This is a genomic window from Pseudomonas sp. MH10, assembly GCF_034353045.1.
In the GTDB taxonomy this organism is placed as follows: domain Bacteria; phylum Pseudomonadota; class Gammaproteobacteria; order Pseudomonadales; family Pseudomonadaceae; genus Aquipseudomonas.
Genome location: NZ_CP133783.1, coordinates 4,715,783 through 4,945,666, shown reverse-complemented (window position 1 = coordinate 4,945,666; position 229,884 = coordinate 4,715,783). Strand labels below are relative to the sequence as shown.

The window sequence follows — 229,884 nt, the reverse complement described above, 5'->3', positions numbered from 1 at the left end:
GTGGAAGGAGGATCGCATCCGCATTCTGACCAGCCCTATGGCCAGGCTGCAGTGGGAAATGGACTTCTTCTGGGGCAACAAAGAAATTTTCAAGGTGCTGCTGGACGCGACAGACATTCCCTTGGGCAATGCGGTGTCTGGAGTTTATGCAAGCGACCCGCTGTATTCCGAGTTGTTCTTCGGTTTGTTCCGCGAAGCGGAGCCCAGCGGCGCGGAGACTGATACAACCCATTTTTATGGATCGTTTCGCAAGGCGCTTGAGTTGCGCGAACTCGACTACATCGACCACCTCAACCAAGCGTACGGCGCACTACGGGCGCCACTGAAGCTTGAACCCAGCGAGGTGGGTGATTCGGGCAAGGGTTTGAACCCTACCCTGGAACATTATTTCGACCCTCAGGAGACGACACTGCAGGACGTCTTCCCTCAAATTGTTTCAGATCCAGTTATGCAGAACCTGATCTGGGCTATTGGTCGCGATGGCAGCCTGTTCCTTGCAGTGGATATCTCCGAACCGAAGCAGGGCCATCCCAGCATGACTGGCCTGCAAGCAGCTCGGATCGCGGGCGAAATCTGGTGGACTGAAGAAGATGGGAAGGCCTTCTGGCATGTCAACTACTCGTCAGGTCGGTACAGCCGCGACTACGCGACTCCTGACAAGTACTTGAAAAACGCTGTGCGGAAAATCGCCTCGTTCTTCCAGGACAAGGTCGAATTCGTGGCAAAAGGTCTGAGTCGTCCTCCTCTGGTGGAAGAGCGGATGAGACTGGAGAAAGAAGAAAGTGAAAGGGTTGAGCAGGCTTAAACCGGTGTGCGTCGACGGTTTGGCTAGGGCCTGTCGACTACTGAGGGGGATAGCCCACACCAAGCTGACGAGGACGTCGTCACGAAATCGCTTAACAATCTCCGGGGTGAGGCGAGCCGGGATTAGGCCGAGCAACCTACCATCCCCAAAGCACGGTGCCACTACGAAGATGAATCGCGCAAAGCTTCGCACTAGAACCATCGGATGCGCTGCCCTGCACTTCACCTGTGAGAAAATGATGGTGCAATATCTCGACATCGCTCTTGAAATGGAAGCAGAACGACATCACATGAGGATTGCCGGTGGCGATAAGGAATTCATCCAGGATTGCCCGGACTAAGGAAGCAATGAACATGGCAAAGCCAACCACGATCAGTGAAATTAACGCCAAATACTCGTACACCGACGAAAACCCAGGCGGCAAGCGCGATGCCGCGCTGGTTTCGTGCGCCCAGTGCGATGACTACAACGAGCTGCAGTACATCTACGACAAGAAATTGCTGCCTCTGGTAAATGCTGGGAGGATCACCAAGCAAGCGGCAATCGACGCGCTTTCGCAAAGCTGTGAAGAGCTGGCGAATCCTCGTACACGCGTGAAGTTCTACGCCCTGCTGACCAAGAGACTGGGCCAAACCATCAGTTGATTGCTCTGGTTCGCGTGGATGATGCTGACCTGCGCGAAGCCACTGATGCTGACTCACAAGCTTTTTAGACACCCATGACCAAGGCTTCGACGAACAGGCTCATCAGACCCGGCGGGTACACTTCTTGGTCACACTCCGCCAGCTCGGCCTCAGACCACCACCTCACTTCGGCTATAGCGCCGCGCTCCTGGCCACTCCATGCGGCAGAAGAGCACTGCTCGGTATCTGCACGCACCACGTAGTAGTGTTCGATCGCAAGAACATCTTCACCGTTAGGCATTTGCCAAGGGAATTCCCTGTGCGCGATGCATGGGCCAACGGACTGAACCTCTACCCCGGTCTCTTCCTTAAGCTCGCGCGCCGCAGCCGCTTCGAATGACTCATCCCTCCTGAGCTGCCCACCGGGTGTGGCCCAGTAGCTCATCCCTGCCAAGGCGCCGGTTTTGTACTCGATCTTGAACAGCATCAGTCGATCAATCGGACTAATCAACAGGATGCGTGAGGCTAAACGGCGTCGCGGCATAACTCCTCCACAGATGAGCGCTAAGCAATCACGCCCAAGACCTCACTGCCCCTCATCCGTCGAACCTCCACGACAAAGCTCGCGATGTCGGGGACTGCGTAATCGACAACCAGCTCGACCACGGTTTTTTCCGGCGTGCCTGAACGCTTAACAGGATAATCTGGAATTCTACGGAAGATCTCGGTGCCGCGACGATGTGGAATGGGCCAAGTATTGCCCGAGTTCATGTGGCACAGCCAGATAGCTTGGGCATAAACCGGAATGAAGGTCGAAGAGTCGAGCGTCAGGACATCGTGTTCGAGACTACGATAATCACGGGCGCCAAGCAGACCATGAAGGCGCTTCTCCTCGGCCCAAAAAAAGACTTTGCTGTTGATCAACTCATACCACTCGCGTGGTGTTGTCCCATCCGTGAGGGCCCTGATCAAACGGCCCTCAGGCATCGGTTTCTGATCACGAAGCACAATGTTGGAGGGGTCGCCGGCCCTCACATCCAGCTTCTGCCCACGATGTTCACTCTCGTATCTTGCGCGGTCGCTATCTCCAACTGCGAGGTGATCCAGGACTGCTGTGGCACTCATCAATCCGCGCGTGCGAATGCTGTCCCAAGCTCCGCATTCGGCCATGTGGTAAACCCGAGGGTAAAGCTCGATCAACTTGTCCAGATCCATCTGTTATCTCCTGTCAGAACGTGCAGTCCAGTTGCGTCGATCGATAAGCGATCGTAAATCGCTGGTGTGTGGGTCTCGCGGAAATCTAGTATTTATCAGCGAGACAGGGGCTTGGGAAACACGCTCCAACTCCTCCACGAACTTGATCGTCTCCGGATGAAGCTGCTCGAATCTGCGGGCTTTGCTGTTGGTGGACTTCAGATAGTCTGCAAAGGTCAGAACTATGTCGGTGGGAGCGTTGAGCGCGCATGCTTTGCGGAATTGATCCCACTCGAACCAGCCGACTCGCCGGTTACGCCGAGTTGTGGACGTCTTCTCCGCGGAGTTCAACGCTTGGGCTTCCAGCCCTGCATCCTCCGCAATTGCATCAAAGGTCGTCGCATGCTTGAGAGGCCCAGATGTATGGCCGCTGCTCCCATCAGGATTTCCAACGCGGATAGGCATTGGACGAACGACCATGAGTATTTTACGGATCCGGCTGGGTGATATTCCAGCTTCAGCGAGACACCCGGCAACGTTCGTATCGCGGGAGGTCACATGCGGATAGTCGCCGTGGAAAATACTCAGCCCACTTCCTTGCGTGCCCTCCAACAGAATGGAGTGACCACTGCGGTATGCCTCCTCCAAACGATCTGAGGTGCAGCCACGATAATTCCCAGGAGTTCCGACATAAGGGCGGAGCTCATCCACATCTCGCGCAAGCCTGATGTCCTTACCTCTGCTCAGAATACGTCGCGCAGCCGCTACCCCACTCCCGCTTCCAGTCGATGCGATGGTTGAGACCAGATGTCCCTCCTTCTCCGTCCCTATGTCCTCATCTTCAATGATGGTGGCTTGGGGGTCGATGAACAGCCGATCTTCGCTGATACCACACTCCTCGATCTCCCTCAAAAGCCCAGGCAAATGAATGGTCATTCCTGGGCCGAGAAGCAGCCGGGCAGTCACATCACGCGACCCTGAAGGCAGATGATGGTAAGTGTAAGGGCCGGCAGAACTGGCGACGGTATGCCCAGCGTTGGGGCCACCGACACGCACCATCACATCGTACTCACGGGCGAGATACGCAACGATGTTGCCCTTTCCCTCACTTCCGTATTGCCCGCCAATGAGCACATCCACGCATCTGATTTCAGGCGGCGTGTACAAATGCAAACGGGCGGCGACGCGAACAAGTGTGTCATTGGAGTCCGAGCGCTCAGTGTAGATACGGACATCAGCATCATCCTTGAGCGCTTGGATCTCCTCCTGATCCCTGAGTTGATTGACATCACCATAAGGCTGAGGATTTGCCTCGCCTTCTACCCGCGTTGCATAACGCTGCAAAAGCGTGGGGTCACTCGCGTAAAGGTGAACGTGCACGAGGTCTGCTCCGAAGGCTCGTCGAAACTGTAGTACCTGCGCGAGCGTATTCAGGTGATCAACAACTAACGGTTGGCGATGTTTCTCCTTCTCGCACATTGCCTGGGTTTTCAGAAGCATCCATTGGTCAAAGTCGACATCATCCAGTTCGCGTCGCCGATCAAGAATGGCGGGCTGCTCCATGCGAAGGCGCCACTGCGGATCGTCAATGAATCGACGATCGCTAACCACGGCGAAGCCAAATTCCTTTTCCAGCAAACTGGCCAATCCACTCTTGCCACTACAAGTCTTACCGCTGATCACAACGATCTGCCGAGTTTCCATGTGCTACTTCTCCCAGATACTCATGATCTGATCTGCAACTTCCAACGGGGTGTAACGTTCGGTGTCCAGAACTTTGTCCGCAAAGCCTGCAAGCGAACGGGCACTCTGCTCGTTCAGGTGCAGTATGCTTGCCCGGTACTTTTCGAGATGGTCTAAGCCACGGGCAGCGTACCGCTGCTCCAGAACAGACTCTGGCGCAACGATGTGCACATGCCTCACCGCACTTGCGAAGCGGAGCCTGAACAGCTCCACCTGTCTGGGTTTGCGGACTGCGTCTAATAGCCAGTTATTAACACCTGGCCGAGCTTCAAGGGTCGGGATCGCAACAGACTCGATGAGCCAAGAGAAGTCAGTTTCTCTGTCGAGAGAGTCACCGAGTTCCTGGAGGTTATGACGATCAAGTGGCTCATTCCGGGCAGCCAGCTGCGCCCGCAGAAAGGAGCCACTGCTGATCGGAACAAACCCATGGAATTCTTGGAGGGCGGCAGAAACTGACGTCTTGCCACTGGCCATTGGGCCACTTAAAAGAACTAGTCGCTTCACGTGATGACAATCCCTGTCTTGCGATATCAATATAGCTATAAAGCGTAGTTGGCCCTGCTAAGGTCGTAGTTTTTTTTCCACGCTGGTCAAGCAATAGGCCATAGGGTGAGTTCAGCTGATTGGACACTGATCATTGCCAAACTTGCTCCCTCAGTTAAAGTCCTCCTATGAGCTTGCCGCTACTCCCGTTCATTGCGATGATGCGCCCCTTTGTGACTGGCGCAACGTGGAAGGTGGCAAGCAAGGATGGCGATTCAAAAAGGTCGAATCAGGCCAGGAAAATGCAGAGTGGTGTTCTTCGATTTGGAATTTTACGTTCCTGACAAGAAGCGCACGGAGTCAGGTTTCTGCTACAACCCTTGGGACAAGGATTGTAGGTTCATCGGTGGCTCATTTCTGGTTGCTAACCCCGAGCGGGACTTCAACATCGCAAAATCTGAAGTCCTTAAGAAGACCAAATCGTTTTGGCTATGGGAGCATGCGACAGAGAAAGAGATGATTGAGAAGATCTATGCCTTACTCAAAGCTGCATGTGACCAGGTAAAAAACGCCCACGATGGCGCAGTGTCCGCAATTTTGTGCGGGATCGGAATTACCTCTTCTGACGTTCCGATTCTGTTCGAGCTGTTTAAGCGCTTTCACATTCTTTCGAATCAAGAAGCCTTCGCTTTCCAAAACAGCTTTCGGGTCGTAGACCTTTCGCAGCTCGTTATCGGAACGTTCAATAATCCTGGCAACCTTTTATACCCAAAATCCAAAAATCACATTCTGAATAAATACATGCACGGGACGAAATTCGAGCCGGGCAAAAGCGTTTGGCAGCTCTATGAAGCAAAGAGCCATGCTGAGATTCAGAGTCGCGTGCTGGATGAAGTATATTCGACACATAAATGCTATGAGTTGATTCAGTCAGATTTCGAATCGTTTAAGAACCTTGAGGCAAGGAACAAGAGGCATGAGAAGCTTCTGAGTAAGGCAAGGGACGCTGCGGCTGAGGTTTCCTCTGATGTTTGAAGCCGCTGAGTAATAATCAAGCCCCTTACGGGGCTTTGATACGGCGTCGTCGTGGCAGTTTTATTCAGCGCACGGCATGAGAATGAGCTTCACCCCAAGGCCAGGATCTGGAGCAACGGTGCGAATTGGGCCAACTGGTCTAGGCCGAAGGGTCGGAGTCAACCGTACCCACGAAGCCCCACTCTTCTTCCCTCAACCCCCAAGCCTTCGTATCCACGCTAATCGAGTCTTCTTCCATTACTAACGATTGAGCGGTAGGGTTCTCGACAGAGCAACTGAGTTTGCACCGAAACTCAAACGAATCATCCTGCAAGTGGCCATCACCGCGCCGAACGTCTGAGTTAGACCCCCACTGTAGTTGGACATCTATAAACCCAGCCGCAACCAAATGAACAGTGTCATGGGTAATCCGCTCAACCCGGCTGAAATTGACACTGACGTGTTCTAGTGAATAGTGATGAGCTACGCTATCTAACGCTTCGAGAGAGTCAGAAACGACCTCGTGGATGGCCTGGTCTTCGATCGCTTCAAAAAGGCTGTGAGCTATCAGGCTGTGGCAATTGACCATCGCCAGACCCAAACTTCTTAGGGCATCAAGTGACTTTTCGACAAGCACTTCAACCTCATGATTAGGAAGGTTGAAGGTTGTCTCTCCTACGTGCGTGTACTTGCTAAGTTCGGTCAGCGAGTCTCGGATCGCCTTACGTTCTGGCGACAGATCAAGCTTTAGCTCGTTCGCTACATATTCGTCTGACAGTCCTCCCTGAACCACATACCGAGCGTGCTGGATCTTCGTGACTCCATACTTAACGTCAGGGCGTAGAATCTCGTTCTTGTACCATGAGCACTGCAGAACTTCTGCCTTGGGGGCCCGCTGAGTCAAAATAGAGCTGGTCAGTTCCCGCAACGCGTAAGCGAAGTTGTTGAAGCGGAGCTTATTGTCAACGTCTTCCAAGTTTCGGAGCGCTGCGGCGTAGAGAGAATGATGGAACTCATTCTGCCCCAGCAGCCATTCTATCGGGTCTTGGATAGTGATCATTTCTTCGGCCACGCGCTAGCACTCATGGGATTGGTTTTGGCCCGGTGTTAACGCAGTCACCCTCAAAAACGTGACGAGCCTCGTGGGTAGCGCACCGGGTGGTTAGCGTTGATGGCATTGACCGTGCAGCAGGACGAGTTCGCGTGCTCGCAGGTTTGGGTACTGCCGGCGAAACCGGCTGCTCCTCGGGCATCTTGGCCGCGACCGTTCCGGCACTGCAGAAAAGCGCCTGATGCATTTCTTCTTCACTCAGCTAATCATTCACTGAGATTCTCCGTAAGCGTCTGCCCAACACACCTTGCGGTTAAGCAGGCATCCACTTATGCGGGAGCAAGTCGGTAATCTCACTTGCCCGCTGCGTCGGCAGGCGAGTGAGAACATCCTTCAGATAGGCATATGGATCATGGCCGTTGAGCCGAGCCGACTGGATCAAACTCATGATCGCCGCCGCACGTTTGCCACTGCGTAGCGAGCCTGCAAACAGCCAATTAGAGCGCCCCAGAGCCCACGGCCGGATCTGGTTCTCACACCAGTTATTGTCTATGGGTACCGCGCCGTCATCGAGATATCGAGTCAGCGCCGTCCAGCGTCTGAGGCTGTAATCCAAGGCTTTGGCGATGGCCGATCCTTCAGGCACAAGCTGTCGCTGGGCGCTCATCCAAGTGTGCAACGCATCGATAATGGGTGCCGCTTTTTCCTGCCGTATTCGTTGCCTAATGTCTGGTTCCAGCTCTTTTACTTCACGCTCGACTTCGTACAGCGCGGCGATGTAGTGCAGCGCTTTTTCTGCGATCTGGCTCTTGTTGGTGGCGTGCAGGTCGAAAAACTTGCGGCGCGCATGGGCCATGCAGCCGATTTCGGTGATCCCCAGATCGAAGCTGGCTTTGTAGCCCGAGAAGTCGTCGCAGACCAGCTTGCCACTCCAGCGGTGCAGGAAGTTTCTCGCATGTTCGCCCGCTCTACTTGGGCTGAAGTCATAAACCACCGCTGCCAAGTCTGCGAACTGGCTAGTGGCGTAGGCCCAGACATAAGCTCGATGGGTCTTTTTGGCACCCGGCATCAGCATCTGCACGGGCGTTTCGTCCGCGTGGATTACGCCATGCTCAAGCACCGCTTCGCGCAAAGCGTCCACCAGTGGTTGAAGCTGTACGCCGCAGGCGCCGACCCATTGGGCCAGGGTCGAACGAGCGATTGGCAGGCCGACACGGCCAAAGATTTTCTCTTGTCGGTACAGCGGCAGATGGTCGGCAAACCTGGCCACCATGACGTGGGCCAGCAGGCCCGCCGTTGGGATGCCTTTGTCGATGACATGCGCCGGTACCGGCGCCTGGATCAGTGTTTCGCACTGTTCACAGGCCCATTTGCCACGGATATGACGCTCAACCGTAAAGACGCCCGGCGTGTAATCGAGCTTTTCGCTGGCATCTTCGCCAACGCGTTTAAGTGCGCAGCCACATTGGCAGTGGGTGTTGTCCGGTTCGTGGTGGATCAACGTGCGAGGGAACTGTGGTGGCAACGGTGCGCGCTTGGGTTGCTGGCGTACGGCGGATGCTGCCGGGGCCGGTTGCAGTGCTTCAAGTTCGGCTTCGATGGCGGCGATATCGGTATCGATCAGGTCATCGAGCAAGCGGCCTTGATCCGGGCTTAGTTGCTCACTGCGTTTGGCAAACTTGAAGCGTTTGAGTAGTGCGATTTCGTGGGACAGCTTCTCGTTAACCGCCTTGTGATGATGGATCTGCTTGTCCATCGTCTCCACTTTTTGATCAAGACTCACGACGCGCTGTATCAACTGCGCCGCCAGCGTGCGCAGTTGTTCAGGGTTTAGTTGGTCAAGATTGGCGAGGGAAGTCATGCCCGTTATTTTGCCAAAGTGGCTTGCTGGAGCCGATGGATATTTTGGACAAATGATGCAGCAAGTCTGCCATCGCTGGGCTCTAAAGCAAGGTGATCACACCCCCGGCACCCACTCTTTGCCACGGTAGTCCGAGTATCAGCGCCTGAAGTTGCTCAGCATCCAGTTCAAGCTCTGAACCGTGGCGAACACCAGGCCAATGAAATCGACCCTGATGCAGTCGACGAGCTGCGAGCCAGATGCCTACTCCGTCATGCACCAACACTTTTATCCGATTGGCGCGGCGGTTGGCGAAGAGATAAGCACAGTGCGGCTTCGCCGCACCGAACACCGCCACGACCCTTGCGAGTGCGGTTTCAGTGCCAGCACGCATGTCCATCGGCGCGGTAGCAAGCCAGATAGAATCGATGCGAATCACTGGGCTAGTCCCCGGACGAATCGGGCACAACCTTCAGGGTCGTTAGCGGGCCAGTTCACCACGAGCTGTCCTTGCCCGCACTGCACGTCGATTTTGATCGTGGGTTCGGTACGCGTTGGGATGTTCTGTTCTAGTTTTAAAGGTACGAAAGCAGGCAGATTTTTACCGTCAAGGTCGCGGTAGAGCGGTATCCATTTGCGCACGAGATTGGCGTTGATGCCATGGCCCAGCGCGACGCTGGCGATAGACGCACCGGGTTGCAAGCATTCCTGGACAACCTGGGCTTTGAAGGACTTGGGGTAAGAGCGTCGTGGGTGCATGGCGATCCGCTTTGTAGGCTAAAAATGGTGTCCACTTAAATTGGTGTCCACCATCGCCCTAAGCGTTGGGATCAGTAAGGTGTGTTGCCCAGACGCTTACGATTCTCCTTATAGATTTTCACGACTTCGTGCCCACCCATTTTATCAGTGTCTCCGTTGAATACTGAGTCCATACAGTGCATTCCCATCCCTCAGGTTCCTCCAATTAACCCCCTGGCAGCCGAGTTGACAAATCGATGGTTTTGCACAAAAATGATGGTTGACAGTATCTCTGATTTGCACAAATTTCGAGGTCGTACCGATGCACGAAACCCAGCACCCAAGCCATTTTGCACCTGAATTGCTTCCCGAATACCTGGATCTGGTCTGCCAAGAGGTGATTTCAGTTGCGTATCAGGCGCTGGCGGATGCATCGACGCCACACGACACTGCGTATACGCGAGCAACCCTGCTCTACGGACGCCTTCAGGGTTTGTGCAAAGCGCTGGGTGCGGATCTGACCTTGCCATGGCTTGAGCTGCGAAATGGCACCATGGACTTCACAATTAGCATCAACGGCGTCCTGCTTCAGATCGTCACCGACGATCCGGATGCTCCCAAGAAATCCCATCGGCTGAAGGCCAACCTGGTTGAGCTGCATCAACTGAGTCTCTTTGAGGCCAGTCCAGATGTGTCCACTTGGAGGCTGTTTGTCGACGGAAACAATGACCTCGAATTTTCTGAGTTCAAAGCAACGATTGTCGGGTTTGATATCAACAAAATCCCCCTCTGCCAATGGACTCACGAGTACAAAGCAACTGTTCCTGTCAGAACCAGCGATCTGCCTGCACAAGTCGAGATCGAGGAACCTTTGATGGTTCGCAGAAACAAAGACGCCGACAAGAAAAAACCCGACGAACCTGGCAGCGTAGATGGACGATAGAACACAGCAACTTGCATTAGGCGACGAATTCTCTCCGGACAAGCTGCGCCTGGCGCGCTGCGCGTCTAATTGGTCGCTTGCAGACATCGGTGATCTGCTCGGGGTAACCCGTCAGTACGCCCACAAACTGGAGGTGAACGGACTTCCTTCGCCGGCTCAACTGGAAATGTTGAGCACGGCTTTGGGCGTTACCCAGGAGTTTTTCTTTGCGCCCAGGCGCAGTTCCGTGGAGCTTGAGCAGTGTCATTTCAGAAGCGTGCGCGCTTCGACGTTGACGATAAAGAAGTCGATTGCCGCTCAAGTCGAACTGTTCGAGTTGCTGATTGATGAACTGGACAAGGAAGTCGCGTTTCCGGAAGTCAACTTTCGGACTCATGATGAGCCGGTTTCCAGCGTTGATGGTATTGAACAGATCGCTGAGCGTTTCCGCAGAGAGCAATCACTTGGCCTTGGCCCGCTCTCCAACGTGACCCGACTGGTTGAAAAGATCGGAGTGCTGGTGGTCAATATCGCTGACGCCGATGACCGCATTGATGCTTTTTCCTTGCACAACAAGCGTCCGCTGATCGTTCGCAACACTGCAAAGCAAAATCCATGCAGGCAGCGCTTCGACATTGCCCACGAGCTCGGGCATCTGGTCATGCATCAAGGGGTAGAAACTGGCTGCCGGCATACGGAAGATCAGGCGAACCAGTTCGCAAGTGCGCTGCTAATGCCAAGGGCCAGCTTCTCCGGGGAGTTTCCCGCAATGCGAGGTAAGTATCTCAATTGGAACGCGCTGGGCGAGCTCAAGCTAAGGTGGAAGGTGAGCTTCAAGGCGTTGATATACCGCGCTCAGTCTTTGGATTTGATTACCCAAGAACAGGCCAAGTCTGGCTTCACTTACCTGAATCGCAAAGGCTTCACGCGCCGCGAAGACCTTGATGATCAAATTGAGATGGAGTCACCTCGCTTGGTGCAACGCGCCATGGATTTGCTTGATCACGCGAGCTGGAGAAAATCGCTCAAAGCTTGTGGCCTTACGCGTGAGATGGTCGAGAATCGCTTTTTACTCAAGCCACCCCAATCACCTTTGAAATTGGTTTGAGAATAGTCAAGCCAATGCAAACCTCGACTTGATTATTCATGCCTACCAACTCGGGTACCCGCCCACTTTACAGATGTCATAGATGAATTACCTACACCAGATCCAGCACCAAGCCGAACAGATCTTTGGCAACAAAGAGAAAGCAGATGCTTGGCTCAATCAGCCCAAAAAAGCTTTGGGTGACCGAGCGCCACTGGAGCTTGCGCGATGAGGAAGGATCCTCATTGGCCAGGGATGAGCTTGAGCGAATCACCCACGGATACGCTTTCTAACGGCGACTCTCCATAACGCCCATTTCGCTGCGGATCTGGGCTTGGGGCGCGTCCGCTGAAGGAGCATATTTCGGAGTCAGCGAAGCGCTCCGATTCTCAAGAGCAAAGCGTCGGACGTGCACCCAAACACGATTTCAAATGAAGCAGATTCGACCGCTATGCTGGCATTAAAGGCTGGCATTAAAGGCTGGCACCCAGTATGAAACAATTGCTGAGGTTGGTCATGAGCTTAAAGCAGTTGTTCAATCGAACCTCCGCCTTTTCAGAGATCCTCGTCCGCTAGCCAAACCTCCTCGCAGCGCTTGATACGCTCGCGAATAATTGAGCGCTCACCTGCACCATTCTTTCCCGGAGCCAGCGATGATCCAGGAAGAATTCTTCAGACGCTAAGTGAGGCAAAGGTACTCGCTCCAAGATTATATCATTTGATTGGCAATCCGCTGGGTAGCACTGGCGAGGTAACCGAGTAAAAGGCGCTGCGAATAGAGGTCTACAATTTAACTCTGGCAGGTTGGCTATCATGGAAGGCCCTTAGCTAATATCGACCGCTGTTCTTGATTAAATCGTACAGACACACAGCTTTCGCAAAATCGCTAATGACATGAGTTGTGTCGGCATGTTTTTTCAAGATTTCAAACAGGTCTTGTTGCCCATGCTTTATTAGTTCCGGCTCCATGTAAGGTAGCATGCGAAGGAAGACGTTGAAGTCAAGTGCCTGGTATAGTTCATTAACACTGTTATTAACCTGTGGAATTGTTTTCGATCTTCGGAGTTCGTATCCCTTGCTTCGATAATCTTCGATAGTTAATTTATACCGGATATGGGCTCCTTCACATAAATCAGAGGACTTTTCCGTAAGCTCCCCCGTCTCGGTCAGGTATCCTGCTTTTTTTAAATAATAGAATACGGGGAGCCTCTGAGCGCCCTTAGCGAGTTTAGGGAATACGCTTGTCACCACGTCGATAGCTTCGTAGCTTCCTGTTTCGAAGATTACCTCCCTAAGGAGGTGGCTTCGCTCTAGGCCTACTAGCCCCTGCTTAGCAATGGCTTCGCCCTTTTTTACCGTAGAGATAGCGCCATATCCGACGACGAATTCGGTCAGAGAATCACTCTTCCCTAAATCTTGCTCCTGGCGCACATAAAGCTGGCCTTTAGGGTCATCGGTAATAACCAACTCATAAAGCTCATCTTTAATGGTTCTGAAAATGTGTGCAGGTATGCGTTTCTTGGTCTCGGCGAGAACTTCGAATAGTTCGATAAAACTACTTGTTGTTATCAACTTTACAGGGATTCGTTTGTGAATCACCGAGTCAGTTATAGTCGGGCCGTCTAGTTTATCCTTCCACTCAACGAACATCAGCTTATCTCTAAGGAAGTCCAGGCTTTTTTCAGGGAAGCAGTTTATGATATCTTCCAAGATATCTGCGATGTGGGGGTCAGTAAGCGAGTAGCCTAGAAAGATTACCGGTCTCTCTATAAATATGGTTAATAGTTTAGAAGAGAGATACGGGTTTTTTCTGCGGTATTCTTGGTAATCATTTGACGTGAGCACCAGTGAGTTTGGCTGGCTCGAACATCCGTGAATTTTGTAAATCTCCGCAATTCCATGGCTCCTGCCTGCGATAAGGCCGTCTTGGCCAATAAAATTGGTAAACTTTGGGAATAACTGCTCAATAAGGCAATCCCAGTTTGTCGTTATAACACCGTCAATATTCGCTCTGCTCAGTAGATCTAACTCGGCCTGATACTCTCCGCTGATATTTGTGTGGGCTGATTTTAAATATTTGGATATTTCAATTTTTAGAATAGAACTCTCATTAAGCATATCTGCTTTATATTCTTGAGACGTCTCTTCCGAACCGGGGAGCTCCCACCACTTACTGCAGTAAGTTTCGGCGAGCAATTGAGCATACTTTGGTAAGTCGCCGCTGGAATTGGTCTTAAGCCGGAGGGAGTTCTCGCCTATCAAGGAGCAGAATTTTTGGAGCAACTGTTCCCAGCTTTCCACGCCAAGATACCGGCGTGACATTCCTGAGCCGATAAACAGCATCGGAGATGCCTCAAATTTTTTGAAGTGTTGATTCAGGCTTTCCTTGAACGTCACTCTGACTTCCCCTTTAGTGGTTAGCGTCCTAGGCGCTAGGTGAAAATCGTCTCGATGAGCTCTCGACGGCCTATCCGTTTGCCTTAGGACGGCAGTCTTGATCATGACCTTATGGTAGCTTCAGGGCGGCCGTACTACGAACACTTTATAGCTATAGCTAGCAAATACTTAGCGCTTTCACCTAGGCGAATAGATGCTTCATTCTAAAGTAGGTAGTCGCACGACTCTGGGGAAAGAGTGCCACCGCGCCGACTAAACTATAGAGCCTAGAAGTCATTTTCGAACGCCGCTTAATGAAGAAGGTAGGTGTGCAGACTTAGGATGAGGTTTATGCATGCCAATTCATTGTTGATGTCGAAGGATGGCGTATTACGATCTACACCGATTGCGATGAGCTGGACTACTGCGAGGAATGCCTGTGCCCAGATTGCAGGCGATGGACTTTCGACGCTGGCAATCGCTTCGGCACAGACCCGATTGCTTTACTACCAACGTGAGAACATCAAACACTTGAGCGCATGTTAAAAGCTGTGTGAGGCTAATTTATTGAATGTTTGCGTGGCCCCTCCGGTGGACGGCTGTCGTGAATCAAGCAAGCCCGTTGATTCTCGCAGGTGCCTTGACCCTTTGGGCCATCGAGACTGTCATAATGTTTTCCGGGCCCGCTCCCGAAGGTCGGTCTAATTAATCGTTCACCGATCTCGCCCGTAGCTACACCCGCGCATCCCAGAGCCCCAAAAATGAACTACATAGAGCAGATCCAGCACCAAGCCGAGCAGGTTTTGGCAACAAAGAAAAAGCTGATGCTTGGCTCAATCAGCCCAAAAAAGCTTTGGGTGACCGAGCGCCACTTGAGGTCGCACGAGAGGAGGAAGGATATCTACTGGTCAAGGATCAGCTTGAGCGTATCAGGCACGGATTCTCATTCTAACGGCGGTGGTCACCCGGTAGGCTCAGCCGGCCAACAGGTTAGCTACCATCCACACTCGATGATAAGGAAATCCATGCAATCGCTTTCGCTCCATAAATTGCCCAGATGGGTAAAAATTTTTACCCTGCTCTCTGGTGCATTGGTAGCCGCTGGGCTAGCCCCACATGACCTAAAGTGGTTCGCTCCCAATTTTTTATATTACTGGGCGCCGCATGTGGCCGTGCTGCTTGTACTGTGTGTGCTTCGTGCGTCTTACCCATTGATCGCGGCGGCCGCTATTGCCCTCTCAACCTATCTGGCCCTGTTTGGGGCATGGGTTTTCTCAGCTAGCCACCCCGACTCGATGGCGTGGGTGGGATACCTTCTAAACTTCCCCGGTGCGCTGGCCGGTGCTGTGGTAGGGCGTATTCTGGAATGGCGAAAGTCCCTAGTTTCAACTGCCCTACCGTTTGGCGTCGGCTGTACTTTCGTAGCGATGGGCCTTGCGTTGAATCAGACCGTTGTCTGCATGACGGTTATGGCTTGCAGGATTGGATAGGTCAGCCTGCGTCAGTAAACCCAATCCTGCGCTTGCGAGCTCCGCTTACCAGACATGTGCAAAATTAACTGCAAATATTTTACTAATGGTGAGCTAAAAGCTGCGCTCTGTAAGGGTTTTAGAGATTTAGGAAATGTGCAAAAAATTGCATGCGCTCCTTGCTGTATTTGAACCCTGACCAAAGTACCGGATCTAACGAATCCTCTATTGCTTTGTCATCAAACGCTCATCTAATGTACTAACGGCAAGCAGCGGCAAGAATGTCGAAAATATCTGGTCACTCTCCCCGACAGACCCGCCGAAGCGATGATTGCACTTCGATACGCAGGTTCTGTAAATGAATGTATGGGCGTTCCATTGGTAGTGGATGCGTCGTCGGTGCTCCGCTAGGTTTGAACACAAGTTGGAATACGTGATCCACTTTGTCCATTACGGCTTCTGCCATCTAATGCACAGGTACCCATCGATCGTTGACCGGTCTACCCTCAGCACCCATTCCATGAGATCAAGGGATGAATTATCTAGAGCAGATCCAGCACCAAGCCGAACAGATTTTTGGCAACAAAGAAAAGGCAGACGCTTGGCTCAATCAGCCCAAAAAAACTCTGGGTGACCGTGCGCCACTGGATCTCGCACGCGAGGCTGAAGGATACCTACTGGTCAGGGTTGAGCTTGAGCGTATCAAACACGGGTATTTCGCTTAATTGTTTCTTTAACCGCAACCGAAACGGAAACGATGCCGAGGCCCTTCTTTACTACACTGAATCGTTTAGCCCAAGTCAGGCGACCCACGTGAAGATGCTCGATTGCAAATTACTTTGACTGCTCATTTGAAAATTCCGATGCTACCGGATTTGTGGCATCATAAATTTGGGGCCTCCATCGTCCTAAGCGTAGGGTTCAGGAACGGGTACTGCCCGGATGGTTACGTTTTTCTCGGGTAAAACTGTCTGTGCTTTCCAACATCCCACTTACCGAGATAACGGAAATCGGGCACCCATGAAAATCACGATTGAGGACTGGGATGGTGATGGCGCGATCCGCATCCCTGACGAGACGCTTCAAGAACTAGGTGTTGACGTAGGTGATCAGCTTTTCCTCATTGAGGAATTCATTGGCAATACACGTTGCTTGGTTCTCTCCAAGACACCTAAGGTTCCCGATCGAATCGATGAGCTGGTAGAAGCGTGGGACAGCAAAATACCAAAGTGATAACAACGCCCCAACCCAAAAAAGCTTAAGAACAACGTGCCGATTTTGGAATCAAAAAAAACCGTCCGATTGGAAGCACTTCTCGAATTCGCTCACAGCGTTATAGTTTGTAGACGTCACCCTACCAGCGTTCAGACTGGTCGCTTGGTCAGGGTATGCACCGCTCAACGCGGAACGTCTACAACATAATTCATGCAGACACCGATCTGATAAATCGCCCCCGCAACGTAGGGCCTGTGACTTGAAGTTAGATGGTTGGTGTCGAGCTTCGCTACGGATAGATGACAGAGCAGATCGATATCCACTCCCATAGCAGCAGCTGTGCTCAAAATGGCGATGAGTGCTTCCCGTGCTTGCATGTCGGCCATGACATTACTCCTCCGTTGAGTTTTTCAGCATAGCTGCGTGTGCACGCTTTGATAGATCGAATTGAAGTAGCGAAAAATTACCGTCAACGTTTTCTTTTATGTCAGCGGCTCACATCCATCATCAACCCGCCAGGCGTCTAATTAAAAAAATGCCCCTGCCCATTAGGCCCCCGACCCCCATTACGATTACAGCAGCAGAGGCCCGAGACCCTCTTCAAACTGACGTCACCTGTAAGTCTCGGACAGCGTGTGCTTGCGTTGCCATAAATTCGAATTTACTTCGCTTTAACCGTCCAGAGCTGCTCAAGCTTGGTGGTAAAACTGCTGCTCATGAAATCCCGCCGCATCGCCCATCCGGGCGCGACTGGCACACTCGCCGCACGAAGCGTGCCCCGCCCCCATCGACCATTGATTTCATCCAGAACACTCATCACTTTTTCAGCCTCAACCGGCTGCGAATGCGCGAACAGGTCATCAGTAAACTCACCAGGCTGTCGAAGATCCATAAGCAGTACTTCTGCTTTGCTGTATTTAAACCCCGGTCGAAACAAGCGGTTCACCGCCTCGGTTGCTGCCTTGGTCATCAGCCGCACATCATTAGTGGAATAGGGAAGTTCGACCAGTGCGCCGTTCGCATACTTCGCTTCTTCGGGATTGAACATCCCAGTGCGGATGCTGACTCTGATCTTTTTGCAGAGTGAGTTCTGCGCTCGCAGCTTCTCCGCAGCTCGCTGAGTGTAGGTGGCCACGGCCTCTTTGATTGGCTCGATGTCAGTCAGGCGATTGCCGAACATCCGGCTGCAGCATATCTCCTGTTTAGGGCGCCCTACCTCTCCCAGTTCAAGGCAAGGTGTACCCGCAAGCTCGCGTGCAGTCTTCTCCATTACCACGCTGAATTTTCGCCGCAATGTCCACGGATCCGCTTTGGCCAAGTCCATCGCCGTCTTGATTCCCATAACCTCAAGATGCGCCTTCATTTTTCTACCAACGCCCCACACTTCGCCGACGTCAGTGTTGCGAAGCGTCCAGTCGCGGTTGAACGGGTCGCAGATATCCACCACTCCACCAGTCTTTGATAACAGGCGCTTCGCCGTATGGTTTACCAGTTTTGCCAGCGTTTTCGTACGCGCAATTCCGACACCCACCGGAATGCCAGTACATTTATAGATAGCCGCACGGATGGTGCGGCCGAACGCGGTCAAATCGCCAGGAATGCCAGTCAAATCGGCGAATGCTTCATCGATTTAAAGGAAAGATGTCAACCCATGGGCATCGGTTTGAATGAATATTTGTGAGGGTTTAGATTAGGTATCTGATGCCCATAGACCACAAGCATTTTTCACAAAAATGGATCACGTGGTGTCCACGGCAGATACGCGAATTGTGGCGATGAAAGCTAGCGTGACCAAGATGAGCCCGATCCAACAGTCCAAAGCTCATCCAACCTGGTTGTATAACTGCGGCTCTTAAGCTCTCTCCTCATACCCCATTCAGGTGATACAGGGACGCTTGTGTAATTGCATGGACTTGACCACCCATTTGCATTGCTAATGACCAGTCAATTGCATCCGTGCTGACCAATCGTTTGCATTCGACTTGACCAGCACACGCCGTAGATACGACCGGCAGAGAACGACCCAGAGCCGACATTCATTTTGTGTCACTCAATCGCTGGCCCAGAGGACGGTGTCGTCACATAGAAACAAACAAGGCCGCAATCGCGGCCTTGTTTGTTTCAGGTGTTACTCGTGCGAATGTCCGTGCTCGGCGCTCTCGGAGGTTGCGCCTTTCTCGCCACCGCCGCATGCCGTCATCAGGCCTAGGAAGCAGATCAGAAGCATCGAACGAATCAGAGAAGTTGGGGTTTTCATGGGAAGACTCTACAAAAATGGATGAAAAAAATGGTCTGTGATCAGGCTGAGTCCCGCGTTTTGGCAGAAGGACAACCGTTGCTGGTTTCGGATTACTGTTTGACGTTCAGGTAGTCACCGTTCGTCTTCAACGAAATAGTCACGTCGTTATTGCTGCGATTACGCCAAAACCAGCCGTGAGTACCGTCAAAAATGGCAGTGAACTCACCTTTATCACTTTTGACCTGCTTGCCCTTGTTGTAGCTGTGGAAGTAACCCTTTTCACCGTTGTAGGGCTCGCCATGGGTGTCGTAGTTCACAAGCCCGCCAGCCGCTGCCCATTCATAGCTGACTGTCTTGTTCTTCAGCACTTCAAGTTTGATCTCTGTCCCTTCACCTGGTTTGAGTGTGACGGTCATTTGATTCGACTTCATAGCTGGGGCAGGTGTAGCCGCTGGTTGGGTTGCAGGTAACGCAGCAGGCTGGATTTGCGCAATCTGTGGAGCTGGAGCTACTGCTTGCGGCGGCGCTGCATCCGCCAATGCCTCTTGGGCAAGGATGATCTTCAATTCGCCCATTTGGGTCAGGCCCAGTGCGCGTCCCACACCCGTAGGATCGACGGCATATTCCGAAGGCATGACCACGGTCACCAGCAGACCGACCGCAGTCAGCAGTGCAATGACAGTCGAACGCACCAGTTTGCGAGTGCTAGGCAATTCATTAACGGTTGGAAGCGGAGTATTAAACATGGTCAGAATTCCTTACGCGGAGACAAACAGGCCGGTGATCTGGTAACCCATCAGGAGGAAACCGGCACTCATCATGGCGACGTTGGCGGTATAGGCGTGGCGCCAGAAACTGCCCGTGCGACGCCAATACCCCATCAGAATGAGAATTGCGCTGAGAGCCAGCAATTGGCCGATCTCGACGCCGACGTTGAACGCGATCAGGTTCGGAATCAGGCCATCAGGCGAGATTTCGTACTCCTGGATCTTTGTGGCCAGCCCGAATCCATGGAGCAGGCCGAAGATCAGCGTGGCCACCTTAGTGTTGGGTTGGAAACCGAACCAGCGCTGGAACGCACCCAGGTTATCGAGCGCCTTGTACACCACCGAAAAACCGATAATGGCGTCGATGATGTAGGAGCTGATGCTGACCTCGGTCAGCACGCCAAGCAGCAGCGTGACCGAGTGGCCTACAGCGAACAGCGTGACGTAGAGCCCTACGTCTTTCAGGCGGTAGAGGAAGAAGATCACCCCGAACAGAAACAGCAGGTGGTCGTAGCCCGTCATCATGTGCTTTGCGCCCAGGTAGATGAAGGGCAGCAACATGACGCCGGAACTTTCCTGGATGAAGCCCTTGTCACCTTCCTCGACGGCGTGAGCCATCGCCTCGGGCATCCCGAGGAAAAGTGCAGCGACAAGTAAAAACAACAGCAGTAGCGGGCGGTGCGATGGCGCAGTGAATGCGACAACGCCGCTCATCGAGTGCGAATGCATAGATCAATCCTACGTTGCAGGGATCAAAGGCCGCAGTGCGGCGATGGTCAGGATGCGAACGAAGGACGGGGTGGACGCTCGATCAAGAAAATCGGCGGACGAGGAACGGAATATTGCCGTGCATCAACTCGTATGGACAGCTTCGGCTGTGCAGCCAAACTCAAGGCGGACGTGAGCTGTGGCGTTTCGTGCTGATGGTCAGGGGTCAACGGCGAGTGGTAATGATCCGAGTAGCTCGCACTCGACATGTCTGCCTGTTGCTCATGGGAATGATGGGCGTCTTGCGCAATCTCCCAAACTGGCTGTTTAGATGTCACCGACAACGTATAGGTATGCCCGGCCCAGGCCACAAACATGGCGAGAGCAAGCGCGATTACCACCGTCGTTGTCAGTGTTCTGCTGAACATGGCGTTAGGGATTCAACTCGTTTTATAGGGCTTTTACGCGTTTGACCGCATCCCCCTAGGGGGGATAGGATGCCAGCGTAATTCATTGAGGCCTGAGGCTCAAGTCATGAGTGAGCACGAACACGAACACAGCCATCCCCATACCCACCAAAGTCACGAGGCGATCATCAAGCGTCTAAAGCGGGCGGACGGTCATTTGCGCGGCATCATCACCATGATCGAAGAGGGTCGTGAATGCGTGGACATTGCTCAGCAGCTGCACGCTGTTGAAAAAGCAGTGTGCCAAGCTAAGCGCACGCTGATCCAGGATCACATTGACCACTGCCTGGAGGACACCGTTTCGGCGTTGGGCAATGGCGAGCGTGCGCCGCTGGAAGCGTTTAAACAAATCACTAAGTACCTTTAAGGTCGGATATGCCCAATTTCGCTGAACTGCTGCAACAAGGCGGGGCTCACGCCTGGCTGTATTTCCCGAGCGCGATTCTGCTCGGAGCCTTGCATGGGCTTGAACCGGGCCATTCCAAAACCATGATGGCAGCCTTCATCGTGGCCATTCGTGGCTCGGTAAAACAAGCCGTATTGTTGGGCTTGGCCGCGACGCTGTCGCACACTGCTGTGGTGTGGTTGGTCGCTATCGGCGGCATGTACCTGGGCAAAGGCCTGGATGCGCAAACCACGGAGCCGTACTTCCAGCTTGCCTCATCTGCGCTGATCATCGTGATTGCGCTGTGGATGCTATGGCGTACCTGGCGCGGCGAGCAGATGTTCAAGTTTGAGCAAGGTGATGATCACCACCACGGCGAGCACGACCATGGTCATCATGATGAGACCCATCGAATCGATACCGGCCATGGCCGTATCGAACTGTCGATCTTCGAGGAAGGCATGCCACCGCACTGGCGCCTGAAGACACTGACCGGGCACGCCTGGGCAGCCTCAGATGTTCGCCTGATGACTACTCGTCCGGACGGTAGCACCCAATCGTTCTCTTTCGTTGAGCGCGACGGCTTCCTGGAGTCGGCGGTCGATATTCCGGAACCACATGAGTTCAGTGCTCGGTTGAGTCTTGGGTATGCAGATCACTCCCATGATTACGATCTCCAGTATCAGGAACACGATCACGGGCATGCTCATTCCGAATTGGAAGGCTTAGAGTTGTCGATTGATGGCTATCAGGATGCGCATGAACGTGCTCATGCCAACGATATCCGCAAGCGCTTCACCAATCGCGAGGTCACCACGGGCCAGATCGTTATGTTCGGCCTGACTGGCGGTCTGATTCCTTGTCCGGCAGCCATTACCGTTCTGTTGCTATGTCTTCAGGTTAAAGAAGTCGCGCTGGGAGGCATGCTTGTCCTGTGTTTCAGCATCGGATTGGCGCTCACCTTAGTCACTGTCGGTGCTGCTGCGGCAATTGGTGCTAAGCAGGCCTCCAACCGTTGGCCTTGGCTGGGCACCTTGGCTCGTCGAGCGCCGTACCTGTCCAGCGTGCTGATCATTGGTGTTGGTCTGTACGTGGGCTTCCATGGCTGGATCGGCCTGAACGCGTGAGGCAAGTCTTTCGTGTTTGAACTCACGAGCTACATTGGTCTGTTCGTGGCGGCATTCGGTGCCGCCACGTTATTGCCAATGCAGTCTGAAGCCGCGCTGGTCGGGATGTTGCTCTCCGACCGGTACGTCGTTTCTACGCTCTTGGCAGTCGCCACTTTTGGCAACGTGCTTGGCTCCGCACTGAACTGGCTTCTGGGCCGTTCCGTTGAGCGATTTCGCCACAAGCGCTGGTTCCCCCTGAGCGAGAGCAAGTTAGAAAAAGCTCAGCATTCCTATCTGCGCTACGGGCGCTGGTCACTGTTGTTGAGCTGGGTGCCCATCATTGGCGACCCGCTGACAGTCGTCGCTGGAGTCATGCGCGAGCCACTCTGGAGTTTCCTGCTGATTGTCACCTTGGCCAAGGGCGTGCGTTATCTCGTGCTGACCGCCGTCACACTGGGGTGGGCATGACGATGCCTACTGTCCCGCTTTCCCCACTCAAGAGCCGAAGCAGTAGCCTGGATCTGATCAAGTGGCTAGCGATGTTGACCATGGTTATCGATCACTTGCGGTTGGTGTGGCCGGAGTTGAGCAATCTGTTCATTCCGGGGAGACTTTCCTTTCCGTTGTTCTGTGTCGCTATTGCAGCCAACGTGGCGCGCTCCAAACAGGGTGAATTGCTGACGGCTGCGACGGTCGATACCTTGCATTGATGCTGTTGTTCGCCGCCATTTCAGAAGTGCCTTATCGCTACATCAGCACCTCGGGATCATTAAACGTGTTGGTGACGCTGGCATTGGGACTGGTGATTGCCTGATGATCGCGGGCCTCTTTGCCGCTTGGGTTCTATCTCGCCATGGTTGGCAGTGGTTGTTTTGGGTTGGCGGTTCAATGCCCGTATTGTTAAGTTTGCTGCTCTTCGTGTTTCTGCCCGAGTCCCCTCGCTATTTGGCGCGCCACCAACGACGCTGGCCCGAACTTATTCATATTCTAAAACGCATGGGGCACACCATCTCAGAGAGTTCTGAGTTCGCCGACAGTGCAGAACGTGCATCACCTAAGAAGTTAGGCTTTAAAGCTCTGTTTCAGGCGGCTTTCGCGCGGGACACTATTGCCATATGTCTGGCATTTTTCAGCGTCGTGCTATCACTGTATAGCGCTTTCAACTGGCTACCGGCCGTACTCTCGGCCGAGGGCCTATCGATGGCGTTGGCCAGTCAGGCCCTGGCCGCCCATAACCTGGGGGGGGTGCTAGGTTCGCTATTTTGCGCCTATGCCATCACCAGATTTGGGTCACGCGTTCCGTTGTTGATCTGTGCGTCCCTAGCCGCCCTGAGCGCTTTTGCGATGTTGGGCCTCGATATCAGTCATAACGCTGGTTTAGTCATTGCCGGCTTTGGCATCCACGGTTTCTTTGTTAATGCCGTACAGACCTCGCTCTATGGCTTGTGCGCCTATGTCTATCCGACAGAGGTTCGTGCAACTGGCATGGCTACAGCCCTGGCGTTCGGCAGGATGGGGGGCATTTTGAGTGCCTTCATTGGAGCGGCTGTGATCACTTTTGGTGGCCTCTCCGGCTACCTGGTAATGCTCGGCGCCGGCATGGCCGCCGCCGTCATCGCGTTGTTGCTAGTACGCAGTCACCTGCCTGGCAAGAAAAGCTCCGCTCGCTTGGCTACTGCCAATGCGCACTAGAGAAGAGAGGTGGCGCCGTTTTTAAACTAATACCAAGAGGGCGACCATTGTAGGTTTGCTCCGACGAATCGAGGTGAACCGGAAACTCGCTCACCACCTTCCTGAATGAAAAGCCGCCTGCTTCAAGGGAATAAAAATAATGAATCCCGCATACATTCACGCCCGTAAAAAACTGATGTTGGTCATGATCATAATTGGCGCACCAGCGCGCTCTCCCCCCGCTACGGCCGACTTTATCGATGACAGTAAGGCCCGAATTGAAATGCGTAACTTCTACCTCAACCGCGATTTCCGTCAGGACAATGCACCGCAGTCCATGGCCGCTGAATGGGCCCAGAGCTTCACGGCGCGGATCGAGTCTGGCTACACCGATGGCACGTTCGGCTTTGGCCTCGATGCCCTCGGGAAATTAGGGGTCAAGCTCGACTCCAGCCCTGACCGGCGAGGAACCGGTCTACTGCCATATGGCCCCGATAGCCGCGAACCGGCCGACGAGTTCAGCACGCTGGGCTTGACCGGCAAATTGCGCGTATCCAAAAGCGTACTGAAAATCGGTACCCTACAACCGCTGCTACCAGTGGCGACCTATAATGACAATCGTATGCTGGCCTCCACTTTCCAGGGCGGCTTGCTGACCAGCCAGGAGATCAGCGGCCTGACGGTCAATACCGGACGTCTGACCAAAACCAATCTGCGCGACTCGTCGAGCAATGACGACATCGGTTACGGCATCGCCAGCAGCGACCGCTTCGATTTTGCCGGTGGCAGCTACGCCTTCAACCCGCAACTGAACCTAAGCTACTACTACGGTAAGCTCGATCAGATCTATCGCCAGCAGTTCGTCGGTCTGGTACACACCCAGCCGTTGGGCAATGGCTTCAGCCTACGCAGCGACCTGCGCTACTTCGACAGCCGCGGCGACGGCGCCGAACGCGCCGGGCGCATTGACAACCGCAACTTCAACAGCATGTTCACCTTGGCCCAGGGCGCGCACAAAGTCAGCGCCACCTGGCAGCAGTTGTCCGGTGCCAGCGCCTTCCCGTTTCTCAACGGTGGCGATCCCTACGTGGTCAACCTGGTGACCTACAACACCTACACCCGCGCCGACGAGGACTCCTGGCAACTGCAACTTCGCCGCCCAGGGCATTCCCGGCCTGACCTTTATGACCCGTTACACCGACGGCCGTCACGCCAAGACCGCCAGCCTCGATAACGGCACAGAGCGCGAACGCGACACCGATATCGCGTATGTCATCCAGAGCGGGGTATAAAGGACGTCAGCATACGCTGGCGCAACGTGACGTTTCGCTCAGGCAATGGCTTGACCACCGCTGTCGATGAGAACCGAATAATCCTCGGTTACACCTTGGCACTATGGTGATCCCTGTCTGGCGCCACCGTTTATTCTCGAAGATCATCATCTGGACGAGATCGCCGAAAAACTCGTTCACGCTGTGAACATCACGCTTAAAGGTCTCTGAGGAATTATCATCATGGCTATTCAATCGCGACTGAGTTCCTTGACCGAAGCGAACATGGATGAAGCCCAGCGCGCAGTTCTCAAGGATATCCTCAGCGGCCCGCGAGGTAATCTGGACGGTCCGTTCCTGGCCTGGATTCATAGTCCGGAACTGGCCAACCATGCTCAGCGGCTTGGCGCGTTCTGTCGTTATGGCACTCGCCTGGAACTGCGTTTGACCGAACTGGCGATCCTGTTTACCGCTTCATGGTGGCAGTCCCAGGCCGAGTGGCAGATTCATGAACCGATCGCGCGCTCGGCGGGTCTATCTGACCAGATAATCGAGGCGCTGCGCCAGAAGGCATTCCCGCAATTCACCCAAGTAGATGAACTGCTGGTGTATCGAGTGGGTAAGACGCTGTACGAGACTCACCGTATCGACGACGGTCTTTATGCAGAAGCTATTCAAGCGTTTGGAGAGCCCGCTGTCGTCGAGTTGATAGGGCTCTTCGGATATTACGCACTTGTCGCGATGACCCTGAATGTTTTCTCTGTTCGCCGTGATACCGATGCACCACTGCCGTTCGTAGAGTCATAAACGCTTTTATGATTAGACAGGGCTCAGTGGCAAGCGGGCACTGGTGACAGTAATACCGGGGCTTGATCATAGTTAATGCGAACCGCAACGCTCATTCAGCGGGGAAAGTAGAGCACGACCAGGCAAATCGAATCATCCTTGATTTGTGGAGGTACGGACCGTTCGCTTTTGGCCGTTACGTTACTGATCTTGCGCCGGCAAAACGCCAACATGATGTGGAATGACTGCTTATGGCCGATTGTGTTGAAAAAAAGTCGGTTTTTTCAAACTGCCGAAAAATTGATCGGTAAAAGCTCCCTCTAGCACGCTGCTACGTGAAATCTCAGTCCGAATGCTTCTGCGAAAATTCTGGATTTCAATCTCAGGCGCTTACTTTTTTTCCATGGAAACTAAGGCCGGCTTTTTCAACATAATCGGCCGTTAGCGGCCTCAAGATTGCGTGTCAGTGTCGCGGACTGGCTTTAGCACTATCGATCCGCCGATCAACTCGATGCTCAAGGAATCACCCAAACCGACGTTCATTTCTGCAAGGAGATCCTGTGGGAGATCGATAATGACATCTCCGCTGCCATCACCAGGATCTTGGCATTTTACGATTGTCCGCAAGGATTCACTCATAGGGAAGGCCCTCCCGGGATTGATGGGGTTCTATGCTACGCCCGCATGGCTCCTACTGACAGCTATCGGCCAGAAGCGGACGATGAAGCATAGACCGGGGATGTCTGCCAGAGCGGGGCAGTACAAGCAGTCATTCAATGCGTTTACAAAAGTAGGGTCGATTCAGCCGGATGCGCTTTTTTTGATTCAAACCCCTGCGAAGTGTAATAGATTACTTATTGAACATTTTGTAAAAACCCGTAACATAGCCCACCATGATACTCGAACAGCTCAAAGCCCTGGGCAATGACACTCGCATGCAAATGATGGAGTGGCTCAAAGACCCCCTCAGTAATTTCCCACCTCAAGATCATGGCGATCCTGCTATAGGGGTGTGCGTAACCCATTTGCAGCACAAGGCAGGGCTTTCGCCTTCTACCGCGTCTGCACACTTAGCTATCTTGCAACGTGCAGGCTTCGTGCTAACTACCCGCATCGGAAAATGGACTTACTACCGGCGCAACGAGGAGGCGATTGATGACTTTGCGGCTAGGTTGACCATGGAATTGTAATTTTTAACCTCTCATTTCGTTATTTCGCGAAACTAGAAAACAAAAGGAAACTCTCATGAGCAGCAAAACTATTTTTGTCCAACCCGGTGGTGGCTATGAAAAGGTTGTGGTTGGCAGCAGCGAAGTCCGAGCCGCAGTGCGTGGCGAAATCACCGTGCGCCTTCACGCCAACTCGCTGAACTACCACGACTTCGCGGTGGTCAGTGGTATGTGGGGCCCTAGCGAAAAGCGCATTCCCATGGCCGATGGTGCAGGTGAAGTCATTGCTGTCGGCCCAGATGTCACTGAATTCAAGGTGGGTGACTCAGTCGTCAGCACCTTCTTCCCGGAGTGGATCAGCGGTGCGCCACTGGTTGAAGGCTTTGTTAGCGTGCCAGGTGATGGCATCGACGGCTACGCTCGTGAGCAAGTGACGGCCAAAGCCACATCGTTCACCCTCGCGCCGACTGGATACAGCCATGCTGAAGCGTCGACGCTTACCACCGCCGGCCTTACTGCATGGCGCGCCCTGATGGCCGATGACTCACTCAAGCCGGGCGACACCGTGCTCGTCCAAGGCACTGGTGGCGTTTCAATTTTCGCCCTGCAGTTCGCTAAAATGGCCGGTGCTACCGTCATTGCTACCTCTTCAAGCGACGAAAAACTTGAACGTCTGAAAGCCCTAGGCGCTGATCATGTGATCAATTACCGCAAAGACCTTAACTGGGGCGAAACTGCACGCGCTCTAACGGGTGGGCGTGGCGTTGATCACATCATAGAAGTCGGCGGCCCTGCAACGCTTGAGCAATCGATGATTGCAATTCGGGTTGCTGGTCACATCTCCGTCATAGGGATATTGAGTGGCGTAAGCGGTGCAATGAATTTTGTACCGGCACTGATCAAGCAAGTGCGTCTGCAGGGTGTATTGGTGGGCAGCCGCAGCCAGCAGCAAGCCATGATCCGAGCCATCAATGCTAATGGTATGCGCCCGATTATTGATCGTCATTTCCCTTTGAGCGAGATTGTCGAAGCGTTCAAGTATCAGGAGACCAACCAGCATTTTGGCAAAATATGCCTGGATATCTAAGCGCGCATGAATGGGCATGATCCGTATGCCTATCAAAGATGTGCTGATGCCGCTGCCGACGCAGCGGGCGAGAGAGATTTCCGAATTGCTGCCGCATAAATGGCAACCGGTTTAGTTACGCAAATCGGGATACTTCCGCACTTACCGTATTTTGGCAATGCCAACGTAGATCGGGCTGGAGAACGCTTCTCTGGTCTGGTCTGGTACTTTTAGTGGCTGTGACCCTGGTCTGCCATTTAAGTATGTACGCGTTAGAGCGATACTAGAGGCATAGATGGAGCCGAGGACATCAAGGACAGATAACAAATGAGAAAGAAGTTTTCGGAATCTGAAGTGTCCGGGCGACTGGTAAAATTAGCACTGATATCGGGAGCGTTGGTATCTGCCTATCTAGCAACGCGAGATTGGGCAATGTTCCTACCTAATTTTGGGGTCTTTTGGACACCTCATGTGCTTCTCCTGTGCATGCTTTGGGCAATGCGATCTGAATTGCTCGAACGCAAAGCTGCCTATGTCAGGTGGACTTTGCGCCGATCAATTCAGTGTTTTAACGCACTACTTCTCCAAGTCAGCATTCAAACGCTCGCCGGCATAGACCTGAGCTTCCTGGGCTTTTTGCACCACAGCTGCGGTACCAAAGAACTCGTGGGTTACTCCTGGATAGAGCCTGCGTTCGACGCTCACTCCTGCGCTTCGCAGCGCCTGTTCCAGCTGAGCGCCGTCGTCACGTAACGGGTCAATCTCGGCGTTGATCAATGTGACCGGAGGCAGACCTTGAAGATTGGCGTGCACAAGGTCGATGCGCGGATCTTTGGTATCGGCTTGGCTGGAAGTGGCTTGCGAAATGAACCACAGCATCATCGGACGGTTGAGGGGAATCGCATCGGCGTACTTCAAATACGACTCAGTGTCGATGTTCGACTGGGCTACAGGATAAACCGACAGCACATGCTTCGGAGCAGTCAGCCCCGCTTTATGAGCTGCTACCGCCGTCGCGACGGCAAGGTTCCCACCTGCGCTCTCGCCAGCAAGCGCAAGACGCTTCGGATCACCATTCACCGAAGACGCTTTGGTTGTCAGCCAACGGTAAGCAGCTAGGGCATCTTCATGTGCGGCGGGGAATTTGCTCTCCGGGGCGAGTCGATAGTCCACGGAAACGACAACAGCGTTGGCCTGCTTCGCTAGACCTCGTGCGCCGCCGTCATAAACTTTGCGGTCGGCGAAAACCCACCCGCCTCCGTGAAAATACAACACCACTGGAAACGGCCCTGCGCCTTCTGGCGTATATACCGTCGCGGGCATCGAGCCTGCAGCGCCCGGCACTTGGATCTCGCGAGTGGTGACGCCTGGCACAAGTACTGTGGGCGTGCTGTCGCGCTTCTGGTCAGCCAGTACCCTTTTGACGGCGTCGGCCATGGTCGGTTGCTGGCGAGCTTCGGCTGGTGTGATCTTCTCAACTGCTTTGCCGTCTAAGCTGGCAAATTTATTCAGCACTTTCTGCATGTCCGAATCAGTGCGCAGCATGCTTTTGGTACCGCTGACAGCAAGCTGAGACACTGAAGGTTTGTCAGGGTCTCGATCACATCCGCTCAAGAAGGTAACGACTCCGATTGCTGAAAGTGCGATGGCCAGTTTGCGATGTTTTGTAATCATTATTTTTTCCTCACACCGACAGGCCGCCTTAATTGCGCGCTGCGCCACGGGCGGGCCTTTTCGGTGCTTAGTTATCACGGTTTATGACCTCCTCGGTATTTTCGGCGCAAGCGAAGGCATCAGGTTCATCCACTTTTTAATCAGCCGGTTTGAGCACAACCTTTGTCCAGCCATTGTCACGCGCATCGAAGTGCTTATAGGCGTCGGGCCCATCAGCGAGCTTCAGGCGGTGAGAAATGATCTGCGCGGGGTTAGCTCGCCCGTGGTGAATGAGTTCCGCCAACCTCCGGTTGTAGACTTTGACGTTGGCCTGGCCCGTGCGAATTTGCTGCCCCTTGAACCAGAATGCACCGAAGTCGAAGGCCATCTTGCCTTCCTTTGCGAGTTCATTTTTTGCATCAGGATCTTTCGGTATGAATACGCCGACGACCCCTATTCCACCGGTAGCCTTTGTCGAGGCAACGAGGTTGTTCATCGTCAGGTGATTGGCTTCATGACCATGGCGGTCGCAGCATTGATAACCCACACATTCGCAACCACGATCCGTGCCTTTGCCATGAGTCAGATTGAGTATCTGATCCACCGCTTCTTTCTCCAAGGAGTTTATCGGTGTGGCACCCATTTGAGCCGCCAGCTTCAGACGATCTGGATGATTGTCGACCACGAATACTTGGGAGGCACCTTTGATCATGGCGGAGTGGGCAGCCATCAATCCGACCGGGCCGGCACCGTAAATCGCGATGCTCTCACCGGGTAATAGACCGGCTAGTTCAGTCGCATGCCAACCGGTGGGAAAGATATCAGACAGCATCACGTAGTCATCTTCACGCTCTTGCGCGTCTTCGGGCAGCACCAGGCAGTTGAAGTCGGCGTAGGGCACGCGAAGTAATTCAGCCTGCCCTCCTTGATATGGCCCCATTTCTGCGAATCCATAAGCAGCGCCCGCATTACCGGGATTGGCGGTCAGACAAAAACCCGTCAGGCCTTTCTCGCAGTTTTCGCAAAACCCGCAGCCGATATTGAACGGCAGACAAACGCGATCCCCGACCTTTACCCGATCAACACCGGCCCCGACCTCAATCACCTCACCGAGATTCTCGTGTCCAAATACGCGCCCAGTCTCGAACGAAGTCCGACCCTCGTACATGTGCAGATCTGAACCACAGATGTTGGTCGTGGTGATTCGAACTAGAACATCTGTGGATTTTTCAATTTTGGCATCCGGGACATTTTGCACGCTCACGTCACGCGGGCCGTTGTAAACGATTGCTTTCATATTGTTCTCCTATTAGCAAAACGAAGGAAAATTTCGCCTGCTCAGACTTATCTGTCATAGGGAAAGGAACGTATGTTCAATATTTAAAACCGACGGGTGACGAGCGGTTAATCGATAGAGTTTGCGTAGAAAATACTGAATTTTTTGCCGACGCGAGCGTCTATTTTTCGAGCGCACATCAGAAGATTAATGATCTATGCAGCATGACCTGAAAGTAGCAAAGGTGCGGATTCAAATAGTTCAGGGAAAGCACGCTTCAATGCCCCGGCATTACCTGAAGAGCGCGACTTAGAAGGAGATGAAGAGCTTGGCCTATCTGGATTGGATTCAATGGCCTGCGATGTTGGTTACGGTGCTTGCCGCCTGGCTGATTGGGTCTCAGCGTCCCGCTAGGAGAATGACGGGATTTATCTGTTTCATCTTAAGCAACGTTTTGTGGGTGATTTGGGGCGCGTACGCCGAAGCCTACGGCCTTATCGTCTTGCAGATCTGCCTTTGTCTCATGAACCTACGTGGGTTTAAAAAGAACTTCGAAGGAAAATAGGAATGCGACATCACGACGCTCGATAGCCCTTGAGATTCTTCTTGAAGCCTCGGGCGTTCATCCCAGAAGTACGCATTCTAGGAGCAGGGCCAGCACTCACTTGCGGGTTAAGTGCGGGCAGTCCAAGTGAAGTGCTGAGGGAGGTCAAATATTCGCCAATCCCGCCACGACATTTGTAATCCCTGCGTGCGCTGGTGATCACCGGGTTCGTTGCCGTCCATACGATGCGAGCGCCGATCCTCTCAAGATCAGCTACAAGGTGAACATCTTCATTTGTGGCGAGATGCTGAAATCCGCCGACGTTTCGATAGGCTTCAGCACTCAGTCCAAGATTTGCGCCGTGGATATGGCGATGGTTCTCGATGAACTGGTACAGCTCCAGATACCTAGCGCGCACCAACTTACCATGTTCATTCCAGGTATCCACTTCGACCGTTCCACAAACCGCGTCAACCCCGAAATCGACTTGGCGAACAAGCCAATCGGGAGGAACACAGTATCGGCATCTGTGAATGCAAGCCACTGTGCTCCGGCGCTGAGTAATTTCTCCGCGCCAGTCGCTCTGGCCTTACCCACATTCTGAAAAGATACGTCGAGTTTTGCTACGCCTTGAGCCGAAACCAATTGAGCAGTGTTGTCCGAGCAATCGTCCAGGATGACAACTACCATGACCATCTGACCTCGAAGGCCTGGGTGCCTAGTGGCAAGCAGGACAGATGATAGGCAGTCGGTGATGTGTTTTTCTTAGTTATGGGCGGGTATCATGACACCGATCACTACGTTTCATCCTTCTAGCAAAGTGTTTGGTCTCCAGTAGTGGACACTTCGCTTTAACAGAAGGTTTAACGAATGTAAGAGGTCTGCCGACTTATTGGCCTCACTCCATCACGGCCGCATGAACAAAGCACAGTTTGTTACCTTCAGGGTCTCGGCAATAAGCATCAAAGTAATCGTTTGAATACTGTGGACAAAATCCCGGCGCCCCCTCATCCGTCCCCCCCATGGCGATAGCCACTTCCACACTGTTCTAACCTTCTCTGGGGAGTTGGCTGCAAGGCTTACCTGAGCACCATTAGCCTTAACCAAAATAGTCCGGGGACGCTTTAGCCGAGTCAACGGCCCAAAACTAGCTGCCGAAGCGACACTACTGGGTGCTGAACTCCTCAACCGCGTCGGCAAACTGCTGCCCAACGTCGTGTGCCGTTTATCCGACGCGCCTCAAGCCGACTAAACCAAACGCCCTCGAAACTCCTCCACACATTACTGTCCGTTAAAAATCGAGAGGGTGAATGATGAAAGCCATCGTAATCGACCGCTTTGGTGGGCCTGAGGTGATGAAAGTCAGTGACATCAGCAAACCGGAACCTAAAGACGATGAAGTTTTGGTGAAGAACATGGCGGTGGGCGTCAACCCAGTCGACTTCAAAATTCGCGAAGGACAATATCCGGAGGTCAAGGAAGATAAATTGCCGTTGACGATGGGACGTGAAGTCGCCGGTGTCATAGAGGCCATCGGTAAAGACGTCACAGGATTTAAAGAAGGCGACCGTGTCTTCGCTATGATTGGTGCTGACGGGGGTTATGCGGAATATTCACGTGTACCAACGGTGCACTTAGCGCTCGTTCCCTTTTTTATGGACTGGACGCACGCGGCCGGTGTACCTCTGGCTGCGCACACTGCTTGGCAGGCGCTAGTGGAATACGGCCAACTGGAGCAAGGACAGAAAGTGCTGATCCATGGAGGAACTGGAGGGGTTGGGCACTTCGCGGTGCAGTTCGCTCGGGTGAAAGGGGCTGAAGTTTACGCAACAGCTTCAACCGAAAGCTTAAAGTTCCTCCAAGAGCTTGGGGTCGACCGAGCCATCGATTACAAGAAAGAGAAGTTTGAGGAGATCTGTAAGGACTTCGATCTTGTGATTGATTTAATCGGAGGAGAGACTCAGGCCCGTTCTTGGCGGGTACTAGGCGAAGGGGGAAGGTTGGTTTCCACGTTGGAAATGCCGGATGCAGGTCATCCCGAAGCGGCGGGCAAAACTGGAAGTCGCTTTACCGCTCGTCCTGATGGTCTTCAATTGGCCGAAATTGCCGGCTTACTTGAAGCAGGCCAAGTTCGGGTCTTCATCGAACAAACATTCGATCTAGACCAAGCGGCGAAGGCATTGGACGTCATAGCGAACCAGCATGTCCATGGCAAGGTGGTACTACTCGTTTAGCCGTGACACCGAGCGCCAACAAGCATTTATATTCGGCTGACGTCGGCTGATATGTCGCCCTACGGGACAGCAGCCAGCAGTCACTATCCAGGTGCATGGGTCACGGTTTGTTGAACACATTAAGCGTTTATACGTCCAATCTTACTTCGTCAATTAGCCTCGGGGCCGAGAACGGAAAGTGATGCCAAGGGTCACGGAGCTCTAGTCGCACGGCTCGCGCCCTTGTTGATAAAAATGGGAAGTAAACGTGCGTAAGTGAAAATTGGATGGTAACCGGCCAGCAAACACACCTTCCTGACCCCACTGCCAAAGGCGATGGTGTCCACCTCAATTTAAGTGGACACCACTTCTAGCCTTTTAAGAGGGTCTTTCATGCAGCCACAACGTCGTTCCTATTCCAGGTCGTTCAAGGCCCAAGTCATTCAAGAGTGCGCCCAACCTGGGGCCTCGATTGCCAACGTTGCGCTGAGCCACAGCCTCAACGCGAACCTCGTCCACAAGTGGATTCGGCTGCAAACGCAGAAAAGCATGGCGCTGCATCCCGCTTTTGTTTCACTGCCCATGCCACTCGCCAGCACTGAGTCGCAAGCGGCATCATCGACTATCAGCGTTGAGATCCAGCATCTGCGCGGCACCGTTAAAGTGAACTGGCCAACTGAAAGTGCTGCTGCCTGTGCAACCTTTCTTCGAGATCTGTTGCGATGATCCGCATCGACGCCATATGGCTCGCCACCGAGCCCATGGACATGCGCGCGGGCACTGACACAGCGCTGGCGCGGGTGGTGGCCGTGTTCGGTGCGGCGCAGCCGCACTGTGCTTATCTGTTTGCCAACCGTCGCGCCAATCGCATGAAAGTGCTGGTGCACGATGGGTTGGGTATCTGGCTGGCGGCGCGCCGACTGCATCAAGGCAAGTTTTTCTGGCCGGGATCTCGGCACGGCTCACAGGTGGAGTTGGGTGCCGAACAACTGCATGCCCTGGTGCTGGGTTTACCTTGGCAACGCGTTGGGCAAAACAGTGCGATCACCCTGATGTAATCACTGCCATGGCCAGCGTCGCCGCGCAATTGTCCGATGAGCCTATCGTCAGTGTTGGCCTGTTCTGACAAAATCGGCGGCATGACTTTGCTTCCTGATTTCGACCAATTAAACCCTGAACAACTGCGCGCTATTGCCGCGCAGCTGATGCAGCGTGTCGAGACTCTCGATCAAAAAGTCGAGTCCATGGACAAGCAGATCCATCACTACAAAACGGTCAACGACAAGCTGACCCACGAGATCGCACAGCTCAAGCGTTTCAAGTTTGCCAAGCGCAGCGAGCAACTAAACCCGTATCAAACCAGCCTGCTCGATGACGTGATCGATGCCGATATCGCGGCCATCGAAGCTGAGCTTGAGGCGTTGCAACCGGTTCCATCCCCGACCGTAGCTCGGCAAAAACCTAAACGCACCGCCTTGCCGCCCGAGTTTCCACGCACGCCCATCCATCACGAACCGGACAACACTCACTGCCAATGCGGCTGCGCCCTCAAGCGTATCGGCGAGGATGTCAGCGAGAAACTCGACTACACGCCCGGCGTGTTCACGGTTGAACAACACATCCGTGGCAAGTGGGTCTGTGAGGACTGCGAGACCCTGATCCAGGCACCTGTTCCTGCGCAGGTCATCGACAAAGGCATCCCCACAGCAGGTTTGCTGGCTCAAGTGATGATCGCTAAATACGGTGATCATTTGCCACTGTACCGTCAGGAAAAGATCTTTGGCCGGGCCGGCCTCGCCATCCCGCGCTCGACCTTGGCGCAGTGGGTCGGCACTTGCGGTGTGCAACTGCAACCACTGGTTGATGCTCTGCGCGAATTGGTGCTTGGACACAACGTGGTGCACGCCGATGAAACGCCGGTACAGGTGCTCATGCCTGGCTCGAAGAAAACCCATCGGGCCTACGTCTGGGCCTATGCAACCACCGCGTCTGCCGATATCCGCGCAGTGGTGTACGACTTCAGCCCAAGCCGCTCGGGCGAGCATGCACGCAACTTCCTGCAAGACTGGAAAGGCAAGCTGGTGTGCGACGATTTTGGTGGTTACAAGGCCAGTTTTGCACTCGGTGTCACCGAAATCGGCTGCATGGCCCATGCGCGGCGCAAGTTCTTCGATCTGCACGCCACGAACAAAAGCACGCTCGCCGAGCAAGCTCTGCGCTATATCCAGTTGCTGTACGAAATCGAAAGTGAAATCCGCGACCTGGAGCCCGACGTACGGCGACGAATACGACAAGAAAAAGCCGTCCCCGTGATGAACATGATGCACACCTGGATGATCGCCCAGCGCGAGCTGGTGCACGATGGCGTGGCCATCGCCAAGGCTCTGGATTACAGCCTGAAACGCTGGACGGCGTTGTCACGTTATCTGGATGACGGCGCGGTGCCTATTGATAACAACCACATCGAGCAGCAAATCCGGCCATGGGCGCTCGGACGCAAGAACTGGCTCTTTGCAGGGTCGTTACGCAGCGGACAACGCGCGGCTGCGCTGATGAGCTTGATCCAATCGGCCAAGCTTAACGGGCATGATCCGTATGCTTATCTCAAAGATGTATTGACGCGGCTGCCGACGCAGCGCGCCAGTGAGATCGCCAAGTTGTTGCCGCATAACTGGTTGCCGTCGCGCAACCTGTAATGCCCGTTCGCTTACACACCATCGCCCTTATCATCAGGATTGCCATGCGCCAAAGAACCTCTTATCCCCAACCCTTTAAAGCCCAGATTGTCCAGGAGTGCCTGCAACCTGGCGTGTCGCTAGCCACCGTAGCTCAGCGCCACGGCATCAACGCCAACTTGGTTCGAAAGTGGATTCCTGTTTATCGTGATTGCCAAGCTCCAGCGTTGCCCGCTTTCGTTCCGATGAAACTACCATCCCCACCAAGACCCGATCAGCAAATATCCGTCAACATCGAGTTTCCTTACGGCCAGCAAAACCTCACTGTGAGGTGGCCATCTACAGACCCTGTAGGGTGTGCCCGTTTTATCCGTGAGCTTGCTCAATGATCCGCATCAACGCCATCTGGCTCGCCACTGAACCCATGGATATGCGGGCTGGCACCGAGACTGCTTTGGCCAGAGTCGTTACGGTATTTGGTGCGGCGAAGCCGCACTGCGCCCATCTCTTTGCCAATCGACGGGCCAACCGAATGAAAGTGCTGGTTCACGATGGGATTGGTGTTTGGCTGGCGGCACGGCGGTTGAATCAAGGCAAATTTCACTGGCCAGGCATTCGACAAGGTAGCGAGCTGGAACTGGATACCGAGCAACTTCAGACCTTGGTACTTGGCCTGCCGTGGCAGCGCGTTGGCGCTGGCGGTGCAATCACGATCCTTTAAAAAGGCTGTAATTAACGTCTGAGTCTGCTGCCGTAGGCGGTCTGCTTTGGTAAAATCCATGGCATGACTTCCTTGCCCAACCTCGACCAAATGACCCACGACCAACTGCGCGCCCTCGCTGCGCAGTTGATGTCGAAGGTCGACACCATGGGCAGAAAGATCCATCGCGATCAAACCATCATCGAACAGCTGACTCACGAGATCGCGATCCTCAAGCGGCACAGGTTTGCCAAGCGCAGCGAGCAGATCAGCCCTGAGCAAGGCAGCTTGCTCGACGATCTGTGAGGCTATCGACGCTGAGCTGACGGCACTCCAGCCGGCTCCGGTTCCAGAAGAGGTGCGCCAAAAACCAAAGCGCGCACCGTTGCCGCCGCAGTTTCCACGCAACGTCATTCATCACGAACCGGAAAACACTCAGTGCACTTGCGGTTGCCAGCTTCAGCGCATCGGCGAGGACGTCAGCGAGAAGCTGGATTACACGCCAGGCGTGTTCACAGTCGAGCAACATGTACGTGGAAAATGGGCCTGCCCTCAGTGCGAAACACTTATCCAAGCGCCGGTACCGGCCCAAGTGATCGACAAGGGCATTCCGACCGCAGGTCTGCTGGCTCATGTGATGGTGGCGACGTTCGTTGACCACTTGCCGCTGTATCGGCAGGAGAAAATCTTCGGGCGCGCCGGTTTAGCGATCCCTCGCTCAACGCTGGCCCAATGGGTCGGACAGACCGGTGTCCAGCTTCAGCCCCTGGTTGATGCCTTGCGAGAGGTCGTACTGGCGCAGCGAGTTGTCCACGCCGATGAGACGCCGGTACAGATGCTTGCGCCCGGACAGAAGAAAACGCACCGCGCTTATGTCTGGGCTTACTGCACCACGCCGTTTTTCGGCGCTCAAGGCTGTGGTCTATGACTTCAGTCCGAGCCGCGCCGGTGAGCATGCGCGTAACTTCCTCGGCTCGTGGAACGGCAAGCTGGTATGCGATGACTTTGCTGGCTACAAAGCTGGCTTCGAAAAAGGCATGACCGAAATCGGCTGCATGGCTCACGCCCGTCGCAAGTTTTTCGATCTGCACGTGGCAAATAAAAGCCAGCTGGCTGAACAGGCGCTGCACTCGATTGGCGGCTTGTACGAAATTGAACGCCAAGCGCGAGACATGAGTGACGAGGATCGCTGGCGAATACGACAAGAAAAAGCAGCACCATTGGCGAAAGCACTGCACGAGTGGATGTTGACCCAGCGCGATCTTGTGCCCAACGGATCAGCGACGGCCAAAGCCTTGGATTACAGCCTTAAACGCTGGGTAGCGCTGACGCGCTACCTTGATGACGGAGCTGTGCCAATCGACAATAATCCGGTCGACAATCAGATCTGGCCGTGGGCACTTGGGCGTTCGACCTGGTTGTTTGCTGGATCGCTTCGCAGTGGGAAGCGGGCGGCGGCGATCATGAGTTTGATCCAGTCTGCACGGATGAATGGGCATGATCCGTATGCCTATCTCAAAGATGTGCTGACGCGGCTGCCGACGCAGCGGGCGAGTGATATCGAACAGCTATTGCCGCATCAGTGGGCGTCCGTTTGACCACGCAGGTGCAGGGGGCGCTTAGCTAGCGTAGCGAACTTCCTGATTGGCCAAATCCTACGATTTATTGCTGCGCTGGCATGCTGCGGTCTGTGTCGTAACGGCCATGATTCGGGTCGTATTTGGATGCGCCTCAGTCTTACCGGTCAGTATAGTCATCTCCGTCCCCACGCCGGAGTGCCTTAAATTGGACAATACCCGTGAGCGCTTGATTGACTCAGCGCTGAAGCTGTTTCTTTCACAAGGTATATACGTTACTGGTGTGATGGCCATCGCCGCTATGGCGGGTGTTACCAAGATGACGCTCTACAGCCATTTCCCCTCCAAGGATGCGCTGATAGTAGCTTGCCTTGAGGAGCGTGACCGACGCTGGCGTGAAGAGGTAGCGCGCACCTTGGCAGGGCATCCTGACCCGGTCAGTGGCATGCTCGCTTTTTTCGATTTGTATCAATGCTTTCTTTTGCAAGATAGCGAGCGCGGGTGCCTGTTCGTCAACAGTGCGGCTGAATTTCCCCAGTTTAGCCACCCTGTGCATTTGGCAGTGAGCAGGCACAAGCAAGGGATACGCGAAAATCTTACTGCCTTGGCCATGAGCGCCGGTATAAGCGACCCTGACGTCGTTGCTGAGGGGCTGTTTATCTTGCTGGAGGGCAGTTTTGTCAGCGGCGCCATAGGCCAGGATGTGCGGGTATTCGACACCGCCCGACACGTAGCTCATTGCTGGATCCGCAAGCAGGGCCAGCAGGAGCAGAGCGTATGACCCTAGGTTTGATAGAGGCCATTGCCGCCACTTTTTCATGGTCGCTGCTGTATATCTTTCCGGGTTTGGTCGGCGATTACAGCCTTTTTGATCTGGCTGTGGTGAGCTATGCCTTTGCCGGTTTAGGTAGCCTGCTCGTGCTGTTTGTTTACCGTAGCGAAGTGCGGCAATTGCGACTGAGCGACTGGGCCTGTGCCGCACTGCTGGGCTTCTTAGGATACATCGGCTACTTCTTCCTGATCACCACTGCGGTCTTGGCAGCTGGGCCGGTGATCCCTCCGGTGATGATGGGGTCAGTACCGATCGTGCTCGCGATTGCCGGGAACATGCGCAGCTCCAGCGTGCCCTGGCGCGCCATCGCCGGGCCACTGTTGGTGGCGGCATTGGGCATAAGTTTGGTCAACCTGAGCGTGTTTGATTTTAGCAGCGCAACGGTGGTGCTCCCGACCGATTCGCTGCTGCTTGGGCTGCTCGCATCGTTAATGGCAATTGGATTTTGGACTGGTTTTGGCCTATTAAATGAAAGTGCTTTGGCTCAACGCCCAAGCATGTCCCCCATGTTGTGGTCAGCCATGCTGATCTTCATGTGCAGCGTCGAAATGCTGGCCTTCATCCCAGTAGGGCTGTACTTGAAACTGTCCCACTTCGCCAGCCATCCGAGCGGGTTAGCAGGTACTCAAGCACTAATTGTCTGTGGGTTAATTCAGGGGTTAGGGGCCACCCTTGCAGGTGCCTGGGCATGGTCAATCGCAACTCGGCGTCTACCTCTGGCTCTAAGCGGGCAATTGATCGCCAGCGAAACCATTTATGCAACTACGATGGGCCTGCTTATCAACCAACGCTGGCCCTCTCCTATGGAAGCGCTTGGGACAGGGTTGCTATTCGTAGGGGTGGTGTGGGCTATTCACGCCTTTTATTGCAGGCAACCATGCCTCGAGACGCATGGTGGGATAACTGACCTTAGCCAAAACTAATGCGACTGTGCCGGTATGGGCATTTCAGGTGCCCACTTTGGATTGATTTGGCATCATTGCCCTAAGTGCTGGGATCGGGAAGGTGTGTTGGGCGGACGGTTACGAAAGGCAAGCCCAGATTTATCAGGTCAGACAGTCTGGCCCCTCTTAACGACAATCCAAAGAGCTCACCAGCATGCCCAAGGCCTAGCGGGCCAGGGCAGTATTCTTTGATTAATGACAGCTCCTGCGCTCCTTCGGGAAAACCTAAGCTCAACGGTACGGATGTTGGCCAAGGTGTCAAAGATTCCATCAGGCAAGCGGCCAACGGTAGAACCCACAGAACAAGTTTTGTAACCGCTGCTGATATAGTGATACTAGTCATTCGAGAACGATTACATCGAGTGTCGAATTATCAAGGGACTAGCAATGACCCAACGTATACCTCTGGTAAACTTTCAATCTGTCGGATGCGCGGAATGCCGAATCCTAGAAGGTCTCGACTTCGAATTCACAATGGCTTTCCAACCCATTTTTAACGTCCGGACAGGGGTACCTTACGCCTACGAAGCATTAGTACGAGGCATCAATGGTGAATCAGCGGCACACATTCTCGGGCTGGTGAACGACACTAACCGCTATCGTTTTGATCAGGCCTGCAGAGTTAGGGCAATTGAACTCGCCGCCCACCTCGGCCTGTCTGCCATCCCTGACTGCAAGCTAAGTATCAATTTTCTACCCAATGCCGTGTACCGGGCCGAGACATGCATCCGCGCAACCCTCGAAGCAGCTCGCGCGTTCGACTTTCCGGTCGAGCGCCTTATGTTCGAGGTGACAGAGGGCGAGCGCGTGGATGACCCGGATCATTTGAAATCCATTTTCCAAGAGTACGAGCGCCAAGGCTTCACCACGGCTATCGACGACTTCGGATCTGGCTATTCTGGCCTCAACTTTCTGGCGATGTTCCAGCCGCAAGTCATAAAGATCGATATGGCGCTCACGCGGGGAATCGACAAAGACCGAGTGCGGCGCGCCATAGTCGAAAGTATCGCTTTGCTTTCAAACCGGCTGAACATCACCGTTGTCGCTGAGGGAATTGAGACAAGCGAGGAGTGCGATGCCCTACTGGTGTTGGGAATTGAACTCATGCAGGGTTATTTATTTGCCAGGCCAGTGATTGGGGCGCTGCAATCGATGCCGCTGGAGCTGGTCTGCCCCCAGACATCTCGTGTTCCTGGCCCTACATAGCGCAGATGCCTGACCTTGCCCTTCAAGTCCACTGTGCGACGACTTAAGGGCAGCTGTCATTGGGTCAGCAGATCGCATAGTGCTTGTCGATCAGCGATGGCAAGTCAGCGTATGGAGTGTACACTCTCTCGTGCAACCGCCACGTCGCCCTTACTCCAAATCCTTCAAAATTCAGGTCACCCAGGAGTACGACCAGCCCGGCACTTCGACTGCCAGCGTCGTACTGAGCCACAACATCCGATAGCCAACACACGGCTGGCCTCTAGAGAACCTCTGACCAGTCGCTCAAAAAATTATAATTATTGCCGATACATCGATGATAGAGGCAAGCCTCCCCCTGCATTGCTTGGTACGATATGTCACAGCCTAACTTTCCCAAGAGATCCCCTAGGAACCCGATGCTTTCAAGCGTGGCGCTTGTCAGAAGATCTTTGGTCAATTTCGCGAGGCTGTTGGCTTTTGTTTTTATTCTTGCAAGCTGTCTTCTCATCTATGTAGCGCACAATCTGGACAGCACTGAAGAACTCGAAAGCGCGTTCTACGCTGAGAAAGCGGTGCAAACTCTCCAGAAAAACTTGGTAGTAACCGTCAAGGATTATGCTTTTTGGGGGGATGCCTACAAACATTTGCATACGGCCATCGACATCGACTGGGCCTTCCGAAGGCAAAACCTTGGATCGACACTTTACTCTGACTTTGGCGTTCAAGGCGTTTTCGTAGTGAACGCGTTGGATCGCACCGTATATTCGGTGGTGAGAGGAAAGCTAGTTGCGACCAAGGCTGCCGATTGGCTTGGACAGCCCGTCGGAGCCCTTCTTGATCGGGCTAGGGCAGGCGCGAGAAGTGAGACCCCGGTGGCAACATTTGTCGATGTTGGTGGTGTGCCTGCTTTGGTTGTGGCGGCCGCTTTAACGCCAGGGGCTGATCCGACTGTTGAGAGGGATGATGGGCCAGCCTCGGTTTTGTTCTTCGTTGAAACGCTGGATAGCAGTAGATTGGAGACGATAGGCAAAGAGTACGGGGTTGAAGAGTTACACTTGTCCACATCCGATGAGATTGAGGGAGCGTCTATGCTACCTCTGGGTAAGGACGGGGCCGCTGGCCGACTTCACTGGAACCCTGCGAAGCCTGGCCGCCACCTGCTGAGTTTCATGCTGCCGCTTGTCGCCGTTGCCGCCTTTCTCGCTTGGCTCATGACATGGGCGATACTTCGCCGAACAACTGTTGCTGCCCTCGCCTTGGACTTGAGCTTTGAGTCTCTGAAGAAAAGTCAGGCGGCGCTTGCAACCAGCGAAGCACGTTTTCGCGATGTCGTTGAGGCTAGCTCGGACTGGATATGGGAAATCGACAGAGACTGGCGTTTTACTTACCTTTCCGAGCGGTTTGAAAGTGTGACAGGGCTGCGCAGAGACGATTGGATCGGTGCAACCATTGATGACCTGCTCCATACCGACCTCGGCGCGATATCTCAATGGCTAAGCATCCCAAACCGTCGACACAACATCAGCGTGCAATGTAGCTACGTTGACATCAGAGACAACGCCCGAATTACTCGACTATCGGCACGGGGATTAATCCGTGAGGGATTTCGAGGCACCGCAACGGACGTAACCGACGAAGTTGAAGCGCGTCGGCGTATTGAATACCTATCGCAACACGACGCTCTGACCGGACTGCCAAACAGGACTAGGCTACAAGAGTTCCTCGACGGGAAACTTAAGTCTGCGCCCTCCCAAGAACAGCCTTTGGTGATGCTCAGTCTCGACCTTGACCGCTTTAAGCCTGTAAATGATCTGCTCGGCCATGCCGCCGGTGATCGAGTTCTTAACGAAGTCTCTCGTCGGTTGGGCGACTGCGTCCGCAGCGGTGACCTGGTTGCGAGAATTGGTGGTGATGAGTTTGTATTGATTCTTAATGATGTCAGCTCCCCAGACGAGGTGGAGGCGGCGTGTCGGCGCTTGATCGATTCTATTGAGCAGCCAATAGCGATTGAGGATCAGGAGGTTTTTGTGAGTGCTAGCGTTGGTATTGCCATGGCTCCCCACGACGCTATTCAGGCAGCGGAGCTGCTGCGGTATGCCGACATTGCCTTGTATGAGGCCAAAGCCGGAGGGCGCAATACGTGGCGATTCTATGCCAGCGACATGAACACAAAAATCATTGAACGCCGCCAGCTCGAAAACGACCTTCGTTACGGGATAAAACATGGCGAGTTGCGCCTGCAATTCCAACCCCGTTTCCGCATTAAAAATGGAGAAATGGTTGGAGCGGAAGCATTAGTGCGCTGGCAGCACCCCAAGCGAGGCCTGATCTCACCGGACGAATTTATACCTATCGCCGAAGAAACCGGACTCATCCTTCCACTTAGCAACTGGGTGCTAACAACTGCCTGTGCAAACGCAGCTCGCTGGCCAAAAAACCTCTTTGTGTCCGTTAACTTATCTTCCACAGAATTCCAACGCGGTAATCTGGTGGAGCGAATCGGTAAAACAATCGAGGACACTGGACTCGAAGCGAAGCGCTTGGAGTTAGAGGTAACCGAAAGCGTTATGCTTGAAGACGCTTCTGGAGCTTTTGAAGTGATGCGAGCTCTGAAAGGTTTAGGCGTGCGGATATCCATGGATGACTTTGGAACCGGCTACTCATCACTCAGCTACCTACGTTCGTTTCCGTTTGATGGGCTCAAAATAGACCGCAGTTTCGTCAGCCGACTGGGTGAAAGCGAGGACGATAGATCGATCATTCAAGCCATTGTAGGGCTGGGCCGCGCATTGTCTTTGACTGTAACTGCGGAAGGTATTGAAACCATCGAACATCTTGATTTGCTCAAAGCAGTCTGTTGCGATGAGGGCCAAGGGTATTTCTTGAGCCGACCGTTAGACAGCGATGCTTTCGAGTCCTTACTAATGGCGAAGATCCCGGTGGGTTAGATTCGGCGTTTTGCAAGGTAGTTGTCGCGTCAGCTGTATTTTTATGCGGCTATTTTCAGTGTCGGTAAGTCCCTTTCCGGATTGAGTGTGACAGCACCGATGGGCTGCCCATTGCGTGTCGCACCCGACCACTTCACCCGTTAATCAGCATTGCAAAAATGGGGGTGACCATAGATTTCATTAGACCAGTAAAAATTTAAATTCACGCTTGGCCAATTTGGAATTAATTAATAGCAGTGAACAATCACTGCCCTCCCCACTAGAGCCAATTCAGCCAGCTCGGTAGGCATCAAGCATGCTAGCCATATCGTCGGCAAGTGCTTCGATCTGAACGCTGGGTACGTTCCGTTCAGCGAACGCCCGTAAACCGATAATCTGCGTTTGAATCAAGCGAGCAAGCCTTGGGCAATCTACATTGGAACGTAATTCGTTCATTGCCTTAGCCAGTTCAAGAACTTCACAAAGTGCCTGTTCGATGGCGCAGAGCATTGCCTCGACCTGAGTTCGCAATGCGGCGTCCTCGGAGTTAATTTCAAGCAAAGTCTTAATCAGCATACAAGCCTTTGCAGGCAACTGCGCGTAGCCGCTACAGGGCTTCACGAATGAGCGCAAATATCGCTTTAACCCTTCTATAGGGGTAGGAGCACCTTCGATTATCTGATGAAAATCATTACTGGTACGGGCTGCGTAAGCCTCAAGAGCCTCGGTAAAAAGACCACTTTTACTGCCGAAGGTCGCATAGAGACTGCCAGGACGCATATCTAAAGCGGCCTCAATATGCTTGAGTGAAGAAGCGTAATAGCCTCTTGACCAAAACAATGCAATCGCTCTCTCTAGGGCGACTTGGCGATCGAAGCGAGCAGTGCGGGACATCGTTGCCTCTCGGATTAAATGTATCGGTTTAACCGATAGGATTCATTTTGAGTGATCGCTCAATATTAGCTTGACTGACCCTTAGGCTGCAATTAGGATCGAGCCCATATTTGAACGATCACTCAAAAAAGGAAAATTCTATGAGCACTTATACGCTGCACGACCAGAACAGCGCACCCGAAGCTTCCAAACCCCTGCTGGAGAAGTCCCAAAAAGCCTTCGGTATGATCCCAGGCTTGCATGCGGTAATGGCAGAAGCTCCTGGCCTGCTCAAGGGTTATCAAGTGTTGCACAGCCTATTTCTTGACAGCAGCTTCAACGCTGATGAAAAAACCGTGGTGTGGCAAACAATTAATGTTGAGCATGCCTGCCATTACTGCGTGCCAGCACACACGGGTATAGCCAAATCGATGAAGGTTTCTGATGAGGTGAGTAACGCGTTGCGTGACGAGACACCGCTACCTACCTCAAAGCTTGAGGCGTTGCGCGACTTTACTCTAGCGATGGTGCGCCAGCGTGGCGAGCTTGAGTCCACGCAAATGCAGGACTTTTATGCAGCCGGCTATACTCAACAAAATGTCTTGGAAATCATATTGGGCCTCAGTCAAAAAATTATGAGCAACTACACCAATCACATTGCCCAGACGCCTGTCGACGAAGCTTTTAAGCGGTTCTCTTGGACTAAGAAGTCATCCCGCTAACGAGCATCGATACCGCCACGCCCCCCTCCAGGGAACGATATAGATTTATGAGTGTGAGCCCAGCAGGTTCGAGCGCGCTAACCTTATCCGCGATCTAGCATGTCAGGGGCCTCAAGCGAAAACAGCGTGCTTACAGTAGCGTGCACTACTTAGTAGAGGATATTCATGGCAGTGCAAAAATCAGCGCCGATCATCGTTTTCGATGTGAACGAGACCTTACTCGATATCACCACCCTTGAGCCGCTGTTTGAGCGTGTCTTCGGTGACCGAGCCATTTTGCGCGAGTGGTTCGCAAATCTGATCCTCTACTCGCAAACTATGACCCTATGTGGGCGTTACAGCCCATTTGGCAAATTGGCCGTGGGTACGCTGCGCATGGTCGCGTCTATCCATCAAGTCGCGCTCGACGCTAGTGATATTGATGAATTGCAGGCACGGATGAGTACTATACCAGCACACCCGGATGTGCTGCCGGCACTCAACTGCTTGCGTGATGCCGGCTTTCGGTTGGTGACGCTGAGTAACTCGGCCAGCGGTGCATCTCCTTCGGCCCTTGAGCGCGCCGGGTTAGCGAAGTTCTTTGAGCGCAGTTTCAGTGTTGAGGAAGTGGAAAAATTTAAGCCTGCCCCGGAAACCTATCAGATGGTTTCAAGGGAGCTGAATGTCGAGATGGCGGACTTGCTCCTGGTCGCTTGTCATCTTTGGGATACGGCGGGTGCGCAAGCTGCGGGGTGCCTTGGCGCACTGCTGACCCGGCCGTACAACGCACCGCTACTGATAGACGAGGTGCCAGTGCCAGACATAATCGCTGCTGAGTTAGGAGACCTGACCGAGCAGATCATTCAACGCTGGGGGCGGACAGACGCAGCCTAAGGCCTTCCCTGATCCTCTTAGTGGCCGAGTTGCCGATGGCATTGCGGTGTGCTCGATTGCCCGAGTCCGCCAATGATCTATCTGTTCGCTATGACTTAAGTCACTTGACTCACGTGTAGGAAAGTAGACAGGAAACTACATTCTAGTGATGTTTAGACTTATCCCGAATAGCCAGCAGCATCGCAAACATATTCATTGCTGAAAAAAGCTCGCGAAACTGTCTTTGATAAACTTACCGTTCGATCACACGGCCATTTGGTCAGCAATCCGCATCCGACTCTATTGCTGTGTCATAAGCAGCTTCTCCACCATGAAGCCTTTGTCTTTCAGCCGCTCCAGTAGTGCCGCGTAAGCCTGCGGCTCGACCCGAGTTGTTCGCGACAAAATCCACAAGTATTTGCGAGTCGGCTCGCTGACGGCGACCAATTAGTATTGTTCGTCAAGATCAATAATCCAGTAGTCCCCCCACACTGCAGGGAGGAACGACATCCACGCTGGTGCGAAGCGCACCTTGAGCCTGGGAGAGTCCGGAGCACCAACTTGCCGACCAGTGGCGAGAGCAAGATGCAATTGGCCATCGCGCAATCGACACCGGTTGACCGCTTGCAAAGTACTTTCTTTCGGAGTGCTTGACGCCCGATTTGCCAGAAAAAGAAGGTCTTATTTCAGACCTTCCCTAGCTTCATAAACCCTGCCTTATTCTGCGCTTCCCTGATAGCAGCAACACCTTCCGAGCCAATCAAGGAGGCATGCATTCGTTCAATACCTGCATATCCAGGGAACCGTTTGAAGCTTTGAAATGCTTCATCAATCATCTCGACAAAATTCTGCGCAGGCATCGATTGCTGTGCCTGCATCCAGATTTGCGACTCCAAACGATAATCCATTTCCATCTCCTCAAATGTCAGACGTAGTTATCCGTATAAATACTGTTCACTACGTCAGGAGATGAATTTTCGAAATGTAGAACTTGTATTTGCGATCAAAGAGAAAGCGGCGGACTAGCCGCCGAAGACCGACCTCCTCTGCCCCATGGAGGTCTTCTCAACCGGGTAGACGGTTAAATTGCCAACATCAAAATCAACGTCACCGCCTAAAAACACAAGCCTGAAGAGCGAGAAAATCAGTGTGAACCTGTGAGATTTGGAAGTCTGGAAGACCTCTCGCTTTTTCTTTGCCCTCAAATATAAGAACTCCGTCTCGCTTTAAACTTTTCAAGGGGGTGGGGTATGAAATAAATTCAATTTCGTTGTGTAATGTCGCATTGATATAAGTTTGTCCGACACAGGCCGGGATTCCCGCCTGAAACGTCATCGCAAGGGTAATTAGCCATGGTTTGCTTTTTTGGTCAGCTCTCTTTGATCTTCTGCCGTTAGGCCAACCAGGTTTTGGGCGATTAAGGATGACAACTCGCCGTACGTTCACATCAAATGCCATGGCGCGTAAACCAGTTTTAAGAGCAGTAAAGCGCGAAGGTTTACAGTGCAAAAATGCGGTTTACACGCAGCGCTGATTATCCCGATAAAAAGCTGCATTTTTGGCGATAAAATTCCGCTGTTAGCATCCTCCTTCCACTAGCCGCCCTAACTCTGACAAGCATCTGGGGAGTTGTTTCGCTCAATGACCATTTGCGCGAATTGCACAAGATCTCAGATTTGCCCAAGTCCAGTGCGATCCAGATGAAGTCCGAATACTCCAACCGCGCGAGGGCCATCTCGGTCGCATCTTCGTGAATCGCCGATCATAAAGACGCGACCTATTGCGCCGCTGAAGTATTGACCTGGCATCACGCCCATTTGCTCGCAAACAGCTTGGTATATGAGTGGGTCGGGTTTCATGACACCCAACTCGTAACTGAAAGCGTAGCCGTGCATTTTCGGGAAAATATCCCTGACCACAGAGCCATAAGGGGCCGCAAGATTCGAACAGATACCTATCTTTACGCCCGCATCGCGCAGCTGCGCCATTGCCTCCACAGCGTCGGGATAAGGCTTAATTGATGAAACTTCCCGTTCCAAGGCATCATTCAACTCAGCATGCTTCGCCGGCGTAAGTGAGATCCCAGGTGAGAGGCTATCTCTTCGATCGAAAGATTTGTCGTCATTGCAAGATGTAAGTGTTCTGGGCTAAGAGTACGGCCCTGCCGGCGACCTTCCCGCATTAATTCGCGATAAGGGTTTAATCGGTCGCCAATCCTGACAATAGTTCCGAATGCGTCGAATACCACGCCGCTGATCACCATGCTGACTTCCCCACTGAACTTCGTGCCTAAGTGCCAGTTGTTGCCTTTAAAACGTACGCACCACGGTCGAAAGGGACATAGACTTTTGCCGACCTTGCCCCGTCAATACATAGATCTTGTTCTGGGTATGGAAAAACATCCCATCAACAAATTTAACCATCGGTGTAGTACGTAACCACTCGCCTGGTTTGAACGTCCCCATACTGTCGAATAAGACATTAAACGCGAGCAGCATGACTGGCTTTTTTCCCTGAGCTGCAAGTCCCTCGTTTACAAGATCGGGGGCGTCCAAATCAACCCACACCCATTCTGAGACGATGCAAAAACTTCGACCTGCATACCTTTCCTTGGTGATTCCAATCGCTTCCAGTACGTCAATTTCGATCCCGCGCATGACCGCGCTCAGGCCGATCCTTCGCTGTATTTCAAGGTTATGCATGGATGCTCCTTTTCCATAGCTTGAATCGTATTTGCAGCCAGGAATCCAGCGATTACTGCTCGACAGCCGTGCTTTCCTGGTTGCGATTTGGCAGACGAATATTGATCCTAGACGTCATTACGCTAAACACTCGTTTGATGCTCACTCGCGATCACGTAATGATCATTGCTCCCTATACTGCGCATCAGTTTGAAAGGGCCGTTAGCTCTCAAAAAAGCAAGAGGCGGTGTGGCGACAGTCGTGCCATCCAAGATCACGCCAGAGTGGTCATAGAACACCATGGCGGCGAAGCTCTTCCCTACTCTCGCCGCATTGAACAAGTACGCGTCGATCAAGACCCCCCAATATATTTTCCTAGCTAGAATGACCTCCGTAGGTACTGGTTGCTCTATCCACTCGGAGTCTTCTCGGCTAGCTGCTGTGCATGGGAGCGCTGAATTTTCCATCAAATTTCAACCTTAATATGTGCATCAAACCCAAATTCAGTGTGCGGAGACTCATCGATCATCCTCCTCACGCTCCTGTTCGTTTTTTGGAACAGGTGACCAACAGATGTGGCTGAGACAGCGCACGCCATACCAGCGCTCACTAACTAGCCTCAGCTTGCCGTTGCTACCGCAAACTTCGCATACGGTCGATGAGGCCCTACCAGCTGCGTCCACGAGGTCGCGGCAAACCTCATCACCCCCACGAAAATTGAATCGCAGCTGTCCCCATTTTTCTTTGATGCGTACAACCGTGATCGTCACAACTTCGGGATGCGCATCAAGATGATTTTGTAGCGCCGCGCATAGGTCATCCAGAAGCTGAAACCAACCCGGAAAGCAACCAATCTCGCGTAGCAGGACATCACCTAAAAGGGTCGGGTATCGCGCCTGAAGTCGGGGCAGAAGATCATCTGTCATATCATCTCCACAATTGACCGCCGCACTTCTCTGCAAGAGCAAATACCGCAGGAACGCTGGCCGTCTTACGTGACCCACGACCCGCTAAAACATAGATCATGTCTTCTGTCTCAAAAAAACAGTCTTCATACCTGCGCTGAAAACCCGATAACACTCCATGCGGCTTATCACTCTGCCGATCAACCGCATAGATCAATTTATTCGCGTAGAGAACAGTCGGGCTCAGACCATCATTTACAAGCAGGCGAACATGACGTGAACTGAGTTCGACGTCGAACAGCATCCACACTCTTACAATGCAAAACGATCGCCCCGGAAATGTTTCTGACGAAGCTGAGATGAGTGCTTCATCACTGAGCTCCGATCCCGGTAGCATTAGCGCTGGCCCAAATAGAAGTTCGCCGAGTAATTCGTCATCCGTAATTTGCCCAACTGCCTCAAAATGCTCTATGGTTTTTGCGGTTGGGTTCATTCGGTTATCGCTAGAATTGTTTTGGGACTGACTTTTTTTCTAAGCCCTGGCCCAAGTAGCATGTAGGTCGTGTTTCTTGTCATAAACAAGTGCCCTTGGCTGGAAGCTCGCTGAAATGTGCTACGCACCCAGTCGCCGCCGCACCGCTTGCCCGTACTGTGGAATACAACGTTGGAAGCGTAGAGAACGAACGGTAGCAGACCGTCCGTTACGAGCGATGCTCGGTAATCATCAGTAACTTCTACCTCGGCAATGATCCATTCTCGCACAAGACAGTATTGGCGCCGCGAGAGGCTGGCTATCGCATCTGCTTGAGCTTGGGCATCACTACCATCGAAGCCTGAGGCGGATTCACCGCTGCCATAAAGCAGTTCAGCAACGGCATTCAACAGGTCATTCATTATGAAATCCTTCATAAAACAATTATCAAAACTTTCTCAAATCGACTGCTTTTATCGCTCTGTGACGTTGCATTGCAGAATCGTAAACTCACCACTATTAGGTAAGAGTTACTTGAAAGTCAGTGCGTAGTCCCGAGGAAACGGGGGCCAAATTCCACAGTCGCCCACGTGCAAATCACGTAGCGGCTATTGAGCGTTTCAAGGACGACATAGCCATTGACCGAGATTCTGCTCATAACATTTGACGTATGGATCGCGTTGCCGTCAGCAAACCGTCCAATCCGGTCTCCAAAAACAAGCCCTACTGCGCAATAGCCGTATAGCCGTGCGTAGCAGAGGTATGCCGTGACAGGTTTTTCGAACTCGACCTTCATGGCCTTTCCAACGACGCTAGGAATGGCGGAGGTATTGGCTGACGTGAGTACGCGAGAGGCAAGAATCGGATTTCTTATTTTCATAGTCATTGGACTGAGTGAAACGGCCCAAGAGCGCCATTTTCAAACCACCAATGGGCCACAACATATAACCCCCCTCCCTCGGTTTGAACTATCAGGTAACCATCACGGTAATACCGCTCTTCGATGGGTGGTGTATGCGCAGGAAGGCCTTCGGGAAAATGATTTCTATGGTCACAAAACATCAGCCCAGTCATCCGGGGTGGGCGTTCCAATGCGCACGCTAGGAACCCGACTATGTTGTGGTCTGATATTGATTTTTTGGCTTTCAAAATCACCGTGGGCAGACGCGAAAACTGTACGTCTGCCAAGGTCGCTCCGAAGGTTTTGATCCAATAAAAAGCGTAGCCCGGAGCACGCGGATCAACAGCAGAGAACGTCATCAGATATCAACCTCTAGGCAGGCGTTAAAGCCAGTTGCCTCCCCCGGATAACCTCGCGGGTTTGAAATCAAGCTGCACCCGACGAGTTCTGTGTCTATAGCCTGGTGTGTATGCCCAAACACCCACAAATCTACTTGTTCAATAAGCTCGGGCCAATGGTTTGAATACGCTGCGCTTAGGTGGCCGTCAGTCTTATCGCCGACCACGACGGGCGTCGGTGCGTGGTGTGTTATGACAACCGTTTTCCCAGCGAACGGTTCTGCTAGTTTCTGAGTGAGCCATTTTCGAGCTACGCGATTTCGGCTCGCGACATCATCTGGTCGCAGGCGCCGGTAACTTGCGTCAGCTCGAATAACTCGGAAATCGTTCATCGACTCCCTGGCCATAACGGTAGCTGCAACGACATCGCCGGTGCTCGAAAAGTCAGTCCAAGCTGTGTCGCCGAGGAAACGGATTTGCTGCCAAACAAAAACCTCGTTTTCTAGTACGTGGATATGAGGCGCGGCTGCGTCTCTCATTTTTGTGAGCGTTTTGTCGATGTGGCCGCCGTAGAATTCATGATTTCCACAGACGTAAATTACCGGGCAAGAAAAAGCTATGTTTGCCCAAGCGACCCCTTTGGCTTTCGTGTGTATGTCGCCCGCGAGGATCACCAGATCTGCATCGTCGGCCAGAGGCACGAAGTCGGAAAATTCGAGGTGAAGGTCAGAATAGATTTGAATTTTCATGGCCTTAGGTTGATACGAGTAAGTAGTTAATTGGAAGGCCCTCTCGACCGAAAACCTTGAGGCGCTGCTGGCTGCACGATTTAGCTATATATTGATGAAGCGCCCGCAGGCCAACGTTTGGGGGATGAGCGAACCTCTCCTGATCAATCGTACCGAGACCATGAGCGAACCAGATCCTTATCAGCCATCCCGCACAGATGACTATATGCATTTGTACGGGATATGGCAATCACGGCATACCGTCTGTTTTTACAGAGACGCTTGATATGTCGCTTCGCCAAGCCTTCGCAGACGCTCTGAAGTTCGCACGCGGGATGCGCGGATTATCGCAACTGCAAATCTCTGGTTCACTTGACGCGTCCTACATTAGCCGTCTCGAAGCTGCGCAGAGCTCGGTCACAGTTGAGGCCAGTGCCGAACTCGCTCAGGGCCTCGACCTTGAACCGCTTTCGCTTCTGTCACTCGCCTATGCGGCAGAGCAGAACCTAACGCCGGGAGAGGTGCTTCAGCGCGTAAGCGACGAGCTGAAAAGTTTGGCCCTTCTCGACGTTAGAGTTGCCCATGATCCAGAGCATGTTAATCACGCATTTACCGCCAAGGGGGCCCAGACAACTTTCGCCGTCCAGGAGCTAAAAAGACAAGGCCACATTCAAGCAGAGGTGGCCAGGAGACTAGGGCTCTCTACGTCAACTGTAGGACGCCATTGGAATCGGTCTGCAAAGTAATCTGATGACCATCAATAGACTGGATGCTGAGGAACACATTTCGGTTACACGCCAACCGTTCTTTGAGGGTGTAAACAAATCGAAGCCGGGGTTGACCTGCATGCACCCCAGATGAGCGAAAACACACTGCAACGACTGTTTGAGCCTTTGTGGGCAGATGTAACCGAGATCTTGCCGTGCCAAAGCATGGCTCTAGAGGACAAAGTTGGATTGCACATAAGCTCCGGATCAGAAAATCGGCACATGACAACCAATTGCGAACCAGCAGTACCAGATCCTCTCATCAAAAACCTGGCGACCTATTTAAAGTATGGAAGGAGAATTATCTATGGCTCCCCAACGTCCCATGCCGAGGCTTGATGCCGCCAAGCTTCGCCAAAACGCGCTTACATCCATTAGGTTAGGCGTTGAGGACTTTGAGCGCTGCAGGCTCAACGGTGACGCAGGGGGCGACCCAGCAAGGGCGCTCTCGGCTATTCGGAATCTTTTCGCAGGAGTATTACTCCTGTTCAAATATAAAATCGCTACGTGTGTTGATAACCCCGAGGATGCTGCGGCTCTGATCTTCAACCCGCCGGAGGTTCTGCCTCATTCAGACGGCAACGGAGGAATTGAATGGGTGCCAGCGGGCAAGTTCAGACCAACCACCATCGACGTGGCTACGATTCAAAAGCGCTTCGAAGCTTTTAGAATCGAAGTCGATTGGGCTGTGATAAACAAGCTACAGGCTTGCCGCAACCACTTAGAACACCTTCACCCGGCTCACACGTTAGGTGAGGTCGCTGACTTCGTGGCAGAGCTTTTTCCAGTACTCCGGGATTTTATTCAAACCGAATTGGAAGAGCTACCCGCTTCAATACTGGGTGACGCCTGGCAGATCATGCTGCTGCACCATAACTTTTTCGTAGACACCACCGAACAATGTGCAGAAGCTTGGAGTGATGCTTGCGTACCGCAAGGAATGGAGCCGTGGCTGGAAGAATGTAAGTGTCCTCAATGCTCGTCCACCCTATTAGCTCCTGTGCAAGCAAACTTAGACGCGGCCGATACCGTTGAGTCCAACGATGACATTTTTCAAGCTACCTGCATGGCCTGTGGACACACTACCTTGATAGCCCCTCTCATGATCGATGCGCTGGAAAGGGCCCACAGTTACGATCCGCGCGATGGGGAAGAGCCTAGTGTTGAGAGCTGCAATTTATGCAGCCGGGATACATTTCTAATCGATGAGCAGTCTTGCCTGTGGTGTGCTGCTGAGCTCGAATACACGGAATGCGAAATATGTGATGAAGGCTTGCGCCAAGAAGACCAGGACAACGACGGTCTTTGCTCCTATCACGCTCACTCTTATGAGAAATTCATGCGTGACGATTGATTGGGGTGGGACGCAGCGCAACCCGCTCTGCCAGTGGCAAACAGCTGATTCATTAAATATTGGAAGCAGGCTCATGAATGGTACCCGAGAAGCTGCGCATCTGACGGCAGCCATGAAAAGTGCCAAAACACATGATGAGCGTGTCGTTCCTTGCGCTCATTCGTTGGACGCTTTGCTCAATGGGGCCAAGGTGACTACGGCATGAACCATTTATTCTCGCTCCAGCTTCTCCAGGTTATCAGCGACTGGCAGATCGGTGGTAATCCAGAGGTTTCCAGGTTGCGGGCGCTGGCACTTGAGCGTGAATGCGCGAATCTGCCGATAGAATTTAAGACCGCCCATCAGCTTGCTTTCGGCGGGTCGCACTCAAAAAAGGAAGCATTTGGAATCTGTTGGGCGAGCAGTCCCTTGCGGAGAAGATCTTATCCTGGACATTTGATTTGAAGATAGCGAAGGACTTTAAAAAGGGTGTTCCGGCCAAAGGCAACGGCATGCAAGGAGTTATCTTTGAGAGGCAACCCAAACAAGATGAGATCGTGGTCAATCTCTGGTCACTCTTTCGCAACCAAGACTTTCTTGCAGCGATTCAGGAGCACAAAAACTCGATCACAGACTACAAACGTGGAATGAGTAAATACAGCGATGCCCAGTGTGAGATCATTTTGAAGGTCGAAAGCTTGGCTCAGGAGCACGTTTATTCCCTCGGCGGCCACACGAGCCCACCGGAAGAGATACTTGATCAGGCCACTGCTGAACTGTACGGAACCAGCCCAACAACCGAACAACGAGAATGGTTAAGATGGGGCATGAATGTTGGCCCGATCGTCACCGGCCCCAAGTGGCTAAGTCGAAACGCCACGCGTAGCGTGTTAAGCAAGGTTGAGCCCAAGACTCCACCACTTCGGACGAAGAAAGCGGCTCAGCGCAGGGCTAGCGAAACCGAAGTAAAACCACGGGACATGCATGACCCGCCCTGACAGCCCTAAATACCTCATCGCGCTAATCGAATATCAGTAAGAACGGTTTCGGGATGTTGGCTACCCTGCTATCCACGTACAAAAAGATGTCGCTCTGGATCTATGATGACCAGGCATCTTACGGCGGCTCGAAGAACTGGCCGTTTTCCTTGGTCTGCAACCAGAAGGAATTGACCGGAAGCCGTTCAGTTGTTTTTATGCAGCGTCACCTGCAACTCGTGAACATGCTGGCATGGGTCGAACGGAGCGGTAATAAAGCCTTTGCTTCCTGTCGCCCATCACAACAGCCATTAGACTGTATAAAAATACAGTATCTAAACTTGACGAATTCTCATGATCAGTTGCTGCTAGACCCAGTGATAGCCATTTGATAGTTTCTAAGCAAGGATCCGGAGGTACAGGATCGCTGAGAATTACAATTGATGCTCCATCCGCATCAGTGGATTCGGCGGGATGACGATCAGCATCGCCTCCCGATAAGTCCCAACAAGGAAGGCAAGCAGTGATTACGACACCAATCGGTAAGTACACAGGGATTACATGGGAGGCAGAATGTCAGCTGGCATTCAAATTCAAATACGGTGCAGATGGTTATCAACAGGTACCAGCATCACCGGGGGACTATGGGATTGAGGGTTTCACCAAACATACCGGCTATGCTTTTCAATGTTACTGCCCCGAAAAGCAGTATCATCAGGACGAGCTATATGAAAATCAGCGTGACAAAATCAATAAAGATCTCGTCAAGCTCAAGAAGAACACCACTGAGCTGCAGAAGATTCTTGGCGGTACCAAAATCGCTACTTGGTGCTTCGTTACGCCCGAGATCAACAAAAACAAGCTTCTCTCATACGCTCAGACAAAACAAACAGAAGTCAGAGCGTGGGGACTTCCACATTTGGATCAAAATTTCACGATCCTACTGCACGATCATGAATTCTACTTGCAAGAGTTCAACACACTGCGAATATCAGCGGGCCTACCTCCGTGCCTGGGTTCGCCGACTGAATCATTGCCAAAGATAAACAACTTCTCTGAGCCTTACGACGAGAACTTGGCTAGAAAATGTCAACTGCGTATGCCTGGCAGGCCTGCTAAGAAAATAGAAGATTTAGTGCTGCTGACGACCAAAAGCTTTCTGGATCATGATACATATTTTCAGTCTCTATACGACCGCTCACCTCAAACTTATGTAAACGTTGCTCGCATTGTGAACGCCTTCGAGCAGGATGTAATGGAGTGGGGTCTCACGTCTAATGCAACGCCTGAACATCTCACAGAGCTGGTGAAGACCACGCTGATGGAGTACTTGGTCACCGACCGAAACCTCAACATAGACAAGTCGACGGCAAGTGAAGTGGTGCGCAGAACCATTGCTCGATGGCTTGCAGTATGTGAACTGGACTTCAACGAGTAATTATGGCTCAGCTTAAATTCACTAGACGGCCAATCCCGGTACTTTCGGAACTTCGCCCCCTGTATAAGATATCCCAAGCGTTGCTGATTCTTCATCTGTCGGGACGTGGTGCCAAATGCAGCCTTCCTAAGATCCATCTTTTGAACTGGGCTCTCAAGACACCCGAGCGCATTCGGGCACTAGCGATCGGAGGCGAACACGGTCAATTGCATCTTCCGATCTGGGGATTTGACCCGGCGATGGCAATAGCACTGAACCTCGCGTTTAGAGATTCATTGATAGCCCCCACTACGACAGGCTTCGAACTCACCTCCATCGGCAAGTCCTATGTAAGCTTGATACTTGCTGATGATACGGTACTCGGCGAAGAAAAATCAGCATTGAGGTCAATCGGGAAGAAAATTACAGAAGAGATGATTACTTACGTGTCCAAGGGATGGGAATAGCAATGTATATTAAAGCAATAAAAATCGACATTCAGACGGATAATGGCCCGTTTGGGTTTTCAACGGAATTCAGTCGTAACCTGAACATCATCCGAGGTCGAAATTCAGCGGGCAAAAGTACGATAGTTCATGCGATCATGTATGCAATGGGCATGGAGGAGTTGCTGGGTGCTCAAAATGAGAACGCTCTGACATATGCTCTAAAAGACTACCTTGAGCATGAGGAGCTTAAGTATCGCATCCTAACCTCTAAGGTCACGATTGAAATTGAAAGTAATGGCAAAACTATTACCGCCACGCGAAGTATCAAGGAGGAAGGTCTCAGCACGAAGCTGATAAAAATACAAGAGTGCTCGGCATTAACCAAGGCTGAGACGGCACCTATCTTATATAAATTTTTGCATGACGGATTGAGTGCACAGATCGATGAAGGTTTTTTCACCTACTTTGAAAGGTTCCTTGGACTTCAGCTGCCACTGGTACCAAGAACGAATGGCAAGCCGGTAAAACTTTACCTACAATACGTATTTGCCGCGATGATAATCGAGCAGAAACGTGGATGGACTGACTATATTGCTAACCTCCCATACTTTGGCGTGAGGGATGCGAGAATTAAAATAGTCGACTTTCTAGTCGGCACTGATGTTTTTGAAACAGATGCCAAGCGGGACTCTCTAGACCAAGAATCAAAGTCCATATACGATGAATGGCAAATTCTGTATCGAACACTTGTCACCGAAGTGCTTAAACATGGATTCAAATTTTCTAACATTTCGAAAACTCCCGCATCTGATTTCAACGCTGGGCTGGTGGATTTCCATAGAACCTCGGAAGGCGTAACGGAAAGTATCCTAGAGTACAGGAAACGCAAGATCAACGACCATGTGCTGATCGGGTTGAGACTGGCCCAACAGGGTGAAACTCCAACGTTAGAAATCACGCAGTCCATCGAAAAATATACAAGTGAGCTTGAACGCTTTACTGTTGCTTATGAAACATCCCTGGGGAATCTCGCGTTATATAGGGTCGATCTGAATAGCAACCGAATTAATACCCAGCAAGCCAAGGATGAGCTTACTAAAAACCAGGCTGCGCAGAAACTAATAAAGTTTGGTGCATCACTCAGATTGTCGACCGCAAGTAACTCATGTCCGGCCTGCCACCAAGCCATTGGACATTCACTCGTTGATCTGCATGAGAGCACACCTCACATGGACATCGGCACTAACATTGCCTACCTAACGGCTCAGCTGCGGATGCTCGAAAGAGAGAGAGGCGGGATCGACCAGTCAATTCAGGAGGCCGAGGCGCTCAAGGATCAGCTCGCCAAAAGCATCGCCGTCACTAAGTCTGCACTGAGGGCGCTGCGATCCGACCTAAACTCCAACTCCTCGGTTTCCAAATCAGGCATCCGAGTGCAAGTGCAAATCGAGATGGAGCTGGAGGATCTAACTAAATTCGAAGGTTATTCGGATGAGACTTTGGACGCGCTCGCTCTATTGGCAAAACGCTTAGCCAAGAACCAGCGGAACAGGACTCTTATTCCGAGCATCCATTACTCACCTACCGATCTCGCAAAGTACACGCTGTTCGAAAAAATGTTCCGCGCAAACATCAGTGCATTTGACTACCACAGTGCAGCAATCGCGGACATTGAATTTAATCGGGACAATCTCTTGCCATATCTTGCCAAGATTGAGCTCCGGGAGATCAATGAGCGGAGTGTGTCCGCCTCTGACTCTGCCCGTTCGATCGCGTCTCCAGCCCCCTCAACCACGCCGGCTATCGCGGTTAGCACATCTGTGACCGCCAGAAGTGATGAAAGTCCTAAAGGTAAGGGCAATATTGCCAGGGAATCCAGCGCAAGTGACTTCGTTCGCCTGATCTGGAGCTATCTGCTGTCGATCTATCAGACGTCATCACATCCGACCGTCAACGGTAACCACCTAGGGCTGTTGCTACTAGACGAGCCGGGACAGCATTCCATGGCAACCAAGAGCCAACAAGCACTGTTTCAATTGCTGTCGTCGGAAGAGGGGCTTCAGAGCATCGTAGCGGCGTCATTTGAGGACAACGAAGCCACATATAAAGAGGCAACGGCCAATGTCGTCTTTAAGCTCATACGCCTCGGTGATAAGTCGATCGCGCCGGTAATCGCGGCTGTTGATATTTAAATTCGATGGATTTGCGGTTAGCGATCTGCTTTCCGCTCTACCGGTTTCTCTATAGGGGCAAATGGGTTGCACGACCCGGCGGATTGCTCGGAACCGCCGGAATGTTTCGCCAAAGGAACTAATCCGGTTAGCGCCCAGGTTTCCCGGTTCAAAGGTCAGAAACTCCTTCCGTAACTCGCCGGAGGCTTTAGACCCGTTGGTGGTGCTCGCGCCTAGCTTGATTGTTTTTTAGGTTATCTCGCCTGAAAAAACCAATTAAATGATTACCTGATTAGCAAAGCTCCAGGTCGGACAGGATGCTAAATGTGCGAATACACTATTTGCAAGTCGACGCTTGGGACGCCTACTACTGACCTTGATGTAGCTATCTTCGCGGGGTAATTGACTAAGGTGTCCCAAGAAGTCCAATCAGAAATGCTCGCATCCCGGCGAGGTTCAGCGCCCGAAATAAGCAGCCTCGTTGTCAGTGTCCCGCCCTGATGCCAAGCTCAGGCTTGGCTTACCACTACCAAGCCCCTTTTCTGTCAAACCTGTCACGGAATGCTAATATCGCTATTCGATCTGCTCAAGCAGTGGGAAGCAAAATTTGCTCCCGACAACGCAAAGGTTCACCTCGCACGCTTTAACGGGGAAGGCTGAAGCATAGCCAATCGTGAACATGACTGTGCTCCAACTGCTGGGGATTCAAATCCATTTGTATCATCTACAGCGCGACTACGGCCCTACAGATCGCGAGTCATGTGCTGCTCAAATCGCCCTTCTTCGTCATCCGGAGGCGTTAACTGATCGCCGTCCTCGACGAAGCCGTCCAGGCAATTCTCGCACTCATCGGGTGGAAGATAGCCATCTCCAAAGCATCGGTCGCAGTCCTCGTAGTTTCCTTCAACATCCAAGCCGTAACCCCGGCCATCACAGTCCGGACAGATGATTTCGGCACTGCCACCACGGCATATGCTGCAGGGAACCATCCCTTCTCGACCAGTCATAAGGAGGAAAAGACTCATACCGAAGCCTCCATAATGACCATGTCCTTGAAAATCACTGAGATGCCTCCAAACCGCTTGCGAGATATTTCTCGAATCGTGTCCAAATCATCAGCCGTAGACAGACCCACCCTTAGCCCAAGGGCATGCTCCATCCCGCGAGCGTAGCCAGGACAGCCGATGATGTACGCTTCCACGCACTCACGGGTGTTACGCAGATACACCACCTCACCCTTGAAGTGATCCACCAAAATCGCAGGAAAAAGTCCCTGCCTGGCTGCGACGAAGACATCCCAAAGGTAGGGAGCATAACGCGAGAAAGTCGAAACGTATGTCTGACGAGTGCCTTTCGGAAAACTGACCTTGCCAAGCTCGCTACGCAACTGCAATTCGATGTAGGCAGCGGTGTCGCAAATTTTTGCATAGGAGGGAGCATTGAGGCCCGCCGCCACCTTATCCAGTCCCAGGTAGAGATTCTGAAAAGCTTCGAGGCTACTAAACCCATATTCCTCAGCGGCCAAGCGATAGATTTCGTTGCGAGGTAGTTTTTTGAGTTCACCCCGCGCTATCGCGTCTTTATATGCTTTTTCCACGATCCCTTTGAAGCCGCCATAACTACCTGGTACGACATTTGCGCCAAAGTACGCTAAGGATAGAAAATCAGCAGGTTTGAGGGGCTGCCAACTGTTCAGCCGAGGGAACTGAAATTTAAGGGTCTCTAAGACTTCCGGCGGGAATATTTGAGACGCATCAAAGGCAAGATTGACGGATTGAAGCTCGTCATAGGAAAGGGAAAAGGACATTTTAATCTCCACAATAATGTACGACGCATCCTGAACAGAAGCGAAGTGCTATCGATGGTAGACAAAGTCCTTTAGCCGTAGGCCGGGGTGCCGCATTAGAAAACAACCCGCCCTCGTCGACGACTGGCGTCTGTTGGGATGGCGATTTCTTCACCCTTGAACTCAAAAATTTGAGAACGAACGGAAATTACACCGAACATCGAGACGCGTCAACACAGCCAGGCAGGATGATTGGTTGGCGCTCGGGCTGGGGGCGGCGCGCCACTCCATCGGCAATGATGAGGAATGTTTAGAGCAACGAACTAGCTGCTCGCGCCCAAAGCCGTCAGGCCCTGTTTTTTAGCAATCTCTAGCTGATCGAGCTTTGCAGGGGCCTTTTGCGCGGTCTTGGAGTGAATGAGCATTCGAGATAGATCGAAGTCGGTTAAAGCCTGATGAGTCGGAATCGAACGGCAGTCTGGTTTGAACCGCGCCCATGCTACAGCTTTTTTGGGGGGGGATTTGAATCGGGAGTCGACGCCAGAACTCACTAGGTGAGTAAAGACCGATGGGATGCACCATGCCCGTAAACGGTTGCCGGGCAATTCGTGTGGGGCCTCACACACTTACACACTTACACACTTCGCCCGCCCTTTCGTCCAATAAAGGTTCGATTCCCTTCACCCGCTCCAATGCTTTCAAGGCTTTCGGCCTACCCCGCGAAATGTAGGCGCCTGTTACTGCTGTAACGCAGACCTCAGGTTGTTTCCTACTAGGCTGTACACCTATGCCATTTTAGGTTGATCTATCGGGGCGTCGCCCCCCCCCTTAATAACTTCAGACATCACCGCTACTCACGACTGGCAATCGCCACTCGCAACACAGCATAACGTCAGAAAGCTCCCTATCAGATTGATCAACACCGACGCTCCGAATCTTTCAAAGACGACGGCAGCGGCAATAGCTCCGACTGCTTGAGTCCCCGTGGCTTTGATTCGTTATACATCCGAGAGTTTTCTGGCTAGTTTTCAGGATATATCGCTACAACCTGATCTATGCCCGCGCTGGTAAGGCCAATTACCTGATAGGCACCATGGTTCCCTTCGACCTCCATTCCTGGAGAGCCTGCCGGCATGCCAGGAGCAGCGATCCCGACAAGGTCGTCACGCTTAGTCATTGCAATTATCTGTTCAGCAGGCACGTGGCCCTCGACAAACTTTTCCTTGATCATCGCGGTGTGGCAGGACGAGAGACGTGGAACAACGCCGAGATCTTGTTTGACAGCGCTCATGTTGGTTTCTACATGATCAATGACGGTGAAGCCGTTTGCTTCAAGATACTGAATCCATTTCTTGCAGCATCCGCAGTTTGCGTCTCGATGAACATCAATTGTCAGGGCCTGAGCGGCTTGAGCGGTTGAGCCGATGAACAGCGCTGCAAACGTTGCGAGACGTAGAGATCGACTAGAAAGTCGGAAGCTAGCCATCATGAATATTTTTCCTTTTACCTTGTCTGCGGTGGGATGCTCCAGTAGCGCTAATGCCATCCGGAGCGTTTAATGCCGCCGCGTTTAGGTTTGGTTGATGATCTCACCCATACGTCGGGGAGGTGGTTCCTCGGTTATTCAAACCGCTGGATGGCATCGCTAAATCGACTCAGAACCACATCCGAATACCCACTACGAATCGAGCATCGTTGGTCTTTTCTCCTCCATCGCTGGCCAGGTCTGCCGTCTTGCCGTAGGAGTGGTTCCAGGTAACACCGACGTAGGGGGCAAATTCACGAACAATCTCGTAACGTAACCGCAAACCTACTTCGGTGTTCGCCAATCCAGATCCTATGCCGCGCTGAGGATCATTTTTTCCGTACAGGTTCACTTCTGCGGTCGGCTGCAAGATCAGGCGATTTGTCAGCAGGATGTCGTAATCGCCTTCAAGTCGAGCAGCGGTTTGACCCTTCTCACCAATGTAGGCGGTCGCTTCAGCTTCAAAGTTATAGAGGGCCATGCCCTGAACGCCGAGCGCTCCCCATGTTTGGGGCGACCCAGGCTTGAAGTCTTGCCGAACGCCCGTGACGACATCCCACCACGGACCGACGGCGTGCCCCCAAAGCGCCTGGAGTTCAGCGTTTTGCGTTACGCCATTGGTGCGTTCACCTTCCGAGCGCAGCCACAGGCGATCAACGTCACCGCCGATCCATCCTTTTGCATCCCAGGCCAGCGCACTACCGTTGTCAGCGTCTTGATACTCAAACTTATCCAGAAGGATGAAGGAGTTAAGTTTTTTGTCGTGAACACCGTGGCCAGCCACATCTGGAAAGGCGGCTGCACGGTCAGCGTCGGTAAGTACGGGGATCGGGGTTCGGCTCGTGGTCGCCCCTCCATCCATGCTGTCCATACCGTCCATGTGCCCGTCGTCCATGCTCATCTTGCTGTGATCCATAGCCCCCATCTTGCTATGGTCCATAGATCCCATTGAGCCGTGGTCCATCTTGGTGTGATCCATCGCGCCATCTTTCGCTTTGGCTGGCTTGGATTTTTGCGCAGTCGAAGGCGTTGAGTCCGCACTTGATGGCATCGCTATCGACGGATCCATCCCTTCAGCGGCCTGAGCCATGAAAAAGAATGCAGGACTGGTCGAGACTGCCAGTGCCATCAGCGTTGGGCGAAAAAACTTACGGGTCATGATCTCAATCTGCCTTTTTGCCCAGCGGTAAAGAGACAACCCACCAGCGAATTACGATTTAGGTATGTGTTCATAGATTGTCTCCTTTACTCATCAACCCGTACTTCGCGGAACATGCCCATTTCCATATGGAAAAGCAGGTGGCAGTGATAAGCCCAACGTCCTAAGGCATCAGCAGTGACTCGATAGCTGCGTTTGGTACCTGGCGGCATATCGATCGTGTGCTTGCGCACCATGAACTTGCCGTTCTCATCCTCAAGATCACTCCACATGCCGTGAAGGTGTATGGGATGGGCCATCATGGTGTCGTTCACTAAGGTGATGCGCAGACGCTCGCCATACTTCAGACGAAGTGGCTCGGCGTCAGAGAACTTGATGCCGTTGAACGACCACGAAAACTTCTCCATGTGACCGGTCAAATGAAGCTCGATGGTACGACTTGGTTCGCGGCCGTCAGGGTCTTGGAAAGCGCTTTTCAAATCGGAGTAAGTGAGCACTCGACGACCATTGTTGCGCAAGCCTATGCCTGGATCGTTTAGCTTTGGCGTTGGATTCATGGCTTGCATGTCAACCAAGGGGTTGTTGGTTTCGGAGGCTGGGTGAGTCTGCATTTCTCCACCCATTTCGCTCATGCCAGCCATCCCTGACATATCACCGCTGCCCATCCCTGCCATCTTGCTGTGGTCCATCCCGGCCATGTTGGACATGTCGTCGCTGCCCATACCAGCCATACCAGCCATACCGCCCATTCCCATGTCATTCATTGACAAAAGCGGCCGGGGGTCGATCGCTGGCACTTGTGCCTTTAAACCCTCGCGAACTGCAAGGGTTCCGCGTGCATATCCGGTTCTGTCCATAGACTGAGCGAAAATGGTGTATGCCTCTTCCCTGGCAGGCTCTACGATCACGTCATACGTTTCAGCTACGGCGATGCGAAATTCGTCGACACTCACAGGTTTGACATGTTGGCCGTCGGCTGCCACCACGGTCATTTTCAAACCAGGAATGCGAACGTCGAAATAGCTCATCGCCGAGCCGTTGATAAAGCGCAGGCGCAGCTTCTCGCCCGGTTTGAAAATGCCGGTCCAGTTACTGTTAGGCGCCTGGCCATTCATGAGATAGGTATAAGTATCGCCACTGACGTCTGCGAGATCGGTGGGGTTCATTTTCATTTCGGCCCACATCTTGCGATCCGCCACTGTCGCGGACCAACCTTTCTCGCTGACATCGTCGATGAAATCGCCAACGGTACGTTTGTGGTGGTTGTAATAATCCGATTGTTTCTTCAGCTTGGCCATGACGCGAGCAGGATCTTCATCGGTCCAGTCGGTCAGCATCACCACGTAATCGCGGTTGTACTGAAAAGGCTCCGGCTCTTTTGAGTCGATCACGATTGGACCGTAAACGCCGGACTGCTCCTGAAAGCCAGAGTGACTGTGGTACCAGTAGGTGCCGTTTTGATGAACCTTGAATGTGTACTCGTACATTCCATCAGGTGCGATGCCATGGAAGCTCAAGCCAGGTACGCCGTCCATGTTGGCCGGCAGGATGATCCCGTGCCAATGGATTGAGGTGTCATGGTCTAAGCGGTTTTTTACACGCAGGGTAACCGTCTCTCCTTCGCGCCAACGCAGCAAAGGTCCTGGCAATGATCCATTGATGGTCATTGCTGTGCGTGGCGATCCGGATAGGTTTACAGGGGTTTCACCAATAAACAGATCAAATTCGTTACCCGTGAGAACGCTCGGCAGACCAGGACTGGTCACTGCCCATACGGGAGTGCGCCAAAGGCCAAATCCGCCAAGAATGCCACCCGCGGTCAGACCTTTAACGAACGTCCGCCTAGAGGTTTTGGAATGCATGCCGTTTATGTCCAATCAGTCAAAAGGGAAGCTGCACGAAACCATCAATGAGTTTCTCATGCAGGTTAAAGGCACTCTTTCAGAGCTCTGTTATGAGCTCGGATGAGTTTCGCCCGCCGTCACTAAAGTCGAGCACGTATGACTGCGAGCTCAGAAATTGCCACATTTGAACCACGGCAGTGATTACATTTCTGTCAGCTTGGGAGCGCGGCAGGCTATTAGCAATTCTTGTGGTCCATCGCTTCAGTACTTTCAGCAATGGGACGCTGGGGGCTTTGCTTTTGAGCTAACACGTATGATTCCATTGTCTTATTCTTTGCCGCTTCCAAGCGTGCGAATGCTCGGTCACCACCGCCTTCAGCCATAGCAAAAGAAGAAACGGTCAATGCTGCAATGACGAACAAAGCTTTGATAGGGTTCATTTGAATTCCTGTGATCAGTGTTAGTAAGCCGAAACCCAAATTACATGATGAATTTTAGGAATGAGCCAAAGGTTCACCAAGACTATAAAACTCATCACCTGTCAGTTAGCTTAGGCAAACATTACAGCGGTGTCAGCTTGCGATATTTCACGTTAGGAATACGCTATTTAATCTGTAATTTTTTGATCCTTCACTGCTATACATATATATATCAGCATTTATTAAATTTAAGACGCCTAACGTTAAAATCTTCTAGCCGCTTTAAAAATTGCTGAAGTTTTAATCTTTTCGCACGGCAGTTAACTATGCGAATTTCGACTCATGCACAGTACTTTAGTTTTTATACATTTAAGACGAACATAATTATTTCTCTTGTACGGAGCGGTCTCTTTTCACCGCAACCGCAGCATCAACGTTGACACCACGGCAAGGTCAAGAGTTATGTATTTTTGGCCCCGAGCATCGGTGACACTCAAACTATTCGGGTATGCCTCAATCGCAATGCATTGAAAACTACAGACGCAGAACTGACGCTCATGGCTAGCGCAGCGATCATTGGCGACAGAAGGTGCCCCGTCAGTGGATAAAGAAGGCCGGCGGCGAGGGGAATACCCATCGAGTTGTAAAGAAAGGCAAAGCCAAGGTTTTGCCGCATGTTTTTTACTGTTGCAACCGAAAGGGCGCGTGCTCGTACAATCCCCATGAGGTCACCTTTTACCAGTGTAAGCTGCGCGCTATTCATTGCAACGTCAGTCCCTGTTCCCATTGCGATGCCGACATCTGCTCGCGCCAGAGCCGGCGCGTCGTTGATCCCGTCGCCAGCCATGGCAACCTTCCGCCCGTGCTGCTGGAGGTCTGCAACCAGGCGTTCCTTATCCTGCGGTTTCACCTCACCATGGACCTCTTCAATCCCCATCTCCCTGGCGACAGCCCTAGCGGTGGTGAGCCCATCACCGGTGGCCATGATAATTTTTACGTTATCAGCTTTGAGCTTGGCGACTGCTTCTTTGGAGGTCGGTTTTATCGGATCTGACACCGCTAGCAACCCTGCCAAGGCCCCATCAACGGCGAGATAGATGATGCTGATGCCTTCAAGGCGTAACAACTCTGCACGCTCTTGTAAGGCCTTCGTACTCACGCCGGCAGCTTCCATCAACGCAGTGTTGCCCAACTGTATTTTCTTGCGATCAACGAGACCACTGACTCCAATACCTGAACCGGACTCAAACGATTCGGGCTTGGTGAGCTCAATGTTTTCAGTTCGGGCGTGATCAACGATGGCACGAGCCAAAGGATGTTCGCTGCCTTGGTCAAGGCTAGCTGCCAGCTGAAGAACATCGTGGGGGTTGAAATCTGGTGTGGCCTCCACACTGTAAAACACCGGTCGCCCCTCTGTTAGAGTCCCCGTTTTATCGACAATCAGTGTGTCGATCTTGCAAAGGTTTTCGATGGCACTGGCATCCCTGAACAGCACACCCATGCTGGCGGCTTTACCCGTCGAAACCATGATCGACATGGGCGTCGCAAGACCCAGGGCACAGGGGCAAGCGATGATCAGCACGGCGACAGCGTTGATCAGACCAAAGACCCAGCTGGGTTCAGGGCCAAAGAGCCCCCAACCTACGAGTGTCAGCACCGCAATCGTGATAACACCCATCACAAAGTAACCGGCAATCGAGTCGGCCATTCGTTGCATTGGCGCTTTGGAGCGTTGGGCTAGCGCAACCATCTTTACGATTTGCGACAACATGGTGTCGGCGCCGACCTTTTGCGCCTCCATTATCAAGCTCCCATGAGTATTAAGCGTGGCGCCGATCAAACTATCCCCTGCTCTTTTCATTACCGGCACAGGTTCGCCAGTGAGCATGGATTCATCCACCGCACTTTCTCCCTCAAGTACAGCCCCATCAACGGGCACTTTTTCACCAGGTCTGACCCGCAAATGGTCTCCCAAGTGAACATGAGTGAGGGGAATGTCCTGCTCCTGACCATCTGCGTTGATTTTTCGTGCGGTCTTGGGAGACAGACCGAGAAGGGACTTAATGGCGGCGGAGGTCTGCGATCGGGCTTTAAGCTCAAGAATCTGCCCAAGCAAGGTCAGCGAGATGATGACCGCGGAGGCTTCGAAGTAGACGCCAATGCGCCCATCTTGCATGAAGGTGGTGGGAAAGCTTTGGGGAAATAGAGTTGCCACGACGCTGTACAGATAGGCGGCGGCGGTACCCAAACCAATCAAAGTCCACATGTTTGGGCTGCGGTTTCTAACAGATGCTGAACCCCTTACAAAAAAGGGCCAACCTGCCCATAAGGTAACCGGAGTCGCAAGAGCGAACTCGATCCAGTTTTGGATCGAGCCATGGAAGAGTTGTAACGAATGTCCAGCCATGGCGAGCACGGCCACTGTCACGGTTAATGGTAGCGACCACCAAAAGCGGAGGGTGAAATCCCGGAGTTCGGGATTTTCATCTTCATCGAGCGCAGGCATGACCGGTTCTAGTGTCATGCCACATTTAGGGCAATTGCCAGGCCCGGGCTGGCGTATCTCCGGGTGCATAGGGCAGGTGAACTCGGTACCTTCCTGTACTTCAGCTACTGGAGCGGCGTGGCCAGAGTGATCGGTATTCAGTGGTGCATTGGCGTAGAGCGGCGGTTCTGCTCTGAACTTCTCTTGGCACTTCAGGCTGCAAAACTGATAGATCTGTCCCTGATAAACCTCGCTGAATCTGATCGGCGGGGTAACAGCCATGCCACACACCGGATCGCGCAGACCTTCATCCTCAGCCTTCGCAGCATGAGTGTGGCCATGGTCGCTTGTGTCGTTAGGCATATCTGTTTTCCTTTCTCACTTTTGTTTGTTTCTGCCAGATCCACATGTTGACATGTGTCCCCCGTGCCCGTGTCCGAAAACATGCATTAACGGACAGGCTAAACCATTAAGTCCAAAGGGCTCGGTAGGGCCGCCCTATGAAAGCCGCGACTCTGTTGTAACAGTTGCCTGCTCAACAGTGTGTTCGATGATGAACATATCGAGTAAAAAACCGATAAGTGTTCATCTGGGTTAACATTTACCTGTCGCAGAGATTACATTTATGTAAGTTTCAAATCAGCGAGACTTATTTGATGCACACTCATCGCAATGGTCCCGTTGCGAGTCACCTCATGAAACTGCTAGTCGCTGAAGATGAACCGACATTGGGCATTTATCTACAGCAGGGCCTGACTGAGGCCGGATTTACGGTTGATCGTTTTACCGACGGCGTTGACGCCCTTCAACACGCCTTAAGCGAGGCCTATGACTTGCTGATTCTGGATGTGATGATGCCGGGAATGGATGGATGGGAACTCCTTCAAAAGGTCCGTAGGTCAGGAAAAGAAGTGCCGGTGCTATTTCTGACGGCGCGAGACAGCATTGAAGATAGGGTCAAGGGACTTGAGCTTGGGGCAGACGATTACCTGATCAAACCATTCGCCTTTTCTGAATTGCTGGCTCGCGTTAGAACCTTGCTACGTCGCGGTAACAGCACCCCTGCGCAAACCCATATAAAAATGGCTGACCTTGAGGTCGACCTTCTCAAACGCAGGGCGATTCGGGGAGGAACGCGCATAGACCTGACAGCTAAGGAGTTTGCATTGCTAGAGTTGCTGCTGCGCCGTAGAGGCGAAGTGCTCTCAAAATCACTCATCGCCTCCCAGGTCTGGGACATGAACTTCGACAGCGATACCAACGTGATTGAAGTGGCCGTCAGAAGGCTCAGGGCGAAAATTGATGACGACTTCGACGTTAAGCTGATCCAGACCGTCCGAGGTATGGGTTACATGCTGGACTCACCGGACCCGGATCAGAAATGAACCGCCTTTCCCTCACCACACGCCTGAGCTTGATGTTCATGCTTTCGGTAACCGTTGTGCTGACGGTTGCCGGCATGAGTTTTAATCACCTTAGTCAGCGTCATTTCAAGATGCTGGATCAGCAAACCTTGGACGAAAAACTCAGCTCAACTCAACGAATTTTGGGAGAGCTGCACGACATCGATCAATTCAGTGACTTAAAACCACAACTTGAGGCTTTGCTGGGGGCACACCGCGATTTGACGGCGATCATCCTGAACAGTGAAGGAAAGCTGTTTTTCGCCAGCCCCAGGCCCGTCAGTGTCCCAGAGCAACTGCGCAAGCTCGATAGTCATGCAATGTGGGAATGGAAAGACCATGAGCAGACTTACCGCGGCGTCACGGCCCCGGCAATGGTTTCCGGACAGAAAAAGCCGCTAACCGTGTTCTTGATCTTTGATGTGACGCAGCATATGTATTTCTTCGAAACCCTTCAGCAATGGTTTTGGACAGGATTGGTGATCAGCGCACTGGTCAGTGCCGCACTGGGATGGATGGTTGCACGCAGCGGTATGCGACCTATTCGGCAGGTGACGATGGTCGCCGCCTCTATGTCTGCTGGCTCGCTGAAAGACCGCATACCGTTGGCGCCTGTGCCAAAAGAACTTCAGCAGATGGTGTCATCCTTTAACGCCATGTTGTCTCGTCTGGACGATGCGTTTGTTCGGCTTTCAAATTTTTCCGCGGACATTGCTCACGAGCTGCGAACGCCCGTCAGTAATTTGATGACCCACACTGAAGTTGTGCTCTCACGAAAAAGGAACATTGAGGACTACGAAGACAATCTATTTTCAAATCTCGAGGATTTGAAGCGCATGTCTCGCATGATTGATGACATGCTTTTTCTGGCCAAGTCCGACAATAAGTTGATCAAGCCAGAAAACAGCCTGATAGAGCTGCGCGAGGTGGTGGGAACATTGCTCGAATACTACCGCCTGCTGGCAGACGAGCGAGGCATTGAGCTTTGCGTCTTCGGTGCTGGAAGTGTTAGCGGTGACGTATTGATGCTGCGCAGGGCTATCTCGAATCTACTATCGAATGCGCTACGGTACACGCCAGAGGGAGAAACCATCCGCATGGATATCTGCCAGACAAACACGTCGACGGTGCTGACGGTACAAAACCCTGGAACGACTATTGCGCCCGAACACCTCGAAAAACTTTTTGATCGTTTTTACCGCGCAGATCCTGCGAGGCGTCAAGGGAGCCCAAGTAACGCAGGACTGGGCCTGTCGATTACTCGGTCGATCATTGAAGCTCATGATGGCAAGATCTGGTGCACTTCATCCGATGGAACAACTGTTTTTCATATTGAACTCTTTAGTGCCGGCATCAAACCTGCCTAAGAATGACGATTCATCGAGCCAACGCCTAGCCCAAGAGCCGATTCCTGAAGTACCAGTAGTAGGAACGGGAGCGCCGTCATGTTTGACGTATGTCAACAATCTCCATTCAACGAGCGCTACTGCTTACATGTGGACGGGTGGTCAATGAAACAAAGCATGTTAAGTGGGAAGCAACCTCGTCTGTGCAAACGCGGTTGCGGTTGATCCGAGAGTTGGTTGCCATACCCTCTATGCATACTGCTCGATTGCATACTGATTCAGCACGGTCCAACCGTGCGAACTTTCCCCTTCGTCTGGAGATTTATCATGCAAGCACCACTGAAATTGGTCTTAGCCGCTCTAATCGCGGCCATCGCTATAATCGCCAATGCCACGGAAGTTCACCCTCCGGCTGAATCCGCGCTCCCCACCACCGAGACAAGCACTCAGGCCCAGCCTGATGCCGATCATGCCATGACTCAGCAAATGCAAAAGATGCAAGCCGCCCGCGACAAGGTTTCCGCCGCCAAGACGCCTACCGAGCGCCGGGCCGCTATGCAGGAGAGCATGCAGACCATGAAAAGCTCCATGGCCATGATGCGGACTATGCACGCAGGCAAAGGTTGTAATGAGATGGGCATGCCAGGCTCAGCAGATGGCAGTACAGGAATGATGGACATGATGATGAAAATGATGGACCAGCAGTCCAGCATGATGAACATGCAGATGTCCAAATGAAGGCTTACTTGATGCAACGGCGTACCTTTCTCGGAGGGTTAGCGTTGACCGGGCTGGCGGGTCCCTGGTTACAGGCGTGGTCGGCAGACACCATGACCTCATCATCAACACCTCTTGGACTACCGTTGCTGGCACCGGAGCTGCTACCGACTGGCAGCTCACTGCGAGAAATCCCCAAATTAGCCAACACCAGCAGCGTACCCGGCTACTTTGAGGCAACTCTGACCGCTGCACCTGTTTCGGTTCCCTTTGTTCCCGGAAAAACCGCAACCGAATTCTGGGCCTACAACGGGGGCCTACCTGGCCCACTGATCGAGCTGTTTGAGGGTGACAAGGTCGTCATCACCTTCGTCAACAATCTTACACAGCCATCCACTATTCACTGGCACGGCTTGCAGGTACCGTCGGACCAGGACGGTAATCCGCATGATCCTGTACCACCCGGCGGACGCCGTATTTACAGTTTCAATTTGCCCGAAGGCAGCGCAGGCACTTATTGGTATCACCCGCATCCGCACCAAAATACGGCGAAACAAGCGTTCCGAGGCTTGGCAGGTCCACTGTTGATAAGGTCGCGCCATGACCCTCTGGCCCATTTACCAGAGAGGTTGTTGGTGGTTTCAGATCTCAAACTCGACCGTTACGCCACCATCGCACCCAACGAAGCCCACGACTGGATGAATGGTCGCGAAGGCCAGTTCGCCTTGGTCAATGCTCAGCACCAACCCGTTTTACCATTCGCCGCTGGAGGTCGTGAGCGCTGGCGCGTCTTGAACGCCTGTAGTGCTCGCTATCTGCAACTTGCGCTGCCAGGCAGCACACTAACGTTGGTCGGTACCGACGGTGGTCTGCTCGAAAAGCCACAGTCGGGGTTGACCGAATATCTGCTGGCCCCAAGTCAGCGGATCGAACTGATAATCGACGCGGGCAGCCGTCGCGACCGTGTGGAATTGAACGCTAATATCTATGCGCGCGGCAAAATGGGCGAAGTGGCGCCCGATCACATCATGCCTCTGCTGACAGTTGATTTTACGACAGTCACAGCCACTGACCAGGCAGCCCTGCCGCTTAAGCTCGGCTCAGTACCGGACCTTGGTACCGCCACCGCAAGCAAACAGGTGGTATTCAGCGAAAAAATGACTATGGCCAACGGTCGCCATAGCGTGCAGTTTCTGGTCAACAATCAAGAATACGACATGCAACGTATCGATCTGGTGAGCCGAATCAACGAGGTCGAGCTTTGGGAAATCGTCAATCACTCTGACATGGATCATCCCTTCCACCTGCACGGCACTCAGTTCCAAGTGGTTGAGCGGGAGTTTAACGGCGTAGTCACACCGGTATCTTTCCGTGCATGGCAAGACACCGTCAACCTGCGTTCAAGTGAAATCGTACGCATTAAAACCATACAGCGATTGCCTGGTCTGCGGATGTTTCACTGCCATATCCTCGAACACGAAGAGATGGGCATGATGGGGCAACTCAACGTGGTTTGATCAAGCCCGACTCTAAAGCCCTAAGCGCATGCACTGCCAACTCGAACAACCTGAAAAATTGCTTGGGTCGGAAGTGAGCGCGCTCACCCATTAATTTGAGGAACCGACGGGACTTGACTGTTGGTTAGGTAGCATTTGCACGGGGAACCTCCCACTGATCCAACGGATAAGCGGTGGTGAAAGTGGAAATGAAAATGACTTAAACCATCCTCAGAGCTGAACACAAGAACAGGCACAAAGCTTACTGAATTGTAATCGACCGACCTGCTGTCATGTGGCATCGTGTCCCAGCTCTAGCACGCGAGAATATTTAATCTATGCCCGAGTCAGTACTTACATAACGCAGCAGGCACTTGTTATCCGCATGTCGTTTTTAACCTGAATCGATAAATTAAAATCTAGATCGCCCTCCAAACTTCGAATCGACAGCATATGCTGCGAGGAGTCTTGCATGTCATTGTTTAAAACTACAACTTTAGCGGCTGCACTTACTACCGGATTACTCTTGAGCGCTGCCACCCAAGCGCATCCAAAGTTAATCACTTCAAATCCTGCGGACGGTTCGAACTCCGTGGCGCCTGCCAAGATCGAGCTGCATTTCTCGGAAAATCTCACTACTCAGTTTTCGGGAGCGAAACTGATAATGACAGACATGCCTGGCATGCCTAATTCACCCATGGGTATTAAGGCGACTATATCAGGCAGCGATGATCCGAAAACGATGGTCATCAAGCCCGCCTCTCCACTCTCCTCGGGGTCTTATAAAGTCGAGTGGCGAGCGGTCTCTTCAGACACTCACCCCATGACAGGCAATTTTTCTTTCAAAGTGAAATGATCCATGAGCGACTCAATCAACATAGCCCTTCGCTTCGCTCTTTATATGGACCTTATGCTGCTGTTCGGCCTGGCAACTTTTGGCCTGTATAGCCTGAGGGGCAAAGAGAGGGTGTCCGGCGCTGTTATTAATTTTGAGTCGCTGCTGTTTGGTGCAGCATTGACGGCCTTAGCCCTATCATTTTTCGCAATGTTATTACTTGCGAAGATGATGAGTGGGGTTTCAGATTTTATGGAACTTCATCATCACATTTTTCAAATGGTACTGATGGGGACAGATGTTGGGCTTACGTGGATGGTCCGAATAACAGCCCTTGTACTGGCGTGCATAGCCGCCACTCTGAACAAACGCTTTCCGACGCCAAGTTTATGGTCGGTGACGATATTGAGCGCTGTCGCCCTTGCTACTCTTGCGTGGACTGGACACGGCGCTATGGATGAGGGCAGTCGTCGTTATATGCATTTCACCAGCGATATTTTTCACCTTTGGGCAGCAGGTGGCTGGTTAGGTGCTCTCGCTGGATTCGCTTTACTGCTGCGAGCGAGGATGCTTAAAGGCGAACAGGAGGTACGAATTCTGGCAAGAGCCCTGACCGGGTTCGAGTCAGCTGGGGCGCTGATCGTAATCACCATAGGGTTGTCCGGAACAGTGAACTACCTTTTCATAGTCGGGCCTACCTTAGACCAAGTTATGTTCAGCACTTATGGCGTACTTCTAAGTTTGAAGACCCTACTGTTTGCAGGAATGCTTGTATTGGCATCCCTTAATCGTTTTCATTTGAGTCCATTATTAGAGCGATCCATTAAGGAAGGACACTGCGCAATTGCCGTCACTGCGTTGCGACGCAGCATGACCTTGGAGTTCTCCATCGCGGTAGTCATTGTAGCCCTCGTGGCTTGGCTAGGAACCTTAAGCCCCGAGGTGGACATGTCAGCTGCGGCTGGGTAATCAGACTCGGAGTATGACGCATAAGTGCTGTGTAACCCCACCGCCTATGCATCGTCACCGAACATTCTGGACCGCATTGGCGGTCCACTCTTGTTCTCCGACTTGTTCGGTTAGTAATTAAGCGCTAAACCAACCCAACTTGATCACAAACAATATTGAAAGGATCACCAGCGCCGGATTCAATTCCCGCGCTTTTCCAGACATCAACTTAATCGCAGTCCAAGAGATAAACCCCAGGGCGATGCCGTTGGCGATGGAGAAGGTGAACGGCATGGCCAGTGCGGTGATCGCTACCGGAGCCGCAATGGTGATGTCGTCCCACTCGACTTCAGCCAGGCCGGACATCATCAGCACGCCAACGAACATCAGCGCCGGGGCGGTGGCGTAGGCCGGAACGCTGCCAGCCAACGGGGCGAAGAACAGCGCCAGCAGAAACAGAATCGCCACGACAATGGCAGTCAGACCGGTACGGCCACCGGCGCTGACGCCCGCTGCGGATTCGATGTAGCTGGTGGTGGTCGAAGTGCCCAGCAGCGAACCGACCATGGCGGCGGTACTGTCAGCGACCAACGCGCGGCCCATTTTCGGCATGTAGCCGTCCTTGCCCATCAACCCGGCGCGTTTGGCGACGCCGATCAAGGTGCCGGAGTTGTCGAACAAATCGACGAACAAGAACGAGAAAATCACGCTGAACAAGCCGATGTCCAACGCGCCCCTGATGTCCAGTTGCAGGAAGGTCGGGGCCAGGGACGGCGGCATCGACATCACGCCACCAAACGGCGAGAAGTGGAAGATGATGGACACAATCGTTACCGCCAGAATCCCGATCAACACCGCGCCTTTCACCCGCAGGGCTTCCAGCGCCACAATCAGGAAAAAGCCGAGGGTGGCGAGAATCGGGCCCGGTTTGGCCAAGTCGCCCAAGCCGACGAAGGTGGCTTGATCCGCCACCACGACGCCGGCGTTTTTCAGGGCGATCAGCGCCAGGAACAAGCCAATGCCCGCCGCAATGGCCGAGCGTAGCGGCAGCGGGATGCTGTTGATGATCCATTCGCGAATCTTGAAAATCGACAGAATGAAAAACATCACCGCCGAAATGAATACCGCGCCCAGCGCCACTTGCCAGGTGTGGCCCATGTGCAGAACCACGGTGTAGGTAAAGAAGGCGTTAAGGCCCATGCCCGGTGCGAGGGCGATCGGGTAGTTGGCGATGAAGCCCATGATGGCTGAGCCGATGGCAGCGGCAAGGCAGGTCGCGACGAAGACCGCGCCTTTGTCCATGCCGGTGTCGCCGAGGATACTCGGGTTGACGAACAGGATGTAGGCCATCGCCAGGAACGTGGTGACGCCCGCGAGGATTTCGGTACGCACGGTGGTGTTATGAATGTTTAGTTGGAACAGTCTTTCCAGCATGTTGCTCCCCGTGGCGCATTCAGCACCGTCAGTTAGATTCAGGTGACTCGTTTTTAGAATTAGAAATGCACTTTGACCAACAGACTTGCGGTGTTTTGGTCGGTATCAAAATTGGAGGTGTTTTCGATCCCGTATTTGTTTTTCCAGTAGTCGTATTCGATACCGACGTAGAGTTGTTTCTCACCCCAGTGCAGCGCTTTGCCCAAGTCGTATTTGATCTGCGGATTGACGTGCAGGTTGGCGTGGTATTCACCACGGTCGTTTTTGGCGTTGTCGACCACCCAGTCTATATAGCCATCGAACAAGATATCCGACCGACCGACCGGCAAGGTGTAGCCCCACACCGGCGTGACCTGCCAGAGGTTGTTGCCTGGACGACCGCCGTCGGTATGACGCTGATAGAAGTTCAGTTGAAAGTAATCGAAACCAGGCACCGCCAAGTCAAACCCTGGGCCGATCAAGTAGGCGTCGACATCCCCTTCACCGAACTCGTAGGTCATGGCGAGCAGAACGTCCTTGATCGGACCGAACTCGAGTTTTTTGTCGAGGATTTTGCCGAAGGACAAGCGCGGGGTTATTTCACCGTAATACGTGCTGTGCCCGACGTTGCTGTCTTTTTTTCCGTTGTAGAAAATCTTGTCGACGAAGATGAAGTTATCACCGTATTTCCAGCTGTCCGCGTGCTCGAACGTGAACGTTTGCTGAATCTCCGGATTAACCGCGAAATTCCCGCCATACAAATAGGTCAGGCTGTTGTTCTGCCATTGAAGCAGATCGCCAGCAGTGGCTTGGCCCCCAGCAATAAGCCCGCCGGCAAGCAATAAACCAGAGAAAATACGTGTCATTAACTGCTTCCCAATGAGGCGCCATGCCCAGAAAAAAGCCGACCAAATAGTCAGCTTTTTCGAATAAAGCAGGAACCGCGCCAATACCGAGCGCGACTGTTCACAAAATGAAAAATCCGAGAAGAATTGCCGGACTAAAGAAGCGCTGGATGACGCTGGAGCCCGTAGATTACTTAACCACTTGGTCAAGAACGAAAGAAACCCCGGACACTAATATCAGTGCAGAGTCCACTCTAAGGAAGTTGGGGGTTCAACGCGTCACGCCTTCTAGTGCGTTAAAACAGCGCGCGGCGCACCAACGAGACTCAGGGTTTCTTCGTATATCAAGGCGTTGAGAAGCTTTGCGAATCGGAGGGGGCAGCGGCGATAACGGCCCCGTCTTGCTAGAACATTTAAGCGGCGTAATCAGTACGTTTTAGTTGCCGCATAGCCGTTATCTCCGGCAGGTCTACCCGCCGCACGTATATGCGCAAGGGTTCCGTGATGTTCAATCGGTCGTCGATGTTCTGCTCCAGCAGCAACTGCACCGACTCACGTTTCAGGGTCATCAATTGTCCGTCGCCGCTGCGCCACACGAACTCGTTGGTGGGCGTAATGCTGTCATCAGCGACGTCCATGCCAAACGAATCTTCACTGAAACGGACGATGTAGCGGTTCGCCTTATGGTGATAGCCAACGAAGCCTTTAAGCAGGTCCGCCGCGTCGCAGATGGTGCTGGAAGTGATGCTCATGGTTAGCCTCCGAAAAAAGAATTAAAGGGCGCTGCGAAAGATCGCTTCGATTTGCAACTGGTCCGCCGAACGCGGGTTGGTAAAACCGCACGCGTCTTTCAGGGCATTGGCCGCGAGGGTCGGAATATCATTTTCCTTGACCCCCAACTCCTTGAGGCCCGCAGGAATATCAACGTCAGTGGACAGTTTACGAATCGCAGCAATGGCGGCACGGCTGCCGTCTTCCGGGGCCAAACCGCGGGTGTCTGCACCCATGACGTGGGCAATTTCGGTCAAGCGAGCAGCGCAAACGCTGGCATTGAAGCTCTCAACGTGGGGCAGCAGCACCGCGTTGCACACGCCATGCGGCAGGTTGTAAAAGCCGCCCAACTGGTGCGCCATGGCATGGACATAACCGAGGGACGCATTGTTGAACGCCATACCGGCAAGGAACTGCGCGTAGGCCATGTTTTCCCGGGCTTTCATGTCGCTGCCATCGGCCACTGCCTTACGCAGGTTATTGGCGATCAGCGAAATGGCTTTCAAGGCACAAGCGTCGGTAATCGGGGTCGCGGCCGTTGAAACGTAGGCTTCAATCGCGTGGGTCAGGGCGTCCATACCGGTCGCCGCCGTCAGGCCTTTGGGCATCGCCACCATCAGCGCTGGGTCGTTAACCGATAGCACCGGCGTGACGTTACGGTCGACGATGGCCATTTTGATGTGGCGCTTCTCGTCGGTGATGATGCAAAACCGAGTCATCTCACTGGCCGTACCTGCCGTGGTATTGATAGCGACCACCGGCATTTGCGGCTTGGTCGACCGATCAACGCCTTCGTAATCACTGATGTGCCCGCCGTTGGTTGCGCAAAGGGCGATGCCTTTGGCGCAGTCATGGGGTGAGCCGCCGCCCAGGGAAACCACGAAATCGCAGCCGCTGCCTTTTAGCATCGCCAGGCCTGTTTCGACATTGCCGACCGTGGGATTGGGCTGTGCGCCATCAAACACTAGGGCGTCAATGTCTTGCGCGGCCAACAACCCGACGATGGTATCTGCCACGCCAGCCTTGGCGAGACCCGCATCGGTGACGATCAATGCTTTGCGAAAACCGAAATTGTGGATGGCGGTCATCGCTTCCGCCATACAGCCAATACCCATGATGTTCACGGCGGGGATGAAGAACGTACTGCTCATGGAAAATCCTCTGCACAGAAACCCAGCCGGTGCATCCGGCCGGGCGAATGCTTGCAGCATCTTCCGATTATCGGGCGTCGATATTGATCTGGCGCAATAGCGGTCCGGTCTTGAGTGCTTGGCGTGATAAAGTCGCGCCGCTGAACTTTCCCGACTAGATGGCGACGAACAGAGACTATGGAATTCACGGATTTTGACGCTGAGCTTGCAGACTGGAATGAGCTGCGAACGACTACTCTGTTTTCCGATCTGCTGGTCGGCAACGGTGCGAGCGTGGCGGTCTGGAAGAATTTTTCTTACTTCTCGCTCTTCGAAGAGTCCCAGACCACCCGCAACAAACCCCTGAGCCACACCGAACTCGCCGTGTTTAACGCCCTAGACACTCGTAACTTCGAGCCGGTCTTAAGCGCGTTGAAAAGCGCCATGCGGGTTAACGCGGCGCTGACCATCAGTTCGTCGTCGCCGCGCAACCGCTACTTCGCCATCAAAGAAGCGTTGATCCACGCCGTGCGTTCAGTCCACATTCCATGGCGTTTGGTGAATGAACAATCGCTGCTGCGAATCAATCAGGAACTCAGCCAGTACCGGAATGTGTTTTCCACCAACTACGATTTGTTGTGCTTTTGGGCGGTGATGCAGTCGCCCGAAAAATTCAACGACCTGTTTGGCGATGACGCGACCTTCGACCGTACGCAGTCCATCTCGGACACCACCCGCATGCTTTACCTGCACGGCGGGCTGCATTTAGTGAAGAACCTGGATGGCAGCGTGCGCAAGTTGCTGTCATCGGAAAGCACCCTGCTCGGCAGTTTTGCCATCAACGCGCTGGACGACGTGCCGATTTTCATCAGTGAAGACAGCAGCGCGAACAAAGTGAAAATGATCCGGCACACTGATTACCTGAGTTTCTGCCACGCGCAACTGGCGTCCCCTAAAGAAGCGCTGTGCGTTTTTGGCCACGCGCTGGGCCAGCAAGACGCGCACATCGTTCATGCGATCAAGCTGGCGGCCCCCAAGACCATCGCCTTCTCCATCGCACCACGCAGCCAAGGTTTTATTCAGCAACAGAAGCGCCACTACAGCAGCCTGTTTGCCGGGCCAGACGTGACGCTGAAGTTCTATGACGCCAAGACCCATCCGCTGGGCGATCCTGCGTTATCTGTGTCGATCAATGGATTGAACACGCCCCTGCCCTCGCCGAAACCCAGCGCTTCACGGCACTGATTTTTCGTTTCGCCCCTGCGCCAAACTGTACGGATAAAACTCTCGATAGCTGTGAGGGCGTTCGCCTTGGGTTTGTGGCTAGATGGTCGCCTCTGTCTATAACTCCAATAACAAGGCGCGTTTTATCATGTCCTCACGCGAAAACACCGGCATGGCCCTGGGCCTGGTCGGGGTGATTATTTTCAGCCTGACACTGCCCATGACCCGCATCGTGGTCCACGAAGTTAATCCTCTTCTCAACGGTTTGGGCCGCGCGCTGCTGGCGGCGATTCCTGCGGCATTGCTATTGCTGATCCGTCGCGAACATTGGCCGACCTGGGCGCAAGTCAAAGGCCTGTGCCTAGTGAGCCTCGGGGTCATCATTGGCTTCCCGGTGTTGTCCGCTTGGGCCATGAAAACGCTGCCGGCTTCCCACGGCGCATTGGTAAATGGCCTACAACCCCTAATCGTGGCGATTTACGCGGCGTGGTTGTCCCATGAACGTCCTTCAAAAGCTTTTTGGGCCTGTGCCGCACTGGGCAGTGCGTTGGTGTTGAGTTATGCGTTGATCAGCGGCGCCGGATCCATCCAGGCAGGCGATCTATGGATGTTGGCAGCGATTGCCGTCGGCGGGCTGGGTTATGCCGAAGGCGGCCGATTGGCCAAGGACATGGGCGGCTGGCAGGTCATTTGTTGGGCGCTGGTGTTGTCCGCGCCGCTGCTGGCAGGCCCGGTGATTTATCTCGCGCTGCAGCATCAAGGGCCGATATCGACCGGCACCTGGTGGGCGTTCGGTTACGTGACGATCTTCTCGCAATTCATCGGTTTTTTCGCGTGGTACGCGGGCCTTGCCAAGGGCGGTATTTCGCGGGTGAGTCAGGTTCAACTGTTGCAGATCTTCTTCACCATCGCCTTTTCGGCGCTGTTCTTCGGTGAACACATCGAGCCCATCACCTGGCTGTTCGCGGCCGGGGTAATCGGCACCGTGATGCTCGGGCGCAAGACCACCGTCATTGCGCCCAAAGCGATCCGCATCTGAATCAGCTGATGTAGCCGTCTGCCTGGAGCAAGGTTTCCAGGCAGTGTTCCTGAATACCGTAGAACGTTTTCAGCTCCTGAATCTTCGCCAACAACTCGGGATGCTTTAGCGGCTCGGCGCGCTTGACCGCGAGGATCATTTTGTTCTTGTTGGTGTGCTCCAGCGAAATGAACTCGAACACTTTGGTCTCGTAGCCACAGGCTTCAAGGAGCAAGGCGCGCAAGCTGTCAGTGACCATTTCCGCCTGCTGCCCCATGTGCAAACCGTATTGCAGCATTGGCCGCAGCAACGTCGGGCTCTGGATCTGCAAGCGAATCTGCTTATGGCAGCACGGCGAACACATGATGATCGACGCCCCGGAGCGAATGCCCATGTGGATCGCATAATCGGTGGCAGTGTCACATGCGTGCAAAGCGATCATTACATCCAGCGCGCTGGGCGCCACGCTGCGTACATCGCCATGCTGGAACACCAGTCCCGGATGCTCCAGGCGTTCGGCGGCGGTGTTGCACAACGTCACCATGTCTTCGCGCAACTCGACGCCGGTCACCTGACCTTCGGCCTGCAAGGTATTGCGCAGATAATCGTGGATGGCGAAGGTCAAATAGCCTTTACCCGAGCCGAAATCAGCGACCTTGATTGGCTGATCAAGCGCCAGCGGCGATGAACTCAAGGCGTGGGAAAACACCTCGATGAACTTGTTGATCTGCTTCCATTTGCGCGACATGGCCGGAATCAGCTCATGCTGTTTATTGGTCACGCCCAGATCCGTCAGAAACGGCCGGCTTAATTCCAAGTAGCGCTTCTTCTCCCGATCATGCTCAACCGACGGCGCTTCACGCTCTTGCTGGGCCTTGCTTTTGAACAGCGTGCTTTTGCCTTTTTTGCTGTATTCCAGCTGCACTTCATCGGTGAGCGATAATAAGTGCGCGTTTTTGAACGTGTCGGGCAGCAACCCGGCGATCAGGTCAACGCCTTCGGCGAGCAAGAAATTTTTGGTGATGTCGCGGGTTTTGTAGCGATAGACGAACGATAAATGCGGCAGCTCTCTGATCATCGTCAGCTTGATGATAATCCGCTGCAACTCCGCCTCAGCGCCGACGTACTTGGCCAGCACCAGCTTGATAAACGAGTTTTGCGACAGACTGGTGTCGAGCAGGCTCAAAAACTCTGCACGATGATCAGGCGCAGGCTGGGTGGAGGTTGCAGTAACTGACATCGGAAAGCGCCTCGGGCGGGCTGAAAATAACAAGGCGGCTATTTTAGGCGGGTTGGGGAAGATGGGTTGATTTAATTAAGCGGCGGCGATTGGCGGTGTATCGATGCCCCCCGGCCGCATGGTTTCACGGGGCCTCCTCCCGAAATTCGATCTGTAGGAGGGTCCGCCACGTCTTCGACGCCGCGCTGTCGCGCAGCAAACTGGGTGGTACTTTGTGTGGTTTGAGGTTGCAGGGTGTCAGGACTGAAGCCTTCCCGAATAAATTCGGTCCCACAGATTTGTGGGACCGAGTGACGCGTTCGTTGGCACGCCAACTTCTCCCACAGAAACTTCGTTGATTCATCGATATTTAAACGGTGGGAGCGCGAAGCGGTCTCAAAGGGCTGATTCGGTTTTAGCTGGAAGAATCGAGTCGTTGGGTTTACGACTGCTTCGCCGCCGATCGCGAACACGTTCGCTTCTACAGAGATCAAAAATATTGGGATTGCTTACAACACCACCAACCGATTCGGTAATTCGTTGCGTGTCTGGGTCACGGGCACGTGGGTGGCCAATAACTCACCGCACGCTTCAATGCAGCCCAGAAAACCTTTTAACGTCTCGCCGTCCTTTACCTGCTGGGTGAACACGTCGATCAGCACTTTCCAGACGTCATCGTCAAGCCGGCTGCTGATGCCACGGTCCACCAGGATCTCCACATAGCGTTCCGCCTCCGAAACAAAAATCAACACCCCGGTTCCGCCGACTGTGCGGTGCAGGTTTTGCTCAAGGAATTGACGACGGGCCAGGTTGCTTGCGCGCCAATGACGCACTGACTCAGGGATCAATTGAGTGGTAATCGGCGGCAAGCGCATGACCAGCGCAGCAATGATGAACGTCGCGAATTGGCTCAGTAGCAATTGATTCGCACTGAGCCAACCCGAGACATAACTGAACAACCCCGGCACCAGCAACGCCACCAGTCCTGCCCAGATCAACGGCACATACGCATAATCGTCCGACCTCGCCGCCAGCACCGTAACCAGTTCAGCATCGGTCTTCAGTTCGACCCGACTGACCGCTTCTGCCACTTGCCGTTGTTCGTCGTTACTCAGTAAAGCCATGGTGGGAATCACTCGCTAATGCATGGATGACGAATTGCCCTTCTACTATGACTACCAACTACCAGACGCCCCGCCGCCGCCAAAGCTGCCACCGCCACCACCAAACCCTCCACCGCCTCCTGATCGGAAGCCTCCGGATCCGAAACCGCCCGCGCCGCCGATAAAACCACCGCCGCCACCAAAACGACCCCTCCCCCCCACCGCATGTTGAGGAAGATGAAGGCCAGAAACAGCCCCACATACAAAAAGTCCTGAGGTAAATTGCTGGAGTCGCCCTCACCTTCCGGTTCGACAGCAGGTTCCGCTAACGGATTTCCACCCAATACCTGAATCATCGCCTGCGTGCCCTGGCTGATCCCGCCAGAAAAATTACCGGCTTTGAACGCCGGAGTGATGATCTGATTGATGATCACCGAGCACTGAGCATCGGTCAGACGGTCCTCAAGCCCGTAACCGACCTCGATCCGAACCTTGTGATCATCCCGAGCCACAATCAGCAGCGCGCCGTTGTCCTTGTCCTTTTGCCCCACCCCCCACGCTCGCCCCAATTGATAGCCGTAATCCTCGATGCTAGTGCCCTGTAGATTGGGCAACGTGGCCACTACCACTTGCTCGCCCGTGGTTTGTTCATGGGCTTCAAGCATCTGCGTCAGTTGCGCTTTGGTTTGGCCGTCGATCAGTTGCGCGCTGTCGACCACTCGTCCGGTTAGCGGCGGGAACACCAGTGCGGCGAACGCAACCGTGGCGCATGCCAATAGCAGCCCCAGCGCCATAAGCCGCACGGCGCGCATCAGAATTTCACTTCCGGAGATTTGTCAGCACCTTCGGTGGTGGCGTCAAAGTTGGGTCGGATCGGCAAATCGCTGTACATCACGCTGTGCCATAGACGACCAGGGAAGGTGCGGATCTCCGTGTTGTAGCGCTCGACCGAGGCAATAAAGTCTTTGCGGGCCACGCTTATTCTGTTTTCAGTGCCTTCCAATTGCGACTGCAACGCCAGGAAGTTCTGGTTGGATTTGAGGTCTGGATAACGCTCGGACACCACCATCAGACGACTCAGCGCGCCGGTGAGTTGACCCTGGGCCTGCTGGAATTGCTTGAGCTTTTCCGGATCATTCAACGTGCTGGCGTCTACCTGAATGGACGTCGCCTTGGCCCGTGCCTCAATAACGGCGGTCAAGGTCGTCTGTTCCTGTTTGGCATAGCCCTTCACGGTCTCCACCAGATTAGGAATCAGGTCAGCACGCCGCTGATATTGGTTCTGCACCTGCGCCCACGCGGCCTTTACCTGCTCGTCATAGGTCGGGATGTTGTTGATGCCGCAGCCCGCGAGCACTGTGCTCAGCAGCATCAACAGCGTCATGGACCAACTGAAACGGTAGCCCCGTGGCGTTTGCATGTTTTTTGCTCCCTGGTGAAATACTTTTTAATTGCAGCCTACAGACTGACTTTAGCTAAAACCAACGATCCCCGGCATAATCCGCGACCGACACTGGATTGCTGACGCGCAATACGCTAAAACTCGCTGCGCTAAAGATGCTCTGCGCGACAAAGAGTTCAGCGGCGGCCCATCGCCCTGATCGACAATATGCGCAATAGACTCAATTCCCAAATTTTTGGCTGACCAGTAATTAACGTGAGTTACTGAAGAACGCCTTGAGAAAATATTCATGAATAAGCTGTGTTTGCTGGGCCTCGTTATCGGTCTGGCCAGTCACTCGGTGATGGCCGAGACCAGTACCGCCCTGCTGGCTAACAAAAATGCATTCATTTCCAATCTGATGAAGCAAATGACCCTCGATGAAAAAATCGGGCAATTGCGACTGATCAGCATTGGGCCTGAAATGCCTCAGCCACAAATCCTAAAGGAAATTGCGGCCGGCAGAATCGGCGGCACATTCAACTCAATCACTCGTCCAGAAAACCGTCCGTTGCAACAGGCCGCCGTGGTCAACAGCCGCCTGAAGATACCGATGTTTTTTGCTTACGATGTTGTCCACGGTCATCGTACGGCGTTTCCTATCAGTCTCGCCCTAGCGGCGAGCTGGGACATGGACGCCATCGCCCTGAGCGGTCGAGTATCGGCCATCGAAGCGTCGGCTGATGGCGTGGACATGACCTTCGCACCGATGGTCGATATCTCCCGCGATCCGCGCTGGGGCCGTAGCTCCGAAGGTTTTGGTGAAGACACTTACCTGGTGTCGCGCATTGCCAAGGTCATGGTCAACGCTTACCGCGGCGAACATCCGGGTGGGGCTGACAGCTTGATGGCCAGCGTTAAACACTTCGCGTTATATGGCGCTGTCGAAGGGGGCAAGGACTACAATACCGTCGACATGAGCCCGACGCGCATGTATCAAGACTACTTGCCGCCTTATCGCGCGGCTATCGACGCGGGAGCCGGCGGCGTCATGATCGCCCTCAACTCGATCAACGGTATTCCAGCGACCTCCAACACCTGGCTGCTCAAAGACCTGTTGCGCAAGCAGTGGGGGTTTAAAGGCGTGACCATCAGCGACCACGGCGCGATCAAGGAATTGATCCGCCACGGTGTGGCACGCGATGACCGTGAAGCCGCCAAACTGGCGATCAAGGCCGGTGTCGACATGAGCATGAACGACTCGGTGTACGGCGAACAGTTACCCGGCCTGTTGAAGGACGGCGAGATTTCCCAGAAAGACATCGACAGCGCCGTTCGCGAAGTCCTCGGTGCCAAGTACGACATGGGCCTGTTTGCTGACCCGTATCGCCGTATTGGCGACGCCGCTCACGACCCGGTCGACACCAACGCTGAAAGTCGCCTGCACCGCACCGAAGCCCGTGACGTTGCACGCAAAACTCTGGTACTGCTGAAAAACGACCACCAAACCCTGCCGCTGAAGAAAGAAGGCACCATCGCGGTCATCGGCGCGTTGGCCAAAAGCCAACTCGACATGCTGGGCAGTTGGTCCGCTGCGGGCGTTCCGCAACAGTCAGTGACGGTCTTTGACGGTTTGGCCAACGCAGTCGGCGACAAAGCCAAGCTGCTCTACGCCCGAGGCGCCAACGTTGCTGATGATCCCTCGATCATCAAATACCTGAACTTCATGGTCACCGAAGTTGAAGTTGATCCACGCCCTGCCGAAGAAATGATTGCCGAAGCGGTTAAGGTCGCGGAGCAGTCCGACGTCATCGTTGCCGTGGTCGGCGAGTCACGTGGCATGTCCCACGAGTCGGCGAGCCGTACCAGCCTTAACATCCCTGGCCGACAGCGGGATCTGATCGCGGCCCTCAAAGCCACTGGCAAACCCTTGGTGCTGGTGTTGATGAATGGCCGACCGCTGACATTGGTCAAGGAACAGCAACAGGCTGACGCGATGCTGGAAACCTGGTTCCCTGGCACTGAAGGCGGTAATGCCGTGGCCGACGTCTTGTTCGGCGACTACAACCCGTCCGGCAAGCTGGCAATGTCCTTTCCACGCTCCATCGGTCAATTGCCGGTCTACTACGCCCACTTGGGCACTGGCCGGCCTTATCAGACTGGTAAGCCAGGCAACTACACTTCGCAATACTTTGAAGAAATCAACGGCCCTCTGTTCCCGTTTGGCTATGGCCTGAGCTACACCCAATTCAGCCTGTCCGACGTGACACTGTCTGCTAAGGATATGAAACGCGGCGGCACGTTGACCGCCAGCGTCACGCTGAAAAACACCGGAAAACTCGACGGGGCGACCGTGGTGCAGCTATACCTGCATGACGTCACCGCCTCCATCGCCCGCCCGGTCAAAGAGCTGAAGAACTTCCAGAAAGTCATGCTTAAAGCCGGTGAAGAGAAAGTCATCAGCTTTACCCTTAGCGAAGACGACCTGAAGTTCTACAACTCCGCGCTGAAATACGCCGATGAACCGGGCGCATTCGACGTGATGATCGGTCTCGATTCCTCAGACGTGAAACAGCAGAGTTTTAATCTGCTGTAACAATTGCTGCTGAATGCGCAGTTCCGCGCTGGAACTGCGCTGCGGCCGCCGCATGCTAAGGTGCGCGCCGGTTCATCTTGTTGTTGTTGCCATGCCCTCCTCCCCTCGCCTTATTCGCGTATTCATTTATGTGCTGCTGATTCTTGCGGGCGCAGTGCTGGCGGCTGGGTTAGCGATTCGTCAGGCCGAGCGGCATGCATTGGTCGACGACGCCGCCCGCGCGGGTGGGCAACTAATGTTGTATGGCAACACCCTGCACACGCTGATCGAACGGTATCGCGCCTTGCCTGCGGTGTTGGCGTTGGACCCCGAATTACGCGCGGCGCTGCTTAGGCCTGTCAGCCTAGACACCCAAGACGCGTTGAATCTGAAGCTGGAAAAAATCAACAGCGCGGCGCAGTCGTCGACCCTGGAATTATTGGACCGCAATGGCTTGGCGGTCGCCGCCAGCAACTGGCGACTGCCCAGCAGCTATGTTGGTCATAACTACGGCTTTCGACCGTATTTCCTACAAACCCAGGCTCACGGTGTTGGACGTTTCTATGCAGTAGGCGTGACCAGCGGCATTCCTGGATACTTTCTGTCCAACGCGGTGACCAACGACGCCGGGGATTTTTTGGGCGCGATGGTGGTGAAGCTGGAGTTTCCCGATCTGGAGCGCCAATGGGGTCAAGGCGATGATTTGCTGCTGCTCAGCGACGCCAAAGGTATCGTCTTCATTGCCAATCAACCGGGCTGGCGATACCGCGAGTTGTTGCCGATATCCGCCAGTGACCGCGCCGAGCTGATCGCCACTCGGCAATATGACAAGCAACCGCTGTCCCCGCTAAAGAGTCACGTGATCCGCGAGTTCAGCGGCACCAGCCATCTGACCCGCATCGACGGCCCAGAGGGCGCAGCCGATTATCTGTGGGAATCGCTGCCATTGGCCGCTGAAGGTTGGACCCTGCATTTGCTGCGTAAACCTCAAGTCCTCGCCGAAGACATACGCAATGCCGCTTTGGCCGCTGCGGGCACCTGGCTGACGCTGGTTTTCCTGGGGCTGTTTCTTTACCAGCGCTGGCGCTTGGCGCGGGTGCGGCAACGTAGCCGTGAAGAACTCGAGCAACTCGTCGAAGAGCGCACCCGCGACCTGCGCACCGCACAAGACGGGCTGGTGCAATCGGCCAAATTGGCAGCGCTGGGGCAAATGTCGGCGGCGCTGGCCCATGAAATCAATCAACCGTTGACCACCCAGCGCATGCAGTTGGCCAGCTTGCGCCTGCTGCTGGATCACGGCCAAATCGACGATGCGTATAAAGCCTTGGGGCCACTGGATCAGCAACTGACACGCATGGCCGCACTGACCGGGCACCTGAAGACCTTCGCCCGTAAAAGTCCCAGCGGTTTGCGCGAGCGACTTGATTTGGCTGCGGTGGTGGATCAAGCGCTGCTGTTGCTCGATCCACGCTTGCGTGACGAGGGTGTCAGTTGCGCATTGCACCTGACCCGCCCGGCTTTCGTGCGCGGCGATGCCATCCGCCTGGAACAGGTGCTGATCAACCTGCTGCGTAATGCGCTGGACGCCATGCGTGACAAACCGCTCAAGCAGCTTGAAGTGTGCCTTCAACGCAACCCTAACTCGCCATTCCCCTGGCGTTTGGCGGTCGGCGATACGGGCGGGGGTATTTCAGAAGAGCATCTGGCAAACATCTTCGACCCGTTTTTCACTACCAAGCCAGTGGGCGAGGGCCTAGGGTTGGGGCTGGCCGTGTCTTACGCCATCGCTCATGAATCCGGCGGCACGCTAACAGCGGAAAACCACGGCAGCGGCGCTTGCTTCACGCTTGTTTTACCCGCAGAACCAGAGGCCTGACCCTTTATGTTGAATTCCGTCATGGTGGTCGACGACGAGGCCAGCATCCGCGAGGCCATCCAACAATGGCTGACGCTTTGCGGTTTTAGCGTGCAGTTGTATAGCCGTGCAGAAGAGTGCCTCGCCGAGCTACCGGAGCATTTTCCAGGGGTGATCGTCAGCGACGTGCGCATGCCAGGCATGGGCGGTCTAGCGTTTCTTGATCGGCTACAGTGTCTTGATCCCGATTTGCCAGTCATCTTGCTGACCGGCCACGGCGACGTGCCAATGGCGGTGGATGCCATGCGTGACGGGGCCTACGATTTTTTGGAAAAACCGTTCAGCCCGGAGGTCCTGCTGAGGATCTTGCGCCGAGCGTTGGATAAACGTCAGTGGGTGTTAGAAAACCGCCGACTGCACGAGCAGGCTGACGCCAAGGCCAAAATCGACGAAACCCTGCTCGGTGTTACGCCGAGCTTGCAGGTCTTGCGCCGTCAGGTGTTGGAGCTGTCGCAACTGCCGGTGAACGTGGTGATTCGCGGCGAAACCGGCAGCGGCAAAGAGCTGGTCGCGCGTTGCCTGCATGACTTCGGGCCCCGCGCCAGCAAGCCGTTTGTGGCCCTGAACTGTGCGGCGATCCCCGAACATCTGTTCGAAGCCGAGCTGTTCGGTCACGAAAGCGGGGCCTTTACCGGCGCCCAAGGCAAGCGTATCGGCAAGCTGGAATACGCCGACGGCGGCACCTTGTTTCTCGATGAGATTGAAAGCATGCCGCTGGCGCAACAGGTCAAGCTGCTGCGCGTCCTACAAGAACAGCGCCTCGAACGACTGGGTTCGAACCACAGCATCAGCATTGATGTTCGAATCATTGCCGCGACCAAACCGGACTTGCTTGAAGAGGCGCGGGCCGGGCGTTTTCGCGAAGATTTGGCGTACCGGCTGAACGTCGCCGAACTGCGTTTGCCGCCGCTGCGTGAGCGCCGGGAAGACATTCCGCTGCTGTTCGGCCATTTTGCCCAGGCCGCTGCTAATCGCTTGCAACGCAAGGCCCCGGTGTTAAGCAGCGCCGAGCTGAGTCACTTGCTGAGCCACGACTGGCCGGGCAACGTCCGCGAACTGGCTAACGCAGCGGAACGTCAGGTGCTGGGGTTGAGCCAGGCGCAACCCATCGGTAACGAATCGAGGCAATCACTGGCGGCGCAACAAGAAGCCTTCGAAGCCCATTGCTTGCGCTCGGCCCTGATCCGGCACAAAGGCGACATCAAGGCTGTGCTTAACGAGTTGCAGTTGCCGCGCAGAACCCTCAACGAGAAGATGCAGCGTCATGGCCTGCAACGGGACATGTTCCTACCGAGCGTGGAATAGCCCACCTGATCGGCAACTTTCCGCTTACTGACTTCATCGCAGTGAGCGGATTTTTGCCTATGAATTGCTGCAAACCCTTCTAGATCGGCCCTCAGCGGCCTGGCATAGCTCCTGCTATAGAACTGTCAGGCTGCGCTCCCGTGCGCCCCACTAAAAACAATGGCTTAAAGGATCGTTGATGGACACCTCCAATACTCTGTCTCCAGGGTCGGCAGCCGCGCCGGTCAAAGAAAGAACCACCGGCAATCGCCTGAAATCCATTTTCAGTGGCTCGGTCGGCAACATGGTCGAGTGGTACGACTGGTACGTTTACGCTGCGTTCTCGCTGTACTTCGCCAAATCATTCTTCCCGCAAGGCGACACCACCGCGCAGTTGCTCAACACCGCCGCGATTTTCGCCGTGGGCTTTTTAATGCGCCCAATCGGCGGCTGGTTGATGGGTATGTACGCCGACCGCAAGGGACGCAAAGCGGCGCTGATGGCCTCGGTGCTATTGATGTGCTTCGGTTCACTGATTATCGCGTTGACCCCGAGCTACGCCGTTATCGGCGTCGGCGCGCCAGTGCTTCTGGTGTTCGCCCGCCTGTTGCAAGGTCTGTCGGTGGGTGGCGAGTACGGCACCTCCGCCACTTACCTGAGCGAGATGGCGACCAAAGAACGTCGCGGCTTCTTCTCCAGCTTCCAGTACGTCACCTTGATTTCTGGCCAGCTCATCGCGTTGGGCGTATTGATCGTATTGCAACAAACCCTAACGACTGAGCAGCTGTATTCATGGGGCTGGCGTATTCCGTTCGTCATCGGCGCACTGTGTGCCGTGGTCGCGTTGTACCTGCGTCGTGGGATGGAAGAAACCGACTCGTTCACCAAGAAGAAAGTGCAAAAAGAAAGCGCAATGCGCACGTTAATGCGCCATCCGAAGGAGTTGATGACGGTGGTCGGCCTGACCATGGGCGGGACTCTGGCGTTCTATACCTATACCACCTATATGCAGAAGTACCTGGTGAACACAGTCGGCATGAGCATCACCGACTCCACCACTATTTCGGCCGCCACGCTCTTTCTGTTCATGTGCTTGCAACCGTTGGTAGGGGGACTGTCGGATAAAATCGGCCGACGTCCGATCCTGATTGCATTCGGGGTGCTGGGGACGCTGTTCACTGTGCCGATCCTGACCACGCTGCACACGGTGCAAAGCTGGTGGGGTGCGTTCTTCCTGATCATGGCGGCATTGATCATCGTCAGCGGCTACACCTCAATCAACGCGGTGGTGAAAGCAGAGCTGTTCCCGACCGAAATCCGCGCGCTGGGTGTCGGCCTGCCGTATGCATTGACCGTTTCGATCTTTGGCGGCACCGCTGAATACATCGCCCTGTGGTTTAAAAGCATCGGCATGGAGACTGGTTACTACTGGTACGTCACGGCCTGCATCGCCGTTTCGTTGCTGGTGTATGTCTTCATGAAAGACACCCGCACCCATTCGCGGATTGAAAGCGACTGATGGTTGACCCGTATCCAGCATGAAAAAAGGGCGACCACCGTTTAGGGGTCGCCCTTTTCCGTTGCGACACCGACACGCTCAAAGCTGGCGGTGGGCGGCAATCCTTATAACTATCAATTTCGGCAATGGTTGGTAACAACGTGAATGAGTTTTTCAAACATCATCAGCGGCGTAGCATTCACTTCATCCTCACTCACACGCTCACGACAACACGGAACGTCCAATTCGATAGGTGCATATCATGTTGCTGATAATGGCTTTGATCACATCGGTGCAAACCACATTGCTGCTGATGGTGCTGACCACCTTTCTGTTGACTGGGCTGCTACTGACGGCGCTAATTACATGGGCCTTGAAGGCTTAGTGTCTGACCCCCACTCCGAAGCACCCTCCTGCGCTTGACCCCTGAACCTTCCGCCTATCCCCCGCGCACCCTCTGAAGCCTTGCCTTTAGTTGGGTTTATTTCTGCCTACCGTAAAAGTTCACCGGGAAATCCGGAACGATAGCTGAAACGATTCTTCTTTTGCCCAACTATAAGCGTAACCATCTGATTAATATCAGAAATAATCTACTATTAATTCTAACGATAATCGATAGCATGCTTATTAACTTCTTAACAAAACCCAGCGGCGTAACATTCACTCCATCGCAACGCAGAACCACTCACTGATTCGGAGCAACCCTAATGAAAACTTCAAAACTGATTTTCGGCATCGCTTTCTCGGTACTGGCCAGCACTACGTTCGCTCTTCCAGCGTTCGCAGAAGGCGGCTCAGCTCACACGAATGCAAGCGCAGCCCGCGTTACTTCTGACGGCGCTGACCACGTCAATGCAAGCCGCCTCGCTTCAGATGGTGCAGACCATGTTGGCGCAAACCGCCTAAGTTCGGACGGTGCTGACCATGTAGGTGCAAATCGCCTTGCTTCAGACGGCGCTGACCATGTTGGCTCAAATCGTCTTGCTCAAGACGGTGCAGACCATGTAGGTGCAAACCGCACTAGCTAATCGCGTCAACTGTTCCTCCCAGCCCGGCATTTGCCGGGCTTAATTTTGGGCGAAGGAAACGTATCGAGATTAACCGGAGCGGTTGCGTTCATACAGGAAATGAATTTACAAGTCTTGTAACTATCATTTCCGACGATGGCAACTACCCGCAGCGATAACTTTCAAACAAAACAACTCGGCGTAAAATCAATTTCGCGGTCCATTTATACGGTAACTATTACTCGCGGAGCAATAACATGAACGGTTCAAAATTAATCTTCGGTTTGGCTTTTTCAGTATTAGCCAGCAGCGGTTTTATTCTTCCTGCGTACGCAGCGGATAGCTCGGCTGATACGCACCCAGCACAAGTAGCAACCGATGGTGCTGATCACGTTGGCGCAAACCGTGTAAGTTCGGATGGTGCTGACCACGTAGGTGCAAACAGCCTGGCTTCAGACGGCGCTGATCATGTTGGCGAGAACCACTCCAATAACTGATAGCGTATACCGCTCACCTGATTGCTTCGACAATCTACTCAGCCCGGCATTTACCGGGCGGACCAAAAAACTGTAGGAGTGAACTTGTTTGCGATCATGCGGGCGCGGCGATGTGCCTGCCACCCTGCATTGCATTCTTCCCGAATGAATTCGGTCCCACAGATTGCACCGAAATCACCCTGTAGGACCGAATTTATTCGGGAAGCCGTGCATCTGACTCACCGCATTTAACGCTTCGCCAACACGTTGGCTCCTACACGAAACACAGGAGTATTCGTACTATCAATCTCAGCAATGATGACTACTAACCGCATTGACTTCTTAATAAAATGTCACGGCGTAGAATCAAATCCACACCCAGTTAAACAACTAAAAATACTTGCGGAGCAACTAACATGAAAACTTCATCACTGATTTTCGGCGTGGCATTTTCGGTATTGGCCGGTAGCGCCTTCGCTCTTCCAGCGGTTGCAGAAAACATCTCGGCGACCCACTCGGTTCAAGTAGCAGCAGACGGTGCTGATCACGTCGGCGCAAACCGCGTAGCCGCTGATGGCGCAGACCACGTTGGTGCAAACCGTGTTGCTCAAGACGGCGCAGACCATGTGGGTGCAAACCGCACTAGCTGATCACTTCAATGACTCCTCCCAGCCCGGCGTTTGCCGGGCTTAATTTTGGGCGGTATGAAAGTCTGGAAACTGCGGCGATTGCCTTGCACTATGGCCGCCTAATCTTTGGCAACTGTCGTCATCAGGAAGCCCGTTATGTCAGATGATATTCACTTCTATGAACCTACAAAAGGGCATGGCCTGCCCCACGACCCGTTTAATGCGATCATTGGCCCACGGCCCATCGGTTGGATTTCTTCGCAGGATGACCAAGGCCGCTTGAATCTCGCCCCATACAGTTTTTTTAACGGCTTCAATTACACGCCGCCGATCATTGGATTCAGCAGTGTCGGGCGCAAAGACAGCCTGAATAATATCGAGCAGACCGGTGAGTTCGTCTGGAATTTAGCCACCCGGTCGTTGGCTGAAGCGATGAACCAAAGTTGTGCCACCGTGCCGCCGGAGGTCGATGAGTTCAAGTTGGCGAACCTGACCCCGGTTGCATCGCGCATCGTCAAAGCACCGCGTGTGCTGGAGACACCGGTTTCGTTCGAGTGCAAGGTCACGCAAATCATCCAACTGCAACGCGCCGACAAGGAACTGATACCCACGTGGCTGGTGCTTGGGGAAGTGGTTGCGGTACACATCGCTAAGTCGATGCTCAAAGACGGCATCTACGACACGGCGTCTGCGGAACATATTTTGCGCGGAGGTGGCCCGGCGGATTACTTCCAGATAGACCCTGCATCGCTGTTCAAGATGTACCGCCCTAAAAGCTGATTGGGTTTAAAACACCAGTTCGCCATCCGCATCGACATCGACCAGCCGCGCCAACTCTTCAGCAGCGGCATGGTCGGCATCATGCGCGGTCTTGAATTTCTGATCACCCAGTACACGATGAAAACGTGGCGCGCCCCCGGCGTGGTGAGCTTTCACCGCAATTGCTGCGCTGTAACCACCTTCGCCCGGCATAACGGCGGACACCGCCTCGACGTCGTTAAATACTTTACGTGCCATGCAAATCACCCTGCGTAATTGATCGAATGCGGCGAGTCTAAACAATTTTTCGGGCAATGATTGAAACGCCGATCAACTGGCTAACTGCTGCAAGGGCGGCAGACAGTCAGCCTTTGCCTGGACAGAGGACACGTGCTTGAAGGTCTGAAAGTCCAAGCTGCTGACAATTAACTGTTGAACCACTTCGGCAAAAACGTTCAGCGCTGGAGTCGCAAACCAGGCGTCCATCGTTTCTGCACTTGACCACATACCCGACACGACCCACATATCAAGGTCGTGCATTGATTGCTGTAAAGAGAACTGAAGGCAGCCCGGGGCCTTTAATGCGGGTTCGATCAAGCTGCTTAAGCGCGCACCCAGGTGCGAACTGCGACCGGCACTGGCGCGGGCATAGGCGAGATGGCTGACGGGATTTGGCTTATGCATGGATCTGCACTCCTGAGGGAGAACGCTTTTGTACGGGATGTGAAGCGGCGTTCTACAGGGCCAGAGATTAGGGGATTGATGCATTTTTCCGTTAGCTGATTTCTGCCAGCTTATTGCCTATTACTGCGCGAAGGTGTTTTCTCTTCTCAACGCAGAGCACCGTGAGCCTGAATGACTGCCCGATAGTATCGAGCAACCTCAAGCAGCTGAAACGGGTATTTAAAGGCGGTTCTGATCGGCGCCGACAGAATCAGGCAAGCATCGCGCAGGATTCAGATACCGCTTTTAGTTGCACAAAAATAAGCTGTGTCTCATTGGTAGACCATCAGAGGATTCGAGGCATGTCGCACAGTGAGAGCATTAACGCTCAGATAGATGACGATATGGAGAAGCAGCGCGCCGAGCTGGTGACGATCATTCGACGTTTTGCACCCGAAGACGGCATATTCCCGACGACCATCGCGCAGTTGCACATGGTGTGCCACGACCGTCCGGTTCAATCGATACCGACGCTGGTGCAGCCCGCGTTGTGCATCCTGGCCCAAGGCAGCAAAGACGTGCGGCTGGGTGAGGAAAATTACACCTATGACCCGCTGAACTATTTGGTGATCTCAGTCGCGATGCCGATCAGCGGCTGCATTCAACACGCTACGCCGGAGAACCCGAACCTGGCGTTGCGCATCGACATCGACCCGGTACAGATCAATGCGCTGATTGCCGAGGCCGGTCCGATGAGCGTGCCGACCCGCCCTACTGGCCGAGGCCTGTACATCGAGCGCATTGATGCGCAGTTGTTGGACGCGGTATTGCGCTTGACGCGCTTGCTGTCGACGCCAAAAGACATCGCGATGCTTGCACCGTTGATCCAGCGTGAAATCATTTATCGCCTGTTACGCAGTCAGCAGGGCCATCGGCTGTACGAAATCGCCATTGCCGACAGTCAGACCCATCGCGTGACGCAAGCGATCAAATGGCTCAACAGCCACTACATACAGCCCATGCGCATCGAAGACCTGGCACGCGAGGTGAACCTGAGCGTGTCGACGCTGCACCATCGTTTTAAATCGGTGACCGCGATGAGCCCGCTGCAATACCAGAAGCAATTGCGCTTGCAAGAGGCTCGGCGACTTATGCTCGCCGACGGTTTGGACGCGTCGGCGGCTGGGTATCGCGTCGGCTATGAAAGCCCTTCGCAATTCAGTCGAGAATACAGTCGCCAATTCGGCGCACCGCCCTCGCGTGACTTGGCTCGGCTGCGCCAAAGCGTCTGAGTGCAATCGTCGTCAGGCAGCCAGCACTCGGCAGGCTTCAGCGGGAATAGTGACTGAAACCGGGTGACCAATCGCCAGCCCAAAGCATTGGCTTGGGGTGCTTAAAGCCGTCAGCGAAACACCCGCGCACTCAACCGTGGTTTCGATAGTGGCGCCGATGTCGCGGACAAAAGTCACTGTGCCGAGCAAGCGGTTCCCCGCCGTTGGCAACGGCGATGACAGTTGCAAATCTTCTGGGCGCACCAACATTTTGATCTGGGCACCGACGGCGATACCGCTGCTGATTGGCACGTCCAACGCTTCACCACCAGGCAATCCGACCCGGCCTTCGCCCAACGCGGTGGCCGGGAATATATTCCCCGAGCCAATAAAGTCGGCGACAAATTCATTGGCCGGGTTGCGGTAGATTTCAATCGGCGTGCCGATCTGTTGCACCTTGTTTTGCCCCAACACGACAACGATATCGGCCATGGTCATGGCTTCGCGCTGATCATGAGTTACCAGAATCGTAGTGATATTGAGCCGCTGTTGCAGTTGACGAATTTCCACCTGCATCGACTCCCGCAGCTTGGCATCGAGGGCAGACAGCGGCTCATCGAGCAACAGCAGCTTTGGGTGCGACGCAATCGCCCGCGCAATGGCGACGCGCTGTCGTTGACCACCGGAGAGCTTGGCCACCGGGCGGTCAATCATCGCCTGCAATTGAATCAGCTCCAGCAACTCCTTGACCCGTGCCTGCTGGTCCGCCTTGCTCACACCGCGCAATTTCAGCGGATAGGCGATGTTTTCGCCGACCGTCATGTGCGGAAACAGCGCCAAAGATTGAAAGACCATGCCAAAGTTACGCTGATGCGCCGGAGTATGGCTGACGTCTTCGCCGTCGAGACGAATTTCGCCACTGGTCAGGGTTTCCAGGCCAGCGATCATCCGCAGCAACGTGGTTTTTCCGCAACCTGACGGGCCGAGAAAACAAACCAGCTTGCCTTCGGGCAGGTGCAGATTGACGTCGGTCACCGCGCAGGCCGAGCCGTAATATTTCTCGACGTTTTCCAGAATTAATCCGGTCATTGACGTAAACCTCAAAAAAACTAGAACGAAACGCCACCTTCACCGACCAGCTTCTCCAGCGCCCAGATCAGGACGAAGTCGATCAGCACGATCAGCACGGCAAACGAGAACACGGTGGGGTCCAGCGAAGACACGGTGCGGCTGTACATCCATATCGGTACGGTCATGACGTCGATGGTGTAGAGGAAGTAGGTCACGGTAAATTCGTTGAACGACACAATAAACGCCAACAGCATTCCGGCGAGAATCCCGGACTTCATCAACGGCACCACCACATCGACAATAGCCCGCAGCGGTGAAGCGCCGAGCATTTGCGCGGCCTCTTCGACTTCGCTTCCAATCGACATCATTGCCGCCGTGCAGTTTTTGACCACGAACGGCAGTGCCAAAATAACGTGAGCAATCACCAGCCGCGAGGTGTTCATCTGGAATGGCAGGCTGTCGAAAATCAGCAGCAGCGCCAGACCCAGCACCACCATCGGGAACACCAGTGGCAGCGACATCAGTTGCAGCGCCACGCCCTTGCCACGAAATTCACAACGGGTCAGCGCGTAGGAAGCCGGCACCGCCACGACGGTCGCCAGAATCATGGTCAAGCACGCGACCCACAAGCTGGTGGCCATGGCTTTGCCGAGGCTTAACACATCGCTGGCGTCGGGCGAAACGAAGGTCTGCCACGCCGCTTTGTACCATTGCAGGCTGTAGCTGTTGGGCGGGAAATCCAGGTTGGACGCGCCGCTGAACGACATGACGATCATGGTCAGAATCGGCAGCACTGCCAGCAATAAAATGAAGCCCGAGAGGACGCCGGCAAAACGCCCGGTGTCGCCTGGCAATACCGGCTGGAAGCGAAAACGAGCTTTCGAGGAACGGCTCATTGCGAGGCCTCCAACAGACGACGGCGGCGACCCGCAAAATATTCGGAAAGGGTCATGATCGCCAGTGTCGTAACGATCAACACCACACCGGCTGCCGAGGCGGCGGGCCAGTTCATCAGCGGTGCGATTTGGTCGTGGACCATCACCGCCAACATCGGTACTCGCCTGCCGCCAAGTAACAACGGTACAACAAAGCTACTGGCGTTGTAGGCAAAAACCAAAGTCGCACCCGTGATAATGCCCGGCAAACTCATCGGCAATACCACTTGGCGAAACACCTGAAAGCGGCTGGCACCCAAGGTTGCGGCAGCCTCTTCATAGCTGCGAGAAACACCACGCATGGCGCTGGCGATGGGCAGTACAGCGAGTGGAAAAGCCGTTTGCACCAAGCCCATCAGCACACCGTTCTGGTTATACAGCAGCATTACCGGACGGGTAATGACGCCGAGGCCGATCAAGGCTTTGTTGAGCATTCCGCCCGGCCCGAGAATCACCAACCAGCCATAACTTTGCAGCAGTAGGTTGACCAGTAACGGCAGCAGGACAGCCGCCAGAAATACTCGGCGCAAGAACGGCGATTGCAGGCGCGCCATGGTGTAGCCCACCGGAATCGCCAGCACCACCGCGATGGCTGCACTGAACAACGCCAGTCGCAAGGTCAGCAGCAGTGATTTCAAGTAATAGGGCTCGGCCAATTGCGCGTAACTGGCAAGGCTGAAGCCGGTCCATTCAGCGCCCTTGGTGCCGACGCTCATGCGCAATACCAACAAACTAGCCGCAATCAGTACGGCAAGAAACAGCATAGACGGCACAAGGAAAAGCCAGGCGCGTGCCGTGGGAGAAATCGGCTGGGCACGCCGTTGCGAAGACGCAGCGACCGAGCGGATCAAAGGTTGGTTTTCCATAAGCAATGATCTCGTGTGAGATGGATTTCAGCAGGGCCGGTGTTCGTAAGCCCGATCACGCCTTCGGCCCTGTGGGAGCTGCCGAAGGCTGCGATAAGGCCGCAACGACCTTCGGTTCACGCGATCAGGAAGAGAAAATCTCGGTATACCGACGAATCCACTGGTCATGCACTGTCGCCAGAAAGACGTTGTCGTGCATGATCGCTTTGTCGGCGATTTGCTCCGGCGTCAGGATGTACGGGCTCTTGCGCGCTTCGGCCGAGATAATGGCTTTGGCGTTAACCGGGCCGTTGTAGATGTCTTCAGCCATCTTGCCCTGCACCAATGGGTCCAGAGAGTGGTTGATGAAGGCGTAGGCCAAATCTGTATCGCCGGGGCGGTTTTTCGGCATAACGGTCTGCATCAAGTCGGTGTAGAAGCCTTCTTTCATACCGAACGTGGCGCCCAAACCGTAGGCTGGATCACGCAGCTGTTTCGGAAAGAACGCAGGGGCGTACAGGCCACCCATATCCAGCGAGCCGGTGCGGAACAGCTCGGCGATCTGGTTAGGGTTCTCGCCAAGGGTCACAACCCGGTCTTTGAGTTCTGCGAGTTTTTTGAAACCGGGCTCAACGTTGTGCTCGTCACCACCGGCCAATTTGGCGGCGATGATGATCAGGTCCATGGCCTCGGTCCAGTTGGGCGGCGGCAGGAAAATGCTCGGTGCCAGGTCTTTGTCCCATAGGGCAGCGTAGCTGTCGGGCGCTTCTTTGACGGTGCGGGTGCTGTAAATCAGGCTGTTGCACCAAAGCAGGTAACCGACGCCATGACCGTTGGCACCGGTACGGTATTTCTCCGGGACGTCCACGATGTTGGGGATACGGTTAAGGTCGGGCTTTTCCAGCAAACCGGCAGCGGCCAAGCCTTCTGCGCCAACGCCTGCCAAGGTAATGATGTCGTATTGCGGACGATCACCACCGGCCTTGAGTTTGGCAACCATCTCCGAGGTACTGCCGGTGCGGTCAGCGATGACCTTGGCGCCGGTTTTCGCTTCAAAGGTCGCAGCGATGTTGCGCAACGCTGCCAATCCGGTGTCATCGGACCACGTCAGCAAGCGTAGGGTTTTGCCCTGAAACTGGTTTTCACTGGCGCTCGCCCGGATAAACGGCATGGACATCGCTGCGGCGGCAACCGATGCAACACCCACCGTCTTGATGAATTGCCTTCTGTTCAGATCATGCTCGCCCATGACGGACTCCGTTGCTTTCTTAAGTGAGGTGATCGCGACTTCGCCCCAGGCTGAGTGCGCGCGCCCATTCAGCTACAGCGCCCGTAAACCGAGGGTTTAGCTGAGTTGAGGGGGCCATCCTGAGGCGATGAGAAAGAGGCAACAATCGAAAGTTTGTCATCGAAGCCATGTGTCAAACGCATGCCTCGAAACGAGGCATGCGTGAACTTTTCTTGGGCTTTTAGACGCTACGGATGACGTGTTTTAGTTCTTGAAAAGCCTGCAGCCCCCACGGCCCTAACTCGCGGCCGATGCTGCTGTGTTTGTAACCGCCCCACGCCGTTTGCGGGAAGATCACCTGGGGTGCGTTTATCCACACCAGCCCCGCCTGGAGGGCGTTTGCGACCCGGTCAGCGGTCTCAGGACAGCGACTGACGACACTGGCCACTAAGCCGAATTCGCTGTCGTTGGCCAACGCGACGGCTTCGGCGTCAGAGCTGAAACTGCGCACGCACAGCACCGGGCCAAAAATCTCTTCACGCCACAATGCACTGTCCAGGGGCACGCCCGTGAACACAGTCGGCCGCAAAAAATATCCGCGCGGCAGATCGACAGGGCGTTCACCGCCACACACCCGTTGCGCACCGGCACTGATGCCCGCCGCGATGTGGCCAAGCACCCGCTGGTATTGCGCCTGATTGACCAGCGCACCCATTTCAACGTCGGGATCGAAGGGGTCACCGACACGAATAGCGTCCGCACGCGCCTTGAGTTTTTCCAGGAATACGTCGGCCAATTCCTCGGCAACCAACACCCGGCTGGTGGCCGAACACATTTGCCCGGCGTTGAAAAATCCGCCACCACTGGCAAGTTCTACAGCCAGGTCGACGTCGGCATCGGCCAGCACCAACAGCGAGGATTTGCCGCCCAATTCCAGAGTGACACCTTTGACCGTTTCGGCGGCGCGTTGCATCACCTGAACGCCCACGGCGTTGCTGCCGGTGAAGGAGATTTTCGCTATGCCCGGATGCGCCGCCAAGGGTGCCCCGACGCCAAGCCCGGTACCGCAGACCAGGTTAAATACGCCCGCAGGCAAGCCGCATTGGGCGATGATATCGGCCAGTTCCAACTCCGGCAGTGGCGTGACTTCCGAGGGTTTCAACACCACGCAACAACCGGCCGCCAAGGCGGGCGCGAGCTTCCACGCGGTGGTAACCATGGGGAAATTCCACGGCACGATCAACCCGACGACACCGCACGCTTCACGACGCAAACGCGCAGCAAAAACATCGCTGGGCAACGGCACGGCACTGTCCTGATTGGCGTCGAGCGCTTCGGCAAGTCCGGCGTAATACTCGAAAGTCGCGATCACGTCATCGACATCGATGGCGGCCTCGAACACCGGTTTGCCGTTGTTGCGCGATTGCAGTTCGATCAGGCGCTCGCGGCGTTCTTGCACGCCGCTGACAATCTTGCGCAACACTGCGCCACGAGCGGCCCCGGACGTTTGCGACCAGACTGGAAATGCCCATTGCGCTGCCTGCACGGCGAGATCAACTGACGTCTCATCACCGCCTGCCACCATGGCCAAAGGCGCTTCCGTGGCCGGGTTGATCACTGAAAGGCGTTCACTGCCAGACAACCATTCACCGTTTATGTACAACCCGTGCTGAGCGCTCAGCATGATTTCAACCCGTTCATCCACAGCGTTTGATCGATTTCGATCAGGGTCGGACCTTGACGATCACCCGCCGCGCGCAATGCCGCTTTCAGTAGTTCAACGTCAGAAGCCGCTTCGGCGGCACAGCCCAACGCTTTGGCGACAGCAATAAAGTCGGGGGTATAGATGTCGACGCCCACCGGCTCAATGCCACGATTGAGCATGTATTTTTTGATTTCTTCGTAGCCCTGATTATTCCACAGCAGCACGATAATCGGCGTGCGCGCTTCAACGGCGCTGGCCAGCTCGGCGAGGGTGAATTGCAAACCGCCGTCGCCGATCAGGCACACCACCGCACCACGACCGCTCGCGTCAGGGACTCGGCCCAGCCACGCACCAATGGCTGCGGGCAAGGCGTAACCGAGGGTGCCGTACCCGGTCGATGAGTTGAACCAGCGTCGCGGTTTTTCCAGATTGAGCGTCAGGTTGCCGGTGTACACCGGCTGAGTCGAGTCGCCTACCAACACCGCATCCGGCAGCACCTCGAGCACCGCTTGCAGGAAAACGGTTTGCCCGCGGGTGGCGTCGTCCCACGTTGGTTCCAGTGTTTCGCGCAATACAGCGGCGCGCTGCGGGCCCCAATCAGCAAGACGCGGGGCCAATTCCTTGGCCGCCAACCCGCTAAGCAAGGCCTGGGCAGCCGTATCGGCGTCAGAGACCAGCGCAACGTGCGGCCGATAATTGCGCACGGTTTGGTCGGGATCGATATCGATCCGCAACAACGTACCAGGAATTTCAAAACCTCCAGCGAAGGTGATGTCGTAGTCGGTTTCGGCCAGCTCAGTGCCAATGGCCAATACCACGTCGGCCTCGGCCACCAGCGCTCGGGCAGCCACCAATGATTGAGTCGAGCCGATCAACAGGGGATGACGTGAGGGCAACAGGCCTTTGGCGTTGATGGTCAGCGCCACTGGAGCACCCAGCATCTCGGCAAGTTCGGTCAGCGCGGACGCGGCATCGATAGCACCTCCGCCTGCCAGAATCAGCGGCCGTTTTGCGGCAGCTAAAAGGTCGACCATCTGCGCAACGGCAGCCGGGGCGGCGCCGGCTCGACTGATGTTAACGGGCGGGGTATTAAGCAGGTGGTCGGCGTTTTCCACCAATACATCCAGCGGTATTTCGATATGCACCGGCCGTGGACGCCCGGCCTGAAACAGCGCAAACGCTCGGGCCAAGACCGCAGGCAATTCAGCCGCCGACATTAACGTATGGGAAAACGCGGCCACGCCAGCGACCAGGTTGCTTTGAGACGGCAGCTCATGGAGCTTTCCGCGTCCTCCGCCCAGCTGATTGCGCGATTGCACGCTGGAGATGACCAGCATTGGAATCGAGTCGGCATAGGCTTGGCCCATGGCCGTGGTGATGTTGGTCATGCCGGGCCCAGTGATGATGAAACACACGCCTGGCTTACCGCTCGTGCGGGCATAACCGTCGGCCATGAAGCCAGCACCCTGCTCGTGACGCGGCGTCACATGGTTGATCGATGAGCCCGCGAGCCCACGGTACAGCTCGACGGTATGCACCCCGGGGATGCCGAAGACCTGCTCGACGCCGTAGCCTTCGAGCAATTTGACCAATACTTCGCCGCACGTTGCCATGTTTGTCCGCCTTCCTTCTGTTTGAAACTGCAAAAACATCCCGGCGCCTACGGCTGCGGGACAGGCTACAGATGAACCGCAATTGGACCGTGCAGCCATATCTGTGACAAGGCAAAAAATGTCATGCTAGGCATGTCCTCACTTCATGCCTGAGCGCCAATGAAACGCCTTCCGCCCTTACCTGCCCTGCATACCTTCCTGATTACGGCCCAGTGCTGCAATTTCACGCGGGCCGCCGAACTGCTGCACATCACCCAAGGCGCGGTGAGTCGGCAGATTTCCGGGCTGGAAAGTCATTTGGGTTATGCGCTGTTTCAACGGCAGGCGCGAGGTTTGAGTCTGACGACTCAAGGAAGCGAGCTGTTTCCACGGATTCAGAAAGTGTTTTCGCTGATCGACGAAGCCGTCGAGGAGGTCGGCGCGAAACGCGAAACCCTCAAACTCAAGGCCCCAACTTGCATGATGCGCTGGCTGTTGCCACGGTTGTTGCAGTGGCAAAAAGAGCGCCCGGATGTGCCGGTGGAGTTGACGACGACCATCCAGCACGCGGTGGATTTTCGCCGGGAAGAATTCGATGCGGCTGTAGTGTACGGGTCTCCACCGGCCAATTCGGTGGCAGCGCACCATCTGTTCGACGAGCAACTGACGCCGGTGTGCTCGCAACAATTATTGAGCGGACCGGTTCCGCTCAATACCTTGGCCGATTTGGAACAGCACATGCTGTTGCATCCGACCCGTGACCAACGCGACTGGGAAGCCTGGCTCAAGGCCGCTGGCACTACCGTGAATAACATCGGCAAGGGCCAGCACTTTGACACGCTGGACCTGGCCATGTCGGTGGCGTCCCAAGGTACCGGCGTCGCCATCGGAGACTGGGCATTGATCGGTGAAGACCTCAGCACGGGTCGGCTGGTGACGCCTTTCGACCTCAAGGTACGAACCGGCGCCGCGTATTATTTGGTCTACCCGGAACGCTCCGATCCGTCGCCGCAGCTGCGCGAACTGATCGACTGGCTGCTGACTCAGGCGGCTGAGCGGACTGAATAAGCAAGCACCTACGCTTCGCCAACAAGTTTGTTCAGGAGGCTGCATTCATAACCGACAGTAAAACGCGGGTGCGCAGATTGTTCGATTCCGTCGAGCATCTAAATGACGAAATCCGCGAAGCTGACAGATAAATACGCTGCCCCGTGCATGACCGCTGGTCAGCCAGCCGCCTGTCGATTTGGTGATAGCACAATGTAGGCTACATGCCGATCAGAACTGTCCTACAATTCCCTTAGTCCTTTTAAAACACGTTTTTAAAGTCGGATAGAGGTGGGCAACATGATAATTACAAAAAGAAGAACCATGGCCGTACTTTCAGTCGCTGTCGTCTTGGCCATTTACGCCGCGGGTGCTTATAGAATCGAGGAAGCCCGGCAAGCGCCGCGTTTCTCCATTTGCACCGCCAGCCACTGCGCGCCTCAAGACGCGACCTTTGCTGGACTGAGCCTCAAATAGGCGCCTTCTCGTTCTACCTCATTGCATACGAGCCTATCGAATAGCGAGCTATCGGATTAGACTGACCAGCTTCTTCCTGCCAGCCTTTGTGGCAGGTTTTCACTGCTAGTTGGGCTCTATCTTGACCAGTCTGAACCAACCCAAACCTGCTATCCGCAGCGTGCTATTCGCGCTCATGATGGCGGTCTTTCTTAGCGCGCTCGATCAGACCATTGTCGCGGTCTCGATGCCGGCGATCTCCGCCCAGTTCCACGATTTTGATCTCCTCGCCTGGGTGATTTCCGCCTACATGGTGGCGATGACCGTTGCCGTGCCCATTTACGGCAAGCTCGGCGATCTTTACGGTCGACGCAACCTGATGCTGTTTGGCCTCGGGCTATTTACCTTGGCGTCACTGTTCTGTGGCATGGCTCAGAGCATGGAGCAATTGGTGCTGGCACGGATCATCCAAGGGATTGGCGCCGGAGGAATGGTCTCGGTCAGCCAGGCGATCATTGGCGACATCGTGCCGCCGCGTGAGCGCGGGCGCTATCAAGGGTATTTCAGCGGTATGTACGCTGTAGCCAGCGTTGCCGGTCCGGTACTGGGCGGCGTGATGACGCAATATTTGTCTTGGCGCTGGGTATTTTTGATCAACTTACCGCTGGGCCTGAGCGCCTGGTGGATCGCCCGACGGACATTGATCGGTTTGCCCGTTCCGCAGCGCACGCCAATCATCGACTACTTAGGCACGGTCTTGATGATCATTGGTTTAAGCGCCCTGCTGCTGGGCGTCACCGAGATCGGTCAAGGTCATGGCTGGCACGACCCCGAAGTATTGGTGCTGCTCGGCGTAGCGCTGCTCGCACTGGCAACCTTCGTCTGGTACGAGCGCCGAGCACGGGAGCCTTTGTTACCGATGCATCTGTTTGCCAACCGCACGGCGGTGCTGTGTTGGTGCACCATGTTTTTCACCAGTTTTCAATCGATCTCATTAATCGTACTGATGCCGTTGCGGTTCCAGACCGTGACCGGTGGCGGTGCAGACGCAGCCGCGTTGCACCTTTTACCGCTGGCGATTGGCATGCCGATGGGTGCTTTTTTCGGCGGACGTACAACGTCGTTAACGGGCCGCTATAAACCGTTGATTCTCGCTGGCGCACTGATGATGCCCTTCGTGGTGCTGGGCATGGCGTTCACGCCTCCGCAGTCGGTCCTCATGACCAGCGTATTAATGGTGTTGACCGGATTCGCCTGCGGCTTGCAATTCCCGACGTCACTGGTGGGCACGCAAAACTCAGTTGATCCCACCGACATGGGGGTTGCGACCAGTACTACCAACCTGTTCCGCTCACTGGGCGGCGCGGTGGGCATCGCGCTGATGTCAGCATTGTTATTGGCGATGTTGCAGAGTTCCGGGATTGGTCAGCTCAATGCCGGACCGGTGGGAGCAGCCAGTTCGGGCAATCTGTTGATGGACAGCTTGAATGCGGCCAGTGGCCCGGCCTTGGAGATTTTACGAGGGGAGCTATCGCTAACGTTTCGCCATCTGTTGATGATCAGCGCAGGGATTTCACTGCTGGGCTTGGTCGCCGCTATCGCGATGCCGAACAAACTACTGCGTGGTCGGGCCCACGGTGACAAGAGCACTGCGTGAGACCCAGTCATCAGGTCGCCTGGCGAGGGCGATCTGATGATTTTCTAAGGTCAGATTCAGCGGCTGTAATAACCCACCGCCACCAGGAAGTGGCCGACCTTGCGCACGTAAGCGTGCTTGTTCTCGATTTTGCTGGTCACCGGGTTACGCCAGCGATAATCATACTCGCCATCGTTTTGCTTATTGATGAGCGCCAGTATCGGCTCGCCGACAGGTTTGCCTTCCGGATCCTTGACCTTGCTGAAGTCAGTTGTAACCAACCGCACGTTAGTGCCGTGGGCGACATAGCGGTGGTCATTCAAATCGACGACGAATACGTACAGATCATCCTGGAGGAAGCCGCCTTTCAGGCTGTTGATATTGTTGATGGTACCGTTTTCGTCTTTGACCAACGCGGCAGAGGCTTTTTCCAATAGCGCTTTGGCTTGTTCGGCCGAGGCCCGTGGCAGGTAATAACCCACCGCCAGTACCCGATCACCTACACGCTTGTAATAAACGCGCTTGCGTTCCACCTTGCCGTCGTTCTGGTTTTGCCAGCGGTATTCGGCTTCCTGGATTCCGTTGGCTTGCGTAGTGAGAATGTCTTTGAAGGCTTTCTGTAGATCCGGGCTCAGCGTGGGCATCACGTCCCGCCCGATCAATACCGCCGAAGGTCCGCCGCTCGCCAACATCACGCCATTGATATCAACCACGAACACATAAAGCTCGCCGCTGACAAAATCCCCCTGCCGACTGAACTCGGCGAAAGCGTTGTCACCCTGCTTCTGGTATTCGGCCAGCGCCTTGATCAACAAATCCTTGGCTGCCTGCCCGTCATCGGCTGCTTCAGTTGCCAATGCCTGGCCGCTTAGGCACAGACACAACAACCAACCGAACATCGCACTCATCCTTAGTCGCTTCATACCGCATCCCCGCTCTTATTATTGAAGTCGTCAGAGCTTAGTCGTAAGCCGTACTTATGCCTATCAACCCTACAAAGATTCGTCCTACACCTAACGCGGAAACGTCCGTATTAAGGGTTTTTCGTCGCTGCCGATTGATGAGGGGTAAGGATTTACACAGTGATGAAACGACCGATTGTGGTCGCTATGGATCAATTTGATAGATAGGGATTTGACCGTTATGAAGTGTGCGAAGAAAGCAGTATTGGCTGGTTTTTTGGGGTTGGTGGCGAGCGTTAGCAGTGTGGTTGCCAGTGCTAATACCGAAACGATCATCGTTGTGAACAATCGGACGTCTGTACAGGCAGCGTTTGGTGCTGGGAATTTCTCTGGAAGTGTACGTCCAGCTCTCGGATATATCGATGCAAACACTAGCACAAGCTTTACATTGACCAGCTTCGGCTATCAGGCGTCGGGCATACGCTTCACCTACACCGCCGGGACTAAGAAATGTCGGTTCACCGCGTCCCACTTGGCGCTGCCATCAATGCGCGGACATATTCCGACCTGGAAAAAAGCCGGCGAATCCATCGGCTCATCGCGCGCGACGTGTACTGCCTCGATCTCACTTCCGACACTGGGCATTCCGTTTAACTACACCGTGAATTTCACCATTCAATAACCCGCCTGCAGGGCACTTGCCTGCAGGTGCCCTGCCTTAAAAAGCAGGGAGCTATCTCATGACGATTTCCGCCAACGCGACTGCCGCAACGTCTTACCCTCCGCAGTTTCTTGTCCGTTTTGACCAAACGGGAAATACACGAGAAACATCAACGGCACTGGCGCATGCCGCCCAGAGTAAAACCACGTCGTCAGTAACCATTTCCAAAGAAGCGCAGGGGTTATACCAAGAAGAACAATCCGTAAAAACAACGCCCCGGTCAAAAGCCGAACTTCAAGCTATCTGGCACCGGACTCAGGGAGCTTCGAGCTGGAAAATTGGTTTTATGGAGCAAGTAAACAGTCAAGGCAAAGCATCACCGCTGATGATGCAAAAGCCGTTGGACACATCCCCCGCCAGGTTGGCTCAAGCGGAACAAGCCGCCTCATTTATGCTTTTCTCACATACCACCGGCAGTGAAACCGGCAACCCGTACGAATCTCTTTCGAGAGACGAATTATGCGACATCCTTTATGACGAGACCGGTAACCATACCCCTGCCGAACGTTATCTGGCGTCACGCACCCAGCAGCTAAAAGACTCCGAATACATGACCAGAAACACCAACCGCGACGGTATTCCTCATCGAGCGATAATTGCTTTCTACGACGCGCAATCAGACGTCGAGCGCTCGATGTACCCCGAAGGTCATAGGGAGCAGCTACTCAGGTTCTTGAAAGAAGCAGAAGACAATGGGTATCCCAATACCGAAGAAGCAACCTGGGACCCGTGGATGAGCAAATATTTCCGCAAGTCTGATGCTAACTCGCTCGTTGCGCAGTGCACGCTCATTGAACCCCTGCCAGCCAAAACCACTGAGTCCGCCCCTGCTGCGGCATGAATGCAGTTGAGCGTATTCACGGGCGAGCGTTATCCAGCAGGGAGCTTTTTCATGTCGATGCCAGTTAGTTCAAATATTCCAACATTCATCATTCCAACCACCGTTACCCGGGGGGATCAGCCAAGTTACGAGTCAGTCACGCAAATACCCTCAGGGCAAAACTCCAGCAGCGATGACACTGCGTCAGTAACCCTTTCACCTGAAGCCCAAGGGTTGTACCGCCAAGAACAATCAGCAGTAAAGACACCGCGATCAAAGGCCGAACTTCAAGCTATCTGGCATCGCACCCACGGAGCGTCGAGCTGGAAAGTCGGGTTTATCAATCAAGTAAACAGTCAAGGACAAACATCACCGCTGCTGATGCAAAAACCGTTGGACACCTCCCCAGAGAGGCAGGCACAAGCGGAGCAAGTCGCTTCGTTTCTTTTTATCTCACATACCACCCGTACTGAAATCGGCAACCCTTATGACTCACTTTCGAGAGAGGAATTATGCGACATCCTCTACGATGAGACCGGCAACCATACCCCTGCCGAACGTTACTTGGCGTCACGCACGCAGCAGAGAAAAGACTTCGAATACATGACCAGAAACAGCAACCGCGATGGTATTCCTTATAAAGCGATCATCGCTTTCTGCGATGCGCAATCTGACGTTGAACGCTCGATGTACCCCGACGGTGATAGAGAGCAGTTACTCAGGTTCTTGAAAGAAGCAGAAGACAATGGGTATCCCAATACCGAAGAAGCAACCTGGGACCCGTGGATGAGCAAATACTTCCAAAAGCCTAACGCTAACTCACCCGTTGCAGAACGAACGCTCATTCAGACTCTCTCAGCCAAAACCACTGAGTCCGCCCCTTCAGGTGTGGATACGTCGGCATGATATCGCCCTCTGTAAATAAGCACCGCGAACGGACAGTGGCATTGCTAGACCAGTAGCCTGTGTGTGTACAACGTTCGCCTGCGTCCAACGGTGCTGGCGGTTGCTCATCAAAGCGGGCGTGCCAGGCGGCGGATGATGCTTCGCTGAAGGTGTCACCCAAGAGTGAATAAGCATGAAGACAACCGGTAGCCCGAACACGAATGGGTTTGATGGCTCTATTGACTTCGATATAAGGCGCTGGCGCTTCTTCACCCGGTCCGCCCAGGCTGGGCAGCGCCCCCGCCCGAATAATCAGACCGTCATCGTATGCGCGAAAAATGATGTCGCTGCGCCTGCTGAGTTGACGGCGTAGCGCGTCATTCCCACCCAGTTTGTTGACAAAGCGGCGGCCCAGTACCGTGAACCAATTCACGCCTTTTATGTGATCAAGCAGTCTCAAGCTTTCTACATGGGGCAAGGGATCAACTATTAAGCCGATGTACTGTTTTGCCAGTAGGTATTCCTGCGGGAAATAGCGCTGACCGTCATAGGGCAGCGTACAAGACAAGCCACCGTATCCATGCTCTGCGTGCACTTGATTGCACAAGTAGTTAAGCCATGCCTCGTAACGTTGAGGACCGCCGGGCTCAAGCAGGATCGACCAAGGCAGTACCATCTTCAGGCAGGAGCGATCCGTTGTGGACTGACTGCGGGGAATGTTCATCACAAACAGTCGATATTGGGCAACCTGCTGCAACCTAGCACTGCTGATTGACCACATAAACTGTTGATCAGGGGAGCTTTCCAGAATTTTTCGGCGGCAACTCGAAAAGCCACTGCCGCTCATCTTGCGTAGCGTTTTGTAAAACTGCCAATTCAAGTGTGGGCTGAACTCCTTTCGAAACTTACTAAAACAATCCGCCACACGCGACTTTATCTCCGCAGTGTCGCCGTGTTTAAAGTACAGCGTGGCGATCAACCCAAGGCGAATGATGGGCTCACCTTGAATCGAGTTTAATACCAAATTTTCGGCCTGATCCGTAAGCCTATTCAAATGGTTCACGTCAGCCAAGGTCTTTTCCGACATCCCCTGTCCCCTCAATCCGCAATTTTCTGACTGCGGAGACTGAACGGTCTTTCAGAAGGGGGCAATACACCGAAATTAATTTGGGAAATCAGCTACATCGAGAAAGAAGAGTCCTACTTGCGAAGTACAAAACTACTCGTAATTTTTTCGAATTCGCTGACTTGGGCCCCGGCAACCTTGCGGTGGGAGGCGGCAACGCAACGGGGCCTACACGCAAAAAGGAAGGTAAATACTTAGTAAACTGACTATTCAACCTAGTTGTACAAAGATATAAGTGCATGCGAAGCGCCATCCGATTATATTCATTTGGATTGCCTGATCCTTATGCTCAGCCACGCAGGGCAGGACTCAGGCGCAGCATGTCCAGTCCGGTATCAACCAACAGCTCGGCATCGTTACCCAGGCAGTAGCTGTCCGGAATCAGTAACCACTGGCCAAGAATGCCATCGATATAAGCGTGCAAACAGATCGATGCGCGAACCGTGTTCAAGGTAGCCGGCATTTGGCCTTTACGCACGGCGTTGGCCAGAGCAAGGCCAATACGATCATTACAGTCAAGTGCGGCGATTTGCCGCTGGCGTCGTAAATCACACATTTCATCGGTGAATTCGCACTTATGAAACAGAATTTCATTGATGCGACGGGTCTTCGGATCCAATGCAACTTGGCGAAACAATTTTATCAGCAGCGTTCGCATGCACCCCAGCGGATCGATTTCGTCCTCGCTTTCGCTCGCTCTGGCCATGTCTTCCAGTGGCTCATGCAGGCTGTCGAGCATGGCCTGAACCAGGTCCGCCTTATTGCTGAAATGCCAGTAGATTGCGCCGCGAGTCACGCCAGCAAGGGTCGCGACGTCAGCCAGGGTGGTGCGAGCGACGCCACGTTCATAGAACGCTTTCTCGGCTGCTTCAAGAATATGGCGTCGTGTTTCCTGAGCTTCTTCTTTAGTGCGACGGACCATGGCAGTAAACCTCAATCAAAATATCTTTGGCCGAAAGCGCTAAGCCAGAGACAGTGCCGGGCAGCCTTTGTATTGCCTTGTCCCGGGCCTACACTCCTTACCTCGCGATGCTGGAGCATCGCAGGTAGGGTATTTACAAACAACCGTGAATGTAAGTATATTCATTAGCATCCTATTTATCTAGCCGAAACCTTTTTTCACTTTCACTTTCACTTTCTCGAGCAACTCACGCTCCTGACCCGAGGATCTTCATGCATTTCAAGCCAGCTGTTTCCGTTCTGGTTACTGCCGTCGCCTTGGCATCACTGCTGAGCGGATGTAATCAAAAGCAAGAGGCGGCGCCTGCACCACCCCCTCCTCAGGTCGGCGTAGTGACCGTGAAAACCCAGGCCTATACCCAGGTAACTGAATTGCCCGGACGCACCACCGCGTTCCGCATTGCTGAAGTTCGTCCTCAGGTCAACGGCATTATTCTCAAGCGATTGTTCACCGAAGGCGGCGACGTCAAGGCGGGCGATCAGCTTTATCAAATCGATCCAGCGATCTATGAAGCGACCGCCAATAGTGCGAAGGCGACCTTGCAGTCGGCCAAGTCGTTGTCTGATCGCTACAAGCAGTTGGTCAACGAGCAAGCCGTAAGCCGTCAGGAATTCGATACGGCGCAGGCCACCAGCCTCGAAGCCCAGGCAGCCCTGCAGACCGCTGAAATCAACCTGCGCTACACCAAAGTGCTTGCGCCGATTTCGGGTCGTATTGGTCGCTCTGCTGTGACCGAAGGTGCATTGGTCAATAATGCACAAACCGATGCCATGGCCGTGATCCAGCAACTTGATCCGATCTATGTCGACGTCACCCAATCGTCGGCAGACCTTTTGGCCCTGCGTCATCAGCTAGAAAGCGGCAATCTGCAAAAAGCCGGCGACAACGCTGCCAAGGTCAAACTGACCCTGGAAGACAGCAGCGTTTACCCGCTTGAAGGTAAATTGGAGTTCTCAGAAGTATCGGTCGACCAGACCACAGGCTCCGTGACTCTGCGCGCTAAATTCCCTAACCCCAATCACACGTTGCTACCGGGGATGTTCGTCCATGCACAACTGCAGGCGGGCGTAAACTCGGCAGCCATTCTGGTGCCACAACAAGGTATAACCCGCGATCTAAAAGGTTCTCCAACAGCGCTGGTCGTGAACGCGGATAACAAAGTTGAACTGCGTCAGCTCGCCGCCTCTAAGACTGCGGGCAGCCAATGGTTGGTCGACAGCGGCCTCAAAGCAGGCGATCGGGTAATTACGGAAGGGCTGCAGTACGTCAAGCCTGGCGTGGAAGTGAAAGCAACCGAGGCGACTAACGTCGACCCAGTTAACCCGGCACCTGCACCGGTCACTGATAAAGCCGCGAGCAGTAAAGGGGAGTAATTCATGTCGAAATTTTTTATCGACCGACCAATTTTCGCATGGGTAATTGCCCTGATGATCATGTTGATCGGGGCATTGGCGATTGCCAAACTGCCGATCAACCAATACCCAGCCATTGCACCACCGGCGATCGCGATTTCGGTAACCTACCCAGGTGCATCTGCACAAACCGTGCAGGATACCGTGGTCCAGGTTATCGAACAGCAACTCAACGGTATTGATAACCTGCGCTACGTCGGCTCGGAAAGTAACTCTGACGGCAGCATGACCATCACCGCGACGTTCAACCAGGGCACCAACCCGGATATCGCTCAAGTTCAGGTGCAAAACAAACTGAACCTGGCGACACCGCTGCTTCCACAAGAAGTACAGCAACAGGGTATTCGCGTAACTAAGGCGGTAAAAAACTTCCTGTTGGTCATCGGTTTGGTCTCTGATGACGGCAGCATGACCAAGGACGACCTGGCCAACTACATTGTTTCCAACATGCAAGACCCTATTTCGCGGACTTCCGGGGTAGGTGACTTTCAGGTGTTCGGTGCCCAGTACGCCATGCGTATCTGGCTTGACCCCGCCAAACTGAATAACTTTCAGCTAACGCCGGTAGACGTGTCAGCGGCCGTTGCGGCGCAGAACGTGCAGATTTCGTCGGGTCAAATAGGCGGCCTTCCAGCACTCCCCGGTCAGCAACTAAACGCTACGATCATCGGCAAAACCCGTCTGCAAACCGCTGAGCAGTTCAAGAACATCCTGCTCAAAGTCAACCTGGATGGCTCGCAAGTTCGGCTAGGCGATGTTGCCGATGTCGCTCTAGGCGGCGAAAACTACAGCGTCAGCGCGCAATTCAACGGCAAACCTGCTTCTGGTCTGGCCATCAAACTGGCAACGGGCGCCAACGCACTGGATACTTCTAAAGCGATCCGGGCAACGGTTGCTCAGCTCGAACCGTTCTTCCCGCCAGGCATGCGCGCGGTATATCCGTATGACACCACCCCAGTGATCACCGAATCGATTACCGGGGTGGTTCATACGTTGATCGAGGCGATCGTCCTGGTGTTCCTGGTGATGTTCCTGTTCCTGCAGAACTTGCGCGCCACGCTGATCACTACCATGACCATCCCGGTCGTATTGCTGGGTACATTCGGTATCCTTGCGGCCGCCGGTTTCACCATCAACACCCTGACGATGTTCGGCGTGGTGTTGGCCATCGGCTTGCTGGTGGACGATGCGATTGTGGTGGTCGAGAACGTCGAGCGGGTCATGGCCGAGGAGCATCTCTCGCCCAGAGACGCCACCGTAAAATCCATGGGCCAAATCCAGGGTGCATTGGTGGGTATCGCGATGGTGTTGTCGGCGGTTCTGCTGCCGATGGCATTCTTTGGCGGCTCTACCGGTGTGATCTATCGGCAGTTCTCGATCACCATTGTGTCCGCCATGGCGCTCTCGGTAATGGTCGCACTGATCTTCACCCCGGCGCTGTGCGCAACCATGCTTAAGCCGATCGACCCAGAGAAACACGGTAAGCCTAAACGCGGCTTCTTCGGTTGGTTCAACCGCACCTTCGACCGTGGCGTGCTCAATTACGAGCGCGGCGTCGGCAACATGATCAAGCACAAGATCCCAGCGTTTCTGGTGTATGCGCTGATTTTCGCTGGCATGATCTGGATGTTCACCCGCATCCCGAGTGCGTTCCTTCCGGAAGAAGACCAAGGGGTTATTTTCGCCCAAGTCCAAACCCCGGCAGGCTCAACGGCAGAACGTACTCAGGTCGTTCTCGACAAAATGCGCTCCTACTTGCTCGACTCCGAATCGTCATCGGTGCAATCGGTGTTCACCGTCAACGGCTTCAACTTTGCCGGTCGCGGCCAAAGCTCCGGCTTGGCGTTTATATTGTTGAAACCGTGGGATGAACGTCCAGGTTCGTCAAACAGTGTCTTCGAATTGGCCAAGCGTGCTCAGGCGCACTTCTTCGGCTTCCGTGATTCGTTGACCTTCGCCGTCGTTCCTCCATCGGTTCTCGAACTGGGTAACGCCACCGGCTTTGACTTCTACTTGCAGGATCAGGGCGGCGTCGGTCACGAGAAGTTGATGGAAGCACGCGGACAGTTCCTCGGTCTGGCGGCTAAAAGCAAAATTCTGGCCGGTGTCCGACCTAACGGCTTGAACGATGAACCGCAGTATCAATTGGTGATTGATGACGAACGCGCTAACGCCTTGGGCGTGACGATGACGAACATCAACACCACGCTGTCGGTTGCGCTTGGCGGCAGTTACATCAACGACTTCATCGACCGCGGTCGCGTCAAGAAAGTGTTCATTATGGGCGAAGCCAGCGCGCGGATGACGCCTGAAGACCTGAAGAAGTGGTATGTACGTAGCGCGACCGGCACGATGGTTCCCTTCGCCTCTTTTGCCTCTGGCACTTGGGTTTACGGCTCTCCAAAACTGTCGCGTTATAACGGCGTAACGGCTGAAGAGATACTCGGTACTCCAGCACCGGGTTACAGCACCGGCCAAGCCATGGATGAGGTTGAACGTCTGGCCAAGCAACTTCCGGCAGGTATCGGCTATTCCTGGACCGGTCTGTCGTATGAAGAACGCCTGTCTGGATCTCAAGCCCCAGCGCTGTACGCCCTTTCTTTGCTGATCGTGTTCCTCTGTCTAGCGGCGCTGTATGAAAGCTGGTCGATTCCGATCGCGGTCATGCTCGTGGTGCCATTGGGGGTCATCGGTGCGTTAATGGCCACCAGCTTGCGAGGGTTGTCCAACGACGTATTCTTCCAGGTGGGCTTGTTGGTAACGGTCGGTCTATCGGCGAAAAACGCCATTTTGATCGTCGAGTTCGCGAAGGAATTGCACGAACAAGGTAAGGGCTATACCGAGGCCGCGATCGAAGCCTGCCGAATGCGTCTACGACCGATTGTGATGACCTCTGCAGCGTTCATCCTCGGCGTGGTCCCGCTGGCGATCTCCACAGGCGCAGGCTCCGGCAGTCAACACTCGATCGGTACCGGGGTGATCGGCGGTATGATCACCGCAACTGTGCTGGCGATCTTCTGGGTGCCCCTGTTCTTCGTTTCGGTGTCCGCGTTGTTCAAGACCAAACCGAAAAAAATTCCACACGATGAGGCTGGCCAATGAGCAAGTCCCTGATCTCTCTGGCAGTCACCGCGTTCATTCTTAGCGGCTGCTCGTTGATCCCTGAGTACATGCAGCCTGCCGCGCCGGTTGCGGCGCAGTATCCGCAAGGTCCTGCCTATTCGCCGACCGAATCGGCCAATGTTGCTGCGGCTGAACAAGGCTGGCGTCGGTTCTTTAAAGATCAGGCGTTGCAACAACTGATCCAGACCTCGCTGGTCAACAACCGTGACCTGCGTGTTGCGGCGCTGAACATCGACGCCTACCGTGCGCAATACCGCATCCAGCGTGCCGACCTGTACCCGGCGATTTCCGCTGACGGCAGCGGCTCTCGTGGACGGACCCCTGCCGATTTGTCACAGAGCGGGAAAGCGACAGTCGGCGGCCAGTACTCAGCAACATTGGGCCTGAGCGCCTATGAGCTGGATCTGTTTGGACGCATACGCAGCCTTAGCCAGCAAGCGCTGGAGACGTATTTCTCCAGTGAGGAAGCTCGCCGTAGCACGCAGATCAGTTTGGTGGCCAACGTGGCCAACGCTTACCTGACTTGGGTCGCTGACCAAGAGCAACTCAAGCTGACTCAAGACACACTCAAGGCGTTCGAGGAGAGCTACAAGCTCACCTTGCGCACCAGCGAAGTCGGTGTGTCGTCCGCTCTCGACCTGGCGCAGTCGCGCACCTCGGTGGAAAGTGCCCGGGTCAAGCTTGCGCAATATCAACGCCTGGTCGCTCAAGATGTGAACAGCCTGACGCTGCTATTGGGTACTGGTTTACCGGCCAATCTGCCAGCGAGCCAACCGCTCGCTACCGACATTCTTGCGGACATGCCAGCGGGATTGCCGTCGGACTTGTTGCATCGTCGCCCTGACATCCTTGAAGCAGAACATCAGCTCAAGGCGGCCAACGCTAATATCGGCGCGGCGCGCGCTGCGTTCTTCCCAAGCATCAGCCTGACGGCCAGCGCCGGGACCGGCAGTGCGGACTTGTCGGGTCTGTTCAAGGGTGGGTCGGGTACGTGGTTGTTCGAGCCGCACATCAGCCTGCCCATCTTTAACGCTGGCAGCCTGCGCGCAAGCCTGGATTACTCGAAAATCCAGAAAGACATTGGCGTTGCAAACTACGAGAAAACGATCCAGACCGCGTTCCAGGAAGTTTCTGACGGCTTGGCTTCACGCCAAACCTACAACGAACAACTTCAGGCGCAACGTGATTTCGTTACCGCCAACCAGGACTACTACCGCCTGGCTGAACGTCGTTATCGCATCGGTATCGACAGCAACCTGACCTTCCTTGATGCCCAGCGCCAGTTGTTCGCCGCGCAGCAATCGTTGATCAGTGACCGTCTCTCGCAACTGACCAGTGAAGTTAATCTGTACAAAGCCTTGGGCGGCGGTTGGTACGAACAAACCGCCGACTCAAACAAACCCACGACCGGCGACGTGCCTGAAACCAGACTTTTCTAGTTTCAACGCCGCATAAAAAAACCCACCGATTGGTGGGTTTTTTTATACGGCTCTGGATTAAGCCGGTTCTTCAACCAGTGTGAGCGAGGCTATTAGCGCAAAAACGCGAATTCGATCCCACAGGGTTTTGGCGTTACACAGACTCAACTCAACAAAAACTCCCGCACATGACTGGTGAATACATCCCCCGCTTCGACATTGGAGAGATGCGCCGCGTGGACTTCTTCGATCAATGAATACGCAATCTGCTCGTTGAGATACCGCCCGCCGGCAGGTGGCGTTACTGGGTCCAAGATCCCTGAGATCAGCAGTGTCGGCGCGCTGATCGAACCCAACTGATCACTGAAATCAGCGTCACGCACGGCAGCGCAGCAGGCGGCATAACCTTCCGGTGACGAGGCCGCGAGCATGTCAGTGATGCGTTTGACCTTTTCCGGGTTAGCGTCCGCAAAGCCAGGGGTGAACCAGCGTGCAACCGATGCATCGCGCAAGTCGACCATGGCCGCCACTCCATCACGCTGCACCGCTGCAATGCGCGGTTCCCACATATCCGGGCCGCCGATTTTAGCGGCGGTGTTGCACAGCACCAACTTATGCAAGCGGTCGTTGGCATAAATCCCCAGCCACTGGCCGATCAATCCGCCCATGGACAAGCCGCAGAAGTGCGCTTGCGCAATCGCCAGCCCGTCGAGCAACGTCAACACGTCCAGGCCCATTTGCCGGATGTTGTAAGGGCCAGGCGTCACCAGCGAGAGACCCTGTCCTCGGGTATCGTAACGCAGCACGCGAAAGTACTTTATGAAGGTCGGCATCTGGGTGTCCCACATCTCCAGGCTAGTGCCCAGGGAGTTGGACAACACCAACACCGGCGCATCCTTCGGACCGTCGAGTTGGTAATGCAAATCACCGTCGGCGAGTTGTAAAAATCCCATGGCTGCCTCCTTCAGACACTTCACTGGAGCGCAGTGTCTGCATGGCGCGCGCTCGGACGAGCGCGCGCAAATGGATCAATGGTCGTGATGCAGGTACGCCGGCTGTTTCGGCAGGCGCAAGCTGAACAGAAACGCGATTGCCATCATGACCGTCACGTACCAGTAAAAGTTGCTTTCCATGCCTTGATTTTTAAGCGACAGCGCAACGAATTCCGCCGAGCCGCCGAAGATGGCATTGGCCACCGCGTAAGCAAGACCCACACCCAACGCCCGAACTTTTGGCGGAAACATCTCAGCTTTCACCAGTCCGCTGATCGAGGTGTAGAAGCTGACAATTGCCAGCGCAAAGGTGATCAGCAAGAACGCTATAAACGGGTTGGTGGTGGTTTTCAGCGTCATCAGGATTGGCACAGTGCAAAGCGTGCCCAGCGCGCCGAACCACAGCATCGAATTACGACGCCCGATTTTGTCCGCCAACATGCCGAACAGCGGCTGCATGCACATGTAGAGGAACAACACGCAGGTCATGATGTAGCTGGCGGTTTTCGGGGTCATTCCACCGGTGTTCACCAAGTATTTCTGCATGTACGTAGTAAACGTGTAGAAAATCAGCGAGCCACCGGCGGTGTAGCCCAGTACGGTGATGAACGCCGCTTTATGATCGCGAAACAAGGCCGAGATACTGCCAGCATCTTTATCGTTACGCATTTCTGCACTGCTGGTTTCTTTGAGCGTGCGGCGCAGGAACAGCGAAATCAACGCCGCAATAGCGCCAATCACGAACGGAATCCGCCAGCCGTAAGCCTTCAACTCATTAGAGTCGAGGAACTGCTGCAGGATCACTACCGTCAGCACGGCTAACAATTGACCACCGATCAGGGTGACGTACTGGAACGAACCGAAAAATCCACGTTGTCCTCTGAGGGCAATTTCGCTCATGTAGGTCGCGGTTGTGCCGTATTCACCGCCGACCGACAAGCCTTGAAACAGACGCGCCACCAACAACAACGCAGGGGCCCAAGCGCCAATCGAGGCGTAGGTCGGCAAGCAGGCAATGACCAGCGAACCGGCGCACATCATCAGCACTGAAATCATCATCGAGTTTTTGCGGCCATGTTTGTCGGCCACTCGGCCAAACAACCAGCCACCAATCGGACGCATCAAGAAGCCGGCTGCGAACACACCCGCCGTGTTGAGCAACTGAACCGTCGGATCGTCAGAAGGGAAGAACGCTGGCGCAAAATAGATCGCGCAAAAGGCATACACGTAGAAGTCGAACCACTCAACCAAGTTGCCCGATGAGGCACCGACGATGGCGAAGATCCGCTTTTTGCGTTCTTGCGGGGTGTAATGCGCAGGCTCGGGTATGGCTGTAGTTGTTATTGTCATTAGTAGCTCACTCTGAGGGGTCACTGCCCCATTCTAGACATATTCCGTTACCGATCCACGCACCAAAACGCAATCATGCAGAACACGTTGCTCCTTAGTTGAAGCAAGGCAGTTATGGATGTTTGCCGAGGCCGTGGTCAGACACGCTCAATTGCTAACGCCAGTCCTTGGCCGACCCCTACACACATGGTTGCAAGGGCTTTATGGCCGCCGATTTTTTCCAGCTGATGCAGCGCTGTCAGCACCAGGCGCGCGCCGCTCATTCCCAAGGGATGACCCAGCGCAATCGCCCCGCCGTTTGGATTGACCTGCGGTGCATCGTCGGCGATACCCAACTCACGCAACACCGCCAACCCTTGGCTGGCGAAGGCTTCGTTAAGTTCTATGACGTCGAAGTCGGTCACTGCCAAGCCCAGACGCTCGACCAATTTGCGAACCGCTGGCACCGGGCCGATGCCCATAATTCGCGGGGCGACTGCCGCACTGGCCATACCCAAGACAAGGGCGCGAGCGGTCAAACCATGTTTTTTTACCGCGTCAGCAGAGGCGAGAATCATCGCTGCCGCGCCGTCATTAACCCCGGAGGCATTGCCCGCCGTAACGGTTTTGTCTGGGCCGTTGACGGGGTTGAGCTTGCTCAGCGTTTCAAGGCTGGTGTCGGCACGGGGATGCTCGTCCTGCGAAACAATCGTCTCGCCTTTTTTTTGGGCGATGCGCACCGGCACAATTTCTTCATTGAAAAACCCCGCCGCCTGCGCGACAGCGGCCTTTTGCTGACTGCGCAAAGCGAAGGCGTCTTGATCCGCGCGGGAGATATTGAAATCTTCGGCCACGTTATCGCCGGTCTGTGGCATTGAATCGACGCCGAACCGAGTCTTCATCAACGGATTAATAAAGCGCCAACCAATCGTGGTGTCTTCCAACTTCATGCCGCGAGAAAAGGCTGCGTCCGCTTTGCCCATGACGAAAGGCGCTCGGGACATGGACTCGACGCCGCCGGCAATCGCCAGCTCCATCTCACCGCTGGCGATCGCCCGAAACGCACTGCCGACAGCGTCCATGCCGGACGCGCAAAGGCGGTTAAGCGTGACGCCCGGAACACTTTCCGGCAGTCCTGCCAGCAACGCAGCCATTCGCGCCACATTGCGGTTGTCTTCACCGGCCTGGTTAGCACAGCCGAAAAACACTTCGTCAACTTGCGCCCAGTCCACTGACGGGTTGCGTTCCATCAGCGCTTTGATCGGTACGGCTGCCAAGTCGTCCGCACGTACTGTTGACAGGCCGCCGCCGAATCGGCCGATGGGTGTACGAATCGCATCGCAAATATAAACGTCACGCATCATGCTTCTCCCGGTGCCTGACCGTGAGCGGCAGCGGTTCGCGCTTCCAGATCACGCAGTGCGGTCAATTCGAGTTCAGAGGGAACGTCCGAACAGACGACGTTGTCGGCAAAACGTACTTCCCAGCCCGTGGCTGCAATGACCTGCTCCCGAGTTACCCCAGGGTGCAGGGTGGTGACCACAAACTCATGGGTGACGGCTTCGGGTTCCATGATGCACAGATCGGTAATAATCCCGACGGGGCCAGCACCCGGAAGGCCCAACTTCTTACGTGAATCACCGCCTTCGCCGTGACCGACCGAGGTAATGAAGTCGAGCGTGTTAACGAACGCCCGTGCCGACTGTTTGAGAATGATCAATACCGATTTGGCCGAGCCGGCAATCTCCGGGGCCCCACCCGCACCTGGCAATCGTACTTTCGGGTGGTGATAGTCGCCGACCACTGTGGTGTTGATATTGCCGAAGCGGTCGACCTGAGCGGCACCGAGAAAACCGACGTCGACTCGGCCGCCTTGCAGCCAATAGCGAAATATCTCGCTGGTGGAAACGACGGTATCCGCGGTTTCCGCCAACTCACCGTCACCAATCGACAACGGCAGAACACTGGGTTTGGCACCAATCGGGCCGGACTCGTAAATCAACACGACGTCAGGCGAAGAGGTCAGACGAGCCAGGTTTGCCGCCTTGGACGGTAGGCCGATGCCGACGAAACATACCGAGCCGTTTTTCAAGCGACGGGCCGCAGCGACAGTCATCATTTCATTGGTCGTGTAGGTCATTACTTAGCCTCCGATACATTGGCCAACCGGGCTTTAAATTCGTCGAAATCAGCGGTGCCATGAATGTATTCAGCGATCCACGCGGTAAAGCGTTCACGGTCGCGGGCGATAGCGTCCCACGCCTGATAGAACTGATTATCGCGCTCGTAATAACCATGCGCGTAGGACGGATGCGCGCCGCCGGGTACCAGACACACGGCGCTCAAGGCCCAAGTAGGCAAGACGCAGGCATTCATCGGCGCATTCAAGCTGTCGACGACTTCCTCGACGGTGACGATGCAGCGCTTGGCAGCCAACGCCGCTTCTTTCTGCACGCCTAGAATGCCCCACAGCAGTACGTTGCCTTTGCGATCAGCCTTCTGCGCATGAATTACCGTGACGTCAGGACGCACGGCTGGAACCGCCGCCAATACTTCACCGGTAAAGGGACAGGTCACTGTTTTGATATAGGGATTTACTTTTGGCAAATCTGACCCGGCGTAAGCGCGCAGGACCGCAAACGGCAGCCCGGAGGCACCTGCAACATAGGCATTAGCCAAGTCGGCGTGGCTATGCTCTTCAATCTCCATCGCCTGCGGCCATTGCTTCTCGACCGCATCGCGCAACCGGTGCAGTGAACCGACGCCGGGATTGCCACCCCACGAGAAGATCAGTTTTTTCGCACAACCTGCACCGATCAATTGGTCGTAAATCAAGTCGGGGGTCATGCGAACCAGTGTCAGGTCTTTTTTGCCCTGACGAATAATTTCATGACCTGCCGCGCTGGGAATAAGATGGGTAAAGCCTTCCAGCGCAACAGTGTCGCCATCGTTGACGAATTGCTTCACGGCATCGTGCAAAGAAAGAATTTCAGCCATGGGGTGCTCCCTAACTCAACATCACAATCGATTAAATAGCGCAAACGAACGGCGCTGGATTGCGAATCAGGTTATGCCGGCGCGGTGGGTCAAACAATCCGATAATCGACTAAGTGTTCGCTGATCGCCCAACTTGTTACGAGCGATTAGCGGTCAGGAAAGGAGTCAGGCAAACAGCTGCGTGCTCAAGTCACGGCTGGCATCGAGCATAATCGGCAAAAAACGTTGCTCCAGATCGTTGCGTGTCACCCGACCAGCGCTGGTACTGACATTAAGCGCGGCCAATACCTGGCCAGAAGCGTCGTACACGGGTACCGCAATCGAACGCAGCCCTTGTTCCAGCTCTTGATCAACAATGCACCAACCCTGTTGGCGAACCTGTTGCAAGCACTCCAATAAAGCCTGCGGGGTAGACAGCGTGCGGCTGGTTTTCGGCTGCAGATCGACGTGATCAAGGTATTCATGCAATGAGACGTCGTCTAACGCGGCCAGCAAAATACGGCCCATTGAGGTGCAATAGGCCGGCAAGCGCCCGCCTACTGACAAATCCACGGAGATCAAACGCTGGGTGGTCGCGGAGCGCGCGATATACAGAATGTCGTCGCCTTCGAGGGTAGCCATGTTGCAGGCTTCGTGGAGCTGGTCACTCATCTGGTCCAGGTACGGTTGCGCCGAAATAGCCAACGGCGTGGACGACAAATAGGCATGCCCCAGCGTCAGCACTTTAGGCAATAACGAATAGGCACGACCATCGCATGTCGCATAGCCGAGTTTGATCAATGTCAGCAGGCAACGGCGCACAGCGGCGCGGGGAATTTCCGTGCGGTGGCTGATTTGGGCAATGGTCAGTTGTCGCTTACGTTCTTGAAAAGCATGGATCACTGCCAACCCACGGGCTAGCGATGTCATGAAATCCGGATCACCCGTGAGGGCCTGAATGCGTTTGGCCGGTGATGCAATGATGGGCGGGGCCAGCGAAGCAAAAGATTTTCGTAGTTGGTCGTTCATCCTAAACACCGCTTGTCATGGCTTTCAGGCGGGATTGATTGCCTTGAAGCGTATTTATGGCGCATCCGATTGTGCATCTGGGCGATTATCGAACCAATGGCCGATAATCGCAATTGACCCACCCTCCAGATCCTTATACCTTTCACGGGCCATCAAGGTGGCTTCCTGGAAATACTGGTCAGGTACCACGGGAAGTCCCTCGGCACGGCCTTGCCCACGAAGCAAGGCCGTTTTTATTTCTGCGATTTCCAAGCGCAACCCATACGGTTGGCTGCTTCTAGTGGCACCACGGAGGCTGGCTGAGTTACTAGATCAGCCCGCCTTAGCAACAGGCGACCGTGCGCTGAAAACAATACGACGATCAGTTATAAAAGTTCCATTGGTACTGCAAACATAAGCCTCGGAACTCCAATACAACGAAACACCGCACAGATAGAAGACTTCTCGTAACAAACCCGCACATAAAGTTGACGTCGCCCGACATCTTGGAGATAGTGTTCGTCATTCGACTGGTTATAATGCCCCGCAGTGATTGAGCTTCCCCGCGCTAAGCGTGGATCCAATCACCTGAACCTTGCCCAATGTCAGCGCAAGGCCCAGTTAGCAAGCGGATGAGATGTCGAACTTTTGTTAGCCTCCGCGCTTGCAACTCGTAACTGTTGCTACGACAGCTGTTCTTTCTGGTGACCGTAGCCGCGTGCAGCGAAAGAAAGTGCTTACACGTTTACCGGGCAAGGATCAGCTGTTTAACAGCCTTGTGGACCGGATATAACCTGTACACAGACTTTCCAGGCTCTGCGTCTTCACCAGAATAAATTTCTACTTATTAGGTAAAACTGTGACGAAAGATGAACTGCGCGCGGAACTTGAGCGCCAGGAACAACGTTACAAGGATGTATACGGCGGGGCAGTCACCACCTACGCCGCACAACCCGAGCCGGAACGTAAGCCTTGGCGCAAAAAAGCCAGCCTTCTCGATCAGGCTTTCCAGCAAGAACTGCACAAAATGGAAAAAGACCTCAAGGAAGAACCCTAACCACCCAGACTGAAGTCAGTCTCGGCAGTTTGTTACGCCGCTCCCCTGTTGTGGGCGTAGCGCCCTGTGTAATGGGTTCAGGCATATACCAAGCGCTCAGCTATCTCCCCGACAGCCTGTCTGGCGGTAGCTGCACTTATCGGTTTTATTTAAGAATGTAACCGATGCGCTGCAGATGCATCGATTTGTAGGGTTTTCTGGCATAATCGCGCCCCCTCACGGCGTGGTCATAAAACCTTCATGATCGATTTTTTCAGCGGACTGGATGCTTGGGTAGTTGTGAGCTTGCTGCTTGCCTTGGCCTTCGTCCTCACCTTCGAGTTCATCAACGGCTTTCATGACACTGCTAACGCAGTCGCGACAGTCATCTATACCAAAGCCATGGCGCCGCACCTCGCGGTATTCCTGTCCGGCGCGTTCAACTTTCTCGGCGTACTGCTTGGCGGGGTCGGCGTGGCGTATGCCATCGTCCACTTGCTTCCGGTCGAGTTATTGATCAACGTAAATACCGGACATGGCCTGGCAATGGTGTTCTCACTGCTGGCAGCGGCCATTACCTGGAATCTTGGAACCTGGTATTTCGGGATTCCGGCCTCCAGCTCGCACACCCTGATCGGTTCGATTCTGGGCGTGGGGCTGGCCAATGCGGCGATCAACCACATTCCGTTAGCCGATGGCATCAACTGGCAGAAAGTGATCGATATCGGTTCGTCACTGGTCTTCTCGCCAGTGGCTGGCTTTGTCGTTTCAGCCTTATTGCTGCTCGGCTTGAAGTGGTGGCGTCCGCTGTCGAAGATGCACAAAACGCCCGACCAACGTCGTAAACTCGACGACAAAAAGCATCCTCCATTCTGGAATCGCCTGGTATTGGTCGTTTCCGCCATGACCGTCAGTTTCGTGCACGGCTCCAACGATGGGCAGAAAGGTATTGGCCTGATCATGCTCGTACTAATCGGCATCGTACCGGCTCAATTTGTACTCGATCTGAGCAGCACTACCTACCAGATCGAACGAACCCGCGATGCCACCTTGCACCTGAGCCAGTTTTATCAGCGCAACAGCGCAACGCTGGGTGAGTTTTTGGCGCTGGGCAAATCAAAGGAAGGCGACCTGCCGGAGCGTTCAAGCTGCAAACCAGAGCAAAGCGAGCCGACAATCAACGCGCTGCTCAACACCCTTAAAGGTGTCACTGACTACCATGCCCTGTCGGCTGAAAACCGCATCGAAGTACGTCGCTACTTGCTTTGCATGGACGACACGGCAAGAAAAGTCGGAAAAATGCCGGAACTGGCAGCGCGTGAAAAGTCGGACCTGGAAAAGCTTCGCAAAGACCTGACCGTTACGACTGAGTACGCACCGTTCTGGGTGATTTTGGCGGTCGCTATGGCGCTGGGCCTGGGCACGATGATCGGCTGGAAACGAGTGGTGCTAACCATCGGCGAAAAAATCGGTAAACAGGGCATGACCTATGCTCAAGGCATGTCCGCGCAAATCACCACGACCTTGGCCATCGGATTGGCAAACGTCTGGGCGCTCCCGGTTTCGACGACTCACATTTTGTCGTCGGGCGTCGCGGGAACCATGGTCGCTAACAAAAGCGGCCTGCAAAGCGGCACTGTGCGCAACATTCTGTTGGCATGGGTCCTGACACTCCCTGCAACGGTCCTCCTTTCTGCAGGATTGTTCTGGCTCGCGTCCAGAGTGCTGGCCTAACTCACTGCTGCCGAATAAAGTCTGTCCCCGTGTTGGCGGGGACAGACGGCCCACACAGCATCGCCCTCTCGACTTCGTTTCATCCCTCACGCATAGAAAACTCCGCACGCCCCCCTCTCCGTCAGCACCTATCGCAGATCTGTACGACAGCTCAAAAAGCCCTCAAAACCGGGCGTTAGCATCTTGTCTTTATGGACCGAACATCTATTCCTGACAGTGGTCAACCTAATGGACGACGACAAAACGGAGGGATAATCACCGTGCATATCGCTGACATGACCATGTTCTACGCCCCTGCCAGCGGTGGCGTGCGCACGTATCTAGATGCCAAACACCGTCGCTTGGGACGTTATCCGGGAGTTCGTCATAGCCTGTTGATCCCGGGAGCCAGCCTGAGTCATAAGGACGGTATTTTTAAGGTACCCGCCCCGGCGGTGCCGTTCGGGAACGGTTACCGGTTCCCCCTTCGCCTAGCGCCATGGCGAAACGTCCTGCACGATTTACAGCCTGATCTGATTGAAGTCGGAGACCCCTATCTAACGGCATGGGCGGCACTTGATGCACGCCGTCAACTGGATGTACCCGTCATTGGCTTCTATCATTCTGATTTGCCGCTGCTGGTCAGTAACCGCATCGGAAGTTGGATTGGAACCAATGTCGAAGCTTACGTCAGTAAGCTGTACAGCAACTTTGATCGGGTATTGGCGCCCAGCAGTGCCATGGCCAACAAACTTATCGGGTTGGGTGTACAAAATGTCCATGTTCAACAACTGGGTGTGGACCTGGCGACCTTTACTCCGACGTTGCGCGACCCCAGTGTTAAAGCCCAATTGGGACTCGCCGAAGACTCGCGTCTTTTGATCTTTGCTGGCCGAGGCTCACGGGAGAAGAATGTGCCTGTGTTGTTGGACTGCATGAAACGCCTCGGGCCGGAGTACCATTTGCTACTGGTCGGCTCTCATATGCCAGCGGTGGTCCCGGAGAACGTATCGGTGATCGATCATTTTTGCCCAGCCAGCGAAGTCGCCCGTCTGTTGGCCAGCTCAGACGCACTATTACATGCGGGGGATCAAGAAACCTTTGGCTTGGTGATCCTTGAAGCCATGGCCAGTGGGATTCCGGTGGTTGCCGTGGCGGCCGGTGCTTTCACAGAAATCGTCCCAGAAACCTGCGGAGTGCTTTGCCAACCTAATAACGGAGCGGCCATGGCCAGCGCTGTGCAGGAGCTGTTCAACCGCGACAGCACACTCATAGGCATTCAAGCGCGCAAATTTGTTGAACAGTACTTTGCCTGGGACACGGTGGTAGCGGGCCTACTTCAGCACTATCAAGCCGTACTCGGCACCCGGTCGCCGGTACTCGTTCATGTCTGAAACCAATCCCGCAGTGCTATTGGTGCTGCACGATGTCGCGCCTGAAACCTGGGCCGACTATCAGCCATTCGTGGAGGCCGTCGACGCTCTGGGCGACATTCCGATGACGTGGCTGGTGGTTCCTGATTTCCACAAACGCAACCCTTTGGCTACTGACATTCGTTTCCAGCGCGTCTTGGAACATCGCTTGGCCCGTGGCGATGAACTCGCGCTGCACGGTTACCACCACAGTGACGACGGCCCTCCTCCGAAAACCCCGCGTGAGTATTTCATGCGTCGTATTTTTACGTGGGAAGGCGAGTTTTATGCCCTCGATTACGATCACGCCCTCGCCCGATTACAGGCCGGCGTTGAGCTTTTTGAGCGTCTTGACTGGCCGCTTCACGGATTTGTAGCACCGGCCTGGCTGATGAGTCTCGGGACGCGGGAAGCGCTGCGTGCCCTGCCTTTTTCCTACACCAGCGATTCACAACATCTGTTTCAACTGCCGGACTTTTCTAAAATCGAAGCACCAGGAATCGTCTGGAGTGCCGGCAGCGCCTGGCGCAGAGGCGTGTCAAAACTGGTCAGCGACCGGCTTGAATTCAAATTCCAAACGGCGCAAACGATTCGGCTGGGTTTGCACCCGGTTGACATGCGCCACACATTCTCTCGGAACTATTGGCTGCAACTGCTGCAACGGCTAATGGACAGTGGTCGCACGCCAATGACCAAAGCCAGTTGGCTGGCCACGCAGCGCCCCGTTCTGAGGTCTGCCGCGTGAAACGCCTGGCCTTACTACTCGCCACATTGTTGGCGGCGGTCTTGATACCGCTGCTAGCGGGAGGGAGCGAAACCTTGCGGCGGCTAAGGGATTTTCCGCTGGGGCTGTTACTCGCCATGTTCGGCATGATCTTGCTGTGCTGGGGGTTAAACGCGCTGCGATTGCGTCTTTTGCTGGGCGACAATGTCCGCGAAATGAGTCCACTGAAAAGCCTCGGCGTGGTTATGGCCACGGAATTTGCGTACTGCGCTACGCCAGGAGGCAGCGGTGCGCCGCTGACCTTAATGGCACTGCTGTCGCGTAACGGCGTAAGGCCGGCGAAAAGCAGTGCAGTGTTCGCTACCGACCAACTGAGTGATCTGCTGTTTTTCTTATGCGCACTGCTGGGCATCCTGTTTTATGCCTTGTTTCACAGCCTGAGTCAGAAACTGGAATGGATGCTGGGTCTCAGCGCCACCCTGATGCTGGTCGGGCTTTGTCTGTGCCTCTGTTTGGCCAGGTACCATCGGCAGATCATCACGCTCAACGGCCAGTTGCTCAAACGCCTGAACACCAACGCCGTCACGCGAAGACGCTGGGCGCGAAAGCTGCTGCATTTCCGTAATGCGTTGGCCGACACCCTGAAAATGCCTCGAACAAGATTGACGTTGGTGTTTCTACTGACCTGCCTGCATTGGGGATTGCGCTACAGCGTGCTGTACCTGGCGTTGCGTGGGCTAGGGACGGATGTTCAGTGGGCATGGAGCTTTCTGATCCAGATGCTTTCACTGAGTGCCGGCCAATTGAGCTTGCTACCGGGAGGTGCGGGCGCGGCAGAGTTGACCTCCGCCGCGCTTTTGGCCCCGATGGTCGGAAATTCCACTGCCGCTGCGGCCATCGTGATCTGGCGTGCCGTGACCTATTACTTTTACTTGGTCGTCGGCGGCCCGGTGTTTTTGCTGCTCATCAGCCGACCGCTGCTTAATAAGCTCATGCGCTTTAGAGAAGCCTGACGGTTATTTATTTTCAGGTTTCTCGGGAGAAGGCGCGTCCTGTAATTGCTGCCACAGGTGCGCCGCGCCCTCAAACTCAGTGCCATCGTCCGGCCCCAATGCTTGGGGGTCGTAACGGCTCAAACAGCCCTCACCTAACGTAGGCGGTGCATTGGACGTGGCTTTATCGAGTGGGTCGGTCATGTGCGTCTGCGGCTTCCTTAATCAAACACCACGGTCTTGTTGTCGTGCACCAGCACGCGGTCTTCCAAATGCGAGCGAAGGCCACGGGCAAGGACCATCTTTTCAACGTCTCGACCGAAGCGGACCATATTTTCGATGCTGTCGCGGTGGCTCACGCGCACCACGTCCTGCTCGATGATTGGGCCGGCATCCAGCTCTTCGGTGACGTAATGGCAGGTTGCGCCTATCAGCTTTACCCCACGCAATGACGCCTGGTGATACGGCTTGGCGCCCACGAACGAGGGCAGGAAGCTGTGGTGAATATTGATCACTTTATGCGCGAAGTCTCGGCACAGCTGCGGCGGTAAAATTTGCATGTACCGCGCCAGCACCACCACGTCAGCTTGATGATGCGTGACCAGACGCGAGACCTCGGCGAATGCCGGTTCCTTGTCGGCAGCGTTCACTGGCACATGGTAATAAGGAATCTTGTGCCACTCGACCATGCTGCGCAGGTCTTCATGGTTAGAAATCACGCAGGCGATCTCACAGTCCAGTTCGTCCGTGTGCCAACGATGTAAAAGATCTGCCAGGCAATGGGATTCACGGCTGGCCATCAACACCACACGCTTCTTCTGAGCGGAATCGGTGATGCGCCAGTTCATGGAGAACTCTTGGGCAATCGGCGCAAAGGCGTCACGAAAGGCCTCAAGTTCAAGGGGCAATGTATCGGCGCGAATCTCGTGACGCATAAAGAACCAGCCACTGAGATTGTCCGAGTGATGGCTCGCTTCGGTTATCCAGCCGTTATAGGACGCCAGAAAGTTACTGACTTTAGCAACGATGCCGACACGGTCCGGGCAAGCAATCACCAGGCGAAAAGTGCGCATGTGGGGGGAACTCCAGAACTTCGCAAAGGCCGCCATTCTAGCGATTACGCGGCAAAACTGCAGTAATCCTCTTGGCTTGTTTGCCGCCACCCCACAATTATCCGTTCGCCGGGTACAGACTGCTGACACCTCCCGATCGGTCACCTCGATAGCGATAGCAAAACGACTCGATAGAAAATGGCAATAAACGCCTGCTCTTTAGGGTCTGCAGGGAATTATCTAGTGTTAACCCACCAATTGCATAAGCCTGATTTTTAAATAAATGCGCTAAAACTTTTCTTTAATGTTTACTTGATCAAAGTGTCTGACTATTATTGCGTCACTGTCTCCCTGTCACGCCACAACATTAGGTAACTCTCATGTCCTTGATCAACGAATACCGCGCCACAGAAGAAGCCATCAAAGAACTGCAAGCCCGTTTGAAGAATCTGTCCCAAGACGACAAACTCCAAACTGAACTGGAATTTGAAGGCAAACTGCGTACCTTGATGGGCGAATATCAAAAATCGCTGCGTGACATAATTGCACTGCTGGATCCAGAAGCAAAAAGCGGCAAGCTTCCACGTGGCGGCGCTGTTAAGCCTACCGGCACTAAGCGCGCCCGTAAGGTCAAGCAGTACAAAAACCCGCATAACGGCGAAGTCATTGAAACAAAAGGCGGCAACCACAAGACTCTGAAAGAGTGGAAAGCTAAGTGGGGCGGCGACGTCGTTGAAGGCTGGGCAACTCTGCTGGGCTAAGCAACAACGTCGTCAGCAATGACGACTAAAAAAAACGCCAGCTCTCTGGCGTTTTTTTATAGCTTTAATTTGCCTTAATTTGTAACAAAGTACCTCGGAAGCTCACCCGTAGGCGGTCAGAGGCAGAACCGAACCTTAAGTTGCTCTGCATAGTGTTGCCATTTACCCAAGATTTTAAGCTGCTCAGCCGACGCACTAAGGGATGCTGTGATCAACGCCTCAGTAAAACTTTGTAAAGTATTTGGCGCACCGCTGCTTGGGTTTGACAACCGTTGCCGACAAAAGGCGTGCCAGCGATGTTGCTCCTCAACAGTCAGGGTGTTCGCAAAGTTTCTTGCTCGGTACCTGAATAACAATTCAGGAAGACGCTCATCATCGAAAGGCCATTCATCACGGGCAAGATGTTCGGGTTCCGCGATGCGCACTTGATCACAAAGCCGACGATCACGATCGCCCAGAAACCCATCATATAACTGCTGTTCTGGATCCTCACTTGGCGTAAAGTCGTCTCGGCCATACACCGCCTTCAGTTTATCCTGCCAAAGTTCCCGACCATCGATTAGGCGCTGCACACGCTGGCGATAGTTCGTCATGTCCAGTTGCAAGCGTTGTTGATCTTCAGCGCGTAGCACGCTGAGCGGCGCGATCACCGGACAGCGATTTATATGGAGCACTTTAAGCGGTACCGGCAACTCTCCTTCTGGCAGATCATCACGGCGGGTATATAAGCGCTCGCGCAATGTATCGGCGTCATGCTCTAGCAGTGGTGCAGGGTCCAAATGCAAATCGCAAACAATCAGCGCGTTGCGATTTTGCGGGTGCCATGCCAATGGCAGCACCACGCCCAAATAATGCCGGGCAGCGGAAAAGCGCCCCGAGATGTGCACCAAAGGCTGCATCAGCCGGATTTGATCCTGTACCTGTTGCTTGCTGCGCAACTGAAACAGGTAGTCATACAATTTGGGCTGCTTATCGCGAACCAAGCGCGCCAGCGCGATGGTAGCGCGCACATCGGACAGCGCATCATGCGCCTGGCCATGGTCGATTCCATTGGCTGCGGTCAGTCGCTCCAACTTCAGCGTGACGCGCCCCTCTTCTTCGGGCCAAACGATTCCGTCAGGGCGCAACGCATAGGCGGTTCGCACCACATCGATCAAATCCCAGCGGCTATTGCCGCCCTGCCATTCGCGGGCGTACGGATCGAAGAAGTTTCGGTACAGGCTGTAGCGGGTGACTTCATCGTCGAAGCGCAACGTGTTGTAACCGGCACCGCACGTACCTGGAGCAGACAACTGAGCATGGACCCGGGTCATGAAGTCGGCCTCGGTCAGCCCCTGTTCCGCCAGCCGATCCGGGGTGATGCCGGTAATCACGCAGGCAGCAGGATGCGGCAGGATGTCCTCGCTGGGCTGGCAATACAGGTTGATCGGCGCCGCAATCTCATTGAGCTCAGCGTCGGTGCGGATACCGGCAACCTGTAGCGCGCGATCATTACGCGGGTTGATACCGGTGGTTTCATAGTCGTACCAGAAGATGCTGGAGGTCACGGGCTATTCCTGAGCAAAAGACTGGCGAATTGTAGGGCGTGCAACGCGTAAAGGGTTAATCGTCAAATTCAAACACACAACTCAGGGCCGAAAAATTGCCTTATTCATAGACTGTTTGTAACGGATTCAAGAGTCTGGTTGCTTCACTGGCCCGCGCTGGCTAGCATCGGACTTTGTTATCAGACAAGCACGTTCCGAAAATGCCCTCCCCGCCCGCTTCGCCAAGGATTGCAGCGTCGACAGAGCCGCTGGACACCCGTGCGCGAATTGAAACCCCGGAAGGATTCGACTTGATATTGCGCCCTGCGGGGCTGGTGCCACGTTCGCTGGCGTTCAGCATTGACCTGCTGATTCGCGTGTTGGTGATCGGTGGGCTGTTCCTGTTTTTCAGTGTATTCAGTACGTTCGGCAACGGCTTGGGCTTGCTCGTACTGTTTGTCGGAAACTGGTGGTACCCGGTGCTGTTCGAGGTCCTGAATCAAGGACGAACCCCCGGAAAGCAGCTGATGGGCCTACGCGTTGTTCATGACGACGGCACCCCCATTGGTTGGGCGGCGTCATTGACGCGCAATCTGCTGCGTTTTGTCGACATGTTGCCGTTCGGCTACGGCCTTGGTGCCGTCTGCTGCCTGCAACATCCCGAGTTCAAACGCTTGGGTGATCTGGCTGCCGGTTCATTGGTGATCTATCGGGACGCGCTCACCGCGTACCCCGTCTTACCGGAAGCGGTATCGCAGGCGGCGCCTTTGGTTCTGACGCTGGATGAACAGCGAGCCGTGCTGGAGTTCGCCGAGCGCCAAATCCGTCTGTCTCCCGAGCGCACCCAGGAACTGGCTGAAATTGTGGCGTTGCCCTTGCAGATTCCTGCTGATCAAGCGGTTGCCCGGCTTAACGGAATCGCTCGCGGTTTGCTGGGGTCGCCATGAAGCAGAATCAATTCGAAACTCGCCACCAACCCGACTGGCAGCGCTTTGCCAATCTGTTGGAAACACTTGAACGTGGCAAACCCGACAGCACCGCCTGTGCCGGATTCGCTGGCGACTATCGACGCATCTGCCAACAATTGGCCCTGGCCCATGAGCGCGGTTACAGCAGCTACCTGATCGATTCCTTGCAACACTTGGCGACGCGCGGCCATCAACAGTTTTATCGGCATCGCAGCCAGCTGGGCCCACAGATGCTGAGTTTTATCCTCGCAGGCTTCCCTCGACTGGTACGAGAGCAATGGCGCTTCGTGCTAGCCGCGAGCGTGTTGTTTTTTGGCAGCCTGATCGGCATGGGCCTGTTGGTCTATTTTTTCCCAGACCTGGTGTACTGCGTCGTCAGCCCCGAACAACTGACGGAAATGGAAAGCATGTACGACCCCGCCGCCCGCCGCCTTGGCGAAGCAGCCATACGCGGCTCAAGTGAAGACTGGATGATGTTCGCTTACTACATCATGAACAACATCGGCATCGCGTTTCAGACATTTGCCACCGGTGTGCTGTTCGGCCTGGGCAGCGTGTTTTTTTTGCTATTCAACGGGCTGATGATCGGCGCCGTGGCCGGGCATCTCAGCAGCATCGGTTTTGGGCAAACATTTTGGTCGTTTGCCATCGGCCATGGTGCGTTCGAGTTAAGCGCCATCGCCTTGGCCGGGGCTGCGGGAATGAAACTGGGCTGGGCGCTGTTGGCACCGGGCGCCTTAACCCGCAGCGAAGCGTTGCGGCTGGCGGCAAAAATCAGTGTACGGCTGATGTACGGGGTCATGCTGTTTTTACTGATCGCCGCCTTTATCGAAGCCTACTGGTCATCGTTGAACAGCTTTCAGCCCCTGACTAAATACCTGGTCGGCGCCGCGCTGTGGACGCTGGTCGCGACCTACCTGATCTTCGCCGGCCGGAGTCGCCATGCGCCTGACTGACGCCAGCGTTACGATTCGTCCGCGCAATCCCTGGGAAGCCATCGATCTGGGCGTGCTGTTAGCGCGCGAACATCGTGCGTTGCTAATGAGCAGTTGGGCCATCGTTACGCTGCCTATATTTGCCCTGTTCAGTTTGGTGTTTTGGGATTATCCAGCACTGGCGATCTTGTCGTTCTGGTGGCTAAAACCGATCTTCGAGCGCTTGCCGTTACTCATCCTGTCTCAAGCGCTATTTGGCTCGACGCCCAGTCTTCAGCAGGCATTGAAAGGATGGCTGCGCCTGATAAAACCGCAGTGGTTCGCCAGTTTGACGTGGCGACGGCTGAGCATGAGCCGCAGCTTCAAAATGCCCGTGCAGCAACTTGAGGGCTTATCCGGCCCAGCACGCCAACAGCGCATCAGGGTTCTGAGCCATGGAAGTCTTCGCGCCGCCCGCTGGTTGACGTCCATCGGAAGCAGCCTGGAGTCGACATTGTGGCTGGGCTTGATGGCGGTCTTTTATTTTCTGATTCCGCAACAGATTCGCCTGGATTGGAGCTGGAACAGTGTGCTCGACCTTCAAGAAAACTGGACGTGGCTTGAGCACCTGAGCAATTCGTTTTATGCACTGGTACTGGTTTTTTGGGAGCCCATCTACGTGGCGTGTGGTTTCACGCTGTACCTGAACCGCCGGACCGAGCTGGAAGCCTGGGACATTGAATTGGTCCTGCGACGTTTACGCCAACGCCTGATCGGCAGCGCCTACGTCATGTTGATCGGCGTCGGGTTAGTCTTCTCGGCGGCTACGCCTTCTGCCTGGGCGGACGAACAAATCTACAGCTGCCCGTTGCCACCGTCAGACGCCACGGCAGCGAACCGAGCCGATGCCGGACCCGATAGCCCGCGATTAACTCACCAAAAGCTGACCAGCAGCGCCGCTCGCGAGAGCATCAAGACGCTGGTGGCGCAACCGCCATTCAAGAACCCTGAAACCATCAACGGTTGGCGTGCGATCAAAAATCCGTCATCTGCCGAGCACCCTGCGCTGCCCGGCCAGTGGTTATTGGACCTGATCAACTGGGCGGAGCATGCCGCTAAACTATTTGCCCGTGTCGTTGAAGTGCTGCTCTGGACTGCGGCCGTGGTCTTAATGAGCGTATTACTTTGGCGCTATCGGGCTTGGTTACGCACCTTTGTCAGCCGGCAAACCACTCGACCGATTGAGCGCGACAGTGCGCAACAGCTTTTTGGCTTGCACGTTAGTGCACAAAGCCTGCCCGACGACGTGGCCACAGCCGCCGAACGTTTGTGGCCAAACCAGCCTCGCGAAGCACTGGGGCTGCTGTATCGGGCGCTGCTCAATCGGCTGTTGATTGACTATCACCTCCCGCTGAAAAATGCCGACACCGAAGGCGAGGTGTTACGGCAGGTCGCGCATCTCAAGCTCAACCGACTCAACGAGTTCAGCCTGACCCTGACTGCCCATTGGCAGAATCTTGCCTACGGGCACCAGTTGCCTGATGTGCATTTACAACGCGAGTTATGCGAAGGCTGGCGTCAATTGTTCGGTCGCCCATCCGACAACGCAAAGCGCCCATGAGCAAGCGCAACGCATGGGTTATCGGACTGCTGGTGCTTGGTTTACTGGCGCTGGCCGGACGCTATTTTTATACGCACCTTGAGCGCTACAGCGAGGTCATTGATCACGGCCCATCGCGGATAGCACGCACCAACCCTTACCTGGCAGCTGAACAGTTTTTGCGGCAGCGCTCGGTGCCCGTCGACGTGACCCATGTCCTTTCGGATTTGCCTGACGCCCGCCTTGACACGCGCACGCTGCTGTTACTCGCCGACCGCGAAAACATGACGCCTCGGCAAGTTGACCGGTTATTGAACTGGACCAAATCTGGCGGGCATCTGTTATTCGTCGCCGAACAATTGTGGGACGAGCAGAAAGGTCGCAGCGGCGATTTGCTGCTGGACCGCGTGCAAATTCATCAAGTCCTCAGTGCCAGTCTTCAACCGCCAGAGCGCACGAACAGCACACCCCTGAAACCCTCCAGCGACTTATTGCTTGCCTTGCTCCCGCCCGCTGAATCACCTCAGTTGACCAAGCTCTATTTGGAGAACGAGAGGGATCCGGCGTATTTCAGTTTTGACACTCGCTTTCATCTGGAAGACCCGAAGGATCACGCGCAGACCTGGGCCAACAGCGAAGGGTCGACGCACATGATGCAACTGGTATATGGCGACGGATTGATCACGGTATTGACCGACAGCGATCTCTGGAAAAATAACGCCATCGAACACGACGACAACGCGTGGCTGCTTTGGTACCTGACGCAGGACAGCACTGTCACGATGCTCCTGCAGACCGAACACGGCGATTTATTCAGTCTCCTGCTGCGTAAGTTCCCGCAAGCGCTGGCAGCCTTGGCGTTGCTGATCGGGTTGCTGCTGTGGCATACCGGAGTACGCCAAGGCCCGCTGCAGGCAACGGCGTCAAGGGCGCGTCGACAGTTGATCGAACACCTGCGCGCCAGCGCCGACTTTATACTCCGGCGCAGCGGTCAATCCGCTCTGCTGCGTGGGCTGCAACAAGACATCTTGCGCCGCGCCCGGCTACGCCATCCCGGGTTCGAACGCCTGGGTGTCGCCGATCAATGGCAGGTGCTTGCACGCCTGACGCAACAACCGACCAGTGCTATCGGTCAAGCCTTGCGCCCACCGCCCAATAAAAAGCTGTCCGCCACCGAATTCACCCGCCAGGTTGCCCACCTGCAAACACTCAGGAATGCCCTATGAGCGAACACTCGACGGACCCGCAAAGCAGCGCCGAGACCCCGCCTGCCGCGAGCAATCAGGCTCAACAACGCCAACGTGCCACCCACTTGGCTCAGGCGCTTCGCCATGAATTACAGCAGGTCGTCATTGGCCAGGTTGCGGTGATCGACGACGTGTTAACGGCATTGATCGCAGGCGGTCATGTGTTGATCGAAGGCGTTCCGGGCCTGGGCAAAACTTTGCTGGTCCGCGCCCTCGCCCGCTGCTTCGGCGGCGACTTCGCGCGTATCCAGTTCACCCCCGATCTAATGCCCAGTGACGTGACCGGCCACGCCGTATACGACATCCAAACAGAACAGTTCAAACTGCGCAAAGGGCCCCTATTTACCAACTTGCTGTTGGCCGACGAGATCAACCGCGCGCCTGCAAAAACCCAGGCGGCGTTGCTCGAAGCCATGCAAGAACGTCAAGTCACACTCGAAGGTCGCGCCCTGCCGATTGCTCAGCCGTTCATGGTGCTGGCCACACAAAACCCCATCGAACAAGAAGGCACCTACCCTCTGCCCGAGGCGGAACTCGACCGTTTCATGCTTAAGCTGCGCATGGACTACCCCGAAGCAGCCGAAGAACTGAGCATGGTCCGACAAGTCACCCGCTCGACCAAAGCCGACATGCTTGACGTGCAGCCACCGCGTACCCTTTTGCAGGCCAAGGATGTTTTGATCCTCCAACGCATTGCCAGTGAGTTACCCCTGGACGAACAGGTGCTGGATTATGCCGTACGCCTGGCTCGCACCACCCGCAGCTGGCCGGGCCTGACCCTCGGCGCTGGGCCGCGTGCGTCCATCGCACTGGTTCGTGGCGGCCGCGCCCGAGCAATGTTGCGTGGCGGCGAATTCGTCATCCCGGACGACATCAAAAGCTGCGCATTGGCGGTGTTGCGTCATCGGGTCCGGCTCTCGCCGGAGCTGGATATAGAAGGGCTGTCCGTGGATCAGGTACTCAAGCAGTTGCTTGATCAGGTTCCGGCACCGCGTCTGTGAAACAGATCCTCAAGCCATCTCGCCTGCAGCTTATATGGCTCGGCGGGCTGACCGGCGTGGCGGTGATCGTCGGCACCTTGACGGCGCTGGGCGTGAATCTTCCGAGCAGCGTTTCGGCAGTCTGCTGGGGATTGCTTCTGGCGATGATGATCCTCAGCCTGATTGATGCCTTGAAGCTTTTGCGGGTGCCGTCGCCACGCCTGCAACGTCGGTTGCCGGGCAGCCTGGCTTTGGGACGCTGGAGCGATGTGAGGATCAGCATCGAACACGACTACTCGCACCCGATGACACTGGGTATATTTGACCATGTGCCCGCAGGGCTGACCTTCGAAAACCTGCCTCAGTCCATCACGCTGCGCCCCGGAGAATTCGGCGAGTTGAGTTATCGACTGCGCCCCGTGAGTCGTGGGCATTTCGACTTTGGACGTTGCGAAATAAACCTGCCCAGTGCGCTGCGTTTATGGACCACCCGCCGCTATGTGCCGCTCACCGGGGCAAGCCGCGTATACCCCGATTTTGCGCGCCTATACGGCGGCCAGTTGCTGGCGGTGGACAACTGGCTGAGCCAACTGGGAGTTCGCCAGCGTCAGCGTCGCGGCTTGGGACTGGAGTTCCATCAACTGCGAGAGTTTCGCGAAGGCGACAGCTTGCGCCAGATCGACTGGAAAGCTACGGCGCGCCAACGCACACCCATTGCTCGCGAATATCAGGACGACCGCGATCAGCAGATTATTTTCATGCTCGACTGCGGCCGACGCATGCGCAGCCAGGACGGTGATCTAGCCCATTTCGACCATGCGCTGAATGCTTGCCTGCTGCTCAGCTACATCGCGCTGCGCCAGGGCGACGCAGTAGGCCTATTAACCTTTGCCGGCGAGCAGCAGCGCTATCTGGCCCCGGTCAAAGGCACCAGCCAATTGAACCGATTGCTCAACAGCGTCTACGACTTGAAAAGCACTCAGCGGGCAGCCGACTACAGTGTCGCCGTGCGCCAACTGCTCGTTCGGCAAAAACGCCGCGCACTGGTGATTCTTGTGACCAATCTGCGTGACGAAGACGATGAGCAATTGATTGGCGCGGTCAAGCAGCTCGGTCAGCATCACCGGGTATTGGTCGCCAGCCTGCGCGAAGGATTACTCGACAGCGTGCGCCAGACCCCTGTCCAAACGTGGCAAGATGCGCTGGCTTATTGCGGCACCGTTGAAGTCCTCAACGCTCGCACAGATCTGCACGAACGGTTGATCGCTCATGGCGTGCCAGTAGTGGATGCGCGCCCTTTGGAACTGGGGACACAATTGGTAAGCCGATACCTGAGCTGGAAAAAGGCTGGCACGCTTTAAGTCGGTGCCAGCGTTCGATCCCATTGCACTGTCAGGCGGAAGCGCTTTCAGAATGGAAGCTAAAATACTGCTGCAATGCCAGCACCAGGTGCATGTAGTCGATGGGCATGGTCCGCAACGCAAACCCCGAATCGTAGTTACCGGGGGTTTCGTCTTCTTGGCACCAGAGACAGCCTGCATTGAGATCAATATGCCGTGGCACGCCTGCGCTGCCGGGAATTTTCAATTGCAATTCGAAATCAGCGCCCACCAGAATTGGCAGATTGCTGATCAACATCAAGCCGTGTTCGGAAACGTTGCCTAAATAACCCATCGGTTTATCCGTATACCGATTGAATATCTGCAAATAGCACGGCAACTGGTGACGCTCGATTCGTCGTTCGATTAACATGTCTGACGGTCGCCATGAATAACCATTAAGCATGGTCGCGCTAGTGCTATGTGATTTCGCGCCGGGCTCGTAGCGTTGCCGCCACCCAGGCCAAATCTCCCTTTTTATTCCCGCGCGCCCTCTAACTCCCCAATGCCGTTATGTGTGCGGAATTCGTATTGGAATGCTCGTTCGCGTGGGAATATGCCGGTCCATGGCCAACTGTGCGCTTTACGTCAGTGCCTCCACTCCATGAACACAATAGTAGCTCAAGGCTGGCACTCAGCTATTCAAAAGAGTGACCGTCGATCCAATTGAATGCAATTAAAGCGGGGACGGGGTCGTTTGAGCAGATTCGCCAGGATGGAAATGCCCAAGCTGCTGCAGAGTGTCCAGTCGCGCTCGCGCCCGGAATGCATACTCACTGCTCGGGTATTCGGTAATGATGAACTGGTAAGTCTGCGCAGCATCGACGTACAGCTTCTGACGCTCCAAGCATTGGCCGCGTAACATCGAAACTTCAGGCTGAATGTAACGACGCGCGCGGCTTTCGCGCTCAACCTGAGACAACTCGATCATCACGCTATCGCAATTCCCGCTAGCATACGAGCGGTAAGCGCTATTGAGGTGCTCGTCCATGGACCAACGGGTACAGCCGACGACACTCGCCATCAGGGCAAAAACGATCAAAATTCGCATGGGGCTCTCCTGTGCTCTGCAGTGTATCGACCCCGTACGGATTTTCTTCAGGTTGTTTTTTGCCCTGCGCACGGGCTATCAGGTAGTGCAAAGGAACAATGACTACAGCTCAAGACAGTAGTAGCCTCACGCTGCGCTTCAACTAAGGAGACTGTGCATGACCGTTCGTCGCACCAAAATCGTCGCCACCCTTGGCCCGGCCAGTAACTCGCCGGAAGTCCTCGAACAATTGATCCTGTCAGGCCTGGACGTTGCCCGCCTGAACTTCTCCCACGGCACGCCGGAAGAGCACAAAGCTCGCGCCCTTCTGGTTCGGTCGATTGCCGCCAAGCACGGGCGCTTTGTCGCACTGCTGGGCGACTTGCAAGGTCCTAAAATACGGATCGCCAAATTCGCCAACAAGAAGATCGAGCTGAAAGTCGGTGACTTGTTCACCTTCTCCACCACGCATCCTCTGAATGAAGGCACCCAAGACATCGTCGGTATCGACTACCCAGATCTGGTCAAAGACTGTGGCGTGGGCGATGAGCTGCTGCTCGACGATGGCCGTGTGGTCATGCGTGTCGACAGCGCCACCGTCGACGCCTTGCACTGCACCGTGCTGATCGGCGGCCCACTGTCCGACCATAAAGGCATCAACCGTCGCGGCGGCGGTCTTACCGCGCCAGCCTTGACTGAAAAAGACAAGGTCGACATCAAGCTCGCAGCGGAAATGGAACTGGACTATCTGGCCGTTTCATTCCCACGCGATGCCGCCGACATGGAATACGCACGCAAACTGCGTGACGAATCAGGGGGCACTGCCTGGCTGGTCGCGAAGATTGAACGAGCCGAAGCCGTGGCGAACGACGAGACCCTCGACGCGCTCATTAAAGCCAGTGACGCGGTGATGGTTGCCCGTGGTGACTTGGGTGTTGAAATCGGCGATGCCGAGCTGGTAGGCGTTCAGAAACGCATCATCTTGCACGCACGCCGCCACAACAAAGCGGTGATCGTCGCAACCCAGATGATGGAGTCGATGATCAATAACCCGATGCCGACTCGTGCCGAAGTGTCCGACGTGGCAAACGCCGTATTGGATTACACCGATGCAGTCATGCTGTCGGCAGAAAGTGCGGCGGGCTCATACCCGATCGAAGCGGTCCAGGCCATGGCGCGGATTTGTGTCGGCGCTGAAAAGCACCCGACCGGGAAGTCCTCCAGCCACCGCATTGGCACAACCTTTACGCGTTGCGACGAGAGCATTGCACTGGCCGCCATGTACACGGCGAACCACTTTCCCGGCGTGAAAGCGATCATCGCCCTCACCGAAAGCGGTTACACACCGTTGATCATGTCTCGGATCCGCTCTTCGGTGCCGATCTACGCATTCTCCCCGCACCGTGAAACCCAGGCGCGGGCCGCCATGTTCCGTGGCGTCTATACCGTACCGTTTGACCCAGCAGCGCTGGAACCCGGCAAAGTCAGCCAATCGGCAGTGGACGAGTTGCTTAAACGCGGCCTGGTGCAAAAAGGCGACTGGGTCATCCTGACCAAAGGTGACAGCTATCACACCATCGGCGGTACCAACGGCATGAAAATCCTGCACGTCGGCGATCCAATGGTCTAAGACCGCCCCGGCAGTATCAAAAGCCCCGGCTCGAAAGAGTCGGGGCTTTTTCATTAGGGCGGCGCGCCACACTTGCGCGCAGCAAACACCGGGCAACGGTCTCAAATTCAACACGTTACATGGTGTTTGAGGGGAACGCCTCAAGCACGACTGAGAAACACATCAGCCAATAGCTGATTGCGTGGCAACCCGGCCATGTAGAGACGTTTGGCAAATTGTTCGACGCCGGCAGGCCCGCCACACAACAATGCCATGGTCTGGCGCGACACGACTCGCAACGCGGCCAGTGCAGCGGGGAACTCAGCGGCGGTGATTAACTCGACCTGCACCTGTGAATGTACCGCCGCCAGTTCCGCTAACGGACCGGCCATATAATGCTCGCTGGCGTCGTGAGCAACATGCATAACGCGAATGGCACCTTGATGCTCCTGACGCAGCGCCTCGCGCAGCACGCCCCACAGCGGCCCCAGTCCGGTGCCTGCCGCCAGCAACCATAACGGACGAGGCTGCCAATCAGGATCATATTGCAGAGCCCCACCGCGCAGCTCACCCAAGCGCATCGAATCGCCGGCTTGCAACTGACGCGCAGCGTCACTAAACGCCCCCGGTTGACGGCAGTCGAGGTGAAACTCCAGAAATCGGTCTTCTTCCGGGAGGCTCGCCAACGAATAAGGACGAGCTACGCCATTGGTGGCCCACAACACCAAGTGCTGTCCGGCGCGATAACGCAAGGGACGCTCGGGAATCAAACGTAAACGCAAAACCGTCGGGCTAAGCCATTCACATTGGTCGACCTTGGCAGGAAGACCATCGCGCAATGGGTCAAAGACTTCCACGGTCAGATTTTCGACGACCGAGCACTGGCACGCCAACCGCCAACCCTGCTGCCTTTTACCCGCTTCAAGTGCTTCAGGCATCGCGTCAGCCGGCTCACCGCTTAGACATCGCACCAAACACGCGTGGCAACTGCCCGCGCGGCAACTGTAGGGGACAGTGATACCCGAGCTGTTCAGTGCATCCAGCAGGTTACTGGCGGACGCGACCGACCATGTCCGGTCGCCAACACTCAATTCAGGCATCCTGATTTTCCCAGGCAGCGGCACAGCGATTACGTCCACTGCGTTTTGCGCGGTACAACGCCTGATCGGCACGCTGTAAGGCTTCGTCGAGATGATCGCCCATGTCCAGTAACGTCATACCCACCGAAAGGCTCAAACCCGGGATCACCATCCCGACCAACTCAACGCGAGAGAACGCTTCACGTAGCCGTTCGCAACAATGGGTCAGATGTTCAGAGGTGCATTGCGGGATCAACAGCACGAACTCCTCTCCGCCATAGCGAGCCAGTACATCGCCCTCACGCAGACACGCGGTGGCGACAGCGGCGAATGCCTGCAACACCTGATCGCCGGCGGCATGTCCGTGGGCGTCGTTAATACGCTTGAAGTGATCCAGATCGATCAACGCCAGGCCATGGGAATATGACGAGTTCATGGAGTCGAGTTCACGCGAGGCCATGCGCAAAAAGTGACGACGATTGAACAAGCCAGTCAATTCATCCGTCGCAACCAAGTCTTCAAGCTGGCGCATCATTCCACGCAGCGTGTCTTGATGCGCTTGGAGTGCGAAACGACGCTGCCGCAAGCGCTGCTGGGAGCTTTGAACGTAACGGGCATACAAGCATAGCCAAAACAGCACAACAAACAGCGTCAGTGTCTGTAATTCTGCCAGTCCGGGATCGGGCAATTGCTGGTGGAACGCTTCCCATAGGTTGAGCCCGGCAAAGCTCAAAAACACGAACGCCACGCAACGCAGAAATGCCCTTGGCTGTAGATGAAACAAGCCAAACAGCATGATTAGCAGGTACATGACAAGGAAGGTTCCTCGCGCGCTGTGCAAGTGGGCCAGTAAAAAGGTTTGCCAGCCCAACGCCATCATGACTTGCAGTTCGGTCAGGCCGGGGTCGCGAAAACGCAAGTTGTAACCGCGCAGGAACACCAACCACAACACCGCTTGGCTGAGAATCACCAGACCCGTGCTCACTGAGGCTTCGTGCGGTGGCGCTTGGTAATAATTGCTAAGAATAGCGGCCCAAACGAGTATCAGCACCAGCACATACGTGCCAGCCGCCAAGGCAAATCGCTTGATTAACAAATTCTGTGTGGCTTTTTCGGTCACTCGTTGACTCACCGTGCTCAAAGGAATTCCTTTCCGTTCCGGCATAAACCGCCTAGGTGGCTATTTCCGCAAGCCGCTTGCCGCCCATTGCGATGACACTCGAAGACTGCGCGTTTTGTGGGTCATTGCTGGGTTGCGATTCCTTGCAGCGTACGGGGGCTGGGCTTCGACAAGTGACCAGCCAGCTTGGCGGCCACTTGCCACTCTAATATTCCCACCCATAAATGACTATTCAATTCTCTACTTGGAAAACTCAAAACTTCTCGTTCCACGCAAAAAGGGTGCCGGTACCGGGGCAGACTTTGGTTTGTGTCCAATCGGATGTGTGCAGAGCTGAGCCGCGTTATACTGCCGCGCCTTTTTTGCGTCGGCGTTGTGGGCCGGCGCGCTTATTAAAAGATGTTTTCAGCAGCCCCCCGCAGTACTGTTGAACGCAGCTTATTAATGTTCCCGTCCTATCAGAGGAGCGTGCCACATGACCGTGATCAAGCAAGACGATCTGATTCAGAGCGTCGCCGATGCCCTACAGTTCATTTCCTACTACCATCCGGTAGATTTCATTCAGGCCATGCATGAAGCATGGCTGCGCGAGGAGTCACCTGCCGCGCGCGATGCCATGGCTCAGATTTTGATCAACTCGCGCATGTGCGCGACAGGTCATCGTCCAATCTGCCAGGACACAGGGATCGTCACCGTCTTTGTTCGCGTGGGCATGGACGTGCAATGGACCGGCGCCACCATGGGCTTGGACGACATGATCAACGAAGGCGTGCGTCAGGCTTACAATCTTCCGGAAAACGTCCTGCGTGCGTCGATCCTGGCCGACCCGGCTGGCGCTCGAAAAAACACCAAGGACAACACCCCGGCGGTGATCCACTACTCCATCGTTCCCGGCAACACCGTGGAAGTGGACGTGGCAGCCAAAGGTGGCGGTTCGGAAAATAAATCGAAGATGGCGATGCTCAATCCGTCCGACTCGATTGTCGACTGGGTACTCAAGACCGTTCCGACCATGGGCGCTGGTTGGTGTCCACCGGGCATGCTCGGCATCGGCATTGGCGGCACCGCGGAAAAAGCGGCGGTTATGGCCAAGCAAGTGCTGATGGACTCTATCGACATCCACGAGCTGAAACAGCGCGGCCCATCGAGCCGCATCGAAGAGCTGCGACTGGAGCTGTTCGAAAAGGTCAACCAACTCGGCATCGGCGCTCAGGGCCTTGGCGGCCTGACCACCGTACTCGACGTGAAGATCATGGACTACCCAACCCACGCCGCTTCGTTGCCGGTGTGCATGATCCCGAACTGTGCTGCAACTCGGCACACCCACTTCGTGCTTGACGGCAGTGGCCCCGCCTCGCAAGAAGCGCCACCGCTGAGCGCGTACCCGGATATCGTCTGGGAAGCTGGTCCTTCGGCTCGCCGGGTCAACCTCGACACCCTGACGCCGCAAGACGTACAAAGCTGGAAGCCGGGCGAAACCTTGCTGCTTAACGGCAAGATGCTCACCGGGCGCGATGCGGCACACAAACGCATGGTGGAAATGCTTGACCGTGGTGAACCCCTGCCAGTGGACCTCAAGGGTCGCTTCATCTACTACGTCGGCCCGGTTGATCCGGTGCGCGATGAAGTCGTAGGACCCGCCGGTCCAACCACTGCCACGCGGATGGACAAGTTCACCCGGCAAATCCTCGAAGAGACTGGCCTGCTGGGCATGATCGGCAAATCCGAACGCGGTCCAGCCGCTATCGAAGCGATCAAAGACCACAAAGCGGTGTACTTGATGGTTGTCGGCGGCGCGGCGTACCTGGTCGCTCAGGCGATCAAAAAGTCTCGCGTACTGGCTTTCCCTGAGATGGGCATGGAAGCGATCTACGAGTTCGACGTGACAGACATGCCAGCCACCGTTGCGGTGGACACCAAAGGCGAGTCCGTTCACAACACCGGTCCTGCGATTTGGCAGAAGAAGATCAGTGAGAGCTTGGCGGTGGAGATTTAATACCACGCGACACACAAAAAACCCGATCTTGAAGTGATCGGGTTTTTTTATGCCTTGATAATCATCTGTCGATCACTTCGCAGCCGAACGCACCACACTCAACTCCGGCGCCGCCGCTCTACGCTGACTCAAATAGCGCGTGCAGCTGACCCGCAGGAACGAAGCAAAATTGACCACTTCACCGTTGAAGCCCATGACTTCCTCATACAGTTTTGTGATGAGCTGGTTAGTGGTCATGCCGTCGTTGCGGGCGATTTCGGCGAGGATGTCCCAGAACTGGTTCTCCAGGCGCAGCGTCGTCACGACGCCACAGATGCGCAATGAGCGTGAGCGCGATTCATACAGAATCGGGTCAGCTTTTACATAGAGCTCGCACATAAGTGTTCCTCACAGGGTGATTTGGGTTCCAAGCAATTTTAGAAAACCGTTCAGCCACGCCGAATGCGCAGGCCAGGCGGGTGCGGTAACAAGATTGCGGTGGGTATGCGCTTCAGTCACCGCGATGTCGATAAAGGTTCCGCCGGCCAAACGTACGTCTGGTGCGCACGCAGGATAGGCGCTGCATTCGCGGCCTTCCAGCACGCCAGCCGCCGCCAACAATTGCGCGCCGTGGCAGACCGATGCGATGGGCTTATCGGCTTTGTCGAATGCGCGAACCCAACCAAGAATGGTGTCGTTCAAGCGCAGGTATTCCGGCGCGCGACCACCCGGGATGACCAGCGCGTCATAGTCTTGGACCCTGACCTTGGCAAAGTCAAAGTTAAGCGCAAAGTTGTGGCCCGGCTTTTCACTGTACGTCTGATCGCCTTCAAAATCGTGAATGGCGGTGCGCACCGATTGACCGGCGATTTTGTCAGGGCAAACGGCGTGGACAATGTGCCCGACCATTTGCAGTGCCTGAAACGGCACCATTACTTCGTAGTCTTCGACGTAATCGCCGACCAGCATGAGAATTTTTTTTGCTGCCATGACTGTCTCCTCAGATGAAGGCGTGGGTAAACAAGAATAGTCAAACTAAGGCCGATCAGCACAACGCAGGTAATAGGCAACTACTACGGGCAGGAATTAACGGATCAGTTTCTTCGGTCCAAAACGTTGACCACCAAGCGGTCAATCCAGCCCCAAATCCGCTGTTGCACTCGCCGCAGCAACGGCCGGGATTTCCAATCTTCGAGGCTGACCTCAGTGCTCAGGGCAAAATCTTTCTGAAAGCTGGAGGCCACTGCCAAGGTGAGCGCGGGGTCGAGGGCTTCAAGATTGGCTTCGAGGTTGAAGCGCAAGTTCCAGTGATCGAAGTTGCATGAGCCAATGCTGACCCAATCATCGATCAACACCATTTTCAGGTGCAGAAAACACGGCTGATATTCGAAGATTTTTACGCCCGACTTGAGCAGGCGCGGGTAATAGCGATGGCCGGCGTAACGCACAGACGGATGATCGGTGCGCGGCCCAGTCAGCAACAGGCGCACGTCGACACCGCGCGCAGCGGCTCTGCGTAGCGCACGACGCACTTTCCAGGTGGGCAAAAAATACGGGGTCGCCAACCAGATGCGTCGTTTGCCGCTGCTCAATGCCCGGACCAACGATTGCAGGATGTCGCGGTGCTGGTGGGCATCGGCATAGGCCACACGCCCCATACCCACACCTTTTACGGGCACCCGAGGCAGTCGCGGCAAACCAAAAATATGTGCGGGGCGCCATGCGGTGGGGCGCTCATTGGCATGAAATTGCCGGTCGAACAGCGCCTGCCAATCGACCACCATCGGCCCGGTGATTTCGACCATGACCTCATGCCAGTCGCTGGTATCGCGCTCCGGGTGCCAAAACTCATTGGTAACGCCGGTGCCGCCAACCACTGCCAACTGTCTATCCACCAGCAGCAGTTTTCGATGGTCGCGGTAAAGATTGCGCAGGCCCCGGCGCCAATGCATGCGGTTATAAAACCGCAGAATCACGCCCGCATCGGTGAGTCGTTTGCGCAAGCTTAAGGTAAAGGCCTGCGCGCCAAAGCTATCGAAAAGACACCGCACAATCACGCCGCGTTGCGAAGCCAGCACCAATGCCTGAACTACCGCATCGGCGCAGCTTCCGGCTTCTACCAAATACAACTCCAGCTCGACCTGCTGCTGCGCCTGCTCAATGGCGGCGATCATGCGCGGAAAAAAAGCAGGACCGTCGATCAGCAGATTGAAGTGGTTATCCGCGCGCCACGCAAAAATCGCACCCCTCATGCAAGCACGCAGAGCGGCGTCAGCAACAAGCAGATTGTATTGAGCATGCAGGCTCCCTAAGCGCGGTTGGCGCCAACCTTAACCGGCGGTAATAGGAGGTTGCAAATTTCTACGGCAATAACTGACAACCCTGATGCAAGCCTTTCCAAACGGCACTGCTGCTACGACCCAAACCGGTGGAAGTCACACGCTTTTGAGCCGGGTCATCGATCAGGGTGCTGGGCAACCATTGCTTCACGTAGCCTGCACAGAAATCAGCTGGGTTGCCCACTACATAGCGACACGAACAGTATTCCTTAGCCGTGTAGGCGCTGATGATGGTCGGGAATGCCTGTAACGCCACCCGGTTTTGCCACGCAAAAACGACCATTACCAACGCCATCAACAACAGAACACTGGCCAATGGCCGACGCCGAATTAACGCCTGACGACCGTTCATTGGGCACCCTCCCCCGCAAAGGCCGCCAACACTCGTTTGAGTAACTGATCATGACGGTAGCTGCTGTCGCGATCATCGGCGTATCGCACGATGACCAGATTGGTACTGGGTACGACATACATCGCCTGACCCCAATGACCAAGCGCGGCAAACGTATCCTGCGGCGCGTCAGGCCAAGGCCGAGTGGCGAGATCAGACTCCCTGGGAGGCAAACGATTCAACCACCATTGGCCACCAGGCACTTCATTCACGGCGTCATTTTGCACGTGAGCAAAGGGGGTCAGGTTGAATTCGACCCACGCCTTGGGCAGTAACTGTTTATCGCCCCAACGACCGCCGCGCTGCATCAGCAAACCAATGCGCGCCAAATCCCGTGCGGTCATGTAGGCGTAGGACGAACCAATGAACGTGCCGCTGCGGTCGGATTCCCACACTGCGCTGCGAATGCCCAACGGCTCAAACAACGCGGTCCAGGGGTAGTCTGGATAGGCTTGTTCACCGACCATGGTTCTCAACGCTGCGGACAATATGTTGCTATCACCGCTGGAATAGCGGTAAGCCGTTCCCGGCTTGCTGGCCACGCCATGTGCCGCAGTGAACGCCGCCGCATCCGCGCGCCCGTGGGTGTAGAGCATGGCGACCACGGATGAGTTAAGGGGCGCGTATTCGTAGTCTTCCTGCCAATCCAGTCCTGATGCCCAGTGCAGCAAATCTTCAAGGCGGATGTCGGGATGAGCGTTGAACGGTGGATAGAATTTCGCCACCGAGTCTGTCCATTGAAAACGCCCCTCAGCAAACGCCACGCCCAGCACACAGGCCATCACACTTTTACTGACCGACCACGTCAGGTGCGGCGTGTCGGCGTTGGTGACGCCGGCATAACGCTCGTAGACCAGTTGTCCGTCGCGGATCACCAACAAGGCATCGGTGCGGATGCCTTTGCGGGTGACGTCATCACGGGGTGGAAAAGCGTAATCCTCGAGTGCTTGCAACGCCGGGCTTGGCGCAACAGGCGCGGTTGACCAGTGCTCATCCGGCCAGTTTTGCGCGAATGCCTGGGCAGTAAACAGCCACAACGTGAGGGTCAGTATGCACGGTGATTTCATCGGAAGACCTCTGGCTGGTGGCCCCATGACCGTAGCAGCAAATTGTTTCCGGCAAACGTGCGGTTATTCAGATGACCGTGCAGCCCCTTTCGCGAATGAATTCGCTCCTACCGTCTTCGGCTTGAGCCGCTGTCATACAAGCATCACCAAAGCTTAATGGTGATGACATCGCGCCTCCCTAGCCTTCACCTGTACCCCAATGCGCTAGAACACCACCGGCCGCATTCCTGGCTGGCTTACGGAGACGCCGCATGAATCAGATTTCTCGTACTCATGACACCAGCGTCGATCGCTGCCTTCAGGCTGAACGTTTGATTGGCGCACAGGCGCTGCGTGAAGCCCAGGCTTTGCGCTATCGCGTGTTCAGTGGGGAGTTCAACGCCAAGCTCAAAGGCGCCGAACAGGGTCTGGATATCGACGATTACGACGAGCATTGCTCGCACGTGGGCGTTCGTGATCTGTCCACTGGGCATTTGGTGGCGACTACCCGTTTACTTGATCACACCGCCGCCACCTCATTGGGCAATTACTACAGCGAAGAAGAGTTCAGCCTGCACGGACTGGGTCGGTTGCAAGGACCCATTCTAGAGCTGGGCCGCACCTGCGTTGATCCGGCGTATCGCAACGGCGGCACTATTGCGGTGTTATGGAGCGAGCTGGCGGAGATTCTCAACGAAGGCGGTTATAGCTACCTGATGGGCTGCGCCAGTATTCCGATGCAAGACGGCGGCATCCAAGCGCACGCGATCATGCAGCGCCTACGCGAACGCTACCTGTGCAACGAGCACTTACGCGCCGAGCCCAAGAAGCCACTGCCAACGTTGGACCTGCCTACGAATGTCATCTGCGAAATGCCGCCGCTGCTCAAGGCCTACATGCGCTTGGGAGCAAAAATTTGCGGCGAACCGTGCTGGGACGAGGATTTCCAAGTCGCCGATGTGTTCATCCTGCTCAAACGCGCCGACCTGTGTCCGCGTTACGCCCGCCACTTCAAGGCAGCCGTTTGATGAGCCGGGTACGCGGTTACGCCCGCGTGATTCGAGTGTTGTGGGTGCTCGCGGTTGGCCTAACGATTGCGGGCACTTTCGGGGTTCTCGAACGCTTGGCTATTGGCGACTCCATGGCGCGGCGACAGCGCTGGTCACGCTGGTTCATGGCACGCTTGAGCGCAGCGTTGCCGTTTCGCGTGACCGTCAGCGGCGAGTTGCCAAAAGAGCCGATGCTGTGGGTCAGCAACCATGTGTCGTGGACCGATATTCCGCTACTGGGCATGCTCGCGCCCCTGTCGTTTCTGTCCAAGGCCGAAGTCCGCAATTGGCCCGTCGCCGGTTGGCTGGCGCTAAAAGCCGGCACGCTGTTTATTCGTCGCGGATCAGGTGATAGCCGTTTGGTTCTGGGAAAGATGACCGAACATTTGCAAGGCAACGATGCGCTGATGATCTTTCCTGAGGGCACAACCACCGACGGTCGCAGCCTGCGCACGTTCCATGGACGCATGCTCGCCAGCGCCATTGACGCGGGCGTGCCTTTACAGCCGGTGGCGATTCGTTACCTGCGTGATGGAAAGCCCTGCCCCATTGCGCCGTTTATTGGCGATGACGATTTGCTCTCGCACTTGCGCCGCTTATTCGCCAACGAGCAGGGCGAGGTCCATATCCAATTGTTGACCCCAATCGCCAGCCAGCAGCAAGAACGCGCCGCCTTGGCGTTCCAGGCGCAACAAGCCGTGCAACGAGCACTGTTCGGCGAAATTGCCGGGCCAGGTCAGGTGAAGGAAGCGCGCTCGGCCAAGGCTGCCTGAGCAAAATCCTGTAGCAAGGGATAAAACTCAGCGAAATCTGTGCTCAAGGGCCGGTACAGCGCTTGCAACTCTTGCAGGGCGCCAGCCAGCCCTTCAGGTCGCGACAGGCGCCGGGAAATACCATTCAGCACCGGCCCCAGCACCTCGAATTCCCGATAAGACCCCAGCCAATCCTGCGCCGCCATATGCGGCGCAATCTGTGCCAAACGCTCCGGTAGCGCGGGCTCTGCCGCCAGCACCCGGTAAACCTGCGCGGTGAAGGTGTCCAGCGGTTGCGCTGCGTACAGCGCCCAGTCCCGCGCCAGACAATGATCGAAAAATACATCGAGCACGATGCCCGCGTAGCGTCGTCGTGCGGCCGGGAAGCGCGCTATCGCCTCTTTCACCAAAGGGTGGGCATCGGTGAAAGTATCAATGCTGCGGTGTAACTGGATGGCAGCTTCCATTTCGGGAGTGAAGCGCCCCGGCAGCGGTCCTTTGACGAAATCGCCATACAGACTGCCGAGCAATTGCTCAGGGCGGTCGCCGCCCAAATGGAGGTGTGCAAGGTAATTCATGGCAGGAGCTTACGCCTAATCAGCGTGGGGTCTATATCGATATAACCCGATATAGCTTTTTAGCAGCAGCTTAGTCGATCTGTGTATTTGTATATCGCGAAATACCAATATAAAGTTCGCTGCATCGCGATATAGCGTTATTCCACGATTTGAGAACGACATGCCTATCGACCTCGACGAAATAATAAAAGCCCTGGCCCACCCTGTGCGGCGCGAAATTCTCGTGTGGCTCAAAGACTCGGCGCACTACTTTCCTGAGCAGGGACATTCCCTGGAAAACGGTGTGTGTGCCGGGCAAATCGACCAGCGCGCGGGGCTTTCCCAGTCCACGATTTCTGCGCACTTGGCGACGTTGCAACGGGCCGGCCTGATTACCACCAAGAAGGTGGGCCAGTGGCATTTTTTCAGACGCAACGACGAAACCATCCAGGCGTTCCTGAAAGAAATAAGTAAACAGCTCTGATTTTCTAACTTCTCCAAGGAGATGCTCCGTGCCTCTTTCACTACTTATGCTGGCCCTGAGCGCCTTCGCCATCGGCACCACTGAATTTGTGATCATGGGGCTGTTGCCCGAGGTCGCGACAGATTTGGGTGTTTCCATTCCCGGCGCTGGCTGGCTGGTCACCGGGTACGCGCTGGGCGTCGCCATCGGCGCACCGTTCATGGCCATGGTGACCGCAAAACTTCCACGCAAAGCCGCACTGGTTGCGCTGATGGTGATCTTCATCATCGGCAACTTGCTCTGCGCGCTGGCCAGTGACTACAACGTGCTGATGTTCGCCCGAATCGTCACAGCCCTGTGCCACGGTGCGTTCTTCGGTATTGGTTCGGTGGTGGCTGCCAACTTGGTAGCGCCCAATCGTCGGGCTTCGGCCGTGGCGATGATGTTCACCGGCCTGACCCTGGCCAACGTGCTGGGCGTGCCGCTGGGTACTGCGCTGGGTCAGTACGCTGGCTGGCGCTCGACCTTCTTCGCGGTGACCGTGATCGGCGTGATTTCGCTGATCGGCCTGATCCGGTTTCTGCCGGCCAAGCACGATGAAGAAAAACTCGACATGCGTGCCGAGCTGGCCGCCCTAAACGGTGCTGGCGTGTGGTTATCGTTGAGCATGACGGTGATGTTTTCCGCGTCGGTATTTGCACTGTTCACTTACATGGCGCCGCTGTTGGGCGAAGTCACCGGCGTCACACCGCGCGGCGTGACTTGGACCCTGCTGCTGATCGGTCTGGGCTTGACCCTCGGCAACATCATTGGCGGCAAGCTGGCTGACCGAAACATGTCACGGACGCTGATCGGCGTGTTCATCACCATGGCGGTAGTTTCCACCATTTTGACCTGGACCAGCGCCTCGCTGATCCCGACTGAAATCACCCTGTTCATCTGGGCTACCGCCGGTTTCGCCGCCGTCCCTGCGTTGCAAATCAACGTGATGACCTTCGGCGCAGCCGCACCCAACTTGATTTCGACCTTGAATATCGGCGCCTTCAACGTCGGCAACGCACTGGGCGCCTGGATCGGCGGCAGCGTGATTGCCCACGGTTTCGGCTTGAACAGCGTACCGCTGGCCGCCGCAGCGCTGGCCGTGATCGCACTGTTACTGACCTTAATCACTTTCCGCCAACCGGTTAACCCCGACGTGGCAACTGCTACCAACTGATCACTGAGGATTCATCATGACGACCATTTTTGACCCGATCACTTTGGGTGATCTGCAACTGCCAAACCGTATCATCATGGCGCCGCTGACCCGCTGCCGCGCCGACGAAGGCCGTGTTCCTAACGCGTTGATGGCTGAATACTACGTTCAGCGCGCTTCGGCTGGCCTGATCATCAGCGAAGCGACCTCGGTCACGCCAATGGGCGTCGGTTACCCGGACACCCCAGGCATTTGGTCTGACGCTCAGGTTCGCGGCTGGAGCAACATCACCAAAGCCGTTCACGCGGCAGGCGGCCGTATCGTGCTGCAACTGTGGCATGTGGGCCGTATTTCCCACACTTCGTATCTCAATGGCGAAGCACCCGTTGCGCCTAGCGCCATCGCTGCAGTAGGTCACGTCAGCCTGGTTCGTCCGTTGGCTGATTACCCTATGCCTCGTGCATTGGAATCGGCTGAGATCGCCGATGTGGTCGATGCTTACCGTCAAGGCGCAGAAAACGCCAAGGCTGCTGGCTTCGATGGCGTTGAAATTCATGGCGCCAATGGCTACCTGCTTGACCAGTTCCTGCAAACCGGCACCAATCAGCGCACTGATGAATACGGCGGCACCCTGGAAAACCGCGCGCGTCTGATGCTGGAAGTGACCGATGCGGTGGTTGAAGTCTGGGGCGCAGGTCGTGTGGGCATGCACTTGTCACCACGGGCTGACATCCATGACATGGGCGATGAAAACCTGTCCGAGACCTTCACCTACGTGGCCCACGAGCTGGGTAAACGCGGTATCGCATTTATCTGCTCCCGAGAAAAAGAAGCCGGCGACAGCCTCGGCCCACAACTGAAAAAAGCCTTCGGCGGCAACTACATCGCCAACGAAAGCTTCACCAAAGACAGCGCCAACGCTTGGCTGTCCAGCGGCAAGGCTGATGCCGTTGCTTTCGGCGTGCCGTACATCGCCAACCCGGACCTGTTCGAGCGCCTGCAACAAGACGCACCACTGAACGCGCCGGTTCCAGCCACCTTCTACGCAAAAGGCCCAGTCGGCTACATCGACTACCCACGCCTGTGACACATTCTCGCTGAAATAAAAAAGCCCCGGCTCGCGAGAGTCGGGGCTTTTCTGTCTGTGGTTACTGCCTGGTATTGATCTGCTGCTGCAAATTCTGAATCTGGCTTTGCAGAGTGTTGATGTTGCGTGTCACCTGCCCCCGAAACGCATCAAACTCAGCAGTGCTTGCGCCACCTTGAGCCTGGGCCGTCGGGCGGTTGTCCTGCTCGCTTTTCAGCACCAGTAACTCTTGCTCTAGACGGTCGATGGCGGCGCTAGGGTTGCTCTGTTTTTTCAGCGCGGCGACATCGGCATTCAAGTTTTTCAACTGCGCATCCAGTTGACCCTGAGCCGATTGAATGGCTTTTGAATCAGGTTGCGACCCCTTCAACGTGTTCAATTCACCCGTCAGACTCTTCACCTGATCCTGCAATTGAGCATTGAGCGTCTGTAACTGTGTGGTTTGCGCCGACATCTGCTGCAGGCGCTTATCGAGGCCGCTTTGTTGGCCCGCGACACCTTCCTGCTGCTTGCCTTGATCGTTCAGTTTGCTTTCCAGTCTCTGCAATTGCAGCTTCATCGCCTCGCTGCCATTGGAGGCAACTGATTCAGTCGCGACCACTTTGCCGGAGATGTCTTGCAAGCGCCCAGCGGCGTCTTCACTGATCCGCGCGAAGCTTTCCTGGGTCGCCACCAGTTGCTGCTCCATCAACGAAATCTGTTGAAAGCTCCACCAAGCGAGCCCAATAAAGGCAATGAACAACGCACCGACCAAGGCCCAGATGGGACCGGTATTGGCGCGTTTTACTTTCACCGTTGCTGCGTTGCGCGCGTGCAAGGTATTACTGTCCCGGGCTCCGCCAGTAGTGGTGGGTACAAATTCATCATCATCGTCGTCTTTGGCACTGAGGTGCGGCACATCATCGAAGTCGTCGTGAGGATCGTTACGCATGGTTAAACCTTCATGGGACGCGGAGTCAAAAATGGCCTGCAGTATAACCACGCGAACCGCTCACTAAGCGGACCGGGGTCAATTCGATTGTTGCGCTTTCCACCAGCCACAAAATTCGTCGAGAGCCGCCCATAGGCTGACACGTGGTTCATAGTCGAGATAATGCCTGGCGCGGCTGATGTCCAAGGTGAAATCTTTGCTCATCACTTGCATGCCCAAACGCGATAATGTCGGTTCGGGCCGTCCCGGCCACAGCAGGCAGGCACCCTCGTTCATGGCGGCGGCGCTGTAAGCCAGGCCATAAGAGCGATAACGCGTAACTTGCGGCATGTCCATTTGGCGCATCACGTAATTCACCGCATCCCACACAGGTACCGGCGCACCATTACTGATGTTGTAGGCCTTGCCCAGCGCCGAACCCGCCGCCAATAAGCTGCTCAGGATGACCTCATTAAGGTTCTGGATGCTGGTGAAATCGACCTTGTTCAAGCCGTTGCCAATGATCGACAAACGATTTTTGCGCTGCATATTCAGCAGTCTCGGGAAGATGCTGTTATCACCCGCCCCCGTCACGAATCGCGGACGCAACGCGATGACTTCAAGACCAAACTCTTCAGCGCCAAACACCTTCTGTTCAGCCAAGTACTTGGTGGCGGCATAGTGATTATTGAAGTGCTTAGGCACCTGCTCTTCTTTGATGTCCAGGTGTGAGCGGCCATCGAAATAAATCGATGGCGAGGAAATATGCACCAAGCGTCGGACCTGCTGTTTCAGGCAGCCTTCGACCACGTTTTCCGTCACCTCAACGTTGCCCTGCTGAAAGACCTGACGCCGGCCCCACACCCCGACTGCTCCCGCACAATGCACCACCGCCTCGACGTCATGGCACAACCGCTGTACCAATTCGGGATCGGACAAATCACCCTGTATGAATTCCGCGCCCCGACGCACCAGATGCTCAACGCCCTCGGCGCGACGGCCGTTGACCCGCACACTCAAACCCTGCTCTAACGCGAAACGCGCAAAGCGTCCGCCAATAAAGCCGCTTGCGCCGGTGACCAGAATCTTCATTTACCGCTCCATTAACTGTGTGTGTGACAGGTGTTGCTGGTTACAAACAAATGACGCTCATGACGGGGCGAGCGGCACCAGCCATTCGCCAGCCCGTCGTGTGAGAAGCTCGGTCAACTGCGTGAGTAACTGACCACCGTTGCGCCAGTGATGCCAGTACAGCGGCACATCAATCGGCTGACCCGGCAGTAACTCGACCAGCACACCGCGTTGCGTCTGATCGCGCACTTGCACTTCAGGCACCAACCCCCAACCGAGCCCGGCCTCAATCATGCGCAAGAAGCCCTCGGAAGATGGGCACAAATGATGCTCGAAGCCTCCTTCAACGCCCAGTGACGCTAAGTATCGGTGCTGCAGGAAATCGTCAGGACCGAACACCAATGCTGGCGAGCGTGCCAGGCGTTCAGCCGTCACACCGTGGGGAAAGTGCCGGGTGATGAAAGCGGGACTGGCCAGCGCACGATAGCGCATGGCGCCGAGCAATACGCTGCGAGCACCCGCGACCGGCCGTTCACTGCCACACAAACACGCCGCAACTTCCCCGGCACGCATGCGTTTGAGCCCGACATCCTGGTCTTCGACCACCAAGTCCAGCAATAGGTGCTGCTCAGCGCAAAAGTCCCCCACGACCGCCGCCCACCAAGTCGCGAGGCTGTCGGCATTAAGCGCAATCCGCAGACGCTCGGGCATGCCTTCATCGTCCAACGCCGGAACTTGGCTTTGCAGATCGCGCTCGAGGAGCCGGACCTGTTGCACATGGTTCAACAGCCGTCGGCCAATTTCTGTCGGGGTCGGCGGCGTGGCGCGAATCAGCACAGGCTGCCCGACCCGCGCTTCAAGCAACTTGATCCGCTGCGACACGGCCGATTGCGACAGACCGAGGACTTGCGCCGCCCGCTCAAACCCCGCCTGTTCAATCACCGCTGCCAATGCTGAGAGCAATTTGTAGTCGAACATCAGTTTCTCTAATGAGCGATCAGTAATATTGGTTTTTCTTATACAGGCTAGCACTCCACACTTGCCACATAAACCGCTATAGCCCGCTGAGAAGGAGCCGCAAATGACTGGCGAAACGTCGCTCAACACGCTGTTAAGAAGCATGAGCCCCGAACTGAATCCCGGCGAGTACGTGTTCTGCACGCTCACCGACGCGAGCCTATTGAGGGGTGTTGAAGCCCTCGGCAGCTTCCGCGAGCGAGAAGGGTTAACGGTGATCGTCGAGCGTCAACAAGCCCAAGCGCTGGGGCTTGAGTTCGAATATGTCGCGGCCTGGATCACGCTTACGGTGCATTCGGCGCTGCAAGCCGTCGGCCTGACCGCCGCCTTTGCCAGCGCACTGGGACAAGCCGGCATCAGTTGCAACGTGATCGCCGGTTACTACCACGACCATCTGTTCGTCGGTATCGACGATGCGCAAAAGGCCCTGTCGGTGCTGCGCCAACTGGCGGCAGATGCCTAAACCCGCAAGAGCAGGAGCAAATTACATGTGGCAAAGCTACCTCAATGGTCTGTTGGTCGCGGGCGGATTAATCATGGCCATCGGTACCCAGAACGCCTTTGTTCTGGCGCAAAGCCTACGCCGTGAACATCACCTGCCAGTGGCGGCGTTGTGCGTTGTGTGCGATGCATTGTTGGTTGCTGCTGGAGTGTTCGGACTGGCGAATCTATTAGCGCAAAACCCGACACTGTTGGCCGTTGCCCGCTGGGGTGGAGCTGGCTTTTTGCTGTGGTACGGCAGCCAAGCGTTGCGTCGCGCCTGTTCTTCGCAAAGCCTGCAACAGAACGAAGGAACTGGTCTGCGTTCACGGCGTGCGGTGCTGCTTAGTGCGTTGGCGGTAACGCTGCTTAACCCGCACGTGTATTTGGACACCGTACTGCTGATCGGATCCCTAGGCGCACAACAGACCGTGCCCGGCGCGTATGTCGTCGGTGCCGCCAGTGCTTCATTGTTGTGGTTCAGCCTGTTGGCCGTCGGCGCAGCGTGGCTAGCGCCATGGTTGGCAAGACCCGCGACCTGGCGACTGCTGGATCTACTGGTGACAGTGATGATGTTCAGCGTCGCGGTGCAATTGGTCGTGGCGCAGTGAAGAGGTGTCTTTATCGTCGCAAAGCACCCTCATCAACACTTGCGATCTATAGGCGGGCGACTATTTGAGCCAGCTTGTTGGCGAAGGCCCTTCGGGCCTATCGCAGCCATCGGCAGTTCCTACAAAACGTGCGCACCTCCAGAATCCGTGGGACCGAATTTATTCGGGAAGGCTTCAGTCCTGACACGCTGCAACCTCAAACCCCATAAGGGGCCACCCAGTTTGCTGCGCGCCAGCGCGGCGCCGAAAACGGCGGCATCTTCCACAGGCAACAAAACATTCATCGAATGAACGCTCCAAAAGAAAGCCGTTATCGACCGCGTGCCCCTGATCAATATTTCTCATCAATTCCCCAATGAGGCTCTGGAACCTATATCCCACACAGTTGTTGCGTGGTTATGGCTCAACCCCGGTGCTATCATCCAGCCTTGCGTCGCAAAGAGTACAAACTCCCCGGCGTATGTTTTTGTCTGGCCGCCCGTGATCGGCCTTGCGCTCACCGCAACTGACCTGATTAGGAGATTAACCATGGCTTTTGAATTGCCAGCGCTGCCCTACGCACACGATGCTCTGCAGCCGCACATTTCGCGTGAAACCCTGGAATTCCACCACGACAAGCACCACAACACCTATGTCGTGAACCTGAACAACCTGGTGCCAGGCACCGAGTTCGAAGGCAAAACCCTGGAAGAAATCGTCAAGAGTTCTTCGGGTGGCATTTTCAACAACGCCGCACAGGTCTGGAACCATACCTTCTACTGGAACTGCCTGGCGCCAAACGCTGGCGGCGAACCTACCGGTGCTTTGGCGGACGCCATCACCGCTAAGTTCGGTTCCTTTGACAAGTTCAAAGAAGAGTTCAGCAAAACCTCCATCGGCACCTTCGGTTCCGGCTGGGGCTGGCTGGTGAAAAAAGCTGACGGCTCCCTGGCCCTGGCCAGCACCATCGGCGCCGGCAACCCGCTGACCAGTGGCGACACCCCGCTACTGACCTGCGACGTTTGGGAACACGCTTACTATATCGACTACCGCAACGTGCGCCCGAAATACGTGGAAGCGTTCTGGAATCTGGTCAACTGGAAGTTCGTTTCTGAGCAGTTCGAAGGTCACGCCTTCACTGCTTAAGCTACGCGTCCATTAAGAAACCCGGCTAACCCCGGGTTTTTTTTCGCCTGAACTTATCTCTTTCCTTTATTGTCTGGCTGCAAAAGCGCACTAATACCAAAGTTTGAACGATTTCGTGCAACCGCTCTAAAGTTCCCTAGGCACCTGACCGACATAGTAGATACAGCCTGATCCCGGTTTTCTGAACGGCGTCATAGCGGCATTCGCCTACTGAGCCATTTGGCTGCGAAGCCCGCTTTGACGAGCAGGTCCTGTTTGCCAACGCCTAGACGGTCGCGCTCCCAGCACGGATTAAGGAATAACCATTTGAAGCTGGAACTTAAAAACAGCCTGTCGGTGAAATTGCTTCGGGTGGTACTGCTTTCGGCGCTGATCGTAGGGGTGGTATTGAGCTGTGCGCAAATCGTCTTCGACGCCTATAAGACACGGCAAGCCGTCGCTCACGATGCTGAGCGTATTCTCGATATGTTCCGCGACCCCTCGACCCAGGCGGTCTATAGCCTGGACCGCGAGATGGGCATGCAGGTCATCGAAGGCCTGTTTCAGGACAATGCCGTGCGCATGGCGTCCATCGGCCATCCCAACGAAACCATGCTCGCGGAAAAATCCAGAGATTTGCGCAAAACCCCGACCCGTTGGCTCACCGATCCAATTCTCGGCCAAGAGCGCAGCTTCACCACCCAGTTGGTGGGTCACGGTCCCTACAGCGAGTATTACGGCGACCTACGTATCACCCTCGACACCGCGACCTATGGCGAGAGCTTTATTGTCAGCTCGGTGATCATCTTTATTTCCGGCGTATTGCGCGCCCTGGCCATGGGCTTAGTGCTGTACTTGGTCTATCACTGGCTGCTCACCAAACCGCTGTCGAAAATCATCGAACACCTGACTAACATCAATCCAGATCGACCCAGCGAGCACCAATTGCCGCTGCTCAAAGGCCATGAAAAAAACGAACTGGGCGTTTGGGTCAATACTGCGAACCAGCTGTTGGCATCCATTGAGCGCAACACCCATCTACGTCACGAGGCTGAAAACAGCCTGTTGCGTATGGCGCAGTACGACTTCCTTACTGGACTGCCCAACCGCCAGCAATTCCAACAACAACTGGACAAGATTCTTATTGATGCCGGCCGCTTGCAACGACGCGTCGCCGTATTGTGTGTCGGCCTGGACGACTTCAAAGGCATCAACGAACAATTCAGCTACCAGACCGGTGACCAATTATTGCTGGCCCTGGCCGACCGTTTACGCGGCCATAGCGGACGCCTGGGTGCCTTGGCGCGTCTCGGCGGCGACCAGTTCGCGCTGGTGCAGGCCGATATTGAGCAGCCCTATGAGGCGGCTGAGTTGGCGCAGAACATTCTCGACGACCTCGAAGCACCCTTTGCCCTGGACCTGCAGGAAATTCGCCTGCGTGCCACGATCGGCATCACACTGTTCCCGGAGGACGGCGACAGCACCGAGAAGCTCTTGCAGAAAGCCGAGCAGACCATGACGTTGGCCAAGTCTCGTTCGCGCAACCGCTATCAGTTCTACATCGCCAGCGTCGACAGCGAAATGCGTCGCCGCCGTGAACTAGAAAAAGACCTGCGCGATGCCTTGTCACGCGACCAGTTGTACTTGGTGTATCAACCGCAGATCAGTTATCGCGACAACCGCGTGGTGGGCGTTGAAGCGCTGTTGCGCTGGCAACACCCGGAACACGGTCTGGTGCCGCCGGACCTGTTCATCCCGCTGGCTGAGCAAAACGGTACGATTATCGCGATTGGTGAATGGGTACTTGATCAAGCTTGCCGGCAATTGCGTGAATGGCATGACCAAGGTTTCAGCGACCTGCGCATGGCCGTCAACCTGTCCACCGTGCAATTGCACCACGCCGAGCTGCCACGGGTGGTCAATAACCTGCTGCAAATCTACCGCTTGCCGCCACGCAGCCTGGAATTGGAAGTCACCGAGACCGGCCTGATGGAAGACATCAGCACCGCCGCTCAACACCTGCTGAGCTTGCGTCGCTCCGGTGCACTGATCGCCATCGATGACTTTGGTACCGGTTATTCCTCCCTGAGTTACCTCAAGAGCTTGCCGCTGGACAAGATCAAGATCGACAAGAGCTTCGTGCAAGACCTGATCGATGATGACGACGATGCGACCATCGTTCGGGCCATCATTCAACTGGGCAAAAGCCTCGGCATGCAGGTGATCGCTGAAGGTGTAGAGACCCCAGAACAAGAGGCTTACATCATTTCCGAGGGCTGCCACGAAGGTCAGGGCTATCTCTACAGCAAACCGCTGCCCGCCCGGGAATTACTGGCGTATCTCAAGCAAGCGCAACGCATTCACGAAGCATTGATATAACGCAAAACGCCCCCGCTAACCGCCAGCGATCCCAGCTGGCGGTTACATCGTGAAATGACATGTAACCAATTTTTGCCCCTCTTCCCCTTACGCTAACTGCATATCTTTCGCATCATGACGCAGCTTTTATAAGTGCTAACGCGTTCTATTCTCTTCCGACGCAGGATTTCGTCATGATTCGTATGCCCCTGGCAACAGCTAGTCTGCTGGCCATCGCTGTCTCTCTCGCTGGCTGTGGCGAAGGCAAGGTTGCTTCTGCAAAAGCACCCTCTCCGGTTAACGCCCCTGCAGGCTCAGCCGCTGCGGGCCCACTCGACAACGCGGCTGCCAAGGCGGTAGTCGCTAACTACACGAACATGATCTTTGCGGTATTTAGCGATGCCGAATCCACCGCCAAAACCCTGCGTACTTCAGTCGATCACTTCCTGGCCAAGCCCAACGACAAAACCCTCAAAGCTGCCCGGGATGCATGGGTCGCAGCCCGCGTGCCCTATATGCAGACTGAGGTATTTCGCTTTGGCAATACCGTCATCGACGACTGGGAAGGCCAAGTTAATGCCTGGCCGCTGGATGAAGGGCTGATTGATTACGTGGCCAGCGATTACCAATCAGCTTTGGGCAATCCGGGCGCGACCGCCAACATCATCGCCAACCCACAGATTCAGCTCGGCGAAGACACCATCGACGTCAAAGAAATAAGCCCTCAAACACTCGCCAGCCTGAATGAGCTAGGCGGCTCGGAGGCCAACGTTGCCACGGGTTATCACGCTATCGAGTTCCTGCTCTGGGGCCAAGACCTGCACGGCACCGACGCCGGCGCTGGCGAACGCCCGCCTACCGATTACATCGAGGGTCCTGGCGCTACCGGAGGCAATAACGACCGTCGCCGTGAATACCTCAAAGCGGTGACTGATCTGCTGGTTACCGACCTGGAGGACATGGTCCACAACTGGAAGCCCGGCGTCGCCGATAACTACCGTGCCAAGCTGGAAGCTGAACCGGGCGAAAACGGCCTGCGCAAAATGCTGTTCGGCATGGGCAGCCTGTCCCTTGGGGAACTGGCCGGTGAACGGATGAAAGTTGCACTGGAAGCCCACTCAAGCGAAGACGAGCACGACTGTTTTAGTGACAACACTCATCACTCCCACTACTACAACGGTTTGGGCATTCGTAACGTCTACTTGGGTGAGTACACCCGGGTGGACGGCCAAAAAATCAGCGGGCCAAGCTTGTCGTCATTGGTCGCCAAGATCGACGTCGCCACTGACGCAAAGCTCAAGTCTGACCTGAATGGCACCCAGGCGAAGCTGCAAGTGATCGTTGATCGGGCCAATCGCGGCGAGCACTTCGACCAACTGATCGCGCCGGGCAACACAGAAGGCAATCAGGTGGTGCGCGACGCTATTGCTTCGCTGGTCACCCAGACCGGCGCGATTGAACACGTGGCTAGCCGCTTGGGCATCACTGACCTGAACCCGGATAACGCTGAGCATTCGTTTTAATAGATCTGTGGGAGCGCGCTTGCCCGCGATCGGCTGCCAAGCAGTCGTAAAACCAGCGACTCGATTCTTTGAGCTAGAACCGAGTCAGTCTTTTGGGACCGCTTCGCGATCCATCGCGGGCAAGCGCGCTCCAACAATTTAAAGACCAATAATTCAAAGGGCTATGCGGTGCTTATAAGCACCCTACCTCTCACAGGACATGTATGTTTTCGTTACGCCCCCTTGTGCCCTCCACTCTCGCCATTCTGTTGAGTGCCTGCGACGACGCTCCGCGTTTCACCCACGCGGAACCGGGCGAAGCGTTGTCGGGCGGAAGCGCTACGGTAAAAAAAACCGACCGAAATGCCTTCTCCATGCCGTCCGCCAATCTGTCTCCGCTACGGCGCCTGGACTTCAGTGTCGGCAACAGCTTCTTTCGTAGTCCTTGGGTGATTGCACCGTCGACCACTTCGGCGCGTGATGGCCTAGGCCCGCTGTTCAATACCAACGCCTGTCAGAATTGCCACATTAAAGACGGTCGCGGCCACCCGCCCGCGCCGGGTGCGGTCAATGCCGTGTCGATGCTGGTGCGTTTATCGATCCCTCATGACCCCGCGTTTGCGAGTGCCATCGAACGAACCGGCGTGCTGCCCGAACCGGTGTACGGTGGACAACTGCAAGACATGGCCATCCCCGGCGTCATACCTGAAGGCAAGGTTCGGGTTACTTACGAAGAGTTGCCCGTCATGTTCACCGACGGAACACAGGTCAAGTTGCGCAAGCCGACGCTACACATCACTGACCTTGGCTACAGGCCGATGCACCCGCAGACACAATTTTCCGCACGCATTGCGCCGCCAATGATTGGGCTGGGTCTGCTGGAAGCCATTCCCGAGGAAGCGATTTTGGCCCAGGCCGATCCCCATGACACTGCCGGAAACGGCATCGCGGGACGTGCCAATTGGGTGTGGGACGACGCGCAACAAAACCTTGTCCTCGGACGTTTCGGCTGGAAAGCCGGGCAACCCAACCTTGATCAGCAAAACGCCCATGCCTTCTCTGGCGACATGGGCCTGACCACCGGGCTTAAAGCCGCCGACGACTGCACCGTCACGCAAACCGACTGCCGCAACGCAGCCCATGGCGGCGAACCCGAGGTCAGCGACAACATCCAGCGCCTGGTGTTGTTTTACAGCCGCAACCTCGGGGTTCCCGCGCGAAGAGACGTGGATAACCCATCGGTACTGGCCGGGAAAAACCTGTTCTATCAGGCCGGCTGTCAGCAGTGCCATTCACCTCAATTCACCACCCGTGCCGACGCTGCGGAACCGGAGTTGGCCAACCAAGTGATTCGCCCCTACAGCGATTTACTGCTGCATGACATGGGCGAAGGGTTGGCGGATCACCGCAGTGAATTTCGGGCCTCGGGACGAGATTGGCGTACGCCGCCGCTATGGGGTATCGGCCTGACCCAAACCGTCAGCGGCCATACCCAGTTTCTACACGACGGCCGCGCTCGCAACTTGCTTGAAGCGGTGCTCTGGCATGGCGGCGAAGCACAGACCGCACAACAGCATGTACTCGGGTTTGACAGCACGCAGCGCGATGCGTTGTTGGCCTTTTTGAACTCACTTTGATGCGTTGAACGAGGTCGTCTGAGCGGGCTTGCTCGCGATGGGCCCGGTATCGAAGACGTGGCGGCCGCTCCCACAGCCATAAATTTTTTTAATAGGAGACGGACATGTTCCGCCCCACATTGTTGCTCACCGCCCTTGCCACCCTCACGGCGTTCACGTCAGCGGGTTGCTCGCCGCAAAATCCGCAGGCGGTGACCTCCGCCGCTATCGCTAAACACGTGATCCTCCCAACCTACAGCCGCTGGGTCGACGCCGACCGACAGTTAGCAATCAGCGCCTTGGCATTCTGCCAGGGCAACGCTGAACTTGAGACTGCGCGTGCCGACTTCCTCCAGGCTCAAAATGCCTGGGCTGAATTACAACCCTTGTTGATTGGACCGTTGGCTGAAGGCAACCGGGCTTGGCAAGTGCAGTTCTGGCCGGACAAGAAAAATTTGGTCGGACGTCAGGTTGAACAGTTATTGACCGCCCAACCGCAGATCAACGCCGCGGCACTAGAGAATGCCAGCGTTGTGGTGCAAGGCCTCTCTGCCTACGAATACATTCTCTATGACGCCACGGTCGACATGACCCATGCCGAACAAAAAGCTCGGTATTGCCCGTTACTGATCGCCATCGGAGAGCGACAAAAAACCCTCGCCGAAGACATCCTCAGTCGTTGGAACAGCGCAGACGGCATGCTCGCGCAGCTGAGCACGTTTCCCAATCAACGCTACGCCGACGCTCACGAAGCCATTGCCGAGTTGCTCAGCGTGCAGGTCACGGCACTGGACAGTTTGAAGAAGAAACTCGGCACGCCGTTGGGTCGCCAGAGCAAAGGCATACCTCAGCCGTTCCAAGCCGACTCTTGGCGCAGCCAGTCCTCTTTGAAAAGCCTGGAAGTCAGTCTGCTTAGCGCTGAATCGGTTTGGACGGGCGTGGATAATCACGGTTTGCGTGGCTTGCTGTCCGCTGGACAAAAACCCATCGTAGATCGGATAGACGTCGCGTATGCCATCAGCCGCAAGCAGCTTTCCGCCTTGCAACCACCGCTGACAGCGTTGCTCGCCACTGACGCCGGGCGTCAGCAACTCAATGCGTTTTACGACAGCTTGAATACACTGCATCGCCTGCATGAAGGTGACCTGGCCAAAGCGCTGGGCATTCAACTTGGCTTCAACGCCAACGACGGTGACTGACATGTTGAGGCGTCAGGCATTGGCCATGGGCAGTTTGCTGCTGGGCGTTTGCACGCTCGGCGGCTGGAGCGTCTTTCGGAATAAAGCGTCCGCCCCACTGCTGCTATCGGCAAGAGACAACAGCAACGGCCAGCACTTTGCCGTGGGTTTTCACCTGAACGGCACACAGGTATTTGCCACCCAGGTTGGCCAACGGTGTCACGACATCATCCAGCATCCCCATTTGCCGCTGGCGCTATTTGTCGCGCGCAGGCCCGGTACGGAAAGCTACCTCCTGGACGTGCGTGACGGGCGCCTGCTGCAAACGATTAACTCATTGCCGAACCGGCACTTTTACGGCCACGCCGCGATTCATAAAGACGGCGACTGGCTCTACGCCACGGAAAATGACACCACCGATCCGGGACGCGGCGTGCTGGGCGTCTACCGTTTCGTCAATGAGCGACTTGTACACAGCGGTGAGCTGTCGACCCACGGGATTGGCCCGCACCAAGTGTCGTGGATGCCAAACGGTGAAACCTTGGTCGTTGCCAATGGCGGGATTCGAACTGAGGCAGAAAGCCGGGTCGAGATGAACCTGAATGCCATGCAACCCAGCCTGGTGCTCATGCAGCGAGACGGCGCGCTGTTGAGCAAAGAGACGCTGCGCCAACCGATGAACAGCATCCGACATTTGGCCATCGCCAGCGACGGCACGGTGGTCTCTGGTCAACAGTTCATGGGCGACGCACAGGATTGTGCTGCGCTGCTGGCCATCAAACGCCCCGGCAATCCCTTCGTCGCATTCCCGGTCGCCGATCACCAGCGCCGGGCAATGAATCACTACACCGCCAGCGTTGCCATTCACAGCGAACTGCGTTTGGTTGCTCTCAGCGCACCACGCGGTAATCGATTTTTTATCTGGGATTTGGACAGCAGTGAAATACGTCTCGACGCGCCCTTGGCTGATTGTGCTGGCGTCGGGGCGGTAGCGGATGGTTTTGTGGTTACATCAGGGCAAGGACGTTGCCGGTTTTACGACTGCCGCCAGACACCCATTTTAACGACACCGCTCGAACTGCCAGCAGGGCTTTGGGATAACCATGTGCAGGTGGTGTGATGTAGACAGTCTGTAGGAGCTGCCGCAGGCTGCGATAAGCGAACGACCCTCGCCAACACGTTGGCTCCTACAGTTGTGTTTGCAACGCGACGGGGTGGAGATCACCTGCGCCTTACTGAGTCATGCCATACATGAACAGCAACAGATCATGGTTCGGTTTGGTTAACTGTTCGACCTTGGCCACATGCGGTACCGGGCAATGTCCCATGCCAGCCTGGACGGTCAATATTCTCGGACCAGGCTGCTCCCACACTGTCAGGGCAAGGGACGTAATCCCCAGTGCGCCAACCAAGAACAAACCTCGGGTGATTTCGAGTTTCATTACCTTAAGCCTTTGATAGCGCTGCCAAACGCATTCTCGTAAAAATAGACCAATTTCAGCCAATCTGTGTCGTTGAACGACGAATGGCGGCGCAACTGCTGTAGGTCATGCTGGGCTGCACTGCGACCCGTCCAGCGGCGTCGGCATTTCTCAAGATCGAGCAGTGCGATCTCCACCTCGGCATCATTTCCCTCGCCGGTGACCCGTACGAAAACATGTTTCATATACAAACAACTGTGCTGCCATCGCCCCAAATGCATGCGTGACAGAGTGACGGCTAAGGCCTCAAGCACACGATCATGCAGCGCTTCGCCATAGCGCTCGCGGCCACCTGCGGCATACCAGTTGTCCAGCTCATCAAAACCGTCCAGGGCTGCCGTGACCAGCAGCGCTCGCCATTGCTTGCCCGCATCGTGTTCTGCACCGCAGAACACCAACTTGGGCACATTGACGCCGAGTTGCCGCAAGCTTTCCAACGCATCGCGCTCGCGCAGCACCGTTGGCCTGCCAAACGGATGCAGCCACGAGCTGTAGGTGTGACCTGTTTGGCGTTTGACGTAAAGCAAGCGACCACTGGCCGACATCACCCGCTGTACGCCACTTTCTCCGCCACGACGATGATTGGGTTCTTCAACCCATTCGCCTGGCTGGTTCCAGAAGTAAGCGAAACGTTCTGGAGGTGCAACATTCGGTGTAGCTACAACATCAACAGCCATCCCTTTACCTCACGCGTAATAAATAACCCGCCCGCTGGTTTAGGGACATCCGGGAAATCTAGGGTACTTGTGGATCTCTGCAAGGGCCGTAACGCAACGCACGCAACCGGCGGTGACCAAAGTGAGATCCGCTCATTGCGATTATCTGACAACGCCGAGAGCAAAAGGTTCGAACCAAGCCAGATGGGCATTGGAAGACGTGGAAACTTATCCGAACAGCGACAAGGCGCTGATGGGCCTTTTTGTTAGCAGGATGTTCGTCAAATCCACGTGAAAACGGCAGCCATTGGGATCCATGGTGCTGAGACTGACACTCCAGCCTTCGTTCTCGCAGATCCGCTGAACCAGTGACAGCCCAAGACCCAGCCCTTCGCCTCGCTGCTCATTACCGCGCACGAACGGCTGAAACATCGCCTCGCGTTTCTCTTCAGGAATACCGACGCCGCTGTCTTCGACCACAAAGCCATTGGCTTCAAGGGTCAGACGAATAAAGCCTTGGTCGGTGTAATGCAGTGCGTTGCGTAGCAAGTTACCCATCACAGCCAATAAAAAGGTCGTGTTGTAGGTGGCGGGTGATGGATTCCCCGGATGGAACTCCAAGATCAGGCCTTTACGTTCGATAGGCTCCCGCCACAGTGCAATCAACTGTTCAGCCACCGCGTTCAGGGAGATTTTAGATGCCCCCGCTTCGTCGCGTTGCGTGCGCGCCAGCATGAGGAAGGTTTGCACCAAATCGCGCATTTCTTCACAGGCACGTGCAATGCGCTGAACCTGAGTGCGGGCGCGGTGATCAAGCTCAGGGTTCTCTAACAGCAACTCACAGGAACTGGCGAGCACCATCAGCGGTGTACGCAGCTCATGACTGACGTCGCTGGTGAACAGCCGCTCGCGGGTCAACGCCTGACGCAGGCGCCCCAGCGTGGCATCGAAGGCGGTTGCCAGCTCACCCACTTCATCGGCGGCGTAGTCCGGCGCCAACGGTGGCGCCAACCCCAGCAATTGATCGCGGTGACGCACTTGCCGGGCCAAGCGTACGACCGGCGCCATCACCCGACGGGCCAATACCCAGCCGAGGAACACCGCCAAGGCCAAGGCAAGGACGAACCCGACCAGCACCACAGCGAACAACACCCGTTCACGCTCTTCAAAATCGCTTTGATCCTGCAACAGCACATAACGCCGACCGTCGACGATTTCGACCATGGCGTGATAAGACAGGTCTTCACGGAAGACCTCGTGGAAGCCCGGACCCAGATGCCGCAAATCCCTGGGCAGCGCGAAGTCACCGCGGCCATTGCTGTAGTAAAACAATTGATCCGGTTCGGGGCGATGGCTCCAGTCACCGACGCTGTCCATCAGCAGCAAGCGGTTGAGATCCCCACCCAGACCCGAGGAAATCAATTTCTCTTCGACCAGGTGAACTGTTGCAACGATGCCCAGTGCGAAGGACCCCGCCACCAATGCGCTCATCAACGCAAAGGCGATGATGATCCGCTGGGCAAGGCTTTGCTTAAACTCCATCACGACCCTCGGCCAAGCGGTAACCCACGCCGTGTACCGTTTGCAGCAAGGGTTTGGCGAAAGGCTTGTCGATCACCTGACGCAACTGGTGCACGTGGCTACGGAGGCTGTCGCTGTCCGGGCAATCATCACCCCACAAGGCCTCTTCGAGAATTTCTCGACGCAACACATGTGGGCTTTTCTGCATCAACACCGCCAGCAGTTTGAGGCCCACCGGGTTGAGTTTGAGCAGACGCCCATCGCGGCTGACTTCCAGGGTATCGAGGTCATACACAAGATCAGCCACCGTTAACGTACGCCGGCCGCCGCCTTGGGCGCGACGCAATACCGCTTCGATGCGTGCGGCCAGCTCAGATAAGGCGAAGGGTTTAAGCAGGTAATCGTCGGCGCCAGAGCGGAAGCCCTGCAGCCGATCATCCAATTGGTCGCGGGCCGTCAGCATGATCACTGGCGTGTCGCGGCGTGCATCTTCGCGCAGGCGCTTGCACAGGGTGTAGCCATCGATGCCAGGCAGCATGATGTCGAGCACGATCAGGTCGTAATGTTCGGTGGCTGCCAAATGCAGACCGGAAAGACCATCTTGCGCGCAATCGACGGTGTATCCCTTCAAACCCAAATAGTCAGCCAGGTTTGCCAGGATGTCGCGATTGTCTTCAACCAGCAGGATTCGCATGAGGGTCTCCGTATGCAGTTATGGCCTTTGAAGCTGGCGCAGCTTAAGGCGTCGTGAGGCGTTCGACCAGTCTTAACGGTCGAGTGGGGCCAGGGCCCGCCCCAAACATAAAAAAACCCCGCACGAGGCGAGGTTTTCTTGGGGTAAAGCGAAGGGGTAAAGCTGGCTTACATCATGCCGCCCATACCACCCATGCCGCCCATGTCTGGCATACCGCCGCCAGATGACTTGTCATCAACCACTTCAGCGATCATCGCTTCGGTAGTGATCATCAAGCTGGCAATCGACGACGCCGCTTGCAGCGCAGAGCGAGTCACTTTAGCCGGGTCAAGGATGCCCATTTCAATCATGTCGCCGTATTCGCCAGTAGCAGCGTTGTAACCGAAGTTACCCGAACCCTGCTTGACCTTGTCGACAACAACGCTTGGCTCGTCACCGGAGTTGGCAACGATCTGGCGCAGTGGAGCTTCTACAGCGCGACGCAGCAGAGCGATACCGACGTCTTGATCAGCGTTGTCGCCTTTCAAGTCAGCAATGGCTTGCAGGGAGCGAACCAGTGCTACGCCGCCGCCAGGTACAACGCCTTCTTCAACGGCTGCACGAGTAGCGTGCAGGGCGTCTTCAACGCGTGCTTTTTTCTCTTTCATTTCGACTTCGGAACCGGCGCCGACTTTGATGACTGCAACGCCGCCAGACAACTTGGCCAGACGTTCTTGCAGTTTTTCTTTGTCGTAGTCAGACGTGGTGTCTGCTACTTGCGTGCGGATCTGAGCGATACGCGAGTCGATGTCGGAACGAACGCCAGCACCGTCGATGATGGTGGTGTTTTCTTTGTTCAGCACAACGCGCTTGGCATTACCCAGGTGTTCCAGGGTAGCGGTTTCCAGGCTCAGGCCGATTTCTTCGGAGATAACAGTGCCGCCAGTCAGAACAGCGATGTCCTGCAGCATGGCTTTGCGACGGTCGCCGAAACCTGGAGCCTTAACAGCTGCAACTTTCACGATACCGCGCATGTTGTTCACAACCAGAGTCGCCAAGGCTTCGCCTTCAACGTCTTCAGCAACGATCAACAGCGGACGGCCAGCTTTGGCCACTGCTTCCAGAACTGGCAGCATTTCGCGGATGTTCGAGATTTTTTTGTCGACCAGCAGAATCAGCGGGCTGTCCAACTCGGCAACCATGGTGTCTGGTTTGTTGATGAAGTACGGGGACAGGTAACCACGGTCGAACTGCATGCCTTCAACAACAGACAATTCGTTTTCCAGGCCAGTGCCTTCTTCAACGGTGATAACGCCGTCTTTAGTCACTTTTTCCATAGCTTCGGCAATGATGTCGCCGATGGAGCTATCGGAGTTAGCGGAGATGGTACCCACCTGAGCGATTGCCTTGGTGTCGGTGCACGGCTTGGACAGCTTGCGCAACTCAGCAACGATGGCGATGGTCGCCTTGTCGATGCCGCGCTTGAGGTCCATTGGGTTCATGCCGGCAGCTACAGCTTTCAGGCCTTCGTTAACAATCGACTGAGCCAGAACGGTAGCAGTAGTGGTGCCGTCGCCTGCGTCATCGTTTGCACGGGAAGCAACGTCTTTGACCAGCTGCGCGCCCATGTTTTCGAAACGGTCTTTCAGTTCGATCTCTTTAGCAACCGACACACCGTCTTTGGTGATCAGTGGAGCGCCAAAGCTTTTTTCGATGATGACGTTACGGCCTTTAGGCCCGAGGGTCGCTTTAACTGCGTCAGCCAGGACGTTTACACCGGTGAGCATTTTTTTACGAGCTGAGTCGCCGAACTTAACTTCTTTTGCAGCCATGATCGTGATTCCTTAAATACTTTGTAGTAATGGGAAATTCGCGGGAAATACTCAGGCTTCGACGACTGCGAGAATTTCGTTCTCGCTCATCACCAGCAGGTCTTCGCCGTCTATTTTCACAGTGTTGCTGCCGGAATACGGGCCGAACACCACTTTGTCACCCACTTTCACAGCCAGCGCACGTACTTCGCCGTTGTCCAGCACGCGGCCGGTACCTACAGCAAGGATTTCGCCACGGTTAGGCTTTTCAGCAGCCGAACCTGGCAAAACAATACCGCCAGCGGTTTTCGATTCTTCTTCGCTGCGACGGATTACGACGCGGTCATGCAGAGGACGAAGCTTCATTGTCGATCTCTCCTAATTATGGTTTTGAACGTCCCGGTGAAAACACCGGTGAGTTAGAACATCCGGCGTGGCCGGTTGCGGTTCGACAAGCGAAACGCAGAATACGGTCTGGCAAATCCACCAGAAACCTTGCGGTGACCCATACATAAGGGCGAGCAAGGTGATTACAAGGCTTGAGACGACATTTTTTTGCGATTCGTCAGAACGATTATAACGAACACAACGGCCCTGACAGCCTTAAAAGCCGCCGCTTGAGCCGTTACGCCTATTACTTGTCGCGATGCTCGAACTCACCTTCGATGACGTTCGGCTGGCGATTGCCCGGCGGAGTCATGCCTGGACGGCCTGAGCCATCGCCAGCATAGGGGTCATCGGCGAACGCACGTTGGCGCGTAGCCTGAGCCTCTGCACGGGTGCGCAGCTTATTGACCAGCAGCCGACGCGTGATCGGCAACAGGCATATGACGCCTAATACGTCGCTGATAAAGCCCGGCAGCAACAACAAGCCACCGCCGACGGCAATCATCAACCCTTCAAGCATTTCCTGAGCCGGCAGTTCGCCTCGCGAAAGGCTTTCACGGGCGCGCAGAGCCGTCGCGAAACCCGCCACGCGAATCAAGAACACGCCCAGCATCGAACTGGCAACCACCAGCAAAATGGTAGGCAAAAACCCTATGGCCATGCCGACTTTGATCAGAACGAACAGTTCCAACATCGGAAACAGCACAAACAACAACAGAAAAACACGCATCAAATGAGTTCCTCAACGGAAGATGACTTCCAATAAAACCTATGTGACGTCGCAAAACCGTTAATTCAAGCTTCCAGCTCTTCGTCGACCGGCCATTTTTCGGCATGAGCCAGTTGAACCAAGGCTTCGCGCACTTGTGTCGGCGTATTACAGGGCTGTGCAAACGGCAGCCAGTGAATGCCCTGTCCTATAAGCAGGTGCATGCCTTCGCTATCAACGCCCACCATTACAGCGGGTGGCGTCTGCGGCAGACCGGCCAGGTCCACATAGTGGGCGATGGCTTTGGCGTGGTCTTCATTCATGTGCTCGACCATGCTGGTCTCGGCCGCATCCGCAAAGGGGTTCGCCAATGCCACGTCGTCGAGCCAATGGATTGCGCCGAAACCGCCAATGAAACGATACCGCACCGGCACCAATACCCAAAAATCGAAATCATGGGCGCTATGGTAGCTCTGCGCTTCCGGGAAGAAACGATAATAACGCCGGGCCGCCGCTTCAATAGCTACAGCGTCCTTTATCTTCTCGGCTTCGGCCATTACCGTCACCCGCCCCACTGACTGCACATCTTCTGCGCCGCGCTCACCTACCAGCAGCGAACATTTGGGGTCTTGCTGCAGGTTATGCGTGTGTTGAGCAATACGGCTGATCAGAATCAACGGCCGACCCTGATCGTCCATGCAATATGGCACGACGGAGCCAAACGGAAAGCCAGGCATCGACTTGGAATGCGTGGACAGCGCGCCGCGGTATTCCTTGAGTAACAGTTCTCGGGCATGCTTACCGGCTTTCGCGCTCATATTTGTCTCCTAATGAAGAGTCCGTCGAACACTGACGGCCACTCAGAATTTTTCGCAGCACCACCGATTGTTTATTGGGCCACGCACATGCAATTGAAAGACAAGATAATAATTATCACTGGCGGTTGCCAGGGCTTGGGTCGCTCGATGGCCGAATATCTGGCGGGCAAAGGCATGAAACTCGCCTTGGTCGACCTGAACCAGGAAAAGCTCGAACAAGCGGTTGCTGCGTGCAAAACCTTGGGCGTAGAAGCACGGTCTTATCTGTGTAACGTCGCCAACGAAGAACAAGTGACCCACATGGTCGCTCAGGTCGCTAATGACTTTGGTGCAATCCACGGCCTTATCAATAATGCCGGGATTCTACGTGATGGGCTGTTGATCAAGGTCAAGGATGGCGAAATGACCAAAATGTCGCTAGCCCAATGGCAAGCGGTGATTGACGTCAACCTGACCGGCGTCTTCCTGTGTACCCGCGAAGTGGCGGCGAAAATGATCGAGCTGAAAAACTCCGGCGCGATCATCAACATTTCTTCAATTTCCCGCGCAGGCAATGTCGGGCAAACCAACTACTCGGCGGCCAAGGCCGGCGTTGCAGCAGCAACTGTGACGTGGGCCAAAGAGCTGGCGCGCTATGGTATTCGTGTAGCGGCTATTGCACCGGGCTTCATCGAAACCGAAATGACCCTCGGCATGAAACCAGAAGCGCTGGAAAAAATGACCTCGGGCATTCCGCTCAAGCGCATGGGCAAACCAGAAGAAATCGCTCACTCGGCGGCTTATATCTTGGAGAACGACTACTTCAGCGGCCGGATTCTGGAATTGGATGGCGGGTTACGGGTTTAACACCGCGACTATTGGCTAACTGACCCAGCCCCTTCTCGACTAAATTCGCTCCTACAGACGCTGTAACCCCTGTGGGAGCGAGTTCATTCGCGAAAAAGAGACGCCAACTTCTTAAAGACTGGGCCCGTTACCAAGTCACGCCAAACCCTGCGGTGTAACGGGTTTTGTTCAGGTCGCCCTCTGATGCGCCACTGATCACGTTTTTCTCTGCTTTCAGATTAAGCGAAGCCCACTCGGTTACTTTGTAGCGCAAGCCCACCTCGGAATCCAAGCTGTAGTCCGCCACACCACTTAGTGGTTTACCCAGCTCACCGTTGGTGAAGAATTCGACCTTCTTGCCAATCAGGAAACGGTTGTAATCCCACTTGATTGCGGCCGAATAAAAGTTGTCTTTTTGGCCGCTGGCGTATTCATAGTCAGTCCGGTTAATCAATGATCCGAGCGAGAACGCGCCCAACTCATCGTCCCAGAATTGATAGCCTGGGCCCGTACCCACCACACGCTGACGAGCGAGGTCTTCAACGAAGTCGCGTTTGTACGTCAAGCGACCTTCCCAGAACCATTTATCGGTCAGGAAGCGGTCGATGGAATACTCGGCACTCCAGTTGTTGGTGCTCACCAAATTATCTTGGGTTTCGCGGTTGTATTCGCCCTTGGCGTTATGCCGCCAGAAGCCATGACGCGCAGACGTTTTGAAAGCGATGTTGTAATCGTCGGTATCGTTTTCCGCTCGTTGAAAATCCAACGCGGCGTCAATGTTGCCCTTCCAGACCAGGTCCGTGATCACTGGTTTGGGTTTCATGATTTGTTGGATGCTGGAAAGTTCTACCGTCTTGGGTGCTTCGCCGTTAGCCAAGATCACCTTACCCTCTTCGGCAGGTTGTAACGACTTGGCAATCTCGCCCGTGTACTGGTCCTGTTTAACCAGCAACTTCTGATCGCTTTGCAGGGTTTTGACCTGCTTCCAATCCAGCGGAATCGCGCCGCCGTAGTCGGTCTGCAGCAACAGCTTGCCGCCGTCGAAAACAGAGATCTTGCCGGTCAGCTTATCGCCGTTCTTCATCCAGACGGTGTCGGCGAGAAGCGGCATGGAAACACTGGTAATACAGAGGCACAACAGGGTTCTAGACAACATAAGCGTCGGCAAGGCTCGAGTTCTTGCATAAATCGGGCATCATCCCCCAAGGACGACAATCTGTGTTCAATGACCCGGAACATCCGCCGGAGTTCCTCATGATCCGACCAACGTTATGTAACAGGACGAACGCGTGATTGACCCAATCGCATCGCAAGGCACTCCACACCCGACGCCCGCCGAGATTCGGCGTACCGCGCTTTATTTGACCTTGCATCAGGTTCCGGAAGGCAAGGTGGTGAGCTACGGACAACTGGCGGCGATGGCTGGACTGGGACGAGCTGCGCGCTGGGTCGGGCGCACGTTAAGCCAATTACCCGACGGCACCACCCTGCCTTGGCACCGAGTGGTGGCCGCTGGCGGGATAATCCGTTTACCCGCAGGCACGGTTTCGGGCGACGAACAGCGTGCCCGTTTGCGGGCGGAAGGCGTCACTGTCTCGAATAATCGGATAGATATGCAGCGCCATGGCTGGCGTCCGATAGAGCACAGCGGTTAGAGTGCGCCCTTTGTTTTCGTAACCTGAGGCCAGACTTCAGCTCATGCCCCGTAAAACCTGGCGCGCAGCGCTCGCCGCTTATGCCACACCCTCAGCGTTTGTGATGTTATTGCTAGGATTCGCCGCAGGCTTGCCTTACATGCTGGTGTTTTCAACGTTGTCGGTTTGGCTCCGAGAAGCCGGTGTTGCTCGAGAAACCATCGGTTATGCCAGCCTGATTGGCTTGGCGTATGCATTTAAGTGGGTCTGGTCACCGCTTTTGGATCAATGGCGCCTGCCATTTCTGGGCCGTCTCGGTCGGCGACGCTCATGGCTGGTACTTTCGCAGTCGCTTGTGGTGATTGGCTTGATCGGGATGGGCTTTTGCGACCCGCAAAAACACCTTTCTTGGTTGATTGCCATCGCCGTGCTGGTGGCTTTTGCGTCGGCGACCCAAGATATAGCCATCGATGCCTACCGCTTGGAAATTGCAGAAGAAAGCAGCCAGGCCGCCCTCGCCGCTAGCTACATGTCGGGCTACCGCATCGCGGCGCTACTGGCCACTGCCGGCGCGCTGTATATCGCCGAAGGCTTTGGCTCGACCGGCTTCAGCTATAGACACTCGGCGTGGGCCGGCACCTATATTCTGTTCGGCCTGCTAATGCTGCCAGCGCTGGTCACGACGCTGATCATGCGTGAATCCCCGGTACCGTTGCGCACTCAGTTATCCGCTGCTCGATACGGTTTCAACCACCAACTGGCGTCGGTTTTCGTCCTGATTATTTTGCTGGTCTCTGTGCCAGCGATGTTTACTCAGCTCTACTACACCGACTTCGCCAGTGTGCTGTTTAACGGCGAAAGCTGGACCGACCTGCTCATGGAAGACCGCGCCTTTCTGCGCGCAATCCTCTATGTGGTACTCACTACACTGTGCCTGTCATCGGCGGGCCGACGTGGGCTTGCGCCGGTGCTGACCCCGGTTAACGACTTCATTCGTCGCTATCGCTGGCAAGCCTTTCTGCTACTGGGGTTAATCGCAACCTACCGAATGTCGGACACGGTAATGGGCGTGATGGCCAATGTGTTTTATATCGATCAGGGGTTCACCAAGGACCAGATCGCCAGTGTCAGCAAGCTTTTCGGCTTAGTCATGACCCTGCTTGGCGCTGGCTTCGGCGGGCTGTTGATCGTGCGCTTCGGTATCTTGCCGATACTGTTTGTTGGCGGTTTTGCTTCTGCGGCCACTAACCTGCTGTTCCTGATGCTCGCCGACATGGGCGCGAACCTGCAGATGTTGATCGTGACAATTTCCTTGGACAACTTCAGCGCAGGGCTCGCGACGTCTGCTTTTGTAGCCTACCTGTCGAGCCTGACCAACCTCAAATTCTCGGCGACGCAGTACGCGCTGCTCAGCTCGATCATGCTCTTGCTGCCGCGCTTGATCGGTGGCTATTCAGGGGTGATGGTAGAAAAGTTCGGCTATCACAACTTCTTCATGATCACCGCTCTGATGGGCATTCCTACGCTGATCATGATCGCTATCCACTGGTCCCAGGAAGCGCGCCGCACCCGCGTAGCCGAGGCGACCAAAGCCGCTCAAGCAACGCCCGCTACCGACACGCCAGCCAGCGACTAGTCCAGAATCAGGCTCAGGTTATTTCGCGGCCACTTCCTGCATCACACGCACCATACGTTGCGGCGCTGGGATAGAGATATCCGCTGCTTTCAGAAGGTCCCGCGCTTCGATGTTGAAATACGAAACGACACCGCCATAATCCCCGGTCTTAGTCCACGCCCGTAACGACAAGGTGATCGCGTTCTCACCCAGCGCAGAGACCACCGCTTCTGGCGCAGGGTCGAGCAGAACACGGGGGTCTTGCGCCATGTCCAACAGCACTTGCAGCGCGTGCTTGAGGTCAGCATCGTGCTCCACGCCAATCTCGAATACGACCTTGCGAGTAGGCTGACGATTGGTGTTGGTGATGATCCCGTTCGACAAAATGCCGTTGGGCACGATGACCGTTTTGTTGTCGCCGGTGCGCAATACCGTGTGGAAGATTTGAATGTTATCGACCGTACCGCTGATGTTTTGGGCTTCGATCCAGTCGCCAATGCGGAACGGACGGAACAGCAGGATCAGAACCCCGCCGGCGAAATTCGCCAGACTGCCCTGCAATGCCAAACCAATGGCCAGACCGGCGGCACCGATCACCGCAACGAAGGACGTGGTTTCGATACCGATCATCGACGCAACGCTGACGATCAGTAAAATCTTCAGGATGATATTCGCCAGGCTGCTGATAAAACCCTGCAACGCCAGGTCAGCTTTACGTAATGCCAGCAGGCTCCCCACTTTGCGGGTCACCATGTTAATCAGCCACCAGCCGATACCCAGTGTCACCAGCGCCAACAAAAAGCGACTGCCATACTGTAAGAGCATTGGCAGCGAAGCCTCGGACACCTTAACCAGATGACTGACCTGATTATCCAAATCCATTTATTTCTCCTCAGTCGCGGAAATTATTGAATTGCAGGGGCATGCCGAAATCCTGACCGCGCAGCACCGCCATGGCTTCTTGCAAGTCATCACGTTTCTTGCCCGTGACACGCACTTGCTCACCTTGGATTGCAGCCTGGACTTTTAATTTTGCCTCTTTGATGTGCGCGACGATTTTTTTCGCGAGTTCTTTATCAATGCCTTCTTTGAGCACTGCTTCTTGCTTCATTAATTTGCCTGAAGCGAAAGCGTCCTTCACCTCAAGGCACTTCGCATCGATCTTGCGTTTGAGCAGGCACAGCTTGAGAATTTCGATCATCGCTTCTAGCTGAAAGTCCGCTTCAGCGGTCAGATTGACCGTTAACTCCTTGAATTCGAACGTACCTTTGCCTTTGAGATCGTACCGACGATCCAGCTCTTTAATGGCATTATCGACGGCATTAGTGACTTCGTGTTTGTCGAGTTCGGACACTACGTCGAACGAGGGCATGTAATCTCTCCAGATAAATGGCGCGGCTCGGGATGTGGAACGAGCACGCCTGACTTGACGGTATGAATGCGCGGTCATTATAACGAGACTTTTCCTCATCACGCTGCGAGCCTGCCATGTCGAATTTCGATTCTGTCGCGTCACCGGCTCTCATGCCATGTTCAGTAAACAGCTAATGGCCAGCCAATGGCATGTTCTGGGCGCTGGCAGTCTTGGCAGCCTGTGGGCCACCCGTTTGGCGCGCGCGGGATTGCCGGTTCGGCTTATCCTGCGCGACCCAGCGCGGTTGGCTGACTATCAGACTGCAGGCGGTTTGACGCTGGTGGAGCAAGGCCATAGCCAGTTTTTCGCGATCCCGGCGCAAACCGTTGAGGCAACAGAACCGATTGAGCGTCTATTGGTGGCGTGCAAAGCGTACGACGCTGAAGCTGCGGTTGCGCGTCTGGCACCACGACTGACTGCGAATGCCGAGTTGATCCTGTTGCAGAACGGTCTTGGCAGTCAGGATGACGTGGCCTTGAAGGTGCCCCGAGCGCGCTGCATCTCTGCGTCGAGCACCGAAGGCGCATTCCGCGACGGCGATTGGCGCGTGGTATTCGCGGGTCACGGTTACACCTGGCTGGGCGATGTCAGCGACCCGACACCCCCTCGTTGGCTGGATGAACTACAGGCCAGCGGTATCCCTCATCAGTGGACCCCCGACATTCTTACGCGCCTCTGGCGCAAGTTGGCGTTGAACTGCGCGATCAACCCGCTAACGGTTCTTCACGACTGCCAGAACGGCGGCTTACAGGCGCACACCTGCGAAGTGGCGACCTTGTGCGCTGAACTGACCGACTTGCTGCACTGCTGCGGCCAACCCGCCGCTGCGATCGACCTGCACAGTGAAGTGGAACGGGTGATCCAGGCGACGGCCGCCAACTATTCATCGATGTACCAGGACGTCGCCCACGGTCGGCGCACGGAAATCAGCTATTTGCTGGGGCACGCCTGTGCTGTGGCGGCACGTCACCACTGCCCGATGCCGCACATGAACCAATTGCAGGCGCGCCTGATCAACTTTTTGCAATCCCGAGGCTTGCCTATTTTGTAGCCAACTTGTTGGCGAGGGCGGCCTGACAGACCGTGTGTACCTTTCGCCAACAAGTTGGCTCCAGTGGGCGCGGATCTGGCCGTCTGCGTGATCAGATTGCCCGGCGAGCGATCTGCGCGTTACCCTGCAGGTTCTTTCAATCGCGTGTGATTTCGCCCGATGCCATTGCGCCAACGCCTAGAAAATCTACCAGTCGGCCAAAAGCTTCTGGCAGCGCTGTTGGTCTTGCTGACGACCGTGTTGTTGGTCGCCAACCTGACCTTCATCAGCGCCGCCTATTACATTTCGCAGGAAAGCATGGCGCCCCAAGCTTTGCAGACCATCGGTCGACTGATCAATAACCCCAACCTCGCCGCCCAAGCCTTAAGCTCGGCCGATAATGGCTTGGCGCTACTCAAAGAGCTAAAAAACTACAGCCCTCTGCGGGCGGCGGCGCTGTACGACGGCAATGGCGACCGACTGGCTCAGTTGCAACAGGGCGACAAACTCAAATTGCCCGAGCGCTTCAAAGGCGTGGAAGCCTGGCGTCTCACCGAGTTTCGCAATACGCAGCTCATCTCGATTCCCAAACCCGGCCAAGAACCCGGGCATTTGTTGCTGGTGGCCAGCAGCGAATTACCCACTGCGTTTTACACCGGCACCTTTACCGCCAGCGCCGGCATTCTGGTGTTCAGCGTATTGCTCTGGCTGGTGATTGCACGGCAGATTCGGCGGCTGATCACCGAGCCAATTTATCAACTTGAAGAACTGTCTCGGCAGGTCACCCGTGAAGAGGACTACGCGCTAAGGGCCCAGCCAGGTAACAACGACGAGATTGGTAGCCTGGCGGAAGCGTTCAACACCATGCTCTCGCGCATCGAAGCCCGAGAACAGCAGCTTAAACGGGCACGCGATGACTCACAGGATGCCTATGCCCAAGCCCAAGGACTGGCGGAAGAAACCCGGCATTCGAATCGCAAACTTGAACTCGAAGTTCAGGTGCGCAGCAAGATCGAGAAAAAACTCACCGGTTTTCAGAACTACCTGAACAGCATCATCGATTCCATGCCGTCCGCGTTGATTGCGCTGGATGAGCAGCTGTATGTCACCCAATGGAACCAAGAGGCCAGCGCGCTCTCCGGCACGCCGCTGGACGAAGCGCTGAATCAACCGATCTTTCTTGCGTTTCCCCCCATGAAAGCGTTTTTGCCGAAGATCAAGCACACGGTCGAACGGCACATCGTCACCAAGATCGAGCGCGTCACCTGGGTCAAAGACGATGTTGCGCACCATTACGCATTGACCTTCTACCCCTTGACCGGGGGCGCCGGCCGAGGCGTGGTGATCCGTATAGACGACATCACTCAACGTTTGTCACTCGAAGACATGATGGTGCAGTCGGAAAAAATGCTCTCTGTCGGCGGATTGGCGGCCGGCATGGCCCATGAGATCAATAACCCTTTGGGCGCGATCCTGCATAACGTGCAGAACATTCGCCGGCGCCTGTCGCCAGATTTGCCGAAAAACGTCGAACAAGCAGAGCAGGCCGGAATCAAACTGGAATCCGTCAATCACTACCTGCTCAGCCGTGAAGTGCCGCAGTTGCTCGACGGCATTCAACAGGCCGGCGCCCGCGCGGCGAAAATCGTCAGCCATATGCTTAACTTCAGTCGGCTCAGTAATCGGAAAATGGCGCCCTGCGACTTGCCGGCTCTGATTGATCAGGCCGTGGAAATTGCCAGCAACGACTTTGATCTGACCATCGGTTTTGATTTCAAGGGCCAGGCCATTACCCGTCAGTTCGATCCGAATCTAGGTCCTGTGCCAGGCACGGCAAACGAGCTGGAACAGGTGCTCCTGAATTTGCTGAAAAACGCGGCTCAGGCGATCCATCAGCGGGTAGACGACAGTGAGCCGGGGCGCATTGTTCTGCGCACTCGGCTCAACCCGCCGTGGGCGGAAATCCAGGTCGAAGACAACGGCATCGGTATGCCGGAAAACGTGCGCAAACGGACCTTCGAGCCGTTTTTCACCACCAAGGAAATCGGCCAAGGCACGGGGCTCGGGTTGTCGGTGTCGTACTTCATTATTACCAGCAACCACAAAGGCCAGATGGAAGTGCATTCAACCCCCGGCCAAGGCACCTGCTTCACGCTGCGCCTGCCATTGGCGGGCAGCACAGTCAACGCCTTGGAACAGAACCTTTCGGAGTTATAAGCATGGGCTTTCGCCTTTCAAAAATCTACACACGCACTGGCGACACAGGCGAGACCGGCTTGGGTGACGGACGTCGTGTGCCCAAAGACCACCCGCGAATCGAAGCCATTGGTGAAGTGGATACGCTGAACAGCCAGGTGGGCGTGTTACTCGCCGGACTGGCCGACGCCGTGGCGAGCTGCCCCGGTTTGGCCGAAGTAATTGAGGTATTAACGCCGTGTCAGCACCGCCTGTTCGACTTGGGTGGTGAGCTGGCGATGCCGGTTTATCAGGCGCTGAATAACGCTGAGATAGCGCGGTTGGAAACGACTATCGATCTGTGGAATGAGGAGTTGGGCCCGCTGGAGAATTTTATCTTGCCGGGCGGTTCGGCACTGATTGCCCAAGCCCACGTCTGCCGAAGCATCGCGCGCAGTGCGGAGCGCCGCTGCCAACACCTGAATGCCATTGAACCGCTCACTGGCGTTGGTTTGGCTTACATCAATCGGTTGTCGGACTTGTTGTTTGTCGCGGCGCGGTTGATTGCTAAGCGTCAGGGGATTGCCGAGATATTGTGGCAGGCGGCGCCGAAGCCTTGATGCCCAATATCTGTAGGAGCCAACGTGTTGGCGAGACGTAATAGCCTCGCCAACACGTTGGCTCCTACCGATTAAAACTCAGGCCAAAACGCCCGAATCCCGGCTACGCCTTGTGCGCCACTTTCCCACGCACGTTGACGGTCATCACCACCCACACCGCCAAGCAAGAACACCGGTTTACTGAAACCCGCGATCAACTGCGTCGCCGGCTCCCAACCTAATGGCAAAGCGTCTGGATGCGTCTGAGTCGGTTCCACCGGCGACAACGTGACAAAATCCACACCCGTCTGTTCAGCCAGTGCCAACTCCTCAGCGTTGTGGCAAGAGGCGGCCAACCAGCGCTCTTTCGGGAAAGGACGGCCATTAACTGCCAGCTTTCGCAGTTGCGCCGCCGTCAGGTGCCAGCCGGCTGCTGGAAAGTCACCCAGCCACTCCAACGGGCCCTTGAGCATCAATTGCGCCTTACCCGCACACAAACCCACGGCATCCACCGCCAAATCACGGTATTGCGGGTTATAGCCATTGGGCGCACGCAGTTGCACTAGCTTGATGCCCCCGGCGATCGCCTTCTGCAAGCCGCGCAGCAATTCAGGCGTGTCCAACCCCTCCGGGGTGATCAAGTAGCGATCCGGTAGACGCGCGGCGGCGACGATGGGTTGATTGGCGGCGGGAAAATCATAGTCAGCCAATTCTCGCGCAGACACCCACGCCAACGGCTGGCCTTCCACGCCATGAGGCTCCCCGCTGAATGCGGACACTTCCCAAACGTCCAGCAACACCTGTTTGTCCGGGTAATCGTGCTGGATTTTGATCAACGGGCGAGCGGCAACAACGACGATGCCCAATTCTTCCTGAAGCTCACGAGACAACGCCGCTTCCACCGTTTCATCGGCTTCAACTTTACCGCCCGGAAACTCCCATAAACCGCCTTGGTGCTGAGTACCGGCACGTCGTGCGATCAGGATCTTGCCGTCGTTACCACGGATGACCGCAGCCGCTACATGAATTCGTTTCACCGAACCACTTCCTCTAAACCTGCTTTCTGCCAGCGCTGAAAAGCGGGCCACTGATAAATCGTTTCCACGTACGCCTCAGCCTTGGCAGGCAGGGGCACACGGTTGGTCCGCAAGCGCACCGCCACTGGGGCGAAAAATGCATCAGCCAAACTGACTCGGCCAAACAGATACGGCCCGCTTTCAGCGGCTGCCGCATGGCATTCAGCCCACAACGCAACAACACGGTCGATGTCCGCCTGCACTTCAGCCGGAGTAACTTCCAGGGCTTGATCGCGACGCAAGTCGAACCCCATGTGCGAACGCAAGTGGGTGAAACCGCTGTGCATCTGCGCACAAGCCGAACGCGCTTGTGCGCGTGGCGCAATTTCCTGCGGCCAAAGATGGGCCTCGGGAAAACGCTCAGCCAGGTACTCAACGATAGCCAGGGAATCGGAGATGGTGCCGTGCTCGGTCTTCAGCAGTGGGACTTTGCCCGTTGGCCCGTGCGCCAGGCACTTTTGCAGCGTGTCGGGCTGATTCAGCAACACCATTTGTTCAGTGAACACAGCCCCCGCCATGTCCAGCGCCAACCAAGGACGCAAAGACCAGGAGGAAAAGCGTTTATCGCCAATAATCAGGTGCAGGCTCATGTACGGTACTCCGCGTTGATTTTCACGTACTCATGGGATAAATCGGTGGTCCAGATGGTTTCCTGGCAATCACCACGGCCCAGCTCGATGCGGATAGTAATTTCAGCTTCAGCCATAACCGCCGAACCTTGCTCTTCAGTGTACGTCGTTGCGCGGCAGCCTTTGCTGGCAATGCAGACCGTACCGAGAAATACGTCGATTTTGCTGACGTCCAGGTCCGGTACGCCGGCGCGGCCGACAGCAGCCAAAATGCGACCCCAGTTAGGATCGGAAGCGAACAGCGCCGTTTTGATCAGCGGCGAATGGGCCACGGCGTAACCAACATCCAGACATTCTTGATGATTACCACCGCCGTTGACTTCGACCGTCACGAACTTGGTTGCGCCCTCGCCGTCGCGCACGATGGCTTGAGCCACTTCCATGCACACCTCGAACACGGCCTGCTTGAGCGTGGCGAACAATGGGCCTTTGGCCTCAGTGATTTGCGGCAGCGCAGCTTTACCCGTGGCGATCAGCATGCAGCAGTCGTTGGTTGACGTATCGCCATCAATGGTGATGCGGTTGAACGACTTGTTGGCACCGTCACGCAGCAAGTCCTGCAATACGCTCTGTGCAACGTTGGCGTCAGTGGCGATGTAGCCCAGCATGGTCGCCATGTTCGGACGAATCATGCCTGCACCTTTGCTGATGCCGGTGACCGTTATGGTCACACCATCGTGTTCGAATTGGCGGCTGGCGCCTTTGGGCAGAGTGTCAGTGGTCATGATCCCGGTGGCGGCAGCCGCCCAGTTATCCACAGACAGGTCATCAAGGGCGGCTTGTAGCGCACTCTCTATTTTCTCTACCGGCAACGGCTCTCCAATAACACCGGTGGAGTAAGGCAGCACAGCGTCGGCATCAACGCCGGCCAGCTCAGCCAACTTGGCGCAGGTCCGCACCGCCGCCAAATAGCCAGGCTCACCAGTGCCCGCATTGGCGTTGCCGGTGTTGGTCAGCAAATAACGCACGGGGCCTTCAAAGCGCTGTTTGGCCAGGATCACTGGCGCGGCACAGAACGCGTTCAGGGTGAACACGCCAGCGACACGGGAGCCCTCAGCGCAACGCATGACCACGACGTCTTTGCGTCCGGGGCGTTTGATACCCGCAGAAGCGATACCCAGCTCAAAACCAGCAACCGGGTGCAATGTCGGCAAAGGACCAAGACCAACAGCCATTAAGTGCTCCTTTTGAAAGTATCTGCGCCGCCCACATCGGTACGGCTCAATCGATTGAAAAACGCCGCGACGGCTAAGCCGGTCGCGGCGCGAATGTTTCACATAACTAGCGCCGGGCTGAACTTAGTCGATCTTGCCGTGGCAGTGTTTGAACTTCTTGCCTGAACCACAGAAACACAGCTCGTTGCGGCCCTGTTTTTGATCATTGCGAACCGGCTGATCATTGCGAACCGGCACTGCGGCGACGGCAACATCTTCGCCTTCTTCCATCAGTACCTGTGGTGCGTCAAGGCCCGGGGCGTCAGCATGTTCGAACTGCATGCGCTGAGCCTGCTCCTCGGCGTCCTGACGCAAACGGGCTTCTTCTTCCACCGGGTCTTCGCGGCGAACCTGGACGTGTGACAGCACACGAATGGTGTCGCGCTTGATCGAGTCGAGCAGTTCCTGGAACAGGGTGAAGGATTCGCGCTTGTATTCCTGCTTCGGGTTCTTCTGCGCATAGCCGCGCAAGTGGATACCGTGACGCAGGTGGTCCATGGTCGACAGGTGGTCTTTCCACAGGTCGTCGAGGACACGCAGCAGAATCTGCTTCTCGAACGTACGCAGCGCGTCGGCGCTGGCTTGCTCTTCTTTTTCGTTGTACGCCGCCAGCAGCTCTTGCAGCAGCTTCTCGCGCAGGGTTTCTTCGTACAGGTGGTCGTCTTCGTCAAGCCACTGCTGGATCGGCAACTGCACACCAAAATCGGTATTCAGCGCAGCTTCCAGGCCCGCTACGTCCCACTGCTCTGGCAGCGATTGCGGCGGAATGTGCTGGCTAACCAGGCTGTTAAGCACGTCCAGACGGAAGTCGGCAATGGTGTCACCAATGTTGGTCGCAGCCAGCAGGCTGTTACGCATGTGGTAGATCACTTTACGTTGTTCGTTGGAGACGTCATCGAACTCGAGCAGTTGCTTGCGAATATCGAAGTTACGGCCTTCAACCTTGCGCTGTGCCTTCTCGATCGCATTAGTCACCATGCGGTGTTCGATCGCTTCGCCAGATTGCATACCCAGCGCTTTCATGAAGTTCTTTACCCGATCAGAGGCAAAGATGCGCATCAGGCTATCTTCCAGCGACAGGTAGAAACGACTGGAACCGGTATCGCCCTGACGGCCGGCACGACCACGCAGTTGGTTATCGATACGGCGTGATTCGTGACGCTCGGACGCAATAACGTGCAAGCCGCCCGCTTCGATCACTTGCTGATGGCGTTTCTGCCAGTCCGCTTTGATCTGCGCGATTTGCTCAGGGGTAGGCTCTTCCAGAGCAGCAACTTCCACTTCCCAGTTGCCGCCCAGCAGGATGTCAGTACCACGACCTGCCATGTTGGTGGCGATGGTAAGGGCACCGGGACGACCGGCCTGGGCAATAATTTCGGCTTCTTTTTCGTGGTACTTGGCGTTCAGCACCTTGTGTTCGATGCCTTCCTTGATGAGCAGATTGGACATGTGCTCGGAAGTTTCGATGGTCGCCGTGCCCACGAGGACAGGACGGCCTTGGGTCATGCTTTCTTTGATGTCAGTCACAATAGCGGCGTACTTTTCATCGGCCGTCAGGTAGACGAGATCGTTGAAGTCTTTACGCGCCAAAGGCTTGTTCGGCGGAATAACCGTTACGGACAAACCGTAGATCTGATGGAACTCAAACGCCTCGGTGTCGGCCGTACCCGTCATGCCGGACAGCTTGTTATACAGGCGGAAATAGTTCTGGAACGTGGTCGACGCCAGGGTCTGACTTTCGGCCTGAATGTTCAGCACTTCCTTCGCTTCGATGGCCTGGTGCAGGCCTTCGGACAAACGACGACCCGGCATGGTACGACCAGTGTGTTCATCGACCAGCAAGATCTGGCCGTCCTGAACGATGTACTCGACGTTGCGATGGAACAGCTTGTGCGCCCGCAGACCGGCATACACGTGGGTCAACAGGCCCAGGTTGTGTGCAGAGTAGAGACTTTCGCCAACCGCCAGCAGACCCACTTCAGTCAACATTTCTTCGATGAACTGGTGACCGGCTTCGTTCAACTCGACCTGACGGGTTTTCTCGTCAACGGTGAAGTGCCCGGCCTTGGTGACGACGCCTTCCACTTCTTCGATGTGCTGTTCCAGTCTCGGGATCAGCTTGTTGATTTCGGTGTACAGCTTGGAGCTGTCCTCGGCCTGACCGGAAATGATCAGCGGCGTACGCGCTTCGTCGATCAGGATCGAGTCGACTTCGTCGATCACGGAGAAGTTAAGCTCGCGCTGGAACTTGTCTTCCATGCTGAACGCCATATTGTCGCGCAGGTAATCGAAACCGAATTCGTTGTTCGTGCCGTAGGTGATGTCCGACGCATAGGCTGCGCGTTTTTCTTCTGGCGGCTGGAAAGGCGTAACGACGCCCACGGTCAAACCGAGAAACTCGTACAGCGGACGCATCCAGTTGGCATCTCGACGAGCCAAATAGTCGTTCACGGTAACGACGTGCACACCTTTGCCGGACAGCGCGTTGAGGTAAACCGCCAAGGTCGCGACTAAAGTCTTACCTTCACCCGTGCGCATTTCGGCGATCATGCCGTCATGCAGGGTAATGCCGCCAATCAACTGAACATCAAAGTGACGCATACCCATGACGCGCTTGCCGGCTTCGCGAGCAACCGCAAAAGCTTCAGGCAGCAGGGTGTCGAGGGTCTCACCTTTGGCTAAGCGGGCCTTGAACTCTTCGGTCTTGGCTCGCAGTTGCTCGTCCGAAAGGGCCACCATTTGCTCTTCGAAGGCATTGACGAACTGAACCGTCTTGAGCATGCGTTTAACTTCGCGCTCGTTCTTGCTTCCAAAAAGTTTCTTTAACAAAGGCGCAAACATATCGACAGGATCTTCCACACATAGGGATGGAGGGCGGCCCCGTGAGTCGCCCGTGCAGCCCTCATGGCCGCATGCGAACGAGTATTCTACCCGGAAACGGTGGTGAGGAAAGTGGCGTTATTCCACGATGCTGGCACAGCGCTGTAACGGGGCTGTTTTTACAATAGGGTCGTTTTATCAAACTTCAACCCAACGGCAGTTGAAGCTCGCTATTAAACCGTCACCGGAGCCCGAGCAAAATCCTATCTCGCTGAGCCGTAGAGGCACTTTCTGCTAATATGGCGGCTGTGTAACTCAAGGTGTCTACCATGGCATTTCGCCCCCTTACAGCCCGGGCACCCGCTGTCTTGCTCCGCGAAGCAAAACCGCTCAAAGCCATATTCCACCACGCTCAGCGCTTGGGTCATCTGCAACGCCTGCTCGAAAGTCAGTTGCAACCCGCCGCACGCGAACATTGCCACGTGGCGTCTTGGCGTGAAGGCAGCCTGCTGTTGATCGTGACCGACGGGCACTGGGCGACGCGCTTGCGCTACCAACAAAAACGCCTGCAACGACAACTGGTCGCTTTTGAAGAGTTCGCCAATCTCACGCGTATTTTATTCAAAGTACAGCCGCCTACCGTGCAACAGGGGGCAGTTGGTCATACGATGAGTCTGTCGGTTGTAGCCGCTGAAAGTATTCAAGCGACTGCGGAGGGGATAAGCGATCCGAAGTTACGGGCCGCACTGGAGCGGTTGGCGAGTCATGGGAAGCCGAAGATCGAGTAAACCTGAAGCGCTGTATGAGCTAACTTGTTAGCGAGACGGCGTGTCAGGCAGACCGGGGCAAGCCTCTCGCCAACAAGTTATCGCCTACAAAGGATTGAGTCCGCCAATTCACAAGCATAAAAAAGGCCACCCGAAGGCAGCCCTAAAACTAGAAAAGAGAGTACTAAATTACACGGCCGCAACAGGACGCATGTAAGAGATCGGTGCGGCGCTGGCATCATCGAAGGTCACCACTTCCCAGGCGTCTGTCTGCGCGATTAAGGCGCGGAGCAGGACGTTGTTCAGTGCGTGCCCGGACTTGAAGCCTCGGAACTCGCCTATCAGACTATTACCCAGCAGGTAAAGATCGCCGATTGCATCCAGAATTTTGTGTTTGACGAATTCGTCCTCATACCGCAGGCCATCTTCGTTCAGCACGCCGTCCTTATCGACCACGATGGCATTTTCAACGCTACCGCCGAGTGCGAGGTTGTGCTTGCGCAGGTACTCGATGTCACTCATGAACCCAAAGGTACGTGCGCGACTGACTTCTTTGACGAAAGAAGTGCTGGAAAAATCCACGGTTGCACTTTGAGTACGGTTGCGGAAAACCGGGTGATCGAAATCGATCTCGAAACTCACCTTAAAGCCTTCGAAAGGCAGGAAAGTAGCGCGCTTACCGCCCTCCTCCACTGTCACTTCTTTGAGGATTCGGATGAATTTCTTGGCTGCGTCCTGTTCTTCCAGGCCGGCAGATTGAATCAGGAATACGAAGGGTCCTGCGCTACCGTCCATGATCGGAACTTCGGAGGCGGAGAGTTCAACGTAGGCGTTATCGATGCCCAGGCCAGCCATGGCCGAAAGCAAGTGCTCTACTGTGTCCACCTTGGTGTCCCCGCTGACCAATGTGGTCGACAGGGTGGTGTCACCGACGTTTTCCGCACGGGCAGCAATCTGCACCATAGGGGTGAGGTCGGCACGGCAGAACACGATGCCGGTATTCACGGGTGCGGGCTTGAGGGTCAGGTAAACCTTCTCCCCGGAGTGCAGCCCTACACCTGTGGCACGGATAATATTTTTCAGGGTGCGTTGTTTAATCATGGCATTGGCCGCTTCAGCGCAAGTTGCGAACTGGTATCAACAAAGGCTGGCGATAATAGCAGACCAGACCTTTGCTGAACACCAATCACCCTAATACCCCTGATACATTTCATTAATCAGCCTGACGACGCAGGAAAGCCGGGATGTCCAGGTAATCCAAATCATCGTGAGAGTTCGTCTTGGCGGACGCTTGGGCACCGGCATGTGCCTGATTGCGCATCACGGTCGGGCGGTCCAGATCGCGGTAGTTCACGGACGGCATTTCCTGACGAGCAGAAGGGTGTGCCGAAGCGTGCTGCGAAGGCTGAAGGGTGTTGTCGATGACCTTCACAGGCTTCTCGATTTTTGCACCCAGACCTGTAGCCACCACCGTCACGTGCAACTCGTCACGCATGTCCGGATCGATAACCGTACCGACCTTGACCATGGCGTGCTCGGAAGCGAACGCTTCGATGATGCTACCCACGTCCGAATACTCACCCAGAGACAGGTCAGGACCGGCAGTGATGTTCACCAGAATACCGCGAGCGCCTTGCAGGTTGACGTCTTCAAGCAGCGGGTTACGGATAGCTGCTTCAGTCGCTTCACGTGCACGGTTAGGACCGCTGGCGCAGCCAGTGCCCATCATCGCCATACCCATTTCGCTCATCACGGTGCGCACGTCGGCAAAGTCGACGTTGATCATGCCCGGACGCTTGATGATGTCGGAGATACCGCGAACCGCACCGGCCAGTACATCGTCTGCCTTGGCGAAGGCGGACAGCAAGCTGGCGTCTTTACCGAGGATGGTCAGCAGCTTCTCGTTAGGAATGGTGATCAACGAGTCGACGCTTTCCGAGAGCAGACGAATGCCTTCATCGGCGATCTGCATACGCTTGCGGCCTTCGAACGGGAACGGACGCGTTACAACAGCAACGGTCAGAATGCCCATTTCCTTGGCCACTTCGGCGATGATTGGTGCCGCACCGGTACCGGTACCGCCACCCATGCCGGTGGTGATGAACACCATGTTCGTGCCTTGCAGCACTTCAGCAATACGCTCACGGTCTTCAAGTGCAGCCTGACGACCTACTTCAGGATTGGCACCCGCACCCAAGCCTTTGGTCACACCAGTGCCCAATTGCAGGATGGTACGTGCGCCGATGCTTTTCAGCGCTTGCGCGTCAGTGTTGGCGCAGATGAATTCCACGCCTTCGATGTTGCTCTTAACCATATGGTTAACCGCATTACCACCACCACCACCAACACCGATAACTTTGATTACCGGGCTTTGCGGGACATTGTCTACGAGTTCGAACATTTTCCCTCTCCTTTCATTTTCTCTAGTTTTTTGCCTACACGCCTACCACTACCGCTTTGAATCTTAGAAATTGCCCTGCACCCAACGCTTTAGGCGCTCAAGCACAGGAGCTTTAGGTTCATCGCTGTTATAGCCACTGTTACTGCTACTGATGCCGGACAAGGAGATGCCGTCGGATTGCTTTTGCAGCCCGTACAGCAATAGCCCCACACCTGTGGAATAAATCGGGTTACGCACGACATCGGCGAGCCCTTTGACGCTGTGCGGCACGCCGAGGCGCACCGGCATGTGGAAGATTTCTTCGGCCAATTCAATGGCGCCTTCCATCTTCGAGGTACCACCGGTCAGGACGATGCCGGCCGGGATCAAATCTTCGTAACCGCTGCGGCGCAACTCTGCCTGAATCAGGGTGAACAGTTCGTCGTAACGTGGCTCGACCACTTCGGCCAACGCCTGACGCGACAGCTCGCGCGGTGGACGATCGCCCACGCTCGGGACTTTAATGGTTTCACCGGCACCGGCCAGTTTGGCCAAGGCGCAGGCGTAGCGAATCTTGATTTCTTCGGCGTATTGAGTCGGAGTACGCAACGCCATGGCGATGTCGTTGGTGACTTGGTCGCCCGCTATCGGGATCACCGCGGTGTGGCGAATCGCACCCTCAGTGAAGATCGCGATGTCAGTGGTGCCACCGCCGATATCGACCAGGCAAACACCCAGCTCTTTCTCGTCATCGGTCAGAACTGAATACGCAGATGCCAGCTGTTCAAGAATGATGTCGTCGATTTCCAGACCACAACGGCGCACACACTTTTCAATGTTTTGCGCAGCGTTGACAGCGCAGGTCACCACGTGAACCTTGGCTTCCAGACGCACGCCCGACATACCCAAAGGCTCACGCACGCCTTCCTGATTGTCGATGACGTAGTCCTGCGGCAACGTGTGAAGCACTCGCTGATCCGCCGGAATAGCAACGGCCTGCGCGGCATCGAGCACGCGCTCAAGGTCGGCCATGCTGACTTCGCGATCACGAATCGCAACGATGCCGTGGGAGTTCAGGCTGCGGATATGGTTGCCCGCCACGCCGACGAAAGCCGAGTGGATACGGCAGCCCGCCATCAACTGAGCTTCCTCAATCGCGCGCTGGATCGACTGCACGGTGGACTCGATATTCACCACCACGCCCTTCTTCAGGCCGCGGGAAGGATGCGTGCCGATGCCGACGATTTCCAGGGTCCCATCGGCCCCGACTTCGCCCACCAGTGCTACAACCTTGGAGGTGCCGATATCCAAACCGACGATCATTTTCCCGCTTTGCACGTTTGCCATTGTCCTGCCTCTTATCAATTCTTCGCGACGGCGGGTTTGTCCGTCGAAGGCGCTGCCTGCTCACGCCATCCAACGGCCAGGCCGTTGGAATAACGCAGGTCGATGCGCGCGATATTCGTGATCTGTTCTTTGAGCGTTTTTTCGTAAATCGCGATGAAGCGGCGCATTTTTTCCACCAAATGATCGCGGCCCAACAACAACTCGATACCTGGACCTGAACTGCCCGCTCCGGTGGTCAAAAACCAGCTGCCGCGTTCGCGTAACTCCAGGCGCACGATGGAGAAGCCCAAAGGCCGCAACATCTGACTCAGCACCTGGTACTGCTGCATGACCTGTTGCTGGGCACGCTGCGGACCAAACAACTGCGGTAAATGCTCATAATTGGCCAGCTCGCGCGGGGCAAATGCCTGGCCTTGGTTGTTCAGCAGAGCCTCATCACCCCAGCGTGCCACGGGCAGCTGCTCTTCTAGACGAATCACCACTTGGTCCGGCCAGACGCGCCGAACTTCGGCGTGAGCAATCCACGGCATTTGCTCCAGCTCGGTACGCATCCCCGCCAAGTCGATGGTGAAAAAACTCGCGGCCACGAACGGCGCGATACGCTGCTGCACAGCTTGTTGGCTGATGTAGCTCAAGTCGCCCTGCACGTTGATCTTAGTGATCGGGCGGTCGGCGTACGGCAGCAGCCGCGTGGCCGCTTCATACGTGCCGAAACCGAGAACGACCAACATCACAGGCCAGAACAGGTGTTTGATGAATCCGAAATTGGCTTTTGGCAGGCGCGACGACAGCGGCTCTTTAGCCACCATTCGACTGGCACCACGCGGCACCGGCTTGCGGCCGGGAACGGGTTGCTGATGACGTAGCATCGCGCCTTGCATGGGATTAACCTCGCGCCTCGAGACTGTCGGCCAGAATCGCCAATACCAACTGTTTAAAATCCAGGCCAGCAGCACGCGCGGCCATTGGGACCAGGCTGTGATCGGTCATGCCTGGCACCGTGTTCACTTCCAACAGCCAAAACTTGCCGTCGGCGTCTTGCATCACATCCGCCCGCGCCCAACCCACGATGCCAACGGCCTCGCATGCACGCGCAGTGAGATCTTTAAGCTCTTGTTCTTTAGCGTCATCAAGCCCGCAAGGAATCCGATACTGGGTATCGGAAGCCAGGTACTTGGCGTCGTAGTCGTAGAACGTGTGAGGAGTGCCGAGACCGATGGGCGGTAATATCTGGTCACGCAGCGTGGCGATGGTGAACTCTGGACCTTGAATCCATTGTTCAACCAACACTTGCGAATCGTAGGTACTGGCGGCTTTCCATGCGGCGATTAATTCGTCGACGCTGGTCACCTTCGCCATACCGATACTGGAACCTTCATGGGCCGGTTTGACGATCAAAGGGAAGCCCAGTTCCCCGGCTGCAGAAATACAATCAGCCTCAGAACTCAGCACCGCATGACGAGGGGTCGGCAAGCCCAGGCTTTGCCACACTTGTTTAGTCCGCAGCTTGTCCATGGCCAGTGCCGAAGCCAATACGCCGCTGCCGGTGTAAGGAATTTCCAGGCACTCAAGCAGGCCTTGCATGCTGCCGTCTTCGCCGCCTCGTCCGTGCAGAACGATGAACGCACGGTCGATTTTTTCGTTGACCAAATGCTGCAAGAAATCGTCGCCGACGTCGATGCCGAACGCGTCGACACCGCCCGCTTGCAAGGCTTCAAGCACCGCTTGACCGGATTTCAGCGACACTGCCCGCTCAGCGCTTTTACCGCCAAACAGCACCGCGACGCGGCCGAACACGGTCGGATCTACGGTGGACATCAGCGAGGTGTTCATGGTCAGTGTCGTCATTTCAATTTCCCCTCGGTCGGGGCGACGATTGCGCCGGCGAACAACGGGCTTTTCAGCAGTTGCGGCGCGAGACCGCCAATGTCACCGGCGCCTTGGCACAGCAGGATGTCACCAGCACGCAGCAGTGGTTTGACCAACGGGGCCAGCTCAACGCCGCGCTCAATGTAGATTGGGTCCAACAAGCCGCGCTGACGAATGCTGTGTGCCAAGTGGCGACTGTCTGCGCCGGGAATAGGCTCTTCTCCAGCGGGGTAGACTTCCATCAACAACAGCACGTTGGCCTCGGTCAGTACCTGCACGAAGTCATCGTAAAGATCACGGGTGCGACTGAACCGGTGGGGCTGGTAAACCATCACCAACCGACGATCCGGCCAACCACCCCGTACAGCATTGATCACCGCCGCAACTTCACGCGGGTGGTGACCATAGTCATCGACCAGCATCACGTTGCCGCCTTCTACCGGCAGTTCACCGTAAATCTGGAAGCGTCGACCGACGCCCTGGAAGCCGGACAACCCCTGCACGATGGCTTCGTCAGAAACGCCTTCATCGGTAGAAATCGCGATGGTCGCCAGGGAATTAAGAACGTTGTGATTGCCCGGCATATTCACTGAAACATCCAGCGGTTCACGGTCGCGGCGCAGCACGGTGAAGAAGGTTTGCATGCCGTCTTGACGCACGTTGATTGCACGCACGTCGGCTTCTTCGCTGAAGCCATAGGTCATGGTCGGGCGCTTGATCAGCGGTAGAATTTCACGCACCACAGGGTCATCGATGCAGACCACGGCCAAGCCGTAAAACGGCAGGTTATGCAGAAACTCAACGAAGGTTTTCTTCAGTTTATTGAAGTCGCCTTCATAGGTTTCCATGTGGTCAGCGTCGATGTTGGTGACCACAGCCACCAACGGCTGCAAGTGCAAGAAGCTGGCATCGCTTTCATCGGCTTCGGCAATCAGATAACGGCTGGTACCCAGTTGCGCGTTAGTGCCCGCAGCATTCAACCGGCCGCCGATCACGAACGTCGGGTCCAGGCCACCAGCCGCAAACACTGAAGCGATCAAGCTGGTGGTGGTGGTTTTGCCGTGGGTGCCGGCCACTGCAATGCCGTGACGGTAACGCATCAATTCGGCGAGCATTTCCGCACGCGGCACCACTGGAATACGACGCTCGACGGCGCTGGCGACTTCCGGATTGGAGGTGTTCACTGCACTGGAAACCACCAACACATCTGCGTTCGCGGTGTTCTCGGCGCGATGGCCGATAAAGATATGCGCCCCGAACGATTCGAGACGCTCAGTCACCGGGGAAGCTTTCAGGTCAGAGCCCGAGACTTCATAACCGAGGTTGAGCAACACTTCGGCAATCCCGCACATGCCCACACCGCCAATACCGACGAAGTGGATACGCCGGATGCGGCGCATTTCCGGTTGCGGCATCGCGCGTTTACTTTCAACCATGGGCCACCTCCAGGCACACGTCGACCACGGTGCGGGTTGCGTCAGGTTTGGCTAGGCAGCGTGCGGTGCGGGCCATGTTGTTCAGTTGTTCGGGTTGCATCAAAACCTCTTTCAGGCGTGCGGCCATTTCGGCTACGCCAGTTGTCGCTTGAGGCATGACGAAGGCAGCGCCTTCGCGGGCCAAATAATCAGCGTTACGGGACTGGTGATCGTCGATTGCGTGAGGCAATGGCACCAACAGTGACGGCAGACCGGCTGCCGCCAGTTCACTGACGGTCAGCGCGCCTGCGCGACAGACCACTAGGTCGGCCCAGCCATAGGCTTGGGCCATGTCTTTGATGAACGGCGCCACCTGCGCCTCGACACCGGCAGTCCGATAGCGCTCTGCGGTAATTTGGTCGTGATTCTTGCCCGCCTGATGAAACACTTCAGGACGCACTTCAACCGGTAACAACGCCAACGCTTCAGGCAGCAATTTGTTCAGCGGTTCGGCGCCGAGGCTGCCACCCAGAATCAGCAAGCGCGCTTTACGCCCTGCCAATACCTGACGCGGAGTTTCGAGAAACAACTCGCTGCGCACTGGGTTGCCGGTGGTGCGGCGTTTGGCCGACTTGGAAAAAGTATCCGGGAAGGCTTCGCACACGCGGCTGGCAAACGGCACCAGAGTCCGGTTAGCGGTACCTGCAATCGCGTTTTGCTCATGGATAATCAATGGAATGCCGGCCAGTTTTGCCGCCAGTCCACCGGGGCCGGTGACATAGCCGCCCAGTCCCAGCACGCAAACTGGCTGCAACTGACGAACAATTTTCCGCGCTTGCATCAACGCTTTGAACAACACAAACGGCGCTTTCAACAGAGCAAGAACGCCCTTGCCGCGCAAGCCGGTCATGTTGATCAGGTGCAATGGCAAGCCGGCCTGTGGCACCAGCTCATTCTCGATACCGCGTGGCGTGCCCAACCAGTGAACACTGTAACCGCGGGCTTTGAATTCTTGCGCGCAGGCCAACGCCGGGAACACATGCCCGCCGGTACCGCCCGCCATGATCAGCACGTTAGCGCCCATCATTGGACTCCTCTGCGAAGTCGCTTTCATTGAATTCCGTTTCTTCACTGCCGGTATTGGTCCGCGATTCCCACTCGATACGCAGCAATAAGCCAAGGCTTGCGCAACAAATCACCAACGAACTGCCGCCGTAACTCAGGAATGGCAATGTCAGGCCTTTGGTGGGCAGCAGCCCGACGTTAACCCCGATATTGATCAAGAACTGGCCAATCCAGAGGAAGGCCAAACCATAGGCGACATACGCGCCAAAATATTGCTTGGCCCTTTCTGCCCACAAGCCGATGTACATCGCCCGGATGCTGACGAAGACGAACAGCGCCACGGTGAGCAGCGAACCCACCACGCCCAGCTCTTCAGCGAGCACGGCGAACACAAAGTCAGTGTGCGCTTCAGGCAAGTAGAACTGCTTCTGGACGCTGTTGCCCAGACCGACGCCAAACCATTCGCCACGGCCAAAGGCAATCAGGGCCTGGGTCAATTGATAGCCAGAACCAAACTGATCGGACCAGGGGTCGGTGAAGGTAATCAAACGCGCCATACGATATGGCTGTGCTTGAACCAGCACGAACACCGCGCCTACCGCCAAGACCACCATCAAGGAGAATCGGAACAAACCAACGCCGCCCAAAAACAGCATGGCCGCCGCAGCGCCCATCATAACGACGGTGGCGCCGAAGTCCGGTTCCATCAGCAGCAGGCCGGCCATGGGCAGCAAAACAATGAACGGCTTAAAGAAGCCCATCCAGCTTTCGCGAACTTCTTGCTGCTGGCGAACCAGATACCCGCCAAGGAAGATCACGACAAAGACTTTGGCGATCTCGGAAGGTTGAACGTTGAACATGCCAAAACCGATCCAACGCATTGAACCGTTGACCTCGCGGCCCAACCCCGGCACCAACACAATCACCAACAAACCGAACGCGCCGATCAGCATCAGCCAGCCCAGCCGTTGCCAGGTTGATACCGGAATCATCATGGTCGCGGCGCAGGCACCCAGGCCGATGACCAGATAAATCAAGTGTCGAATCATCATGTAAAGCGGGTTGCCGGACTGCACTGCGGCCACTTCAGATGAAGCAGAGGTGATCATGACCAACCCCAAGCCCAACAGCGCCAGGCAACCCGCGAGCATCGGAAAGTCGACATCGATGCCACGGCCGCTGATCAGCGGGGATGGATAAGGCCGAATGATGCCAAGGATCATGACAAGGCCTCCACTGAGCGAGCGAACAGGCGGCCACGTTCTTCGTAATTCTTGAACATATCCAGGCTTGCACAGGCGGGCGACAACAACACGGCGTCCCCGTCCTGAGCGATTTCAGCAGCTCGCAGCACGGCTTCTTCCAGTGTTTTGACGCGTATTAATGGAACCGCTTCGCCCAGCGCTTGCGCGACGAGTTCTGCATCGCGGCCCAGCAACACCACCGCGCGGCAATGAGCGGCGACCGGCGCGCGCAGGGCTGAGAAGTCAGCGCCTTTACCGTCGCCACCAGCGATCAACACCAACTTGCCGCTGATGTCGGCGCCCAAGCCTTCGATAGCCGCCAGCGCAGCACCGACGTTGGTGGCTTTGGAGTCATCGTAATAGCTGACACCGTCGCGCTCGCGCAGCCATTGGCAGCGGTGCGTCAGGCCAGTGAAAGCGCGCAGACTGTCCAACATGGCGTCGAATGGCAAACCGACCGCGTGACCCAGCGCCAACGCTGCCAGCGCATTAGACTGGTTGTGGGCACCGCGAACCTTCAGCTCGCGAACCGGCATCAGGGTGTCGAATTGGAAGGCGAGGTATTTTTCGCCACTCTCTTCGCGCAGACCGAAGCCGTGGAAATCAGGAGTGTTCAAGCCGAAGGTCCAGCACGGCAGACCCTCGCCGATCAGCGGCCGCGACAGCGCGTCCTGCCTGTTGACCACCACTTGCCGCGCGCCCCGGAAAATTCGGTGTTTGGCCAAGTGATAGGCCGGCAAACCGCTGTAGCGGTCCATATGGTCTTCGCTGACGTTAAGCACCGTCGCCACTTCAGCGCCGAGTTGATCGGTGGTTTCAAGCTGGAAGCTGGAGAGTTCAAGCACGTACAACTCGACAGAATCGTCCAACAGGTCCAGCGCTGGAGTGCCCAGGTTGCCGCCGACCGCGACACGCTTGCCTGCGGCCAAGGCCATGTCACCCACCATGGTGGTCACGGTGCTTTTCGCGTTCGAACCGCTAATAGCAACGATGGGCGCCTTCGCATTACGTGCGAACAACTCGATGTCACCCGACAACTTCACGCCACGGGCCGCCGCTTGTTGCAGCGCCGGGGTGGCCAGTGCCAGACCTGGGCTCACGTACAACTCATCGGCGCGGCACAGAAACTCCACGTCCAGTTCGCCACAACGCACTTCCACCTGCGGGTATTGCTCGCGCAATGTCGCCAGTTCAGGTGGATTTTCCCGCGTGTCTGCCACAGCAAACGACACGCCCCGGCTCGCCAGGAAGCGAACCAGCGACATGCCGCTCTTGCCGAGGCCGACAACGATGCGGAAGTGGTCAGAAGCGATCAAAGACACTCGTTCTACCTCAGCTTCAGGGTGGCAAGGCCAATCAGCACCAAAATCACGGTAATGATCCAGAAACGGACAATCACACGCGGCTCGGGCCAGCCTTTGAGTTCAAAGTGGTGGTGAATCGGTGCCATGCGAAACACGCGGCGACCGGTCAACTTGAATGACGCTACCTGGATGACGACGGACAGGGTTTCTGCCACGAACACGCCGCCCATGATGAATAAGACGATTTCCTGACGAACGATGACGGCGATGGTGCCCAGCGCTGCGCCGAGGGCCAGCGCACCGACGTCACCCATGAAGACCTGTGCCGGGTAGGTGTTGAACCAAAGAAAGCCCAGTCCCGCGCCAATCAATGCGCCGCAGAACACGATCAGCTCACCTGCGCCGGGGACATAAGGAATCAGCAGGTACTCAGCAAACTTCACGTTACCCGACAGGTAGCAGAAGATGCCCAGCGCGCCGCCTACCATAACCGTTGGCAAAATTGCCAGACCGTCGAGGCCGTCGGTCAGGTTGACCGCGTTGCTTGAGCCGACGATCACGAAGTAGGTCAGCACTATGAAGCCGACGCCAAGCGGGATACCGACATCCTTGAGCATCGGCACGATCAGCGTGGTTTCCACAGCGGAGGGCGCGGTGGAATACAGGAAGATCGCCGCGCCAAGACCGAACACCGATTGCCAGAAGTACTTCCAGCGGCTCGGCAAACCTTTTGAATTTTTCTCAATGACTTTGCGGTAATCATCGACCCAGCCAATGCCACCAAACAGCAGGGTGACGATCATCACCACCCACACGTAGCGGTTGCTCAAATCAGCCCATAACAAAGTGCTGACAGTGATGGCGGACAGAATCAGCGCGCCACCCATGGTCGGCGTGCCCGATTTGGCCAAGTGCGACTGCGGACCGTCATTGCGGACTGACTGTCCGATCTGGCGATTCTGCAAAGTCCGGATCATCCATGGGCCCAGGCACAACGCGAGCGTCAATGCGGTAAGCACGCCGAGAATCCCGCGCAGGGTCAGGTATTGGAAGACCGCGAAGCCTTTGTAGAATTGTTGTAAATACTCCGCCAACAACAGCAGCATTAATGTTTCTCCTGGCTAGAACCACACAAAGCGGCGACGATGTTTTCCATCGCTGCGCTGCGCGAACCTTTAATCAAAATGGTGGTGTTAGTGTCCTGCTCGGCGCCAAGCGCTGCGATCAGGTCTTGCTGATTTGCGAAGTGACGGCCGTGCTCGCCGAACGCTTTTACTGCGTAAGCCATTAATGGCCCAACCGCGTACAACGCCGAGACCTTACCAGCGGCATACGCACCTACATCGCGGTGACCCTGCTCGGCCCACTCGCCTAGCTCGCCAATGTCTCCGAGCACCAAGACGGTGCGCCCAGAAAAGCCGGCGAGTATATCAACGGCTGCGCACATGGCGGTGGGGTTAGCGTTATACGTGTCATCAATCAGACGAATGCCGTTAGTGGCTAACTGCGCCACCGCACGGCCCTTGACCGGTTGCACCGCAGCCAAACCCGCGACGATACCGTCCAGCGATACGCCCAGGGCATGCGCCGCGGCCGCAGCCGCCAACGCGTTGGCAATGTTATAGGCGCCCAGTAAGTTGAGCTGAATCGATGCCGAACCGGACGGACCATGCAGCGTGAAGCTAGGGCAGCCGCGTGCATCGCGGGTCAGGTCCCTGGCGTAAAAATCTGCTGCGTCATCACTCAAGGCGAAACTCAGCACCGGGCGACCCTTGGCGCGGGCGCGCCAGGTAGCAAAGGCGATATCGTCTCGATTGAGGACGGCCGTACCGTTGGCGCCCAAACCCTCAAGGATTTCACCCTTGGCCTGGACGATCTTCTCCGGCCCGCCGAACTCACCCACATGGGCGGTCCCTGCGTTGGTGATGACGGCAACCTGAGGTTTTGCCAAATCGACGGTGTAACTGATTTCACCGAGGCGGGACGCACCCAATTCGATGACGGCTGCTGAATGCTCCGGCGCCAGTTCAAGCAGGGTCAGTGGAACCCCCAACTCGTTGTTTAAATTGCCACGGGTGGCCAGGACCGATCCACGGGTACGCAGGATGCTGGCGAGCATTTCCTTGGTGGTGGTTTTGCCGCTGGAACCAGTGATCGCCGCTACCGGCTTGTCAAACCGGCTGCGATTCAACGCACCGAGTTGCGCCAACGCCTGACGAGTGTCGGTGACGACCAATTGCGGCAACACCGAACCCGGGATTTCACGCTCGACCAGCGCGCCGACCGCGCCTTTACTTGCGACGTCATTCAGGTAGTCGTGACCATCAAAATTGGGACCGGCAAGTGCGATAAACAGCTGACCCGGCACAATGTGTCGACTATCAATGCTCACCCCGGTAAAGGTGCAATCAGCGCCGACCAAACGGCCACTCAGTGGCGCAACCAGTTCACTGAAGGCCAGAGGCTTAAGCATGCGCCACCTCCCATGCAGCCAAGGCTTTGCTGGCTTCTTCGAGATCAGAAAATGGCTGACGCTGACCGTTGATTTCCTGATAGTCCTCGTGGCCCTTGCCCGCTAACACGATGACGTCCGCAGCTGACGCACTGGCAATCAATTGCGCCACTGCCTGGCCGCGTCCGGCGACGAAGGTCACGGTGTCGGCGGCAACGAAGCCTTTACGGATGTCATCGAAAATCTGTGCCGGTGCTTCGGTGCGTGGGTTGTCATCTGTGACCAACACCGTATCCGCCAGCCGCTCGACCACTTCAGCCATTAACGGGCGCTTGCCGCGATCACGGTCTCCGCCGCAACCGAACAGGCACATCAAGCGGCCTTTCGCGTGCGGACGCAGCGCTTCGAGCACCTTTTCCAGCGCGTCAGGGGTGTGTGCGTAATCAACCACCACCAGTGGCTGATTGCCGCCACCCAATCGTTGCATGCGGCCAACCGGACCTTCCAGCGTCGGCAGCACGTTCATGATTTCGTCCAGCGGATAATCCAGCCCCATCAATGCGCCGATAGCTGCCAGCACGTTGCTCAGGTTGAAACGACCCAGCAAGCTGCTGCGCAAATGATGTTCGCCTTGAGCCGTGACCAAGATGGCGCGCACGCCATCGTCATCGAAATGCGCATCGCGGCAATACAGCGAAGCGCTGGCGTCTTTGACGCTGTAGGTAATCAAACGCGATTCGTGTTTGTTGGCAGCCAACTGGCGACCAAAATCGTCATCCAGATTGATTACTCGGCAACGCAGGTTGGACCAGGCAAACAACTTGGCCTTGGCGGCTGCGTAGGCTTGCATCGTGCCGTGATAATCCAGATGGTCGCGAGACAGGTTCGTCAGCACCGCAACGTCGAACGCCAACGCGCTCGCCCGGCCTTGATCAAGGCCATGAGAGGACACTTCCATCGCAACGGCGCGGGCACCAGCCTTTCTCAAATCAGCGATGGTCGCCTGCACGGTGATCGGGTCAGGCGTGGTCAAGCGGCCGCTTTGCAGCGCACCGTGGAAACCGGTTCCCAGTGTGCCGACTATCCCGCAGTGCTGACCCAATTGATCCAGCGCTTGCGCGATCAGTTGGGTGACACTGGTTTTGCCGTTGGTGCCGGTGACACCGATCAAATTCAGGTTGCGGCTCGGGTCACCGTAAAAACGCCCGGCGATGTCCGACAATTGCGCAGCCAGACCTTTAACCGGGATCAACGGAACATCGGTAATTGGCAGTACGGTTGCGCCGTCCACTTCATAGGCCACCGCCGCCGCGCCACGTTTAAGGGCGTCAGCGATGTGCGCCCGACCGTCGATTTTGGCACCCGGAATTGCCAGAAACAGATCGCCAGGGCGCACGTTACGGCTGTCGAGGGTCAACTCGCGAATCAATAGATCGCGGTCGGCATGGGCGAAAATCTTGTTCAGGCTAGAAGACATTAACCACGCCCTCCCTTAACAGCGGGCACAGCATTGACTTGCTCCTGCGTTGGCGTCGCCGCCAAATTGTCCGGGGTGATATTCATCAGCCGCAGCGTGCCCGACATCACCTTGCTGAACACCGGTGCCGATACCAGACCACCGTAGTAGCCCGCCTTGCCCGGTTCATCAATTACCACCACGATGGCGTAACGCGGATTGCTCATCGGACCAAAGCCGGCGAACAGCGAGCGGTAGGCGTTCTCTTCATAGCCCTTGGTGCCCGAGACTGTTTTTCGTGCGGTACCGCTCTTGCCTGCCACGTGATACGACGGCACCCGAGCACGGTAAACACCACGCGGGTCCTCGATCACTTGCTGCATCATGCCCTGCACGGTTTTTGCGGTCGCTTCTGGGATCGCCTGAACCGAGACCGGTGGCGAGTCAGCTTTGAGGATGGTCAACGGCACGATGCGGCCGTTGTTAGCGATGGCTGAATAAGCATGCACCAACTGCAGCGCCGTAATCGACAAGCCGTAGCCGTACGACAGGGTCGCGGTTTCGGCTTTGCGCCATTCGCGGTAGTTCGGAAGATTACCCACACGCTCGCCGGGAAAACCAAGGCCAGTGTATTGCCCCAAGCCAACGCGCTGCATGGCGTGGAAGATTGCTTCACCCCCAATGTCGAAGGCCACTTTGCTCATGCCGACGTTACTGGAGTTGATCAAAATACCGGTCAAATCAAGGATCGGGCCTTCGGTCTTGGTCACATCGCGAATCGTGTATTTACCGATCTGTAGTGTGCCGGGGTAGACCTCGACTTTGTCACTAGGCTTCCAACGACCGCTGTCCAGCGCAGCCGTCATCGAGATTGGCTTCATGGTCGAACCAGGCTCGAACACGTCGGTGATTGCGCGATTGCGCATGGCGGCCGGGATCATGGTGCGGCGGTTGTTGGGGTTGTAGGTTGGCGAGTTGACCATGGCCAGCACTTCGCCGGTTTTCACGTCCATGATCACCAGACTGCCAGCCTTGGCGTCGTTTTCCTGAATGGCGTTGCGCAGTTCGCGGGTCGCCAGGTATTGCAGGCGCAGGTCAATAGACAATGCCAAGGTCTTCCCGGCCTTGGCATTTTTAGTCACCTGAACGTCTTTGATCAGTCGACCGCGTCGGTCCTTGATCACTTGTCGCTTACCAGGAACTCCCGCCAGCCAGTCGTCGTAAGCCAGCTCGACGCCTTCGCGACCGTGGTCATCGAGGTCGGTAAACCCGACCATGTGCGCAGTGACATCTCCCGCTGGATAAAAACGCCGGAACTCTTCGATGCCGTAAACGCCCGGTACTTTCAGATCAAGCACAGCCTGACCCTGCTCTGGCGTAAGGCCGCGGACCAGATAGATAAATTCTTTATCGGCCTGCGCTTCCAGGCGGTCACTCAGCAACTTGGCGTCTTGTCCCAGGGCCGCGGCCAATGCAGGCCATTTATCCTTGGCGCCCTGCATCTCTTTGGGGTTGGCCCACAGCGTCGTCACCGGCGTACTGACGGCCAACGGCTCGCCGTTACGGTCGGTGATCAAGCCACGGTGAGCGGGAATTGGGATGTGACGAACGCTACGGGCATCGCCTTGTTCCTTGAGGAACTTATGGTCGACCACTTGCAGGTCGATAATCCGCCAACAAATCGCGCCCACCATGATCGCAAGCAGCCCCACCACCACGCGAAAACGCCACGGATACAAGGCGCCTTCGAGGTTCATCATGGGGCCACCATTCGAACTTCAGCGGCGCTTGGAATGCGCATATGCAGTTGTTCGGTGGCCAGCGATTCGATACGACTGTGCGCGGTCCAAGTGCTTTGCTCAAGAATCAAACGGCCCCATTCCGCCTGCGCTTTGTCGCGCACGCTCAGCTCGCTATACAGCGAGTTCAGTAACTGCCGGTTCCAATGCGCGCTATACGCCACGCCAATTGCCGAAACCAATACAGCGATGAACAGCAGCAGCATGAAGAAACTGCCGCCGGGCAAAGGCTTAAGGACAAGCTGGCTCACTTAAGCTTCTCCGCAACACGCATGACAGCGCTGCGCGAACGTGGGTTAGCTTTGGTTTCAGCTTCGGAGGCGAATTGCGCCTTGCCGAGAATTTTGATTTTTGGGTCGAATGCCTGAAAACGGATCGGCAGATCCCGAGGCATGGTGTCGGTTTCGCCTTTAGCCAGTTTGCGCATGAACAATTTGACGATGCGGTCTTCTAGCGAGTGAAAGCTGATGACCACCAACCGCCCGCCAATTTCGAGGGTTTCAAGCGCCGCTTCAAGCCCGGCCTCGAGGTCGCCCAGCTCGTTATTGACGTGAATGCGTAAGCCCTGAAAGGCACGGGTCGCTGGGTTCTTGCCTTTTTCCCATGCAGGGTTCGCGACCTTCAGCACTTCTGCAAGGTCACCGGTACGCTCAAAGCGCTGAGTCTCACGCCGTTGAACGACGGCGTTTGCCATGCGCTTGGAAAAACGTTCTTCGCCGTATTCCTTGAACACGCGAGCAATTTCTTCGGCGGATGCCGTAGCAATGAACTCGGCGGCGCTGACGCCTCGACTCGGGTCCATACGCATGTCCAGAGGGCCGTCGTTCATGAAGCTGAAGCCACGCTCCGGGTCGTCCAACTGCGGTGATGAGACACCGAGGTCGAGAAGAATGCCGTTGACCTTGCCAGCCAAGCCGCGACTTTCAACTTCGGCGCCCAGCTCAGCAAAGCTACGTTGCACAACGACAAAGCGGCCGTCTTCGGCCGCTAGCGCTTGCCCGGTGGCAATTGCTTGAGGATCTTTGTCGAATCCCAGCAAACGCCCGTCGGGCCCCAGATGCTGCAAGATCAATCGGCTGTGGCCGCCGCGTCCGAATGTGCCATCCAAATAGCAGCCATCGGTACGCACCGCGAGAGCCTCTACGGCTTCTTCGAGCAGTACGGTGATGTGGGTAAAGCCGCTAGTCATAGTCACAAGATCAAATCACGCAATTCATCAGGCATAGCGCCCGGTTGTTGAATGGCCGCCAGATCCGCCTCAGCAAGAGCGTTCCAGGCGTCCTCGTCCCACAGTTGAAACTTATTTAGCTGGCCAACTAACATCACGCGCTTATCCAACTTCGCGTAGTCTCGCAGCCGCGGTGGCACCAGAAAACGGCCGCTGCCATCAAGTTCCAGATCGACCGCATTCCCGATCAACAGCCGCTGCAGACGACGGTTTTCTTCTCGGAAAGTTGCCAAGTCACGCAACTTGGCTTCGATCAGTTCCCATTCGGATAACGGATACAGGCATAAGCAGGGGTCTACAGCGTCAATCGTGACAATCAACTGCCCGGCACTACGCGAATCCAACTCGTCGCGGTACCGACTCGGCATAGCGAGGCGGCCCTTTGCGTCAAGATTGATTGCGTTTGCACCACGAAACACAGGCGCGATCTCCGAATATTAACTTTTTACGCTGAAAAAACCCACTTCGTGCCACTTTCCGCCACTTGCGCACACTATATGAATGCGCCCACCACACCGTCAAGGCGCGGCCCTAAGGAATTCCCTTACAGAACGGAGATTTAGGAGAGGAAAATCAGACTTTGGTGCAATTTTTCAATTACTTGGACAGATAAACCCCAACGGGCTCAGAGGTCTGAGTCCCGAAGTTAATGTGATTTATCAAGAGTAAGATTTTTTTGATATTACGAAGGGCTGATGCTACGAAAAGCGGGGGAAAGAAAAAGGTGGAGAGTCGATCTATAAGCCGGGTTCTGTCGTGAACAGTCATTCGTCTACGACGGCCATCACTGGACGTCTTTAGCAACCTACCCGGTTCCAGCGCGGGCCACGCCTTGGAACCCTATTTGGTCTTGCTCCGAGTGGGGTTTACCTTGACCACGACCTGTTGCCAGACGTGCGGTGCGCTCTTACCGCACCTTTTCACCCTTACCGGCACCGAAGTGCTTAGGCGGTTATTTTCTGTGGCACTTTCCGTAGGCTCGCGCCTCCCAGGCATTACCTGGCACTCTGCCCTATGGAGCCCGGACTTTCCTCCCCCCTCTATTGCGGAACAATAGAAGGCAGCGACTGTCCAATCGACTCTCCGCCGCCAAGGTTAGCGGCACAAACCGTCAAGAACAAGCTTTAATACGCTTTGGGTCCTTTGGCAGTTGGCAGCAGTGCCGTTGTTTATGCGCCTTTCTGCTTGTCCAACGCTACCTGATAAAGCAAGTTTTTGCGCACGCCGGTGATTTCGGCAGCCAGCGCGGCAGCCCGTTTGAGCGGCATTTCTTCCAGCAAGAGATCCAGAATGCGCCGCGCCTCGGTACCAATAACGTCTTCATCTTCCGACGCCGTCCAACCTGCAACCAACACCACGCACTCGCCACGCTGCTGATTGCTGTCACCTTCGACAAAAGCACGTAACTCCGACAACGGCAGTCCTTTGAGGGTTTCAAATGTTTTGGTCAGCTCTCGCGCCAACAACGCCGGGCGCTCTGGACCGAATACCGACTCAAGGTCCTGCAAGCACTCAAGAATGCGGTGCGGCGCCTCATAGAAGATCAGCGTGCGAGGCTCATCCTTCAGCAACTCAAGCCGAGCCCTGCGGCCAACTGCTTTAGCGGGTAAAAAGCCTTCGAAGATAAATCGATCGGAAGGTAAACCCGCAGCCGACAACGCGGCGATCAACGCGCACGCCCCCGGCACGGGCACCACCCGAATACCCGCAGCACGCGCTTGACGCACCAAGTGATAACCGGGGTCCGAGATCAGTGGCGTACCCGCGTCGGAAATGAGTGCAACATCATCTCCGGCCAACAAACGCGTCAGAAAACGACTGCCCTCTTCCCGCTCGTTATGTTCGTGACACGCCGCCAGCGGCGTTGGGATACCAAAGTGCTGCATCAACCGTAACGAGTGGCGCGTATCTTCGGCGGCAATTAACGCCACGTCGCGCAACACCTTCAGCGCACGCACGCTCATGTCATCCAGGTTACCGATAGGCGTGGCCACAACATAAAGCGAGCCTGGAGCGGAATTCAAAGCACCTGGAGCAGTCAAAGCGCACACCTCTTGTGTGAAACAAAAAACGCATTGTACAGATTAAGGCCTGAGCGAACGGATAGCTGCCACCGGTGAACACTGAAACAGTCTTAAAAAAACGTTTGTTTTCGTTACCGCACGACGTGAATAAGCAAAAAAAACGCCGGACCACCCCTTATTTTCCTGCGCCGGGACCAATATCACCGCTTTAACGCCACCAACATCGCGCCCCGGCCGGTGCTTGGGTACAATTCCCGCCTATTTGCTCGAGTATCAGGATCACATACATGATCGCTTGCCTGCGCCTGTTCACCGCCCTTTGTCTCGCTGCCCTGTTGGCCGCGTGTGCCAGCTCGCCGTCGTCAACCCTTGGCGAGCTGCCTCGCACACCTGACGCCAGCATCGAGCAATTGCTCGAACAAGCCGCTGCCGCCAAAACCCCCGATCAAGCTGCGACGCTCAGACTGAGCGCGGCCGACCAAGCCAATCGACAAGGCAACGTGGGCCGAGCTGCAAAAATTCTAGAGCAAGTGCCTCTTGATCAGCTCAAACCCGCACAACAGGTCTACGCCAGCACTCTTGCTGCTGAACTGGCACTGGGTCGCAACCAACCCAAGGTCGCGCTGGCAGCGTTAAGCCATCCAAGCCTGCAACGTTTGGGTGAACTGCCTATCGATCAGCAAGTGCGCACGGGCCTCGTTCAAGCGCGCGCACTAGAAGCCGACGGCCAAATCCTGGCGGCCGCCAGCCAACGGGTATTTATAGCGCCGCTGCTTAAGAACGGCGATGCCACGGCTAACCACGAAGCGATCTGGTCGCTGGTTTCCCAATTACCTCCCGAGCAACTGCAAGGCACTGGCAACGGAGACCTGGCAGGCTGGTTGAGTTTGGCCCTGGTGGTGAAAACCGCTGGCACGCTTGAACAACAGCAAGCTGCGATTGATACGTGGAAAGCGCAAAACCCGCAGCATCCGGCGGCCCAGCAATTGCCACTGCCGCTGGTGGCGCTCAAGGCACTGGCCAGTGAGCCGCTGACTAAAATCGCGTTGTTGCTGCCACAAGATGGCCCGCTGGTTTCGGTAGCCCGAGCACTGCGTGAAGGCTTCATGGCTGCGCACTATCAAGCTCAGCAAGCCGGACAAAAACCACCTGTGATCCAGGTGTTCGACAGCTCGCGGTTGACTTCGCTTGACGAATTTTACCGTCAGGCCAAGGCGTCCGGAGTGCAATTGGTCATCGGCCCGCTGGAAAAGCCACTGGTCAAACAACTGAGCAGCCATCCGCATTTGCCGATCACAACGCTGGCTCTTAACTACAGCGATTCACGTCAAGCGGGTCCACCAGAGTTGTTCCAGTTTGGACTGGCCGCTGAAGACGAAGCCCGAGAAGTCGCGCGTCGCGCTTGGGCCGATGGCAAGCGCAGCGCTGCCGCCATGGTGCCCAAAGGTGAGTGGGGTGACCGTGTTCTAGATGCTTTCCGTCAAAGCTGGCAAGCATTGGGCGGTACGTTCATCGTCGCTGAGCATGTCGACCAGCCGGTCGCCCTCGCCCAGCAAATTGCCGACATGTTCCAACTGCGTAATGTCGATGCCCGCGCCAAAAGCTTGCAGAACACCGCAGGCGCTCAAGCACCTCAGCCAACACGTCGTCAGGACATCGATTTTATATTCCTGGCCGCAACACCCCAGCTAGCCCAGCAGATCAAACCAACGTTGGTGTTCCAATATGCCGGTGACGTACCTGTGTACGCGACCTCGCAACTGTTCACCAACAGTGGCGATCAAGCGCAATACAAGGACTTGGAAGGCATTCAATTCTGCGACACGCCATGGCTACTGAACACCAGCGACCCGCTGCACAAGCAAGTGACCGCGCAATGGCCGCAAGCCGCCGGAAGCTTGGGTCGGTTGTACGCCATGGGGATCGATGCTTATCGCTTGGCACCGCGTCTGTCACAACTCAAAGCCTTGCCTGACACCCGTCTCGACGGCGAGTCCGGCAATTTGAGCCTGGGTGAAGGGCAACGTATTGAGCGGCAACTGCCATGGGCTCAATTTGTCGGCGGCCAGGTTCAACGCCTGCCGGACACCGCACATTGATCGCAGGCGCACCGCATCTGCAAGCAGGGCGTGAGGCGGAAGCCTTCGCCCTGAATTATCTCCAGCAACAGGGCTTGAGCCTCATCGCACAGAATTGGATATGCAAACGTGGTGAACTCGATCTGGTCATGCTTGATGGCGATACAGTAGTATTCGTCGAAGTGCGCTATCGCCGCCATGCGGGCTGGGGTGGAGCGCTTGAAAGCGTCGATATTCGCAAGCGCGAAAAGCTTGTCGTCGCCGCACAATATTTTCTGCAACACGCGTCACGCTGGGCTGATTCCCCCTGCCGTTTCGATGTGATTGGCATCAACGGCAACCCTGGCAAGGAACCCTCGTTTAACTGGCTCCAAAATGCATTTGACAGCTAAATCAGGCGGCAGGACTTGTCGAATCTGAATGCCTGATTTTTTGAACGACATACCTATACCGATTTTGCTTTGCAGGCTGCACATTGTTTGTGCCTGGAGCAGTTGCCCTACTTAAGGTCACATAGATGGACATGCAATCCCGAATTCGCCAGCTTTTCCAGGCCAGCATCGACACCAAGCAGCAGGCGATGGAAGTTCTTGCGCCCTACATCGAGCAAGCCAGCCAAGTGATGGTCAATGCCCTGCTCAACGAAGGCAAAATGCTTTCTTGCGGCAACGGCGGCTCTGCGGGTGACGCCCAGCACTTCTCCTCGGAATTGCTAAACCGCTTTGAACGCGAACGCCCGAGCCTGCCAGCGATTGCACTGACCACTGACACTTCGACGATCACCTCGATTGCCAACGACTACAGCTACAACGAGATCTTTTCCAAACAGATCCGCGCGCTGGGTCAGCCGGGCGATGTACTGCTGGCCATTTCCACCAGTGGCAACTCGGCGAACATTATTCAAGCCATCCAGGCCGCACATGATCGGGAAATGGTTGTCGTAGCCTTGACCGGTCGCGACGGTGGCGACATGGCGTCGCTGCTATTGCCCGAGGATGTGGAGATCCGCGTTCCGTCCAAAGTCACCGCACGTATTCAAGAAGTCCACCTGCTGGCGATCCATTGCCTCTGTGATCTGATCGACAGCCAACTGTTCGGGAGTGAAGAATGACCCCTAATCGCCTAAGCCTACTGGCTTTGACACTTTGCCTCGGTCTCAGCGGATGCAGCTCGGTCCTGACTGCGACCCGTGACACGCCGATCCAGGATGACCGCGGCACCCGCACGTTCGGCAGCAAAATCGATGATTCACTGATCGAAACCAAAGTTGCGGTCAACGTCGCCAAGGCCAATCCTGACCTGGACGAAGGCTCGCACATCATTGTCACCAGCTTTAACGGCATCGTCCTGCTCGCAGGGCAAACGCCACGCCAAGACTTGAAAACCCTTGCCGAACAAGCCGCTGGCTCCGTGCAGCGGGTTAAAAAGGTCAACAACGAACTTCAGGTCATGGCCCCGTCTTCGATCCTGGCGCGCAACAACGACGCCTGGCTGACCACCAAGATCAAAACGCAAATGCTCACGGATGACACCATTCCGGGCTCACGCATCAAAGTCGTGACCGAGAACGGCATCGTCTACCTGTTAGGCCTGGTGACTCAGCAAGAAGCCACCCGCGCTACCAACTTGGTCCAAGGCGTATCTGGCGTGCAGAAGATTGTGAAATTGTTTGAGTACATCGATTAACCACGCCCTGATCTGGGACCGAATTCATTCATTCCCTGAGGTGGCCCGTCAACGCGTCGTCGCGGTAACAAACGGCCTGTAGGAACTGCAGAAGCCGCAGATACTGTGGGCTTGCCTGCGAAGACGCCCGTAATCGCGCCGTGATGTCGACCTGAAACCTGGGTCGCCCGCATTGACGCTTTCGTTGGCAAGCCAACTCCCACAAAGATTTTTGGCAGACACGGAATAGTCGGCACTGAAAATCTGATCACGGTGTTCAGCAGGTCAGAATGTGTGCGCCACCTGAATTCGGTCCTACAGAAATACAAAAAAAACGCCGACATTGCTGTCGGCGTTTTTTTTGTTTCAACCTACACGAATCCGATTACTTGACCACTTTCAGACTTGGCCTACCGGTCGGTCGCGGTGGTTCGCTTTCCGGTGGCGGTCCTTCGTCATCAGGATCGATTTCATCGTCGTCATCAAGGGCAGGCTCTAAGTCGAAAACCATACCCTGACCGTTTTCCCGAGCATAAATACCCAGGATCGCGGAGATAGGAACGTACAACGAGTGCGGAACACCGCCGAAACGACCTTCGAAACTGACAGCATCGTTATCCATATGCAGATGACGCACAGCACTGGGCGACACATTCAAAACGATCTGACCATCGTTAGCAAAGCCCTGAGGGACCTGCACCGACGGGTATTCCGCATTGACCAGCATATGCGGGGTGCAATCGTTATCTACGATCCACTCATAGAGAGCACGGATCAGATAAGGGCGACTGGAGTTCATCAACGGCTCCTTAAGCCTTAGCGCATATCACGTTCGGCACCAGACAGGCTTGTCTGGAAAGCTTCACGTGCAAATTGGCGCTCCATATAATCAAGCAGCGGTTTCGCTTGCCGCGGCAATTCTATACCCAGGACCGGGAGACGCCAGAGTATCGGCAACAGACAGCAATCGACCAGACTTTGATCTTCACTGAGGAAAAAAGGCTTGTCGGCGAACAGTGGAGAAACGCCGGTCAAGCTTTCACGCAGCTCTTTACGCGCTTGAACGCGAGCGGGCTCTTTACTACGTGAATCCAGAATCAAATCCACCAGGCCACACCAATCGCGCTGAATACGGTGAATCAGCAGACGGCTGTTGGCACGGGCCACCGGATAAACCGGTAACAAAGGTGGGTGCGGATAACGTTCATCCAGGTATTCCATCACCACCGTCGACTCGTACAACGCAAGGTCGCGATCGACCAGGGTTGGTACGCTGCCGTACGGATTCACCTCAATCAATCTTGGCGGATGACGACCCGCCACAACATCAATGATCTCAGCGCTGACACCTTTCTCAGCGAGCACAATGCGCACGCGGTGGGAATAGTGGTCGGCGGGGTCGGAGTAACAGGCCAACCGGTTGGTCACGCCCATGGCGGTCCTCCTCGCTTGTAAAAGTTTTCAAAAGCAGAAAAACGAGCGCGCCCAGAGGGCGCCTCCGAAAACGACTACGCAGGGCAGGCACCACCGAAGCGGCACCTGCCCCACGCTCGTTTTTTAGAGAGGCACCCTAGGGCGCGGCTCGTTAACAGCAGGGGTTACAGCATGATATCAGTGGACGTCTTTCCAATATTCGCGTTTGAGTAAATACGCGAAGACGAAGAAGAAGGCCAGGTAAAGCAATACATAGGTCCCGATGCGCTGATGTTGCAGCTTCACCGGATTCGCCGAGTAAGCGAGGAAGGTTACAAGATTTTTGACCTTCTCATCGAACTGTTCTTCATTTAGCGACCCGGTTTTCGGCAATACGGTCAATTGATCGCATGCTTCGTGGGTCAATGGAGAGCCGGTCAGGGGGTCAAATTGCTTCTTGCCATCTTCAACCATTTGGATCTGCTTGCAGCCAATGACCTGACGACCTTGAAGGCCCGCCAGTACGTTAGGCATACCAACGTTCGGGAAAACCTTGTTGTTCACGCCCCATGGACGTGCAGGATCTTCATAGAACGAGCGCAGATAACCGTAGAGCCAGTCAGTACCGCGAACACGAGCTACCAGGGTCAGATCGGGCGGAGCCGCCCCGAACCAGGCTTTAGCGTCAGCAGGCTGCATGCCGATAGTCATATGGTCGCCAATCTTGGCGCCCGTGAAAATCAGCTTGTCCAGCATCAGATCGTGGGGGATACCCAGATCGTCAGCCACACGCTCATAGCGTTGAAACTTGGCGCTATGGCAACCCATGCAGTAGTTCGCAAACGTACGAGCACCGTCTTGCATGGCCGCCTTATCAGACACGTCGATATCAACATGTTCCAACTCAGGGCCGTGCTCTGCCGCATAAGACAAAACGGGCAGGAGAGCAAAAATCAGTACAGCAAATAGCTTTTTCATCAGCCAGTCACCCTTTCTGGAACCGGTTTGGTCTTCTCGAGCCGGGTATAGAACGGCATCAGAATGAAGTAGGCAAAGTACAGAAACGTACAGACCTGCGACAGAATCGTGCGCTCAGGGGTTGGCGGCAAAACGCCCAGCACACCCAGAATCACGAACGCCACGCAGAACACCACCAACCAGATCTTGCTCAGCCAACCCTTATAACGCATGGATTTGACCGGACTACGATCAAGCCACGGCAACACGAACAGGACGGCAATCGCAGCACCCATGGCAATAACACCCATGAGCTTGTCCGGGATCGCACGCAGGATCGCGTAGAACGGCGTGAAGTACCAAACCGGAGCAATGTGCTCAGGGGTCTTGAACGCGTTCGCTACTTCGAAGTTAGGCTTCTCGAGGAAATAACCGCCCATTTCTGGGAAGAAAAATACGATCGAGCAAAAGACGAACAGGAACACCACAACGCCGACGATGTCTTTCACGGTGTAATACGGATGGAAGGGGATGCCGTCCAGCGGTATGCCGTTTTCGTCTTTGTGTTTCTTGATGTCAACGCCGTCGGGGTTGTTGGAGCCCACTTCGTGCAGCGCCAGAACGTGCAACACCACCAGACCCAGGATAACGATCGGCAACGCCACGACGTGCAATGCAAAGAAGCGGTTCAGGGTAATACCTGAAATCAGGTAGTCACCACGGATCCATTGAGTCAGGTCGCCACCGATGACAGGAATCGCACCGAACAGCGAGATGATCACCTGGGCCCCCCAATAGGACATCTGGCCCCAAGGCAGCAGATACCCCATGAATGCTTCAGCCATCAGCGCCAGGTAGATCAGCATCCCGAACAGCCAGACCAGCTCACGCGGCTTCTGATACGAACCGTATAGCAGCCCACGGAACATGTGCAGATAAACCACAATGAAGAACGCAGAGGCGCCCGTTGAGTGAAGCAGGCGCAGGATCGAGCCATATTCCACGTCACGCATGATGTATTCGACGGAAGCAAACGCTTCTTCAGCCGACGGCGTGTAGCTCATGGTCAGCCAGACACCAGTAACGATCTGATTGACCAGCACCAGCAATGCCAGCGAGCCGAAGAAGTAGAAGAAGTTGAAGTTTTTTGGTGCGTAATACTTGCTGAGATGGTCTTCCCACATTTTTGTGGCAGGGAAGCGCGCATCCACCCAGTCCATGAACTTACTCATGACGCTTTCTCCTGATCGACGCCGATGACGATGATGCTGTCCGACTCATAGGAATGCGGCGGCACAGGTAGATTCAAGGGTGCCGGTTGAGACTTGTAAACACGCCCGGCCAGATCGTAGTGCGAACCGTGGCAAGGGCAGAAATAACCACCTACCCAGTCTTTGCCGAGATCTGCGGGGGCTACTTCGGGACGGAACGTCGGCGAACATCCCAAATGCGTACAGATACCGACCAGCAGCAGAATCTCTGGTTTGATCGAACGTAGTTCCGGGTCGACGTATGTCGGTTGCGAGGAGTTCTTTGAAGTCGGATCGGAAAGTTGCCCCTCGATCTTTTTCAGGTTCCCTAAAATCTCTGCGGTACGACGGACGATGAATACCGGCTGACCACGCCACTCGGCAATCATTTGCTGTCCTGGTTCGACCTTGCTGATATTCACCTTTACCGGTGCACCTGCGGCTTTCGCCTTGGCACTGGGAAACCATGACCCCACGAACGGGACCGCCGCCCCCACCGCTCCTGCAGCACCAACCACGGATGTGGCTGCTACGAGGAAGCGACGCCGGCCTGCATTCACGCCGTCATTGCTCATTCCGTCCTCTCCCATCAGCTCTATGGCCTGTTTGATCAGGCGTCTACTTAATAAATATCTGGAACGGTGTAAAAATCCTGCCGGATGGTAAAGAAAAGCCCCTCAATTGACAAGGTAATTACCATAGCCCAATGGTCTCAAGCCTTATAACACGCGGCGCCCAGGCATGTGGCACGTTGTCACACCAAAATCCTTCGCCCATAAAAAAACGCCCAGCTCCTAAAAGGAACTGGGCGCTTAGAAAGTAGCAGCGAATTAACGCTTCGAGTACTGCGGACGCTTACGCGCTTTACGCAGACCGACTTTCTTACGCTCTACTTCACGAGCATCGCGAGTAACGAAGCCAGCTTTGCGCAGAGCGCCACGCAGGGTTTCGTCATACTGCATCAGAGCGCGAGTGATACCGTGGCGGATTGCGCCAGCTTGACCACTTGTGCCGCCACCGATAACAGTGACGTAGATGTCGAATTTCTCGGTAGTCTGAGTCAATTCCAGCGGCTGACGAACTACCATGCGGGCAGTTTCGCGACCGAAGAAACCGTCAAGAGTACGGTTGTTGATAGAGATGTTGCCGGTACCTGGACGCAGGAAAACGCGTGCAGTTGCGGTCTTGCGACGGCCAGTGCCGTAATTTTGAGTCGCCGACATAATGAACTATTCCGTTAAAACTTCAGTTCTTGGGGCTGCTGAGCAGTATGAGGGTGTACAGCGCCCGCATAGACTTTCAGCTTACGATACATGTCGCGACCCAGCGGGTTCTTAGGCAGCATGCCTTTAACCGCGGTCTCGATCACGCGCTCTGGGGCTTTAGCGATCAGCTTTTCAAAGTTGATCGACTTGATCCCGCCCGGAAAACCAGAGTGAGAGTAGTAGATCTTGTCGGTGGTTTTAGCACCGGTAACGCGGATTTGCTCAGCGTTGATAACGACGATGTAATCGCCTGTATCGACGTGCGGAGTGTATTCCGGTTTGTGCTTGCCACGAAGACGGCTCGCGATCTCGGTCGCCAGACGACCCAGTGTCTGACCAGCAGCGTCGACGACGAACCAGTCGCGCGTAACTGTTTCCGGTTTAGCAGTAAAAGTTTTCATTCTTTAATAGCCTCAGGGGCCGCCCTGATAAATTAGACGGCGGATCTTACTGAATAGTGCGTACTTTGACAAGGTCAAAGGCAGCCGGGAACAGACGCTGTCGGGGGCTCGGGTCGGCGCGTCCGTTATACGGCAAGATTCTTCGGCAGACGGCGCATCACTTCCACTGCAAAGAGCTGCGGAATTATGCAGATTTCGAAAAAAATCTCAAGCAGCTTTTGCAATTCACCCTGAATTCAGGGGCAGAAAGGGATGACATGCAGCTTTCGTCGCCAAAACCCGACGATTTCAGGCTCATCCCGTTTTGCCTTCTCTGCCTGCTTAAGCTCACTCACAAGGTCCGGGCAATAATTTCCTTCATGATTTCATTGGTTCCCGCATAAATCCTCTGCACCCGTGCATCCGCCCAAGCCCGGGCGATGGGGTATTCCCACATAAAACCGTAGCCGCCATGCAACTGCACACACTCGTCGAGCACTTTGCATTGCAGGTCTGTGCACCAGTATTTCGCCATCGCCGCGGTGGGCACGTCCAGCTTGCCCTCCAGGTGCAGCTCAAGACAGCGATCAACAAATACCCGACCAATCTGCACTTCAGTCGCGATTTCAGCGAGCTTGAACCGAGTGTTTTGGAATTCCGCGATAGCCTTTCCGAACGCTTTGCGTTCGCGGGTGTAGTCCAGCGTCCATTGCAAGGCTGCTTCGGCAGACGCCAACGCCCCGACTGCAACCGTCAATCGCTCTTGAGGCAGCTCCTGCATCAGATAGGCGAAACCCATGCCGGCCTGACCCAACAGATTGTCCTTGGGCACACGCACGTCCTGAAAGAACAGCTCGGAGGTGTCCTGGGCTTTCATCCCGACCTTTTCCAGGCGCTTACCTTTGGCAAACCCCTGCGAGCTGGCCTCTACTAGAAACAAACTGGTGCCTTTGGCCCCGGCCTTAGGGTCCGTCTTGGCAACGACGATGACCAAATCAGCCAGAAAGCCGTTGGTAATAAACGTCTTGGAGCCGTTGATCACGTACTCATCGCCGTCTAACACAGCCGTGGTTTTCACGCCTTGCAGATCGGAACCCGCACCTGGCTCGGTCATCGCAATGGCGGTCACCATTTCTCCCGAAACCAATTTCGGCAGGTACTTGAGCTTCAGGGCTTCGCTGCCGTAATGCAGGATGTACGGCGCGACGATATCTGAATGCAAAGAAAAACCGATCCCCGTCAGGCCCAGCCGACCGATTTCTTCGATCACCACGGTGCTATAGAGAAAGTCTGCCGCCATGCCGCCGTATTCTTCGGGCAAATGCGAACACAACATCCCCTGCTCTCCCGCCTTGTTCCATAAGGCGCGATCGATATAACCCTGTTTTTCCCACTGCGCATGAAACGGCTGCGCCTCCTGCTCAAGAAATTTACGCACGCTGCTGCGAAAGAGTTCGTGTTCGGAGCTGAACAGGGTTCTAGGGATCATGCTGCACCTGCAAGAGGGTGAAGGGCTGGGTTGTCTTAAGAGCCTAAGCCGATGACCCGCGCGAGGACACTGGACACATACGACAAAAAATAAGACGATCCAGCCGTCGCTTGACCACTTTCCCATATAAGAAAAAGAATTATGTCTACCCAGCACTCCGCGCCATTGCGGCGCGTCAGCATCCTGGCCATTGATGGGGTATTCGCCTCGACCCTGATGCAAGCCAAAGACTTCTTCCACCTGGCCAGCCTGCGCTATGGAAAACAGCTCGGCCAAGGCCTGAAGACCACTTTCGAGACTCGAATCGTTAGCCCTGACGGACTTTCGGTACGCAGCTTCAGCGAAGTCATGCTGCCCGTAGAGGGCGGCCTGGAACAGAGCGATGTGATTATCCTGCCGGCGTTTTGGGATGATTTCGATGCGCTGTGCCAGCGATACCCCCAGGTTTTGCCATGGCTACGCGAACAACACGCCAAGGGCGCCGTGCTGTGTGGCGAGGCCAGCGGGGTGTTCTGGCTGGCACAAGCTGGCTTGCTGGACGGCAAGGAGGCGACCACCTATTGGCGCGCTTTTACCGAGTTTGCGCAGCGTTTTCCAAAGGTGCTGCTTAATCCAGAAAAACACCTGACCGACGCCGACAACCTGTATTGCGCTGGCGGCACGACCTCAGCCTGCGATCTCTACATTTACCTGATCGAACGTTTCTGCGGGGCCAACGTTGCCCAAGCCGTGGCGCGTGACATTCTTTACGAAGTACAGCGCAGCTACGTGCCGGGGCGAATGGGATTTGGTGGGCAGAAACTGCACCAAGACGTGAGTATCCTGCAAATTCAGCAATGGCTCGAAGAGCATTTTGCCGACAAGTTTCGTTTCGAAGACGTAGCGCGCGAGCACAGCATGAGCATCCGTAACTTCATGCGCCGCTTCCAGACGGCCACCGGCGACAAGCCGCTGCATTATTTGCAAAGAATGCGCATCGAAACGGCCAAAGGCTTGCTGTCCGGAACGCGCAAAAGCATCAAGACGATAAGCTATGAGGTCGGATACGACGACGCCAGCTTCTTCGCGCGCCTGTTTCGCCAACACACGGAATTGTCACCCAACCAGTACCGCCAGCAGTTTCAGCAGGAAGCCTGAGAGCATCTGCACGTTGCGAGCTACAAGCTACAAGCGAATCAGTTTCACCCTTCTTGCAGCTTGAAGCTTGCAGCTCGCAACTGCCCCTAGGGCTTATGTGGCCGCGACAGGAATTCGTGGGATTGCATTTCCAGCAGTCGGCTCAACGTGCGCTGGAACTCAAAGTTCAGACGACCGCCGGTGTACAAATCCTTGAGCTCAACTTCAGCCGAGATGATCAGCTTGACGTTGCGATCGTAGAATTCGTCGACCATATTAATGAAGCGTCGGGCGATGTCGTCGGTTTTGACGCTCATCTGCTCAACACCGCTGATCAACACCGCGTGGAAGATCTTGCCGAGTTCGATGTAGTCGTTCTGGCTGCGCGGGCCGTCGCACAATTCACGAAAATCAAACCAGGCCACGTCATCACAAGTAAGCATCGCCCGGATTTCGCGGTTCTCGATCATCAGCACATCGTTTTTAGTCGCCTGAGTGCACTCTGGGGTCAGGGCCTTGAAGCTTTTGCGCAGACTTTCTTCGGCGGCGTCGTTCAGCGGGAAGTGAAACAGCTCAGCCTGCTCAAGGTGACGCAAGCGATAGTCCACGCCACTGTCGACGTTGACGATGTCGGTGTTGACTTTGATCAACGCAATGGCCGGCAGAAAACGCGCACGCTGCAGACCATCTTTATACAAACCGTCCGGGACAATGTTCGACGTCGCGACCAGGGTCACGCCGTTTTTGAACAATTCTTCCATCAGGGTGCCAAGGATCATGGCGTCGGTGATGTCCGAAACGAAAAACTCATCGAAACAAATCACCCGCGCCTCATCGGAAAAGCGCTTGGCGATAATGATCAGCGGGTTTTTCTCGCCATTGAGCGTCCTCATTTCTTCGTGCACACGCTTCATAAAGCGGTGGAAGTGAGTTCGGACTTTTTCTTTGAACGGCAAGGCTTCGAAGAAGGTGTCGACCAGGTACGTCTTGCCACGGCCAACGCCACCCCAAAAATACAAACCTTTGACGGGCGCCTGGGGCTTCTTGCCGAACAGCTTGCCGAGCAGACCCGGCTTGCTGTGCTGCGCAGCGACCAGGTCGTCGTACAGGCGTTGCAGATGGCGCACAGCAGTTTCCTGCGCGGCATCATGGAAGAAGTCGGGGCGCTTCAGATCAGCTTGATATCGTTCTAGGGGAGTCATATTCGTTAACAAGGCGACAAAAACGGGCCGCCACTGTAGCGACGGCCCTTGGAAATGGCAATCAGACCTATTGCGGGGCTAACGCGCGCTTGAGGTTTTCGATGGCTGCATCCCGCGCGACACTGTCGGCAAACTCAGGGCTGTCCGCCACGCATGCATCGTCGAGCCATACCGTGAAGCGATCATCCTCGCTGCGCAGGTCCAGCTCGCCACCCAGCTGCAATTGCTTGCTGACCGCACCCGCCGTTTTGCCATCAGCGAACGTGCGCGACAGTAACAATTGCTCACCGTCGGCGGCGAGCAGGCGAAAACGGAAGCTGCCGTCGTCTTCACGGAAGCTGACAAACCGCACGCCTTTGGCGGCTTTTTTCTTCCCACTGTCGGCGTTTTGCACAACGCTGCGGAACGACCGCAGGCCCACCGCTTCACGCAATTGGCCGAGGAACGGCGTCGCGACGGCGCGGGCTTTTACCGCACCGGCGAGCAGAATATCTTCCAGGTCGGCGGGACGCGCCATGAAACCGTGATAACTCTCGCGGGCCTCCCCCAGCTCAGCGTCAAGCAACGCGAACAAACGTTGCTTGGCCTCGCCCCAACCCAAGCCCTGTAATAGCTCAGAACGGAACTCAGCGCCTTGCTCCGGGGTGGCGAAGGCTTGATAGAGGGTAAACAGGTGCGAGTTGTCTGGATCTTTGGCTTCGCCCGGCGCGCGCGAGTCGGTGACGATCTGCGAAATCGCGGCTTTCATCTCTTTGGCATTGCTGAACAACGGAATGGTGTTGTCGTAGCTTTTCGACATTTTGCGACCATCCAGGCCCGGCAGCGTGGCGACGCTTTCTTCAATCAACGCTTCGGGCATGACAAAAAATTCTTTGCCTTGGCCGAACAGGTGGTTGAAACGCTGACCAATGTCGCGGGCCATTTCCACGTGCTGGATCTGATCACGGCCGACCGGCACTTTGTGCGCGTTGAACATCAGGATGTCAGCCGCCATCAGCACCGGGTAGCTGTACAAACCCATGGTGATACCGGCGTCCGGGTCTTCACCGGCTTCAACGTTTTTGTCCACCGAGGCTTTATAAGCGTGCGCGCGGTTGAGCAAGCCCTTGGCCGCTACACAGGTCAACAGCCAAGTCAGCTCAGGGATTTCCGGGATGTCGGACTGGCGATAAAACGTGACTCGATCAACATCAAGGCCGGCAGCCAGCCAAGTCGCAGCGATTTCCAGACGCGAACGCTGAATGCGCAGCGGGTCGTCGCATTTGATCAGGGCGTGATAATCAGCCAGGAAGTAGAACGAATCCGCATCGCTCTGGCGGCTGGCGATGATCGCCGGGCGAATGGCACCGGCATAGTTGCCGAGGTGCGGCGTACCGGAAGTGGTAATACCGGTCAGGATACGAGTGGTCATGGCTAGTGGCTGCTTATTAGAGTAAGGCAGGTTAGGCGCCCACAGGGTCAGGCGCTTCTGGCTGCAATCAATTCGAAAGGCGTGGCAGGACCAACTCTTTGAGGTCAGTCAGCTTGCCGTGAAAAAAGTGTCCGCATTCTGCCACTTTCAGCAGCTCATGGGGGCGCTTGAGGGCATCAGACCAGTCATAGACGGCCTGCGGATCGATCACCTCGTCGGTTTCTGGCTGGATCAAGGTGAGCGGACAGTTTTGCGGCAACGAGTGATCGGCGCTCAGGCGCGTGACCGCAGCGGCCACCATGAACAAATGCGCCAATTTTTCACCCTTGGCTTCCAGACGCCCACCGAGGCTGGCTGCGACAAAGCCGCCAAACGAGAAGCCCAGCAGCGTCATCGGCAAATCGGGGTGTTTATTGCGCAACCACTGCGCCGCCGCTTGGGCATCATCGACTTCGCCGGACGCCATGTCATGGGTGCCAGCGCTGGCGCCGGTTCCGCGATAGTTGAAGCGCAAGGTGATCAAACCCGCGTCGCGTGCGGTTCGCTGCAATGTCGATACGACCTTATTTAGCATAGTCCCGCCCTGCACCGGGTTAGGATGGCAGATCAGCGCCACACCGCGGGCGCCCTCGGTATCGAGGTAAAGGGCTTCGATTTGGCCGACTGGGCCATCAATCAATACAGGGGTTTCGCGCATGAGCAAAAATGAACTCCGTGACCTCGAATTGGGTCGACTCGTCTAGCTGATTGTCTGTGTCTGGCATATCCGTGAGCGTGTCGCGGTATACAGCGCAGGTTCGAGCCGTTAACGTAAAGCAAAGCCGTTTATAGAGGAAGGACTCGTGGAACACTCGCTCTTAGTTTGGTTGTTGCCGACTATCGCCCTGGTCGCAGGTGTGGTCATTGGTTTCCTGGTCGCACGTCTGCTGCCCAACGCTGCCCCGAGCAGCACTCAGCGTCAGCTGGATGATGTTCAGGAGCGCTTCAATAGTTATCAGAACGAGGTAGTCACCCACTTCAACAGCACGGCGAATCTGGTGAACAAGCTTTCGCAGAGCTATCAGGAAGTACAGGAACACCTTGCCGATGGTGCCAACCGCCTGGCCTTGGATGAGCAAACGCGTCAGCGTTTACTCGCCAGCTTGCACGCTGACACCACGCAAGCACCTCGGGACCGCCTGACCCCACCGCGCAACTCTGAAGCGCCAAAGGACTACGCGCCCAAGACCCCAAATGCACCCGGCATGCTGGACGAGCATTACGGTTTGAAAAAGTGATGTGAGCGGCACGCATCAACAAAAAGCCCGCCGTTCGGAATGAATGGCGGGCTTTTTTAGTCACATGCGGTCGGGTCGTACTCTCGCAGTCCACACGGGCCAACCCTATTCCGAGGCGTGGCGTTTTGGCAATTTGACGTAACAGCCACGCGATTCTTCGATAGTCAGGCAATCGTCGCCGATAACTAAAACCATCTCGTCGAAGAACTGGCTGATGTCATTTTCGCCGTTCAATCCCTCGTAATTCCGGCGCAACGTTAGCCGTTGTCCGTCTTGTGACCATTTACCCTTTGCATAACCGTCAGCGGAGCCATATTCAACGACGGCTTCAAAGTTACTGCCCCCTTGAAGCGACAGCTGCGAGGCCATTTCCATGACCCCTTGTAAATAATAGTTGCCAATTAAATCGTTGGATGGCGCGCTATCATCATGGGAGCAGGCGGCTAGGAATAGGGC

The 229,884-nt window shown here is 55.3% G+C and carries 218 protein-coding genes, 1 other RNA gene and 11 pseudogenes (2 of these 230 only partly in view); 106 read left to right on the top strand and 124 right to left on the bottom strand.

Annotated features, from left to right (window positions below; genetic code table 11):
• Positions 1 to 805 carry the final stretch of a hypothetical protein gene (locus RHM59_RS22355; RefSeq protein WP_322285449.1) on the top strand. 1,493 nt of this gene lie to the left of the window's left edge, so 805 of the gene's 2,298 nt are visible here — the last part of the coding sequence; the start codon falls outside the window, past its left edge; the stop codon is at positions 803 to 805.
• A gap of 136 nt (positions 806 to 941) precedes the next feature.
• Here the strand turns inward: RHM59_RS22355 and RHM59_RS22350 are convergent, their stop codons facing one another.
• The gene (locus RHM59_RS22350; protein ID WP_322285448.1) at positions 942 to 1,160 is read right to left on the bottom strand and encodes a hypothetical protein; all 219 of its coding nucleotides are present in this window, start codon (positions 1,158 to 1,160) and stop codon (positions 942 to 944) included.
• Between RHM59_RS22350 and RHM59_RS22345 the strand changes: the two genes are divergently transcribed.
• Positions 1,159 to 1,449, top strand: coding sequence for a hypothetical protein (locus tag RHM59_RS22345; RefSeq protein ID WP_322285447.1), 291 nt, complete (start codon positions 1,159 to 1,161; stop codon positions 1,447 to 1,449). The genes RHM59_RS22350 and RHM59_RS22345 overlap by 2 nt on opposite strands.
• A gap of 64 nt (positions 1,450 to 1,513) precedes the next feature.
• On the opposite strand, the gene RHM59_RS22340 is transcribed toward RHM59_RS22345, so the two are convergent.
• From RHM59_RS22340 to RHM59_RS22325, 4 genes are read right to left on the bottom strand one after another with little or no spacing between them, the layout of a single operon-like run.
• On the bottom strand, positions 1,514 to 1,972 hold the full coding sequence (locus tag RHM59_RS22340; protein ID WP_322285446.1) for an NUDIX hydrolase: 459 nt from the start codon (positions 1,970 to 1,972) through the stop codon (positions 1,514 to 1,516).
• Between the two features lie 20 nt (positions 1,973 to 1,992).
• Entirely contained in the window at positions 1,993 to 2,643 is a 651-nt protein-coding gene (locus RHM59_RS22335) for a DUF7002 family protein (protein ID WP_322285445.1), read from the bottom strand.
• A gap of 3 nt (positions 2,644 to 2,646) precedes the next feature.
• Entirely contained in the window at positions 2,647 to 4,326 is a 1,680-nt protein-coding gene (locus RHM59_RS22330; RefSeq protein ID WP_322285444.1) for an adenylosuccinate synthetase, read from the bottom strand.
• A 3-nt stretch (positions 4,327 to 4,329) separates the two neighbouring features.
• Positions 4,330 to 4,869 carry an AAA family ATPase gene (locus RHM59_RS22325; protein WP_322285443.1) on the bottom strand — a complete coding sequence of 180 codons (540 nt, stop codon included), beginning with the start codon at positions 4,867 to 4,869 and terminating at the stop codon, positions 4,330 to 4,332.
• 246 nt (positions 4,870 to 5,115) lie between these two features.
• Here RHM59_RS22325 and RHM59_RS22320 point away from each other — a divergent pair, with 246 nt between their 5' ends.
• Entirely contained in the window at positions 5,116 to 5,883 is a 768-nt protein-coding gene (locus RHM59_RS22320; protein WP_322285442.1) for a hypothetical protein, read from the top strand.
• Positions 5,884 to 6,022: 139 nt separating this feature from the next.
• On the opposite strand, the gene RHM59_RS22315 is transcribed toward RHM59_RS22320, so the two are convergent.
• The 4 genes from RHM59_RS22315 to tnpA (RHM59_RS22300) all read right to left on the bottom strand — a co-directional run bounded on the left by RHM59_RS22315 (position 6,023) and on the right by tnpA (RHM59_RS22300) (position 9,512).
• Positions 6,023 to 6,934 carry a hypothetical protein gene (locus RHM59_RS22315; protein WP_322285441.1) on the bottom strand — a complete coding sequence of 304 codons (912 nt, stop codon included), beginning with the start codon at positions 6,932 to 6,934 and terminating at the stop codon, positions 6,023 to 6,025.
• Between the two features lie 292 nt (positions 6,935 to 7,226).
• The gene (gene tnpC, locus RHM59_RS22310; RefSeq protein WP_322285440.1) at positions 7,227 to 8,774 is read right to left on the bottom strand and encodes an IS66 family transposase; all 1,548 of its coding nucleotides are present in this window, start codon (positions 8,772 to 8,774) and stop codon (positions 7,227 to 7,229) included.
• Between the two features lie 82 nt (positions 8,775 to 8,856).
• Entirely contained in the window at positions 8,857 to 9,192 is a 336-nt protein-coding gene (gene tnpB / locus RHM59_RS22305; RefSeq protein ID WP_322285439.1) for an IS66 family insertion sequence element accessory protein TnpB, read from the bottom strand.
• On the bottom strand, positions 9,189 to 9,512 hold the full coding sequence (tnpA, locus tag RHM59_RS22300; protein ID WP_322285438.1) for an IS66-like element accessory protein TnpA: 324 nt from the start codon (positions 9,510 to 9,512) through the stop codon (positions 9,189 to 9,191). Before tnpA (RHM59_RS22300) ends, tnpB (RHM59_RS22305) begins: the two co-directional genes overlap by 4 nt.
• Positions 9,513 to 9,813: 301 nt before the next feature.
• Between tnpA (RHM59_RS22300) and RHM59_RS22295 the strand changes: the two genes are divergently transcribed.
• The 3 genes from RHM59_RS22295 (at position 9,814) to RHM59_RS22285 (ending at position 11,732) form a co-directional block, all read left to right on the top strand.
• Entirely contained in the window at positions 9,814 to 10,434 is a 621-nt protein-coding gene (locus RHM59_RS22295) for a hypothetical protein (protein ID WP_322285437.1), read from the top strand.
• Entirely contained in the window at positions 10,424 to 11,521 is a 1,098-nt protein-coding gene (locus RHM59_RS22290) for an XRE family transcriptional regulator (protein WP_322285436.1), read from the top strand. The genes RHM59_RS22295 and RHM59_RS22290 overlap by 11 nt, the downstream gene beginning before the upstream one ends.
• Before the next feature lie 82 nt (positions 11,522 to 11,603).
• On the top strand, positions 11,604 to 11,732 hold the full coding sequence (locus tag RHM59_RS22285; protein WP_322285435.1) for an MbcA/ParS/Xre antitoxin family protein: 129 nt from the start codon (positions 11,604 to 11,606) through the stop codon (positions 11,730 to 11,732).
• A 596-nt stretch (positions 11,733 to 12,328) separates the two neighbouring features.
• Here the strand turns inward: RHM59_RS22285 and RHM59_RS22280 are convergent.
• Positions 12,329 to 13,897, bottom strand: a complete 1,569-nt coding sequence (locus RHM59_RS22280) for an SIR2 family protein (RefSeq protein WP_322285434.1) — start codon at positions 13,895 to 13,897, stop codon at positions 12,329 to 12,331.
• An 832-nt stretch (positions 13,898 to 14,729) separates the two neighbouring features.
• Here RHM59_RS22280 and RHM59_RS22275 point away from each other — a divergent pair.
• From RHM59_RS22275 to RHM59_RS22265, 3 genes are all read left to right on the top strand, one after another.
• Complete coding sequence (locus RHM59_RS22275; protein ID WP_322285433.1) at positions 14,730 to 14,828, top strand: antitoxin Xre/MbcA/ParS toxin-binding domain-containing protein; 99 nt, start codon at positions 14,730 to 14,732, stop codon at positions 14,826 to 14,828.
• A 1,050-nt stretch (positions 14,829 to 15,878) separates the two neighbouring features.
• Positions 15,879 to 16,070: an MbcA/ParS/Xre antitoxin family protein gene (locus tag RHM59_RS22270; RefSeq protein ID WP_322285432.1), complete on the top strand. Its 192-nt coding sequence runs from the start codon at positions 15,879 to 15,881 to the stop codon at positions 16,068 to 16,070.
• Between the two features lie 295 nt (positions 16,071 to 16,365).
• Positions 16,366 to 16,578 (top strand): AbrB/MazE/SpoVT family DNA-binding domain-containing protein, encoded by a 213-nt coding sequence (locus RHM59_RS22265; protein ID WP_322285431.1) that lies wholly within the window; start codon positions 16,366 to 16,368, stop codon positions 16,576 to 16,578.
• Positions 16,579 to 16,742: 164 nt separating this feature from the next.
• Here the strand turns inward: RHM59_RS22265 and RHM59_RS22260 are convergent, their stop codons facing one another.
• From RHM59_RS22260 to RHM59_RS22235, 6 genes and pseudogenes are all read right to left on the bottom strand, one after another.
• Complete coding sequence (locus RHM59_RS22260) at positions 16,743 to 16,946, bottom strand: hypothetical protein (RefSeq protein WP_322285430.1); 204 nt, start codon at positions 16,944 to 16,946, stop codon at positions 16,743 to 16,745.
• A gap of 275 nt (positions 16,947 to 17,221) precedes the next feature.
• Positions 17,222 to 18,190, bottom strand: a pseudogene (locus RHM59_RS22255) (DUF4113 domain-containing protein); the annotation flags it as partial.
• Between the two features lie 152 nt (positions 18,191 to 18,342).
• Positions 18,343 to 18,456, bottom strand: a pseudogene (locus tag RHM59_RS22250) (DUF4113 domain-containing protein); the annotation flags it as partial.
• 453 nt (positions 18,457 to 18,909) lie between these two features.
• Positions 18,910 to 19,545: a transmembrane anchor protein gene (locus tag RHM59_RS22245; protein ID WP_322285429.1), complete on the bottom strand. Its 636-nt coding sequence runs from the start codon at positions 19,543 to 19,545 to the stop codon at positions 18,910 to 18,912.
• 12 nt (positions 19,546 to 19,557) lie between these two features.
• Positions 19,558 to 20,295, bottom strand: coding sequence for a HupE/UreJ family protein (locus RHM59_RS22240; RefSeq protein WP_322285428.1), 738 nt, complete (start codon positions 20,293 to 20,295; stop codon positions 19,558 to 19,560).
• Between the two features lie 47 nt (positions 20,296 to 20,342).
• On the bottom strand, positions 20,343 to 20,702 hold the full coding sequence (locus RHM59_RS22235) for a hypothetical protein (protein WP_322285427.1): 360 nt from the start codon (positions 20,700 to 20,702) through the stop codon (positions 20,343 to 20,345).
• Between the two features lie 106 nt (positions 20,703 to 20,808).
• Here RHM59_RS22235 and RHM59_RS22230 point away from each other — a divergent pair, with 106 nt between their 5' ends.
• From RHM59_RS22230 to RHM59_RS22200, 7 genes and pseudogenes are all read left to right on the top strand, one after another.
• Positions 20,809 to 21,108 carry a metal-sensing transcriptional repressor gene (locus tag RHM59_RS22230; RefSeq protein ID WP_032894820.1) on the top strand — a complete coding sequence of 100 codons (300 nt, stop codon included), beginning with the start codon at positions 20,809 to 20,811 and terminating at the stop codon, positions 21,106 to 21,108.
• 8 nt (positions 21,109 to 21,116) lie between these two features.
• On the top strand, positions 21,117 to 22,253 hold the full coding sequence (locus RHM59_RS22225; protein WP_322285426.1) for a nickel/cobalt efflux protein RcnA: 1,137 nt from the start codon (positions 21,117 to 21,119) through the stop codon (positions 22,251 to 22,253).
• 12 nt (positions 22,254 to 22,265) lie between these two features.
• The gene (locus tag RHM59_RS22220; protein WP_322285425.1) at positions 22,266 to 22,703 is read left to right on the top strand and encodes a YqaA family protein; all 438 of its coding nucleotides are present in this window, start codon (positions 22,266 to 22,268) and stop codon (positions 22,701 to 22,703) included.
• Positions 22,700 to 23,046: pseudogene (locus tag RHM59_RS22215) on the top strand (TraX family protein); the annotation flags it as partial. The gene RHM59_RS22220 and the pseudogene RHM59_RS22215, both read left to right, overlap by 4 nt.
• A 2-nt stretch (positions 23,047 to 23,048) precedes the next feature.
• Entirely contained in the window at positions 23,049 to 23,927 is an 879-nt protein-coding gene (locus RHM59_RS22210; protein WP_322285424.1) for an MFS transporter, read from the top strand.
• 175 nt (positions 23,928 to 24,102) lie between these two features.
• A pseudogene (locus RHM59_RS22205) lies at positions 24,103 to 25,308 on the top strand (OprD family porin).
• 112 nt (positions 25,309 to 25,420) lie between these two features.
• A complete protein-coding gene (locus RHM59_RS22200) occupies positions 25,421 to 25,984 on the top strand; it encodes a carboxymuconolactone decarboxylase family protein (protein ID WP_322285423.1) in 564 nt (187 codons plus the stop codon).
• 429 nt (positions 25,985 to 26,413) lie between these two features.
• On the opposite strand, the gene RHM59_RS22195 is transcribed toward RHM59_RS22200, so the two are convergent.
• On the bottom strand, positions 26,414 to 26,602 hold the full coding sequence (locus RHM59_RS22195; protein WP_322285422.1) for an AbrB/MazE/SpoVT family DNA-binding domain-containing protein: 189 nt from the start codon (positions 26,600 to 26,602) through the stop codon (positions 26,414 to 26,416).
• Between the two features lie 254 nt (positions 26,603 to 26,856).
• On the opposite strand from RHM59_RS22195, the gene RHM59_RS22190 reads away from it, so the two are divergent.
• The 3 genes and pseudogenes from RHM59_RS22190 to RHM59_RS25595 form a co-directional block, all read left to right on the top strand.
• Positions 26,857 to 27,153 carry a metalloregulator ArsR/SmtB family transcription factor gene (locus RHM59_RS22190; RefSeq protein WP_322285421.1) on the top strand — a complete coding sequence of 99 codons (297 nt, stop codon included), beginning with the start codon at positions 26,857 to 26,859 and terminating at the stop codon, positions 27,151 to 27,153.
• Positions 27,154 to 27,208: 55 nt separating this feature from the next.
• Positions 27,209 to 28,219, top strand: coding sequence for an NAD(P)-dependent alcohol dehydrogenase (locus RHM59_RS22185; protein WP_322285420.1), 1,011 nt, complete (start codon positions 27,209 to 27,211; stop codon positions 28,217 to 28,219).
• A pseudogene (locus RHM59_RS25595) lies at positions 28,220 to 28,334 on the top strand (transposase domain-containing protein); the annotation flags it as partial.
• Positions 28,335 to 28,774: 440 nt separating this feature from the next.
• On the opposite strand, the gene RHM59_RS22180 reads toward RHM59_RS25595, so the two are convergent.
• Entirely contained in the window at positions 28,775 to 29,920 is a 1,146-nt protein-coding gene (locus RHM59_RS22180) for an alpha/beta hydrolase (RefSeq protein WP_322285419.1), read from the bottom strand.
• An 88-nt stretch (positions 29,921 to 30,008) separates the two neighbouring features.
• Entirely contained in the window at positions 30,009 to 31,148 is a 1,140-nt protein-coding gene (locus RHM59_RS22175) for a glutathione-independent formaldehyde dehydrogenase (RefSeq protein WP_322285418.1), read from the bottom strand.
• Positions 31,149 to 31,455: 307 nt separating this feature from the next.
• Between RHM59_RS22175 and RHM59_RS22170 the strand changes: the two genes are divergently transcribed.
• Positions 31,456 to 31,692, top strand: a complete 237-nt coding sequence (locus tag RHM59_RS22170; protein ID WP_416195038.1) for a hypothetical protein — start codon at positions 31,456 to 31,458, stop codon at positions 31,690 to 31,692.
• Positions 31,693 to 31,825: 133 nt separating this feature from the next.
• Here RHM59_RS22170 and RHM59_RS22165 read toward each other — a convergent pair.
• Together RHM59_RS22165 and RHM59_RS22160 are read right to left on the bottom strand one after the other, a co-directional pair.
• A pseudogene (locus tag RHM59_RS22165) lies at positions 31,826 to 32,427 on the bottom strand (glycosyltransferase); the annotation flags it as partial.
• 142 nt (positions 32,428 to 32,569) lie between these two features.
• Positions 32,570 to 32,766: pseudogene (locus RHM59_RS22160) on the bottom strand (VOC family protein); the annotation flags it as partial.
• 215 nt (positions 32,767 to 32,981) lie between these two features.
• Here RHM59_RS22160 and RHM59_RS22155 point away from each other — a divergent pair.
• The 11 genes and pseudogenes from RHM59_RS22155 to RHM59_RS22105 all read left to right on the top strand — a co-directional run bounded on the left by RHM59_RS22155 (position 32,982) and on the right by RHM59_RS22105 (position 44,748).
• Entirely contained in the window at positions 32,982 to 33,905 is a 924-nt protein-coding gene (locus tag RHM59_RS22155) for an NADP-dependent oxidoreductase (RefSeq protein ID WP_322285416.1), read from the top strand.
• A 372-nt stretch (positions 33,906 to 34,277) separates the two neighbouring features.
• Positions 34,278 to 34,610: an IS66-like element accessory protein TnpA gene (tnpA, locus tag RHM59_RS22150; protein WP_322285415.1), complete on the top strand. Its 333-nt coding sequence runs from the start codon at positions 34,278 to 34,280 to the stop codon at positions 34,608 to 34,610.
• Positions 34,607 to 34,942: an IS66 family insertion sequence element accessory protein TnpB gene (gene tnpB, locus RHM59_RS22145; protein ID WP_322285414.1), complete on the top strand. Its 336-nt coding sequence runs from the start codon at positions 34,607 to 34,609 to the stop codon at positions 34,940 to 34,942. Before tnpA (RHM59_RS22150) ends, tnpB (RHM59_RS22145) begins: the two co-directional genes overlap by 4 nt.
• Positions 34,943 to 35,023: 81 nt before the next feature.
• Positions 35,024 to 36,580 carry an IS66 family transposase gene (tnpC, locus tag RHM59_RS22140; protein ID WP_322285413.1) on the top strand — a complete coding sequence of 519 codons (1,557 nt, stop codon included), beginning with the start codon at positions 35,024 to 35,026 and terminating at the stop codon, positions 36,578 to 36,580.
• On the top strand, positions 36,580 to 36,948 hold the full coding sequence (tnpA, locus tag RHM59_RS22135) for an IS66-like element accessory protein TnpA (protein WP_322285412.1): 369 nt from the start codon (positions 36,580 to 36,582) through the stop codon (positions 36,946 to 36,948). The genes tnpC (RHM59_RS22140) and tnpA (RHM59_RS22135) overlap by 1 nt, the downstream gene beginning before the upstream one ends.
• Positions 36,945 to 37,280 carry an IS66 family insertion sequence element accessory protein TnpB gene (gene tnpB / locus RHM59_RS22130; protein WP_322285411.1) on the top strand — a complete coding sequence of 112 codons (336 nt, stop codon included), beginning with the start codon at positions 36,945 to 36,947 and terminating at the stop codon, positions 37,278 to 37,280. The genes tnpA (RHM59_RS22135) and tnpB (RHM59_RS22130) overlap by 4 nt, the downstream gene beginning before the upstream one ends.
• 63 nt (positions 37,281 to 37,343) lie before the next feature.
• A pseudogene (gene tnpC, locus RHM59_RS22125) lies at positions 37,344 to 38,857 on the top strand (IS66 family transposase).
• Positions 38,858 to 39,044: 187 nt separating this feature from the next.
• Positions 39,045 to 39,617: a TetR/AcrR family transcriptional regulator gene (locus RHM59_RS22120; protein ID WP_322285410.1), complete on the top strand. Its 573-nt coding sequence runs from the start codon at positions 39,045 to 39,047 to the stop codon at positions 39,615 to 39,617.
• A complete protein-coding gene (locus tag RHM59_RS22115; RefSeq protein WP_322286742.1) occupies positions 39,614 to 40,591 on the top strand; it encodes an EamA/RhaT family transporter in 978 nt (325 codons plus the stop codon). The genes RHM59_RS22120 and RHM59_RS22115 overlap by 4 nt, the downstream gene beginning before the upstream one ends.
• A gap of 408 nt (positions 40,592 to 40,999) precedes the next feature.
• The gene (locus RHM59_RS22110) at positions 41,000 to 41,818 is read left to right on the top strand and encodes an EAL domain-containing protein (RefSeq protein WP_322285409.1); all 819 of its coding nucleotides are present in this window, start codon (positions 41,000 to 41,002) and stop codon (positions 41,816 to 41,818) included.
• Between the two features lie 398 nt (positions 41,819 to 42,216).
• A complete protein-coding gene (locus tag RHM59_RS22105) occupies positions 42,217 to 44,748 on the top strand; it encodes an EAL domain-containing protein (protein ID WP_322285408.1) in 2,532 nt (843 codons plus the stop codon).
• Between the two features lie 270 nt (positions 44,749 to 45,018).
• Here RHM59_RS22105 and RHM59_RS22100 read toward each other — a convergent pair whose 3' ends face one another.
• Positions 45,019 to 45,621: a TetR/AcrR family transcriptional regulator gene (locus tag RHM59_RS22100; protein WP_322285407.1), complete on the bottom strand. Its 603-nt coding sequence runs from the start codon at positions 45,619 to 45,621 to the stop codon at positions 45,019 to 45,021.
• Between the two features lie 140 nt (positions 45,622 to 45,761).
• Between RHM59_RS22100 and RHM59_RS22095 the strand changes: the two genes are divergently transcribed.
• Complete coding sequence (locus RHM59_RS22095; RefSeq protein ID WP_322285406.1) at positions 45,762 to 46,322, top strand: carboxymuconolactone decarboxylase family protein; 561 nt, start codon at positions 45,762 to 45,764, stop codon at positions 46,320 to 46,322.
• 165 nt (positions 46,323 to 46,487) lie between these two features.
• Complete coding sequence (locus tag RHM59_RS22090; protein ID WP_322285405.1) at positions 46,488 to 47,195, top strand: haloacid dehalogenase type II; 708 nt, start codon at positions 46,488 to 46,490, stop codon at positions 47,193 to 47,195.
• A gap of 279 nt (positions 47,196 to 47,474) precedes the next feature.
• On the opposite strand, the pseudogene RHM59_RS22085 reads toward RHM59_RS22090, so the two are convergent.
• From RHM59_RS22085 to RHM59_RS22050, 8 genes and pseudogenes are all read right to left on the bottom strand, one after another.
• Positions 47,475 to 47,765 (bottom strand): annotated as a pseudogene (locus RHM59_RS22085) (lipocalin family protein).
• A 95-nt stretch (positions 47,766 to 47,860) separates the two neighbouring features.
• On the bottom strand, positions 47,861 to 48,082 hold the full coding sequence (locus RHM59_RS22080) for a hypothetical protein (RefSeq protein ID WP_322285404.1): 222 nt from the start codon (positions 48,080 to 48,082) through the stop codon (positions 47,861 to 47,863).
• A 762-nt stretch (positions 48,083 to 48,844) separates the two neighbouring features.
• Positions 48,845 to 49,225, bottom strand: coding sequence for an HAD family hydrolase (locus tag RHM59_RS22075; protein WP_322285403.1), 381 nt, complete (start codon positions 49,223 to 49,225; stop codon positions 48,845 to 48,847).
• A gap of 258 nt (positions 49,226 to 49,483) precedes the next feature.
• Positions 49,484 to 49,876, bottom strand: coding sequence for a DUF6957 family protein (locus RHM59_RS22070; protein ID WP_322285402.1), 393 nt, complete (start codon positions 49,874 to 49,876; stop codon positions 49,484 to 49,486).
• A 497-nt stretch (positions 49,877 to 50,373) separates the two neighbouring features.
• On the bottom strand, positions 50,374 to 50,781 hold the full coding sequence (locus tag RHM59_RS22065) for a hypothetical protein (protein ID WP_322285401.1): 408 nt from the start codon (positions 50,779 to 50,781) through the stop codon (positions 50,374 to 50,376).
• Position 50,782: 1 nt separating this feature from the next.
• Positions 50,783 to 51,253 carry a DUF6957 family protein gene (locus RHM59_RS22060; RefSeq protein WP_322285400.1) on the bottom strand — a complete coding sequence of 157 codons (471 nt, stop codon included), beginning with the start codon at positions 51,251 to 51,253 and terminating at the stop codon, positions 50,783 to 50,785.
• Positions 51,250 to 51,654, bottom strand: a complete 405-nt coding sequence (locus RHM59_RS22055) for a DUF6957 family protein (RefSeq protein WP_322285399.1) — start codon at positions 51,652 to 51,654, stop codon at positions 51,250 to 51,252. Before RHM59_RS22055 ends, RHM59_RS22060 begins: the two co-directional genes overlap by 4 nt.
• 837 nt (positions 51,655 to 52,491) lie before the next feature.
• Positions 52,492 to 53,220 (bottom strand): metallophosphoesterase, encoded by a 729-nt coding sequence (locus RHM59_RS22050; protein WP_322285398.1) that lies wholly within the window; start codon positions 53,218 to 53,220, stop codon positions 52,492 to 52,494.
• A gap of 266 nt (positions 53,221 to 53,486) precedes the next feature.
• Here RHM59_RS22050 and RHM59_RS22045 point away from each other — a divergent pair, with 266 nt between their 5' ends.
• The 6 genes from RHM59_RS22045 (at position 53,487) to RHM59_RS22020 (ending at position 60,334) form a co-directional block, all read left to right on the top strand.
• Positions 53,487 to 53,945, top strand: coding sequence for a hypothetical protein (locus tag RHM59_RS22045; protein ID WP_322285397.1), 459 nt, complete (start codon positions 53,487 to 53,489; stop codon positions 53,943 to 53,945).
• A gap of 328 nt (positions 53,946 to 54,273) precedes the next feature.
• Positions 54,274 to 55,320, top strand: coding sequence for a hypothetical protein (locus RHM59_RS22040; RefSeq protein WP_322285396.1), 1,047 nt, complete (start codon positions 54,274 to 54,276; stop codon positions 55,318 to 55,320).
• A gap of 392 nt (positions 55,321 to 55,712) precedes the next feature.
• A complete protein-coding gene (locus RHM59_RS22035) occupies positions 55,713 to 56,297 on the top strand; it encodes a hypothetical protein (protein ID WP_322285395.1) in 585 nt (194 codons plus the stop codon).
• 502 nt (positions 56,298 to 56,799) lie between these two features.
• On the top strand, positions 56,800 to 57,714 hold the full coding sequence (locus RHM59_RS22030; RefSeq protein WP_322285394.1) for a hypothetical protein: 915 nt from the start codon (positions 56,800 to 56,802) through the stop codon (positions 57,712 to 57,714).
• Positions 57,715 to 57,716: 2 nt separating this feature from the next.
• Complete coding sequence (locus tag RHM59_RS22025) at positions 57,717 to 58,160, top strand: hypothetical protein (RefSeq protein ID WP_322285393.1); 444 nt, start codon at positions 57,717 to 57,719, stop codon at positions 58,158 to 58,160.
• Positions 58,161 to 58,162: 2 nt separating this feature from the next.
• Positions 58,163 to 60,334, top strand: a complete 2,172-nt coding sequence (locus tag RHM59_RS22020; RefSeq protein ID WP_322285392.1) for an ATP-binding protein — start codon at positions 58,163 to 58,165, stop codon at positions 60,332 to 60,334.
• 722 nt (positions 60,335 to 61,056) lie between these two features.
• Here RHM59_RS22020 and RHM59_RS22015 read toward each other — a convergent pair.
• The 8 genes from RHM59_RS22015 to RHM59_RS21980 form a co-directional block, all read right to left on the bottom strand.
• Positions 61,057 to 61,338, bottom strand: coding sequence for a hypothetical protein (locus RHM59_RS22015; RefSeq protein ID WP_322285391.1), 282 nt, complete (start codon positions 61,336 to 61,338; stop codon positions 61,057 to 61,059).
• Entirely contained in the window at positions 61,335 to 62,120 is a 786-nt protein-coding gene (locus tag RHM59_RS22010) for a hypothetical protein (protein WP_322285390.1), read from the bottom strand. The genes RHM59_RS22015 and RHM59_RS22010 overlap by 4 nt, the downstream gene beginning before the upstream one ends.
• A gap of 1,000 nt (positions 62,121 to 63,120) precedes the next feature.
• Positions 63,121 to 63,588 (bottom strand): DUF411 domain-containing protein, encoded by a 468-nt coding sequence (locus tag RHM59_RS22005; protein WP_322165899.1) that lies wholly within the window; start codon positions 63,586 to 63,588, stop codon positions 63,121 to 63,123.
• 166 nt (positions 63,589 to 63,754) lie between these two features.
• On the bottom strand, positions 63,755 to 64,783 hold the full coding sequence (locus RHM59_RS22000; protein ID WP_322285389.1) for a copper resistance protein B: 1,029 nt from the start codon (positions 64,781 to 64,783) through the stop codon (positions 63,755 to 63,757).
• A gap of 86 nt (positions 64,784 to 64,869) precedes the next feature.
• Complete coding sequence (locus RHM59_RS21995) at positions 64,870 to 66,645, bottom strand: copper resistance system multicopper oxidase (protein ID WP_322285388.1); 1,776 nt, start codon at positions 66,643 to 66,645, stop codon at positions 64,870 to 64,872.
• A 218-nt stretch (positions 66,646 to 66,863) separates the two neighbouring features.
• The gene (locus tag RHM59_RS21990; protein WP_322285387.1) at positions 66,864 to 67,067 is read right to left on the bottom strand and encodes a co-regulatory protein PtrA N-terminal domain-containing protein; all 204 of its coding nucleotides are present in this window, start codon (positions 67,065 to 67,067) and stop codon (positions 66,864 to 66,866) included.
• A 472-nt stretch (positions 67,068 to 67,539) separates the two neighbouring features.
• The gene (locus RHM59_RS21985) at positions 67,540 to 69,894 is read right to left on the bottom strand and encodes a heavy metal translocating P-type ATPase (protein WP_322285386.1); all 2,355 of its coding nucleotides are present in this window, start codon (positions 69,892 to 69,894) and stop codon (positions 67,540 to 67,542) included.
• Between the two features lie 15 nt (positions 69,895 to 69,909).
• The gene (locus tag RHM59_RS21980) at positions 69,910 to 69,981 is read right to left on the bottom strand and encodes a hypothetical protein (RefSeq protein WP_322286741.1); all 72 of its coding nucleotides are present in this window, start codon (positions 69,979 to 69,981) and stop codon (positions 69,910 to 69,912) included.
• A gap of 245 nt (positions 69,982 to 70,226) precedes the next feature.
• On the opposite strand from RHM59_RS21980, the gene RHM59_RS21975 reads away from it, so the two are divergent.
• From RHM59_RS21975 to copD, 6 genes are all read left to right on the top strand, one after another.
• Positions 70,227 to 70,916 (top strand): heavy metal response regulator transcription factor, encoded by a 690-nt coding sequence (locus tag RHM59_RS21975; RefSeq protein ID WP_322165903.1) that lies wholly within the window; start codon positions 70,227 to 70,229, stop codon positions 70,914 to 70,916.
• Complete coding sequence (locus RHM59_RS21970; protein ID WP_322285385.1) at positions 70,913 to 72,301, top strand: heavy metal sensor histidine kinase; 1,389 nt, start codon at positions 70,913 to 70,915, stop codon at positions 72,299 to 72,301. Before RHM59_RS21975 ends, RHM59_RS21970 begins: the two co-directional genes overlap by 4 nt.
• A 306-nt stretch (positions 72,302 to 72,607) precedes the next feature.
• Positions 72,608 to 73,018, top strand: a complete 411-nt coding sequence (locus RHM59_RS21965; protein ID WP_322285384.1) for a hypothetical protein — start codon at positions 72,608 to 72,610, stop codon at positions 73,016 to 73,018.
• Positions 73,019 to 73,029: 11 nt separating this feature from the next.
• The gene (locus RHM59_RS21960) at positions 73,030 to 74,514 is read left to right on the top strand and encodes a multicopper oxidase family protein (protein WP_322285383.1); all 1,485 of its coding nucleotides are present in this window, start codon (positions 73,030 to 73,032) and stop codon (positions 74,512 to 74,514) included.
• Positions 74,515 to 74,965: 451 nt separating this feature from the next.
• Positions 74,966 to 75,349 carry a copper homeostasis periplasmic binding protein CopC gene (gene copC / locus RHM59_RS21955; protein ID WP_322285382.1) on the top strand — a complete coding sequence of 128 codons (384 nt, stop codon included), beginning with the start codon at positions 74,966 to 74,968 and terminating at the stop codon, positions 75,347 to 75,349.
• A 3-nt stretch (positions 75,350 to 75,352) separates the two neighbouring features.
• Positions 75,353 to 76,297 carry a copper homeostasis membrane protein CopD gene (gene copD / locus RHM59_RS21950; RefSeq protein WP_322285381.1) on the top strand — a complete coding sequence of 315 codons (945 nt, stop codon included), beginning with the start codon at positions 75,353 to 75,355 and terminating at the stop codon, positions 76,295 to 76,297.
• Positions 76,298 to 76,414: 117 nt separating this feature from the next.
• Here the strand turns inward: copD and RHM59_RS21945 are convergent, their stop codons facing one another.
• The 4 genes from RHM59_RS21945 to yiaY all read right to left on the bottom strand — a co-directional run bounded on the left by RHM59_RS21945 (position 76,415) and on the right by yiaY (position 80,456).
• On the bottom strand, positions 76,415 to 77,710 hold the full coding sequence (locus RHM59_RS21945) for an NCS2 family permease (protein ID WP_322185058.1): 1,296 nt from the start codon (positions 77,708 to 77,710) through the stop codon (positions 76,415 to 76,417).
• A 59-nt stretch (positions 77,711 to 77,769) separates the two neighbouring features.
• On the bottom strand, positions 77,770 to 78,555 hold the full coding sequence (locus RHM59_RS21940) for an outer membrane protein OmpK (protein ID WP_322185056.1): 786 nt from the start codon (positions 78,553 to 78,555) through the stop codon (positions 77,770 to 77,772).
• Positions 78,556 to 78,947: 392 nt separating this feature from the next.
• Positions 78,948 to 79,286, bottom strand: a complete 339-nt coding sequence (locus tag RHM59_RS21935; RefSeq protein WP_322285380.1) for a DUF2025 family protein — start codon at positions 79,284 to 79,286, stop codon at positions 78,948 to 78,950.
• A 21-nt stretch (positions 79,287 to 79,307) separates the two neighbouring features.
• A complete protein-coding gene (gene yiaY, locus RHM59_RS21930; protein WP_322165912.1) occupies positions 79,308 to 80,456 on the bottom strand; it encodes an L-threonine dehydrogenase in 1,149 nt (382 codons plus the stop codon).
• A 177-nt stretch (positions 80,457 to 80,633) separates the two neighbouring features.
• On the opposite strand from yiaY, the gene RHM59_RS21925 reads away from it, so the two are divergent.
• Positions 80,634 to 81,680 (top strand): DUF4917 family protein, encoded by a 1,047-nt coding sequence (locus RHM59_RS21925; protein ID WP_322165913.1) that lies wholly within the window; start codon positions 80,634 to 80,636, stop codon positions 81,678 to 81,680.
• Between the two features lie 127 nt (positions 81,681 to 81,807).
• Positions 81,808 to 82,698 carry a DMT family transporter gene (locus tag RHM59_RS21920; RefSeq protein WP_322165914.1) on the top strand — a complete coding sequence of 297 codons (891 nt, stop codon included), beginning with the start codon at positions 81,808 to 81,810 and terminating at the stop codon, positions 82,696 to 82,698.
• Between the two features lies 1 nt (position 82,699).
• On the opposite strand, the gene RHM59_RS21915 is transcribed toward RHM59_RS21920, so the two are convergent.
• From RHM59_RS21915 to RHM59_RS21900, 4 genes and pseudogenes are all read right to left on the bottom strand, one after another.
• Positions 82,700 to 83,917, bottom strand: a complete 1,218-nt coding sequence (locus RHM59_RS21915) for an SAM-dependent methyltransferase (protein WP_322185050.1) — start codon at positions 83,915 to 83,917, stop codon at positions 82,700 to 82,702.
• 488 nt (positions 83,918 to 84,405) lie between these two features.
• Positions 84,406 to 85,020 carry a TPM domain-containing protein gene (locus RHM59_RS21910; protein ID WP_322165916.1) on the bottom strand — a complete coding sequence of 205 codons (615 nt, stop codon included), beginning with the start codon at positions 85,018 to 85,020 and terminating at the stop codon, positions 84,406 to 84,408.
• Positions 85,021 to 85,071: 51 nt separating this feature from the next.
• Positions 85,072 to 85,811 (bottom strand): annotated as a pseudogene (locus RHM59_RS21905) (TPM domain-containing protein).
• On the bottom strand, positions 85,811 to 86,419 hold the full coding sequence (locus RHM59_RS21900) for a LemA family protein (protein WP_322185048.1): 609 nt from the start codon (positions 86,417 to 86,419) through the stop codon (positions 85,811 to 85,813). The pseudogene RHM59_RS21905 and the gene RHM59_RS21900 overlap by 1 nt, the downstream one beginning before the upstream one ends.
• Before the next feature lie 271 nt (positions 86,420 to 86,690).
• Here RHM59_RS21900 and bglX point away from each other — a divergent pair, with 271 nt between their 5' ends.
• The 9 genes and pseudogenes from bglX to RHM59_RS21855 all read left to right on the top strand — a co-directional run bounded on the left by bglX (position 86,691) and on the right by RHM59_RS21855 (position 96,544).
• A complete protein-coding gene (gene bglX / locus RHM59_RS21895; protein ID WP_322285379.1) occupies positions 86,691 to 88,976 on the top strand; it encodes a beta-glucosidase BglX in 2,286 nt (761 codons plus the stop codon).
• Between the two features lie 91 nt (positions 88,977 to 89,067).
• A complete protein-coding gene (locus RHM59_RS21890) occupies positions 89,068 to 90,831 on the top strand; it encodes an ATP-binding protein (RefSeq protein ID WP_416195037.1) in 1,764 nt (587 codons plus the stop codon).
• 6 nt (positions 90,832 to 90,837) lie between these two features.
• Complete coding sequence (locus tag RHM59_RS21885; RefSeq protein WP_322285378.1) at positions 90,838 to 92,175, top strand: sigma-54 dependent transcriptional regulator; 1,338 nt, start codon at positions 90,838 to 90,840, stop codon at positions 92,173 to 92,175.
• 178 nt (positions 92,176 to 92,353) lie between these two features.
• Positions 92,354 to 93,673, top strand: coding sequence for an MFS transporter (locus RHM59_RS21880; RefSeq protein WP_322165920.1), 1,320 nt, complete (start codon positions 92,354 to 92,356; stop codon positions 93,671 to 93,673).
• Positions 93,674 to 93,914: 241 nt separating this feature from the next.
• Positions 93,915 to 94,037 carry a hypothetical protein gene (locus RHM59_RS21875; protein ID WP_322165921.1) on the top strand — a complete coding sequence of 41 codons (123 nt, stop codon included), beginning with the start codon at positions 93,915 to 93,917 and terminating at the stop codon, positions 94,035 to 94,037.
• Between the two features lie 322 nt (positions 94,038 to 94,359).
• Positions 94,360 to 94,680, top strand: a complete 321-nt coding sequence (locus RHM59_RS21870) for a hypothetical protein (RefSeq protein WP_322165922.1) — start codon at positions 94,360 to 94,362, stop codon at positions 94,678 to 94,680.
• A 236-nt stretch (positions 94,681 to 94,916) separates the two neighbouring features.
• On the top strand, positions 94,917 to 95,156 hold the full coding sequence (locus RHM59_RS21865; protein ID WP_322165925.1) for a hypothetical protein: 240 nt from the start codon (positions 94,917 to 94,919) through the stop codon (positions 95,154 to 95,156).
• Positions 95,157 to 95,551: 395 nt separating this feature from the next.
• Positions 95,552 to 95,776: pseudogene (locus tag RHM59_RS21860) on the top strand (hypothetical protein); the annotation flags it as partial.
• A 144-nt stretch (positions 95,777 to 95,920) separates the two neighbouring features.
• Positions 95,921 to 96,544, top strand: coding sequence for a flavin reductase family protein (locus tag RHM59_RS21855; protein WP_322165927.1), 624 nt, complete (start codon positions 95,921 to 95,923; stop codon positions 96,542 to 96,544).
• A gap of 6 nt (positions 96,545 to 96,550) precedes the next feature.
• Here RHM59_RS21855 and RHM59_RS21850 read toward each other — a convergent pair whose 3' ends face one another.
• Positions 96,551 to 96,781, bottom strand: coding sequence for a hypothetical protein (locus tag RHM59_RS21850; RefSeq protein ID WP_322165928.1), 231 nt, complete (start codon positions 96,779 to 96,781; stop codon positions 96,551 to 96,553).
• A 72-nt stretch (positions 96,782 to 96,853) separates the two neighbouring features.
• Positions 96,854 to 97,207: an antibiotic biosynthesis monooxygenase family protein gene (locus RHM59_RS21845; RefSeq protein ID WP_322285377.1), complete on the bottom strand. Its 354-nt coding sequence runs from the start codon at positions 97,205 to 97,207 to the stop codon at positions 96,854 to 96,856.
• A 341-nt stretch (positions 97,208 to 97,548) separates the two neighbouring features.
• Between RHM59_RS21845 and RHM59_RS21840 the strand changes: the two genes are divergently transcribed.
• Entirely contained in the window at positions 97,549 to 98,478 is a 930-nt protein-coding gene (locus tag RHM59_RS21840) for an AraC family transcriptional regulator (protein ID WP_322185038.1), read from the top strand.
• A gap of 12 nt (positions 98,479 to 98,490) precedes the next feature.
• Here RHM59_RS21840 and RHM59_RS21835 read toward each other — a convergent pair whose 3' ends face one another.
• The 6 genes from RHM59_RS21835 to RHM59_RS21810 all read right to left on the bottom strand — a co-directional run bounded on the left by RHM59_RS21835 (position 98,491) and on the right by RHM59_RS21810 (position 105,854).
• Positions 98,491 to 99,546 (bottom strand): ABC transporter ATP-binding protein, encoded by a 1,056-nt coding sequence (locus RHM59_RS21835; RefSeq protein WP_322285376.1) that lies wholly within the window; start codon positions 99,544 to 99,546, stop codon positions 98,491 to 98,493.
• A 20-nt stretch (positions 99,547 to 99,566) separates the two neighbouring features.
• Positions 99,567 to 100,424 carry an ABC transporter permease gene (locus RHM59_RS21830; protein ID WP_322185034.1) on the bottom strand — a complete coding sequence of 286 codons (858 nt, stop codon included), beginning with the start codon at positions 100,422 to 100,424 and terminating at the stop codon, positions 99,567 to 99,569.
• Positions 100,421 to 101,329, bottom strand: coding sequence for an ABC transporter permease (locus tag RHM59_RS21825; RefSeq protein WP_322285375.1), 909 nt, complete (start codon positions 101,327 to 101,329; stop codon positions 100,421 to 100,423). The genes RHM59_RS21830 and RHM59_RS21825 overlap by 4 nt, the downstream gene beginning before the upstream one ends.
• A gap of 124 nt (positions 101,330 to 101,453) precedes the next feature.
• Positions 101,454 to 102,557 carry an ABC transporter substrate-binding protein gene (locus tag RHM59_RS21820; RefSeq protein WP_322165934.1) on the bottom strand — a complete coding sequence of 368 codons (1,104 nt, stop codon included), beginning with the start codon at positions 102,555 to 102,557 and terminating at the stop codon, positions 101,454 to 101,456.
• A gap of 220 nt (positions 102,558 to 102,777) precedes the next feature.
• Positions 102,778 to 104,220 carry an aldehyde dehydrogenase family protein gene (locus RHM59_RS21815; protein ID WP_322285374.1) on the bottom strand — a complete coding sequence of 481 codons (1,443 nt, stop codon included), beginning with the start codon at positions 104,218 to 104,220 and terminating at the stop codon, positions 102,778 to 102,780.
• Positions 104,214 to 105,854, bottom strand: a complete 1,641-nt coding sequence (locus RHM59_RS21810) for a 5-guanidino-2-oxopentanoate decarboxylase (protein ID WP_322185030.1) — start codon at positions 105,852 to 105,854, stop codon at positions 104,214 to 104,216. The genes RHM59_RS21815 and RHM59_RS21810 overlap by 7 nt, the downstream gene beginning before the upstream one ends.
• Positions 105,855 to 106,013: 159 nt before the next feature.
• Here RHM59_RS21810 and RHM59_RS21805 point away from each other — a divergent pair, with 159 nt between their 5' ends.
• From RHM59_RS21805 to RHM59_RS21795, 3 genes are all read left to right on the top strand, one after another.
• Positions 106,014 to 106,901 (top strand): LysR substrate-binding domain-containing protein, encoded by an 888-nt coding sequence (locus RHM59_RS21805; RefSeq protein ID WP_322285373.1) that lies wholly within the window; start codon positions 106,014 to 106,016, stop codon positions 106,899 to 106,901.
• Between the two features lie 303 nt (positions 106,902 to 107,204).
• The gene (locus RHM59_RS21800) at positions 107,205 to 107,357 is read left to right on the top strand and encodes a hypothetical protein (protein ID WP_322165940.1); all 153 of its coding nucleotides are present in this window, start codon (positions 107,205 to 107,207) and stop codon (positions 107,355 to 107,357) included.
• 121 nt (positions 107,358 to 107,478) lie between these two features.
• Positions 107,479 to 108,993: an MDR family MFS transporter gene (locus RHM59_RS21795; protein ID WP_322165941.1), complete on the top strand. Its 1,515-nt coding sequence runs from the start codon at positions 107,479 to 107,481 to the stop codon at positions 108,991 to 108,993.
• Between the two features lie 56 nt (positions 108,994 to 109,049).
• On the opposite strand, the gene RHM59_RS21790 is transcribed toward RHM59_RS21795, so the two are convergent.
• Positions 109,050 to 109,895 (bottom strand): cache domain-containing protein, encoded by an 846-nt coding sequence (locus RHM59_RS21790; RefSeq protein WP_322285372.1) that lies wholly within the window; start codon positions 109,893 to 109,895, stop codon positions 109,050 to 109,052.
• A gap of 211 nt (positions 109,896 to 110,106) precedes the next feature.
• On the opposite strand from RHM59_RS21790, the gene RHM59_RS21785 reads away from it, so the two are divergent.
• From RHM59_RS21785 to RHM59_RS21775, 3 genes are read left to right on the top strand one after another with little or no spacing between them, the layout of a single operon-like run.
• Entirely contained in the window at positions 110,107 to 110,556 is a 450-nt protein-coding gene (locus tag RHM59_RS21785) for a hypothetical protein (protein ID WP_322165943.1), read from the top strand.
• Positions 110,557 to 110,614: 58 nt separating this feature from the next.
• Complete coding sequence (locus tag RHM59_RS21780; RefSeq protein ID WP_322165944.1) at positions 110,615 to 111,436, top strand: hypothetical protein; 822 nt, start codon at positions 110,615 to 110,617, stop codon at positions 111,434 to 111,436.
• Between the two features lie 51 nt (positions 111,437 to 111,487).
• A complete protein-coding gene (locus RHM59_RS21775; protein WP_322185020.1) occupies positions 111,488 to 112,321 on the top strand; it encodes a hypothetical protein in 834 nt (277 codons plus the stop codon).
• Here RHM59_RS21775 and RHM59_RS21770 read toward each other — a convergent pair.
• Together RHM59_RS21770 and RHM59_RS21765 are read right to left on the bottom strand one after the other, a co-directional pair.
• Positions 112,257 to 113,387, bottom strand: coding sequence for a DUF3396 domain-containing protein (locus tag RHM59_RS21770; RefSeq protein WP_416195036.1), 1,131 nt, complete (start codon positions 113,385 to 113,387; stop codon positions 112,257 to 112,259). The two genes, RHM59_RS21775 and RHM59_RS21770, sit on opposite strands and share 65 nt — an antisense overlap.
• 328 nt (positions 113,388 to 113,715) lie before the next feature.
• The gene (locus RHM59_RS21765) at positions 113,716 to 114,348 is read right to left on the bottom strand and encodes a TetR family transcriptional regulator (protein ID WP_322285371.1); all 633 of its coding nucleotides are present in this window, start codon (positions 114,346 to 114,348) and stop codon (positions 113,716 to 113,718) included.
• Positions 114,349 to 114,599: 251 nt separating this feature from the next.
• Between RHM59_RS21765 and RHM59_RS21760 the strand changes: the two genes are divergently transcribed.
• Genes RHM59_RS21760 through adeC form a run of 3 tightly spaced genes read left to right on the top strand, consistent with a single transcriptional unit; the run spans position 114,600 to position 120,361 of the window.
• Entirely contained in the window at positions 114,600 to 115,760 is a 1,161-nt protein-coding gene (locus RHM59_RS21760; RefSeq protein WP_322285370.1) for an efflux RND transporter periplasmic adaptor subunit, read from the top strand.
• Between the two features lie 3 nt (positions 115,761 to 115,763).
• Positions 115,764 to 118,901 carry an efflux RND transporter permease subunit gene (locus RHM59_RS21755; protein ID WP_322285369.1) on the top strand — a complete coding sequence of 1,046 codons (3,138 nt, stop codon included), beginning with the start codon at positions 115,764 to 115,766 and terminating at the stop codon, positions 118,899 to 118,901.
• Positions 118,898 to 120,361, top strand: coding sequence for an AdeC/AdeK/OprM family multidrug efflux complex outer membrane factor (gene adeC / locus RHM59_RS21750; RefSeq protein WP_322285368.1), 1,464 nt, complete (start codon positions 118,898 to 118,900; stop codon positions 120,359 to 120,361). Before RHM59_RS21755 ends, adeC begins: the two co-directional genes overlap by 4 nt.
• Before the next feature lie 143 nt (positions 120,362 to 120,504).
• Here the strand turns inward: adeC and pcaD are convergent, their stop codons facing one another.
• The 6 genes from pcaD to pcaR all read right to left on the bottom strand — a co-directional run bounded on the left by pcaD (position 120,505) and on the right by pcaR (position 126,666).
• Complete coding sequence (gene pcaD, locus RHM59_RS21745) at positions 120,505 to 121,293, bottom strand: 3-oxoadipate enol-lactonase (RefSeq protein WP_322285367.1); 789 nt, start codon at positions 121,291 to 121,293, stop codon at positions 120,505 to 120,507.
• A gap of 75 nt (positions 121,294 to 121,368) precedes the next feature.
• A complete protein-coding gene (locus RHM59_RS21740; protein ID WP_322165951.1) occupies positions 121,369 to 122,682 on the bottom strand; it encodes an MFS family transporter in 1,314 nt (437 codons plus the stop codon).
• A gap of 137 nt (positions 122,683 to 122,819) precedes the next feature.
• Positions 122,820 to 124,025 carry a 3-oxoadipyl-CoA thiolase gene (gene pcaF / locus RHM59_RS21735; protein WP_322285366.1) on the bottom strand — a complete coding sequence of 402 codons (1,206 nt, stop codon included), beginning with the start codon at positions 124,023 to 124,025 and terminating at the stop codon, positions 122,820 to 122,822.
• Positions 124,022 to 124,801, bottom strand: a complete 780-nt coding sequence (locus tag RHM59_RS21730; protein ID WP_322165953.1) for a CoA-transferase subunit beta — start codon at positions 124,799 to 124,801, stop codon at positions 124,022 to 124,024. Before RHM59_RS21730 ends, pcaF begins: the two co-directional genes overlap by 4 nt.
• Complete coding sequence (locus RHM59_RS21725; protein ID WP_322285365.1) at positions 124,801 to 125,658, bottom strand: CoA transferase subunit A; 858 nt, start codon at positions 125,656 to 125,658, stop codon at positions 124,801 to 124,803. The genes RHM59_RS21730 and RHM59_RS21725 overlap by 1 nt, the downstream gene beginning before the upstream one ends.
• 165 nt (positions 125,659 to 125,823) lie before the next feature.
• Positions 125,824 to 126,666, bottom strand: coding sequence for a pca regulon transcriptional regulator PcaR (gene pcaR / locus RHM59_RS21720; RefSeq protein WP_322165955.1), 843 nt, complete (start codon positions 126,664 to 126,666; stop codon positions 125,824 to 125,826).
• An 838-nt stretch (positions 126,667 to 127,504) separates the two neighbouring features.
• On the opposite strand from pcaR, the gene RHM59_RS21715 reads away from it, so the two are divergent.
• The 5 genes from RHM59_RS21715 (at position 127,505) to RHM59_RS21695 (ending at position 132,543) form a co-directional block, all read left to right on the top strand.
• Positions 127,505 to 127,702 carry a hypothetical protein gene (locus RHM59_RS21715; protein WP_322165956.1) on the top strand — a complete coding sequence of 66 codons (198 nt, stop codon included), beginning with the start codon at positions 127,505 to 127,507 and terminating at the stop codon, positions 127,700 to 127,702.
• Positions 127,703 to 127,942: 240 nt separating this feature from the next.
• Complete coding sequence (locus tag RHM59_RS21710) at positions 127,943 to 129,415, top strand: inorganic phosphate transporter (RefSeq protein WP_322285364.1); 1,473 nt, start codon at positions 127,943 to 127,945, stop codon at positions 129,413 to 129,415.
• Between the two features lie 260 nt (positions 129,416 to 129,675).
• Positions 129,676 to 130,788: a glycosyltransferase family 4 protein gene (locus RHM59_RS21705; RefSeq protein WP_416195035.1), complete on the top strand. Its 1,113-nt coding sequence runs from the start codon at positions 129,676 to 129,678 to the stop codon at positions 130,786 to 130,788.
• Positions 130,781 to 131,551: a polysaccharide deacetylase family protein gene (locus RHM59_RS21700; protein WP_322185004.1), complete on the top strand. Its 771-nt coding sequence runs from the start codon at positions 130,781 to 130,783 to the stop codon at positions 131,549 to 131,551. Before RHM59_RS21705 ends, RHM59_RS21700 begins: the two co-directional genes overlap by 8 nt.
• Complete coding sequence (locus tag RHM59_RS21695; RefSeq protein ID WP_322285363.1) at positions 131,548 to 132,543, top strand: lysylphosphatidylglycerol synthase transmembrane domain-containing protein; 996 nt, start codon at positions 131,548 to 131,550, stop codon at positions 132,541 to 132,543. Before RHM59_RS21700 ends, RHM59_RS21695 begins: the two co-directional genes overlap by 4 nt.
• Positions 132,544 to 132,546: 3 nt before the next feature.
• Here the strand turns inward: RHM59_RS21695 and RHM59_RS21690 are convergent, their stop codons facing one another.
• Together RHM59_RS21690 and purU are read right to left on the bottom strand one after the other, a co-directional pair.
• Complete coding sequence (locus tag RHM59_RS21690) at positions 132,547 to 132,726, bottom strand: hypothetical protein (protein WP_322165960.1); 180 nt, start codon at positions 132,724 to 132,726, stop codon at positions 132,547 to 132,549.
• A gap of 17 nt (positions 132,727 to 132,743) precedes the next feature.
• Positions 132,744 to 133,595 carry a formyltetrahydrofolate deformylase gene (gene purU / locus RHM59_RS21685; protein ID WP_322165961.1) on the bottom strand — a complete coding sequence of 284 codons (852 nt, stop codon included), beginning with the start codon at positions 133,593 to 133,595 and terminating at the stop codon, positions 132,744 to 132,746.
• A gap of 359 nt (positions 133,596 to 133,954) precedes the next feature.
• Here purU and mvaT point away from each other — a divergent pair, with 359 nt between their 5' ends.
• Complete coding sequence (gene mvaT, locus RHM59_RS21680; protein WP_322165962.1) at positions 133,955 to 134,335, top strand: histone-like nucleoid-structuring protein MvaT; 381 nt, start codon at positions 133,955 to 133,957, stop codon at positions 134,333 to 134,335.
• Between the two features lie 116 nt (positions 134,336 to 134,451).
• Here the strand turns inward: mvaT and sbcB are convergent, their stop codons facing one another.
• Positions 134,452 to 135,882 (bottom strand): exodeoxyribonuclease I, encoded by a 1,431-nt coding sequence (sbcB, locus tag RHM59_RS21675; RefSeq protein WP_322285362.1) that lies wholly within the window; start codon positions 135,880 to 135,882, stop codon positions 134,452 to 134,454.
• A gap of 200 nt (positions 135,883 to 136,082) precedes the next feature.
• On the opposite strand from sbcB, the gene RHM59_RS21670 reads away from it, so the two are divergent.
• The 6 genes from RHM59_RS21670 to RHM59_RS21645 are packed head-to-tail and all read left to right on the top strand — an operon-like array spanning position 136,083 to position 142,931.
• Positions 136,083 to 136,808 carry an RDD family protein gene (locus RHM59_RS21670; protein WP_322285361.1) on the top strand — a complete coding sequence of 242 codons (726 nt, stop codon included), beginning with the start codon at positions 136,083 to 136,085 and terminating at the stop codon, positions 136,806 to 136,808.
• Positions 136,805 to 137,785, top strand: a complete 981-nt coding sequence (locus tag RHM59_RS21665; protein ID WP_322285360.1) for a stage II sporulation protein M — start codon at positions 136,805 to 136,807, stop codon at positions 137,783 to 137,785. The genes RHM59_RS21670 and RHM59_RS21665 overlap by 4 nt, the downstream gene beginning before the upstream one ends.
• The gene (locus tag RHM59_RS21660; RefSeq protein ID WP_322285359.1) at positions 137,772 to 139,364 is read left to right on the top strand and encodes a DUF4129 domain-containing protein; all 1,593 of its coding nucleotides are present in this window, start codon (positions 137,772 to 137,774) and stop codon (positions 139,362 to 139,364) included. Before RHM59_RS21665 ends, RHM59_RS21660 begins: the two co-directional genes overlap by 14 nt.
• A complete protein-coding gene (locus tag RHM59_RS21655; protein ID WP_322285358.1) occupies positions 139,361 to 140,569 on the top strand; it encodes a DUF4350 domain-containing protein in 1,209 nt (402 codons plus the stop codon). The genes RHM59_RS21660 and RHM59_RS21655 overlap by 4 nt, the downstream gene beginning before the upstream one ends.
• A complete protein-coding gene (locus RHM59_RS21650; RefSeq protein ID WP_322165968.1) occupies positions 140,566 to 141,591 on the top strand; it encodes a MoxR family ATPase in 1,026 nt (341 codons plus the stop codon). Before RHM59_RS21655 ends, RHM59_RS21650 begins: the two co-directional genes overlap by 4 nt.
• Positions 141,588 to 142,931, top strand: a complete 1,344-nt coding sequence (locus RHM59_RS21645) for a DUF58 domain-containing protein (RefSeq protein ID WP_322184988.1) — start codon at positions 141,588 to 141,590, stop codon at positions 142,929 to 142,931. The genes RHM59_RS21650 and RHM59_RS21645 overlap by 4 nt, the downstream gene beginning before the upstream one ends.
• 31 nt (positions 142,932 to 142,962) lie before the next feature.
• Here RHM59_RS21645 and RHM59_RS21640 read toward each other — a convergent pair whose 3' ends face one another.
• The gene (locus RHM59_RS21640) at positions 142,963 to 143,322 is read right to left on the bottom strand and encodes a PilZ domain-containing protein (protein WP_322165970.1); all 360 of its coding nucleotides are present in this window, start codon (positions 143,320 to 143,322) and stop codon (positions 142,963 to 142,965) included.
• A gap of 303 nt (positions 143,323 to 143,625) precedes the next feature.
• The gene (locus RHM59_RS21635; protein ID WP_322184986.1) at positions 143,626 to 144,000 is read right to left on the bottom strand and encodes a tetratricopeptide repeat protein; all 375 of its coding nucleotides are present in this window, start codon (positions 143,998 to 144,000) and stop codon (positions 143,626 to 143,628) included.
• Positions 144,001 to 144,157: 157 nt separating this feature from the next.
• Here RHM59_RS21635 and pyk point away from each other — a divergent pair, with 157 nt between their 5' ends.
• Positions 144,158 to 145,609, top strand: coding sequence for a pyruvate kinase (pyk, locus tag RHM59_RS21630; protein ID WP_322165972.1), 1,452 nt, complete (start codon positions 144,158 to 144,160; stop codon positions 145,607 to 145,609).
• Between the two features lie 140 nt (positions 145,610 to 145,749).
• On the opposite strand, the gene RHM59_RS21625 is transcribed toward pyk, so the two are convergent.
• A complete protein-coding gene (locus RHM59_RS21625) occupies positions 145,750 to 146,688 on the bottom strand; it encodes an iron-sulfur-binding ferredoxin reductase (protein ID WP_322184984.1) in 939 nt (312 codons plus the stop codon).
• Positions 146,681 to 147,787: a GGDEF domain-containing protein gene (locus RHM59_RS21620; protein ID WP_322185308.1), complete on the bottom strand. Its 1,107-nt coding sequence runs from the start codon at positions 147,785 to 147,787 to the stop codon at positions 146,681 to 146,683. The genes RHM59_RS21625 and RHM59_RS21620 overlap by 8 nt, the downstream gene beginning before the upstream one ends.
• A gap of 475 nt (positions 147,788 to 148,262) precedes the next feature.
• Between RHM59_RS21620 and RHM59_RS21615 the strand changes: the two genes are divergently transcribed.
• Positions 148,263 to 149,783, top strand: coding sequence for a fumarate hydratase (locus tag RHM59_RS21615; protein WP_322285357.1), 1,521 nt, complete (start codon positions 148,263 to 148,265; stop codon positions 149,781 to 149,783).
• Between the two features lie 72 nt (positions 149,784 to 149,855).
• Here RHM59_RS21615 and RHM59_RS21610 read toward each other — a convergent pair whose 3' ends face one another.
• The 5 genes from RHM59_RS21610 to RHM59_RS21590 form a co-directional block, all read right to left on the bottom strand.
• A complete protein-coding gene (locus RHM59_RS21610; RefSeq protein WP_322165975.1) occupies positions 149,856 to 150,161 on the bottom strand; it encodes a ribbon-helix-helix domain-containing protein in 306 nt (101 codons plus the stop codon).
• 9 nt (positions 150,162 to 150,170) lie between these two features.
• On the bottom strand, positions 150,171 to 150,752 hold the full coding sequence (locus RHM59_RS21605) for a DJ-1/PfpI family protein (protein ID WP_322285356.1): 582 nt from the start codon (positions 150,750 to 150,752) through the stop codon (positions 150,171 to 150,173).
• A 104-nt stretch (positions 150,753 to 150,856) separates the two neighbouring features.
• A complete protein-coding gene (locus RHM59_RS21600; protein ID WP_322285355.1) occupies positions 150,857 to 152,014 on the bottom strand; it encodes a phosphatidylserine/phosphatidylglycerophosphate/cardiolipin synthase family protein in 1,158 nt (385 codons plus the stop codon).
• 109 nt (positions 152,015 to 152,123) lie between these two features.
• Positions 152,124 to 152,453: an amidase gene (locus RHM59_RS21595; protein WP_322285354.1), complete on the bottom strand. Its 330-nt coding sequence runs from the start codon at positions 152,451 to 152,453 to the stop codon at positions 152,124 to 152,126.
• Entirely contained in the window at positions 152,450 to 153,559 is a 1,110-nt protein-coding gene (locus RHM59_RS21590) for a serine hydrolase (RefSeq protein ID WP_322285353.1), read from the bottom strand. Before RHM59_RS21590 ends, RHM59_RS21595 begins: the two co-directional genes overlap by 4 nt.
• A gap of 251 nt (positions 153,560 to 153,810) precedes the next feature.
• Here RHM59_RS21590 and olsB point away from each other — a divergent pair, with 251 nt between their 5' ends.
• Both olsB and RHM59_RS21580 read left to right on the top strand, forming a co-directional pair.
• Positions 153,811 to 154,566 (top strand): L-ornithine N(alpha)-acyltransferase, encoded by a 756-nt coding sequence (olsB, locus tag RHM59_RS21585; protein WP_322165981.1) that lies wholly within the window; start codon positions 153,811 to 153,813, stop codon positions 154,564 to 154,566.
• Entirely contained in the window at positions 154,566 to 155,360 is a 795-nt protein-coding gene (locus RHM59_RS21580; protein ID WP_322165982.1) for a lysophospholipid acyltransferase family protein, read from the top strand. Before olsB ends, RHM59_RS21580 begins: the two co-directional genes overlap by 1 nt.
• Here RHM59_RS21580 and RHM59_RS21575 read toward each other — a convergent pair.
• Positions 155,324 to 155,917: an ACP phosphodiesterase gene (locus RHM59_RS21575; RefSeq protein ID WP_322165983.1), complete on the bottom strand. Its 594-nt coding sequence runs from the start codon at positions 155,915 to 155,917 to the stop codon at positions 155,324 to 155,326. The two genes, RHM59_RS21580 and RHM59_RS21575, sit on opposite strands and share 37 nt — an antisense overlap.
• Before the next feature lie 160 nt (positions 155,918 to 156,077).
• Here RHM59_RS21575 and RHM59_RS21570 point away from each other — a divergent pair, with 160 nt between their 5' ends.
• Genes RHM59_RS21570 through RHM59_RS21560 form a run of 3 tightly spaced genes read left to right on the top strand, consistent with a single transcriptional unit; the run spans position 156,078 to position 158,641 of the window.
• Entirely contained in the window at positions 156,078 to 156,380 is a 303-nt protein-coding gene (locus RHM59_RS21570; RefSeq protein ID WP_322285352.1) for a metalloregulator ArsR/SmtB family transcription factor, read from the top strand.
• A 28-nt stretch (positions 156,381 to 156,408) separates the two neighbouring features.
• Positions 156,409 to 157,575 carry an MFS transporter gene (locus RHM59_RS21565; protein ID WP_322285351.1) on the top strand — a complete coding sequence of 389 codons (1,167 nt, stop codon included), beginning with the start codon at positions 156,409 to 156,411 and terminating at the stop codon, positions 157,573 to 157,575.
• Positions 157,576 to 157,591: 16 nt separating this feature from the next.
• Positions 157,592 to 158,641, top strand: coding sequence for an alkene reductase (locus RHM59_RS21560; protein WP_322165986.1), 1,050 nt, complete (start codon positions 157,592 to 157,594; stop codon positions 158,639 to 158,641).
• A 61-nt stretch (positions 158,642 to 158,702) separates the two neighbouring features.
• Here the strand turns inward: RHM59_RS21560 and RHM59_RS21555 are convergent, their stop codons facing one another.
• The 3 genes from RHM59_RS21555 to RHM59_RS21545 all read right to left on the bottom strand — a co-directional run bounded on the left by RHM59_RS21555 (position 158,703) and on the right by RHM59_RS21545 (position 161,600).
• Complete coding sequence (locus RHM59_RS21555) at positions 158,703 to 159,572, bottom strand: ATPase (protein ID WP_322285350.1); 870 nt, start codon at positions 159,570 to 159,572, stop codon at positions 158,703 to 158,705.
• 78 nt (positions 159,573 to 159,650) lie between these two features.
• Positions 159,651 to 160,643 (bottom strand): NAD(P)-dependent oxidoreductase, encoded by a 993-nt coding sequence (locus RHM59_RS21550; RefSeq protein WP_322285349.1) that lies wholly within the window; start codon positions 160,641 to 160,643, stop codon positions 159,651 to 159,653.
• Positions 160,644 to 160,700: 57 nt separating this feature from the next.
• Complete coding sequence (locus tag RHM59_RS21545) at positions 160,701 to 161,600, bottom strand: LysR family transcriptional regulator ArgP (RefSeq protein WP_322184959.1); 900 nt, start codon at positions 161,598 to 161,600, stop codon at positions 160,701 to 160,703.
• A gap of 103 nt (positions 161,601 to 161,703) precedes the next feature.
• Between RHM59_RS21545 and RHM59_RS21540 the strand changes: the two genes are divergently transcribed.
• The 8 genes from RHM59_RS21540 to RHM59_RS21505 all read left to right on the top strand — a co-directional run bounded on the left by RHM59_RS21540 (position 161,704) and on the right by RHM59_RS21505 (position 171,608).
• Positions 161,704 to 162,102, top strand: coding sequence for an ACT domain-containing protein (locus RHM59_RS21540; RefSeq protein WP_322165990.1), 399 nt, complete (start codon positions 161,704 to 161,706; stop codon positions 162,100 to 162,102).
• A 25-nt stretch (positions 162,103 to 162,127) separates the two neighbouring features.
• Positions 162,128 to 162,730, top strand: coding sequence for a LysE/ArgO family amino acid transporter (locus tag RHM59_RS21535; protein WP_322285348.1), 603 nt, complete (start codon positions 162,128 to 162,130; stop codon positions 162,728 to 162,730).
• A gap of 528 nt (positions 162,731 to 163,258) precedes the next feature.
• A complete protein-coding gene (locus tag RHM59_RS21530) occupies positions 163,259 to 163,855 on the top strand; it encodes a superoxide dismutase (RefSeq protein WP_322184957.1) in 597 nt (198 codons plus the stop codon).
• Between the two features lie 306 nt (positions 163,856 to 164,161).
• Positions 164,162 to 166,213 carry a putative bifunctional diguanylate cyclase/phosphodiesterase gene (locus tag RHM59_RS21525; RefSeq protein ID WP_322285347.1) on the top strand — a complete coding sequence of 684 codons (2,052 nt, stop codon included), beginning with the start codon at positions 164,162 to 164,164 and terminating at the stop codon, positions 166,211 to 166,213.
• 173 nt (positions 166,214 to 166,386) lie between these two features.
• Entirely contained in the window at positions 166,387 to 167,715 is a 1,329-nt protein-coding gene (locus RHM59_RS21520) for an imelysin family protein (RefSeq protein ID WP_322285346.1), read from the top strand.
• Between the two features lie 203 nt (positions 167,716 to 167,918).
• Positions 167,919 to 169,331, top strand: a complete 1,413-nt coding sequence (locus RHM59_RS21515; protein WP_322285345.1) for a di-heme oxidoredictase family protein — start codon at positions 167,919 to 167,921, stop codon at positions 169,329 to 169,331.
• 104 nt (positions 169,332 to 169,435) lie between these two features.
• Positions 169,436 to 170,509 (top strand): imelysin family protein, encoded by a 1,074-nt coding sequence (locus RHM59_RS21510; RefSeq protein ID WP_322285344.1) that lies wholly within the window; start codon positions 169,436 to 169,438, stop codon positions 170,507 to 170,509.
• A gap of 1 nt (position 170,510) precedes the next feature.
• Positions 170,511 to 171,608: a DUF1513 domain-containing protein gene (locus RHM59_RS21505; RefSeq protein ID WP_322285343.1), complete on the top strand. Its 1,098-nt coding sequence runs from the start codon at positions 170,511 to 170,513 to the stop codon at positions 171,606 to 171,608.
• A 112-nt stretch (positions 171,609 to 171,720) separates the two neighbouring features.
• Here RHM59_RS21505 and RHM59_RS21500 read toward each other — a convergent pair whose 3' ends face one another.
• The 8 genes from RHM59_RS21500 to RHM59_RS21465 form a co-directional block, all read right to left on the bottom strand.
• Complete coding sequence (locus RHM59_RS21500; protein ID WP_322165998.1) at positions 171,721 to 171,930, bottom strand: hypothetical protein; 210 nt, start codon at positions 171,928 to 171,930, stop codon at positions 171,721 to 171,723.
• Positions 171,930 to 172,646, bottom strand: coding sequence for a lipopolysaccharide kinase InaA family protein (locus RHM59_RS21495; RefSeq protein WP_322285342.1), 717 nt, complete (start codon positions 172,644 to 172,646; stop codon positions 171,930 to 171,932). Before RHM59_RS21495 ends, RHM59_RS21500 begins: the two co-directional genes overlap by 1 nt.
• Before the next feature lie 207 nt (positions 172,647 to 172,853).
• Positions 172,854 to 174,167 carry a HAMP domain-containing sensor histidine kinase gene (locus RHM59_RS21490; RefSeq protein WP_322285341.1) on the bottom strand — a complete coding sequence of 438 codons (1,314 nt, stop codon included), beginning with the start codon at positions 174,165 to 174,167 and terminating at the stop codon, positions 172,854 to 172,856.
• Complete coding sequence (colR, locus tag RHM59_RS21485) at positions 174,157 to 174,840, bottom strand: two-component system response regulator ColR (RefSeq protein WP_299832022.1); 684 nt, start codon at positions 174,838 to 174,840, stop codon at positions 174,157 to 174,159. The genes RHM59_RS21490 and colR overlap by 11 nt, the downstream gene beginning before the upstream one ends.
• Before the next feature lie 167 nt (positions 174,841 to 175,007).
• Positions 175,008 to 176,651 carry a chaperonin GroEL gene (gene groL / locus RHM59_RS21480; protein ID WP_322166001.1) on the bottom strand — a complete coding sequence of 548 codons (1,644 nt, stop codon included), beginning with the start codon at positions 176,649 to 176,651 and terminating at the stop codon, positions 175,008 to 175,010.
• A gap of 51 nt (positions 176,652 to 176,702) precedes the next feature.
• Positions 176,703 to 176,996: a co-chaperone GroES gene (locus tag RHM59_RS21475; protein WP_322166002.1), complete on the bottom strand. Its 294-nt coding sequence runs from the start codon at positions 176,994 to 176,996 to the stop codon at positions 176,703 to 176,705.
• 268 nt (positions 176,997 to 177,264) lie between these two features.
• Complete coding sequence (locus RHM59_RS21470) at positions 177,265 to 177,747, bottom strand: FxsA family protein (RefSeq protein WP_322166003.1); 483 nt, start codon at positions 177,745 to 177,747, stop codon at positions 177,265 to 177,267.
• A gap of 65 nt (positions 177,748 to 177,812) precedes the next feature.
• Positions 177,813 to 178,544: a HugZ family protein gene (locus RHM59_RS21465; RefSeq protein WP_322166004.1), complete on the bottom strand. Its 732-nt coding sequence runs from the start codon at positions 178,542 to 178,544 to the stop codon at positions 177,813 to 177,815.
• Positions 178,545 to 178,631: 87 nt separating this feature from the next.
• Here RHM59_RS21465 and RHM59_RS21460 point away from each other — a divergent pair, with 87 nt between their 5' ends.
• Positions 178,632 to 179,390, top strand: a complete 759-nt coding sequence (locus tag RHM59_RS21460; protein WP_322166005.1) for an SDR family oxidoreductase — start codon at positions 178,632 to 178,634, stop codon at positions 179,388 to 179,390.
• A 127-nt stretch (positions 179,391 to 179,517) separates the two neighbouring features.
• Here RHM59_RS21460 and RHM59_RS21455 read toward each other — a convergent pair whose 3' ends face one another.
• A complete protein-coding gene (locus RHM59_RS21455; protein ID WP_322171108.1) occupies positions 179,518 to 180,525 on the bottom strand; it encodes a DUF481 domain-containing protein in 1,008 nt (335 codons plus the stop codon).
• Positions 180,526 to 180,658: 133 nt separating this feature from the next.
• Here RHM59_RS21455 and RHM59_RS21450 point away from each other — a divergent pair, with 133 nt between their 5' ends.
• Both RHM59_RS21450 and RHM59_RS21445 read left to right on the top strand, forming a co-directional pair.
• Positions 180,659 to 181,024, top strand: coding sequence for an MGMT family protein (locus RHM59_RS21450; RefSeq protein ID WP_322285340.1), 366 nt, complete (start codon positions 180,659 to 180,661; stop codon positions 181,022 to 181,024).
• A gap of 43 nt (positions 181,025 to 181,067) precedes the next feature.
• The gene (locus tag RHM59_RS21445) at positions 181,068 to 182,639 is read left to right on the top strand and encodes an AmpG family muropeptide MFS transporter (RefSeq protein WP_322285339.1); all 1,572 of its coding nucleotides are present in this window, start codon (positions 181,068 to 181,070) and stop codon (positions 182,637 to 182,639) included.
• Positions 182,640 to 182,657: 18 nt separating this feature from the next.
• On the opposite strand, the gene RHM59_RS21440 is transcribed toward RHM59_RS21445, so the two are convergent.
• Both RHM59_RS21440 and RHM59_RS21435 read right to left on the bottom strand, forming a co-directional pair.
• Complete coding sequence (locus tag RHM59_RS21440; RefSeq protein ID WP_322285338.1) at positions 182,658 to 183,500, bottom strand: mechanosensitive ion channel family protein; 843 nt, start codon at positions 183,498 to 183,500, stop codon at positions 182,658 to 182,660.
• 10 nt (positions 183,501 to 183,510) lie between these two features.
• Positions 183,511 to 183,990, bottom strand: a complete 480-nt coding sequence (locus tag RHM59_RS21435) for a YajQ family cyclic di-GMP-binding protein (protein ID WP_322166009.1) — start codon at positions 183,988 to 183,990, stop codon at positions 183,511 to 183,513.
• Between the two features lie 175 nt (positions 183,991 to 184,165).
• Between RHM59_RS21435 and RHM59_RS21430 the strand changes: the two genes are divergently transcribed.
• From RHM59_RS21430 to RHM59_RS21420, 3 genes are all read left to right on the top strand, one after another.
• Positions 184,166 to 185,083, top strand: coding sequence for a putative 2-dehydropantoate 2-reductase (locus tag RHM59_RS21430; RefSeq protein WP_322171110.1), 918 nt, complete (start codon positions 184,166 to 184,168; stop codon positions 185,081 to 185,083).
• A gap of 159 nt (positions 185,084 to 185,242) precedes the next feature.
• Entirely contained in the window at positions 185,243 to 187,279 is a 2,037-nt protein-coding gene (locus tag RHM59_RS21425) for an ATP-binding protein (RefSeq protein ID WP_322285337.1), read from the top strand.
• 2 nt (positions 187,280 to 187,281) lie between these two features.
• Positions 187,282 to 187,857 (top strand): cob(I)yrinic acid a,c-diamide adenosyltransferase, encoded by a 576-nt coding sequence (locus tag RHM59_RS21420; RefSeq protein ID WP_322166011.1) that lies wholly within the window; start codon positions 187,282 to 187,284, stop codon positions 187,855 to 187,857.
• Between the two features lie 71 nt (positions 187,858 to 187,928).
• Here the strand turns inward: RHM59_RS21420 and RHM59_RS21415 are convergent, their stop codons facing one another.
• From RHM59_RS21415 to secA, 4 genes are all read right to left on the bottom strand, one after another.
• A complete protein-coding gene (locus RHM59_RS21415) occupies positions 187,929 to 188,873 on the bottom strand; it encodes a Nudix family hydrolase (RefSeq protein ID WP_322184940.1) in 945 nt (314 codons plus the stop codon).
• Positions 188,870 to 189,502 (bottom strand): glutathione S-transferase family protein, encoded by a 633-nt coding sequence (locus tag RHM59_RS21410; protein WP_322166013.1) that lies wholly within the window; start codon positions 189,500 to 189,502, stop codon positions 188,870 to 188,872. Before RHM59_RS21410 ends, RHM59_RS21415 begins: the two co-directional genes overlap by 4 nt.
• The gene (gene argJ / locus RHM59_RS21405; RefSeq protein WP_322166014.1) at positions 189,499 to 190,716 is read right to left on the bottom strand and encodes a bifunctional glutamate N-acetyltransferase/amino-acid acetyltransferase ArgJ; all 1,218 of its coding nucleotides are present in this window, start codon (positions 190,714 to 190,716) and stop codon (positions 189,499 to 189,501) included. Before argJ ends, RHM59_RS21410 begins: the two co-directional genes overlap by 4 nt.
• 123 nt (positions 190,717 to 190,839) lie before the next feature.
• Positions 190,840 to 193,596: a preprotein translocase subunit SecA gene (secA, locus tag RHM59_RS21400; protein ID WP_322166015.1), complete on the bottom strand. Its 2,757-nt coding sequence runs from the start codon at positions 193,594 to 193,596 to the stop codon at positions 190,840 to 190,842.
• Between the two features lie 308 nt (positions 193,597 to 193,904).
• On the opposite strand from secA, the gene RHM59_RS21395 reads away from it, so the two are divergent.
• Entirely contained in the window at positions 193,905 to 194,363 is a 459-nt protein-coding gene (locus RHM59_RS21395) for a DUF721 domain-containing protein (protein ID WP_322166016.1), read from the top strand.
• Positions 194,364 to 194,531: 168 nt separating this feature from the next.
• Here the strand turns inward: RHM59_RS21395 and lpxC are convergent, their stop codons facing one another.
• From lpxC to rsmI, 18 genes are all read right to left on the bottom strand, one after another.
• Positions 194,532 to 195,443 carry a UDP-3-O-acyl-N-acetylglucosamine deacetylase gene (gene lpxC / locus RHM59_RS21390; RefSeq protein WP_322166017.1) on the bottom strand — a complete coding sequence of 304 codons (912 nt, stop codon included), beginning with the start codon at positions 195,441 to 195,443 and terminating at the stop codon, positions 194,532 to 194,534.
• A 112-nt stretch (positions 195,444 to 195,555) separates the two neighbouring features.
• Positions 195,556 to 196,743, bottom strand: coding sequence for a cell division protein FtsZ (gene ftsZ, locus RHM59_RS21385; RefSeq protein WP_322166018.1), 1,188 nt, complete (start codon positions 196,741 to 196,743; stop codon positions 195,556 to 195,558).
• A 63-nt stretch (positions 196,744 to 196,806) separates the two neighbouring features.
• A complete protein-coding gene (gene ftsA, locus RHM59_RS21380) occupies positions 196,807 to 198,069 on the bottom strand; it encodes a cell division protein FtsA (RefSeq protein WP_322166019.1) in 1,263 nt (420 codons plus the stop codon).
• Between the two features lie 14 nt (positions 198,070 to 198,083).
• Positions 198,084 to 198,950 (bottom strand): cell division protein FtsQ/DivIB, encoded by an 867-nt coding sequence (locus RHM59_RS21375; protein WP_322166020.1) that lies wholly within the window; start codon positions 198,948 to 198,950, stop codon positions 198,084 to 198,086.
• Positions 198,951 to 198,954: 4 nt separating this feature from the next.
• Positions 198,955 to 199,902 (bottom strand): D-alanine--D-alanine ligase, encoded by a 948-nt coding sequence (locus RHM59_RS21370; protein WP_416195106.1) that lies wholly within the window; start codon positions 199,900 to 199,902, stop codon positions 198,955 to 198,957.
• A gap of 11 nt (positions 199,903 to 199,913) precedes the next feature.
• The gene (murC, locus tag RHM59_RS21365) at positions 199,914 to 201,374 is read right to left on the bottom strand and encodes a UDP-N-acetylmuramate--L-alanine ligase (RefSeq protein ID WP_322166022.1); all 1,461 of its coding nucleotides are present in this window, start codon (positions 201,372 to 201,374) and stop codon (positions 199,914 to 199,916) included.
• Complete coding sequence (gene murG, locus RHM59_RS21360; protein WP_322171112.1) at positions 201,367 to 202,437, bottom strand: undecaprenyldiphospho-muramoylpentapeptide beta-N-acetylglucosaminyltransferase; 1,071 nt, start codon at positions 202,435 to 202,437, stop codon at positions 201,367 to 201,369. Before murG ends, murC begins: the two co-directional genes overlap by 8 nt.
• A complete protein-coding gene (ftsW, locus tag RHM59_RS21355; protein ID WP_322171115.1) occupies positions 202,427 to 203,638 on the bottom strand; it encodes a putative lipid II flippase FtsW in 1,212 nt (403 codons plus the stop codon). The genes murG and ftsW overlap by 11 nt, the downstream gene beginning before the upstream one ends.
• Entirely contained in the window at positions 203,638 to 204,984 is a 1,347-nt protein-coding gene (gene murD, locus RHM59_RS21350; protein ID WP_322166023.1) for a UDP-N-acetylmuramoyl-L-alanine--D-glutamate ligase, read from the bottom strand. The genes ftsW and murD overlap by 1 nt, the downstream gene beginning before the upstream one ends.
• A 5-nt stretch (positions 204,985 to 204,989) precedes the next feature.
• A complete protein-coding gene (mraY, locus tag RHM59_RS21345) occupies positions 204,990 to 206,072 on the bottom strand; it encodes a phospho-N-acetylmuramoyl-pentapeptide-transferase (RefSeq protein WP_322166024.1) in 1,083 nt (360 codons plus the stop codon).
• On the bottom strand, positions 206,072 to 207,439 hold the full coding sequence (locus RHM59_RS21340; RefSeq protein ID WP_322184936.1) for a UDP-N-acetylmuramoyl-tripeptide--D-alanyl-D-alanine ligase: 1,368 nt from the start codon (positions 207,437 to 207,439) through the stop codon (positions 206,072 to 206,074). The genes mraY and RHM59_RS21340 overlap by 1 nt, the downstream gene beginning before the upstream one ends.
• A complete protein-coding gene (locus tag RHM59_RS21335) occupies positions 207,432 to 208,895 on the bottom strand; it encodes a UDP-N-acetylmuramoyl-L-alanyl-D-glutamate--2,6-diaminopimelate ligase (protein WP_322285336.1) in 1,464 nt (487 codons plus the stop codon). Before RHM59_RS21335 ends, RHM59_RS21340 begins: the two co-directional genes overlap by 8 nt.
• Positions 208,895 to 210,634, bottom strand: coding sequence for a peptidoglycan D,D-transpeptidase FtsI family protein (locus tag RHM59_RS21330; RefSeq protein ID WP_416195034.1), 1,740 nt, complete (start codon positions 210,632 to 210,634; stop codon positions 208,895 to 208,897). The genes RHM59_RS21335 and RHM59_RS21330 overlap by 1 nt, the downstream gene beginning before the upstream one ends.
• Positions 210,631 to 210,924: a cell division protein FtsL gene (gene ftsL, locus RHM59_RS21325; protein ID WP_322285335.1), complete on the bottom strand. Its 294-nt coding sequence runs from the start codon at positions 210,922 to 210,924 to the stop codon at positions 210,631 to 210,633. The genes RHM59_RS21330 and ftsL overlap by 4 nt, the downstream gene beginning before the upstream one ends.
• Entirely contained in the window at positions 210,921 to 211,862 is a 942-nt protein-coding gene (rsmH, locus tag RHM59_RS21320) for a 16S rRNA (cytosine(1402)-N(4))-methyltransferase RsmH (protein ID WP_322171122.1), read from the bottom strand. Before rsmH ends, ftsL begins: the two co-directional genes overlap by 4 nt.
• 2 nt (positions 211,863 to 211,864) lie before the next feature.
• Positions 211,865 to 212,320: a division/cell wall cluster transcriptional repressor MraZ gene (gene mraZ / locus RHM59_RS21315; protein WP_299832072.1), complete on the bottom strand. Its 456-nt coding sequence runs from the start codon at positions 212,318 to 212,320 to the stop codon at positions 211,865 to 211,867.
• A 305-nt stretch (positions 212,321 to 212,625) separates the two neighbouring features.
• An RNA gene (gene rnpB / locus RHM59_RS21310) (RNase P RNA component class A) lies at positions 212,626 to 212,984 on the bottom strand.
• Between the two features lie 86 nt (positions 212,985 to 213,070).
• Positions 213,071 to 213,865 (bottom strand): 16S rRNA (cytidine(1402)-2'-O)-methyltransferase, encoded by a 795-nt coding sequence (gene rsmI, locus RHM59_RS21305; RefSeq protein ID WP_322286739.1) that lies wholly within the window; start codon positions 213,863 to 213,865, stop codon positions 213,071 to 213,073.
• A 347-nt stretch (positions 213,866 to 214,212) separates the two neighbouring features.
• Between rsmI and RHM59_RS21300 the strand changes: the two genes are divergently transcribed.
• From RHM59_RS21300 to RHM59_RS21285, 4 genes are all read left to right on the top strand, one after another.
• The gene (locus tag RHM59_RS21300) at positions 214,213 to 216,024 is read left to right on the top strand and encodes a penicillin-binding protein activator (RefSeq protein WP_322166030.1); all 1,812 of its coding nucleotides are present in this window, start codon (positions 214,213 to 214,215) and stop codon (positions 216,022 to 216,024) included.
• Complete coding sequence (locus tag RHM59_RS21295; RefSeq protein WP_322166031.1) at positions 216,021 to 216,395, top strand: YraN family protein; 375 nt, start codon at positions 216,021 to 216,023, stop codon at positions 216,393 to 216,395. Before RHM59_RS21300 ends, RHM59_RS21295 begins: the two co-directional genes overlap by 4 nt.
• A 125-nt stretch (positions 216,396 to 216,520) precedes the next feature.
• A complete protein-coding gene (locus tag RHM59_RS21290; RefSeq protein ID WP_322166032.1) occupies positions 216,521 to 217,114 on the top strand; it encodes a phosphoheptose isomerase in 594 nt (197 codons plus the stop codon).
• Positions 217,111 to 217,689 carry a BON domain-containing protein gene (locus tag RHM59_RS21285; protein WP_322184932.1) on the top strand — a complete coding sequence of 193 codons (579 nt, stop codon included), beginning with the start codon at positions 217,111 to 217,113 and terminating at the stop codon, positions 217,687 to 217,689. Before RHM59_RS21290 ends, RHM59_RS21285 begins: the two co-directional genes overlap by 4 nt.
• Positions 217,690 to 218,053: 364 nt before the next feature.
• Here RHM59_RS21285 and RHM59_RS21280 read toward each other — a convergent pair whose 3' ends face one another.
• The 8 genes from RHM59_RS21280 to RHM59_RS21245 form a co-directional block, all read right to left on the bottom strand.
• Entirely contained in the window at positions 218,054 to 218,467 is a 414-nt protein-coding gene (locus RHM59_RS21280; RefSeq protein WP_322166034.1) for a ClpXP protease specificity-enhancing factor, read from the bottom strand.
• A 17-nt stretch (positions 218,468 to 218,484) separates the two neighbouring features.
• Entirely contained in the window at positions 218,485 to 219,102 is a 618-nt protein-coding gene (locus RHM59_RS21275; protein WP_322166035.1) for a glutathione S-transferase N-terminal domain-containing protein, read from the bottom strand.
• Between the two features lie 177 nt (positions 219,103 to 219,279).
• The gene (locus RHM59_RS21270) at positions 219,280 to 220,059 is read right to left on the bottom strand and encodes a cytochrome c1 (protein WP_322166036.1); all 780 of its coding nucleotides are present in this window, start codon (positions 220,057 to 220,059) and stop codon (positions 219,280 to 219,282) included.
• Positions 220,059 to 221,270, bottom strand: a complete 1,212-nt coding sequence (locus tag RHM59_RS21265; protein WP_322166037.1) for a cytochrome bc complex cytochrome b subunit — start codon at positions 221,268 to 221,270, stop codon at positions 220,059 to 220,061. The genes RHM59_RS21270 and RHM59_RS21265 overlap by 1 nt, the downstream gene beginning before the upstream one ends.
• Entirely contained in the window at positions 221,267 to 221,863 is a 597-nt protein-coding gene (gene petA, locus RHM59_RS21260; RefSeq protein WP_322166038.1) for a ubiquinol-cytochrome c reductase iron-sulfur subunit, read from the bottom strand. The genes RHM59_RS21265 and petA overlap by 4 nt, the downstream gene beginning before the upstream one ends.
• 255 nt (positions 221,864 to 222,118) lie before the next feature.
• On the bottom strand, positions 222,119 to 222,511 hold the full coding sequence (rpsI, locus tag RHM59_RS21255) for a 30S ribosomal protein S9 (protein WP_297846183.1): 393 nt from the start codon (positions 222,509 to 222,511) through the stop codon (positions 222,119 to 222,121).
• A 14-nt stretch (positions 222,512 to 222,525) separates the two neighbouring features.
• Positions 222,526 to 222,954 carry a 50S ribosomal protein L13 gene (rplM, locus tag RHM59_RS21250; protein WP_297846182.1) on the bottom strand — a complete coding sequence of 143 codons (429 nt, stop codon included), beginning with the start codon at positions 222,952 to 222,954 and terminating at the stop codon, positions 222,526 to 222,528.
• Between the two features lie 331 nt (positions 222,955 to 223,285).
• Positions 223,286 to 224,422 (bottom strand): acyl-CoA dehydrogenase family protein, encoded by a 1,137-nt coding sequence (locus RHM59_RS21245; protein ID WP_322285334.1) that lies wholly within the window; start codon positions 224,420 to 224,422, stop codon positions 223,286 to 223,288.
• Positions 224,423 to 224,662: 240 nt separating this feature from the next.
• Between RHM59_RS21245 and RHM59_RS21240 the strand changes: the two genes are divergently transcribed.
• Positions 224,663 to 225,559: a GlxA family transcriptional regulator gene (locus RHM59_RS21240; protein WP_322171125.1), complete on the top strand. Its 897-nt coding sequence runs from the start codon at positions 224,663 to 224,665 to the stop codon at positions 225,557 to 225,559.
• Positions 225,560 to 225,645: 86 nt separating this feature from the next.
• On the opposite strand, the gene zapE is transcribed toward RHM59_RS21240, so the two are convergent.
• The 3 genes from zapE to RHM59_RS21225 all read right to left on the bottom strand — a co-directional run bounded on the left by zapE (position 225,646) and on the right by RHM59_RS21225 (position 228,848).
• A complete protein-coding gene (gene zapE / locus RHM59_RS21235; RefSeq protein ID WP_322166040.1) occupies positions 225,646 to 226,740 on the bottom strand; it encodes a cell division protein ZapE in 1,095 nt (364 codons plus the stop codon).
• Positions 226,741 to 226,807: 67 nt separating this feature from the next.
• On the bottom strand, positions 226,808 to 228,151 hold the full coding sequence (locus RHM59_RS21230; RefSeq protein WP_322285333.1) for a tryptophan--tRNA ligase: 1,344 nt from the start codon (positions 228,149 to 228,151) through the stop codon (positions 226,808 to 226,810).
• Between the two features lie 67 nt (positions 228,152 to 228,218).
• Entirely contained in the window at positions 228,219 to 228,848 is a 630-nt protein-coding gene (locus tag RHM59_RS21225) for an alpha/beta hydrolase (RefSeq protein WP_322285332.1), read from the bottom strand.
• Between the two features lie 145 nt (positions 228,849 to 228,993).
• Between RHM59_RS21225 and RHM59_RS21220 the strand changes: the two genes are divergently transcribed.
• The gene (locus tag RHM59_RS21220) at positions 228,994 to 229,428 is read left to right on the top strand and encodes a YhcB family protein (RefSeq protein ID WP_322166043.1); all 435 of its coding nucleotides are present in this window, start codon (positions 228,994 to 228,996) and stop codon (positions 229,426 to 229,428) included.
• A 105-nt stretch (positions 229,429 to 229,533) separates the two neighbouring features.
• Here the strand turns inward: RHM59_RS21220 and RHM59_RS21215 are convergent, their stop codons facing one another.
• On the bottom strand, positions 229,534 to 229,884 hold the 3' portion of the coding sequence (locus tag RHM59_RS21215) for a hypothetical protein (protein ID WP_322184924.1). Its footprint extends 27 nt past the window's final position; the window shows 351 of its 378 coding nt (coding positions 28-378); the start codon falls outside the window, past its right edge — the gene reads right to left on this strand; the stop codon is at positions 229,534 to 229,536.

Bases quoted from the DNA above. Each gene is read 5' to 3' on its own strand.
- RHM59_RS22345 (WP_322285447.1), top strand. From the start codon at position 1,159: ATGGCAAAGCCAACCACGATCAGTGAAATTAACGCCAAATACTCGTAC.
- RHM59_RS22350 (WP_322285448.1), bottom strand. From the start codon at position 1,160: ATGTTCATTGCTTCCTTAGTCCGGGCAATCCTGGATGAATTCCTTATC.
- RHM59_RS22340 (WP_322285446.1), bottom strand. From the start codon at position 1,972: ATGCCGCGACGCCGTTTAGCCTCACGCATCCTGTTGATTAGTCCGATT.
- RHM59_RS22335 (WP_322285445.1), bottom strand. From the start codon at position 2,643: ATGGATCTGGACAAGTTGATCGAGCTTTACCCTCGGGTTTACCACATG.
- RHM59_RS22330 (WP_322285444.1), bottom strand. From the start codon at position 4,326: ATGGAAACTCGGCAGATCGTTGTGATCAGCGGTAAGACTTGTAGTGGC.
- RHM59_RS22320 (WP_322285442.1), top strand. From the start codon at position 5,116: ATGGCGATTCAAAAAGGTCGAATCAGGCCAGGAAAATGCAGAGTGGTG.
- tnpC (WP_322285440.1), bottom strand. From the start codon at position 8,774: ATGACTTCCCTCGCCAATCTTGACCAACTAAACCCTGAACAACTGCGC.
- tnpA (WP_322285438.1), bottom strand. From the start codon at position 9,512: ATGCACCCACGACGCTCTTACCCCAAGTCCTTCAAAGCCCAGGTTGTC.
- RHM59_RS22295 (WP_322285437.1), top strand. From the start codon at position 9,814: ATGCACGAAACCCAGCACCCAAGCCATTTTGCACCTGAATTGCTTCCC.
- RHM59_RS22290 (WP_322285436.1), top strand. From the start codon at position 10,424: ATGGACGATAGAACACAGCAACTTGCATTAGGCGACGAATTCTCTCCG.
- RHM59_RS22285 (WP_322285435.1), top strand. From the start codon at position 11,604: ATGAATTACCTACACCAGATCCAGCACCAAGCCGAACAGATCTTTGGC.
- RHM59_RS22270 (WP_322285432.1), top strand. From the start codon at position 15,879: ATGAATTATCTAGAGCAGATCCAGCACCAAGCCGAACAGATTTTTGGC.
- RHM59_RS22265 (WP_322285431.1), top strand. From the start codon at position 16,366: ATGAAAATCACGATTGAGGACTGGGATGGTGATGGCGCGATCCGCATC.
- RHM59_RS22260 (WP_322285430.1), bottom strand. From the start codon at position 16,946: ATGGCCGACATGCAAGCACGGGAAGCACTCATCGCCATTTTGAGCACA.
- RHM59_RS22245 (WP_322285429.1), bottom strand. From the start codon at position 19,545: ATGTTTAATACTCCGCTTCCAACCGTTAATGAATTGCCTAGCACTCGC.
- RHM59_RS22240 (WP_322285428.1), bottom strand. From the start codon at position 20,295: ATGCATTCGCACTCGATGAGCGGCGTTGTCGCATTCACTGCGCCATCG.
- RHM59_RS22235 (WP_322285427.1), bottom strand. From the start codon at position 20,702: ATGTTCAGCAGAACACTGACAACGACGGTGGTAATCGCGCTTGCTCTC.
- RHM59_RS22230 (WP_032894820.1), top strand. From the start codon at position 20,809: ATGAGTGAGCACGAACACGAACACAGCCATCCCCATACCCACCAAAGT.
- RHM59_RS22225 (WP_322285426.1), top strand. From the start codon at position 21,117: ATGCCCAATTTCGCTGAACTGCTGCAACAAGGCGGGGCTCACGCCTGG.
- RHM59_RS22210 (WP_322285424.1), top strand. From the start codon at position 23,049: ATGATCGCGGGCCTCTTTGCCGCTTGGGTTCTATCTCGCCATGGTTGG.
- RHM59_RS22200 (WP_322285423.1), top strand. From the start codon at position 25,421: ATGGCTATTCAATCGCGACTGAGTTCCTTGACCGAAGCGAACATGGAT.
- RHM59_RS22195 (WP_322285422.1), bottom strand. From the start codon at position 26,602: ATGAGTGAATCCTTGCGGACAATCGTAAAATGCCAAGATCCTGGTGAT.
- RHM59_RS22190 (WP_322285421.1), top strand. From the start codon at position 26,857: ATGATACTCGAACAGCTCAAAGCCCTGGGCAATGACACTCGCATGCAA.
- RHM59_RS22185 (WP_322285420.1), top strand. From the start codon at position 27,209: ATGAGCAGCAAAACTATTTTTGTCCAACCCGGTGGTGGCTATGAAAAG.
- RHM59_RS22175 (WP_322285418.1), bottom strand. From the start codon at position 31,148: ATGAAAGCAATCGTTTACAACGGCCCGCGTGACGTGAGCGTGCAAAAT.
- RHM59_RS22155 (WP_322285416.1), top strand. From the start codon at position 32,982: ATGATGAAAGCCATCGTAATCGACCGCTTTGGTGGGCCTGAGGTGATG.
- tnpA (WP_322285415.1), top strand. From the start codon at position 34,278: ATGCAGCCACAACGTCGTTCCTATTCCAGGTCGTTCAAGGCCCAAGTC.
- tnpB (WP_322285414.1), top strand. From the start codon at position 34,607: ATGATCCGCATCGACGCCATATGGCTCGCCACCGAGCCCATGGACATG.
- tnpC (WP_322285413.1), top strand. From the start codon at position 35,024: ATGACTTTGCTTCCTGATTTCGACCAATTAAACCCTGAACAACTGCGC.
- tnpA (WP_322285412.1), top strand. From the start codon at position 36,580: ATGCCCGTTCGCTTACACACCATCGCCCTTATCATCAGGATTGCCATG.
- tnpB (WP_322285411.1), top strand. From the start codon at position 36,945: ATGATCCGCATCAACGCCATCTGGCTCGCCACTGAACCCATGGATATG.
- RHM59_RS22115 (WP_322286742.1), top strand. From the start codon at position 39,614: ATGACCCTAGGTTTGATAGAGGCCATTGCCGCCACTTTTTCATGGTCG.
- RHM59_RS22110 (WP_322285409.1), top strand. From the start codon at position 41,000: ATGACCCAACGTATACCTCTGGTAAACTTTCAATCTGTCGGATGCGCG.
- RHM59_RS22105 (WP_322285408.1), top strand. From the start codon at position 42,217: ATGCTTTCAAGCGTGGCGCTTGTCAGAAGATCTTTGGTCAATTTCGCG.
- RHM59_RS22100 (WP_322285407.1), bottom strand. From the start codon at position 45,621: ATGTCCCGCACTGCTCGCTTCGATCGCCAAGTCGCCCTAGAGAGAGCG.
- RHM59_RS22095 (WP_322285406.1), top strand. From the start codon at position 45,762: ATGAGCACTTATACGCTGCACGACCAGAACAGCGCACCCGAAGCTTCC.
- RHM59_RS22090 (WP_322285405.1), top strand. From the start codon at position 46,488: ATGGCAGTGCAAAAATCAGCGCCGATCATCGTTTTCGATGTGAACGAG.
- RHM59_RS22080 (WP_322285404.1), bottom strand. From the start codon at position 48,082: ATGGATTATCGTTTGGAGTCGCAAATCTGGATGCAGGCACAGCAATCG.
- RHM59_RS22070 (WP_322285402.1), bottom strand. From the start codon at position 49,876: ATGCATAACCTTGAAATACAGCGAAGGATCGGCCTGAGCGCGGTCATG.
- RHM59_RS22065 (WP_322285401.1), bottom strand. From the start codon at position 50,781: ATGACAGATGATCTTCTGCCCCGACTTCAGGCGCGATACCCGACCCTT.
- RHM59_RS22060 (WP_322285400.1), bottom strand. From the start codon at position 51,253: ATGAACCCAACCGCAAAAACCATAGAGCATTTTGAGGCAGTTGGGCAA.
- RHM59_RS22055 (WP_322285399.1), bottom strand. From the start codon at position 51,654: ATGAATGACCTGTTGAATGCCGTTGCTGAACTGCTTTATGGCAGCGGT.
- RHM59_RS22050 (WP_322285398.1), bottom strand. From the start codon at position 53,220: ATGAAAATTCAAATCTATTCTGACCTTCACCTCGAATTTTCCGACTTC.
- RHM59_RS22045 (WP_322285397.1), top strand. From the start codon at position 53,487: ATGTCGCTTCGCCAAGCCTTCGCAGACGCTCTGAAGTTCGCACGCGGG.
- RHM59_RS22040 (WP_322285396.1), top strand. From the start codon at position 54,274: ATGGCTCCCCAACGTCCCATGCCGAGGCTTGATGCCGCCAAGCTTCGC.
- RHM59_RS22025 (WP_322285393.1), top strand. From the start codon at position 57,717: ATGGCTCAGCTTAAATTCACTAGACGGCCAATCCCGGTACTTTCGGAA.
- RHM59_RS22020 (WP_322285392.1), top strand. From the start codon at position 58,163: ATGTATATTAAAGCAATAAAAATCGACATTCAGACGGATAATGGCCCG.
- RHM59_RS22015 (WP_322285391.1), bottom strand. From the start codon at position 61,338: ATGAGTCTTTTCCTCCTTATGACTGGTCGAGAAGGGATGGTTCCCTGC.
- RHM59_RS22010 (WP_322285390.1), bottom strand. From the start codon at position 62,120: ATGTCCTTTTCCCTTTCCTATGACGAGCTTCAATCCGTCAATCTTGCC.
- RHM59_RS22005 (WP_322165899.1), bottom strand. From the start codon at position 63,588: ATGATGGCTAGCTTCCGACTTTCTAGTCGATCTCTACGTCTCGCAACG.
- RHM59_RS22000 (WP_322285389.1), bottom strand. From the start codon at position 64,783: ATGACCCGTAAGTTTTTTCGCCCAACGCTGATGGCACTGGCAGTCTCG.
- RHM59_RS21995 (WP_322285388.1), bottom strand. From the start codon at position 66,645: ATGCATTCCAAAACCTCTAGGCGGACGTTCGTTAAAGGTCTGACCGCG.
- RHM59_RS21990 (WP_322285387.1), bottom strand. From the start codon at position 67,067: ATGAACCCTATCAAAGCTTTGTTCGTCATTGCAGCATTGACCGTTTCT.
- RHM59_RS21985 (WP_322285386.1), bottom strand. From the start codon at position 69,894: ATGCCTAACGACACAAGCGACCATGGCCACACTCATGCTGCGAAGGCT.
- RHM59_RS21975 (WP_322165903.1), top strand. From the start codon at position 70,227: ATGAAACTGCTAGTCGCTGAAGATGAACCGACATTGGGCATTTATCTA.
- RHM59_RS21970 (WP_322285385.1), top strand. From the start codon at position 70,913: ATGAACCGCCTTTCCCTCACCACACGCCTGAGCTTGATGTTCATGCTT.
- RHM59_RS21965 (WP_322285384.1), top strand. From the start codon at position 72,608: ATGCAAGCACCACTGAAATTGGTCTTAGCCGCTCTAATCGCGGCCATC.
- RHM59_RS21960 (WP_322285383.1), top strand. From the start codon at position 73,030: ATGCAACGGCGTACCTTTCTCGGAGGGTTAGCGTTGACCGGGCTGGCG.
- copC (WP_322285382.1), top strand. From the start codon at position 74,966: ATGTCATTGTTTAAAACTACAACTTTAGCGGCTGCACTTACTACCGGA.
- copD (WP_322285381.1), top strand. From the start codon at position 75,353: ATGAGCGACTCAATCAACATAGCCCTTCGCTTCGCTCTTTATATGGAC.
- RHM59_RS21945 (WP_322185058.1), bottom strand. From the start codon at position 77,710: ATGCTGGAAAGACTGTTCCAACTAAACATTCATAACACCACCGTGCGT.
- RHM59_RS21940 (WP_322185056.1), bottom strand. From the start codon at position 78,555: ATGACACGTATTTTCTCTGGTTTATTGCTTGCCGGCGGGCTTATTGCT.
- RHM59_RS21935 (WP_322285380.1), bottom strand. From the start codon at position 79,286: ATGAGCATCACTTCCAGCACCATCTGCGACGCGGCGGACCTGCTTAAA.
- yiaY (WP_322165912.1), bottom strand. From the start codon at position 80,456: ATGAGCAGTACGTTCTTCATCCCCGCCGTGAACATCATGGGTATTGGC.
- RHM59_RS21925 (WP_322165913.1), top strand. From the start codon at position 80,634: ATGGAATTCACGGATTTTGACGCTGAGCTTGCAGACTGGAATGAGCTG.
- RHM59_RS21920 (WP_322165914.1), top strand. From the start codon at position 81,808: ATGTCCTCACGCGAAAACACCGGCATGGCCCTGGGCCTGGTCGGGGTG.
- RHM59_RS21915 (WP_322185050.1), bottom strand. From the start codon at position 83,917: ATGTCAGTTACTGCAACCTCCACCCAGCCTGCGCCTGATCATCGTGCA.
- RHM59_RS21910 (WP_322165916.1), bottom strand. From the start codon at position 85,020: ATGGCTTTACTGAGTAACGACGAACAACGGCAAGTGGCAGAAGCGGTC.
- RHM59_RS21900 (WP_322185048.1), bottom strand. From the start codon at position 86,419: ATGCAAACGCCACGGGGCTACCGTTTCAGTTGGTCCATGACGCTGTTG.
- bglX (WP_322285379.1), top strand. From the start codon at position 86,691: ATGAATAAGCTGTGTTTGCTGGGCCTCGTTATCGGTCTGGCCAGTCAC.
- RHM59_RS21890 (WP_416195037.1), top strand. From the start codon at position 89,068: ATGCCCTCCTCCCCTCGCCTTATTCGCGTATTCATTTATGTGCTGCTG.
- RHM59_RS21885 (WP_322285378.1), top strand. From the start codon at position 90,838: ATGTTGAATTCCGTCATGGTGGTCGACGACGAGGCCAGCATCCGCGAG.
- RHM59_RS21880 (WP_322165920.1), top strand. From the start codon at position 92,354: ATGGACACCTCCAATACTCTGTCTCCAGGGTCGGCAGCCGCGCCGGTC.
- RHM59_RS21875 (WP_322165921.1), top strand. From the start codon at position 93,915: ATGTTGCTGATAATGGCTTTGATCACATCGGTGCAAACCACATTGCTG.
- RHM59_RS21870 (WP_322165922.1), top strand. From the start codon at position 94,360: ATGAAAACTTCAAAACTGATTTTCGGCATCGCTTTCTCGGTACTGGCC.
- RHM59_RS21865 (WP_322165925.1), top strand. From the start codon at position 94,917: ATGAACGGTTCAAAATTAATCTTCGGTTTGGCTTTTTCAGTATTAGCC.
- RHM59_RS21855 (WP_322165927.1), top strand. From the start codon at position 95,921: ATGTCAGATGATATTCACTTCTATGAACCTACAAAAGGGCATGGCCTG.
- RHM59_RS21850 (WP_322165928.1), bottom strand. From the start codon at position 96,781: ATGGCACGTAAAGTATTTAACGACGTCGAGGCGGTGTCCGCCGTTATG.
- RHM59_RS21845 (WP_322285377.1), bottom strand. From the start codon at position 97,207: ATGCATAAGCCAAATCCCGTCAGCCATCTCGCCTATGCCCGCGCCAGT.
- RHM59_RS21840 (WP_322185038.1), top strand. From the start codon at position 97,549: ATGTCGCACAGTGAGAGCATTAACGCTCAGATAGATGACGATATGGAG.
- RHM59_RS21835 (WP_322285376.1), bottom strand. From the start codon at position 99,546: ATGACCGGATTAATTCTGGAAAACGTCGAGAAATATTACGGCTCGGCC.
- RHM59_RS21830 (WP_322185034.1), bottom strand. From the start codon at position 100,424: ATGAGCCGTTCCTCGAAAGCTCGTTTTCGCTTCCAGCCGGTATTGCCA.
- RHM59_RS21825 (WP_322285375.1), bottom strand. From the start codon at position 101,329: ATGGAAAACCAACCTTTGATCCGCTCGGTCGCTGCGTCTTCGCAACGG.
- RHM59_RS21820 (WP_322165934.1), bottom strand. From the start codon at position 102,557: ATGGGCGAGCATGATCTGAACAGAAGGCAATTCATCAAGACGGTGGGT.
- RHM59_RS21815 (WP_322285374.1), bottom strand. From the start codon at position 104,220: ATGCTGAGCGCTCAGCACGGGTTGTACATAAACGGTGAATGGTTGTCT.
- RHM59_RS21810 (WP_322185030.1), bottom strand. From the start codon at position 105,854: ATGGCAACGTGCGGCGAAGTATTGGTCAAATTGCTCGAAGGCTACGGC.
- RHM59_RS21805 (WP_322285373.1), top strand. From the start codon at position 106,014: ATGAAACGCCTTCCGCCCTTACCTGCCCTGCATACCTTCCTGATTACG.
- RHM59_RS21800 (WP_322165940.1), top strand. From the start codon at position 107,205: ATGGCCGTACTTTCAGTCGCTGTCGTCTTGGCCATTTACGCCGCGGGT.
- RHM59_RS21790 (WP_322285372.1), bottom strand. From the start codon at position 109,895: ATGAAGCGACTAAGGATGAGTGCGATGTTCGGTTGGTTGTTGTGTCTG.
- RHM59_RS21780 (WP_322165944.1), top strand. From the start codon at position 110,615: ATGACGATTTCCGCCAACGCGACTGCCGCAACGTCTTACCCTCCGCAG.
- RHM59_RS21775 (WP_322185020.1), top strand. From the start codon at position 111,488: ATGTCGATGCCAGTTAGTTCAAATATTCCAACATTCATCATTCCAACC.
- RHM59_RS21770 (WP_416195036.1), bottom strand. From the start codon at position 113,387: ATGTCGGAAAAGACCTTGGCTGACGTGAACCATTTGAATAGGCTTACG.
- RHM59_RS21765 (WP_322285371.1), bottom strand. From the start codon at position 114,348: ATGGTCCGTCGCACTAAAGAAGAAGCTCAGGAAACACGACGCCATATT.
- RHM59_RS21760 (WP_322285370.1), top strand. From the start codon at position 114,600: ATGCATTTCAAGCCAGCTGTTTCCGTTCTGGTTACTGCCGTCGCCTTG.
- RHM59_RS21755 (WP_322285369.1), top strand. From the start codon at position 115,764: ATGTCGAAATTTTTTATCGACCGACCAATTTTCGCATGGGTAATTGCC.
- adeC (WP_322285368.1), top strand. From the start codon at position 118,898: ATGAGCAAGTCCCTGATCTCTCTGGCAGTCACCGCGTTCATTCTTAGC.
- pcaD (WP_322285367.1), bottom strand. From the start codon at position 121,293: ATGGGATTTTTACAACTCGCCGACGGTGATTTGCATTACCAACTCGAC.
- RHM59_RS21740 (WP_322165951.1), bottom strand. From the start codon at position 122,682: ATGACAATAACAACTACAGCCATACCCGAGCCTGCGCATTACACCCCG.
- pcaF (WP_322285366.1), bottom strand. From the start codon at position 124,025: ATGATGCGTGACGTTTATATTTGCGATGCGATTCGTACACCCATCGGC.
- RHM59_RS21730 (WP_322165953.1), bottom strand. From the start codon at position 124,801: ATGACCTACACGACCAATGAAATGATGACTGTCGCTGCGGCCCGTCGC.
- RHM59_RS21725 (WP_322285365.1), bottom strand. From the start codon at position 125,658: ATGGCTGAAATTCTTTCTTTGCACGATGCCGTGAAGCAATTCGTCAAC.
- pcaR (WP_322165955.1), bottom strand. From the start codon at position 126,666: ATGAACGACCAACTACGAAAATCTTTTGCTTCGCTGGCCCCGCCCATC.
- RHM59_RS21710 (WP_322285364.1), top strand. From the start codon at position 127,943: ATGATCGATTTTTTCAGCGGACTGGATGCTTGGGTAGTTGTGAGCTTG.
- RHM59_RS21700 (WP_322185004.1), top strand. From the start codon at position 130,781: ATGTCTGAAACCAATCCCGCAGTGCTATTGGTGCTGCACGATGTCGCG.
- RHM59_RS21690 (WP_322165960.1), bottom strand. From the start codon at position 132,726: ATGACCGACCCACTCGATAAAGCCACGTCCAATGCACCGCCTACGTTA.
- purU (WP_322165961.1), bottom strand. From the start codon at position 133,595: ATGCGCACTTTTCGCCTGGTGATTGCTTGCCCGGACCGTGTCGGCATC.
- mvaT (WP_322165962.1), top strand. From the start codon at position 133,955: ATGTCCTTGATCAACGAATACCGCGCCACAGAAGAAGCCATCAAAGAA.
- RHM59_RS21670 (WP_322285361.1), top strand. From the start codon at position 136,083: ATGCCCTCCCCGCCCGCTTCGCCAAGGATTGCAGCGTCGACAGAGCCG.
- RHM59_RS21665 (WP_322285360.1), top strand. From the start codon at position 136,805: ATGAAGCAGAATCAATTCGAAACTCGCCACCAACCCGACTGGCAGCGC.
- RHM59_RS21660 (WP_322285359.1), top strand. From the start codon at position 137,772: ATGCGCCTGACTGACGCCAGCGTTACGATTCGTCCGCGCAATCCCTGG.
- RHM59_RS21655 (WP_322285358.1), top strand. From the start codon at position 139,361: ATGAGCAAGCGCAACGCATGGGTTATCGGACTGCTGGTGCTTGGTTTA.
- RHM59_RS21650 (WP_322165968.1), top strand. From the start codon at position 140,566: ATGAGCGAACACTCGACGGACCCGCAAAGCAGCGCCGAGACCCCGCCT.
- RHM59_RS21640 (WP_322165970.1), bottom strand. From the start codon at position 143,322: ATGTTAATCGAACGACGAATCGAGCGTCACCAGTTGCCGTGCTATTTG.
- RHM59_RS21635 (WP_322184986.1), bottom strand. From the start codon at position 144,000: ATGCGAATTTTGATCGTTTTTGCCCTGATGGCGAGTGTCGTCGGCTGT.
- pyk (WP_322165972.1), top strand. From the start codon at position 144,158: ATGACCGTTCGTCGCACCAAAATCGTCGCCACCCTTGGCCCGGCCAGT.
- RHM59_RS21625 (WP_322184984.1), bottom strand. From the start codon at position 146,688: ATGCCTGAATTGAGTGTTGGCGACCGGACATGGTCGGTCGCGTCCGCC.
- RHM59_RS21615 (WP_322285357.1), top strand. From the start codon at position 148,263: ATGACCGTGATCAAGCAAGACGATCTGATTCAGAGCGTCGCCGATGCC.
- RHM59_RS21610 (WP_322165975.1), bottom strand. From the start codon at position 150,161: ATGTGCGAGCTCTATGTAAAAGCTGACCCGATTCTGTATGAATCGCGC.
- RHM59_RS21605 (WP_322285356.1), bottom strand. From the start codon at position 150,752: ATGGCAGCAAAAAAAATTCTCATGCTGGTCGGCGATTACGTCGAAGAC.
- RHM59_RS21600 (WP_322285355.1), bottom strand. From the start codon at position 152,014: ATGAGGGGTGCGATTTTTGCGTGGCGCGCGGATAACCACTTCAATCTG.
- RHM59_RS21595 (WP_322285354.1), bottom strand. From the start codon at position 152,453: ATGAACGGTCGTCAGGCGTTAATTCGGCGTCGGCCATTGGCCAGTGTT.
- RHM59_RS21590 (WP_322285353.1), bottom strand. From the start codon at position 153,559: ATGAAATCACCGTGCATACTGACCCTCACGTTGTGGCTGTTTACTGCC.
- olsB (WP_322165981.1), top strand. From the start codon at position 153,811: ATGAATCAGATTTCTCGTACTCATGACACCAGCGTCGATCGCTGCCTT.
- RHM59_RS21580 (WP_322165982.1), top strand. From the start codon at position 154,566: ATGAGCCGGGTACGCGGTTACGCCCGCGTGATTCGAGTGTTGTGGGTG.
- RHM59_RS21575 (WP_322165983.1), bottom strand. From the start codon at position 155,917: ATGAATTACCTTGCACACCTCCATTTGGGCGGCGACCGCCCTGAGCAA.
- RHM59_RS21570 (WP_322285352.1), top strand. From the start codon at position 156,078: ATGCCTATCGACCTCGACGAAATAATAAAAGCCCTGGCCCACCCTGTG.
- RHM59_RS21560 (WP_322165986.1), top strand. From the start codon at position 157,592: ATGACGACCATTTTTGACCCGATCACTTTGGGTGATCTGCAACTGCCA.
- RHM59_RS21555 (WP_322285350.1), bottom strand. From the start codon at position 159,572: ATGCGTAACGATCCTCACGACGACTTCGATGATGTGCCGCACCTCAGT.
- RHM59_RS21550 (WP_322285349.1), bottom strand. From the start codon at position 160,643: ATGAAGATTCTGGTCACCGGCGCAAGCGGCTTTATTGGCGGACGCTTT.
- RHM59_RS21545 (WP_322184959.1), bottom strand. From the start codon at position 161,600: ATGTTCGACTACAAATTGCTCTCAGCATTGGCAGCGGTGATTGAACAG.
- RHM59_RS21540 (WP_322165990.1), top strand. From the start codon at position 161,704: ATGACTGGCGAAACGTCGCTCAACACGCTGTTAAGAAGCATGAGCCCC.
- RHM59_RS21535 (WP_322285348.1), top strand. From the start codon at position 162,128: ATGTGGCAAAGCTACCTCAATGGTCTGTTGGTCGCGGGCGGATTAATC.
- RHM59_RS21530 (WP_322184957.1), top strand. From the start codon at position 163,259: ATGGCTTTTGAATTGCCAGCGCTGCCCTACGCACACGATGCTCTGCAG.
- RHM59_RS21520 (WP_322285346.1), top strand. From the start codon at position 166,387: ATGATTCGTATGCCCCTGGCAACAGCTAGTCTGCTGGCCATCGCTGTC.
- RHM59_RS21515 (WP_322285345.1), top strand. From the start codon at position 167,919: ATGTTTTCGTTACGCCCCCTTGTGCCCTCCACTCTCGCCATTCTGTTG.
- RHM59_RS21510 (WP_322285344.1), top strand. From the start codon at position 169,436: ATGTTCCGCCCCACATTGTTGCTCACCGCCCTTGCCACCCTCACGGCG.
- RHM59_RS21505 (WP_322285343.1), top strand. From the start codon at position 170,511: ATGTTGAGGCGTCAGGCATTGGCCATGGGCAGTTTGCTGCTGGGCGTT.
- RHM59_RS21500 (WP_322165998.1), bottom strand. From the start codon at position 171,930: ATGAAACTCGAAATCACCCGAGGTTTGTTCTTGGTTGGCGCACTGGGG.
- RHM59_RS21495 (WP_322285342.1), bottom strand. From the start codon at position 172,646: ATGGCTGTTGATGTTGTAGCTACACCGAATGTTGCACCTCCAGAACGT.
- RHM59_RS21490 (WP_322285341.1), bottom strand. From the start codon at position 174,167: ATGGAGTTTAAGCAAAGCCTTGCCCAGCGGATCATCATCGCCTTTGCG.
- colR (WP_299832022.1), bottom strand. From the start codon at position 174,840: ATGCGAATCCTGCTGGTTGAAGACAATCGCGACATCCTGGCAAACCTG.
- groL (WP_322166001.1), bottom strand. From the start codon at position 176,651: ATGGCTGCAAAAGAAGTTAAGTTCGGCGACTCAGCTCGTAAAAAAATG.
- RHM59_RS21475 (WP_322166002.1), bottom strand. From the start codon at position 176,996: ATGAAGCTTCGTCCTCTGCATGACCGCGTCGTAATCCGTCGCAGCGAA.
- RHM59_RS21470 (WP_322166003.1), bottom strand. From the start codon at position 177,747: ATGCGTGTTTTTCTGTTGTTGTTTGTGCTGTTTCCGATGTTGGAACTG.
- RHM59_RS21465 (WP_322166004.1), bottom strand. From the start codon at position 178,544: ATGAGCGCGAAAGCCGGTAAGCATGCCCGAGAACTGTTACTCAAGGAA.
- RHM59_RS21460 (WP_322166005.1), top strand. From the start codon at position 178,632: ATGCAATTGAAAGACAAGATAATAATTATCACTGGCGGTTGCCAGGGC.
- RHM59_RS21455 (WP_322171108.1), bottom strand. From the start codon at position 180,525: ATGTTGTCTAGAACCCTGTTGTGCCTCTGTATTACCAGTGTTTCCATG.
- RHM59_RS21445 (WP_322285339.1), top strand. From the start codon at position 181,068: ATGCCCCGTAAAACCTGGCGCGCAGCGCTCGCCGCTTATGCCACACCC.
- RHM59_RS21440 (WP_322285338.1), bottom strand. From the start codon at position 183,500: ATGGATTTGGATAATCAGGTCAGTCATCTGGTTAAGGTGTCCGAGGCT.
- RHM59_RS21435 (WP_322166009.1), bottom strand. From the start codon at position 183,990: ATGCCCTCGTTCGACGTAGTGTCCGAACTCGACAAACACGAAGTCACT.
- RHM59_RS21430 (WP_322171110.1), top strand. From the start codon at position 184,166: ATGGCCAGCCAATGGCATGTTCTGGGCGCTGGCAGTCTTGGCAGCCTG.
- RHM59_RS21425 (WP_322285337.1), top strand. From the start codon at position 185,243: ATGCCATTGCGCCAACGCCTAGAAAATCTACCAGTCGGCCAAAAGCTT.
- RHM59_RS21420 (WP_322166011.1), top strand. From the start codon at position 187,282: ATGGGCTTTCGCCTTTCAAAAATCTACACACGCACTGGCGACACAGGC.
- RHM59_RS21410 (WP_322166013.1), bottom strand. From the start codon at position 189,502: ATGAGCCTGCACCTGATTATTGGCGATAAACGCTTTTCCTCCTGGTCT.
- argJ (WP_322166014.1), bottom strand. From the start codon at position 190,716: ATGGCTGTTGGTCTTGGTCCTTTGCCGACATTGCACCCGGTTGCTGGT.
- secA (WP_322166015.1), bottom strand. From the start codon at position 193,596: ATGTTTGCGCCTTTGTTAAAGAAACTTTTTGGAAGCAAGAACGAGCGC.
- RHM59_RS21395 (WP_322166016.1), top strand. From the start codon at position 193,905: ATGGCATTTCGCCCCCTTACAGCCCGGGCACCCGCTGTCTTGCTCCGC.
- lpxC (WP_322166017.1), bottom strand. From the start codon at position 195,443: ATGATTAAACAACGCACCCTGAAAAATATTATCCGTGCCACAGGTGTA.
- ftsZ (WP_322166018.1), bottom strand. From the start codon at position 196,743: ATGTTCGAACTCGTAGACAATGTCCCGCAAAGCCCGGTAATCAAAGTT.
- ftsA (WP_322166019.1), bottom strand. From the start codon at position 198,069: ATGGCAAACGTGCAAAGCGGGAAAATGATCGTCGGTTTGGATATCGGC.
- RHM59_RS21375 (WP_322166020.1), bottom strand. From the start codon at position 198,950: ATGCAAGGCGCGATGCTACGTCATCAGCAACCCGTTCCCGGCCGCAAG.
- RHM59_RS21370 (WP_416195106.1), bottom strand. From the start codon at position 199,902: ATGAACACCTCGCTGATGTCCACCGTAGATCCGACCGTGTTCGGCCGC.
- murC (WP_322166022.1), bottom strand. From the start codon at position 201,374: ATGGTTGAAAGTAAACGCGCGATGCCGCAACCGGAAATGCGCCGCATC.
- murG (WP_322171112.1), bottom strand. From the start codon at position 202,437: ATGGGCGCTAACGTGCTGATCATGGCGGGCGGTACCGGCGGGCATGTG.
- mraY (WP_322166024.1), bottom strand. From the start codon at position 206,072: ATGCTGCTGTTGTTGGCGGAGTATTTACAACAATTCTACAAAGGCTTC.
- RHM59_RS21340 (WP_322184936.1), bottom strand. From the start codon at position 207,439: ATGCTTAAGCCTCTGGCCTTCAGTGAACTGGTTGCGCCACTGAGTGGC.
- RHM59_RS21335 (WP_322285336.1), bottom strand. From the start codon at position 208,895: ATGTCTTCTAGCCTGAACAAGATTTTCGCCCATGCCGACCGCGATCTA.
- RHM59_RS21330 (WP_416195034.1), bottom strand. From the start codon at position 210,634: ATGATGAACCTCGAAGGCGCCTTGTATCCGTGGCGTTTTCGCGTGGTG.
- rsmH (WP_322171122.1), bottom strand. From the start codon at position 211,862: ATGACTAGCGGCTTTACCCACATCACCGTACTGCTCGAAGAAGCCGTA.
- rsmI (WP_322286739.1), bottom strand. From the start codon at position 213,865: ATGAGCGTGCGTGCGCTGAAGGTGTTGCGCGACGTGGCGTTAATTGCC.
- RHM59_RS21300 (WP_322166030.1), top strand. From the start codon at position 214,213: ATGATCGCTTGCCTGCGCCTGTTCACCGCCCTTTGTCTCGCTGCCCTG.
- RHM59_RS21290 (WP_322166032.1), top strand. From the start codon at position 216,521: ATGGACATGCAATCCCGAATTCGCCAGCTTTTCCAGGCCAGCATCGAC.
- RHM59_RS21285 (WP_322184932.1), top strand. From the start codon at position 217,111: ATGACCCCTAATCGCCTAAGCCTACTGGCTTTGACACTTTGCCTCGGT.
- RHM59_RS21280 (WP_322166034.1), bottom strand. From the start codon at position 218,467: ATGAACTCCAGTCGCCCTTATCTGATCCGTGCTCTCTATGAGTGGATC.
- RHM59_RS21275 (WP_322166035.1), bottom strand. From the start codon at position 219,102: ATGGGCGTGACCAACCGGTTGGCCTGTTACTCCGACCCCGCCGACCAC.
- RHM59_RS21270 (WP_322166036.1), bottom strand. From the start codon at position 220,059: ATGAAAAAGCTATTTGCTGTACTGATTTTTGCTCTCCTGCCCGTTTTG.
- RHM59_RS21265 (WP_322166037.1), bottom strand. From the start codon at position 221,270: ATGAGTAAGTTCATGGACTGGGTGGATGCGCGCTTCCCTGCCACAAAA.
- petA (WP_322166038.1), bottom strand. From the start codon at position 221,863: ATGAGCAATGACGGCGTGAATGCAGGCCGGCGTCGCTTCCTCGTAGCA.
- rpsI (WP_297846183.1), bottom strand. From the start codon at position 222,511: ATGTCGGCGACTCAAAATTACGGCACTGGCCGTCGCAAGACCGCAACT.
- rplM (WP_297846182.1), bottom strand. From the start codon at position 222,954: ATGAAAACTTTTACTGCTAAACCGGAAACAGTTACGCGCGACTGGTTC.
- RHM59_RS21245 (WP_322285334.1), bottom strand. From the start codon at position 224,422: ATGATCCCTAGAACCCTGTTCAGCTCCGAACACGAACTCTTTCGCAGC.
- zapE (WP_322166040.1), bottom strand. From the start codon at position 226,740: ATGACTCCCCTAGAACGATATCAAGCTGATCTGAAGCGCCCCGACTTC.
- RHM59_RS21230 (WP_322285333.1), bottom strand. From the start codon at position 228,151: ATGACCACTCGTATCCTGACCGGTATTACCACTTCCGGTACGCCGCAC.
- RHM59_RS21225 (WP_322285332.1), bottom strand. From the start codon at position 228,848: ATGCGCGAAACCCCTGTATTGATTGATGGCCCAGTCGGCCAAATCGAA.